Source organism: Streptomyces sp. NPDC044003 (genome assembly GCF_056435185.1).
In genome coordinates this window covers 57,672-288,357 of the sequence record NZ_JBWKFA010000005.1, presented here as the reverse complement: position 1 = coordinate 288,357, position 230,686 = coordinate 57,672, and the positions used below count along the sequence as shown (strand labels likewise).

At 70.5% G+C, this 230,686-nt stretch carries 197 protein-coding genes, 5 pseudogenes and 1 riboswitch (2 of these 203 only partly in view); of the genes and pseudogenes, 123 read left to right on the top strand and 79 right to left on the bottom strand.

From position 1 onward, the window contains the following. The 4 genes from secD to AC07AW_RS21715 form a co-directional block, all read left to right on the top strand. Nucleotides 1-1,503: the 3' portion of a protein translocase subunit SecD gene (gene secD / locus AC07AW_RS21730; protein ID WP_478817121.1), read on the top strand. The gene continues 255 nt to the left of window position 1, outside the view; the window shows 1,503 of its 1,758 coding nt (coding positions 256-1,758); its start codon lies beyond the left edge, outside the window; the stop codon is at nt 1,501-1,503. A 1-nt stretch (nt 1,504) separates the two neighbouring features. Next, entirely contained in the window at nt 1,505-2,575 is a 1,071-nt protein-coding gene (gene secF / locus AC07AW_RS21725; protein ID WP_478817120.1) for a protein translocase subunit SecF, read from the top strand. Continuing rightward, nucleotides 2,572-3,123 (top strand): adenine phosphoribosyltransferase, encoded by a 552-nt coding sequence (locus AC07AW_RS21720; protein ID WP_478817119.1) that lies wholly within the window; start codon nt 2,572-2,574, stop codon nt 3,121-3,123. Before secF ends, AC07AW_RS21720 begins: the two co-directional genes overlap by 4 nt. A gap of 201 nt (nt 3,124-3,324) precedes the next feature. After that, nucleotides 3,325-5,787 carry a RelA/SpoT family protein gene (locus tag AC07AW_RS21715; RefSeq protein ID WP_478817118.1) on the top strand — a complete coding sequence of 821 codons (2,463 nt, stop codon included), beginning with the start codon at nt 3,325-3,327 and terminating at the stop codon, nt 5,785-5,787. A 70-nt stretch (nt 5,788-5,857) separates the two neighbouring features. Here the strand turns inward: AC07AW_RS21715 and AC07AW_RS21710 are convergent, their stop codons facing one another. Together AC07AW_RS21710 and AC07AW_RS21705 are read right to left on the bottom strand one after the other, a co-directional pair. Continuing rightward, nucleotides 5,858-7,087, bottom strand: a complete 1,230-nt coding sequence (locus tag AC07AW_RS21710) for a DUF349 domain-containing protein (RefSeq protein WP_478817117.1) — start codon at nt 7,085-7,087, stop codon at nt 5,858-5,860. 198 nt (nt 7,088-7,285) lie between these two features. Continuing rightward, nucleotides 7,286-8,080, bottom strand: coding sequence for a peptidylprolyl isomerase (locus AC07AW_RS21705; protein ID WP_478817116.1), 795 nt, complete (start codon nt 8,078-8,080; stop codon nt 7,286-7,288). Between the two features lie 162 nt (nt 8,081-8,242). Between AC07AW_RS21705 and AC07AW_RS21700 the strand changes: the two genes are divergently transcribed. The 5 genes from AC07AW_RS21700 (at nt 8,243) to rpsD (ending at nt 13,335) form a co-directional block, all read left to right on the top strand. Beyond that, the gene (locus AC07AW_RS21700; protein WP_369143169.1) at nt 8,243-8,950 is read left to right on the top strand and encodes an MBL fold metallo-hydrolase; all 708 of its coding nucleotides are present in this window, start codon (nt 8,243-8,245) and stop codon (nt 8,948-8,950) included. Nucleotides 8,951-8,958: 8 nt separating this feature from the next. Continuing rightward, entirely contained in the window at nt 8,959-10,221 is a 1,263-nt protein-coding gene (gene hisS / locus AC07AW_RS21695) for a histidine--tRNA ligase (RefSeq protein ID WP_478817115.1), read from the top strand. Between the two features lie 132 nt (nt 10,222-10,353). Next, a complete protein-coding gene (locus AC07AW_RS21690) occupies nt 10,354-10,980 on the top strand; it encodes a vitamin K epoxide reductase family protein (RefSeq protein ID WP_478817114.1) in 627 nt (208 codons plus the stop codon). Nucleotides 10,981-11,022: 42 nt separating this feature from the next. Continuing rightward, entirely contained in the window at nt 11,023-12,378 is a 1,356-nt protein-coding gene (locus tag AC07AW_RS21685) for a replication-associated recombination protein A (protein ID WP_478817113.1), read from the top strand. Nucleotides 12,379-12,720: 342 nt separating this feature from the next. Then, complete coding sequence (gene rpsD, locus AC07AW_RS21680; RefSeq protein WP_015032311.1) at nt 12,721-13,335, top strand: 30S ribosomal protein S4; 615 nt, start codon at nt 12,721-12,723, stop codon at nt 13,333-13,335. Nucleotides 13,336-13,366: 31 nt separating this feature from the next. Here rpsD and AC07AW_RS21675 read toward each other — a convergent pair whose 3' ends face one another. Next, the gene (locus AC07AW_RS21675; protein ID WP_478817112.1) at nt 13,367-15,583 is read right to left on the bottom strand and encodes an ATP-binding protein; all 2,217 of its coding nucleotides are present in this window, start codon (nt 15,581-15,583) and stop codon (nt 13,367-13,369) included. Between the two features lie 158 nt (nt 15,584-15,741). Here AC07AW_RS21675 and AC07AW_RS21670 point away from each other — a divergent pair, with 158 nt between their 5' ends. From AC07AW_RS21670 to nusB, 14 genes are all read left to right on the top strand, one after another. Then, the gene (locus AC07AW_RS21670; RefSeq protein ID WP_478817111.1) at nt 15,742-16,179 is read left to right on the top strand and encodes a DUF948 domain-containing protein; all 438 of its coding nucleotides are present in this window, start codon (nt 15,742-15,744) and stop codon (nt 16,177-16,179) included. Between the two features lie 6 nt (nt 16,180-16,185). Continuing rightward, the gene (locus AC07AW_RS21665; protein ID WP_478817110.1) at nt 16,186-16,539 is read left to right on the top strand and encodes a DUF6167 family protein; all 354 of its coding nucleotides are present in this window, start codon (nt 16,186-16,188) and stop codon (nt 16,537-16,539) included. Beyond that, the gene (gene alaS, locus AC07AW_RS21660) at nt 16,539-19,208 is read left to right on the top strand and encodes an alanine--tRNA ligase (RefSeq protein ID WP_478817109.1); all 2,670 of its coding nucleotides are present in this window, start codon (nt 16,539-16,541) and stop codon (nt 19,206-19,208) included. The genes AC07AW_RS21665 and alaS overlap by 1 nt, the downstream gene beginning before the upstream one ends. Nucleotides 19,209-19,210: 2 nt before the next feature. Then, nucleotides 19,211-19,675, top strand: coding sequence for a Holliday junction resolvase RuvX (gene ruvX, locus AC07AW_RS21655; RefSeq protein WP_030693079.1), 465 nt, complete (start codon nt 19,211-19,213; stop codon nt 19,673-19,675). Between the two features lie 102 nt (nt 19,676-19,777). After that, nucleotides 19,778-21,532 (top strand): endolytic transglycosylase MltG, encoded by a 1,755-nt coding sequence (gene mltG, locus AC07AW_RS21650; protein WP_478817108.1) that lies wholly within the window; start codon nt 19,778-19,780, stop codon nt 21,530-21,532. Further along, a complete protein-coding gene (locus tag AC07AW_RS21645; RefSeq protein ID WP_478817107.1) occupies nt 21,513-22,355 on the top strand; it encodes a shikimate dehydrogenase in 843 nt (280 codons plus the stop codon). Before mltG ends, AC07AW_RS21645 begins: the two co-directional genes overlap by 20 nt. Before the next feature lie 144 nt (nt 22,356-22,499). Continuing rightward, nucleotides 22,500-23,684 (top strand): chorismate synthase, encoded by a 1,185-nt coding sequence (aroC, locus tag AC07AW_RS21640; RefSeq protein ID WP_478817106.1) that lies wholly within the window; start codon nt 22,500-22,502, stop codon nt 23,682-23,684. Next, a complete protein-coding gene (locus AC07AW_RS21635) occupies nt 23,681-24,199 on the top strand; it encodes a shikimate kinase (protein ID WP_478817105.1) in 519 nt (172 codons plus the stop codon). The genes aroC and AC07AW_RS21635 overlap by 4 nt, the downstream gene beginning before the upstream one ends. Continuing rightward, nucleotides 24,196-25,293 carry a 3-dehydroquinate synthase gene (gene aroB / locus AC07AW_RS21630; RefSeq protein WP_184932496.1) on the top strand — a complete coding sequence of 366 codons (1,098 nt, stop codon included), beginning with the start codon at nt 24,196-24,198 and terminating at the stop codon, nt 25,291-25,293. Before AC07AW_RS21635 ends, aroB begins: the two co-directional genes overlap by 4 nt. Then, nucleotides 25,290-25,736, top strand: a complete 447-nt coding sequence (gene aroQ / locus AC07AW_RS21625; RefSeq protein WP_478817104.1) for a type II 3-dehydroquinate dehydratase — start codon at nt 25,290-25,292, stop codon at nt 25,734-25,736. The genes aroB and aroQ overlap by 4 nt, the downstream gene beginning before the upstream one ends. Before the next feature lie 140 nt (nt 25,737-25,876). Continuing rightward, a complete protein-coding gene (locus AC07AW_RS21620; protein WP_478817103.1) occupies nt 25,877-26,908 on the top strand; it encodes an AAA family ATPase in 1,032 nt (343 codons plus the stop codon). A 60-nt stretch (nt 26,909-26,968) separates the two neighbouring features. Then, nucleotides 26,969-28,081 carry an aminopeptidase P family protein gene (locus AC07AW_RS21615; RefSeq protein WP_478817102.1) on the top strand — a complete coding sequence of 371 codons (1,113 nt, stop codon included), beginning with the start codon at nt 26,969-26,971 and terminating at the stop codon, nt 28,079-28,081. Nucleotides 28,082-28,130: 49 nt separating this feature from the next. Then, nucleotides 28,131-28,697, top strand: coding sequence for an elongation factor P (gene efp / locus AC07AW_RS21610; RefSeq protein WP_352021702.1), 567 nt, complete (start codon nt 28,131-28,133; stop codon nt 28,695-28,697). A gap of 2 nt (nt 28,698-28,699) precedes the next feature. Then, nucleotides 28,700-29,137 carry a transcription antitermination factor NusB gene (nusB, locus tag AC07AW_RS21605; RefSeq protein WP_478817101.1) on the top strand — a complete coding sequence of 146 codons (438 nt, stop codon included), beginning with the start codon at nt 28,700-28,702 and terminating at the stop codon, nt 29,135-29,137. Between the two features lie 150 nt (nt 29,138-29,287). On the opposite strand, the gene bldD is transcribed toward nusB, so the two are convergent. Further along, nucleotides 29,288-29,788, bottom strand: coding sequence for a transcriptional regulator BldD (gene bldD, locus AC07AW_RS21600; RefSeq protein ID WP_017242229.1), 501 nt, complete (start codon nt 29,786-29,788; stop codon nt 29,288-29,290). Nucleotides 29,789-30,033: 245 nt separating this feature from the next. Here bldD and pyrR point away from each other — a divergent pair, with 245 nt between their 5' ends. The 14 genes from pyrR (at nt 30,034) to AC07AW_RS21530 (ending at nt 46,576) form a co-directional block, all read left to right on the top strand. After that, on the top strand, nt 30,034-30,603 hold the full coding sequence (gene pyrR / locus AC07AW_RS21595) for a bifunctional pyr operon transcriptional regulator/uracil phosphoribosyltransferase PyrR (protein ID WP_478817100.1): 570 nt from the start codon (nt 30,034-30,036) through the stop codon (nt 30,601-30,603). An 84-nt stretch (nt 30,604-30,687) separates the two neighbouring features. After that, the gene (locus AC07AW_RS21590; protein WP_478817099.1) at nt 30,688-31,668 is read left to right on the top strand and encodes an aspartate carbamoyltransferase catalytic subunit; all 981 of its coding nucleotides are present in this window, start codon (nt 30,688-30,690) and stop codon (nt 31,666-31,668) included. Nucleotides 31,669-31,670: 2 nt separating this feature from the next. After that, on the top strand, nt 31,671-32,957 hold the full coding sequence (locus tag AC07AW_RS21585) for a dihydroorotase (RefSeq protein ID WP_478817098.1): 1,287 nt from the start codon (nt 31,671-31,673) through the stop codon (nt 32,955-32,957). Then, the gene (locus AC07AW_RS21580) at nt 32,954-33,526 is read left to right on the top strand and encodes a PH-like domain-containing protein (RefSeq protein ID WP_478817097.1); all 573 of its coding nucleotides are present in this window, start codon (nt 32,954-32,956) and stop codon (nt 33,524-33,526) included. The genes AC07AW_RS21585 and AC07AW_RS21580 overlap by 4 nt, the downstream gene beginning before the upstream one ends. After that, entirely contained in the window at nt 33,523-34,665 is a 1,143-nt protein-coding gene (gene carA / locus AC07AW_RS21575; RefSeq protein WP_478817096.1) for a glutamine-hydrolyzing carbamoyl-phosphate synthase small subunit, read from the top strand. The genes AC07AW_RS21580 and carA overlap by 4 nt, the downstream gene beginning before the upstream one ends. Next, nucleotides 34,658-37,966 (top strand): carbamoyl-phosphate synthase large subunit, encoded by a 3,309-nt coding sequence (gene carB / locus AC07AW_RS21570; RefSeq protein WP_478817095.1) that lies wholly within the window; start codon nt 34,658-34,660, stop codon nt 37,964-37,966. The genes carA and carB overlap by 8 nt, the downstream gene beginning before the upstream one ends. Nucleotides 37,967-38,039: 73 nt before the next feature. Continuing rightward, a complete protein-coding gene (locus tag AC07AW_RS21565; RefSeq protein ID WP_478817387.1) occupies nt 38,040-39,152 on the top strand; it encodes a quinone-dependent dihydroorotate dehydrogenase in 1,113 nt (370 codons plus the stop codon). Next, nucleotides 39,149-39,985 carry an orotidine-5'-phosphate decarboxylase gene (pyrF, locus tag AC07AW_RS21560; protein ID WP_398439244.1) on the top strand — a complete coding sequence of 279 codons (837 nt, stop codon included), beginning with the start codon at nt 39,149-39,151 and terminating at the stop codon, nt 39,983-39,985. The genes AC07AW_RS21565 and pyrF overlap by 4 nt, the downstream gene beginning before the upstream one ends. A gap of 297 nt (nt 39,986-40,282) precedes the next feature. Further along, the gene (locus tag AC07AW_RS21555; RefSeq protein ID WP_030204477.1) at nt 40,283-40,606 is read left to right on the top strand and encodes an integration host factor; all 324 of its coding nucleotides are present in this window, start codon (nt 40,283-40,285) and stop codon (nt 40,604-40,606) included. 73 nt (nt 40,607-40,679) lie between these two features. After that, nucleotides 40,680-41,243 carry a guanylate kinase gene (gene gmk, locus AC07AW_RS21550; protein WP_392154710.1) on the top strand — a complete coding sequence of 188 codons (564 nt, stop codon included), beginning with the start codon at nt 40,680-40,682 and terminating at the stop codon, nt 41,241-41,243. 28 nt (nt 41,244-41,271) lie between these two features. Beyond that, a complete protein-coding gene (gene rpoZ, locus AC07AW_RS21545; RefSeq protein ID WP_046907460.1) occupies nt 41,272-41,544 on the top strand; it encodes a DNA-directed RNA polymerase subunit omega in 273 nt (90 codons plus the stop codon). A gap of 111 nt (nt 41,545-41,655) precedes the next feature. Then, on the top strand, nt 41,656-42,867 hold the full coding sequence (gene coaBC / locus AC07AW_RS21540) for a bifunctional phosphopantothenoylcysteine decarboxylase/phosphopantothenate--cysteine ligase CoaBC (protein ID WP_478817094.1): 1,212 nt from the start codon (nt 41,656-41,658) through the stop codon (nt 42,865-42,867). Between the two features lie 277 nt (nt 42,868-43,144). Next, on the top strand, nt 43,145-44,353 hold the full coding sequence (gene metK, locus AC07AW_RS21535; protein ID WP_478817093.1) for a methionine adenosyltransferase: 1,209 nt from the start codon (nt 43,145-43,147) through the stop codon (nt 44,351-44,353). Between the two features lie 93 nt (nt 44,354-44,446). After that, a complete protein-coding gene (locus AC07AW_RS21530; protein WP_478817092.1) occupies nt 44,447-46,576 on the top strand; it encodes a primosomal protein N' in 2,130 nt (709 codons plus the stop codon). Nucleotides 46,577-46,632: 56 nt separating this feature from the next. Here the strand turns inward: AC07AW_RS21530 and AC07AW_RS21525 are convergent, their stop codons facing one another. Continuing rightward, a complete protein-coding gene (locus AC07AW_RS21525; protein ID WP_478817091.1) occupies nt 46,633-47,151 on the bottom strand; it encodes a hypothetical protein in 519 nt (172 codons plus the stop codon). Nucleotides 47,152-47,381: 230 nt separating this feature from the next. Between AC07AW_RS21525 and fmt the strand changes: the two genes are divergently transcribed. From fmt to AC07AW_RS21490, 7 genes are all read left to right on the top strand, one after another. After that, nucleotides 47,382-48,314, top strand: a complete 933-nt coding sequence (gene fmt, locus AC07AW_RS21520; protein WP_478817090.1) for a methionyl-tRNA formyltransferase — start codon at nt 47,382-47,384, stop codon at nt 48,312-48,314. Between the two features lie 114 nt (nt 48,315-48,428). Then, nucleotides 48,429-49,850, top strand: a complete 1,422-nt coding sequence (locus AC07AW_RS21515; RefSeq protein WP_478817089.1) for an RsmB/NOP family class I SAM-dependent RNA methyltransferase — start codon at nt 48,429-48,431, stop codon at nt 49,848-49,850. Nucleotides 49,851-49,999: 149 nt separating this feature from the next. Then, nucleotides 50,000-50,683, top strand: coding sequence for a ribulose-phosphate 3-epimerase (gene rpe, locus AC07AW_RS21510; RefSeq protein WP_041128223.1), 684 nt, complete (start codon nt 50,000-50,002; stop codon nt 50,681-50,683). 167 nt (nt 50,684-50,850) lie between these two features. Beyond that, the gene (locus AC07AW_RS21505) at nt 50,851-51,867 is read left to right on the top strand and encodes a sugar-binding transcriptional regulator (RefSeq protein ID WP_449343878.1); all 1,017 of its coding nucleotides are present in this window, start codon (nt 50,851-50,853) and stop codon (nt 51,865-51,867) included. A 54-nt stretch (nt 51,868-51,921) separates the two neighbouring features. Next, complete coding sequence (locus AC07AW_RS21500; RefSeq protein WP_478817088.1) at nt 51,922-52,365, top strand: guanyl-specific ribonuclease; 444 nt, start codon at nt 51,922-51,924, stop codon at nt 52,363-52,365. Then, nucleotides 52,355-52,690: a barstar family protein gene (locus AC07AW_RS21495; protein ID WP_478817087.1), complete on the top strand. Its 336-nt coding sequence runs from the start codon at nt 52,355-52,357 to the stop codon at nt 52,688-52,690. The genes AC07AW_RS21500 and AC07AW_RS21495 overlap by 11 nt, the downstream gene beginning before the upstream one ends. Nucleotides 52,691-52,791: 101 nt before the next feature. Next, complete coding sequence (locus tag AC07AW_RS21490) at nt 52,792-54,234, top strand: GuaB1 family IMP dehydrogenase-related protein (protein WP_478817086.1); 1,443 nt, start codon at nt 52,792-52,794, stop codon at nt 54,232-54,234. 366 nt (nt 54,235-54,600) lie between these two features. Here AC07AW_RS21490 and AC07AW_RS21485 read toward each other — a convergent pair whose 3' ends face one another. After that, on the bottom strand, nt 54,601-55,650 hold the full coding sequence (locus AC07AW_RS21485; protein WP_478817085.1) for a GDSL-type esterase/lipase family protein: 1,050 nt from the start codon (nt 55,648-55,650) through the stop codon (nt 54,601-54,603). Between the two features lie 289 nt (nt 55,651-55,939). Here AC07AW_RS21485 and AC07AW_RS21480 point away from each other — a divergent pair, with 289 nt between their 5' ends. Continuing rightward, entirely contained in the window at nt 55,940-57,427 is a 1,488-nt protein-coding gene (locus AC07AW_RS21480) for an amino acid permease (RefSeq protein WP_478817084.1), read from the top strand. 10 nt (nt 57,428-57,437) lie between these two features. Next, entirely contained in the window at nt 57,438-57,893 is a 456-nt protein-coding gene (locus AC07AW_RS21475; protein WP_015032260.1) for an Lrp/AsnC family transcriptional regulator, read from the top strand. 76 nt (nt 57,894-57,969) lie between these two features. Here AC07AW_RS21475 and AC07AW_RS21470 read toward each other — a convergent pair whose 3' ends face one another. Further along, nucleotides 57,970-58,524 (bottom strand): Repetin, encoded by a 555-nt coding sequence (locus AC07AW_RS21470; RefSeq protein WP_478817083.1) that lies wholly within the window; start codon nt 58,522-58,524, stop codon nt 57,970-57,972. Nucleotides 58,525-58,811: 287 nt separating this feature from the next. Here AC07AW_RS21470 and AC07AW_RS21465 point away from each other — a divergent pair, with 287 nt between their 5' ends. Continuing rightward, entirely contained in the window at nt 58,812-59,618 is an 807-nt protein-coding gene (locus AC07AW_RS21465) for a carbon-nitrogen hydrolase family protein (RefSeq protein ID WP_478817082.1), read from the top strand. A 59-nt stretch (nt 59,619-59,677) separates the two neighbouring features. Further along, on the top strand, nt 59,678-61,375 hold the full coding sequence (locus tag AC07AW_RS21460) for a flavin monoamine oxidase family protein (RefSeq protein WP_478817081.1): 1,698 nt from the start codon (nt 59,678-59,680) through the stop codon (nt 61,373-61,375). Nucleotides 61,376-61,394: 19 nt separating this feature from the next. Here the strand turns inward: AC07AW_RS21460 and AC07AW_RS21455 are convergent, their stop codons facing one another. The 3 genes from AC07AW_RS21455 to AC07AW_RS21445 form a co-directional block, all read right to left on the bottom strand. Beyond that, complete coding sequence (locus AC07AW_RS21455) at nt 61,395-62,102, bottom strand: DUF5995 family protein (RefSeq protein WP_478817080.1); 708 nt, start codon at nt 62,100-62,102, stop codon at nt 61,395-61,397. A gap of 73 nt (nt 62,103-62,175) precedes the next feature. Next, nucleotides 62,176-63,570, bottom strand: a complete 1,395-nt coding sequence (locus AC07AW_RS21450; RefSeq protein ID WP_478817079.1) for a uracil-xanthine permease family protein — start codon at nt 63,568-63,570, stop codon at nt 62,176-62,178. A 112-nt stretch (nt 63,571-63,682) separates the two neighbouring features. Beyond that, entirely contained in the window at nt 63,683-64,897 is a 1,215-nt protein-coding gene (locus AC07AW_RS21445; RefSeq protein WP_478817078.1) for an MFS transporter, read from the bottom strand. A gap of 118 nt (nt 64,898-65,015) precedes the next feature. On the opposite strand from AC07AW_RS21445, the gene AC07AW_RS21440 reads away from it, so the two are divergent. Next, a complete protein-coding gene (locus AC07AW_RS21440) occupies nt 65,016-66,140 on the top strand; it encodes an ROK family transcriptional regulator (RefSeq protein WP_478817077.1) in 1,125 nt (374 codons plus the stop codon). Between the two features lie 175 nt (nt 66,141-66,315). Here AC07AW_RS21440 and AC07AW_RS21435 read toward each other — a convergent pair whose 3' ends face one another. Further along, complete coding sequence (locus AC07AW_RS21435; protein ID WP_478817076.1) at nt 66,316-68,688, bottom strand: chitinase C-terminal domain-containing protein; 2,373 nt, start codon at nt 68,686-68,688, stop codon at nt 66,316-66,318. Between the two features lie 244 nt (nt 68,689-68,932). Next, nucleotides 68,933-69,063: riboswitch (FMN riboswitch) on the top strand. Between the two features lie 171 nt (nt 69,064-69,234). Between AC07AW_RS21435 and ribD the strand changes: the two genes are divergently transcribed. The 10 genes from ribD to AC07AW_RS21385 all read left to right on the top strand — a co-directional run bounded on the left by ribD (nt 69,235) and on the right by AC07AW_RS21385 (nt 77,968). Next, nucleotides 69,235-70,308 carry a bifunctional diaminohydroxyphosphoribosylaminopyrimidine deaminase/5-amino-6-(5-phosphoribosylamino)uracil reductase RibD gene (gene ribD, locus AC07AW_RS21430; protein WP_478817075.1) on the top strand — a complete coding sequence of 358 codons (1,074 nt, stop codon included), beginning with the start codon at nt 69,235-69,237 and terminating at the stop codon, nt 70,306-70,308. 2 nt (nt 70,309-70,310) lie between these two features. After that, complete coding sequence (locus tag AC07AW_RS21425) at nt 70,311-70,919, top strand: riboflavin synthase (protein WP_086824182.1); 609 nt, start codon at nt 70,311-70,313, stop codon at nt 70,917-70,919. Beyond that, the gene (locus AC07AW_RS21420) at nt 70,916-71,557 is read left to right on the top strand and encodes a nicotinamide mononucleotide transporter family protein (RefSeq protein ID WP_478817074.1); all 642 of its coding nucleotides are present in this window, start codon (nt 70,916-70,918) and stop codon (nt 71,555-71,557) included. Before AC07AW_RS21425 ends, AC07AW_RS21420 begins: the two co-directional genes overlap by 4 nt. Then, the gene (locus AC07AW_RS21415) at nt 71,554-72,831 is read left to right on the top strand and encodes a bifunctional 3,4-dihydroxy-2-butanone-4-phosphate synthase/GTP cyclohydrolase II (RefSeq protein WP_478817073.1); all 1,278 of its coding nucleotides are present in this window, start codon (nt 71,554-71,556) and stop codon (nt 72,829-72,831) included. The genes AC07AW_RS21420 and AC07AW_RS21415 overlap by 4 nt, the downstream gene beginning before the upstream one ends. Before the next feature lie 54 nt (nt 72,832-72,885). Then, complete coding sequence (ribH, locus tag AC07AW_RS21410) at nt 72,886-73,371, top strand: 6,7-dimethyl-8-ribityllumazine synthase (RefSeq protein ID WP_024760819.1); 486 nt, start codon at nt 72,886-72,888, stop codon at nt 73,369-73,371. A gap of 35 nt (nt 73,372-73,406) precedes the next feature. After that, the gene (locus AC07AW_RS21405; protein ID WP_116162050.1) at nt 73,407-73,679 is read left to right on the top strand and encodes a phosphoribosyl-ATP diphosphatase; all 273 of its coding nucleotides are present in this window, start codon (nt 73,407-73,409) and stop codon (nt 73,677-73,679) included. A gap of 51 nt (nt 73,680-73,730) precedes the next feature. Next, nucleotides 73,731-74,579 (top strand): ATP phosphoribosyltransferase, encoded by an 849-nt coding sequence (gene hisG, locus AC07AW_RS21400; RefSeq protein ID WP_017242191.1) that lies wholly within the window; start codon nt 73,731-73,733, stop codon nt 74,577-74,579. A 45-nt stretch (nt 74,580-74,624) separates the two neighbouring features. Continuing rightward, a complete protein-coding gene (locus AC07AW_RS21395; protein WP_478817072.1) occupies nt 74,625-75,077 on the top strand; it encodes a PH domain-containing protein in 453 nt (150 codons plus the stop codon). A gap of 276 nt (nt 75,078-75,353) precedes the next feature. Continuing rightward, on the top strand, nt 75,354-76,907 hold the full coding sequence (locus AC07AW_RS21390) for a hemolysin family protein (protein WP_478817071.1): 1,554 nt from the start codon (nt 75,354-75,356) through the stop codon (nt 76,905-76,907). Beyond that, nucleotides 76,904-77,968, top strand: a complete 1,065-nt coding sequence (locus tag AC07AW_RS21385) for a hemolysin family protein (RefSeq protein ID WP_478817070.1) — start codon at nt 76,904-76,906, stop codon at nt 77,966-77,968. The genes AC07AW_RS21390 and AC07AW_RS21385 overlap by 4 nt, the downstream gene beginning before the upstream one ends. 223 nt (nt 77,969-78,191) lie before the next feature. On the opposite strand, the gene AC07AW_RS21380 is transcribed toward AC07AW_RS21385, so the two are convergent. The 3 genes from AC07AW_RS21380 to AC07AW_RS21370 all read right to left on the bottom strand — a co-directional run bounded on the left by AC07AW_RS21380 (nt 78,192) and on the right by AC07AW_RS21370 (nt 82,267). Then, a complete protein-coding gene (locus tag AC07AW_RS21380) occupies nt 78,192-79,322 on the bottom strand; it encodes a CapA family protein (protein ID WP_478817069.1) in 1,131 nt (376 codons plus the stop codon). A 53-nt stretch (nt 79,323-79,375) separates the two neighbouring features. Beyond that, on the bottom strand, nt 79,376-81,295 hold the full coding sequence (locus tag AC07AW_RS21375; RefSeq protein ID WP_478817068.1) for an AAA family ATPase: 1,920 nt from the start codon (nt 81,293-81,295) through the stop codon (nt 79,376-79,378). A 342-nt stretch (nt 81,296-81,637) separates the two neighbouring features. Next, nucleotides 81,638-82,267 carry a uridine kinase family protein gene (locus AC07AW_RS21370; RefSeq protein ID WP_478817067.1) on the bottom strand — a complete coding sequence of 210 codons (630 nt, stop codon included), beginning with the start codon at nt 82,265-82,267 and terminating at the stop codon, nt 81,638-81,640. A 227-nt stretch (nt 82,268-82,494) separates the two neighbouring features. Here AC07AW_RS21370 and AC07AW_RS21365 point away from each other — a divergent pair, with 227 nt between their 5' ends. Continuing rightward, nucleotides 82,495-83,898, top strand: coding sequence for a peptidase C39 family protein (locus AC07AW_RS21365; protein ID WP_478817066.1), 1,404 nt, complete (start codon nt 82,495-82,497; stop codon nt 83,896-83,898). On the opposite strand, the gene AC07AW_RS21360 is transcribed toward AC07AW_RS21365, so the two are convergent. Continuing rightward, nucleotides 83,846-84,988, bottom strand: coding sequence for a tyrosine-type recombinase/integrase (locus AC07AW_RS21360; protein WP_478817065.1), 1,143 nt, complete (start codon nt 84,986-84,988; stop codon nt 83,846-83,848). The two genes, AC07AW_RS21365 and AC07AW_RS21360, sit on opposite strands and share 53 nt — an antisense overlap. A 554-nt stretch (nt 84,989-85,542) precedes the next feature. Between AC07AW_RS21360 and AC07AW_RS21355 the strand changes: the two genes are divergently transcribed. The 4 genes from AC07AW_RS21355 (at nt 85,543) to AC07AW_RS21340 (ending at nt 88,856) form a co-directional block, all read left to right on the top strand. Beyond that, nucleotides 85,543-85,983 carry a hypothetical protein gene (locus AC07AW_RS21355; protein WP_478817064.1) on the top strand — a complete coding sequence of 147 codons (441 nt, stop codon included), beginning with the start codon at nt 85,543-85,545 and terminating at the stop codon, nt 85,981-85,983. Nucleotides 85,984-86,033: 50 nt separating this feature from the next. Then, nucleotides 86,034-87,476 carry a hypothetical protein gene (locus AC07AW_RS21350; RefSeq protein WP_478817063.1) on the top strand — a complete coding sequence of 481 codons (1,443 nt, stop codon included), beginning with the start codon at nt 86,034-86,036 and terminating at the stop codon, nt 87,474-87,476. Between the two features lie 2 nt (nt 87,477-87,478). Continuing rightward, nucleotides 87,479-87,985: a hypothetical protein gene (locus AC07AW_RS21345; protein WP_366038572.1), complete on the top strand. Its 507-nt coding sequence runs from the start codon at nt 87,479-87,481 to the stop codon at nt 87,983-87,985. Between the two features lie 76 nt (nt 87,986-88,061). Further along, nucleotides 88,062-88,856, top strand: a complete 795-nt coding sequence (locus AC07AW_RS21340; RefSeq protein ID WP_478817062.1) for a fumarylacetoacetate hydrolase family protein — start codon at nt 88,062-88,064, stop codon at nt 88,854-88,856. 6 nt (nt 88,857-88,862) lie between these two features. On the opposite strand, the gene AC07AW_RS21335 is transcribed toward AC07AW_RS21340, so the two are convergent. Next, nucleotides 88,863-90,221 carry a hypothetical protein gene (locus tag AC07AW_RS21335; protein ID WP_478817061.1) on the bottom strand — a complete coding sequence of 453 codons (1,359 nt, stop codon included), beginning with the start codon at nt 90,219-90,221 and terminating at the stop codon, nt 88,863-88,865. Between the two features lie 349 nt (nt 90,222-90,570). On the opposite strand from AC07AW_RS21335, the gene AC07AW_RS21330 reads away from it, so the two are divergent. From AC07AW_RS21330 to AC07AW_RS21275, 12 genes are read left to right on the top strand one after another with little or no spacing between them, the layout of a single operon-like run. After that, on the top strand, nt 90,571-90,987 hold the full coding sequence (locus AC07AW_RS21330; protein ID WP_478817060.1) for an ATP-binding protein: 417 nt from the start codon (nt 90,571-90,573) through the stop codon (nt 90,985-90,987). Then, nucleotides 90,984-91,205 (top strand): hypothetical protein, encoded by a 222-nt coding sequence (locus AC07AW_RS21325; RefSeq protein ID WP_478817059.1) that lies wholly within the window; start codon nt 90,984-90,986, stop codon nt 91,203-91,205. Before AC07AW_RS21330 ends, AC07AW_RS21325 begins: the two co-directional genes overlap by 4 nt. Before the next feature lie 15 nt (nt 91,206-91,220). After that, nucleotides 91,221-91,451 carry a hypothetical protein gene (locus tag AC07AW_RS21320; protein ID WP_478817058.1) on the top strand — a complete coding sequence of 77 codons (231 nt, stop codon included), beginning with the start codon at nt 91,221-91,223 and terminating at the stop codon, nt 91,449-91,451. Next, nucleotides 91,448-91,627, top strand: coding sequence for a hypothetical protein (locus AC07AW_RS21315; protein WP_478817057.1), 180 nt, complete (start codon nt 91,448-91,450; stop codon nt 91,625-91,627). The genes AC07AW_RS21320 and AC07AW_RS21315 overlap by 4 nt, the downstream gene beginning before the upstream one ends. A 37-nt stretch (nt 91,628-91,664) precedes the next feature. Then, nucleotides 91,665-92,582 carry a Fe(II)-2OG oxygenase family protein gene (locus AC07AW_RS21310; protein ID WP_478817056.1) on the top strand — a complete coding sequence of 306 codons (918 nt, stop codon included), beginning with the start codon at nt 91,665-91,667 and terminating at the stop codon, nt 92,580-92,582. 56 nt (nt 92,583-92,638) lie between these two features. Next, nucleotides 92,639-93,703, top strand: coding sequence for a radical SAM family protein (locus tag AC07AW_RS21305; RefSeq protein ID WP_478817055.1), 1,065 nt, complete (start codon nt 92,639-92,641; stop codon nt 93,701-93,703). After that, nucleotides 93,703-94,866, top strand: coding sequence for an enolase C-terminal domain-like protein (locus tag AC07AW_RS21300; RefSeq protein ID WP_478817054.1), 1,164 nt, complete (start codon nt 93,703-93,705; stop codon nt 94,864-94,866). Before AC07AW_RS21305 ends, AC07AW_RS21300 begins: the two co-directional genes overlap by 1 nt. Continuing rightward, entirely contained in the window at nt 94,863-95,573 is a 711-nt protein-coding gene (locus AC07AW_RS21295; RefSeq protein WP_478817053.1) for an HAD family hydrolase, read from the top strand. The genes AC07AW_RS21300 and AC07AW_RS21295 overlap by 4 nt, the downstream gene beginning before the upstream one ends. Continuing rightward, nucleotides 95,573-96,736 carry a nucleotidyl cyclase domain-containing protein gene (locus tag AC07AW_RS21290; RefSeq protein WP_478817052.1) on the top strand — a complete coding sequence of 388 codons (1,164 nt, stop codon included), beginning with the start codon at nt 95,573-95,575 and terminating at the stop codon, nt 96,734-96,736. The genes AC07AW_RS21295 and AC07AW_RS21290 overlap by 1 nt, the downstream gene beginning before the upstream one ends. Further along, entirely contained in the window at nt 96,733-98,889 is a 2,157-nt protein-coding gene (locus AC07AW_RS21285) for a phosphoketolase family protein (RefSeq protein WP_478817051.1), read from the top strand. The genes AC07AW_RS21290 and AC07AW_RS21285 overlap by 4 nt, the downstream gene beginning before the upstream one ends. Beyond that, nucleotides 98,886-99,734 (top strand): phytanoyl-CoA dioxygenase family protein, encoded by an 849-nt coding sequence (locus tag AC07AW_RS21280; protein ID WP_478817050.1) that lies wholly within the window; start codon nt 98,886-98,888, stop codon nt 99,732-99,734. The genes AC07AW_RS21285 and AC07AW_RS21280 overlap by 4 nt, the downstream gene beginning before the upstream one ends. Nucleotides 99,735-99,778: 44 nt before the next feature. Then, the gene (locus AC07AW_RS21275) at nt 99,779-100,591 is read left to right on the top strand and encodes a class I SAM-dependent methyltransferase (RefSeq protein WP_478817049.1); all 813 of its coding nucleotides are present in this window, start codon (nt 99,779-99,781) and stop codon (nt 100,589-100,591) included. A 409-nt stretch (nt 100,592-101,000) separates the two neighbouring features. Here AC07AW_RS21275 and haaN read toward each other — a convergent pair whose 3' ends face one another. The 4 genes from haaN to haaT all read right to left on the bottom strand — a co-directional run bounded on the left by haaN (nt 101,001) and on the right by haaT (nt 105,827). Continuing rightward, nucleotides 101,001-101,477: a cyclophane-containing RiPP N-acetyltransferase HaaN gene (haaN, locus tag AC07AW_RS21270; RefSeq protein WP_478817048.1), complete on the bottom strand. Its 477-nt coding sequence runs from the start codon at nt 101,475-101,477 to the stop codon at nt 101,001-101,003. 85 nt (nt 101,478-101,562) lie between these two features. Next, nucleotides 101,563-102,723 (bottom strand): FxsB family cyclophane-forming radical SAM/SPASM peptide maturase, encoded by a 1,161-nt coding sequence (locus AC07AW_RS21265; RefSeq protein WP_478817047.1) that lies wholly within the window; start codon nt 102,721-102,723, stop codon nt 101,563-101,565. A 13-nt stretch (nt 102,724-102,736) separates the two neighbouring features. Then, a complete protein-coding gene (haaA, locus tag AC07AW_RS21260; RefSeq protein ID WP_026058169.1) occupies nt 102,737-102,916 on the bottom strand; it encodes a HaaA family cyclophane-containing RiPP peptide in 180 nt (59 codons plus the stop codon). A 136-nt stretch (nt 102,917-103,052) separates the two neighbouring features. Beyond that, complete coding sequence (gene haaT, locus AC07AW_RS21255) at nt 103,053-105,827, bottom strand: cyclophane-containing RiPP biosynthesis TPR protein HaaT (RefSeq protein ID WP_478817046.1); 2,775 nt, start codon at nt 105,825-105,827, stop codon at nt 103,053-103,055. 289 nt (nt 105,828-106,116) lie between these two features. On the opposite strand from haaT, the gene AC07AW_RS21250 reads away from it, so the two are divergent. The 7 genes from AC07AW_RS21250 to AC07AW_RS21220 all read left to right on the top strand — a co-directional run bounded on the left by AC07AW_RS21250 (nt 106,117) and on the right by AC07AW_RS21220 (nt 111,984). Further along, complete coding sequence (locus AC07AW_RS21250) at nt 106,117-106,803, top strand: hypothetical protein (RefSeq protein WP_478817045.1); 687 nt, start codon at nt 106,117-106,119, stop codon at nt 106,801-106,803. Nucleotides 106,804-106,835: 32 nt separating this feature from the next. Further along, a complete protein-coding gene (locus AC07AW_RS21245) occupies nt 106,836-107,282 on the top strand; it encodes a hypothetical protein (protein WP_478817044.1) in 447 nt (148 codons plus the stop codon). Nucleotides 107,283-107,342: 60 nt separating this feature from the next. Further along, entirely contained in the window at nt 107,343-108,575 is a 1,233-nt protein-coding gene (locus AC07AW_RS21240; RefSeq protein WP_478817043.1) for a damage-control phosphatase ARMT1 family protein, read from the top strand. A gap of 38 nt (nt 108,576-108,613) precedes the next feature. Continuing rightward, a complete protein-coding gene (locus AC07AW_RS21235) occupies nt 108,614-108,853 on the top strand; it encodes a hypothetical protein (protein WP_478817042.1) in 240 nt (79 codons plus the stop codon). Nucleotides 108,854-109,158: 305 nt separating this feature from the next. Then, a complete protein-coding gene (locus AC07AW_RS21230) occupies nt 109,159-109,680 on the top strand; it encodes a hypothetical protein (protein ID WP_478817041.1) in 522 nt (173 codons plus the stop codon). A gap of 149 nt (nt 109,681-109,829) precedes the next feature. After that, nucleotides 109,830-111,065 (top strand): MAB_1171c family putative transporter, encoded by a 1,236-nt coding sequence (locus tag AC07AW_RS21225; protein ID WP_478817040.1) that lies wholly within the window; start codon nt 109,830-109,832, stop codon nt 111,063-111,065. Between the two features lie 289 nt (nt 111,066-111,354). Continuing rightward, nucleotides 111,355-111,984 (top strand): HAD-IA family hydrolase, encoded by a 630-nt coding sequence (locus tag AC07AW_RS21220; RefSeq protein WP_478817039.1) that lies wholly within the window; start codon nt 111,355-111,357, stop codon nt 111,982-111,984. Nucleotides 111,985-112,378: 394 nt separating this feature from the next. Here AC07AW_RS21220 and AC07AW_RS21215 read toward each other — a convergent pair whose 3' ends face one another. Further along, nucleotides 112,379-113,251, bottom strand: coding sequence for a helix-turn-helix domain-containing protein (locus tag AC07AW_RS21215; RefSeq protein ID WP_478817038.1), 873 nt, complete (start codon nt 113,249-113,251; stop codon nt 112,379-112,381). Between the two features lie 550 nt (nt 113,252-113,801). On the opposite strand from AC07AW_RS21215, the gene AC07AW_RS21210 reads away from it, so the two are divergent. The 10 genes from AC07AW_RS21210 (at nt 113,802) to AC07AW_RS21165 (ending at nt 122,609) form a co-directional block, all read left to right on the top strand. Then, entirely contained in the window at nt 113,802-114,128 is a 327-nt protein-coding gene (locus AC07AW_RS21210; RefSeq protein WP_478817037.1) for a transcriptional regulator, read from the top strand. A gap of 1 nt (nt 114,129) precedes the next feature. Beyond that, entirely contained in the window at nt 114,130-115,149 is a 1,020-nt protein-coding gene (locus AC07AW_RS21205) for a hypothetical protein (protein ID WP_478817036.1), read from the top strand. Next, on the top strand, nt 115,149-115,847 hold the full coding sequence (locus AC07AW_RS21200; RefSeq protein ID WP_478817035.1) for an ATP-binding protein: 699 nt from the start codon (nt 115,149-115,151) through the stop codon (nt 115,845-115,847). Before AC07AW_RS21205 ends, AC07AW_RS21200 begins: the two co-directional genes overlap by 1 nt. Before the next feature lie 120 nt (nt 115,848-115,967). Next, nucleotides 115,968-116,534 carry a WhiB family transcriptional regulator gene (locus tag AC07AW_RS21195; protein ID WP_478817034.1) on the top strand — a complete coding sequence of 189 codons (567 nt, stop codon included), beginning with the start codon at nt 115,968-115,970 and terminating at the stop codon, nt 116,532-116,534. A 5-nt stretch (nt 116,535-116,539) separates the two neighbouring features. Then, the gene (locus AC07AW_RS21190) at nt 116,540-117,598 is read left to right on the top strand and encodes a DUF2637 domain-containing protein (RefSeq protein WP_478817033.1); all 1,059 of its coding nucleotides are present in this window, start codon (nt 116,540-116,542) and stop codon (nt 117,596-117,598) included. Nucleotides 117,599-117,712: 114 nt separating this feature from the next. Beyond that, nucleotides 117,713-117,937 carry a hypothetical protein gene (locus AC07AW_RS21185; RefSeq protein ID WP_478817032.1) on the top strand — a complete coding sequence of 75 codons (225 nt, stop codon included), beginning with the start codon at nt 117,713-117,715 and terminating at the stop codon, nt 117,935-117,937. Beyond that, nucleotides 117,934-118,599, top strand: coding sequence for a MobC family plasmid mobilization relaxosome protein (locus AC07AW_RS21180; protein WP_478817031.1), 666 nt, complete (start codon nt 117,934-117,936; stop codon nt 118,597-118,599). Before AC07AW_RS21185 ends, AC07AW_RS21180 begins: the two co-directional genes overlap by 4 nt. Further along, nucleotides 118,599-120,356: a relaxase/mobilization nuclease domain-containing protein gene (locus AC07AW_RS21175; protein ID WP_478817030.1), complete on the top strand. Its 1,758-nt coding sequence runs from the start codon at nt 118,599-118,601 to the stop codon at nt 120,354-120,356. The genes AC07AW_RS21180 and AC07AW_RS21175 overlap by 1 nt, the downstream gene beginning before the upstream one ends. Nucleotides 120,357-120,464: 108 nt before the next feature. Then, nucleotides 120,465-120,869 (top strand): hypothetical protein, encoded by a 405-nt coding sequence (locus AC07AW_RS21170; protein WP_478817029.1) that lies wholly within the window; start codon nt 120,465-120,467, stop codon nt 120,867-120,869. Between the two features lie 300 nt (nt 120,870-121,169). Then, the gene (locus tag AC07AW_RS21165; RefSeq protein WP_478817028.1) at nt 121,170-122,609 is read left to right on the top strand and encodes a hypothetical protein; all 1,440 of its coding nucleotides are present in this window, start codon (nt 121,170-121,172) and stop codon (nt 122,607-122,609) included. A gap of 470 nt (nt 122,610-123,079) precedes the next feature. Here AC07AW_RS21165 and AC07AW_RS21160 read toward each other — a convergent pair whose 3' ends face one another. From AC07AW_RS21160 to AC07AW_RS21115, 10 genes are all read right to left on the bottom strand, one after another. Further along, entirely contained in the window at nt 123,080-124,177 is a 1,098-nt protein-coding gene (locus AC07AW_RS21160; RefSeq protein ID WP_478817027.1) for a DEAD/DEAH box helicase, read from the bottom strand. Nucleotides 124,178-124,184: 7 nt separating this feature from the next. Beyond that, nucleotides 124,185-126,140, bottom strand: coding sequence for a DrmB family protein (gene drmB / locus AC07AW_RS21155; protein ID WP_478817026.1), 1,956 nt, complete (start codon nt 126,138-126,140; stop codon nt 124,185-124,187). After that, nucleotides 126,068-129,223 (bottom strand): helicase-related protein, encoded by a 3,156-nt coding sequence (locus tag AC07AW_RS21150; RefSeq protein ID WP_478817025.1) that lies wholly within the window; start codon nt 129,221-129,223, stop codon nt 126,068-126,070. Before AC07AW_RS21150 ends, drmB begins: the two co-directional genes overlap by 73 nt. 77 nt (nt 129,224-129,300) lie before the next feature. Beyond that, on the bottom strand, nt 129,301-132,576 hold the full coding sequence (locus AC07AW_RS21145; RefSeq protein ID WP_478817024.1) for a sigma-70 family RNA polymerase sigma factor: 3,276 nt from the start codon (nt 132,574-132,576) through the stop codon (nt 129,301-129,303). A gap of 421 nt (nt 132,577-132,997) precedes the next feature. Further along, nucleotides 132,998-133,327: an esterase gene (locus AC07AW_RS21140; RefSeq protein WP_478817023.1), complete on the bottom strand. Its 330-nt coding sequence runs from the start codon at nt 133,325-133,327 to the stop codon at nt 132,998-133,000. 75 nt (nt 133,328-133,402) lie between these two features. Further along, nucleotides 133,403-133,615 carry a hypothetical protein gene (locus AC07AW_RS21135; RefSeq protein WP_478817022.1) on the bottom strand — a complete coding sequence of 71 codons (213 nt, stop codon included), beginning with the start codon at nt 133,613-133,615 and terminating at the stop codon, nt 133,403-133,405. 41 nt (nt 133,616-133,656) lie between these two features. After that, nucleotides 133,657-133,917, bottom strand: coding sequence for a hypothetical protein (locus AC07AW_RS21130; RefSeq protein ID WP_478817021.1), 261 nt, complete (start codon nt 133,915-133,917; stop codon nt 133,657-133,659). A gap of 56 nt (nt 133,918-133,973) precedes the next feature. Continuing rightward, complete coding sequence (locus AC07AW_RS21125; protein WP_478817020.1) at nt 133,974-134,126, bottom strand: hypothetical protein; 153 nt, start codon at nt 134,124-134,126, stop codon at nt 133,974-133,976. A 67-nt stretch (nt 134,127-134,193) separates the two neighbouring features. Beyond that, nucleotides 134,194-134,562 carry a winged helix-turn-helix domain-containing protein gene (locus tag AC07AW_RS21120; RefSeq protein ID WP_478817019.1) on the bottom strand — a complete coding sequence of 123 codons (369 nt, stop codon included), beginning with the start codon at nt 134,560-134,562 and terminating at the stop codon, nt 134,194-134,196. Between the two features lie 112 nt (nt 134,563-134,674). Beyond that, a complete protein-coding gene (locus tag AC07AW_RS21115) occupies nt 134,675-135,022 on the bottom strand; it encodes an SPDY domain-containing protein (protein WP_478817018.1) in 348 nt (115 codons plus the stop codon). Between the two features lie 224 nt (nt 135,023-135,246). On the opposite strand from AC07AW_RS21115, the gene AC07AW_RS21110 reads away from it, so the two are divergent. Then, nucleotides 135,247-135,513: a hypothetical protein gene (locus tag AC07AW_RS21110; protein WP_478817017.1), complete on the top strand. Its 267-nt coding sequence runs from the start codon at nt 135,247-135,249 to the stop codon at nt 135,511-135,513. Between the two features lie 4 nt (nt 135,514-135,517). Here the strand turns inward: AC07AW_RS21110 and AC07AW_RS21105 are convergent, their stop codons facing one another. From AC07AW_RS21105 to AC07AW_RS21035, 15 genes and pseudogenes are all read right to left on the bottom strand, one after another. Then, on the bottom strand, nt 135,518-136,006 hold the full coding sequence (locus AC07AW_RS21105) for a hypothetical protein (RefSeq protein WP_478817016.1): 489 nt from the start codon (nt 136,004-136,006) through the stop codon (nt 135,518-135,520). A 59-nt stretch (nt 136,007-136,065) separates the two neighbouring features. Beyond that, nucleotides 136,066-137,004, bottom strand: coding sequence for an SPDY domain-containing protein (locus tag AC07AW_RS21100; protein WP_478817015.1), 939 nt, complete (start codon nt 137,002-137,004; stop codon nt 136,066-136,068). Between the two features lie 96 nt (nt 137,005-137,100). Beyond that, a complete protein-coding gene (locus AC07AW_RS21095) occupies nt 137,101-137,505 on the bottom strand; it encodes a winged helix-turn-helix transcriptional regulator (RefSeq protein WP_478817014.1) in 405 nt (134 codons plus the stop codon). A 26-nt stretch (nt 137,506-137,531) separates the two neighbouring features. After that, a complete protein-coding gene (locus AC07AW_RS21090) occupies nt 137,532-137,954 on the bottom strand; it encodes a winged helix-turn-helix transcriptional regulator (RefSeq protein WP_478817013.1) in 423 nt (140 codons plus the stop codon). Continuing rightward, on the bottom strand, nt 137,951-138,619 hold the full coding sequence (locus AC07AW_RS21085; RefSeq protein ID WP_478817012.1) for a hypothetical protein: 669 nt from the start codon (nt 138,617-138,619) through the stop codon (nt 137,951-137,953). Before AC07AW_RS21085 ends, AC07AW_RS21090 begins: the two co-directional genes overlap by 4 nt. After that, nucleotides 138,616-139,092, bottom strand: coding sequence for a hypothetical protein (locus tag AC07AW_RS21080; protein WP_478817011.1), 477 nt, complete (start codon nt 139,090-139,092; stop codon nt 138,616-138,618). The genes AC07AW_RS21085 and AC07AW_RS21080 overlap by 4 nt, the downstream gene beginning before the upstream one ends. Next, nucleotides 139,089-139,874, bottom strand: a complete 786-nt coding sequence (locus AC07AW_RS21075; RefSeq protein ID WP_478817010.1) for a glycosyl hydrolase — start codon at nt 139,872-139,874, stop codon at nt 139,089-139,091. The genes AC07AW_RS21080 and AC07AW_RS21075 overlap by 4 nt, the downstream gene beginning before the upstream one ends. After that, nucleotides 139,871-140,473, bottom strand: coding sequence for a DUF4913 domain-containing protein (locus AC07AW_RS21070; RefSeq protein WP_478817009.1), 603 nt, complete (start codon nt 140,471-140,473; stop codon nt 139,871-139,873). Before AC07AW_RS21070 ends, AC07AW_RS21075 begins: the two co-directional genes overlap by 4 nt. A 758-nt stretch (nt 140,474-141,231) precedes the next feature. Continuing rightward, nucleotides 141,232-141,471 (bottom strand): annotated as a pseudogene (locus AC07AW_RS21065) (DNA cytosine methyltransferase); the annotation flags it as partial. Between the two features lie 121 nt (nt 141,472-141,592). Beyond that, nucleotides 141,593-141,766, bottom strand: a pseudogene (locus tag AC07AW_RS21060) (hypothetical protein); the annotation flags it as partial. Nucleotide 141,767: 1 nt separating this feature from the next. Then, nucleotides 141,768-142,310 carry a hypothetical protein gene (locus AC07AW_RS21055; RefSeq protein ID WP_478817008.1) on the bottom strand — a complete coding sequence of 181 codons (543 nt, stop codon included), beginning with the start codon at nt 142,308-142,310 and terminating at the stop codon, nt 141,768-141,770. 85 nt (nt 142,311-142,395) lie between these two features. Continuing rightward, a complete protein-coding gene (locus AC07AW_RS21050; RefSeq protein ID WP_478817007.1) occupies nt 142,396-143,568 on the bottom strand; it encodes a DnaB-like helicase N-terminal domain-containing protein in 1,173 nt (390 codons plus the stop codon). Beyond that, nucleotides 143,565-143,801, bottom strand: a complete 237-nt coding sequence (locus tag AC07AW_RS21045; RefSeq protein ID WP_478817006.1) for a hypothetical protein — start codon at nt 143,799-143,801, stop codon at nt 143,565-143,567. The genes AC07AW_RS21050 and AC07AW_RS21045 overlap by 4 nt, the downstream gene beginning before the upstream one ends. Continuing rightward, nucleotides 143,798-145,586 (bottom strand): annotated as a pseudogene (locus AC07AW_RS21040) (type IV secretory system conjugative DNA transfer family protein). Before AC07AW_RS21040 ends, AC07AW_RS21045 begins: the two are co-directional and overlap by 4 nt. A gap of 292 nt (nt 145,587-145,878) precedes the next feature. Beyond that, nucleotides 145,879-147,156, bottom strand: coding sequence for a hypothetical protein (locus AC07AW_RS21035; RefSeq protein ID WP_478817005.1), 1,278 nt, complete (start codon nt 147,154-147,156; stop codon nt 145,879-145,881). Between the two features lie 346 nt (nt 147,157-147,502). On the opposite strand from AC07AW_RS21035, the gene AC07AW_RS21030 reads away from it, so the two are divergent. Together AC07AW_RS21030 and AC07AW_RS21025 are read left to right on the top strand one after the other, a co-directional pair. Beyond that, entirely contained in the window at nt 147,503-147,763 is a 261-nt protein-coding gene (locus tag AC07AW_RS21030; protein WP_478817004.1) for a hypothetical protein, read from the top strand. Beyond that, nucleotides 147,748-148,179 carry a hypothetical protein gene (locus AC07AW_RS21025; protein ID WP_478817003.1) on the top strand — a complete coding sequence of 144 codons (432 nt, stop codon included), beginning with the start codon at nt 147,748-147,750 and terminating at the stop codon, nt 148,177-148,179. The genes AC07AW_RS21030 and AC07AW_RS21025 overlap by 16 nt, the downstream gene beginning before the upstream one ends. A 532-nt stretch (nt 148,180-148,711) precedes the next feature. On the opposite strand, the gene AC07AW_RS21020 is transcribed toward AC07AW_RS21025, so the two are convergent. After that, the gene (locus AC07AW_RS21020) at nt 148,712-152,200 is read right to left on the bottom strand and encodes an FG-GAP-like repeat-containing protein (protein ID WP_478817002.1); all 3,489 of its coding nucleotides are present in this window, start codon (nt 152,198-152,200) and stop codon (nt 148,712-148,714) included. A 641-nt stretch (nt 152,201-152,841) separates the two neighbouring features. Here AC07AW_RS21020 and AC07AW_RS21015 point away from each other — a divergent pair. The 4 genes from AC07AW_RS21015 to AC07AW_RS21000 all read left to right on the top strand — a co-directional run bounded on the left by AC07AW_RS21015 (nt 152,842) and on the right by AC07AW_RS21000 (nt 161,425). Continuing rightward, nucleotides 152,842-159,699 (top strand): RHS repeat domain-containing protein, encoded by a 6,858-nt coding sequence (locus tag AC07AW_RS21015; protein WP_478817001.1) that lies wholly within the window; start codon nt 152,842-152,844, stop codon nt 159,697-159,699. Nucleotides 159,700-159,724: 25 nt separating this feature from the next. Further along, nucleotides 159,725-160,351: a hypothetical protein gene (locus AC07AW_RS21010; protein ID WP_478817000.1), complete on the top strand. Its 627-nt coding sequence runs from the start codon at nt 159,725-159,727 to the stop codon at nt 160,349-160,351. Between the two features lie 177 nt (nt 160,352-160,528). Further along, entirely contained in the window at nt 160,529-160,831 is a 303-nt protein-coding gene (locus AC07AW_RS21005; protein WP_478816999.1) for a hypothetical protein, read from the top strand. Nucleotides 160,832-161,011: 180 nt separating this feature from the next. Next, entirely contained in the window at nt 161,012-161,425 is a 414-nt protein-coding gene (locus AC07AW_RS21000; RefSeq protein WP_478816998.1) for a hypothetical protein, read from the top strand. A 22-nt stretch (nt 161,426-161,447) separates the two neighbouring features. Here the strand turns inward: AC07AW_RS21000 and AC07AW_RS20995 are convergent. The 12 genes and pseudogenes from AC07AW_RS20995 to AC07AW_RS20940 form a co-directional block, all read right to left on the bottom strand. Further along, nucleotides 161,448-162,511, bottom strand: a protein-coding gene (locus tag AC07AW_RS20995; RefSeq protein WP_478816997.1) for an IS630 family transposase whose coding sequence is annotated in 2 segments (ribosomal slippage) — nt 161,448-162,064 and nt 162,064-162,511 — 1,065 coding nt in all. Because the reading frame shifts where the segments join, the coding sequence is not laid out codon by codon here. 134 nt (nt 162,512-162,645) lie between these two features. Further along, a pseudogene (locus AC07AW_RS20990) lies at nt 162,646-163,140 on the bottom strand (hypothetical protein); the annotation flags it as partial. Nucleotides 163,141-163,166: 26 nt separating this feature from the next. Continuing rightward, a complete protein-coding gene (locus AC07AW_RS20985; RefSeq protein ID WP_478816996.1) occupies nt 163,167-163,940 on the bottom strand; it encodes a hypothetical protein in 774 nt (257 codons plus the stop codon). A 99-nt stretch (nt 163,941-164,039) separates the two neighbouring features. Next, the gene (locus AC07AW_RS20980; protein ID WP_478816995.1) at nt 164,040-164,927 is read right to left on the bottom strand and encodes a hypothetical protein; all 888 of its coding nucleotides are present in this window, start codon (nt 164,925-164,927) and stop codon (nt 164,040-164,042) included. A gap of 141 nt (nt 164,928-165,068) precedes the next feature. Beyond that, nucleotides 165,069-165,704, bottom strand: a complete 636-nt coding sequence (locus AC07AW_RS20975; RefSeq protein WP_478817386.1) for a hypothetical protein — start codon at nt 165,702-165,704, stop codon at nt 165,069-165,071. A gap of 81 nt (nt 165,705-165,785) precedes the next feature. Next, entirely contained in the window at nt 165,786-167,291 is a 1,506-nt protein-coding gene (locus AC07AW_RS20970) for an ATP-binding protein (RefSeq protein ID WP_478816994.1), read from the bottom strand. A gap of 26 nt (nt 167,292-167,317) precedes the next feature. Further along, nucleotides 167,318-167,770, bottom strand: a complete 453-nt coding sequence (locus AC07AW_RS20965) for a DUF6238 family protein (RefSeq protein ID WP_478816993.1) — start codon at nt 167,768-167,770, stop codon at nt 167,318-167,320. A gap of 33 nt (nt 167,771-167,803) precedes the next feature. After that, nucleotides 167,804-169,276 carry an SCO6880 family protein gene (locus AC07AW_RS20960; RefSeq protein ID WP_478816992.1) on the bottom strand — a complete coding sequence of 491 codons (1,473 nt, stop codon included), beginning with the start codon at nt 169,274-169,276 and terminating at the stop codon, nt 167,804-167,806. A 139-nt stretch (nt 169,277-169,415) separates the two neighbouring features. Further along, nucleotides 169,416-170,846: an SCO6881 family protein gene (locus AC07AW_RS20955; RefSeq protein ID WP_478816991.1), complete on the bottom strand. Its 1,431-nt coding sequence runs from the start codon at nt 170,844-170,846 to the stop codon at nt 169,416-169,418. A gap of 27 nt (nt 170,847-170,873) precedes the next feature. After that, nucleotides 170,874-171,560 (bottom strand): hypothetical protein, encoded by a 687-nt coding sequence (locus AC07AW_RS20950; protein ID WP_478816990.1) that lies wholly within the window; start codon nt 171,558-171,560, stop codon nt 170,874-170,876. Next, nucleotides 171,560-171,868 carry a DUF6112 family protein gene (locus tag AC07AW_RS20945; protein WP_011029048.1) on the bottom strand — a complete coding sequence of 103 codons (309 nt, stop codon included), beginning with the start codon at nt 171,866-171,868 and terminating at the stop codon, nt 171,560-171,562. Before AC07AW_RS20945 ends, AC07AW_RS20950 begins: the two co-directional genes overlap by 1 nt. Before the next feature lie 86 nt (nt 171,869-171,954). Further along, complete coding sequence (locus AC07AW_RS20940) at nt 171,955-173,103, bottom strand: C40 family peptidase (RefSeq protein WP_478816989.1); 1,149 nt, start codon at nt 173,101-173,103, stop codon at nt 171,955-171,957. A 563-nt stretch (nt 173,104-173,666) separates the two neighbouring features. Here AC07AW_RS20940 and AC07AW_RS20935 point away from each other — a divergent pair. Continuing rightward, nucleotides 173,667-174,413, top strand: a complete 747-nt coding sequence (locus tag AC07AW_RS20935) for a DNA-methyltransferase (RefSeq protein WP_478816988.1) — start codon at nt 173,667-173,669, stop codon at nt 174,411-174,413. Nucleotides 174,414-174,508: 95 nt separating this feature from the next. Here AC07AW_RS20935 and AC07AW_RS20930 read toward each other — a convergent pair whose 3' ends face one another. The 3 genes from AC07AW_RS20930 to AC07AW_RS20920 form a co-directional block, all read right to left on the bottom strand. Then, nucleotides 174,509-175,441, bottom strand: coding sequence for a DUF5655 domain-containing protein (locus tag AC07AW_RS20930; protein WP_478816987.1), 933 nt, complete (start codon nt 175,439-175,441; stop codon nt 174,509-174,511). A gap of 239 nt (nt 175,442-175,680) precedes the next feature. Next, the gene (locus AC07AW_RS20925) at nt 175,681-177,372 is read right to left on the bottom strand and encodes a DUF6119 family protein (protein ID WP_478816986.1); all 1,692 of its coding nucleotides are present in this window, start codon (nt 177,370-177,372) and stop codon (nt 175,681-175,683) included. 234 nt (nt 177,373-177,606) lie between these two features. Beyond that, nucleotides 177,607-178,179, bottom strand: coding sequence for a hypothetical protein (locus AC07AW_RS20920; protein WP_478816985.1), 573 nt, complete (start codon nt 178,177-178,179; stop codon nt 177,607-177,609). Between the two features lie 130 nt (nt 178,180-178,309). Between AC07AW_RS20920 and AC07AW_RS20915 the strand changes: the two genes are divergently transcribed. The 8 genes from AC07AW_RS20915 to AC07AW_RS20880 all read left to right on the top strand — a co-directional run bounded on the left by AC07AW_RS20915 (nt 178,310) and on the right by AC07AW_RS20880 (nt 193,943). Then, nucleotides 178,310-180,070: an N-6 DNA methylase gene (locus AC07AW_RS20915; protein WP_478816984.1), complete on the top strand. Its 1,761-nt coding sequence runs from the start codon at nt 178,310-178,312 to the stop codon at nt 180,068-180,070. Continuing rightward, nucleotides 180,067-182,097, top strand: coding sequence for a type I restriction-modification system subunit M (locus AC07AW_RS20910; protein WP_478816983.1), 2,031 nt, complete (start codon nt 180,067-180,069; stop codon nt 182,095-182,097). Before AC07AW_RS20915 ends, AC07AW_RS20910 begins: the two co-directional genes overlap by 4 nt. Nucleotides 182,098-182,387: 290 nt before the next feature. Continuing rightward, nucleotides 182,388-183,431: a restriction endonuclease subunit S gene (locus AC07AW_RS20905; RefSeq protein ID WP_478816982.1), complete on the top strand. Its 1,044-nt coding sequence runs from the start codon at nt 182,388-182,390 to the stop codon at nt 183,429-183,431. Between the two features lie 11 nt (nt 183,432-183,442). Continuing rightward, nucleotides 183,443-186,664: a type I restriction endonuclease subunit R gene (locus AC07AW_RS20900; protein WP_478816981.1), complete on the top strand. Its 3,222-nt coding sequence runs from the start codon at nt 183,443-183,445 to the stop codon at nt 186,662-186,664. A gap of 600 nt (nt 186,665-187,264) precedes the next feature. Then, nucleotides 187,265-188,395, top strand: a complete 1,131-nt coding sequence (locus tag AC07AW_RS20895) for a serine/threonine protein kinase (protein ID WP_478816980.1) — start codon at nt 187,265-187,267, stop codon at nt 188,393-188,395. Nucleotides 188,396-188,618: 223 nt separating this feature from the next. Next, nucleotides 188,619-189,860, top strand: a complete 1,242-nt coding sequence (locus AC07AW_RS20890; RefSeq protein ID WP_478816979.1) for a hypothetical protein — start codon at nt 188,619-188,621, stop codon at nt 189,858-189,860. A 947-nt stretch (nt 189,861-190,807) separates the two neighbouring features. Continuing rightward, entirely contained in the window at nt 190,808-191,635 is an 828-nt protein-coding gene (locus tag AC07AW_RS20885; protein WP_478816978.1) for a hypothetical protein, read from the top strand. A 685-nt stretch (nt 191,636-192,320) separates the two neighbouring features. After that, nucleotides 192,321-193,943, top strand: coding sequence for an NAD(P)/FAD-dependent oxidoreductase (locus AC07AW_RS20880; RefSeq protein WP_478816977.1), 1,623 nt, complete (start codon nt 192,321-192,323; stop codon nt 193,941-193,943). A gap of 598 nt (nt 193,944-194,541) precedes the next feature. Here the strand turns inward: AC07AW_RS20880 and AC07AW_RS20875 are convergent. Next, on the bottom strand, nt 194,542-194,709 hold the full coding sequence (locus AC07AW_RS20875; RefSeq protein WP_478817385.1) for a helix-turn-helix domain-containing protein: 168 nt from the start codon (nt 194,707-194,709) through the stop codon (nt 194,542-194,544). 287 nt (nt 194,710-194,996) lie between these two features. Between AC07AW_RS20875 and AC07AW_RS20870 the strand changes: the two are divergent. After that, nucleotides 194,997-195,137: pseudogene (locus tag AC07AW_RS20870) on the top strand (peptidase C39 family protein); the annotation flags it as partial. A gap of 258 nt (nt 195,138-195,395) precedes the next feature. Here the strand turns inward: AC07AW_RS20870 and AC07AW_RS20865 are convergent. Further along, nucleotides 195,396-196,490, bottom strand: a complete 1,095-nt coding sequence (locus tag AC07AW_RS20865; protein WP_478816976.1) for a baeRF3 domain-containing protein — start codon at nt 196,488-196,490, stop codon at nt 195,396-195,398. Between the two features lie 550 nt (nt 196,491-197,040). On the opposite strand from AC07AW_RS20865, the gene AC07AW_RS20860 reads away from it, so the two are divergent. Next, complete coding sequence (locus tag AC07AW_RS20860; protein WP_478816975.1) at nt 197,041-197,517, top strand: SRPBCC family protein; 477 nt, start codon at nt 197,041-197,043, stop codon at nt 197,515-197,517. 94 nt (nt 197,518-197,611) lie between these two features. Here AC07AW_RS20860 and AC07AW_RS20855 read toward each other — a convergent pair whose 3' ends face one another. After that, nucleotides 197,612-198,424, bottom strand: a complete 813-nt coding sequence (locus AC07AW_RS20855; RefSeq protein WP_478816974.1) for a universal stress protein — start codon at nt 198,422-198,424, stop codon at nt 197,612-197,614. 267 nt (nt 198,425-198,691) lie between these two features. Here AC07AW_RS20855 and AC07AW_RS20850 point away from each other — a divergent pair, with 267 nt between their 5' ends. Both AC07AW_RS20850 and AC07AW_RS20845 read left to right on the top strand, forming a co-directional pair. Then, entirely contained in the window at nt 198,692-200,152 is a 1,461-nt protein-coding gene (locus AC07AW_RS20850) for a basic amino acid/polyamine antiporter (protein ID WP_478816973.1), read from the top strand. A 51-nt stretch (nt 200,153-200,203) separates the two neighbouring features. Next, nucleotides 200,204-201,469, top strand: coding sequence for an arginine deiminase (locus AC07AW_RS20845; protein WP_478816972.1), 1,266 nt, complete (start codon nt 200,204-200,206; stop codon nt 201,467-201,469). Between the two features lie 69 nt (nt 201,470-201,538). Here AC07AW_RS20845 and AC07AW_RS20840 read toward each other — a convergent pair whose 3' ends face one another. Together AC07AW_RS20840 and AC07AW_RS20835 are read right to left on the bottom strand one after the other, a co-directional pair. Continuing rightward, nucleotides 201,539-202,039, bottom strand: a complete 501-nt coding sequence (locus AC07AW_RS20840; RefSeq protein ID WP_392154810.1) for a DUF1269 domain-containing protein — start codon at nt 202,037-202,039, stop codon at nt 201,539-201,541. A 50-nt stretch (nt 202,040-202,089) separates the two neighbouring features. Further along, entirely contained in the window at nt 202,090-202,584 is a 495-nt protein-coding gene (locus AC07AW_RS20835; RefSeq protein ID WP_478816971.1) for a DUF1269 domain-containing protein, read from the bottom strand. A gap of 416 nt (nt 202,585-203,000) precedes the next feature. Here AC07AW_RS20835 and AC07AW_RS20830 point away from each other — a divergent pair, with 416 nt between their 5' ends. Then, complete coding sequence (locus AC07AW_RS20830) at nt 203,001-203,531, top strand: ParH-like protein (RefSeq protein ID WP_478816970.1); 531 nt, start codon at nt 203,001-203,003, stop codon at nt 203,529-203,531. Continuing rightward, a complete protein-coding gene (locus tag AC07AW_RS20825; RefSeq protein WP_478816969.1) occupies nt 203,524-204,723 on the top strand; it encodes an MAB_1171c family putative transporter in 1,200 nt (399 codons plus the stop codon). Before AC07AW_RS20830 ends, AC07AW_RS20825 begins: the two co-directional genes overlap by 8 nt. Nucleotides 204,724-204,946: 223 nt before the next feature. On the opposite strand, the gene AC07AW_RS20820 is transcribed toward AC07AW_RS20825, so the two are convergent. Continuing rightward, nucleotides 204,947-207,271, bottom strand: coding sequence for a LuxR C-terminal-related transcriptional regulator (locus AC07AW_RS20820; protein WP_478816968.1), 2,325 nt, complete (start codon nt 207,269-207,271; stop codon nt 204,947-204,949). A gap of 284 nt (nt 207,272-207,555) precedes the next feature. Here AC07AW_RS20820 and AC07AW_RS20815 point away from each other — a divergent pair, with 284 nt between their 5' ends. Next, the gene (locus tag AC07AW_RS20815) at nt 207,556-208,032 is read left to right on the top strand and encodes a helix-turn-helix domain-containing protein (protein ID WP_478816967.1); all 477 of its coding nucleotides are present in this window, start codon (nt 207,556-207,558) and stop codon (nt 208,030-208,032) included. 62 nt (nt 208,033-208,094) lie between these two features. Here AC07AW_RS20815 and AC07AW_RS20810 read toward each other — a convergent pair whose 3' ends face one another. The 9 genes from AC07AW_RS20810 to AC07AW_RS20770 all read right to left on the bottom strand — a co-directional run bounded on the left by AC07AW_RS20810 (nt 208,095) and on the right by AC07AW_RS20770 (nt 219,778). Continuing rightward, nucleotides 208,095-208,781 (bottom strand): 2OG-Fe(II) oxygenase, encoded by a 687-nt coding sequence (locus tag AC07AW_RS20810; protein WP_478816966.1) that lies wholly within the window; start codon nt 208,779-208,781, stop codon nt 208,095-208,097. 68 nt (nt 208,782-208,849) lie between these two features. Further along, nucleotides 208,850-210,523 carry a B12-binding domain-containing radical SAM protein gene (locus tag AC07AW_RS20805; protein ID WP_478816965.1) on the bottom strand — a complete coding sequence of 558 codons (1,674 nt, stop codon included), beginning with the start codon at nt 210,521-210,523 and terminating at the stop codon, nt 208,850-208,852. A 61-nt stretch (nt 210,524-210,584) separates the two neighbouring features. Then, entirely contained in the window at nt 210,585-213,704 is a 3,120-nt protein-coding gene (locus AC07AW_RS20800) for an AAA family ATPase (RefSeq protein ID WP_478816964.1), read from the bottom strand. 127 nt (nt 213,705-213,831) lie between these two features. After that, the gene (locus AC07AW_RS20795) at nt 213,832-215,382 is read right to left on the bottom strand and encodes an MFS transporter (RefSeq protein ID WP_478816963.1); all 1,551 of its coding nucleotides are present in this window, start codon (nt 215,380-215,382) and stop codon (nt 213,832-213,834) included. Further along, nucleotides 215,379-216,077, bottom strand: coding sequence for an iron-containing redox enzyme family protein (locus AC07AW_RS20790; RefSeq protein ID WP_478816962.1), 699 nt, complete (start codon nt 216,075-216,077; stop codon nt 215,379-215,381). Before AC07AW_RS20790 ends, AC07AW_RS20795 begins: the two co-directional genes overlap by 4 nt. Nucleotides 216,078-216,079: 2 nt before the next feature. Beyond that, a complete protein-coding gene (locus AC07AW_RS20785) occupies nt 216,080-217,114 on the bottom strand; it encodes a hypothetical protein (protein ID WP_478816961.1) in 1,035 nt (344 codons plus the stop codon). After that, on the bottom strand, nt 217,089-218,189 hold the full coding sequence (locus AC07AW_RS20780; protein WP_478816960.1) for a radical SAM/SPASM domain-containing protein: 1,101 nt from the start codon (nt 218,187-218,189) through the stop codon (nt 217,089-217,091). The genes AC07AW_RS20785 and AC07AW_RS20780 overlap by 26 nt, the downstream gene beginning before the upstream one ends. Before the next feature lie 4 nt (nt 218,190-218,193). Then, nucleotides 218,194-218,826, bottom strand: a complete 633-nt coding sequence (locus AC07AW_RS20775; RefSeq protein WP_478816959.1) for a GAF domain-containing protein — start codon at nt 218,824-218,826, stop codon at nt 218,194-218,196. Beyond that, nucleotides 218,807-219,778 (bottom strand): S8 family serine peptidase, encoded by a 972-nt coding sequence (locus tag AC07AW_RS20770; RefSeq protein ID WP_478816958.1) that lies wholly within the window; start codon nt 219,776-219,778, stop codon nt 218,807-218,809. Before AC07AW_RS20770 ends, AC07AW_RS20775 begins: the two co-directional genes overlap by 20 nt. Nucleotides 219,779-220,352: 574 nt before the next feature. On the opposite strand from AC07AW_RS20770, the gene AC07AW_RS20765 reads away from it, so the two are divergent. The 5 genes from AC07AW_RS20765 (at nt 220,353) to AC07AW_RS20745 (ending at nt 227,786) form a co-directional block, all read left to right on the top strand. After that, the gene (locus AC07AW_RS20765; protein WP_478816957.1) at nt 220,353-221,201 is read left to right on the top strand and encodes a DUF429 domain-containing protein; all 849 of its coding nucleotides are present in this window, start codon (nt 220,353-220,355) and stop codon (nt 221,199-221,201) included. A gap of 271 nt (nt 221,202-221,472) precedes the next feature. Then, complete coding sequence (locus tag AC07AW_RS20760; protein ID WP_478816956.1) at nt 221,473-221,946, top strand: nuclear transport factor 2 family protein; 474 nt, start codon at nt 221,473-221,475, stop codon at nt 221,944-221,946. An 899-nt stretch (nt 221,947-222,845) separates the two neighbouring features. Beyond that, on the top strand, nt 222,846-226,061 hold the full coding sequence (locus AC07AW_RS20755) for a DEAD/DEAH box helicase (RefSeq protein ID WP_478816955.1): 3,216 nt from the start codon (nt 222,846-222,848) through the stop codon (nt 226,059-226,061). A 282-nt stretch (nt 226,062-226,343) separates the two neighbouring features. Beyond that, nucleotides 226,344-226,490: an SCO1431 family membrane protein gene (locus tag AC07AW_RS20750; RefSeq protein WP_478816954.1), complete on the top strand. Its 147-nt coding sequence runs from the start codon at nt 226,344-226,346 to the stop codon at nt 226,488-226,490. Nucleotides 226,491-226,613: 123 nt separating this feature from the next. Next, complete coding sequence (locus tag AC07AW_RS20745) at nt 226,614-227,786, top strand: acyl-CoA dehydrogenase family protein (RefSeq protein WP_478816953.1); 1,173 nt, start codon at nt 226,614-226,616, stop codon at nt 227,784-227,786. On the opposite strand, the gene AC07AW_RS20740 is transcribed toward AC07AW_RS20745, so the two are convergent. Beyond that, the gene (locus AC07AW_RS20740) at nt 227,749-227,934 is read right to left on the bottom strand and encodes a hypothetical protein (protein ID WP_078954047.1); all 186 of its coding nucleotides are present in this window, start codon (nt 227,932-227,934) and stop codon (nt 227,749-227,751) included. The genes AC07AW_RS20745 and AC07AW_RS20740 overlap by 38 nt on opposite strands. A 537-nt stretch (nt 227,935-228,471) precedes the next feature. Here AC07AW_RS20740 and AC07AW_RS20735 point away from each other — a divergent pair. Both AC07AW_RS20735 and AC07AW_RS20730 read left to right on the top strand, forming a co-directional pair. Next, a complete protein-coding gene (locus tag AC07AW_RS20735; protein WP_478817384.1) occupies nt 228,472-229,533 on the top strand; it encodes an Rv3169 family protein in 1,062 nt (353 codons plus the stop codon). Between the two features lie 10 nt (nt 229,534-229,543). After that, on the top strand, nt 229,544-230,635 hold the full coding sequence (locus AC07AW_RS20730) for a phosphotransferase family protein (RefSeq protein WP_478816952.1): 1,092 nt from the start codon (nt 229,544-229,546) through the stop codon (nt 230,633-230,635). Between the two features lie 9 nt (nt 230,636-230,644). Here AC07AW_RS20730 and AC07AW_RS20725 read toward each other — a convergent pair whose 3' ends face one another. Next, a protein-coding gene (locus tag AC07AW_RS20725; protein WP_478816951.1) for a hypothetical protein crosses the window boundary here: on the bottom strand, nt 230,645-230,686 show its 3' end. Its footprint extends 327 nt past the window's final position; 42 of the gene's 369 nt are visible here — the last part of the coding sequence; the start codon falls outside the window, past its right edge — the gene reads right to left on this strand; it ends in the stop codon at nt 230,645-230,647.

Genomic DNA, 230,686 nt, shown 5'->3' with positions numbered 1-230,686 from the left:
AACGGTCTGGGTGTCTCCGAGGCCGAGGTTCAGACGCAGGGCGCCGAGAACATCATCGTCAACATCCCTCGCGGGACGAACGAGAAGCAGGCCCGCGAGCAGGTCGGCACCACCGCCCAGCTCTACTTCCGGCCCGTTCTCGCCGTGACGAGCGGCGCGCCCCAGCCGGCACCGAGCGCCACGACCTCGGGTTCCCCCTCGGCCACGCCGAAGCCGAAGTCCTCCGCTTCCGGCGCCACCGCGGGTGAGAAGTCGGCCACCCCGACGGCCACCGCCTCCACGCAGGGCCGTGCGCTCACCGAGGCCCTCAAGGCCCCGAGCCCGACGCCCACCGCGAGCTCCTCCGCGAAGCCGAAGGCCACCGGGACCCCGCAGGCGACCCCGAAGCCCGACCCGGCCACCGCGGCGCTGCAGCAGAAGTTCGCCACGCTGAACTGCCTCGACCCCAAGGCGCGCGCCGCCGCCGGCCAGGGCGTCAAGGCGTCCGAGCCCACCGTGGCCTGTGGCGAGGACTCCCCGGGCGTGTGGTCGAAGTACCTCCTCGGCCCGGCCGAGGTCGACGGCAAGGACGTCTCGGACGCCAAGGGCGTTCTCGACCCGCAGCGCGGTATGTGGATCGTCACCATGGACTTCACGGACGGCGGCTCCAAGAAGTTCCAGTCGATCACCGGCAAGCTCTCCCAGCAGGCCGACCCGCAGAACCGCTTCGCGATCGTCCTGGACGGCGACGTCGTCTCGGCGCCCTCCGTGCGTCAGACGCTCAGCGCCAGCGCGGAGATCTCCGGCAACTTCAACCAGCAGTCGGCCCAGGACCTCGGCAACATCCTGTCCTACGGTGCCCTGCCGCTCACGTTCCAGACCCAGAGCGTCGACACCGTCACCGCCGCGCTCGGCGGGGACCAGCTGCAGGCCGGCCTCATCGCCGGTGCCATCGGTCTCGCCCTGGTCATCATCTACCTGGTCGCCTACTACCGCGGCCTGTCGCTGATCGCCATCCTCAGCCTCGCCGTCTCCGCGCTCCTCACCTATGTGCTCATGGCCCTGCTCGGCCCGGCCATCGGCTTCGCGCTGAACCTGCCGGCCGTCTGCGGCGCCATCGTCGCCATCGGTATCACCGCGGACTCGTTCATCGTCTACTTCGAGCGCATCCGCGACGAACTCCGCGAGGGTCGCAGCCTCAAGCCGGCCGTCGAGCGCGCCTGGCCGCGCGCCCGCCGCACGATCCTGGTCTCCGACTTCGTGTCGTTCCTGGCCGCGGCGGTGCTGTTCATCGTGACCGTCGGCAAGGTGCAGGGCTTCGCGTTCACGCTCGGCCTGACCACCCTGCTCGACATCGTCGTGGTGTTCCTCTTCACCAAGCCGGTCATGACGCTGCTCGCCCGGACCAAGTTCTTCGGCAACGGTCACAAGTGGTCCGGCCTGGACCCGAAGCGGCTCGGCGCCAAGCCGCCGCTGCGCCGCACCCGCCGTGCCCACGCCCCCGTCGACGCGAAGGAGGCGTGAGATGTCGAAGCTCGGCGATCTCGGCGCCCGGCTCCACCGCGGTGAGGTCGGTTACGACTTCATCGGCAACCGCAAGATCTGGTATGGCCTGTCCATCCTGATCACCATCACCGCCATCGTCGCCCTGGCCGTCCGCGGCCTCAACATGGGCATCGAGTTCCAGGGCGGAGCCGTCTTCACCACCCCGAAGTCGGAAGTCTCCGTCAGCCAGGCGCAGGAGTACGCGGAAGAGGCCTCCGGCCACGACGCGATCGTCCAGAAGCTCGGCAACGGCTCCCTGCGCATCCAGGTCGGCGGCCTCGACACCGCCAAGTCCGACCAGGTCCGCGCGGAGCTCTCCAAGGACCTGAACGTCCCCGAGGAGAAGATCGCGGCCGAGCTCGTCGGCCCCAGCTGGGGTGAGCAGATCGCCACCAAGGCCTGGACCGGCCTCGGGGTCTTCATGATCCTCGTGGTGATCTACCTGGCCATCGCCTTCGAGTGGAGAATGGCGGTCGCGGCACTCGTCGCCCTCATCCACGACCTCACGATCACGGTGGGCATCTACTCCCTGGTCGGCTTCGAGGTCACCGTCGGTACGGTCATCGGTCTGCTGACGATCCTCGGCTACTCGCTGTACGACACCGTCGTCGTCTTCGACTCCCTCAAGGAGCAGACGAAGGACATCACGAAGCAGACCCGCTTCACCTACAGCGAGCTGGCCAACCGCTCGATCAACGGCACCCTGGTCCGTTCGATCAACACCACCGTCGTCGCGCTGCTCCCGGTCGCCGGCCTGCTCTTCATCGGTGGCGGCGTCCTCGGCGCCGGCATGCTCAACGACATCTCGCTGTCGCTGTTCGTGGGTCTCGCCGCCGGTGCGTACTCCTCGATCTTCATCGCCACCCCGCTCGTTGCGGACCTCAAGGAGCGCGAGCCGTCGATCAAGGCGCTCAGGAAGCGCATCCTGGCCAAGCGCGCCAGCGACGCCGCCAAGGGCGAGTCGCTGGACGCGGCGGACGACCTGTCCGCCGAGGCCGCCGTCGTCGGCCCCCGGGCCGGCCGTCGCGGCTCCCAGGAGCGCCGAGGATGACCGCCGAGGCCCAGGGCGTCACCGAGCTCCTGCTCAGCCGCATCCGTGACGTCCCCGACTACCCGAAGCCGGGCGTGCTGTTCAAGGACATCACGCCGCTGCTCGCGGACCCGGCGGCGTTCACGGCGCTGACCGACTCCCTCGCCGCGCTGTGCTCCGCGCACGGCGCGACGAAGATCGTCGGCCTGGAGGCCCGCGGCTTCATCCTGGCCGCCCCGGTGGCCGTCCGCGCGGGCCTGGGCTTCATCCCGGTCCGCAAGGCCGGCAAGCTCCCCGGGGCCACGCTCCGCCAGGCGTACGAGCTGGAGTACGGCACCGCCGAGATCGAGGTGCACGCCGAGGACCTGGCCGCGGGCGACCGCGTCATGGTCATCGACGACGTCCTCGCCACCGGTGGCACGGCCGAGGCCTCCATCGAGCTGATCCGCCGCGCGGGCGCCGAGGTCGCGGGCGTCGCCGTCCTCATGGAGCTCGGCTTCCTCCCGGGCCGCGCCCGGCTGGAACCGGCCCTGGGCGATGCGCCGCTCACGGCGCTGATCACGGTCTGACATCGGGGTTCACCCCGATCGGGGCGCTCCGGGGAATCCCCGGGGCGCCCCTTCGCGTTCTCCCGTACGTCCCCCGGAACCGAGGCGCTGCCCGCCCGGGAGCCGTCCGAAACCCGGGCGCGTGAGCACGGGCACGGTTGGCTCGATACCATGGCCTTTCCGGGCCTGACCGGGGGACCCGGCACCGCACGAGGAGCGCTCTTGCCAGACGAGGCCCAGTCACTCTCCGCCGCGCAGCCCGACCCGAAGGCCGAGAAGGCCGCGCCGGGGGCCGGCACGCCCCAGAACAAGCCAGCGGAGACCGGGCCCACGCCTGCTGCGCCCGCCCCCGCGCCCGCCGCCCCCGAGCGGCCCGCGCCCGCCCGCTCGGGCGGCTCGTCCAACCGCGTCCGCGCCCGCCTCGCCCGGCTCGGCGTCCAGCGCTCCTCCCCGTACAACCCGGTCCTCGAACCGCTGCTGCGGATCGTCCGCTCCAACGACCCCAAGATCGAGACGGCGACGCTCCGCCAGGTCGAGCGGGCCTACCAGGTCGCCGAGCGCTGGCACCGCGGCCAGAAGCGCAAGAGCGGCGACCCGTACATCACGCACCCGCTCGCCGTCACCACGATCCTCGCCGAGCTCGGCATGGACCCGGCGACCCTGATGGCCGGACTGCTCCACGACACCGTCGAGGACACCGAGTACGGCCTGGAGGACCTGCGCCGCGACTTCGGCGACCAGGTCACGCTCCTCGTCGACGGCGTCACCAAGCTCGACAAGGTCAGGTTCGGCGAGGCCGCGCAGGCCGAGACCGTCCGCAAGATGGTCGTCGCCATGGCCAAGGACCCGCGCGTCCTGGTCATCAAGCTCGCCGACCGCCTGCACAACATGCGCACCATGCGCTACCTCAAGCGGGAGAAGCAGGAGAAGAAGGCCCGCGAGACCCTCGAGATCTACGCGCCCCTGGCCCACCGCCTGGGCATGAACACCATCAAGTGGGAACTGGAGGACCTCGCCTTCGCGATCCTCTACCCCAAGATGTACGACGAGATCGTCCGGCTCGTCGCCGAGCGCGCCCCCAAGCGGGACGAGTACCTCGCCATAGTGACCGACGAGGTCCAGGCCGACCTGCGGGCCGCCCGCATCAAGGCCACCGTCACCGGCCGCCCCAAGCACTACTACAGCGTCTACCAGAAGATGATCGTCCGCGGCCGTGACTTCGCGGAGATCTACGACCTGGTCGGCATCCGCGTCCTCGTGGACACCGTCCGCGACTGCTACGCGGCCCTCGGCACCGTCCACGCGCGATGGAACCCGGTCCCCGGCCGGTTCAAGGACTACATCGCGATGCCGAAGTTCAACATGTACCAGTCGCTGCACACGACGGTCATCGGGCCCAACGGCAAGCCCGTCGAGCTCCAGATCCGGACCTTCGACATGCACCGGCGCGCCGAGTACGGCATCGCCGCGCACTGGAAGTACAAGCAGGAGGCCGTCGCCGGCGCCTCCAAGGTCCGCGCCGACGTGCCGAAGAAGGCCGGCAAGGACGACCACCTCAACGACATGGCGTGGCTGCGCCAGCTCCTCGACTGGCAGAAGGAGACCGAGGACCCCAGCGAGTTCCTGGAGTCCCTGCGCTTCGACCTCTCCCGCAACGAGGTCTTCGTCTTCACGCCGAAGGGCGACGTCATCGCGCTGCCCGCCGGCGCCACCCCCGTCGACTTCTCGTACGCGGTCCACACCGAGGTCGGCCACCGCACGATAGGGGCGCGGGTCAACGGGCGGCTCGTGCCGCTCGAATCGACCCTCGACAACGGCGACCTGGTCGAGGTCTTCACCTCCAAGGCCGCCGGCGCCGGGCCCTCCCGCGACTGGCTGGGCTTCGTCAAGTCCCCGCGCGCCCGCAACAAGATCCGCGCCTGGTTCTCCAAGGAGCGCCGCGACGAGGCCATCGAGCAGGGCAAGGACGCCATCGCGCGGGCCATGCGCAAGCAGAACCTGCCGATCCAGCGGATCCTGACCGGTGACTCCCTCGTCACCCTCGCCCACGAGATGCGCTACACCGACATCTCCTCGCTGTACGCGGCGATCGGCGAGGGCCATGTCACCGCCCAGTCCATCGTGCAGAAGCTGGTCCAGGCGCTCGGCGGCGAGGAGGCCGCCACCGAGGACATCGAGGAGGCCGCCCCGCCGACCCGAGGCCGGTCCAAGCGCCGCTCCAGCGCCGACCCCGGTGTCGTCGTCAAGGGCGTCGAGGACGTCTGGGTGAAGCTGGCCCGCTGTTGCACGCCCGTGCCCGGCGACCCGATCATCGGGTTCGTCACCCGGGGCAGCGGCGTATCGGTTCACCGCAGCGACTGCGTCAACGTGGAGTCGCTGTCCCGCGAGCCGGAGCGGATCCTGGAGGTCGAGTGGGCCCCGACCCAGTCCTCGGTCTTCCTCGTCGCCATCCAGGTCGAGGCCCTGGACCGCTCCCGGCTCCTCTCCGACGTCACCCGGGTCCTCTCGGACCAGCACGTCAACATCCTCTCGGCGGCCGTCCAGACCTCCCGCGACCGGGTGGCCACCTCCCGCTTCACCTTCGAGATGGGCGACCCGAAGCACCTGGGCCACGTCCTGAAGGCCGTACGGGGCGTGGAGGGCGTCTACGACGTCTACCGCGTGACCTCGGCCCGCCGGCCGTAACAGCACCCACGAGGAAGGCCCCCGGCGCGATGCCGGGGGCCTTCCTCGTACGCGAGAAGGAGCTACGGCATCAGCCGCCGAACTCCTCCAGGCCCTTCAGCGCCTGGTCGAGCAGGGCCTGACGGCCCTCCAGCTCACGGGCCAGCTTGTCGGCCTTGGCGTCGTTGCCGGCGGCACGGGCCGCGTCGATCTGCTTGCGCAGCTTCTCCACGGCGTCCTGGAGCTGACCGGTCAGACCGGCGGCACGCGCACGCGCCTCCGGGTTCGTCCGGCGCCACTCGGCCTCCTCGGCCTCCTGGATCGCCCGCTCCACCGTGTGCATCCGGCCCTCGACCTTGGGACGGGCGTCACGCGGGACGTGGCCGATGGCCTCCCAGCGCTCGTTGAGGGAACGGAAGGCGGCGCGCGCAGCCTTCAGGTCCGTCACCGGCACCAGCTTCTCGGCCTCGGTCGCGAGCTCCTCCTTCAGCTTGAGGTTCTCGGTCTGCTCCGCGTCCCGCTCGGCGAAGACCTCGCTGCGCGCCGCGAAGAAGACGTCCTGGGCGCCGCGGAAGCGGTTCCACAGGTCGTCCTCGTGCTCGCGCTGGGCCCGGCCGGCCGCCTTCCACTCCGCCATCAGCTCGCGGTAGCGGGCCGCCGTGTTGCCCCAGTCGCTGGAGTTCGACAGCGACTCCGCCTCGGCGACCAGACGCTCCTTCGCCTTGCGGGCGTCCTCGCGCTGGGCGTCGAGCGACGCGAAGTGCGCCTTGCGCCGCTTCGAGAACGCCGAGCGGGCGTGCGAGAAGCGGTGCCACAGCTCGTCGTCGGACTTGCGGTCGAGCCGGGGAAGGCCCTTCCAGGTGTCCACGAGCGCCCGCAGCCGCTCGCCCGCCGAGCGCCACTGCTCGCTCTGGGCCAGCTCCTCGGCCTCGGTGACGAGCTTCTCCTTGGCGTTGCGCGCCTCGTCGGTCTGCTTGGCCTTCTGGGCCTTGCGCTCCTCGCGGCGCGAGTCCACCGACTCGACGAGCTTGTCGAGACGGGTCGCGAGCGCGGCCAGGTCACCGACGGCGTGGTGCTCGTCGACCTGCTGCCGGATGTGCTCGATCGCCGCGGTGGCGTCCTTCGCCGAGAGGTCGGTGGTCCTCACCCGCTTCTCGAGGAGGCCGATCTCGACAACCAAGCCCTCGTACTTGCGCTCGAAGTAGGCCAGGGCCTCCTCAGGGGTGCCGGCCTGCCACGATCCGACGACCTTCTCGCCCTCGGCCGTCCGCACGTACACGGTGCCCGTCTCGTCGACACGGCCCCACGGGTCGCTGCTCACAGCGCCTCCTCACCATGATGCCGTCGCGGGGTCGTACCCCCGGGCATCGTCCACAGTTTCCCGGCGGGCCTCGCCCGCCATCGCAGCGCGGCCGACGGCCCACGCTGCACAACGCCAATCTAGGCGAACGGCGGCCCGGCTGTCCGCACTCAGCGCGACCGAGATTGGACGGTCACGCGCGCGTGCGGACGAGCGGGCTCACTTCTTCGTGACGGTCGCCTTCTCGATGGTGACCGGCTTCTTCGGGGCGCCGTCCGTGGCGCCGCCCTCGACACCGGCCTTCGCCACGTCCTGGACCGCCTTCAGGCCCGCCGCGTCGATCTTCCCGAAGGGGGTGTAGGCCGGCGGCAGCTTGGTGTCCTTGTAGACGAGGAAGAACTGCGAGCCGCCTGTGCCCGGCTGCCCCGTGTTGGCCATGGCGACCGTGCCGGCCGGGAAGGTGACCGTGCCGTCCGCGCCCGCCTTGCCGAGGGCGGTCAGGTTCTCGTCGGGGATCGTGTAGCCCGGGCCGCCGGTGCCGTCGCCCTTGGGGTCGCCGCACTGGAGCACGTAGATGCCGTCCGTCGTGAGGCGGTGGCACTTGGTCCCGTCGAAGTACTTCTTGTCGGCGAGGTGCTTGAAGGAGTTCACCGTGTGCGGCGTCTTCGCCGCCTCCATGGTGATCGTGATCTCGCCCTCGTTGGTCTTCAGGGCCATGGCGTACGTGGCCTTCTGGTCCACGGTCAGCTTCGGCTCCGGGCTCGCCGACTCGCTCTCCGTGGGCGCCGGGGTGGTGGGCGTGTCGCTCGCCACGTTGTCCGAGCCCTTCGAGGAGTCGTCCGTCAGCGCCACGGAGGCGTAGACGGCGCCGCCCGCGGCCAGCACCACCGCGAGGGCAGCCGCGATGACGGTGTTGCGGCGCTTCGCCTTGCGCCGGTTCTCCTCCCGCCGCTGCTGCTGCCGCGCGTACTTCTCCCTGGCAAGCTGCCGCCGCCGCTGATCGCTGGTGACCACCGGGTCCGCTCCTGTCGCTCGGTTGTTCCTGTCCTGGCCGGATGTGCCCGTACCGTATACGGGTTGGCTGTGGAACCGGCACCGCCGGTAGGCTCTGATCTGCCGCATTCCGTGTTTCCACGAGTTCCGCGCCCGCGTGCCGGACGACAACTAAGGACGAACGTGCTGATTGCCGGGTTCCCCGCCGGGGCCTGGGGGACCAACTGCTATCTGGTCGCCCCCGCCGCAGGCGAGGAGTGCGTGATCATCGACCCGGGCCACCAGGCCACCCAGGGTGTCGAGGAGACGCTGAAGAAGCATCGGCTCAAGCCCGTCGCCGTCGTCCTCACCCATGGACACATCGACCACGTCGCCTCCGTCGTCCCGGTGTGCGGCGCCCATGACGTCCCCGCGTGGATCCACCCGTCCGACCGCTACATGATGAGCGACCCGGAGAAGGCCCTCGGCCGCTCCATCGGGATGCCTCTCATGGGCGAGCTGACCGTGGGAGAGCCCGACGACGTGCGTGAGCTCACCGACGGCTCCCAGCTGAAGCTCGCCGGTCTGGAGTTCTCCGTCGCCCACGCGCCCGGTCATACCAAGGGGTCGGTGACCTTCCGGATGCCCGAGACCACGGAGATCCCCTCCGTGTTCTTCTCCGGGGATCTGCTGTTCGCCGGCTCCATCGGACGCACCGACCTTCCCGGCGGTGACATGGACGAGATGCTCGCGTCGCTGGCCCGCGTGTGCCTGCCGCTCGACAACTCGACCGTGGTGCTGTCGGGACACGGTCCCCAGACGACCATCGGCCAGGAGCGCGCCACGAACCCCTACCTGCGGGACGTGGCAGCCGGCCTCGGGAGCACGGACGCTCCCCGACGAGGAATGTGACGACTTTCGTGAGCACCTTCAAGGCCCCCAAGGGCACGTACGACCTGATCCCGCCCTACTCCGCCAAGTACCTGGCGGTCCGGGACGCGATCTCCGGACCGCTGCGCAAGTCCGGCTACGGCTACGTCGAGACCCCCGGCTTCGAGGACGTGAACCTCTTCGCCCGCGGCGTCGGCGAGTCCACCGACATCGTCAGCAAGGAGATGTACGCCTTCGAGACCAAGGGCGGCGACAAGCTCGCCCTGCGTCCCGAGGGCACCGCCTCCGTGCTGCGCGCCGCCCTGGAGGCGAACCTCCACAAGCAGGGCAACCTGCCGGTCAAGCTCTGGTACTCCGGCTCGTACTACCGCTACGAGCGCCCGCAGAAGGGCCGCTACAGGCACTTCTCCCAGGTCGGCGCCGAGGCGATCGGTGCCGAGGACCCGGCGCTCGACGCCGAGCTGATCATCCTGGCCGACGAGGCGTACCGCTCGCTGGGCCTGCGGAACTTCCGCATCCTGCTGAACTCGCTCGGCGACAAGGAGTGCCGCCCCGTCTACCGGGAGGCCCTGCAGAACTTCCTGCGTGGGCTCGACCTGGACGAGGAGACCCTGCGCCGCGCCGAGATCAACCCGCTGCGCGTCCTGGACGACAAGCGCGAGGCCGTGCAGAAGCAGCTGACGGACGCGCCGCTCCTGCGTGACTACCTGTGCGACGCGTGCAAGGCGTACCACGAGGAGGTGCGCGCCCTGATCACCGCGGCGGGCGTCGTCTTCGAGGACGACCCGAAGCTGGTGCGCGGCCTCGACTACTACACCCGGACCACCTTCGAGTTCGTCCACGGCGGTCTCGGCTCGCAGTCGGCGGTCGGCGGCGGCGGCCGCTACGACGGCCTCTCCGAGATGATCGGCGGCCCCGCGCTGCCGTCGGTGGGCTGGGCGCTCGGCGTGGACCGCACGGTCCTCGCCCTGGAGGCGGAGGGCGTCGAGCTCGACATCCCCGCCGCCACCAGCGTCTTCGCCGTCGCCATCGGCGAGGAGGCCCGCCGTCTCCTCTTCGGCAAGGTCACCGAGCTCCGCAGGGCCGGCGTCGCCGCCGACTTCTCCTTCGGCGGCAAGGGCCTCAAGGGCGCCATGAAGGACGCCAACCGCTCCGGTGCCCGCCTCGCCGTCGTCGCCGGTGAGCGCGACCTCGCCGAGGGCGTCGTGCAGCTCAAGGACATGGAGACCGGCGAGCAGCAGGCCGTCGCCCTGGACGAGCTCGTCGACGCCGTACGGGCCAAGCTGGCCTGATCCGCCGTAAGGAAGGGCCCGGACCACACCCTGGTCCGGGCCCTTCCTTATCTCCCGCGAACGGCCGGACGACAGGTCGGTGTTGCAGAATGACCGTGCCCACAAGGCCGGTCGAGCGAGGGAAAAGGTGACATGGCGAAGGCAGCGGTGGACGAGGTCGGCTCCGGCCGGGACGGCGGCGGCACGATCGGGGCGAGCCGGGCCTTCTCGTGGCTCCTCGTGATCACCGGAGCGGCCGGACTGCTCGCCTCCTGGGTCATCACCATCGACAAGTTCAAGCTTCTCGAGGACCCCAACTTCACCCCGGGCTGCAGCCTCAACCCGATCGTCTCCTGCGGCAACATCATGAAGAGCGAGCAGGCCTCGGCCTTCGGCTTCCCCAACCCGATGCTCGGCCTCGTCACGTACGCCATGGTGATCGCGATCGGCGTGGGCCTGCTCGCCGGGGCCCGCTACCGCCGCTGGTACTGGCTCGGCCTCAACGCCGGCACCCTCTTCGGCGTCGGCTTCTGCACCTGGCTGATGTACCAGTCGCTGTACGAGATCAACTCGCTCTGCCTGTGGTGCTGCCTCGCCTGGGTCGCCACCATCGTCATGTTCTGGTACGTGACCTCGCACAACGTGCGCCTCGGCGTGATCCCCGCCCCCGGCGGCCTGAAGACCTTCTTCGACGAGTTCACCTGGATCCTGCCGGTCCTGCACATCGGGATCATCGGCATGCTGATCCTGACCCGCTGGTGGGACTTCTGGACCAGCTGACGGAGACCGGGCTGTCAGTGCGGTGACCTAGGCTTCATCACTGTGGAGCCCGACCTCTTTACCGCAGCAGCCGAAGACCGCCAGGAGAAGGACCCGGCCAGCAGCCCGCTGGCCGTCCGGATGCGCCCCCGCACCCTCGACGAGGTGGTGGGCCAGCAGCACCTGCTCAAGCCCGGATCGCCGCTGCGCCGACTCGTCGGGGACGGGGACGGCGGCCCCGCCGGCGCCTCCTCGGTGATCCTCTGGGGCCCGCCGGGAATCGGGAAGACGACCCTGGCGTACGTCGTGTCGAAGGCGACGAACAAGCGCTTCGTGGAGCTGTCCGCGATCACCGCCGGCGTCAAGGAGGTCCGGGCCGTCATCGACGGCGCCCGGCGCGCGGTGGGCGGCTACGGCAAGGAGACCGTCCTCTTCCTCGACGAGATCCACCGCTTCTCCAAGGCCCAGCAGGACTCGCTCCTGCCGGCCGTCGAGAACCGCTGGGTGACGCTGATCGCCGCCACCACCGAGAACCCGTACTTCTCCGTCATCTCCCCGCTCCTCTCCCGCTCCCTGCTCCTCACCCTGGAGCCGCTGACCGACGAGGACCTGAAGGGCCTGATGGCCCGGGCGCTCACCGGCGAGCGGGGGCTCGGCGGGGCCGTGACCCTGCCGGAGGACGCCGAGGCGCACCTCCTGCGCGTCGCCGGCGGCGACGCCCGCCGGGCCCTGACCGCCCTGGAGGCGGCGGCGGGCGCGGCGATCGCCAAGGGCGAGCCGGAGATCACCCTCCAGACCGTCGAGGAGACCGTCGACCGCGCGGCCGTGAAGTACGACCGGGACGGCGACCAGCACTACGACGTGGCCAGCGCGCTCATCAAGTCGATCCGCGGCTCGGACGTGGACGCGGCCCTGCACTACCTGGCGCGGATGATCGAGGCGGGGGAGGACCCGCGCTTCATCGCCCGCCGTCTGATGATCTCCGCGAGCGAGGACATCGGCGTCGCCGACCCCAACGCCCTGCCGATCGCCGTCGCCGCCGCCCAGGCCGTCGCCATGATCGGCTTCCCCGAGGCGGCCCTCACCCTGAGCCACGCCACCATCGCCCTGGCACTGGCCCCGAAGTCGAACTCCGCGACGACCGCGATCGGCGCCGCCTTGGCCGACGTCCGCAACGGGCTCGCGGGCTCGGTCCCCCCGCACCTGCGCGACGGCCACTACAAGGGCGCGGCCAAGCTGGGCCACGCCCAGGGGTACGTGTACCCCCACGACGTACCGGGCGGCATCGCGGCCCAGCAGTACGCCCCGGACTCGATCCACGGCCGCCAGTACTACGAGCCGACGCGCCACGGAGCGGAGGCGAGATACGCGGACGTGGTGGAGCGGGTGCGCGAGCGGCTGAAGGGCGAGGGGGGCTGACACCGGGCACCTCGCGGACCCGGTACACTTGCCTGGATTGCTGCGTCCCGTGACCGACCTCGGTCGGCACCACCAGAACGGGACAGTCAGCCGGAGACCCGGCCCTCGGGCGGGGTTTCCAGGAGCGTCGCGCACCTTCGAAGGTGTCGCGGGCCACCCATCACCACCCGGATTTCCGGGAGCGGCGATGGGTCGTTCGCGTGCTGCACGTATGTGCCCAGACCTGGGAGCGGCTGCCCGGCAGGTCCGTCCCCGGACGGACCAGACGGGTTTCCCGGGCTGCGGATGCGACCTCCCCTAACCCTGGTGAAGCCGTATTCGTTCAGATAGAGAGGTTGGTTCATGCCGAACCAGTCCCGTCCCAAGGTCAAGAAGTCGCGTGCCCTCGGCATCGCGCTGACCCCGAAGGCCGTCAAGTACTTCGAGGCCCGCCCCTACCCGCCGGGCGAGCACGGCCGTGGCCGCAAGCAGAACTCGGACTACAAGGTCCGTCTGCTCGAGAAGCAGCGTCTGCGCGCCCAGTACGACATCAGCGAGCGCCAGATGGCGCGCGCCTACGACCGCGCCAAGAAGGCCGAGGGCAAGACGGGCGAGGCGCTGGTCGTCGAGCTCGAGCGTCGCCTCGACGCCCTGGTCCTGCGTTCGGGCATCGCCCGCACCATCTACCAGGCCCGCCAGATGGTCGTGCACGGTCACATCCAGGTCAACGGTGGCAAGGTCGACAAGCCGTCGTTCCGTGTCCGTCCGGACGACGTCGTCATGGTCCGCGAGCGCAGCCGCACCAAGCCGCTGTTCGAGATGGCCCGTGAGGGTGGCTTCGCCGCCGACGGCGAGACCCCGCGTTACCTGCAGGTCAACCTGAAGGCCCTGGCCTTCCGCCTCGACCGCGACCCGAACCGCAAGGAAATCCCGGTCATCTGCGACGAGCAGCTGGTCGTCGAGTACTACGCCCGCTGATCTCAGCAATGGCGTAGCACCCGCGCGGTGTTCAGCCCGCCGCTTCCCCGCCCTTACCGGTGGGGGAGCCGGCGGGCTTCCGCGTTCCCGGGACCCCCGCCGACCTGGCCGTACGGAACGGACGCGGGGCCGCCGCATCCGCGCGGCCGCCGAGGGCCGGATCCCGGCGCCTCGCGAGCGCCCGCTCCACGACCTCGTCGAGCGGGAGACCCCGGCCCTCCTGGACCGCGACGCCGAACGCCTCCACACCCAGGGCCTCCGCCGCCCGCTGCTCGCACAGCGCCCGCGGCCCGTCGAAGGCCTCCGAGCCGAAGAGGCGGATGCCCACCGTGTCCCACACCGGCACCACGGCGCCCTGGAGGACCGCCGCCTCCGCCGGATCCCCCTCGCTGACCGTCACGAGCGCGAGCAGCTCGATCGCCAGGACGAGACCGACCAGGTCACGGAAGGTGTGGTTGATCGAGACGCACTCGGTGAGCAGCTCCCGCGCCTCCCCGAACGCGTCCCGGGTCCACGCCGAGTACGCCAGGACGTAGAGGGCGTAGGCCCGGGTCCAGAGCTCCCCGCGCTCCTCGCAGACCTCCCGGACCTCGCGGCAGATCGCGACCGCCCCCTCCAGATCGCCCCGGAAGGCCCGGGCCATCGCCACCTCGACCTGGCCCATCAGCACGTTGCTGTTCAGCTCGCCGAGCTCCCGGTAGGAGTCCAGGGCCCGCCCGATCAGCGACTCGGCCCGGGGCAGATCGTCCGAGAGCAGCGCCAGACAGCCCATCCGGTGCGTCGCGTACGCCTCCGCCAGCGCGTTCCGCGAGGACCGGGCCCGCTCCCCGCACTCGTGGAGCGCCGCCACCGCGGCCGTGCCGTCCCCCTGCAGGACCGCCACGTACCCGAGCACCCACAGCGCCTTGAGCCGGGCCTCCTCGTGCCCGGACTCCAGCGCGAGCGCCCGCTCCAGCCAGTGCCGGCCCTCCGAGAGGCGCCCGCAGCCGACCCAGGCGAACCAGAGCGTGCCCGCCAGGTGCTGCGCGAGATGGGCGTCCTCCGGGAGTTCGAGGCACAGGTCGAGCGCCGCCCGCAGATTGGGCAGCGCCGCGTCCGTACGGGCCGCCACCTCCGGCTGGCGGGGGCTGAACCACTCCAGCTCGCACCAGGTGGCGAGCCCCATGTACCAGTCGCGGTGCCGCCGCCGCATCCGCTCCGTGTCGCCGAGCGCCGCCAGCCACTCCGCCCCGTACGCGGCGACCGTGTCCAGAAGCCGGTAGGCGGGGCCCGCGGGCGTGTCCTCCCGCGACACCAGCGACTGCGCGAGCAGGCCCCCGAGATGGTCGAGGATCCGCTCGGGCGGCAGCTCCCGGCTCCCGCACACGTACTCCACCGCCTCCAGGTCGAAGGGGCCGGCGAACACCGAGAGCCGCGCCCACAGCAGCCGCTCCTCGGGGGTGCACAGCTCGTGGCTCCAGCCGATCGCGGTGCGCAGCGTCTGATGGCGGGGGAGGACCCCGCGCTCGCCGTCCGTCAGGAGCCGGAAACGGTCGTCGAGACGGTGCAGCATCTGTTCCACGGAGAGCAGCGGAAGGCGACCGGCCGCGAGTTCGAGGGCGAGCGGGATGCCGTCGAGCCGCCGGCACAGCTCCTTGACGGCCGCGGCACCGGGCTCCGGGGCCAGGACCGTCCCCGTACCCGGGACGAGCGAGGCCGCCGGGTGCACCGGCACCACCGGCGCGCCCGCCTCCGCCGCCCGCTCCGCGAGCAGCGCCACCGCGTCCGCCTCGTCCATCGGGGCCAGCGGGAACACGGCCTCGCCCGCGATCCGCAGCGGCCGCCGGCCGACGGCGAGCACGGTGAGACCGGGCGCGTGGGCGAGGAGCTCCCGCACCAGCGGCGCACAGCTCTCCACCAGGTGCTCGAAACCGTCCACGACCAGCAGCATGCGCCGCTCCGCGAGGTGCTCGACAAGCACCTCGCGCGGTGCCTTCGGCGTGTGGTCGGTCAGCCCGAGCGCCTCGACCAGGGCGTACGCGACCAGGTCCGGGTCGCGTAGCGGCGCCAGCTCGGCGAGCCGGACCCCTTCGCCGTAGCGTTTCTGCGCTCCCGCGGCAGCCCGCAGCGCAAGACGTGTCTTGCCGACCCCGCCGACGCCCACGACCGTGACCAGGCGGGATGTCTCGAGGAGCGCCGTCAGTGCGGCCTGCTCGGCGGCCCGTCCGACGAACCGGTTCAGCTCCGCCGGTAGATTGCTCCGTCGCATGGGACACGGAGCGTACTCACCCGCACGCGCTCCGTACAATCGGGTTGCCGCAACTCCCGTCCCACGGGCGGTAATGCGGTACGGCAGGACAGCCCGGGCGCGATAGGGTCGGGAGACGACTTTTCACAAGGCCCAACGACAGCAGAGAGCGGTGCACAGTGACCGGTGGAGAGGTTGCCGGGATCCTGGTGGCCGTGTTCTGGGCGATCCTCGTCTCCTTCCTCGCCGTGGTGCTGGTGAGGCTGGCGCAGACGCTCAGGGCGACCACCAAGCTGGTGGCGGACGTGACCGAGCAGGCCGTTCCCCTGCTGGCCGACGCCTCTGCGACCGTGCGCTCGGCGCAGACCCAGCTCGACCGGGTCGACGCCATCGCCTCGGACGTCCAGGAGGTCACCTCCAACGCCTCCGCGCTGTCCACGACCGTCGCCTCCACCTTCGGCGGCCCGCTCGTCAAGGTGGCCGCCTTCGGCTACGGCGTCCGCAAGGCGCTCGGCCGGGGCCGTGACGCGCAGGACGCGCCGCGGAGCGCTGTCAGCCGTACTGTGATCGTCGGCCGTACCGTGCCGTCCTCGCGACGCCGGAAGCAGAAGGGCTGAGCCGCGATGTTCCGCCGCACGTTCTGGTTCACGGCCGGCGCAGCCGCCGGCGTGTGGGCCACCACCAAGGTCAACCGGAAGCTGAAGCAGCTGACCCCCGAGAGCCTCGCGGCCCAGGCGGCGAACAAGGCCCTCGAGACCGGCCACCGCCTCAAGGACTTCGCCCTCGACGTGAGGGCGGGCATGGTCCAGCGGGAGGCCGAGCTGGGTGAGGCGCTCGGCCTTGACGCCCCCGTGGACCAGGGCCGGGAGCTCCCGGAGCCGCGCCGGAGGGCCGCGCTCGGCCAGGCCGCGCGACCGACCACCTATTCGTTTTCCAAGATGCCTTCGAGTTCGTACAACCGGAATGAGGACCACTGATGGAGTCGGCTGAAATCCGCCGCCGCTGGCTGAGCTTCTTCGAGGAGCGCGGGCACACCGTCGTCCCTTCGGCGTCGCTCATCGCGGACGACCCGACTCTGCTGCTCGTCCCGGCCGGCATGGTGCCGTTCAAGCCCTACTTCCTGGGCGAGGTCAAGCCGCCCTTCACGCGCGCCTCCAGCGTGCAGAAGTGTGTGCGCACGCCGGACATCGAGGAGGTCGGCAAGACCACCCGGCACGGCACGTTCTTCCAGATGTGCGGCAACTTCTCCTTCGGTGACTACTTCAAGGAAGGCGCCATCAAGCTCGCCTGGGAGCTGCTGACCACCCCGGTGGAGCACGGCGGCTACGGGCTCGAGCCGGAGAAGCTCTGGATCACCGTCTACCAGGAGGACGACGAGGCCGAGCAGATCTGGCGCGACGTCGTCGGCGTCCCCGCCGAGCGCATCCAGCGCCTCGGCAAGAAGGACAACTACTGGTCGATGGGCGTCCCCGGCCCCTGCGGCCCGTGCTCCGAGATCAACTACGACCGCGGCCCCGAGTTCGGCGTCGAGGGCGGCCCGGCCGTCAACGACGAGCGGTACGTGGAGATCTGGAACCTGGTCTTCATGCAGTACGAGCGCGGCGAGGGCTCCGACAAGGAGAACTTCCCGATCCTCGGCGAGCTGCCGTCGAAGAACATCGACACGGGCCTCGGCCTGGAGCGCCTGGCGATGATCCTCCAGGGCGTCCAGAACATGTACGAGACGGACACCCTCCAGGTCGTCATCGACAAGGCCACCGAGCTCACCGGCGTCGCCTACGGCAAGGCCCACGACAGCGACGTGTCGCTCCGCGTGGTCGCCGACCACATGCGCACCTCCGTCATGCTCATCGGTGACGGCGTCACCCCCGGCAACGAGGGCCGCGGCTACGTGCTGCGCCGCATCATGCGCCGCGCCGTCCGCAACATGCGCCTCCTCGGCGCCACCGGCCCGGTCGTCCAGGACCTCGTCGACACCGTGATCAACACGATGGGCGAGCAGTACCCGGAGCTGGTCACCGACCGCAAGCGCATCGAGACCGTCGCCCTCGCCGAAGAGGCCGCCTTCCTCAAGGCCCTCAAGGGCGGCACGAACATCCTCGACACCGCCGTCACCGAGACCAAGGCCGCCGGCGGCACGATCCTCGCCGGCGAGAAGGCCTTCCTGCTCCACGACACCTGGGGCTTCCCGATCGACCTCACCCTGGAGATGGCCGCCGAGCAGGGCCTCTCCGTGGACGAGGACGGCTTCCGCCGCCTGATGAAGGAGCAGCGGGACCGGGCCAAGGCCGACGCCAAGGCCAAGAAGACCGGCCACGCCGACATGACCGCGTACCGGGAGATCGCCGACGGCAACGGCGCCACCCAGTTCACGGGCTACACCAACACCGAGGGCGAGACCACGGTCGTCGGCCTCCTCGTGAACGGCGTCCCCTCGCCGGCCGCCTCCGAGGGCGACGAGGTCGAGGTCGTCCTCGACCGCACCCCCTTCTACGCCGAGGGCGGCGGCCAGATCGCCGACCAGGGCCGCATCAAGCTGCACAGCGGCGCCGTCATCGAGGTCCGCGACGTCCAGCAGCCGGTCCCGGGCGTCTCGGTCCACAAGGGCTCCGTGCAGGTCGGCGAGGTGACCGTGGGCTCGACCGCCTACGCCACCATCGACGTCAAGCGCCGCCGGGCCATCGCCCGCGCCCACTCCGCCACGCACCTGACGCACCAGGCCCTGCGTGACGCCCTCGGCCCGACGGCCGCCCAGGCCGGTTCCGAGAACCAGCCCGGCCGCTTCCGCTTCGACTTCGGCTCGCCGAACGCCGTCCCCGGCGCCGTCCTCACCGACGTCGAGCAGAAGATCAACGAGGTCCTCTCGCGCGAGCTGGAGGTCCACGCCGAGGTCATGCCGATCAACGAGGCCAAGCGCCAGGGCGCCATCGCCGAGTTCGGCGAGAAGTACGGCGAGCAGGTCCGTGTCGTCACCATCGGCGACTTCTCCAAGGAGCTGTGCGGCGGTACGCACGTCGGCAACACCGCCCAGCTGGGCCTGGTGAAGCTGCTCGGCGAGTCGTCCATCGGCTCCGGCGTGCGCCGTATCGAGGCCCTCGTCGGCGTCGACGCGTACAACTTCCTCGCCCGCGAGCACACGGTCGTCGCCCAGCTCCAGGAGCTCGTCAAGGGCCGTCCGGAGGAGCTGCCGGAGAAGATCTCCTCGATGCTCGGCAAGCTGAAGGACGCCGAGAAGGAGATCGAGAAGTTCCGCGCGGAGAAGGTCCTCCAGGCCGCCGCCGGTCTCGTGGACTCGGCCCGCGACATCCGCGGCGTCGCCCTCGTCACCGGGCAGGTCCCGGACGGCACCGGCGCCGACGACCTCCGCAAGCTGGTCCTGGACGTCCGCGGCCGTATCCCTTCCGACCGCCCGACCGTCGTGGCCCTGTTCACCACGGTGGGCGGCAAGCCGCTGACGGTCATCGCCACCAACGAGGCCGCCCGCGAGCGCGGTCTCAAGGCCGGCGAGCTGGTCCGTACGGCCGCCAAGACCCTCGGCGGCGGTGGCGGCGGCAAGCCGGACGTCGCCCAGGGCGGCGGCCAGAACCCGGAGGCCGTCGGCGAGGCCATCGCCGCCGTCGAGCGCCTCGTGGTGGAGACGGCGTGACGATGCGCCGCGGCCGCCGTCTCGCGGTCGACGTCGGGGACGCCCGGATCGGGGTCGCCTCGTGCGACCCCGACGGGGTCCTCGCGACGCCAGTGGAGACCGTGCCGGGACGTGACGTCCCGGCCGCCCACCGGCGGCTCCGCCAGATCGTCGAGGAGTACGAGCCGATCGAGGTCGTCGTGGGTCTGCCCCGCTCGCTCAGCGGGCGGGAGGGCCCGGCCGCGACCAAGGTCCGCGCCTTCGCCCGGGAGATGGCCAAGGGCATCGCCCCGGTGCCGGTCCGGCTCGTCGACGAGCGGATGACCACCGTCACCGCGACCCAGGGCCTGCGGGCCTCTGGCGTGAAGGCGAAGAAGGGGCGGTCCGTCATCGACCAGGCCGCCGCTGTGATCATCCTTCAGAACGCTCTTGAGTCCGAACGGGTATCAGGTAATCCGCCCGGCGAGGGCGTCGAAGTGGTCATCTGATCGCGATACGGTAACGTTCCGCGCGATGCGGCGGTGTTCGAACAGCTGCCGCACTACGTAGAGGCGGATCGTCCGGAAGCCTCGCGGCTGTTTTGGGGATCGATGACTGAGTATGGCCGGGGCTCTGGCTCCGAACCGTGGCACCCCGGGGACCCGCTCTACGGGGACCAGGGGTGGGAGGGCCAGCAGCAGTACCCGCACCCGCAGCAGCCGAACCAGTACGGCCACGGCGGCCAGGGCTACGTGGACCCGTACGCCCAGGGCGGTCACGCCGGGCAGGGCTACGGGGGCGACCCGTACCAGCAGCAGGCGCAGCAGCAGTACCAGCAGCCCCAGCAGCAGTACGTCGATCCCCAGTACCAGCAGCAGGCCCAGCCTCAGTACCAGCAGCCGCAGCAGTACCAGACGGGGTACCCGGGCGGTTACGACACGCCCGGGCACCCCGCACAGCAGTACGACGGCAACTGGGAGACCGGCCAGGCGGCGATGGCCTACGGCGCGCCGCCGGCCGATCCGTACGGCGGCCAGAACCCGGACCTCTACGGCACGCCCGAGGCGTACCCGCCGCCCCAGCCGCCCGGCCGCCGGCAGAACCCGCCGGAGCCGGTCGTCGACTGGGCGCCGGAGGAAGAGGCGCACCCGGAGCCGGAGGAGGAGAAGCACCCCTTCTTCACCGGTGACTCCGACGACGACTACGACGACTACGACGACTACGGCGACGAGCCGGGCCGCGGCTCGCGGGACCCCGACCGCGAACGCCGGAGCAAAGCGAAGAAACGCAAAGGCAAGAACGGTGTGGCCTGCCTGGTCGTCGCGCTCGTCCTCGCGGGCGGCGTCGGCGGCGTCGGCTACTTCGGCTACCAGTTCTGGCAGGGCGAGTTCGGCGCGGCGCCCGACTACGTGGGCGCGGGCAGCGGCGAGGTCCAGGTCGAGATCCCGAAGGCCGCGGGCGGCTACGAGATCGGCAACATCCTCAAGAAGGCGGGCGTCGTGAAGAGCGTCGACGCCTTCGTCTCGGCGCAGCAGAAGGACCCTCAGGGCCTCTCGATCCAGGCGGGTGCCTACACCCTGAAGAAGGGGATGTCGGCCGAGGCCGCGGTCAAGCTGATGCTGAACCCGGCCAGCCAGGCCAACCTGATCATCCCCGAGGGCAAGCGGAACGCCTGGGTCTACGAGAAGCTCGACGAGCGTCTCGACCTCGCGCCCGGCACCACGAAGAAGATCGCATTCGCGAAGGCGGACTCGCTCGGCCTGCCCGACTGGGCCAAGAACCACGAGGACGTCAAGGACCCGCTCGAAGGATTCCTCTTCCCGGCGAGCTACCCGGTCGCGAAGGGCGGCAAGCCCGAGGTCGCGCTCCGCAAGATGGTGGCGCGCGCGAATCAGGAGTACACCAAGCTGGACCTGGAGGCGAAGGCGCAGGGGCTCGGCGTCAAGGACCCGTGGGAGCTGCTCACGGTCGCCAGCCTGGTCCAGGCGGAGGGCAAGACCCACGACGACTTCCGCAAGATGGCCGAGGTCGTCTACAACCGCCTGAAGCCGAACAACACCGAGACGAACCAGAAGCTCCAGTTCGACTCGTCCTTGAACTACCTGAAGGGTCAGTCCGAGATCAAGATCTCGGAGAAGGAGGCCAACTCCAACATGGACCCGTACAACACGTACACGAACAGGGGCCTGCCGCCCGGCCCGATCAGCAACCCGGGCAACGACGCGCTGGCCGCCATGCTCAGCCCGACGAACGACGGCTGGCTCTACTTCGTCGCCACCGACGGCATGCACAAGACCGAGTTCGCCAAGACCTACGCCCAGTTCAAGACACTGAGGGACAAGTTCAATGCCAACACGGGCCAGTGAGACGGGCCGTCGCGCGGCCGTCCTCGGTTCGCCGATCGCCCACTCGCTCTCCCCGGTCCTGCACCGGGCCGCGTACGCCGAGCTCGGTCTCGACGGCTGGTCGTACGAGCGCTTCGAGGTCGACGAGGCGGCGCTGCCCGGGTTCGTCGGCGAGCTGGACAGCAGCTGGGCCGGGCTCTCGCTGACCATGCCGCTCAAGCGGGCGATCATCCCGCTGCTCGACGAGATCAGCGACACGGCCGCCTCTGTGGAGGCCGTCAACACCGTCGTCCTCCGGGAGGACGGGCGCCGGGTCGGCGACAACACCGACATCCCCGGCATGATCGCCGCCCTGAGCGAGCGGGGCGTCGAGAAGGTGGAGTCGGCGGCCGTCCTCGGCGCCGGCGCCACCGCCTCCTCCGCGCTCGCCGCCCTCGCCCGGATCTGCGCGGGCCCCGTCACCGCGTACGTACGGAGCGAGGCGCGGGCCGAGGAGATGCGCGGCTGGGGCGAGCGCCTCGGCGTGGACGTCCGTACGGCCGACTGGGAGCGGGCGGCGGAGGCCTTCGACGCGCCGCTGGTCATCGCGACCACCCCGGCCGGCACCACGAACGCCCTGGCGAGCGACGTACCCGACCGGGTCGGCACGCTCTTCGACGTCCTGTACGACCCCTGGCCGACGCCGCTCGCGTCCGCCTGGGCCGACCGCGGCGGAAAGGTCGTCGGCGGCCTCGACCTCCTCGTCCACCAGGCCGTCCTCCAGGTCGAGCAGATGACGGGCGTCCCGAGGGCCCCACTCGCCGCCATGCGCGCGGCGGGGGAGCAGGCGCTGGCGGCCCGGTAGGCCCCGATCGGATCGCGCCGCGTCCGATAGCTGGACCGGAGGGCCGGTTCGTCCCCCGGACGTGGGAGGATCAGGGGTGGCGGGCCAGGGCCGCGCACCCGGCCGCGTCGTCGCAGTGCCCAGGCGCGAGCATGAGGAGCATCGTTGAGCAGGTTGCGTTGGCTGACCGCTGGGGAATCCCACGGACCCGCGCTGGTCGCGACGCTGGAGGGTCTTCCCGCCGGCGTCCCGGTCACCACTGAGCTGGTGGCGGACCACCTCGCGCGGCGACGCCTCGGCTATGGGCGTGGCGCCCGCATGAAGTTCGAGCAGGACGAGGTCACCTTCCTCGGCGGTGTCCGGCACGGACTCTCCCTCGGTTCCCCGATCGCCGTCATGGTCGGCAACACCGAGTGGCCCAAGTGGGAGAAGGTCATGTCGGCCGACCCGGTCGACCCCTCGGAGCTCAAGGAGACGGGCCGCAACGCGCCCCTGACCCGGCCCCGGCCCGGCCACGCCGACCTCGCCGGCATGCAGAAGTACGGCTTCGACGAGGCCCGGCCGATCCTGGAGCGCGCCAGCGCCCGGGAGACCGCCGCCCGTGTCGCCCTCGGCGCCGTCGCCCGGTCCTTCCTCAAGGAGGCCGCCGGCATCGAGATCGTCTCGCACGTCGTCGAGCTGGCCGCCGCCAAGGCTCCGTACGGCGTCTACCCGACCCCCGCCGACGTCGAGAAGCTCGACGCCGACCCGGTCCGCTGCCTCGACGCCGACGCGTCGAAGGCGATGGTCGCCGAGATCGACCAGGCCCACAAGGACGGCGACACCCTCGGCGGCGTCGTCGAGGTCCTCGCCTACGGCGTGCCCGTCGGGCTCGGCTCGCACGTCCACTGGGACCGTCGTCTCGACGCCCGGCTCGCCGCCGCCCTCATGGGCATCCAGGCCATCAAGGGCGTCGAGGTCGGCGACGGCTTCGAGCTCGCCCGCGTGCCCGGCTCGAAGGCCCACGACGAGATCGTGCGCACCGAGGACGGCATCAAGCGCACCTCCGGCCGCTCCGGCGGCACCGAGGGCGGTCTGACCACCGGCGAGCTGCTGCGCGTCCGTGCCGCGATGAAGCCGATCGCGACCGTCCCGCGCGCCCTGGCCACGATCGACGTCGCCACCGGCGAGACCGCGGCCGCCCACCACCAGCGCTCCGACGTGTGCGCCGTCCCCGCCGCCGGCATCGTCGCCGAGGCCATGGTCGCGCTCGTCCTCGCGGACGCGGTCGTCGAGAAGTTCGGCGGCGACAGCGTCCCCGAGACCCGCCGCAACGTGCAGTCGTACCTCGACAACCTGACCATCCGGTGACCGGCGGACCCCTGGTCGTCCTCGTCGGGCCCATGGGCTCCGGCAAGTCCACGGTGGGCGCGCTCCTGGCCGAACGGCTCGGCGCGCCCTACCGGGACACCGACGCCGACATCGTCGCCGCCGAAGGACGCGAGATCTCCGACATCTTCGTCGAGGACGGCGAGGACCACTTCCGCGCCCTGGAGCGGGCCGCGGTCGCCGCGGCCGTCGCCGAGCACGAGGGCGTCCTCTCCCTCGGCGGCGGCGCGATCCTGGACGCCGGGACCCGCGCCCTGCTCACCGGGCTGCCCGTCGCGTACCTCTCGATGGACGTCGAGGAGGCGGTCCGCCGTGTCGGCCTGAACACCGCGCGGCCGCTGCTCGCCATCAACCCGCGCCGCCAGTGGCGCGAGCTGATGGAGGCGCGCCGCCATCTGTACACCGAAGTCGCCCGGGTCGTCGTCAGCACGGACGAGCGCACCCCCGAAGAGGTCGCCCAGGCGGTCCTCGACGCACTGGAGTTGAAGGACGTATGACGGACCAGGACCAGGTGACCCGTATCCAGGTCGGCGGATCCGCGGGCACCGATCCGTACGAGGTACTGGTCGGGCGGCAGCTCCTCGGTGAGCTGCCCGCCCTGATCGGCACCCAGGCCAAGCGGGTCGCCGTGATCCACCCGGAGGCGCTCGCCGACACCGGCGAGGCGCTCCGCGCCGACCTCGCCGAGCAGGGCTACGAGGCGGTCGCCATCCAGGTGCCGAACGCCGAGGAGGCGAAGACCGCAGAGGTCGCCGCCTACTGCTGGAAGGCGCTGGGTCAGACCGGCTTCACCCGCAGCGACGTCGTCGTCGGCGTCGGCGGCGGCGCCACCACCGACCTCGCGGGCTTCGTGGCCGCGACCTGGCTGCGGGGCGTCCGCTGGATCGCCGTGCCGACCACCGTCCTGGCCATGGTCGACGCGGCCGTCGGCGGCAAGACCGGCATCAACACCGCCGAGGGCAAGAACCTCGTCGGCGCCTTCCACCCGCCCGCCGGGGTCCTCTGCGACCTCGCGGCGCTGGACTCGCTGCCGGTGCACGACTACGTCAGCGGGCTCGCGGAGATCATCAAGGCCGGCTTCATCGTCGACCCGGTGATCCTCGACCTCATCGAGGAGGACCCGCAGGCCGCCCGCACCCCGGCCGGACCGCACACCGCCGAGCTGCTCGTCCGCTCGATCAAGGTCAAGGCCGAGGTCGTCTCCGGCGATCTCAAGGAGTCCGGCCGCCGCGAGATCCTCAACTACGGCCACACCCTCGCCCACGCCATCGAGAAGAACGAGCGGTACAAGTGGCGCCACGGCGCCGCCGTCTCCGTCGGCATGGTCTTCGCCGCCGAGCTCGGCCGCCTCGCCGGGCGGCTCGACGACGCCACCGCCGACCGGCACCGGGCGATCCTGGAGTCCGTCGGCCTGCCGCTCACCTACCGCGGCGACCAGTGGCCGAAGCTCCTGGAGACCATGCGGGTCGACAAGAAGTCCCGCGGCGACCTGCTGCGCTTCATCGTGCTCGACGGGCTCGGCAAGCCGACCGTCCTGGAGGGCCCCGACCCGGCCGTCCTGATCGCGGCGTACGGCGAGGTGTCCGCGTGAGCGAGACGCGTCCGGTTCTGGTGTTGAACGGCCCCAACCTGGGCCGTCTCGGCTCCCGCGAGCCCGACATCTACGGCGCGACCTCCTACAAGGGGCTCGTCGAGTCCTGCCGGACGCTCGGCGCGGAGCTGGGCTTCGACGTCGAGGTCCGGGAGACCAACGACGAGGGCGAGATGATCCGCTGGCTCCACGAGGCCGCGGACGGCTCGATCCCGGTGGTGATCAACCCCGGCGCGTTCACGCACTACTCGTACGGGATGCGGGATGCCGCCGCCCAGCGGACCGCCCCGCTGATCGAGGTGCACATCTCGAACCCGTACGCCCGTGAGGAGTTCCGGCACACCTCGGTCGTCGCGGCCGTGGCGACCGGGACGGTCGCCGGGTTCGGGATCGGTTCCTACCGGCTGGCGCTGCGGGCGCTCGCCGAGGAACTCGCCGAGTGACAGCGCCTGACAGGGCCTGAAGGGCACCAGGGGGCGTCCCCGGCCGTTCCCCCTGTGGGGGCCGGGGGCGGTAACGTTCCGCCGTCCACGGACACACCGGTCCGGGGATCCGACAGGCGTACGAGACGGAGTGGCACCGGATGCAGCACGCAGTGGGGGGTCCGGCGGGCGGCGGGGACCCCGGCGGTCAGCCGCCCGTTCCGCCGCCGGGCCCGCCGGGTGCCCCGTACCCGGGGCCGGCGTCCGGGCCGCCCCGCCTCGGTGTGCATCCGACGGTCCAGGCCGGGGCTCCGCGGCCTCCGCACGCCGCACCGGGCTGGGGCACCCCCGGAGGCATACCGCAGCATCCGGCGGCCCCCCAGCACCCCGCGGCACCCCACCCCGCCGGCGCGCCGCACCAGGGAGCCCCGCAGCACCCCGGCTCCGGGCCGCACCCCGCCGCTCCGCAGCACCCCTCCGCCGCCCCGCAGCATCCCGGCTCCGGGCAGCATCCCGCCGCCGGGCCGCAGCACCCCTCCGCCGCCCCGCCGCGCGGAGACCTGACCGGACATGTGCCGCTGCCGCCCGTGAGCGCGCCCCTCGCGCCGCCCGTGGAGCACGGTGCCGGGACCGGCGCGGCGACCCTCGCCGTTCTCCTCATCGGCCCCGCGGGCGCCGGCAAGACGACCGTCGCCCGGCACTGGGCCCAGCGCCGCCGCGTGCCCACCGCGCACATCAGCCTGGACGACGTCCGCGAGTGGGTCTGCTCCGGCTTCGCCGACCCGCAGTCCGGCTGGAACGAGCATTCCGAGGCGCAGTACCGGCTCGCCCGCCGCACCTGCGGCTTCGCCGCGCGCAACTTCCTCGCCAACGGCATCTCCTGCATCGTCGACGACGCCGTCTTCCCGGACCGGCCCGTCGTCGGCCTCGGCGGCTGGAAGCGCCACGTCGGCCCCGGCCTGCTGCCCGTCGTCCTCCTGCCCGGCCTGGAGATCGTCCTGGAGCGCAACGCCGAGCGCAGCGGCAACCGGCGCCTCTCGGACGAGGAGGTCGCCGCCATCCACGGCCGGATGGCCGGCTGGTACGGCTCGGGCCTGCCGATCATCGACAACTCCACGTACGACGTCGAGACCACCGCCCGTGTCCTCGACGACGTCCTCGCCCGCGCGATCGCGAGCCCGCCCACCTGGTGACCCTGCCCGGACGGCCGTTCTGAACAGGACGCCCCGGCGCCGCGCTCGTAGGCTCGGAGCATGTCAGAGGTGTATGCGGACCGCCGTGTACGGCTGCGCGACCGAAGCGCCGCCGCGGGCAGCCCGGCGGCCCTGGTCTCCCGCCCCGCCAACGTCCGCTATCTCGCGGGTGGTTCACCGCCCGGCGCCGTCCTGCTCGTCGGGCCGGAGCCGGAGACGGACGTCCTGCTCTGCCCCGTAGCGCCCGGTGGCGAACCGGCCGACGGACGGCTCGACGAACTCCTCCGGCAGCAGATCCTGCCCACCGGGGGAGGCGATCCGGCGGTCGCCGCCGTCGATCTCGCCCGCCGGGCCGGCGCCGACGCGTTGGCCGTCGAGGAGCACCATCTGACGGTCGCCCGGCACCGGGCCATGGGCTCCGTCGCCCCCGGACTGCGCCTCGCCGACCTCGCCTGCGCCGTGGAACAGCTCAGGATCGTCAAGGACGAGGACGAGATCGCCTGTCTGCGGATCGCGGCGGAGATCGCCGACCAGGCCCTCGGCGAGCTCCTGGAGTCGATCCTCGTCGGGCGGACCGAGCGCCACCTCGCCCTGGAGCTGGAGCGGCGCCTCGTCGACCACGGCGCCGACGGGGCCGCCTTCCCCACCTCGGTGGGCACCGGCCCGCACTCCGGGCGCCGCGGGCACCGGCCCACCGACCGCCGGGTCGAGGAGGGCGATTTCCTCTCCGTCTGCCTCGGCGCGGACTACCGGGGCTACTGCTGCGAGATCGGCCGCACCTTCGTCATCGGCACCACCCCCGCCGACTGGCAGATCGAGCTGTACGAGCTCGTCTTCGCCGCTCAGCGGGCCGGACGCGAGTCCCTCGCACCGGGTGCCGAATACCGGGACGTGGACCGGGCGGCCCGCCAGATCCTGGACGCCGCGGGGCACGCGGAGGCCGCCGTGCCCCTCACGGGGCACGGTGTGGGGCTCGAAATCGACGAGGACCCGCAGCTCTCACCCTCGGCCATGGGTAAACTGGACGCTTGTGTGCCGGTCACCGTCGAACCGGGGGTCCACCTCCCGGGCCGGGGCGGGGTCCGGATCGATGACACGCTCGTCGTGCGCCAGGAGGCGGACGGCGGACCCGAGCTACTCACCATCACGACCAAGGAGCTGCTCGCGCTGTAGGGCGCGTACGCCTCCCTGGTCCCACGTCAGTCCAGGAGATTCCGCAACCGTGGCTTCCACGAACGACCTCAAGAACGGCATGGTGCTCAAGCTCGACGGGGGCCAGCTCTGGTCCGTCGTCGAGTTCCAGCACGTCAAGCCCGGCAAGGGCCCGGCTTTCGTGCGCACCAAGCTCAAGCACGTGCTCTCCGGCAAGGTCGTCGACAAGACCTTCAACGCCGGTACGAAGGTCGACACGGCCACCATCGACCGCCGCGACATGCAGTTCTCCTACATGGACGGCGAGTACTTCGTCTTCATGGACATGGAGACGTACGACCAGCTGCACATCGACCGGAAGAACGTCGGTGACGCCGCCAACTTCCTCATCGAGGGCTTCACCGCCTCCGTGGCGCAGCACGAGGGCGAGGTGCTCTACGTCGAGCTCCCGGCCGCCGTCGAGCTGGTCATCCAGCACACCGACCCGGGCGTCCAGGGCGACCGCTCCACCGGTGGCACCAAGCCCGCCACCCTGGAGACCGGCCACGAGATCCAGGTCCCGCTCTTCATCACCACCGGTGAGAAGGTCAAGGTCGACACCCGCGACAGCAGCTACCTCGGCCGGGTGAACAAGTAACCGTGGCCGCTCGGAGCAAGGCGCGCAAGCGCGCCTTCCAGATCCTCTTCGAGGCGGACCAGCGTGGTGCCTCCGTCCAGGAGGTCCTCGCGGACCAGGTCCGGCACGCGCGGTCGGACGACCGCCAGCCGCCGGTCAGCGACTTCACGATGCAGCTGGTCGAGGGATACGCGGCCCACGAGGCGCGGATCGACGATCTCATCGCGACCTACGCGGTGGACTGGGACCTCGACCGGATGCCCGTCGCCGACCGGAACATCGTGCGCCTCGGCGCGTACGAGCTGCTCTGGGAGGACGGCACGCCCGACGCGGTCGCCATCGACGAGGCGGTGCAGCTCGCCAAGGAGTTCTCCACCGACGAGTCCCCGACCTTCGTCAACGGTCTCCTGGGGCGCTTCAAGGATTTGAAGCCGCGCCTGCGCCGGGACGCGGACGCCTAGTCCCGTACGGCATGCGAAGGGGCCCGCAGCACTCGGTGCTGCGGGCCCCTTCGCGTACGGCCGGCCCCTGGGGGAAAAGCACCGGGCCCGTGGACGTCGGATGACGTCCACGGGCCCGGCGGTACGTTTCTGCTGTGCCCTCGTAAGGGGTCAGTTGTCCTCGTGGGCGACCGCGCGGCGCGCGTCCGCGTCCAGGACGCCCCAGCTGATCAGCTGCTCGGTGAGGACCGAGGGGGACTGGTCGTAGATGACGGCGAGCGTGCGCAGGTCGTCCTGACGGATCGACAGCACCTTGCCGTTGTAGTCGCCGCGCTGCGACTGGATCGTCGCGGCGTAGCGCTGGAGCGGGCCCGCCTTCTCCTGCGGGACGTGGGCCAGGCGCTCCAGGTCGAGGACCAGCTTCGGCGGCGGCTCGGCGGCCCCGCCCGGAGTCGTGCCCGGCAGGAGCTCCTGCACCGGCACCCCGTAGAAGTCGGCCAGCTCGGCAAGACGCTGCACGGTCACCGCGCGGTCTCCGCGCTCGTACGAGCCGACCACGACCGCCTTCCAGCGGCCCTGGGACTTCTCCTCCACCCCGTGGAGGGACAGACCCTGCTGGGTGCGGATGGCACGGAGTTTGGCCCCGAGCTGCTTTGCGTATTCGCTGGACATAACGCTCCCGGACGCTGTGACGACATGCGGCTGCGCCGCGCGGCTGGTAACTCACTGTGAGGTTACGCAGCGTTACACCTACCCGTCAAGCCGAATGGTCCGTACCGCCCCCTCCCGGGGGACGGCGCCCGGAGGGGCGACAGGGGTGCGCGGGAAACGGCCACCTACCCCTGGTAGAGTGAACGGCGCAAATCCGACGTCCTTTAAGAGCCGTCCCGTGAGGCGGAGAAGGAGGTCCGTTTTCCATGGACACTCAGCAGCAGTACAGCGACGAGGCGCGGCCCGTTCTCGAGGCCCCCGACATCGCGCGGGTCCTGACCCGCATCGCCCACGAGATCGTCGAGCGCGCCAAGGGCGCCGACGACGTGGTCCTCCTCGGCATCCCCACCCGCGGCGTCTTCCTCGCCCGCCGACTCGCCGAGAAGCTCGAATCGATCACCGGCACCAAGATCCCGGTCGGTTCCCTCGACATCACCATGTACCGGGACGACCTGCGGCTGAAGCCGGCCCGCGCCATCGGCCGCACCGAGATCCCCGGTGACGGCATCGACGGCCGCCTCGTCGTCCTCGTCGACGACGTCCTCTTCTCCGGACGCACCATCCGCGCCGCCCTCGACGCCCTCGGCGACATCGGCCGCCCGCGCGCCGTCCAGCTCGCGGTCCTCGTCGACCGCGGCCACCGCGAACTTCCGATCCGCGCCGACTACGTCGGCAAGAACCTCCCCACGTCGCTGCGGGAGACGGTCAAGGTGCAGCTCGCCGAGGAAGACGGTCGCGACACCGTCCTGCTCGGCTCCAAGCCCGCCTCCTCCTAGCCGGACCGGCACCCCCGACGGGTCCGGGGCACAGCCCTGCGCACCCGCACGCCCTCACCCTCCCCACCACGGAGCGAAACCCCGATGATGCGTCACCTCATCTCGGCCGCCGACCTCACCCGCGACGACGCCGTCCAGATCCTCGACACCGCCGAGGAAATGGCCCGGGTGGCCGACCGGCCCATCAAGAAGCTGCCGACCCTGCGCGGCCGGACCATCTGCAACCTCTTCTTCGAGGACTCCACCCGCACCCGGATCTCCTTCGAGGCCGCCGAGAAGCGCCTCTCCGCCGACGTGATCAACTTCGCGGCCAAGGGCTCCAGCGTCTCCAAGGGCGAGTCCCTCAAGGACACCGCGCAGACCCTGGAGGCCATGGGCGTCGACGCGGTCGTCATCCGGCACGGCGCCTCCGGAGCCCCCTACCGGCTCGCCACCTCCGGCTGGATCGACGCCCCCGTCATCAACGCCGGCGACGGCACCCACCAGCACCCCACCCAGGCCCTCCTGGACGCCTTCACCATGCGCCGCCGCCTCGTGGGCCGCGACGCCGGCCTCGGCCAGGACCTGGCGGGCAAGCGCATCACGCTGGTGGGCGACGTCCTGCACAGCCGGGTCGCCCGCTCCAACGTCGACCTGCTCCACACCCTCGGCGCCGAAGTCACCCTGGTGGCCCCGCCGACCCTGGTCCCCGTCGGCGTCGAGACCTGGCCCTGCGACGTCTCGTACGACCTCGACAGCGTGCTGCCGAAGTCCGACGCGGTGATGATGCTGCGTGTGCAGCGCGAGCGGATGAACGCCGCCTTCTTCCCGACCGAGCGCGAGTACTCGCGCCGCTACGGGCTGGACGGCGAGCGGATGGCGAAGATGCCCGAGCACGCCATCGTCATGCACCCCGGCCCGATGGTCCGCGGCATGGAGATCACCGCCGAGGTCGCCGACTCCGACCGCTGCACGGTCGTCGAGCAGGTCGCCAACGGCGTCTCCGTCCGGATGGCCGTCCTCTACCTGCTTCTGGGCGGCAACGAGTCCGCCGTCAGCCACACCCGCACCGAGGAGAACAAGTAACCATGAGCAAGATCCTTATCCGCGGTGCCAAGGTCCTCGGCGGCGACACCCAGGACGTCCTCATCGACGGCGAGACCATCGCCGAGGTCGGCACCGGACTCTCCGCCGAGGGCGCGACCGTGATCGAGGCCGACGGCCAGATCCTGCTGCCGGGCCTCGTCGACCTCCACACCCACCTGCGCGAGCCCGGCCGCGAGGACTCCGAGACCGTCCTCACCGGCACCCGCGCCGCCGCCTCCGGCGGCTACACCGCCGTCTTCGCCATGGCCAACACCCACCCGGTCGCCGACACCGCCGGCGTCGTCGAGCAGGTCTACCGCCTCGGCCAGGAGCACGGCTACTGCGACGTCCAGCCCATCGGCGCCGTCACCGTCGGCCTGGAGGGCAAGAAGCTCGCCGAGCTCGGCGCCATGCACGACTCCGCCGCCGGCGTCACCGTCTTCTCCGACGACGGCAAGTGCGTCGACGACGCCGTGATCATGCGCCGCGCCCTGGAGTACGTGAAGGCCTTCGGCGGCGTCGTCGCCCAGCACGCCCAGGAGCCCCGCCTCACCGAGGGCGCCCAGATGAACGAGGGCGTCGTCTCCGCCGAGCTCGGCCTCGGCGGCTGGCCCGCCGTCGCCGAGGAGTCGATCATCGCGCGCGACGTCCTCCTCGCCGAGCACGTCGGCTCCCGCGTCCACATCTGCCACCTCTCCACCGCCGGCTCCGTCGAGATCGTCCGCTGGGCCAAGTCCCGCGGCATCGACGTCACCGCCGAGGTCACCCCGCACCACCTCCTCCTCACGGACGAGCTGGTCCGCTCGTACAACCCCGTCTACAAGGTCAACCCGCCGCTGCGCACCGAGAAGGACGTCCTCGCCCTCCGCGAGGCGCTGGCCGACGGCACGATCGACATCGTCGCCACCGACCACGCCCCGCACCCGCACGAGGACAAGGACTGCGAGTGGGCCGCGGCCGCCATGGGCATGGTCGGCCTGGAGACCGCCCTCTCCGTCGTCCAGCAGACGATGGTCGAGACCGGCCTCCTCGACTGGGCCGGCGTCGCCGAGCGCATGTCCTTCGCGCCCGCCCGCATCGGACAGGCCAAGGGCCACGGACGCCCCGTCTCGGCAGGTGAGCCCGCGAACCTGACGCTGGTCGATCCGGCTTACCGTGGTGTCGTGGACCCCGCGGACTTCGCCTCCCGCAGCCGCAACACCCCCTACGAGGGCCGCGAGCTGCCGGGACGCGTCACCCACACCTTCCTGCGGGGCCGGGCAACGGTCGTGGACGGGAAGCTGGCGTGACACCACTCATCGCAATCGCCGCAGAGGCTGCCGAGCAGAAATCGGCGGAGGTGACCGACTGGGCCGGGCGGCTCGGCTGGGTCGCCGGACTGCTGCTCTTCGTCGTCCTCGTGTACTGGCTCATGCGCCAGGGCTGGAAGTGGCGCGGCAGCCTCCAGTCGGACCTGCCCGAGCTCCCCACCGCGCCGGAGACCACCGGTGAGGCGAAACTGACTCTCAGCGGGCGCTACCACGGGTCCACGACCGCCGGGCAGTGGCTCGACCGGATCGTCGCCCACGGCCTCGGCACCCGCAGCCGCGTCGAGCTCACGCTCACCGACGCCGGGATCGAGGTCGTCCGCCCCGGGGCGAACGACTTCTTCGTCCCGGCCGCCGCCCTGCGCGAGGCCCGCCTCGACAAGGGCATCGCCGGCAAGGTCCTCGCCGAGGGCGGGCTCCTGATCGTCACCTGGGAGCACGGCGGCAAGCAGCTCGACTCCGGCTTCCGCTCCGACCGGGCGGCCGAGCACACGGCCTGGGTCGAGGCCATCAATTCCATGATCAACACGACGGAAGGCATCGCACGATGACGACCTCCACCAGGGGAGCCGCCAAGACTCCCGCCGTACTCGTCCTGGAGGACGGCCGCATCTTCCGCGGCCGCGCCTACGGGGCCGTGGGGGAGACCTTCGGCGAGGCCGTGTTCTCCACCGGCATGACCGGCTACCAGGAGACCCTCACCGACCCGTCGTACCACCGGCAGGTCGTGGTCATGACCGCCCCCCACGTCGGCAACACCGGCGTCAACGACGAGGACCCCGAGTCCGCGCGCATCTGGGTCTCCGGCTACGTCGTCCGCGACCCCGCCCGCGTCTCCTCCAACTGGCGCTCCCAGCGCTCGCTCGACGAGGAGCTGCGCAACCAGGGCGTCGTCGGCATCCAGGGCATCGACACCCGCGCCCTCACCCGCCACCTGCGCGAGAGCGGCGCCATGCGCGTCGGCATCTTCTCCGGCAGCGCGCTCCCCGACGAGGGCACCATGCTCGCCGAGGTCCGCCAGCAGCCCGAGATGAAGGGCGCGAACCTCTCCGCCGAGGTCGCCACCAAGGAGACCTACGTCGTCCCCGCGATCGGCGAGAAGAAGTTCACCGTCGCCGCCGTCGACCTCGGCATCAAGGGCATGACCCCGCACCGGATGGCCGAGCGCGGCATCGAGGTCCACGTCCTGCCCGCCACCGCCACCGCCGAGGACATCTACGCCGTCCAGCCCGACGGGGTCTTCTTCTCCAACGGCCCCGGCGACCCGGCGACCGCCGACGGCCCCGTCGCCGTCATGCAGGCCGTCCTGGAGCGCAAGACGCCGCTCTTCGGCATCTGCTTCGGCAACCAGATCCTCGGCCGCGCCCTCGGCTTCGGCACCTACAAGCTGAAGTACGGCCACCGGGGCATCAACCAGCCCGTGCAGGACCGTACGACCGGCAAGGTCGAGGTCACCGCGCACAACCACGGCTTCGCCGTCGACGCGCCCCTCGACAAGGTCTCCGACACCCCCTACGGGCGTGCCGAGGTCTCCCACGTCTGCCTGAACGACAACGTGGTGGAAGGCCTCCAGCTGCTCGACCAGCCGGCCTTCTCCGTCCAGTACCACCCCGAGGCGGCCGCGGGCCCGCACGACGCCGCGTACCTCTTCGACCGCTTCGTATCCCTGATGGAGGCCGAGCGTGCCTAAGCGCACCGATATCCAGTCCGTCCTGGTCATCGGCTCCGGCCCGATCGTCATCGGCCAGGCCGCCGAGTTCGACTACTCCGGCACCCAGGCCTGCCGCATCCTCAAGGCCGAGGGCCTGCGGGTGATCCTGGTCAACTCCAACCCGGCCACGATCATGACCGACCCGGAGATCGCCGACGCCACCTACGTCGAGCCGATCACCCCCGAGTTCGTCGAGAAGATCATCGCCAAGGAGCGCCCCGACGCGCTCCTGCCCACCCTCGGTGGCCAGACCGCGCTCAACACCGCGATCTCCATGCACGAGCAGGGTGTCCTCGAGAAGTACGGCGTCGAGCTCATCGGCGCCAACGTCGAGGCCATCAACAAGGGCGAGGACCGCGACCTCTTCAAGGGCGTCGTCGAGGCCGTCAAGGCCAAGATCGGCTACGGCGAGTCCGCCCGCTCCGTCATCTGCCACTCCATGGACGACGTCCTCAAGGGCGTCGAGACGCTCGGCGGCTACCCCGTCGTCGTCCGCCCCTCCTTCACCATGGGCGGCGCCGGCTCCGGCTTCGCCCACGACGAGGACGAGCTCCGCCGCATCGCCGGCCAGGGCCTCACGCTCTCCCCGACCACCGAGGTGCTCCTGGAGGAGTCCATCCTCGGCTGGAAGGAGTACGAGCTGGAGCTCATGCGCGACAAGCACGACAACGTCGTGGTCGTCTGCTCCATCGAGAACTTCGACCCGATGGGCGTCCACACCGGTGACTCGATCACCGTCGCCCCGGCGATGACGCTCACCGACCGCGAGTACCAGCGGCTGCGCGACATCGGCATCGCGATCATCCGCGAGGTCGGCGTCGACACCGGCGGCTGCAACATCCAGTTCGCCGTCAACCCGGACGACGGCCGGATCATCGTCATCGAGATGAACCCGCGCGTCTCCCGCTCCTCCGCGCTCGCCTCCAAGGCGACCGGCTTCCCGATCGCCAAGATCGCGGCCCGTCTCGCCGTCGGCTACACGCTGGACGAGATCCCGAACGACATCACGGAGAAGACCCCGGCGTCCTTCGAGCCCACGCTCGACTACGTCGTCGTCAAGGCCCCGCGCTTCGCCTTCGAGAAGTTCCCGCAGGCCGACTCCACCCTCACCACCACGATGAAGTCGGTCGGCGAGGCCATGGCCATCGGCCGCAACTTCACCGAGGCGCTCCAGAAGGCCCTGCGCTCCCTGGAGAAGAAGGGCTCGCAGTTCACCTTCGTCGGCGAGCCCGGCGACAAGGCCGAACTGCTGCGCGAGTCGGTCCGCCCGACCGACGGCCGCATCAACACCGTCATGCAGGCCATCCGCGCCGGCGCCACCCCGCAGGAGATCTTCGACGCCACGAAGATCGACCCGTGGTTCGTCGACCAGCTCTTCCTGATCAAGGAGATCGCCGACGAGCTGGCCGCCGCCGAGAAGCTCCACCCCGAGCTGCTCGCCGAGGCCAAGCGCCACGGCTTCTCCGACGCCCAGATCGCCGAGATCCGCGGCCTGCGCGAGGACGTCGTCCGCGAGGTCCGGCACGCCCTCGGCGTCCGCCCGGTCTACAAGACGGTCGACACCTGCGCCGCCGAGTTCGCCGCCAAGACCCCGTACTTCTACTCGTCCTACGACGAGGAGTCCGAGGTCGCCCCGCGCGAGAAGCCCGCCGTGATCATCCTGGGCTCCGGCCCGAACCGCATCGGCCAGGGCATCGAGTTCGACTACTCCTGCGTCCACGCCTCCTTCGCCCTGAGCGACGCCGGCTACGAGACCGTGATGGTCAACTGCAACCCGGAGACCGTCTCGACGGACTACGACACCTCCGACCGCCTGTACTTCGAGCCGCTGACGCTGGAAGACGTGCTGGAGATCGTCCACGCCGAGACCCTCGCGGGCCCCGTCGCCGGTGTCGTCGTCCAGCTCGGCGGCCAGACCCCGCTCGGTCTGTCGCAGGCGCTCAAGGACAACGGCGTGCCGGTCGTCGGCACCTCCCCGGAGGCCATCCACGCCGCCGAGGACCGCGGCGCCTTCGGCCGCGTCCTCGCCGAGGCCGGGCTCCCCGCGCCGAAGCACGGCACCGCGACCACCTTCACCGGCGCCAAGGCCATCGCCGACGAGATCGGCTACCCCGTCCTCGTACGCCCCTCGTACGTGCTCGGCGGCCGCGGCATGGAGATCGTGTACGACGAGGCCCGCCTGGAGTCGTACATCGCCGAGTCCACCGAGATCAGCCCCACCCGGCCGGTCCTGGTCGACCGCTTCCTCGACGACGCCATCGAGATCGACGTGGACGCGCTCTACGACGGCACCGAGCTCTACCTCGGCGGCGTCATGGAGCACATCGAGGAGGCCGGCATCCACTCCGGCGACTCGGCCTGCGCCCTGCCCCCGATCACCCTCGGCGGCTTCGACATCAAGCGCCTGCGCGCCTCCACCGAGGCCATCGCCAAGGGCGTCGGCGTCCGCGGCCTGATCAACATCCAGTTCGCCATGGCCGGCGACATCCTGTACGTCCTGGAGGCCAACCCGCGCGCCTCCCGGACCGTCCCCTTCACCTCGAAGGCGACCGCCGTGCCGCTCGCGAAGGCCGCCGCCCGCATCTCGCTCGGCGCCACCATCGCCGAGCTGCGCGCCGAGGGCCTGCTGCCGAAGAACGGCGACGGCGGCACCCTGCCGCTCGACGCGCCGATCTCCGTCAAGGAGGCCGTGATGCCGTGGTCGCGCTTCCGCGACGTGCAAGGCCGCGGCGTCGACACCGTCCTCGGCCCGGAGATGCGCTCCACCGGCGAGGTCATGGGCATCGACGCGGTCTTCGGCACGGCCTACGCCAAGTCGCAGGCCGGCGCCTACGGCCCGCTGCCCACCAAGGGCCGCGCATTCATCTCGGTCGCCAACCGCGACAAGCGCTCGATGATCTTCCCGGCCCGCGAGCTCGTCGCCCACGGCTTCGAGCTGCTCGCCACCTCCGGCACCGCCGAGGTCCTCAAGCGCAACGGCATCAACGCCACGGTCGTCCGCAAGCTCAGCGAGGGCGAAGGCCCGAACGGCGAGAAGACCATCGTCCAGCTCATCCACGACGGCCAGGTCGACCTGATCGTCAACACCCCGTACGGCACCGGCGGCCGCCTCGACGGCTACGAGATCCGTACGGCAGCGGTGGCACGCAGCGTCCCCTGCCTCACCACGGTCCAGGCGCTCGCCGCGGCCGTCCAGGGCATCGACGCGCTCAACCACGGCGACGTGGGCGTCCGCTCGCTCCAGGAGCACGCGGAGCACCTGACCGCGGCCCGCGACTAGCAAGCCCGTACGAGGAGGGGGACACCGGCAGTACTGCGGTGTCCCCCTCGTCATGACCTGGAGCCACCCCAGCATGTACAAGTTCTTCTTCAACCTGGTCTTCAAGCGCATGGACCCCGAGCAGGCCCACTACACGGCCTTCCGCTGGATCCGCCTCGCCGCCCGCGTCCCGGTGCTCCGCACCTTCGTCGCCGCCGTCCTCGCGCCCCGCCACAAGGAGCTGCGCACCGAGGCCCTCGGCCTCCGCATGCACGGCCCCTTCGGGCTCGCCGCCGGCTTCGACAAGAACGCCGTCGCCATCGACGGCATGGCGATGCTCGGCTTCGACCACGTCGAGATCGGCACCGTCACCGGCGAGGCCCAGCCCGGCAACCCCAAGAAGCGCCTCTTCCGGCTCGTCCCGGACCGCGCCCTGATCAACCGCATGGGCTTCAACAACGAGGGCTCCGCCGCCGTCGCCGCGCGCCTGGGCGCCCGCAGGGCGGTCTTCAGGACCACCGTCGGCGTCAACATCGGCAAGACCAAGGTCGTCCCCGAGGCCGAGGCCGCCGCCGACTACGTGAAGTCCACCGAGCGCCTCGCCGCGCACGCCGACTACCTCGTCGTCAACGTCTCCTCCCCGAACACCCCGGGCCTGCGCAACCTCCAGGCCACCGAGTCCCTGCGCCCGCTCCTCACGGCCGTCCGCGAGGCCGCCGACCGCACGGTCACCGACCGCCGGGTCCCGCTCCTCGTCAAGATCGCCCCCGACCTGGCCGACGAGGACGTCGACGCGGTCGCCGACCTCGCCCTGGAGCTCGGCCTCGACGGCATCATCGCCACCAACACCACCATCGCGCGCGAGGGCCTCGGCCTGAAGTCCGACCCCGCGCTGATCAAGGAGACCGGCGGCCTGTCCGGCGCGCCCGTCAAGGAGCGCTCCCTGGCCGTCCTGCGCCGCCTCCACGCGCGCGTGGGCGACCGCCTGGTCCTGGTGGGCGTCGGCGGCATCGAGAACGCCGAGGACGCCTGGCAGCGCATCCTCGCCGGCGCCACCCTCATCCAGGGCTACAGCGCCTTCATCTACGAGGGCCCGTTCTACGCCCGCGCGATCCACAAGGGCCTCGCCGCGCGCCTCGCGACCTCCCCGTACGCCACCCTCGCCGAGGCCGTCGGCGCCGACAACCGAAAGGCCACCACCAAGTGACTCTCTCCTTCGGCACCCGCCTGCGCTCCGCCATGGACGAGCGCGGCCCGCTCTGCGTCGGCATCGACCCGCACGCCGCCCTGCTCGACTCCTGGGGCCTGACCGACGACATCGCCGGCCTGGAGCGCTTCACCTTCACCGTCGTCGAGGCCCTCGCCGAGACCGTGGCCGTCTTCAAGCCGCAGTCCGCCTTCTTCGAGCGCTTCGGCTCGCGCGGCATCGCCGTCCTGGAGCGCGCCACCGCCGATCTGCGGGCCGCGGGCGGCCTGGTCGTCATGGACGCCAAGCGCGGCGACATCGGCTCCACCATGGCCGCGTACGCGGAGACCTTCCTGCGCAAGGACTCCCCGCTCTTCTCCGACGCCCTGACGGTCTCCCCGTACCTCGGCTACGGGGCCCTGAAGCCGGCCGTCGACCTGGCCCGGGAGTCCGGCGCCGGCCTCTTCGTGCTCGCCCTCACCTCCAACCCGGAGGGCGCGGAGGTCCAGCGGGCGGTCCGCGAGGACGGCCGGACGATCGGCGCGACCATGCTCGCCCACCTCGCCGAGGAGAACGCGGGGGAGACCCCGATGGGCTCCTTCGGCGCGGTCGTCGGCGCCACCCTCGGCGACCTGTCCTCCTTCGACCTGGACATCAACGGGCCGCTCCTCGCCCCCGGCATCGGCGCCCAGGGCGCGACCCCCGCCGACCTCCCGGCCGTCTTCGGCGCGGCGGTCCGCAACGTCGTCCCGAACGTCAGCCGCGGGGTCCTCAGGAACGGACCGGACGTGGCCGCCCTGCGGGACTCGGCGCACCGCTACGCGGACGAGATCCGCGCGGCCGTCGCCGGCTGACGGGTCTCCCGGACAATCCGCAGGTCGGAGGGGCGGGAGCGCTCGAAGGTGAGCCGTCTCACCACTTGACGAAATCTTGGCTCAAAACCGGGTCGTTATGCCGGAAAAGTCCTGGTCGGTCGATGCTGACCAGGACTTTTCTGCTGTTCTCGCTGACTGGAGCGGCATCGGCCGCTAGTCTCCGGGGCAGAGCAGGCGTTCAACGGCCACTCCGTTGATCGTTGCTCCACTGGTGTGGGGCGTCCAGGTTCCTCACCGGTCCGTATCCGACAGATCGACATCCGAGGTGACGTAGGCGTGGCTCTTCCGCCCCTTACCCCTGAACAGCGCGCAGCCGCGCTCGAAAAGGCCGCCGCGGCTCGCCGGGAGCGGGCCGAGGTCAAGAATCGACTCAAGCACTCCGGCGCCTCCCTGCACGAGGTCATCAAGACCGGCCAGGAGAACGACGTCATCGGCAAGATGAAGGTCTCCGCCCTGCTCGAGTCCCTGCCGGGCGTGGGCAAGGTCCGCGCCAAGCAGATCATGGAGCGCCTCGGCATCTCCGAGAGCCGTCGTGTCCGTGGTCTCGGCTCCAACCAGATCGCCTCCCTGGAGCGCGAGTTCGGCAGCACCGGCGCCTGATCCGGCGACCGGTCCGGCTTCCGATCCGGGACATGCGTCCCGGGCACGCCGGTGAAGCTGGAATAATCGCTGCATGGCAGCAGAGGTACGTCCGCGGCTGACCGTGCTCTCCGGCCCCTCAGGGGTCGGCAAGAGCACGGTCGTCGCTCATATGCGCAAGGTCCACTCCGAGGTCTGGCTCTCGGTGTCGGCGACGACACGGAAGCCCCGCCCCGGCGAGAAGCACGGCGTCCACTACTTCTTCGTCTCGGACGACGAGTTCGACAAGCTGATCGCCAACGGTGAGCTCCTGGAGTGGGCCGAGTTCGCGGGCAACCGCTACGGCACCCCCCGCGGCGCCGTCCTGGAGCGTCTCGACTCCGGCGAGCCCGTGCTCCTGGAGATCGACCTCCAGGGCGCCCGTCAGGTGAAGGACTCCATGCCGGAGTCCCAGCTGGTCTTCCTCGCCCCGCCGAGCTGGGACGAGCTGGTCCGCCGGCTCACCGGCCGCGGCACCGAGTCGCCCGAGGTCATCGAGCGCCGGCTGCAGGCCGCGAAGGTCGAGCTGGCCGCCGAGTCGGAGTTCGACACCACCCTCGTCAACACCTCCGTCGAGGACGTCGCACGCGAGCTGCTAACGTTGATGCACGTTGTCTGATCTTTTTTCCATCTTCGGAAGGTAGAGCGTGTCCTCTTCCATCACCGCGCCCGAGGGCATCATCAACCCGCCGATCGACGAGCTGCTCGAGGCCACGGACTCGAAGTACAGCCTCGTGATCTACGCGGCCAAGCGCGCGCGTCAGATCAACGCGTACTACTCCCAGCTCGGCGAGGGCCTGCTGGAGTACGTGGGTCCGCTGGTCGACACCCACGTCCACGAGAAGCCGCTCTCGATCGCCCTGCGGGAGATCAACGCGGGCCTGCTGACCTCGGAGAAGATCGCGGACCCCGCGCAGTAGAGCAATCCACGTTGTAACGCTTGTCACCACAGGCCCGGCGGAACATCCGCCGGGCCTGTGGTGTCTCATGGAGTCGTACGCATCCGAGTGCGGGGAGCAACAGTGAGCGTGGTGGCCAAGCCGAAGGTCGTCCTGGGCGTGAGCGGCGGCATCGCCGCCTACAAGGCGTGCGAGCTGCTGCGCCGGCTGACCGAGTCGGGCCACGACGTACGCGTCGTGCCCACCGACTCCGCCCTCCACTTCGTGGGCGCCGCCACCTGGTCCGCGCTCTCCGGCAACCCGGTCTCCAGCGAGGTGTGGGAGTCCGTCCACGAGGTCCCGCACGTGCGGATCGGCCAGGCCGCCGACCTCGTCGTCGTCGCCCCCGCCACCGCCGACATGCTCGCCAAGGCCGCCCACGGCCTCGCCGACGACCTGCTGACGAACACGCTGCTCACCGCGCGCTGTCCGGTCGTCTTCGCCCCCGCCATGCACACCGAGATGTGGGAGCACCCGGCGACCCAGGAGAACGTGGCCACGCTGCGCCGCCGCGGCGCCGTCGTCATCGAGCCCGCCGTCGGCCGCCTCACCGGCGTCGACACCGGCAAGGGCCGGCTCCCGGACCCGGCGGAGATCTTCGAGATCTGCCGCAGGATCCTCGCCCGCGGCGTGACCACCCCCGACCTCGCCGGCCGTCACGTGGTCGTCAGCGCCGGCGGCACCCGGGAGCCCCTCGACCCCGTCCGCTACCTCGGCAACCGCTCCTCCGGGAAGCAGGGCTACGCCCTCGCGAAGGCCGCCGCCGCCCGCGGTGCCCGGGTCACCCTCGTCGAGGCGAACACCGGCATCGCCGACCCGGCCGGGGTCGACGTCGTCCACGTCGGCACCGCCGTCCAGCTCCGCGAGGCCGTCCTCAAGGCAGCCGCGGACGCCGACGCGGTCGTGATGGCCGCCGCCGTCGCCGACTTCCGCCCGGCCGTCTACGCCCCCGGCAAGATCAAGAAGACGGACGACGGGGGCGCGCCCACGATCGAACTCGTCCGCAACCCCGACATCCTCGCCGAGCTGGCCGCCGACCGTGCCCTGCCCGGTCAGGTGGTTGTCGGTTTCGCCGCCGAGACCGACGACGTCCTCGCCAACGGGCGCGCGAAGCTCCGCCGAAAGGGCTGCGACCTGCTCGTGGTCAACGAGGTGGGGGAGCGCAAGACCTTCGGCTCCGAGGAGAACGAGGCCGTGGTCCTCGCGTCGGACGGCGCCGAGACCCCCGTGCCGTACGGGCCGAAGGAAGCGCTCGCCGAGACGGTCTGGGACCTGGTCCTGCCGCGGCTGCGTCCCACGACCTGACGGATCCGTCCGCCTCCGCGGCGGGTGGTGAGATCGGCGCGAAGTCACTCCCCGGAGGCGCGAAACGCCGCCCCGGGAGTGATTTGCGCCCCACCCGGGTGGGCACGTCTGCCTTGCCGGAGAACGGTTCCGCCCGCTCACTGGTATTCGCCAGGCGAGACACCTGGTCCATTGTCCGACCACGACCGATAGACTGTTCGTGGAACGTCGCGGGGCGCAGCCCCCTGCCGGTCCGCGTCACGAGTAGCCAGCAGCCGCTGCAACCCCAGGGAGCGTTGTGTCCCGTCGTCTGTTCACCTCGGAGTCCGTCACCGAGGGTCACCCCGACAAGATCGCTGACCAGATCAGCGACACCATTCTCGACGCCCTGCTGCGTGAGGACCCCACCTCGCGCGTCGCCGTCGAGACGCTGATCACCACCGGCCTGGTGCACGTCGCCGGTGAGGTCACCACCAAGGCGTGGGCGGACATCCCGACCCTCGTCCGGAACAAGATCCTCGAGATCGGTTACGACTCCTCGAAGAAGGGCTTCGACGGCGCCTCCTGCGGCGTGTCGGTGTCCATCGGGTCGCAGTCGCCGGACATCGCCCAGGGTGTCGACACCGCGTACGAGAAGCGTGTCGAGGGCGACGAGGACGAGCTGGACAAGCAGGGCGCCGGCGACCAGGGCCTGATGTTCGGCTACGCGTCGGACGAGACCCCCGAGCTGATGCCGCTGCCGATCCACATCGCGCACCGGCTCTCCCGCCGCCTCACCGAGGTCCGCAAGAACGGCACCATCCCGTACCTGCGCCCCGACGGCAAGACCCAGGTCACCATCGAGTACGACGGCGACAAGGCCGTCCGCCTCGACACGGTCGTCGTCTCCTCGCAGCACGCCTCGGACATCGACCTCGAGTCGCTGCTCGCTCCCGACATCCGCGAGTTCGTCGTCGAGCACGTGCTCAAGCAGCTCGTCGAGGACGGCATCAAGCTCGACACCGACGGCTACCGCCTGCTCGTGAACCCGACCGGCCGCTTCGAGATCGGCGGCCCGATGGGCGACGCCGGCCTCACCGGCCGCAAGATCATCATCGACACCTACGGCGGCATGGCCCGCCACGGTGGCGGCGCCTTCTCCGGCAAGGACCCGTCCAAGGTCGACCGCTCGGCCGCCTACGCCATGCGCTGGGTCGCCAAGAACGTCGTCGCCGCGGGCCTCGCCTCGCGCTGCGAGGTCCAGGTCGCCTACGCGATCGGCAAGGCCGAGCCCGTCGGTCTCTTCGTCGAGACCTTCGGCACCAACACGATCGAGACCGAGAAGATCGAGCACGCCATCGGTGAGGTCTTCGACCTGCGTCCGGCCGCGATCATCCGCGACCTCGACCTGCTCCGCCCGATCTACTCCCAGACCGCCGCCTACGGCCACTTCGGCCGCGAGCTGCCGGACTTCACCTGGGAGCGCACGGACCGCGTGGACGCCCTGAGGACGGCCGCCGGCCTGTAGTCCCAGGCCTCAGGCGACGAAGCCCGGTACCCCGTGAGGGTGCCGGGCTTCGGCCATGTCCGGCTGTCGGTGGCGTCTGGTAGGTATGGGGCTGTGAGCAGCGAGAACGAGAAGTCCGACGAGCCCGAGCAGCTCGCGCTCATCCGGGAGACCGTCCGGAAGGCGAAGGTGCCGCGGGCCAAGCCGCGGACCTGGCGGGGAGCCGCGCTGGCCAAGGAGCTGCCGGTCGCGCGGGTCGTCGTGAACAAGGGCGCGCTCCACCTCGACCAGTTCTTCGACTACGCGGTCCCCGAGGAGCTGGACGAGACCGCCCGGCCCGGGGTGCGGGTGCGGGTGCGCTTCGGGGCGGGCGCCCACCAGGTGCGGGGCGGTCGGCGCGAGGGCGGGCGGCTCATCGACGGGTTCCTGGTGGAGCGGCGCGCCGAGTCGGACTACTCGGGGCCGCTCGCCGCGCTCGCCGACGTCGTCTCGCCGGAGCCGGTGCTCGGGCCGGAGCTGCTCGGGCTCGCCCGGGCCGTCGCCGACCGGTACGCGGGAAGCCTCGCCGACGTCCTCCAGCTGGCCGTCCCGCCGCGCAACGCGACCGCGGAGCGCAAGCCCTCGCCCGAGCCGCTGCCGCCGCCCGGGCCGCCGGAGCCGGGGAGCTGGACGCGGTACGAGCGCGGGCCCGCATTCCTGGACTCCCTCGCGCGCGGCGGGGCGCCCCGGGCCGTGTGGAACGCGCTGCCGGGGCCGTACTGGGCCCAGGAGATCGCCCGGGCCGTCGCCGCGACCCTCGCCTCCGGGCGGGGCGCGCTCGTCGTCGTCCCCGACGGGCGGGCCGCCGCCCGGGTCGACGCGGCCCTGACCGAGATCCTGGGGGCCGGCCGGCACGCGCTGCTCACCGCCGAGGCAGGCCCCGAGAAGCGGTACGCGCAGTGGCTCGCCGTACGGCGCGGCGCCGTGCGGGCCGTCGTCGGCACCCGGGCCGCGATGTTCGCCCCCGTACGGGACCTCGGGCTCGCCGTCATCTGGGACGACGGCGACGGCAGCCACAGCGAACCGCACGCCCCCCAGCCGCACGCGCGCGAGGTGCTGCTGCTGCGCGCCGCCCACGACCGGTGCGCCTTCCTCCTCGGCTCCACCAGCTGCACCGTCGAGGCCGCCCAGCTCGTCGAGTCCGGCTGGGCCCAGGCGCTGGGCGCCGGACGCGAGCAGGTCCGCAGGGCCGCGCCCCTGATCCGTACCGTCGGCGACGGCGAACTCGCCCGCGACGAGGCCGCCCGCGCCGCCCGGCTGCCCTCGCTCGCCTGGCAGACCGTACGGGAGGGCCTGAAGACCGGGCCGGTGCTCGTGCAGGTCCCCCGCCGGGGATACGTGCCGAGGCTGGCCTGCGAGCGCTGCCGCACGCCCGCCCGCTGCCGGCACTGCGCCGGGCCCCTGGAGGCCCCCGAGCAGCAGGAGCTGCGGTGCGGCTGGTGCGGGCGCGGCGCCCCCGACTGGCACTGCGTGGAGTGCGGCTCGACCCGGCTGCGCGCCCAGGTGGTCGGCGCCCGGCGGACCGCGGAGGAGCTGGGCCGGGCCTTCCCCGCCGTGCCGGTACGGACCTCCGGACGCGACCACGTCCTGGACAGCGTGCCCGGGCGGCCCGCGCTCGTCGTCTCCACCCCCGGCGCCGAACCCGTCGCCGAGGGCGGCTACGCGGCCGCGCTGCTCCTCGACGGCTGGGCCATGCTCGGCCGGCCCGATCTGCGCGCGGGCGAGGAGGCGCTGCGCCGCTGGATCGACGCGGCCTCGCTCGTCCGCGGCCAGCCCGAGGGCGGCACCGTCGTCGTGGTCGCCGAACCGACCCTGCGGCCCGTCCAGGCGCTCGTCCGCTGGGACCCCGTCGGGCACGCCCGGCGGGAGCTGGCCGAGCGGGCCGAGCTGGGCTTCCCGCCGGTCTCCCGGATGGCCGCCGTGGCCGGGCCGCCGGAGGCCGTCGAGGGCTTCCTGGCGGCCGCCGCGCTGCCCATGGACGCGGAGATCCTCGGACCCGTGCCGCTGCCGGTGGTGCGCCCCGGCGGCACCCGCCGCCCGGGCGACCCGCCGCCGGGGGAGCAGTGGGAGCGGGCCCTGGTCCGGGTCCCGCCGGGCAGCGGCGCGGCCCTGGCGGCCTCGCTCAAGCAGGCCCGGGCGGGGCAGCTCGCACGCGGCGGCGCGGACCCCGTGCGGATCCGGGTGGACCCGCCGGACATCGGCTGACACGGGAACGGCCGCCCGCCCCTGCGCGGGGCGGGCGGCCGTGGAGAGCTCGGGGGTCAGCCGTTGCGCGCGCCGGGGAAGGCCGGCGGGCGCGGGTCCTCGCGGAGGGCGGCGCTGCCCGAGGTGGGCTGCGGCGGCATCGAACGGGCGGCGGGGACCGAGGGGAGCGTCCGGGTCACGCCCGGCTCCGCCGCGTGGTCCTGCTCCACGGCCACGCCCTGCTGGGGAGCGCGCCGGGCGCCGTAACGGCGGTGGACGGCCTGCTTGGTGACCCCGAGCGCGGAACCCACCGCGTCCCAGGAGAATCCGAGCGAGCGGTCGAAGTCGACCGCCGCGGTCACCAGGGTCTCGACACTGTCCCGCAGCTCCTGGGCGAGACGTACGGTCGGGGCGGGCGCGCGCCCGTAGACGACGAAGCCCGTCGACGGGCCGGAGCGGCGAGGGCGGTAGACATTGCCCAGCTGGGCCGTGAGCGTGCGCAGTGCGTCCACCTGCCGCCGGACCCGCTCGATGTCCCGCACCAGGAGGTGCAGACTTGCCCGGGCTTGGGCGTCGTGGGTTGCGTGGTCGGCCATGTGAAAGCCTCTCGAACCGGCGTTTAAGGGGGCGGGCCGCGGAGGGGGGAACAGCGGCCCGATTCGGTCAATCTCTCTTGACCAACGCGCCACCGGGGCTTGGGTCACGCTGCGGGGGCGTACACGCATATGCGCGGGGCGCTCGTCCTCCCGTACGCCCCCTTCCTCGTCCGGCGCATAGACTGGTGCGCTGCCCGCAACGCCCCCGGAGAGACAGGCAGTCGCCACCCATGAAGCTCGTCTTCGCAGGCACCCCCGAGGTCGCCGTTCCCGCCCTGGACGCCCTGCTCGCCTCCGGGCGGCACGAGGTGGCCGCCGTGGTCACCCGGCCCGACGCCCCGGCGGGGCGCGGCCGGCGGCTCGTCGCCAGCCCGGTGGCCCAGCGGGCGGAGGAGGCCGGGATCGAGGTCCTGAAGCCGTCCAGGCCCCGCGACGAGGAGTTCCTCGCCCGCCTGCGGGAGATCGCCCCGGACTGCTGCCCGGTCGTCGCGTACGGCGCGCTGCTGCCCAAGGTCGCCCTCGACATCCCGGCGCGCGGCTGGGTCAATCTGCACTTCTCGCTGCTGCCCGCGTGGCGCGGCGCGGCGCCCGTGCAGCACTCGCTGATGGCCGGTGACCAGGTGACGGGCGCGTCCACCTTCCTCATCGAGGAGGGCCTCGACTCCGGCCCGGTCTACGGCGTCGTCACCGAGGACATCCGCCCCACCGACACCAGCGGCGACCTGCTCACCCGGCTCGCCTTCGCGGGCGCCGGGCTGCTCGCCGCCACCATGGACGGCATCGAGGACGGCACGCTCAAGGCCGTCCCCCAGCCGATCGAGGGCCTCACCCTCGCCCCGAAGATCCAGGTCGAGGACGCCCACGTCGACTTCGCGGCCCCCGCGCTCCGGGTCGACCGCGTGGTCCGCGGCTGCACCCCGGCCCCCGGCGCCTGGACGGTCTTCCGCGGCGAACGCCTCAAGCTGATCCAGGTCACCCCGCTCCCGGACCGCACCGACCTCGCCCCGGGCGAACTCGCGGTCGGCAAGAACAACGTGTACGCGGGCACCGGCTCGTACGCCGTCGAACTCCTCTGGGTCCAGCCCCAGGGCAAGAAGCCGATGAAGGCCGCGGACTGGGCCCGCGGCGTCCGCATCGCCCCGGGCGAGCGGCTGGGGGCGTAACCGCCCGTGCTGCCGCACCGCACTTCCCCGCGGGAGGGCTGTTTTCCGCGGGGGAGCGGGACGGACGTAGGCTGAGAGGGTTCGACCCTCTTCATTTCGTCACGCGGAGCACCTTTGAGCGAGCAGGCACGTCGTCGTCCCCACAAGCCCTACCGGCGGCCCCAGAAGGACCCCGTCCGGATGCTTGCCTTCGAGGCGCTGAGGGCGGTGGACGAGCGGGACGCCTACGCGAATCTGGTGCTGCCTCCGCTGCTGCGGAAGGCTCGGGAGAAGGAGGGGCCCGAGAAGTTCGACGGGCGGGACGCGGCGCTCGCGACCGAGCTCGTGTACGGGACGCTGCGCCGCCAGGGCACGTACGACGCGATCATCGCGGCCTGCATCGACCGGCCGCTGCGCGAGGTCGACCCGCCCGTGCTCGACGTCCTCTCGCTCGGCGCGCACCAGCTCCTCGGGACGCGGATCCCCACCCACGCCGCCGTCTCCGCCAGCGTCGAGCTGGCCCGTGTGGTGCTCGGCGACGGACGCGCCAAGTTCGTGAACGCCGTCCTGCGGAAGATCTCGCAGCAGGACCTCGACGCCTGGGTCGAGCAGGTCGCCCCGCCGTACGACGAGGACGCCGAGGACCACCTCGCCATCGTCCACTCGCACCCCCGCTGGGTCGTCTCCGCGCTCTGGGACTCCCTCGGCGGCGGCCGCGCCGGGATCGAGGACCTCCTGGAGGCGGACAACGAGCGCCCCGAGGTCACCCTCGTCGCCCGCCCCGGCCGTTCCACGACCGAGGAGCTCGCCGCCGCCACCGAGACCTTGCCGGGCCGCTGGTCGCCCTACGCCCTGCGGATGGCCGAGGGCGGCGAGCCCGGCGCCATCGAAGCGGTCAAGGAAGGCCGGGCCGGCGTCCAGGACGAGGGCAGCCAGCTCGTCGCGATCGCCCTCGCCAACGCGCCCGTGGAAGGCTCCGACTCCCGCTGGCTCGACGGCTGCGCCGGCCCCGGCGGCAAGGCCGCCCTGCTCGGCGCCCTCGCGGCCGAGCGCGGCGCCTTCCTGCTCGCCTCCGAGAAGCAGCCGCACCGCGCCCGCCTCGTCGAGCGCGCCCTGGCCGGCAACCCCGGCCCGTACCAGGTGATCGCCGCCGACGGCACCCGCCCGCCGTGGCGCCCCGGCTCCTTCGACCGCGTCCTCGTGGACGTGCCCTGCTCGGGTCTCGGCGCCCTGCGCCGCCGCCCCGAGGCACGCTGGCGCCGCCGCCCCGAGGACCTGGACGGCTTCGCCCCGCTCCAGCGCGCCCTGCTCACCGAGGCGCTCAGCGCGGTGCGCGTCGGTGGCGTGGTGGGGTACGCGACCTGCTCGCCGCATCTCGCCGAGACCCGGGTCGTCGTCGACGACGTCCTCAAGAAGATCGGGGGCGCCGAGCTCATCGACGCCCGCCCGCTGCTGCCCGGCGTCCCGGCGCTCGGCGACGGGCCGGACGTCCAGCTGTGGCCGCATCTGCACGGTACAGACGCCATGTATCTGGCGCTGCTGCGCCGGACCGCCTGACCGGCAGGGCCCGACCCCTCGATCATCTGACCGTAATCTCCCGGTCCGTCCAGGTCCCGGACTCGTCGCTTCGTACCGAAATTGGTCTGGACCGGATTCGAAACCGCTGAGCGGCAAAGAAGTACCCAAGAACGTGGGAGGCTTGGCACATGGCGCAGATCAACCCCAGCATCCTGTCCGCGGACTTCGCCCGGCTCGCCGATGAGGCGAAGGCCGTCGGCGGCGCCGACTGGCTGCACGTCGACGTGATGGACAACCACTTCGTCCCCAACCTGACGCTGGGCGTGCCGATCGTGGAGTCGCTGGCCCGCGCCACCGACACCCCGCTCGACTGCCACCTCATGATCGAGGACCCGGACCGCTGGGCCCCGCAGTACGTGGAGGCGGGCGCCGGCTCGGTCACCTTCCACGTCGAGGCGGCCGCCGCGCCGGTGCGGCTCGCGCGCGAGATCCGGGCCAAGGGCGCCCGGGCCTCGATGGCGCTCAAGCCGGCCACGCCCATCGAGCCGTACGAGGACCTGCTCCCCGAGCTCGACATGCTGCTCATCATGACCGTCGAGCCCGGCTTCGGCGGCCAGGCCTTCCTCGACATCATGCTGCCCAAGATCCGCCGTACCCGGGAGCTGATCTCCAAGCACGGTCTGGAGCTGTGGCTCCAGGTCGACGGCGGGGTCGCCGAGTCCACGATCGAGCGGTGCGCCGAGGCGGGCGCGGACGTCTTCGTCGCCGGTTCCGCGGTGTACGGAGCGGCTGATCCGGCCGCGGCCGTCGCCTCGCTCCGGGCCCGGGCGGAGGCCGCGACCGCGTCCGCCGCGTGGGCGTGTGGCCACTGAGCCTCCGGCGGATGAACGCGGTCCGTCGGGCCGCCGACAGGACTGATCAACGGCCGCCGGATCTGACAGGATGAACGGCGAGTCCAGAGTGTGAACGACATCGGTTTGTGACTTCCGTACGTGAACAGCGGTACGTGAACAGCAGTGAGGAGATCGCGGTGGCGGGTATGTCGGCGGGACGGTCAGCCCTGCGGATGGGCCCCGCGGAGCTGGTGCAGGCGGCGGCCATGGCCCGCCGCTTCTACCTCGAGGGCAAGTCCAAGATCCAGATCGCCGAGGAGTTCGGCGTGAGCCGCTTCAAGGTGGCCCGGGTCCTGGAGACCGCCCTTGAGCGCGACCTCGTGCGGATCGAGATCCGCGTACCGGCCGAGCTGGACGCCGAGCGCTCCGACGCGCTCCGCGCCCGTTACGGGCTGCGCCACGCCGTCGTCGTCGAATCCCCGGCGGAGGGCGACGACGAGTCCCCCGACCCGGAGAACCTCGGCGAGGTCGCGGCCGACCTGCTCGGCGAGCTCGTCACCGAGGGCGACGTCCTTGGCCTGGCCTGGGGCCGCTCCACCATCCACATGGCGGCGGCCCTCGACCGGCTGCCGCCCTGCACGGTCGTCCAGCTCACCGGGGTGTACGACGCCGGGACCGCCGAGCGCGGCTCCGTCGAGGCCGTGCGCCGCGCCGCCCAGGTCTCCGGCGGCGAGGCCCACCCGATCTACGCGCCCATGCTGCTGCCGGACCCGGCGACCGCGGCGGCGCTGCGCAGCCAGACCGGCATCGCGCGGGCCTTCGAGTACTTCGACAAGGTCACCGTCGCCTGTGTCTCCATCGGCTCCTGGGAGCCGGGCATCTCGACCGTCCACGACATGCTCTCCGACGCCGAGCGGGCCCACTACGCCTCCCTGGGCGTCGCCGCCGAGATGTCGGCCCACCTCTTCGACACCGAGGGCCGGCGGGTCGGCCGCGACCTGGGCGAGCGCTGCATCACCGTCGAGGCGGACCGGCTGCGCCGCATCCCCGAGGTCGTGGCGATCGCCGGCGGCCAGCGCAAGGCGGCCGCGATCGGCGCGGTGCTCCGCTCCGGGCTCGTCACCAGCCTGGTCACCGACCGCGCCGCGGCCGACTACCTCCTCACCGAGTCCAGCCCGGGCACGCACCCGGCGCTCGACCGGAAAGACCCCGACGGCAGCTGAACACCGCTTGTCGAGAAGGGGGCCGGAGCCAACCCGTGACGGTATGTTCGGGACATGCTGCTCCGGCCCCTGCGCGTTCTCCTCGCGCTCGTCCTCGCCGTCTTCCTGGCCGGGTGCTCCTCGGCGGGCGGCGGCGGGGCCGGTACCGTCGCCCAGGCCCCCACCCGTACCGCCGCGACCACCGCGACCGCCGCACCGACCGGGACCTCCGGGCTCCCCACCGTACGGGTGTCGCAGCTGCCGCCCGAGGCGCGGCAGACGCTCGCCCTCATCGCGCACGGCGGCCCCTTCCCGTACGCCAAGGACGGGACGGTCTTCTCGAACTTCGAGCGGGTCCTGCCCCGCGAGGAGCGCGGCTACTACCACGAGTACACCGTGAAGACCCCCGGCGCACACGACCGGGGAGCCCGCCGGATCGTCACCGGACGCGGCGGCGAGATCTACTACACCGGCGACCACTACGAGACCTTCCGGGAGGTGGTCACGGATGAGGCTTGACGACCCCGTCGTCCTCGACCTGACCGGAGTCACGGACAAGGCCACCCTCATGGACCGGTGCGCCGAGGCGCTCGCCCTGCCCGACTGGTTCGGCCGCAACTGGGACGCCCTCGCCGACTCCCTCACCGACCTGCCCGAGCCGGTCACCCTCGTCGTCACCGGCTGGCAGGCGTACGCCAGGACGCGCCCGCGTGAGTGGGGGACCGCCCAGGAGGTCTTCGCCACGGCCGTCGAGGAACGCCCCAGGAGCCTCACCGTCCTCCTCGTTCTGGGGGAGCCTTCGGAGGATCCGACAAAGGGCCTGTCGCAAGCCTCGGAGGATTAGCCCGGGGCTGGTATTCGTACTGGCGTGGGACAATGAACTACGTGCTTTTTCCCCTGGCTGAAATGCCTAGGGGCCGATCCGAACGACTGGGATGTCAGCACGTGCGTTTCCTCAATGACGTCAAGCCGCCCTACGACCTGACGTACGACGATGTGTTCATGGTGCCGAGCCGCTCGGCCGTCGGTTCCCGCCAGGCCGTGGACCTCTCCTCGCCCGACGGGACCGGGACGACCATCCCGCTCGTCGTCGCCAACATGACCGCCATCGCCGGCCGCCGGATGGCCGAGACCGTCGCCCGCCGCGGCGGCCTGGTCGTCATCCCGCAGGACATCCCGATCGAGGTCGTCACCGACGTCATCTCGTGGGTGAAGAGCCGCCACCACGTCCTCGACACCCCGATCGTCCTGGAGCCGCACCAGACCGTCGCCGACGCGCTCTCGCTGCTGCCGAAGCGCGCCCACGACGCCGGTGTCGTCGTCGACGAGAACCGCCGCCCGGTGGGTGTCGTCACCGACGCCGACCTCTCCGGCGTGGACCGCTTCACGCAGCTCTCCGAGGTCATGTCCAAGGACCTGCTCCTGCTGGACGCCGACATCGACCCGCGCGAGGCCTTCAACACCCTCGACGCCCACAACCGCCGTTACGCCCCGGCCGTGGACGCGGACGGCAAGCTCGTCGGCATCCTCACCCGCAAGGGCGCCCTGCGCGCGACCCTGTACTCCCCGGCCGTCGACGCCCAGGGCCGGCTCCGCATCGCCGCCGCCGTCGGCATCAACGGCGACTTCGTGGGCAAGGCCAAGCAGCTCCTCGACGCGGGCGTGGACACGCTCGTCATCGACACGGCGCACGGCCACCAGGAGTCGATGATCGCCGCGATCAAGGCCGTGCGGGCGCTCGACCCGCAGGTCCCGATCGTCGCGGGCAACATCGTCGCCGCCGAGGGCGTCAAGGACCTCATCGAGGCGGGCGCCGACATCATCAAGGTCGGCGTCGGCCCCGGCGCCATGTGCACCACCCGCATGATGACCGGCGTCGGCCGGCCGCAGTTCTCCGCCGTCCTGGAGTGCGCCGCCGAGGCGAAGAAGTACGGCAAGCACGTCTGGGCCGACGGCGGTGTCCGTCACCCGCGCGACGTCGCCATGGCGCTCGCCGCCGGTGCGTCCAACGTGATGATCGGCTCCTGGTTCGCCGGGACGTACGAGTCCCCGGGCGACCTCCAGCACGACGCCCAGGGCCGTGCGTACAAGGAGTCCTTCGGCATGGCCTCGGCCCGAGCCGTCCGCAACCGGACCTCGGACGAGTCCTCGTACGACCGCGCCCGCAAGGCGCTGTTCGAGGAGGGCATCTCCACCTCGCGGATGTTCCTCGACCCGCAGCGTCCGGGCGTCGAGGACCTGATCGACTCGATCATCGCCGGCGTGCGGTCCTCCTGCACCTACGCCGGTGCGGCCTCGCTCGCCGAGTTCGAGGAGAAGTCGGTGGTCGGGATCCAGTCCGCCGCCGGCTACGCCGAGGGCAAGCCGCTGCACGCCAGCTGGAGCTAGTCGCTCGCGCTCGTAGTACGCCTTGGGCCCCGGGACCTCGTCCCGGGGCCCAAGCCCGTTACGGGCCATCGCTCCGCCGGGGCGGTGCCCACCCGCCCCCGTTGTGGGCATGCGTTCTGCTGGGGCGGTGCCCACCCCGTTGTGGGCAGGCGTTCCGCAAGGGGCGGAACGGGTGGGCACAACGGAACGGCGCCCTTGCCGGCGCCAGAGGCTTCCGTGCCCTGACCCGCACCACATGTGCGCCGCCGCTACGGGTGCGGGTCCAGGGGCGGAATGCGGAGGCGCCGCTGAGGGCGCCGTCCCGTGTGCCCACCCGTCCCGCCCCAGCGGGACGATTGCCCACACGGCGGGTGGGCCGGGGCGCCGTCACGCGCGCGGGTTCAGAACCCCGCGCAAGGCCTCCGTCACCGCCCCCGCGATCCGCGCATGCCCCGCGTCGTTCGGATGCAGCCCGTCCGCCAGGTGTTCCGGGCCCAGCAGCGGGCGGCCGGAGAGGACCCGCAGATGGGCGTCGCCCGAGGCCGCCAGGTCCCGGCCCGCCCGCTCCATGGCCCTGCGCAGCTCCGTGAGCGTCGCGCCGAGGGCGTTGCGGGTGTGCTCCGCCTCCGGGCGCAGGACCGGCGAGACGATCAGGAGCGGCGTGTCCGGGTGGCCCCGGCGGACGAGGCCCACGAAGGCGCGGACGGTCGCGTAGAGCCAGTCCGCCGTGGCGGGGACCCGGGACCAGCAGTTGGTGCCGAACGCGAGGGTGATCAGATCGCCCGGAAGCCGGGCCAGGTGTTCCGCCAGCGGCAGCTCGCCCCGCGCCCCGCCCGCGTACCCCAGGTTCACCGTGTCCACGCCCAGGAGCCGCCCCGCCGTGGCGGCCCAGGAGTGCGCCGGGCGGGTCGACCACCAGCCCTCGGTGATCGAGTCGCCGTGGACGAGCCAGCGGGGCCGCGCCGGGGCGGGGGAGAGAGCGCCCCCGACGGCCCGCAGGGCGAGCGGCACGGGCGCCTGGCCCTCCGGGAGGTGGAGGGCGAACACGCCGCCGTCCGGGGGCAGGGGGAGCCTCACGACGGCCTCCGGCGCCGGGGCGGTGCACGTCTCGCCGACGAGCCGCGTGCCCCGCCAGAGGGCGAAGCAGTGGCGCAGCGCCCGCAGCGGATCGTCCGGCGCCGGGACGGCCGCCCGGTAGCGGAGCTCCACCGCGCGCGTACCGGGCGTGGCCGTGAACTCGATCCGTACCCCGATGGGCAGCGCGGCCCGCTCGGCGATGTCCCAGGGCAGCCGTTCGAGGTCGTCGGGGTCGGCGCGTACGGGCCGGCCCTCGTCCAGCCAGGCCGTGCCGCGCAGGAACGGTGCCGGGTCGAGCCAGTGCACCGGGGCCTCCGATCGTGGGGCGGTCAGGGGCTCGCAGGGTCGGTCATCCGGCATGAGGAGTCCATACGCGTGCGCGTGCCGGTTCACACCCGGATGTGTCGATTCATGCGGCGGAGCGCAATGTTTGCCCGTCTGCGCCCGAAGCGCGCAATGATCATCCGGCAGTGCGCAACAACCCTGCATTACGACTGCGAAGCACTTCCCCTTAGGCTCGTGCCCCGTACCAGGAGTGGCGGCGACCGCCTGCTCGGCGGTTTCCGTCCCCCGTGGGCCTGCTTCGGCATGCCCGCGTACCGCCGCGGTCGCCTCCGAACCCCACAGGCAGCGATAAGGAGCCTCCGCAGTGCTGGATCACGGCGCAGCCCCACCGGTCGACGACACGACCACCCCGAAGACCTCCGCTCTCGGCGCACTGGTCCGGCGCAAGCCGGTGGAACGCCTGGTCGAAGAGGGTGGCCAGGGCGAGGGCGGCAGTCTCCGCCGCTCGCTCTCGATGTGGCAGCTGACCATGATCAGCATCGGCGCCACGCTCGGCACCGGCATCTTCGTCGTCCTCGGCGGCGCCGTCCCGAAGGCCGGGCCGGCCGTCACGATCGCCTTCGTCATCGCCGGTCTCACGGCCCTGTTCTCGGCTCTCTCGTACGCCGAGCTGGCCGGCTCGATACCGGTTGCCGGGTCCTCGTACTCATACGCGTACGCAACGATGGGTGAACTCGTCGCCTGGGTCTGCGGCTGGTGCCTGGTCCTGGAGTACGGCGTCTCCGTCGCCGCCGTGGCGGTCGGCTGGGGCGAGTACCTCAACGAGCTGCTCGACGGAACGATCGGCGTCACGATCCCCGACGTGCTGTCTTCTGCCCCGGGCGAGGGCGGCATCATCAACCTGCCCGGCCTGATCGTCGTCCTGCTCGCGATGGTGTTCCTGCTCGGCGGCGCCCGCGAGTCCGCCGTGGTCAACACGATCATGGTCGTGGTGAAGATCGCCGCGCTCGCCCTCTTCTGCGCGATCGGCTTCATGGGCTTCAAGTCCGGCAACTACAAGGACTTCATGCCGCTTGGCATGACCGGCGTCGGCGCCGCGAGCGCCAGCCTCTTCTTCTCCTACATCGGCTTCGACGCCGCCTCCACGGCCGGCGAGGAGGCGAAGAACCCCAAGCGCGACCTGCCCCGCGCGATCATGCTCTCGCTGCTCATCGTCACCGTCCTTTACGTGCTGGTGGCCGCCGTCGCGGTCGGGGCGTGGAACTGGAAGGAGTTCGAGGGGTCCGAGGCCACGCTCGCGGCGATCATGAACGACGTCACCGGCCAGACCTTCTGGGGCACGATGCTCGCCGCCGGCGCGGTCATCTCCATCGCCAGCGTCGTCCTCACCGTCCTCTACGGCCAGACCCGCATCCTCTTCGCCATGTCCCGCGACGGCCTGGTCCCCAAGGTCTTCGGCAAGGTCAGCGGCAAGACCGGCACCCCGCGCGTGAACACGGTCATCGTGTCGCTCTTCTGCGCCGTCCTCGCCTCGGTCGTCCCGCTCTTCAAGCTCGTCGACGCCACCAGCATCGGCACGCTCTTCGCCTTCGGCCTGGTCAACATCGCAGTCATCGTGCTCCGCTACACCCGCCCCGACATGCCGCGCACCTTCAAGGTGGCCTTCGGACCGGTCTTCCCGATCCTCGGCCTGGGCTTCTGTGTGTACAACATGTTCGGCCTCGACGCCGTCACTTGGACGTACTTCGGTTGCTGGATGGCCGCCGGGCTCGTGTTCTACTTCCTGTACGGCATGCGCCGCTCCCGACTGGCCACGGCCCCGGCCCTGGCAGACGCTCCAGCAGAGAAGTGATCCACCCGTAGTGCGACTCAACGACCTCGACGAACGCATCGTCCACGCCCTCGCGGAAGACGCCCGCCGCAGCTACGCCGACATCGGCTCGCTCGTCGGACTCTCCGCGCCCGCCGTGAAGCGGCGCGTGGACCGGCTCCGGGCCGAGGGTGCCATCACCGGGTTCACCGTTCGGGTGGACCCGGCGGCGCTCGGCTGGGAGACCGAGGGCTTCGTCGAGATCTACTGCCGCCACAACACCTCGCCGGACGACATCCGGCGAGGTCTGGAGCGGTACCCCGAGGTGGTGTCCGCGTCGACCGTCACCGGTGACGCGGACGCCGTCGTCCAGGTCTTCGCCTCGGACATGCGCCACTTCGAGCGCGTCCTGGAACGCATCGCGGGCGAGCCCTTCGTGGAGCGCACCAAGTCCGTCCTGGTGCTCTCGCCGCTCCTGCGGCGCTTCTCCTCGGGCTCGCCGGCGTAGGGGTGTCCGCCGGGCCGAGGCGGTGCGGGCCGTGGTTCCCGCACCGCCTCTCGCCCGCCCACCCCCGTGGGGCGGTCTATTCGGTCGGGTAGACGAACTCCCAGGGCTGGACCTTGAAGTCGCCCGTGCCCTCCTTGACCTTCTCGAACGGCGCTCCGCTGATGCACGGCGGGATCTTGTCCTTCTGCGGGTCCGCCGTCATCCACGTGTAGCCGAGCCGGTCACCGGCGGGATCGTCGTGCACCGTGACGCCGACGCGCGCCTTCTTGAACTCCTTCACATCGGTCTCCACGACGACACCGGACACCACGGCCACCTTGCCGCCCGTGGTGAGGCAGTCCACCTTGACCTTCGCGTACCCGCCCCAGTCGCCCTTGTAGTGGCTGAAGCGGAACGTTCCGGTGGCCTTCATCGGATCCTGCCGGTCGGCCTCGGCCAGATGTGCGTCGAAGCTGAACGTGATGTCGTCCCCGGCCGGCCGGTACAGCTTCGCGGTGCCGGTCAGCGCGGCGGCTTCCGAGGCGGCGGCCGGGGCGGGAGCGTCGTTCCCCGAGGCGACGGCGACACTCCCGGCCGCCAGGGTGAGCAGAATCGCGGCGGCTACGGCGACGGTCTTCGTACGGCGCTTCATCGTGGTCCCTTTCGGCAGGTCGTCCGGCGGGTCTTCCGGACGAGCACCACTCTTCCGCGCAGGTCCCGCCCTGGCGTCGCGCCACAGAACGGTCCTCGTCTCCGCCGTGCGGCGGGGGAGCCGTACGACCCCGGTCGGAGCCGTACGCAACGAATCGACGCCCCGGCCGTCGATCGCGCAACGGTTCGACGGTCGGTCCGCAACGCTGCCGCCTTGTCCCGGGAGAGCGCGAAACCGTACCGTTTTTGACGTCTTCCCCCTCAACTTCCGACCCCCGAGGATCGCCGATGCCCGCGCTGCGCACCGCCCTGCTCCAGAGCTCCGGCGAGCTCGGTGACGTGGCCGCCAACCTCAAGATCCTCGACGAGGCCGCCGCCCGCGCCGCGGCCGCCGGCGCGAGCGTGCTGCTCGCCCCCGAGCTCTTCCTCACCGGCTACGCCATCGACGCCGACATCGCGCGCCTGGCCGAGCCGTCCGACGGCCCCTCCGCCCGCGCCGTCGCGGCGATCGCCGTGCGCCACGGCCTGGCCGTCGGCTACGGCTACCCGGAGCGGGACACCGAGCGGCACGGCGTCCTGTACAACTCCGCGCAGCTCATCGGCGCCGACGGCGTCCCCCTCGTGCAGTACCGCAAGACCCACCTTTTCGGGGACTTCGAGGCGCAGTGGTTCACCCCCGGTGACCTGGCCGTCGTCCAGGCGGAGCTCGACGGGCTCACCGTCGGCATGATGATCTGCTACGACGTCGAGTTCCCCGAGAACGTGCGGGCGCACGCGCTGGCCGGTACGGACCTCCTCCTCGTACCGACGGCGCTCATGCACCCCGCCGAGGTCGTGCCCCTGTCGGTGGTGCCGGTTCGCGCCTTCGAGAACCAGCTCTACATCGCGTACGCCAACCGGACCGGCCCCGAGGGCGACTTCGAGTTCGTCGGCCTCTCCACCCTGGCCGGCCCCGACGGCACCCCCCGGGCCCGCGCCGGGCGCGGCGAGGACCTCGTCCTCGGCGACGTCGACCCGGCCCTCCTCGCGGCCTCCCGCCAGGAGAACCCCTACCTCCGCGACCGGCGCCCGGACCTCTACGGCCCCCTCGTCTGAACCGGCCCCACCCTCCCCGCCTGCTCTCTCTTCTTTTCCGTGCAAGGAGTCCGTACCCCATGACGTCCACGGTGCCCACGACCGCCGTCCCCCACAGCGACGGCCAGCCGCCGATCACCATGTTCGGTCCGGACTTCCCGTACGCCTACGACGACTTCCTGGCCCACCCGGCCGGGCTCGGCCAGATACCGGCGACCGAGCACGGCACCGAGGTCGCGGTCATCGGCGGCGGGCTCTCCGGCATCATCGCCGCGTACGAGCTCATGAAGATGGGCCTCAAGCCCGTCGTCTACGAGGCCGACGAGATCGGCGGCCGGCTGCGCACCGTCGGCTTCGAGGGCACCGGCACCGAGGGCCTCACCGCCGAGATGGGCGCCATGCGCTTCCCGCCCTCCTCGACCGCGCTCCAGCACTACATCGACCTGGTCGGCCTGGAGACCAAGCCCTTCCCGAACCCGCTGGCCGAGTCGACCCCGTCGACCGTCGTCGACCTCAAGGGCGAGTCGCACTACGCCACCACCGTCGACGACCTCCCGCAGGTCTACCGCGACGTGATGAACGCGTGGAACGCCTGTCTGGACGAGGGCGCCGACTTCTCCGACATGAACCAGGCCATGCGCGAGCGCGACGTCCCGCGCATCCGCGAGATCTGGTCGAAGCTCGTCGAGAAGCTCGACAACCAGACCTTCTACGGCTTCCTCTGCGAGTCCGAGGCCTTCAAGTCCTTCCGGCACCGCGAGATCTTCGGCCAGGTCGGCTTCGGCACCGGCGGCTGGGACACCGACTTCCCCAACTCCATCCTGGAGATCCTCCGCGTCGTCTACACCGAGGCCGACGACCACCACCGCGGCATCGTCGGCGGTTCGCAGCAGCTGCCGCTGCGTCTGTGGGAGCGCGAGCCGGAGAAGATCGTCCACTGGGCGCAGGGCACCTCGCTCAGCTCCCTTCACGAGGGCGCCCCGAAGCCGGCCGTGACCCGGCTGAACCGGACCGCCGGCAACCGGATCACGGTCACCGACGCCTCCGGCGACATCCGTACGTACCAGGCGGCGATCTTCACCGCCCAGTCCTGGATGCTGCTGTCCAAGATCGCCTGCGACGACTCGCTCTTCCCGATCGACCACTGGACCGCGATCGAGCGCACCCACTACATGGAGTCCTCGAAGCTGTTCGTCCCCGTCGACCGGCCGTTCTGGCTGGACAAGGACGAGGAGACCGGCCGGGACGTCATGTCGATGACGCTGACCGACCGGATGACCCGCGGCACCTACCTCCTGGACGAGGGCCCGGACAAGCCGGCCGTCATCTGCCTCTCGTACACCTGGTGCGACGACAGCCTGAAGTGGCTGCCGCTCTCGGCGAACGAGCGCATGGAGGTCATGCTGAAGTCGCTCGGCGAGATCTACCCGAAGGTCGACATCCGGAAGCACATCATCGGCAACCCGGTGACGGTCTCCTGGGAGAACGAGCCCTTCTTCATGGGCGCCTTCAAGGCGAACCTGCCGGGCCACTACCGCTACCAGCGTCGCCTGTTCACGCACTTCATGCAGGACCGGCTGCCGGAGGACAAGCGGGGCATCTTCCTCGCCGGCGACGACATCTCCTGGACGGCCGGCTGGGCCGAGGGCGCGGTGCAGACGGCGCTCAACGCGGTCTGGGGCGTCATGCACCACTTCGGCGGCGCGACCGACGGCACCAACCCGGGTCCGGGCGACGTGTACGACGAGATCGCCCCGGTCGAGCTGCCGGAGGACTGATCCCCGGTTCGTCGGGGTTCTAAGGGTGGGCCAGTGGGGTGAGCAGCATCCGCCCCACCAGGCCCACCGACCGGTCGAGACGCTCGGTGAACTCGCCGGCGAGCTCGGGCAGGCCGCGCAGCTGCCAGAGCGAACGCGCGGCGAGCCAGGCCCCGTCGCGGGCCCGGTCCAGGCTCCAGCAGCCGAGCAGATGTGTCAGCGGGTCCGCGATCTCCAGGAGGTCCGGGCCCGGCATCAGTTCCTCCCGGATGCGCTCCTCCAGGAGGAGGAGGATGTCGCCGACCCGGTCGAACTCGTCCTCCAGGTCGGCCGGCGCGCACTCCAGGATCCGGCAGGCGTCGACCACCGCGAGCGCCAGGTCGTGGCCGATGTGGGCGTTGATCCCGGCGAGCGCGAACTGCAGCGGCCGTACGCCGGGATGGCGGCGGTAGTGGAAGAGGGGCCGCCAGCAGGCGGGGGCGGGACGGCCGGTGGTGGCGGCGTCGACCGCCGCGAGATAGCGCTCGGCGAACCGTACGTCGAGGGTGGCGGCGGCCCGCCGGTCGGCGAAGGTGCCCGCCTCGATGGCGTGGCCGATCTCCTCGGTGACCGTCAGATAGACCCGGTTGAAGACGGCGACCCCGTCGGCCGGATGCCAGGCCGCGCGGAGCGCCCGCATCCGGTCCACCACGGGGTCGACCGCGACGAACTGGCCGATCCGTTCTTCGGTCCACTGGGTCTGCGCCATGGGGGCAGGCTCCCAGCCGCCGGGCCCGGGAGGGAACTCCTCGGGCCCGGCTTACCCAGAACGGGCGAATCACTCAGTTCTTCGACACTTCCTCGGCGGCGGTCTCGTACGAACTCGTGCCCGCGTCGAGCAGGGGTTCCTGCTCCTTCAGGTGCGCCGGGGCGAAGGCCCGCAGCACGTGGTAGCCGGTGATGACGACGATCGTGCCGAGGGCGATGCCGCCGAGCTCGAAGGTGTCGGTGAAGGTCAGCTTCACGCCGCCGACGCCGATGATGATGCCGGCGGCGGCCGGGACCAGGTTGAGCGGATTGCGCAGGTCGACCTTGGCGTTGATCCAGATCTGGGCGCCGAGCAGGCCGATCATGCCGTAGAGGATCACGGTGATGCCGCCGAGGACACCGCCGGGGATCGCCGCGACGACCGCGCCGAACTTGGGGCAGAGGCCGAAGAGCAGCGCGAAGCCGGCGGCGGCCCAGTAGGCGGCGGTCGAGTAGACGCGGGTGGCGGCCATGACGCCGATGTTCTCGGAGTACGTGGTGTTCGGCGGGCCGCCCACGGCCGTCGACAGCATCGAGGCGGCGCCGTCGGCGGCGATCGCGGTGCCGAGCTGGTCGTCCAGGTTGTCGCCGGTCATCTCGCCGACGGCCTTGACGTGTCCGGCGTTCTCCGCGATCAGGGCGATGACCACGGGCAGCGCGACGAGGATCGCGGACCATTCGAAGCTCGGGCCGTGCAGGGACGGCAGGCCGAGCCAGTCGGCCTGGGAGACGCCGGAGAGATCGAGCCGCCAGTGGTCGGTGACCTGGCCGCCCGGGGACATCGAGTGGATCTTGCCGAAGACGAGGTCGAACATCCAGGAGACGGCGTAGCCGAAGACCAGGCCGAGGAAGATCGCGATCCGGGACCAGAAGCCGCGCAGACAGACCACGGCCAGGCCGGTGAACAGCATCACGAGCAGGGCCGTCCACTGGTCCTGCGGCCAGTACGTGGAGGCGGTGACCGGGGCCAGGTTGAAGCCGATCAGCATGACGACGGCGCCGGTCACGATCGGCGGCATCGCCGCGTGGATGATCCGGGCGCCGAACTTCCGGACGGCGAGACCGGCCAGGAAGAGCACCGCGCCGACGACGAGGACCGCGCCGGTCACCGTGGCGCTGGTGCCGCCGGAGGCCCGGATGGCGGCGGCGACGCCGACGAAGGAGAGCGAGCAGCCCAGGTAGGACGGGACGGTGCCGCGGGTCGCGAGCAGGAAGATCGCGGTCGCGACACCGGACATCATGATCGCGAGGTTCGGGTCGAGACCCATGAGGACCGGGGCGACGAAGGACGCGCCGAACATCGCGACGACGTGCTGGGCGCCGAGGCCGACCGTACGGGGCCAGGAGAGCCGTTCGTCCGGGCGGACGACCGCCCCGGGAGCGGGTGTTCTCCCGTCGCCGTGCAGGGTCCAGCGCACGCCGAGGTTCATGAGGTCGCTCCCGTTCTCCGGTTCCGGCGGCCGTGTCGCGACCGCAAAAGATCAGCCACATGGTATGCGTCCGGCATGTGCCGCCGGCGGACCGGATTCCGGACGACCGGTCCTATCCCACCGGACCGGCGCTCTTCGCGGGCGCGGGCGTCGACGAGGCCGCCTCCCGGCCGCCGGTCCTGAGCACGCCCGCACCGAGCACGAGACCCAGGGCGAGCAGGGTGACCAGGCCGAAGGAGAAGACCAGCGAGGTCGCGTCGGCGATGCCGCCGATCGCCGAGGGGGCGACGAGCCCCGAGGTGTACGTGATGGTGGCGACGCCCGCGATGGCCTGGCTCGGGTTCGGTCCGCTGTGCCCGGCCGCGGCGAAGGCCAGCGGGACGACGACCGCGATCCCGAGCCCGATCAGACCGAAACCGGCCATCGCGACGGCGGCGTGCGGGGCGAGGACCACCAGGACCCCGCCGAGGGTGGCGACGGCGCCCCCGACCCGTACCGTACGGACCGCGCCGAAGCGGTCCACCACCCGGTCGCCGGCAAGGCGTGCCACCGCCATCGTCAGCGCGAAGGCGGTCGTGGAGGCGGCCGCGAGCCCCGCCGAGCTGCCCAGCTCGTCCCGGAGGTAGACGGCCGACCAGTCGAGGCTGGCGCCCTCCGCGAACACCCCGCAGAAGCCGATGGCGCCGATGATCAGCGCGGACTTCGGCGGCAGCGAGAAGCGCGGCGGCGGCTCCTCCTCCGGGGTGCTGCGGACGTCGAGCACGCCCTGGCAGAAGACCAGGCCCAGCACGGTGAGCACGAGGGCCGCGATCAGGTGGTGGAGCCGGGCGTCGCCGCCGAGGTGGGCGGCGACCGTACCGGCGGCGGAGCCGAGCAGGGCGCCCACGCTCCACATGCCGTGCAGGCTCGACATGATCGACCTGCCGAGCCGGTTCTCGGTCTCGACGCCGAGCGCGTTCATCGCCACGTCGGACATGCCCGCCGTCGCCCCGTACACGAAGAGCGCGCCGCACAGCCCCCAGACGTTCGGGGCGAGCGAGGGCAGGGTGAGGGCGAGCGTCCACAGGGCGAGCAGGCCGCGCAGCGCCGTGCGGGCGCCGAAGCGGTGCGAGACGGCCCCGGCGAGCGGCATCGCGAGGGAGGCGCCGAGCGCGGGGAAGGCGAGCGCGAGCCCGAGCTGACCGGCGCTGACGCCCGCGTGTTCCTGGATCCAGGGGATCCGGGTCGCGAAGCTCCCGGTGACCGCGCCGTGGACGCAGAAGACGGCGGCGACGGCGAAGCGCGCCCGCCGGAGGCGATCGGTCCTTGTGACGGTCTCCGCCGCCATGGGCCCTCCCTGTGGTCGTGGTGGTGCCTCGTTGTGCCGCGTAAACTATCAGGAACCCTGCCTGATAAATAGACCGTGGAAGGGAGTCCGCTCCCCACGAGTCTGAGAGGATCGCCGCATGGCCGCATCCCCGAGCACCGCACGAGCCATCAACGACCGGTTCGCCCTGCGACTGCTCCAGGACGAAGGCCCGTTGACGGCCACTCAGCTCAAGACGCTCACCGGACTCTCCCGCCCGACCGTCGCCGACCTCGTCGAGCGGCTCCAGGGCTCGGGACTCGTCCATGTCGTCGGCGAGGCCGGGGCCGAGCGCCGCGGTCCCAACGCCAAGCTGTACGGGATCGTCGCCGACCGCGCCCACCTCGCCGCCCTCGACGTCCGGACCCGTTCGGTCTCCGTCACCGTCGCCGATCTCCTCGGCACCACGCTCGCCGAGGCCGCCGTCCCCGTCGGCGACGACCACGGCACGGGACCGGCCGTCGAGAAGGCGGTCGCGCTCCTGGAGCGGACCGTGAAGGAGGCCGGCGCCGACCGGCTGCACAGCGTCGCCGTCGGCGCCCCCGGGCTCATCGACCCCGCCACCGGCGAGCTGCGCGACTCCTCCGGGCTGCCCGCCTGGCACCGCCGGCTCGTCGGCGTCCTCCAGGAGCGGCTGCCCGCCCACGTCCTCGTCGAGAACGAGACCAACCTCGCCGCCGTCGCCGAACTCCGCGAGGGCGCCGCCCGCGACCGCGAGGACTTCGTCCTGCTCTGGCTCGGCCAGGGCGTCGGCGCCGCCGTCGTCCTCGACGGCCGCCTGCGCCGGGGAGCCTCCGGCGGAGCGGGGGAGATCGGCTTCCTGCCGGTCCCGGGCACCTCCGGGCTGCCCTCGGCCACCGGCTGCGACGGCGGCTTCCACGAGCTGGCCTGCGCGGCGGCCGTCGACACCCTCGCCGCCGCCCACGGCCTCGACCCGGCCGACGCGCTCTCCTCGGGCCACGGCCCCTTCCTCGACGCCCTCGCCCGCCGCCTCGCCGTCGGCGCGGCCGCCGTCGTCTCCGTCCTGGACCCCGGCTGCGTGGTCCTCGCCGGGGAGACCGGCCACCAGGGCGGGACCGGACTCGCCGCGCGCGTGGAGGCCGAACTCGCGGCCCTCTCCCCCCTCCGCACGGAAGTCCGCGCCACCGCCCTCGGCGACGCGGCGGTCCTGCGCGGCGCCCTGCTCCGGGCGCGGGACGCGGCCCAGGACGAGCTGTTCCCGTAGGGGGTGTCCGGAAAGTCCCGCACAGCACCCACGGCGCCCGGCACGCCCCCTAAGCCCCCGCCAGGAACGGGAAAACCACCGCGCCGCGCCCCGGACAGGGGGGCGCGGCGCGGTGGGCCCGGCGGCGGCAAGGGCCGTGAGTGACCGCCGCCGGGTGTTCATCGGAGGGAGTGCGTCAGCAGGCGCCGAGGTCCTTCCAGACGCCCCAGTCGCCGGTCGTGCCCGGCTCCTCGTTCTGCGTCCACCACTGGGCCTTCCACTTGTGGCCCTTGTGGGAGACCTCGTTGCCCGCGTTGTAGATCGTGCCGGCCACGTACGCCGGGGCGGTGCAGCCCGTGGTGGGCGGCGTCGTCGGAGGCGTGGTCGGGGGAGTGGTCGTCGGCGGGGTGGTGGGCTCGGTCGTCGGGGGCGTGGTCGGCGGGGTGGTGGTGCCCGGCTCCACGACCGTCGTGCCGCGCGCCATGTCGCCGGCGAGGGCGTACGTCGTGCCGTTGATGTTCACCGTCCAGTTGGAGGGGGTGGACACCGGCAGGTAGTAGTTGAAGGCCAGGTCGACGGTCGCGCCCGGGGCGAGGGACTGCCAGGCCGGGAGCTTCAGGGAGACGCGGTGGAAGTCGCCCTTCAGGCCGCCCACGTTGGAGCCCGTGTGGTCGCTGCTGATGACCTTCGTGCCGAAGCCGGACTGGTCGGAGGCGTTGTTCGGGGCGGAGGTGCCGTAGTCGAACTGGAACTCCGTGCCGCCGGGCAGCGTCGTCGCCGTGTTGTTGGTGATCTTGATCTTCGGGGTGATCGGGTAGTTCGAGTCGCCCAGCTTGAACTCGGTGAACTGGGTGTCGATCTTCACGGCCTGGGTCGGCAGCGCCTTGTTCGACTTCTTCGCGCCGTACGGGGTGGCCGCCTTGAACTTGTCGTACATCAGCGAGGTGAGCGTGGAGCCCATCTCGTACTGGCCCTTGGTGGCGTTCCAGGCGTAGTCGCCGGCCATCTCCCAGACCATCGTGCCGCCGATGCCGCGGTCGACCACGTAGTCGGCCTTCGCGGCCACGGACTGCTCGTCCTCGGTGGAGAGGAAGACCTTCTTCTCGGCGTTCCACAGCCATGGCGCGACCAGGGTCGCGTCGTACTTGCGGGCGTACGTGCCGGTCAGGGTGGTGTTCGCCGGGAAGCCGTACTGGGTGACGTAGTCGCCGACGATCCCCTTCTCGAGGTTCTTGGCGTGCCACATCGGGTTGGATCCGGCGGGCGACTCGACACCGTTGGTGTCCTTGTCGTGCCACAGGTTGTCGATGCCGGTGGCGCCGTCGCCGCACTTGGTCAGGCCGGCCCCGGCCGGGCAGGTGGTCGCGGAGGCCTTGCCCCAGAGACCGTCGGTGCCGCCCTGCACGTTCTTGTGGCCGCGGGTGTAGTACGGCAGGCCGATGTTGATGCGTCCGGCCGGCATGGAGCCGCGGAAGTAGTGGTACGCCCAGTCGGTGTTGAGGTAGCCGATGGAGCCGTACTGCGAGGAGCCGTAGACGTTGGCCGCGGCGAGCTCGGCGTCCTTGCCGTCGTCGAAGAGCGAGGCGTTGGGGCCGACGTACTCGTTCCAGGCGCCGTGCAGGTCGTAGGACATGATGTTGACGTAGTCCAGATACTTCTGCATCTGGAAGGTCTCCATGCCGCGCAGCAGGTAGCCGGAGGAGGGGGCGGCGACGGTCAGCAGGTAGTGCCTGCCGTCGGTGGCGCCGGCCGTGTCCAGCTTCTCGCGCAGGGACTTCATGAGGGCCGCGTAGCCCTGCACGAGCCCGGCGCGGCGCGCGTTGGCGAGCTGCCAGTCGAGCGGGTTGCCCGCGTCCTTCATCGTGGTCGGGTACTCGTAGTCGATGTCGACGCCGTTGAACCCGTACTTGCGGATGAAGTCGACGGCCGAGTTCGCGAAGGTGTCGATCCCGGCCTGGTTGACCGAACCGTCGGCGTTGGTGGCCATCGAGTAGAAGCCGCCGGAGTCGACCCGGTCGCCGTTGTCCGCGAAGTAGCCGCCCGTCTCCGCCCAGCCGCCGACCGAGATCAGCGTCTTGACGTTCGGGTGCTGCTTCTTGAACTTGTTGAGCAGGTTGAAGTGGCCCTTGTACGCGTAGGCGGGGTCCATCTCGGCGCCCGCGACACCGGGCCAGGTCATCCCGGTGGCGGCGTTGTCGGGGCCGTCCGTGCCCACGGAGAGCTTGTTGTCGCTGCCGATGTGGCCGAAGGCGTAGTTGATGTGGGTGATCTTGTCCCACGGGATGTCCTTGGCCAGGTACGCGGGCTGGCCGTTCTTGCCGGTGCGCCAGCCGGTGAAGTATCCGATGACCCGGCGCTGGTGGTCCGCGCCCATCTTCTCGCGGCCCTCGGTGTCGTAGACCGAGCAGTACGGGACGTCGACGCCCGGGGTCTTGTAGAGCCCGTCGGGGCGACAGGACTCGTTGTCGGCGGCGTACGAGACGCCGCCGGAGAGGGAGCTGAGCAGCAGACCGGCGACGGCGGCACCGGACGCGAACAGCGAGGCTCTCTTGGCAGTGGGGGACAGCACGGTGGGGCCCTCCTGGGGAGGCGGGGGAACACGCAACGAACAAGGGGGTGGTACGTGTTGGGCCCGTGGAGTGCGCACGCCGACGGGCCGTTACCTCGGAGGTGACACGGAGATTAAGAGGACTAGACCAGTGCGTCAATAGGTCTGGACCAAAGAGGGCGAGTATGGGAGTCTGTGAGCCAGCCCACAGGGTTCGGGCCTGGCGATCTACGCCGGTCGTGGCACACTGGCCCTGTATCAGCAGCAGCGCACTCCGGGGTCGGTGTAATTCCGAACCGGCGGTATAGTCCGCGACCCGTCCGCAAGCCAGCGGCCGGTTGACCAGGTGAAATTCCTGGACCGACGGTGAAAGTCCGGATGGGAGGCAGTGCGCGGCGGGCGACCCCTTGCAGGGGTGTGCCGGCCGTACGTCCGCTGGTGGCCGCTTTCCGTCGGCGCACCCGCAGACCTCCGGCCGTACCGGCATACCCGTGCGAAGCGTCGTACCCGCTCTCTGTCGTCATCGACAGGCCCCGGAGTCCGTGCCCGAAGAGGCAGGAGGACCCGGTGGCCCAGCAGGCCGACATCACCGCCATGCGACGCGCCGTCGAGCTCGCCGCACGCGGACTCGGCGCCACCAGCCCCAACCCGGTCGTCGGCTGCGTCATCACCGACGCCTCCGGACACCAGGTCGGCGAAGGCTTCCACCAGCGCGCCGGCGGCCCCCACGCCGAGGTCCACGCCCTGCGCGCGGCCGGCGTCCTGGCCCGCGGCGGCACGGCCTACGTCACCCTCGAACCCTGCAACCACACCGGCCGCACCGGCCCCTGCGCCCAGGCCCTGATCGAGGCCGGGATCAGCCGGGTCGTGTACGCGGTCGGCGACCCGAACCCGCAGGCCACGGGCGGTGCCGACACCCTCCGCGCCGCCGGGATCGAGGTCGAGCAGGGCCTCCTGGAGGCCGAGGCCGAGGCCGGCAACCTCGCCTGGCTCACCTCCGTGCGCGAGGGCCGCCCCTTCGTCCGCTGGAAGTACGCCGCCACCCTCGACGGCCGGATCGCCGCCGCCGACGGCACCTCCCGCTGGATCAGCTCCGCCGAGTCCCGCGCCGACGTCCACCGGCTGCGCGCCGAGGCCGACGCGGTCGTCGTCGGCTCCGGCACCGCCCGCACGGACGACCCCCACCTGGCCGTCCGGGGCATCGAAGGCGCCGTGCAGCCGCTGCGGGTCGTCGTCGACACCGAGGCGACCGCCGTCAAGCCCGGCGCCCGGGTCCTCGACGAGGCCGCCCCCACCCTGATCGCCGTCGCCGAGGACGCCGAGACCACGCTCCCGGACGTCGTACGGCTTCCCCGGGCCGAGCGCGGCCTCTCCGTCCCCGCCCTCCTGGACGCCCTCCACGCGCGCGGTGTCCGCTCGATCCTCCTCGAAGGCGGCCCCACCCTCGCGGGCGCCTTCATCGCCGCGGGCGCCGTCGACCAGGTCGTCGGCTACCTCGCCCCGGTCCTCCTCGGCGCGGGCCCCGCCGCCCTTGCCGACGCCGGAATCACCACCATCACCGAAGCGTTGCGGCTCGACATCACCGAGGCCACGCGCATCGGATCCGACCTCCGCATCACCGCCACCCTCAAGGGAGCCTGACCGTGTTCACCGGAATCGTCGAAGAACTGGGCGAGGTCGTCGCCGTCGAGCAGCTGGAGGACGCCTCCCGCTTCCGGCTGCGCGGCCCCCTGGTCACGGAAGGCGCCCAGCACGGCGACTCCATCGCCGTCAACGGTGTCTGTCTCACGGTCGTCGAGTTCGGCGACGGCGAGTTCACCGCCGACGTCATGGCCGAGACCCTCAAGCGGTCCAGCCTCGGCGCCCTCGAAGTCGGCTCCCGCGTCAACCTGGAGCGGCCCATGGCCGTCGGCGGCCGCCTCGGCGGTCACATCGTCCAGGGCCACGTCGACGGCACCGGCACCATCCTGGAGCGGACCCCGTCCGAGCACTGGGAACTGGTCAAGGTCGGCCTGCCCGCCCACCTCTCCCGGTACGTCGTCGAGAAGGGCTCGATCACGGTCGACGGCGTCAGCCTCACCGTCGTCGAGGTCGCGGACGACTGGTTCACCATCAGCCTCATCCCGACCACCCTCGACCTGACCACGCTCGGCATCAAGCAGTCCGGCGACCCGGTCAACCTCGAAGTGGACGTCATCGCCAAGTACGTCGAGCGGCTGCTCGGCGCGGACGCCAAGGAGAACGAGAAGTGAACTGGCTCAACTCCGAGGCGTTCACCGTCCTCGACCAGAAGATCATCTGGTCCGACATGATCGGCAACATCTTCGGACTCGCCGCCCTCGCCCTCGGCTGGCGCCGCTCCGTCTGGACCTGGCCCGTCCAGTTCCTCGCCGGTCTCATCCTCTTCAGCGCCTTCTTCGGTCACCTCGCGGGCAGCGCCGGCAAGCAGGTCGTCGTCATGCTCGTGGCGCTGTACGGCTGGTGGCAGTGGCAGTGGCAGCGCGGCAAGGGGAAGGGCGCGGACGGCCACATCGCCGTGCGCTTCGCCACCTGGGGCGAGCGTGCCGCCATGGTCGCCGCGGCCGCCGTCGGCACCGTCGCGGTGGCCATGCTCTTCAAGGCCTTCCCGGACCTGTCCTGGGACCCCTGGCCCGACGCCTACATCTTCGTGGGCACCGTCGTGGCCATGTACGCCCAGGCCCGCGGCATGGTCGAGTTCTGGTTCGCCTGGCTGCTCGTCGACCTGGTCGGCGTCCCCCTGAACTTCGCCAACGGCTACGCCTTCTCCGGATTCGTCTACGTCATCTACGGCGCGCTCGTCCTGTGGGGCATGCGCGACTGGTGGCTGCGCTCCCGCGCCACCACCGTCCTGGAAGGAGCCCACGCATGAGCGCCCATCCCCTCTGGGACGCCACCGACCTCGCCCTCGACCCCGTCGAGCAGGCCATCCGCGACATCGCCGCCGGCCGGCCCGTCGTCGTCGTCGACGACGAGGACCGCGAGAACGAGGGCGACCTCGTCATCGCCGCCGAGAAGGCCACCCCCGAGATCGTCGCCTTCATGATGAGCGAGTGCCGGGGCCTGATCTGCGCCCCCATGGAGGACGAGGAGCTGCAGCGCCTCGAACTCCCGCAGATGGTCGCGCACAACACCGAGTCGATGCGTACGGCCTTCACCGTCTCCGTCGACGCGTCCCCCGCCCACGGCGTCACCACCGGCATCTCCGCCGCCGACCGCGCCACCACCCTGCGGATGCTGGCCTCCGGCAGCCACGAGCCCTCCGACTTCGTCCGCCCCGGCCACATCTTCCCGCTGCGCGCCAAGCCGGGCGGCGTCCTCGTCCGCAACGGACACACCGAGGCCGCCGTCGACCTCGCCCGCCTCGCGGGCCTCCGCCCGGCCGGCGCGATCGTCGAGATCGCCGGCGAGGACGGCGTGATGCTGCGCCTGCCCGAGCTGGTCCCGTTCGCCCGCAAGCACGGCCTGACGATCATCTCCATCGAGGACCTGATCGCCTACCGGCGCTCCGCCGAGCCGACCGTCCGCCGCGAGGCCGAGGTCCATCTGCCCACCGCGCACGGCGAGTTCACCGCGTACGGCTACCGCTCCACCGTCGACGGCGTCGAGCACGTCGCCCTCGTCCACGGCGAGATCGGCGACGGCGAGGACGTTCTCGTCCGCGTCCACTCCGAGTGCCTCACCGGCGACATCTTCCACTCCCTGCGCTGCGACTGCGGCCCCCAGCTGCAGGCCTCCATGGACCGCATCACCGAGGCCGGGCGCGGCGTCGTCGTCTATCTGCGCGGCCACGAGGGCCGCGGCATCGGCCTGCTGTCCAAGCTGCGCGCGTACGAGCTCCAGGAGCGCGGCCGCGACACCCTCGACGCCAACCTGGAGCTCGGGCTGCCCGCCGACGCCCGCGACTACGCGGCCGGCGCGCAGATCCTCGGCGACCTCGGCGTCCGCAGCCTGCGCCTGATGACCAACAACCCCGAGAAGATCGACGCCCTCACCCGGCACGGTCTGAGGGTCGAGGGCCGGGAGCCCATGCCGGTCCAGGCCGGCGAGCACAACCTCCGCTACCTGCGCACCAAGCGGGACCGGATGGGGCACGACCTGCCCTGGCTGGACGGCTCCCCGGCCTCCACCTGCAACAACCAGTGATCACGTACGTACGAATCGGCTGAACGGCCAATCGTTTCATCGGCTAGGAGAGACATGAGCGGCAAGGGCGCACCCGTCCTCAGCGTGAAGAACTGCGGCGACCTCCGGGTCGCGGTCATCGCGGCGCAGTGGCACGAGAAGATCATGGACGGTCTCGTCGACGGCGCCCTGCGCGCCCTCAGCGAGCTCGGCATCGACGAGCCGACGCTCCTGCGCGTCCCCGGCAGCTTCGAGCTCCCGGTCGTGGCGAAGGTCCTCGCCGGGCGCGGTTACGATGCCATCGTGGCGCTCGGCGTCGTCATCCGCGGCGGAACGCCGCACTTCGAGTACGTGTGCCAGGGCGTCACCCACGGCCTCACCCAGGTCTCGATCGACACCGGCGTACCCGTCGGATTCGGTGTCCTCACCGTCGACAACGAGGAGCAGGCGCTCGACCGCGCCGGCCTCGAAGGATCGAGCGAGGACAAGGGCCACGAGGCCGTCACCGCCGCCGTCGCCACCGCGACGACGCTGCGCACGGTCAGCGAACCCTGGCGCTAAGTACGCGACCCTTACCCCGTACTCTTAGGACCATCATGGCGAACAAAACCTTCGAAGAGCTCTTCGCCGAGCTCAAGCTCAAGGCCGAGACCGGCGACCCTGCCACCTCCCGCACCGCGGAGCTCGTGGGCAAGGGCGTCCATGCCATCGGCAAGAAGGTCGTCGAGGAGGCCGCCGAGGTCTGGATGGCCGCCGAGTACGAGGGCAAGGAAGCGGCCGCCGAGGAGATCTCGCAGCTGCTGTACCACGTCCAGGTGATGATGGTCGCCCGCGGGATCTCGCTCGACGACGTCTACGCCCACCTCTGAGCACACGCGTCTCACCCTCCCCAAAACTCCCAGGCAAAGGAAGCTCACCCCATGCTGCGCATCGCCGTCCCCAACAAGGGTTCCCTCTCCGGACCTGCGTCGGCAATGCTCCATGAGGCCGGCTACCGCCAGCGCAAGGAGTCCAAGGAACTGGTGGTCATCGACCCCGACAACGAGGTCGAGTTCTTCTACCTGCGGCCGAAGGACATCGCGATCTACGTCGCCTCCGGGAAGCTGGACATCGGCATCACCGGCCGTGACCTGCTCCTGGACTCCGGAGCCAGCGCCGAGGAGATCCTCCCGCTGAACTTCGGCCGCTCCACCTTCCGCTACGCCACCCGCCCGGGCACCGCGAACGGCCCCGAGGACTTCGGCGGCATGACGATCGCCACCTCCTACGAGGGCATCGTCGCCAAGCACCTCGCCGACCAGGGCATCGACGCCTCCGTCGTCCACCTGGACGGCGCCGTCGAGACCGCGATCCAGCTGGGCGTCGCCCAGGTCATCGCGGACGTCGTGGAGACCGGCACCAGCCTGCGCAACGCCGGCCTGGAGGTCATCGGCGAGCCGATCCTGACCTCCGAGGCCGTCGTCGTCCGCCGCCACGGCGCCTCGGACGACCACCCGCAGGTGCAGCAGTTCCTGCGCCGCCTCCAGGGCGTCCTCGTCGCCCGCTCGTACGTGATGATGGACTACGACTGCCGGGCCGAGCACCTGGAGCAGGCCGTCGCCCTCACCCCGGGCCTGGAGTCGCCGACCGTCTCCCCGCTGCACAACGAGGGCTGGGTCGCCGTCCGCGCGATGGTCCCCGCCAAGGAGGCGCAGCGGATCATGGACGACCTGTACGAGATCGGCGCCCGCGCCATCCTCACCACCGCCATCCACGCCTGCCGCCTCTGACGGCTGCCAGGCCCGCACGTCCCACCAGGCACTGAGGAACCCCCGATGTCGCAGTCCACGACGCCCGACCTCCCGGTCACCTTCCGCCCCGGTCGCACCCGGGCGATCCTGCTGACCATGGGTCTCGCGATGTTCGTCGTCATCACGGCCGTCGCGCTGATGCTGGAGCGCCTCGGACCGGGGGAGCGGGCCAGCTTCGTCTTCACCGCCGCCCTGCTCTCCGGGGTCCTGGTCCTCCTGAGCCGGCCCAAGGTCGTCGCCGACGAGGACGGCGTGACGGTCGTCAACATCACCAGGAGCCGGCGCCTCGCCTGGGCGGAGATCCTCAAGGTCAACCTCCGCCCCGGCGACCCCTGGGTGTTCCTGGACCTGAGCGACGGCACGAGCATGCCCGCGCTCGGCATCCAGCCCGGGATCGCCAAGGAATCGGCGATCCGCGACGCCCGCGCCCTGCGGGCCCTCGCGGACAGCCGCGGAACGAGCGCGGAAACCCGCTGACACCCCGATCCGGCTTGGGGGAATCCCCGATCCGGGCCGGGGCCGGGCTGGGGGAAACCCCGATCCGTCCCCCATCCGGGGCCGACCCCCTGCCACTCGGGGCGTTCACGTGACTACTCTGGAGACGGTGGTGCCGAGCGGCACCACCGTCTCGCGTGTGCAGGGCCGCAGCCGCGGCCCGCGAGACACCACCCTTCGACCCGAGGAGTGACTCCCTCCAGCAATGGACGGATCGTCCGGTAGTACCTGCGCCGCCCCCTCCCTGGAGGCGGCGGCATGATCATCTCCCTTCTGCTGCTCTTCGCGGCCTTCCTCCTGATCCTCGCCAACGGCTTCTTCGTGGCCGCCGAGTTCGGTCTCGTGACCGTCGAGCGCGCCGAGGCCGAGCGGGCCGCGGCCGCCGGCGACCGGCGCGCCCGCACCGTCGTCACCGCGCTGCGCGAGCTCTCCTTCCAGCTCTCCGGCACCCAGCTGGGCATCACGATCACCTCGCTGGTCGTCGGCATGCTCGCCGAGCCCGCGCTCGCCGGACTCCTCCACGGGCCGCTGACCGCGACCGGACTGCCCGAAGGGGCCGTCTCCGGGATCTCGGTGGTGATCGGCATGCTGCTCGCCTCCGCCGTCCAGATGGTGGTCGGCGAGCTGGTGCCGAAGAACTGGGCGGTCTCCCGGCCGCTCCAGGTCGCCCGCTTCGTCGCCACCCCGCAGCGCCGCTTCTCGGCACTGTTCCGACCGGTGATCTCCCTGCTCAACCGGGTCGCCAACCGGCTGGTACGGCTCCTGGGCGTCGAGCCCACCGAGGAGCTGGACTCGGTCCGCACCCCCGGCGAGCTCGTCTCGCTGGCCCGGCACTCCGCCCAGGCCGGCGCACTCGAACAGGACACCGCCGACCTCTTCGTACGGACCCTGTCCCTCGGCGGCCTCACCGCCGAGCAGGTCATGACCCCGCGCGTGAAGGTCAGCGCCCTCCAGTGGGACGCCACCGCGGCCGACGTCCTCAACCTCACCCGGGCCACCGGCCTCTCGCGCTTCCCGGTCTACCGCGACCGCATCGACGAGATCGTCGGCATGGTCCACCTCAAGGACGCGCTCGCCGTCGCCCCGCACGCCCGCCTGCGCACCCCCGTCGGACGGATCGCGGTCCCGCCGCTCCTCGTCCCCGAGACGCTGCCCGCCCAGACGCTCCTTGAGCGGCTGCGCCGGGAGCAGCCGATCGCGGTGGTCGTCGACGAGTACGGAGGCACGGCCGGAGTGGTCACCCTGGAGGACATCGTCGAGGAGCTCGTCGGCGAGGTCCGCGACGAGCACGACACCGCCGCCGCCGGTCGGCCCGAGCTGGCCGCGGCCCCTGCCGAGGACGGCCGTCCCGCCTGGGAGGCGGACGGTTCCTGCCGGGTGCACACCCTGCGCCGGATAGGCCTCGACGTGCCCGACGGGCCGTACGAGACCGTCGCCGGGCTCGTCGCCGACCTCCTCGGCCGCATCCCGGCCCCCGGGGACCGTGCCGAGCTCCCCGGCTGGCGGCTCTCGGTGCGCCAGGTGGACCGCTACCGCGCCGAACGGGTACGGATCGTCCGTACGGCCCCGGACACGGAGGCGACCGGGACGCCGGCCCACGACTCGGACCTGTCCGGGACGTCGGCCTACGATTCGGCCCTGTCCGGGACGTCGGCCTACGATTCGGCCCTGTCCGGGACGTCGGCCCACGACTCGGCCCTGTCCGGGACGTCGATCTCCGGCGCGGACCCGGTCGGGACGTCGGTCTCCGGCCCTGGCCCGGTCGTGGCGTCCGCGGCCTCGGTGCCCGTCCCCGCGGAGGCCGGCCGATGAGCACCCTGCAACTCCTCTTCGCCGTCCTCCTGGTCCTCGCCAACGGCTTCTTCGTCGGGGCCGAGTTCGCCCTCGTCTCCGTCCGGCGCAGCCAGATCGAGCCGCTCGGCGGCGCCAGGGCCAAGCAGGTCCTGCACGGCCTGGAGAACCTGCCGCAGATGATGGCCGCCGCCCAGTTCGGCATCACCGTCTGCTCCCTGACGCTCGGCGCCGTCGCCGAGCCGACCGTCGCCCATCTCCTCGAACCGGTCTTCCACACGATCGGTGTCCCGGAGGGGCTGATCCATCCGCTCGGCTACGTCATCGCCCTCGCCGCGGTCGTCTTCCTCCACCTCGTCATCGGCGAGATGGTCCCGAAGAACCTGGCGATGGCCGACCCCGAGCGCACCGCCCTCTGGCTCGCGCCCGGTCTCGTCGGCTTCGCCCGGCTCTGCCGGCCGGTCACGGCCGCGCTCGGCGCCTGCGCCCGGCTCGTCCTGAAGGCGTTCAAGGTCGAGCCGAAGGACGAGGTGGAGGCCGTCTTCACCAGCGCCCAGCTCGGCCGGCTCGTGGAGGACGCGGGCCAGGCGGGCCTGCTCGACCCGGTCGAGCAGGAGCGCCTGGAGGACGCCCTCGAACTGGGCAGCCGCCCGGTGACGGACGTCCTCATCGCCCCGGCCTCCCTCGTCACGGTCCCGCCGTCGGTCACCCCGCGCGAGATCGAGGAGCTGACCGTACGGACCGGGTACTCCCGGTTCCCGGTCCGCGCCGAGGGCCGGGCGACCTTCATGGGCTTCGTGCACGTGAAGGACGTCCTGGACCTGGACGAGCGGGAGCGGGCGGTGCCGCAGCGGCTGTGGCGCCCGATGGCGACGCTCCGCGCGGAGCTGCCGCTCGACGACGCCCTCACCGTGATGCGCCGCGCCGCCACCCATCTGGCGCAGGTCGCGGACGGTTCGGGCCGGGTCCTCGGCCTGGTCGCCCTGGAGGACGTCCTGGAGATGCTGGTGGGCGAGGTCCGCGACCCAGCGCACCGGGTCCAGCCGCCTTCCGGACCGGCTCCTGTGCCGGTCCGGGGGTAGGGCCTGCCGGGGCTAGGGCTAGGGCTAGGGCTAGGGCTTGTCGGCCGGGTCGGCCGGGTCCGTCGGGTCGGCCGGGTCCGTCGGGTCCGTCGGGTTCGCCGGGTCCACCGGGTCCGGCCCGCCCGGCGCGTACGGTCGGCCGTAGCGGTGCTGCCGACGGCGGTGGTGCAGTGGGTGAAGCCCTGCCCTGCCGCCGCCTGCACGCTCCCGTCCCCGCGGGCCGTCACGCGGGCCGGGCCGTCAGGGCCGGTCCGCCGTCCTCCCCTTCGGGTGCGGAGGCGATCCGCATGCCGAAGGGACGGCTGATCCGGTCGAGCACGTCCTGGAGCCACCGGGCGTCTTCCCGCGGGGCCCGTTCGAGCCGCAGCCGTCGGCTGCGCAGCGGCACGAGTCGCACCTCCGCCAGGGAGCCGTCCTCGTCGTGGACGGTGACGAAGTACAGCAGCCGCAGGTCGTCGCGGTAGCGCTCCTGCCCGGTGATCCCCTCGTAGTCGTTGACGAGGTCGCCGCACCCGTGGAGGACGAGCTTTCCCCGGTACGCCTCCAGGGGGCGCGGGTGGTGTGAGGAGTGCCCGTGCACGATGTCGGCGCCCGCGTCGACGAGGGCGTGGCCGAAGGAGACCTGGGCGCGGTCGGGGGTGTAGCCCCAGTTGGAGCCCCAGTGGACCGAGACCAGCACCAGGTCGCCGGGGCGCCGGTCCGTCCGCAGCCGGTCGGCGAGCCGGACCGCTGTCGCGTCGTAGGGCCCGGCGGCGTAGTGCACCCCGCCGCTGCGGTCGGTGGCGGCCCACTCGGAGGGCACCCCGCTGGACTCCAGGCCGAGCGCGTGGACGAGCAGCCGGCGTCCGCCCGGCAGCGGCACGGCCACGGGCGTGGCGGCCTCCTGGGCGTTCCGCCCGGCGCCCACGGCGCGCAGCCCGGCGCCGGCGAGGGCGTCGAGGGTGTCGTCGAGCCCGTGCCTCCCGTAGTCGAGGACGTGGTTGTTGGCGAGGACGACCACGTCGGGGCGGACGGCGCTGAGTGCGGGCAGATTGGCCGGCGCCATGCGGTAGTGGACGGCCTTGCCGGGGAACGGCTCGTCGTGGCGGGTGACCGAGGTCTCCAGATTGACCACCCGGACGTCCGGCCCGGTGTCGTCGATCAGGCGGAGCGCGTCCCCCCAGGGGTAGGTGGGGGAGACGGGCCGGGGCACGGCCCCGGAGCGGACCTCGGCGAGGGTCACGTAGTCACGGGCGTCGCGCACGTACCGCTCGGGCAGGGACGGGTCCAGGGGATGGGGAAGGATCTGGTCGATTCCCCGGCCGAGCATCACGTCTCCGCTGAGGAACAGTCCGGTCAGACCAGTCCTGCCCATGGCCCCAGGCTAGTCGCGCATCCACCCGGTCCGCGCGGATGCCCGGCCACGGCCTAGTACCCCGGGGGCTCCTGCTGGGGGCCGCGGTCGATCGGACCGCGGCCCGACAGGACCTCGCCGTAGGCCTGCATGAGGTCGGCGAGCCGGAGGGTGGCGAGGTCCTCCCGGCTCGGGGTCGCCGGGTATCCGGAGAGCCGCAGGTCGCGGTAGGCGCAGGACTTCTCGTACAGGGTGCGCAGGAAGCGCCCGTTGCCGAGCTCGTCGATCCAGCCCTGGTCGACGACGTGCCCGCTGATCGAGCGGAGTTCGTCGAGGGCCTCCTCGTCCCAGCCGTCCCCGTTGGCCGCCGCCAGGACCTTGCCGATGGAGGTGAGTTCCAGCGGCCGGTACGAGGGGAAGTCGACCCGGGTGGTGAACCGCGAGGACAGACCGGGGTTGGTGCTGAGCAGCCGGTCCATGCCCTCGGGGTAGCCGGCCAGGATGACCACGAGATGGTCCCGGTTGTCCTCGGCCCGCTTCAGGAGCACCTGGAGGGCCTCGTCGCCGTAGGCGTCGCCCTTGCTGTAGCCGGTGTTGGAGAGCGCGTACGCCTCGTCCACGAAGAGCACGCCGCCGACCGCCGAGTCGATCAGCTCATTGGCCTTGACCGCCGTCTGGCCCAGGAACTCGCCGACCATGTCCGCCCGTTGGGCCTCCACGAGATGGTCGCCGCCGAGCAGCCCGAGGGCGTAGAAGACCCGCCCCAGGATCCGGGCGACCGTGGTCTTCCCGGTGCCCGAGGGGCCGGAGAAGACGAAGTGGCGTTTGGGCGGCTGGACCGGAAGACCCTGTCCGGCGCGGAGCCGCGCCATCTCCAGCTGCGCCGAGAGCGCCTTGACCTGGCGCTTCACCGGTTCGAGCCCGACCATGCCCTCCAGCTCGGCGAGCGCCTCCGCGAGGAGCACCGGATCGGTGGGCCCCGCCGGGAAGCGCGGGGGCATCGGCTGGCCGGGCAGCGGCGCCTTCTGCCGTACGGTCTCCGGCGGCGCGACGGGGGCGGTGGGCGGCACCGGTTCGGGCGCGAGCCGCAGCCCGTCGCCGAGTGCGCCGGGGTCGGGCTCGGCACCCGGCACGGTGTCCACCGCGTCCTGACCGAGGCCCCCGCCGAGGGCGCTCGTCGCGACGGTCGCGAGCCCGGCCGGGTCGTCGACGCCGTCGTAGCCCTCGAAGCCGTCGTACTCGGCGATCGCCGCGAGCCGCGCCGCCGTGTCCATGAACGCCGGGTCGATCCGGTGCACCGCGCGGTAGAGCGGCAGGGCGGCGGCGCTGCGCCCGGTGCCCTCGTGGGCCCGGGCGAGCCAGTACCGGAGCTCCTTGCGCTGCGGCTGCTCGCTGCGGCACCGCATCAGCGAGGCGGAGAGGAGCGGCTCGGCCTGGCTGTACATCTCCAGGCGCACCCGGGCCATGCCGCCGAAGAGTCCGGCCTCGATGCCGAGCAGCGGATCGTCGACGAGGGACTCGGTGTGCCGGACGAGCTGGTCCCAGTCCTTGACGAGATAGGCGCGGCAGGCGTGCAGGAAGCGCACCTGCGGGTCGGTGTCGACCGGAGGGAGGCCCGCGAGGGCGCGGTCGAGCTCCGGCACATGGCGGCCGTCGAGCCAGTGGGAGGCGTGCGCGAGCAGCAGGTCGCGCGGGCTCTCCAGGACCGGCTGCACCCACCAGCCGAGCCAGTACCAGGAGTTCAGGGTGCGCCGGTACCGGGTCCGCTGCTCGCCGAAGCGGTCGCGGTTGCGGTACATGCGCAGCAGCGCGGTCGTGGTGTCGACCCGGAGTGCGTGCAGCCCGAGCCAGGCGTCCGCCATCCCGGGATCGATCCGTACCGCCGTCCGGAACTCGTCCTCCGCCTGCGGATACGCGCCCATCGTGTAGGCGTCGACTCCGCGCAGCCAGGCGAGCTCGGCCGGGGCCTGCGAGCCCTGCGTGCCGATGTCCATCGAGTCCCCCACAACCGTCTTCGCATGGACGGGATTTGACCGCACCTGGGGGCATCGTACCTGCGCAGGGGGTGCGTGCTTAAGGAGAAGCGCATGATCCGGAAGCGGTGACCCTGGGTGAGCATCAGGGGGCGCGGAGGGGGTGGAAGAGGGCCCGGAGGGGGCTCGGAGAGGGCTCTGAGGGGGCTTCCGAGGGCAGAACGAAGCCCCCGATCACGGGGGAACAACCGGGGGCTTCGTGTCTGCGGCAGCTCCGAAAAGCCGCACATTCAGAACGTAAGACCTGTGCGCCCCGTCGGTCAAGCGAAGTTGAGGCACTTGCGGAAGCGGACTTCCACCCGCTCAGTTCACGGACATGACGCCATCACTGTGTGTGATGATCTGGTGCGTGCCCGCTGTCACGGACGGCCCGGGAAGCCAGTCGTACCCCTCGGGGCACTCCCGTACCAGGGTGTCGGCGAAGGGCCGGGAGGGGTCCTCGGCGAAATGGCGAGTCTCCGCCACGGTCCAGTCGTCCCAGAAGGAGGCCTGCTCCGGCCCGTCCCGCAGGCGCCCCCGTTCCCAGGACTCCTCGGCATCGCGCTCCATCCACAGCAGCCACGCCAGGAACGGCCGTACCAGCCGCCGGCCGGCGCCCACGCCCTCGACGAGGACCACCGGCGCCGGGGGCAGCGCCCGCGCCTCCCCGAAGCGCCGAAGCCGCCAGTCGTACGGGTGATAGGAGGCGGTCTCGCCGCGCGACAGCGGCTCCAGGACCTGCTCCCGCAGCCGGCCGGTCCACGCGAAGAGCTCCTCGTGCGTGGCGAGGTCGTCGAGGTGGAGGACGGGGGCGTCGCCGAGGGCGGCGGCGAGACGGGCCGCGAGGGTGGACTTGCCGGAGCCGGCGTGACCGTCGACCGCGATCAGCCGGACCGGCCCGCAGGAGGGTGGCAGCCGGAGCAGCGCATGGGCGGCGCGGTCGAGGTCGTTCATGGGGCCCAGGGTAGGGGAGGGGCGGACCGCCGCAGGTCAGCGAGGTACCGCCGCCAGTGGTGGAGACCAATATTGGTGCGGCGACGCGGGTCGAAGTGCTGGCGGAGGGCCTGCGGGAGCCGGGATAGTGGGCCCGCGCAGGCCCGCCGGCACCGTTCCGTACGCGCAACAGCCATGTGTGTCCACAGTTCCGTACGCCCACCGTTCTCGACTGGGGGTCACCGCCCATGACCAGCTCCACCCCGCGCAGAACCGTCCTGGCCGCGGCGCTCGCGGCCGCCGCGGGGACGGCCACCGCCGGCTCCGCCACCGCAGCCGTCCCCACCGCACCGTCCGGCCCCGACTGCGCCGTCTCCGACTGCGCGGCCGACGGCGGCGAGCGGGGCCACGCCCCCGCCGCCGGCCTCGTCGACAACCGCTTCTGGTCCTCGTACACGGACTGGAGGTGCGGCACGACGGCCGGTACGAAGGCGGTCGCCGGCCACCGCCCCGGCCTGGTCCTCGCCACCCCCGCCGGACGGCTCGACTACACCGACCCGCACACCGGCCGCACCTCCGCCTGGGAGTACGCCACGTGGACCTCGCCCGTCCACACCCCCGCCGTGCCCGCCACCGAGGTCATCGCCTCCTGGAACGCCGAAACACCCCCCGGCACCTGGCTCCAGGTCGAACTGTCCGGCACGTACTCCGACGCCGGCACCACCCCCTGGTACGTGCTCGGCCGCTGGGCCTCCGGCGACGACGACATCCGGCGCACCTCCGTCGACGACCAGACCGACGGCAGGAGCACCGTCTGGACCGACACCTTCGCCATCGACGACGCGGCGAGCGGCCTGCGGCTGAGCTCGTACCGCCTCCGTCTGACCCTGTACCGCACCCCGGGCAGCGACCTCACCCCCACGGTCTGGCGACTGGGCGCCATGGCCTCGGACATCCCGGACCGCTTCACCGTCCCGGCCACCGAGCCGGGCCTGGACCACGAGCTGACCGTCCCGCGCTACTCCCAGAACACCCACGTCGGCCAGTACCCCGAGTACGACAACGGCGGCGAGGCCTGGTGCAGCCCGACCTCCTCCCAGATGATCGTCGAGTACTGGGACCGCCGGCCCACGGCGGACCAGCTGGCCTGGGTGAACCCGGCCTTCGCCGACCCACAGGTCTGCCACGCGGCCCGCTTCACCTACGACCACCAGTACCAGGGCTGCGGCAACTGGCCCTTCAACGCCGCCTACGCGGCCGCCTACCCCGACATGAACGCGGCGGTCACCCGGCTCCGCTCGCTCACGGAACTCGAATCGCTGATCCAGGCCGGCATCCCGGCCATAACGTCCCAGTCCTTCCGCAAGGAGGAACTGACCGGAGCCGGTTACGGCACCTCGGGCCACCTGATGACCGTCATCGGCTTCACGGCCGACGGCGACATCATCGCCAACGACCCCGCCTCACCCAGCAACGAGGCCGTCCGCAGGGTCTACCGGCGGCGCGAGTGGGAGAACATCTGGCTGCGGACCAAGCGTTATGACGCAAACGGCAAGGTCAGAAGCGGTACGGGCGGTGTCTGCTACATCTTCTGGCCGGTCAAGTCAGCACCAAGTCAGCACCGCGCACTGCAGGCACTCGGCCTGGTGTGAGCATGTGCGGCCCGACGGTCGTCTCGACGACCTGACGGCAGCGCTCCTGGCCGTCCTGCGTGAGGTGGCCGTACCGGTCCACCGTGACCTTGATCGAACGATGTCCGAGCCAGCGAGACACCTCGTGAATGGACACTCCGTTGGTCAGGGCCACGGTGGTCCATTTATGCCGCAAGTCGTGCGGGTTGTATGCAGGAAGATCGAGCCGCCTGATGGTGCGGTCCCACGACTTGCGCAGAAGGCCGGGATACGGCATTCCGCCGCTCGCATTGCGGATCGGAAGCCGGTCGATGAACGGCTCAAGGGAAGCAGGCACGGGTATGTCGCGCCACTCGCCTTCTTTCCGATGCTTCAGCGGGGCATATTTCGGCGTGTACTTTCCGGAGGCGTCCTTGTAGCGAGTTACCTGCCTCCGGATTCGGAGAGTGCCGTCGCGCATGTCCTCCGGGAAGACTCCCAGAGATTCCCCTATGCGAAGTCCGCAACACGTCATGAGCCATATCGCCGGAGACAGGCGAGGTCCGATCTCCTTGGCGATGGCGGTTATCTCGTCGAAGCTGGGAAGTTTCCTGTCGTCGACAGGAATGACAGGGTTCTCCAGCTTCTCGGCCTGCGTCATGGGATTCACGGGAATCCGCCTGTGGCGCACAGCGTGGGAGAACAGAGCCGAGAGGGCGATGTGCCGGGACTCGATGGTGTTGAGGGCCGCCCCATCCCGGCGCCAACGTGCGTACAGGCCCTCGACGTCCGCCGCGGTGACCTGCGAGATCATCTTGCTCCCCAGGTGGGGGACCACGTGGAGGCGGACGATGCGCTCGTACGACTCGAGGGTGCCGGCGGAAGCGGTCTTCTTCGCGAGCCAGTCGTCCGCGTACCGGCGGAGCGACACCTTGCCGGCGTCGGGGTCGACGTAGATGTTCTCGCGCTTGTCGCCTTCCATCTTGGTGCCGAAGTCGACCGCGTCCTTCTTCCGGGCGAACGACTTCTCCCGCTGGCGTCCGGTGCGTCCGCCCGGCTCCCTGTAGCGGACAGTCCACCGCTTGCCGGACGCGGCAGAACCGTTGTCGATGATTTGAGCCAACCTGTTCACCCATCTCTGCTCACACGGTCGTTGGCCGTGTTTTCGGTGTGGGTGGTGTTGTAGTCGATGTTTCCGGCCGCGCCAAATTCCTGAGCACGTGAAGATTTGACGACTCGCGTCCTCGCACGCAGGCGAGCGGTGAGCGGGGCGCTGAGGTGGCGAATGAGCAGCGCCTTCAACTCAGGGGTCAACTCCAGGGACTCGTGGAAGGGGTGAGAAGGGGAGCGTCATCCTTGGGGGCGTGAGCGCCGTCCTCCTGGTGGCCTTCTGGAACGTGATCTGGCCCTATCTCGTCGGTGCGCTCGGTCTCGGCGGCAGGTGGCGGTTGTGGCGCACCGATCGGTTCATCCGGGCGGTGATCGGCAGTGGGACTGTCCAAGGGGGCAGATCCGATCTCCACGGACAAGAGCCACTCGCTCCCGGCCCCGCGACCCGCACAGTTTCAGGAGCGTGCACCAGCCGCGGCGCGATTCAGCCACTCCAACGCCCTCTGACCCGATCTAACTTTCTGTACGCGGTCCCCGTTCCGTAAGTTACTTGAGGGACTACCAACGGGGAGACGCATGGCCTGGGACGAATGGGAGCAGATCAAGGCGGACACGGCAGCCCACCAATCCGCGTCGACGCGTGTGAACCAGCTCGCCCCGGCGGCGGGAGGCGGCGGTGCCGGCAAGCCCGACATGGCCTCCAGCCCGGCGGCCAAGAAGGCGGCGGCGAAAGCGATCGACGACGACCTGGAGCCGGGGCTCACGAGGGACGGCAAGCACGCGGCCGAGACCACGAATACCGCGGTCAAAGCGTTCGGGGCGAAGGACGGCCACGGCTGGGACACCTCCGACGCGCTGAAGAGAGCCCACGAGACCTGGGAGAAACAGGTCAAGATGCTGCTCGGCCGCCTGTCCTCGGAGAAGCAGGCTCTCGGCGCGACCGGCATCAGCATGCAGAACAACGAACTCGACATCGCCGCCCGACTGGCCCGCCAGTCGCGGATCCAGGGCATCTGACGGACCGGCAGACCGGTCTCGGGGGAGTCATGCCGACCTATCACGAAACCATGAGCACCGACCTGTCCACGCTGACCGCCGCCGCGGGCAAGTGGGACGAGATGGCCGCCAAGTTCAAGACGCTCGAGGGCCGGTACGAGAAGGACGTCCACGGCGTCTCGCTCGGCGAGTCATGGATCGGTCTGAGCGCGAACGCCGCCAACGCCAGGTTCACCGTCACGCTCAAGGAACTCCAAGGAGCGCAGAAGGAGGCGAAGGCCGTCGCACTCATCCTGCGTGACGCGCACACCCAGCTCACCGACCTGCGCAACCGGCTCAAGGCGATCCGTGACGACGCCGTCCGGGCGGGCATGCGCGTCTCCGACCAGGGCACGGTCGCCTTCGACACAGAGCGGCTCACCCAGGACGAGCGCACGGCCTACGTCCACGACCCCGACTTCCAGCAGACCGCCCGCACCCAGGCGAACGAGTGGGCCGAAAAGCTCGTCCAGGCGGTCAAGGCGGTCACCGACGCCGACGACGGCATCCGCCTCGCCCTCGATGCCGCCGTCCTCGACTCCGACCCCATGGACGGCACCTTCAACGGCTTCAACCGGAGCCCCCAGGCCAGCGCCTACCCGTCCCTGGAGGAGGCCGGCAAGGCCGCGAACATGCCCAAGGACCGCAAGGACGTCCCCGGGTGGTGGCGCAGCCTCGACCCGGTCACCCGCGGCCTCCTGCTCCAGGAACGGGGCGACGAACTGCGAGCGGCCGGAATCATGGACCCGCAGTACCAGTGGCATTCCGCCGACCCGGGCTCCGGCCCCTTCAACGTGGAAGACCCCACACCACGCGACGTGGATTTCCACGCCTTGGCCCTCGGCCTCGCCACGGTCGGCGACATCACCGGCGAAACCGGAGCATCCCGGAACATGCTGCACTACCTGCGTGGCACCGGCGAAACCCTCGACGTCGACGTGAACCGCATGCTGCACGACGACGCCAAGTTCCGATCCGACATCGAAGAGATCCATATCGCGCGAAACCAGGAAGAGTGGCGCAGGAAGGCCCTGGCTGAATTCGAGAAGGCCGGGGGCGACAAACCCGTCGTCATTCCAGTGGAGAGCCATCAGTACGGCGGTACGTTCACCAAGGACACCGACTGGTACCACGCCCTGGGGTCGCACCAGCAGACCATCTCAGGCATGGTCACAGTCAGACCCGGCGAAGGCGGCCAGCCTGACGTGTCACTGGATTACCAGGTCAACGTGTGGGACCGATACAACTGGGATGAAGGTAAGAAAACGCCATTCCCTGGAGGAATCGTCATCAAGGATGATGATATGGGGCATCTGCACACTGTCGGCATCGCCCAGGAGTTCGACATGCGCGGTAGCAGCTCGACGTTCACCCACGACTTGAACGGCGACTCGAGCTCTACAGTGAACCCTGCCGACCCTGGCCGATCGGGCGGCCGCGGGGACGTCTCGCGGGGCGACGAGGAGAACCGGTGAACATGCGACACAAGACGCGCGGAAGCCTCTTCGTCGCACTGATCTCCGTGCTGGTTCTCACGTCCTGCTCGACCGGAGCCCCCGGCAGCGCTACGCGCGAGAGCACCTATCCGTACTGGGAGAAGGGTGCCGGCGCCGCCGAAGCGGCCGCGTTCATGAAGATTCAGATCCCCAAGGGCGCCATGGACGTGAAGGGTGCCGTGCAGGTCAACCCCCGCGAAGACGAGTACATCCTCTCCTTCCGTACCGGCAAGGCCACCGCAGCCCAGGTCGCCAAGGACCTGCACTCCGAAGAGCCGCTGGCGCCATGGGGCATCAAGTCGACACAAGAGTCCGAACTCTTCGAGCACCTTGGACTCGCAGAGCCGAAAACACTCAAAGATGCCCTCTGGGCGGGTGTCTGCCCGCCGTGTGTCAAGGACTACCGACGTCGCGACGTCGCGTGGATGGAGATCTACATCGAGAACCTGGACTCCGAGCAGGCCCGTGTGTACCTCCGCGCCTTCTGACCGCGACCGGCCGATGGCTCTCCCTGGCCTGTCCGAGAAAGGCCGCCGTACCCGGGCGCGAAGGTACGGTTCAGGCATGAGGCTGACGGGTGAATCGCAGCGGCTGGCCAGGTTCGAGTGGAAGGGCGACGTTCTTCACGGGCGCCTCATCGCTGAGGGCGGGGACGACGTCCTGGAGGTGCTGAGCGCCGATCCGGTGAGGGGAGCGGCGGAACTCACCGGCCGCCGCCTCCCGCTTCACGACGTACGGCTACTCGCCCCGGTCAGCCCCGGGAAGATCGTGGCGGTTGGCCGTAACTACGCCGACCACATCGCCGAGTTGAGTCTGGACACGCCGACTGCCCCTCGACTCTTCTTCAAGCCGCCGTCCGCCGTGATCGGCCCCGGGGAGCCGATCCGCTACCCGGCCCAGTCGCACGAGGTGCACTACGAGGCCGAGCTCGCCGTCGTCATCGGACGCACCGCCCGCAACGTCCCCGCCGAGCGGGCGTTGGACTACGTCTTCGGCTACACGTGCGCCAACGACGTGACCGCCCGGGACATCCAGCGGGAGGACGGGCAGCCGTCGTGGGCGAAGGCGTTCGACACGTTCTGCCCGCTCGGCCCGTGGATCACCACCAACGTCGACCCGACGAAGCTCGTCGTGCGCTGCGAGGTGAACGGCGAGGAGAGGCAGTCCGCCGGGACGGACACCATGCTGCATCCGGTCGCCTCCCTGCTGGGGTACATCACGGCGGCGGTCACACTGGAACCGGGCGACGTGCTTCTGACGGGCACGCCGGCCGGAGTGGGCCCGGTCGTCCCGGGCGACGAGATCGCGGTGCACATCTCCGGGATCGGCGCCCTGGCCAATCCCGTCGTCGGCCGGTAGCTCGGCTCAGGCACGCAGCAGCTCGGCGAACTCCCTCCCGGCGGGGAGCTGGCCGTGTCCGGCCGTGCGGCTGAAGTCGGTCGCGTACTTCATGACCATGCCGGTGCGGTGCTCGTCCGGCAGTGCCGTCAGGGCCTGTGTGGCAGTGCGGTACGCCTCCTCCGGCTCGCCACTCCGGGCAAGGCACGTCGCGCGGTCCAGGCGGATCAGAGTCGGGTCGAGGTACTCCGTGGGCGGGTAGAGGTCGAGCGCACGGCGCTGGACCTGCCAGGCGTCCTCGGTGCGTCCCAGATGCGTCCACGCGTTGCCGAGGTGCCAGAGGAACTGGCGCTCGGTATGGCCGAAGGACGGATCATCGCGGTCCTCGGCGGTCAGCCGACCGAACGCGTCCTCGGCCTGGCGTAGCAGCGGCAACGCCTCGTCCCCACGCCCCATGCGGGCGAGCGCCCGGGCCTCGACGAGCAGGCCGCGGGTGGTGGCGGGTCCGACGATGTCGCCCAGGATGTGGCGCGCCCGGGCGGCCTGCTCGTGGGCGGAGGCTGGGGTCCCGTAGTAGAGGGAGACGATGGCCGAGCGTACGGTGAGCGCGCCTTCGAGCTGGTTGTCTCCGGCTTCCGAGGCGGCGAGGCGTCCGGTGTGGAACCAGCCGCGGGCCTCGCGGTGGGCGCCGAGCGCGGAGGCGAAGATCCCGGCGAGGGCGGCGAGTTGGGCGGCGACCCGGCAGAGACGTCGGCGGTAGCGGATGGGCTGGCGCTGCTCAAGGAGCCGCTGTACCTCGGTGAAGTCGGCGAGGACGTCGGCGAGCAGCCGGTGCGGTGGCACGGTCTGGTAGGCGTGCGCGTACTCGAAGGCGGTGGTCTCCCAGCGCTCCAGGGTCGCCGGCCCGATGGCCGACGACTCCAGCGCCAGGTCCATGCGCTGCCGTGCGGCGGCCATGACCTCCAGGGCCGCGTCCGTGATGCCGAGGGTCGTTTCGACGACAAGCCCACGGATCAGGGTTCGCCGCTTCATCTCGTCCTCCTCCAGGAGCACGTGCGCCCCTGTCTCGGACGCGTGCTCCGGTTCTTGCTCAGTAGGTGTCGCTGGGGCGTCAGGGGTCGCGGGCAGCGGCGAGGGGTCCGCTAAGGCGAGCAGCTTCTCGGCCGTCCAGCCCGGGAACATGCTCTCCAGGGCCTCGCACGCTTCGGCGCGCGGCACCCCCTTGATCTGGCCGAGGCGCCATCGGTCGTACTGCTTGCGCTGCGGAGTCACGTCGTCCAGGCGCAGGTCGGCGCAGACCTTCCGGAACTCGCGGCTGAACCGCGCGTATCCCCAGCCGCGTTCCCGTACCAGCGTGCCGAAGACCGTCAGATGTCTGTCGCCCACCGGGCCCCCTTCGCATGGACACCGCCGGGCCCTCCGCCCGTACGCGGCGATTGTCGATCACCTGCCCGCCTCGCGGCCGGGCAGGACGCACTCAAGTCCCAGAAGACCACGGGAGGACCCATCGGGGTCCGGAACGACGAAATCGGGGCGGTAGGAAAGTCCGTCGGCCGACCGTCATCGTTCGGGGACCGCGACGGCGCGGCCTCACGGCAACGCCTCGCCACCAGGGTCCGACATGCGGAAAGGCTGGGCGATGGCGTCCTCGGTTCCCACCTCGATCATCACCACGAGCCTCACGGGGTGCCGTGGCGTCCCCACGGCCGGCGGTGCGCGCATAGCGCCTTCGCCCGTGGACGTCTCCTTCGTCCGCGACGTCTCGCGGGTCTCGCAGGCGCGGCGGATCGGGACGGCGTGGCTGCGCAACTCGTGCCGGGTGCCCGAGGCTCGGCTCGACTCCGCCGAGGTGGTGATCTCGGAACTCGTCGGCAACGCGGTCGTCCACGGAACGAACGATGCCGTGGGCCTGCGCATGCGGTACGTGCACGGCGAGATCCGTCTGGAGGTCCACGACGGTTCGCCGTCCGACGTGCCGAGACCCCGGCGGGCCGGAGCCGAGGCGGAACAGGGGCGCGGCCTGTGGCTGGTGGACGCGCTCATCGCGGAGCTCGGCGGCAGCTGGGGATTCACCGACGACGGGACGGTCGCCTGGTGCGTCTTCCCGGTCACGCGGGAGACCTGCCCGATGAACGGGGGCCGGGCGGCATGAGCGAGGCGACCGAGGCCCGGCCGTGGCGGGTCCCGCCCGGCGCCCGGGTCGTCGTGTACGCGTGCCTCTCCCCCGGAGTCGCCGCCCCGAAGGCACAGCCCCGGCAAGCGGCGCTGCGGCACGTGCTCCGGTACGTGGAGACGCGCGGCTGGAACGTGGCGGCGACCTATGTCGACCGGACCGCCGTGCTTTCCAGCCGGGCGGACCGCCCCGAGTGACCGAAGGTACTCGCCATGGTCGAGGACGGACGGGCCGAGGGGATCGTCGCGCCGTCGATGGTGGCGCTCTGGTTTCACCCGGAGGAGCACGACTCGTTCATGGGGTGGTTGGAGAAGACCGGCGCGTTCGTCTCGACGCCCGATTCGCTCGCTGATCTGCGACGGCACCGCTCGGACGGTTCCTCTCCTGAAGACACCGCGGCCGGCCCTCGGCAGGCGGCGGGATCGAAGCGCAGGCCCCGATGATCTCGGCACCCAGAGCCACGATCCCCCGGCAGCGGCTCGCCCGGTCGCGCTGGGCCTTCCGCCACCCTGTCCGGCTGCTCCGCCGCTACGGCTTCGGCTGGTTCCAGTTCGCGGTCCTTGTCGTGCCGGTCCTGCTGATCATCTGGGTCGCCGTCGCCCGCACCGACCACCCGTAGCCGTATCCCATCCGCTGATTCCCACGAGGAGTGCTTCATGACTTCCCGTTCCGTGCCCGAGTACCGGGTGACCCTGCCGAAGGAGCTTGTCGCCGACCTCGCCCGGCAGGCCGCCGGCCTCCCCGAGTGGCGGCTCGGCAACGACGGCATGCTCTCGCCTGAGACTGCCGCGCGGTACCACGGGGTACTGGCCGGCCTGCCCTACCTCGCCGAGTTCACCACGACCTGCCACCAGTTGCTCGGCGCCCCCGACGGCGAGGGCTTCGCGGTCCTCGAGCTGGCCGAGCTGCTCGACGCGGCCGACTCCGAGGAGGCCGGCCTGCGGGCAGTGACCGCGCTGTTTTCCTTGATCGCGACGCCGTTGCGAGCCTTCGACCGCAAGCCGCTGTGGAAGCCGCTGAGCACCAACCTCGCCATCACCCCGATGCACATCGACGTCGCGAACTCCACGCTCCCGCCGGACTACATCGCCCAGCTGTGCGTGCGCCCCGATCCCAGAGGCCAGGGCCACAGCCTGATCTCGCATGCCCGCCGCGCCGTGGACCGGCTCGGCTACGCCGACGCCGAGCTGCTGACCCACCCGCGGTACGTCGACGGGTCGTCCTTCGAGCTCATGGGCGTCGGGGAGGAGTGGCAGCCGTTCCCGATCCTCGACGGCCTGCCGCCGTCGGAGGGCTTCGTCCGGTTCACGGCCAAGCTGCTCGCGGACGCCGCTCCCGCCGATCCGTACATCAAGTCGGCACGGGCCCTGGAGCGCGAACTGATCACCGGGCAGCGCCGGTTCCTGCTCGGGCGAGGGGACCTGCTCGTTGCCAACCAGCACCTGTGCTGCCACGGCCGCGAGGCCCTCGGCAACGGCCAGGAGGACGTACCTGAGGACGAGCGCCGCCTCCTCCTGCAGGTATTCCTCCGCGGTCAGGTGCGGCACACGTCAACGCCGGAGGTAGTGGCATGACGACCGTCACGGCGGGTCCCCCAGCACAAGACACCAGACATCAGAGAGGGAAGCCGATGCTCGAATCCGTTAGCCACCTGGAAGAGGTGGCCCGTGAGTGGAAGATCAACCCCGAGGACGTGCTGCTCATCGCGCTGAACAGCTGCGGTGCGCGTTCGCCGCTGGACAAGCCGCGGATGCGGTTCCAGCTGGAGCTGGACTCGCGGCCGGCCGACCCGTCGTACCTGATCCTCTCCCTGGGCCGCGAGGACTCGCCGTTCGAGATCGACGAGCGCGAGCTGCGGCTGCACGGCGAGCAGGTCGGCACGGTCGCCGGCATCGAGGACGACGACGCCGTACTGGGCTACTGGCGCAACGGCACCAAGATGCTCACCCTGAACTCGAACCAGCGCTCCCAGTGCGTCGGGTGCACGTTCTGCCCGAACACCCTGGAGGGCGCCTCGGATCCGGCGATCCGCGAACTCGACCTGCCCGGCTACTTCGCCGCCCTCGCGGCGAACTCCGGCATGGCGGACCTGTCGGGGGTCGAGACCGTCACGGTGTGCACCGGGTGCTTCCTCTACGAACACCTGGCCCTGGAGCACCTGGAGGGCGTGCGGGCCGCGATGCGCAGCATCGGCTGCGAGGGGACCCTGCACTTCCTGTCGTCGGTCCTCACCAGCGAGGCGGGGCTGGACCGGGCCGCCGAGCTCGGCCCGTTCCACCTGACGCTGACGGTGGAGTGCTTCACCAACCGGGCGAACATCCTCAAGCAGTCCAAGGCCGCGCTGACGATCGACCAGATGGTCGCCACGCTCGGGGCGGCGAAGGAGCGGGGCATCACCACGGACTTCACCTACATCGTGGGCCTGGACCCGATCGAGGAGGCCGTGGAGAACCTGAGGCGGCTGGTGCCGGTGACGACGACGTTCCCGCGGTTCCAGACGTTCCAGGCGCACAACCCGTACATGGACGTCTACCGCACGCCGGGGTCGGACACGATCGAGTGGAACCTGACGATGCGCCGCGCGGTCGAGGAGCTGTTCGCGGAGACGGGGCTGCGGCCGCAGTGGTGGCAGAACTACCGCTCGCCATGGGCCTACACGTTCGCCGGTGAGCAGCTGACCGGGGCCCGGATCTGATGGCCGTCCGGGACGGCGGGGCCGTGACGGTGGTGCGGGCGGTGCGGGTGTGGCCGGTGGCCGGACAGCCGGCCGGTCTGCCGGAAGGGTTACCGGACGCTGTGGCCGCGGTGGCGGTGGACCCGGCGGGTCCGGGGTGGCCGGAGCACCGGACGCGGTTCGCGATCGAGGTGGTCGGTGACGGGGTCTCCGGCTGGCACGCGCCGGTCGGGGAGGGCGTGGCGCGGCTCGTCGTGGACGCCCTCGCCGACGGGCTCGTCGGCCACGATGCGGCGGCGCCGCGCAGGCTCGGCTACCGGCCGCAGACCGGTCGGCACCAGCAGGGGGCGCACGCCCGGCAGGCCGTGTCGGCGGTCGAGCTGGCGTGCTGGGATCTGGCGTCGCGGGCCTCGGGCCGGTCGGTGCCGGAGCTGCTGGGCGGCACGGTGCGGGAGCGGGTGCCTGCGTACGCGTCCGCGCTCGGTCTGGACCCGGCTCACCCGGAGGCGGTGAAGGCGGCGGCGTGGATCGCCGAGCAGGGGTACTGGGGGCAGAAGTGGCCGCTCACCAAGGAGTTACTGCGCCAGGGGCCACGGGCCGTTGCTCGGGTGCTGGGGTCGCTGCGGGAGGCGGCGGGCGAGGGCCGGTTCATGGTCGACGGGCTGCGTCGGTGCCGGCTGGACGAGGCGCTGGCCCTGATGCCCGTGCTGGCCGACCTGGAGGTCGCGTTCGCCGAGGAGTTGCTGGAGCCGGGCGGCTTCGCCTGGAGCCGGGTGCGGGCGGCCGGGGCCGGGGTGCCGATGGCGGCCGGTGAGCACGCGGTCGACGAGCACGAGCAGACGCGGCTGCTGGCCGGTGGGGCGGTGGACGTGTGGCAGACCGACCCGGGGTGGTCGGGCGGGCTGGCCCGCTCCCTGCACACCACCGAGGTCGCCGCCGATCTGGGGATGGCGACGTTCCCGCACGGTGACCGGCTGTGGGCGGCGCTCGCGCTGGCCGGGGCGTGCTGCCGGGACAAGGTGCCGGCGGTGGAGTGGCATCTGACGCTGGAGCCGCTGCGGCAGAAGGTGTTCGCCGAGGCCGCCGTCGTGGAGGCGGGGATGCTGCCGTCCGCCCCCGGGGCCGGGCTCACTCCGCCGCCGGTTACCACCTCGCCCCTTCCGGTATGGGAGGTCGGGTCGTGAGCGGCCGGGTGATGTGGCCCGAGGTCCGGGCGGTTTGCTTCGACCTGGGCGGCACGCTGGTACGGCCCGAGGCGGTGGCCACGACCGGCCAGGTCGCCGACGTGCTTGGCATCTCGCTGGATGAGGCTCGTGCGCTGATGGGCAAGGGAGCCAAGCGGCGCCTGGTCACCCCGCAGGACCTGGCGCACGAACTCGCGGCCGACTTCGGGCGGCCCGCACTGGCTGACCGGCTCGCCGAAGTGCTGGAGCGGGCCCGGCGCCGTGCCGAGAACCCGCAGTTGTACGCGGACGTGCCGGACATGCTCGCCGAGCTGAGGGCGAGGGGCTACGCCCTGTACGCGATGACCAACGCGCTCGGTTCCTCAGTGCCCGAGCAGGATCCTCCCGCGTTCCGCGAGCTTCTGGACGGCGTCTTCTACTCGGCGCGCACCGGTGCGATCAAGCCCGAGCGGGAGGCGTTCGCCGCCGTCGAGCGCACCGGCGGGCTGCGGCCGGGAGAGCTGCTGCATGTCGGCGACTCGATGAACGCCGACGTGCGCGGGGCCGCGGCGGCCGGCTGGCACATGGCCTGGGTGGACCGGCACCGCACGACCGGGCCGCTGATGTTGGCCGCGAGCACGCCGCGCCTGCACTCCCTCAACACCCTCCCGCTACTGCTGCCCGCACGGGCGGCGGCCGGCACGATCACATCGGAGGTGGCCGGCTGATGGAGCCGTCCCGTACGTACCGCCCGGCCACACCCGCTGTCCACGACCCGCTGACCTCGTCCGTGCCGCTGTTCGACCCCAGTCAGCTGCCGCTGCGCAGCTGGTGCGAGGGCAGCCGCGAGGACGCTGTCACCGGCCTGGTCGCCTTCCCCGACTTCCACAGCCACATCCCGCGCTGCCTGGCCGCCGCGCTGGACGAGGGACGGCTGGTGGCGCTGGCGATCGGGGACGTCGACGGGCTGAAGGACCACGTGGAGCGGACGAACTCCACCAACCCGACCTCCTACGGGCATCTGGCCGGCAACGAGGTCATGGCGACCGTGGGGGCCACGACGCGCGCGTGGTTCCGCGAGCAGCCCTTCGACCTCGGCTGCGCGGCGACTTTCGGCGGCGACGAGGTGATCCTCGCCGCGGTCGTTGACGACGCCACCCAGTTCCACCAGGCCCTCGGGGTCCTGCGGGACCGGCTCAGCGCCGTACTGCCGGTGACGGTCTCCTTCGCCCTGATGTTCGTCACCGCTGGCGACCTGCCCGTCCAGCGGGAGCGGAGCTGGAAGCACGCTTTCACCAACACCCTGCTGGCGGCCGTGGACCGGACGCTGTTCACGCACAAGGCGGCGCGACGCGCCGGGGGCGGCCAGGGCGGCATCATCGCCGTCACCCGACCGCCCCTGCTGTCCGAGCCCGACCAGGCGGGGCCGGATCCGGTGGTCCTGCTCCCGCTGCCCGCCGCGTCCGACGTCGTGCATGTCGTGGCCCGGCCGGAGCGGATCGGCGGCCGGGACTTCCTGCTGCTGCCCTGCCGCGGACCGGTCGGTCAGCGCGGCGCCCAGCTGCGTGTCACCTTCTCCACCGGCAGCTCCAGGACCGTCGTGGCCTACGCACTGCGCGGGCAGGCCGCGGTGCCGTACGCGGCCGTCGCCGACGGCGTGACCGGCGTGCCGCTGACGGTGCGGGGCCTGCGGGACCGCACTCCGCGCAGCGTGCCTGAGGACCTGGCCGCCGCCCTGGAGCGGGCCGGGCTGGACTGGACAGCGGTGCCCGCCCACGAGCAGGCGCAGATCCTCCACCTGATCACCGAGGCCGGCACCGAGGAGATCCGGGCCGGGCGCATCACCGCCGCCGTGGACGCCGTCGCCGCACGGAAGGGGACGGCACGGTGACGGAGACCGCCCTGCTCCCCGGGCTGGCCGTCGTCGCGGGCCCGGGCGACTTCCCCGACTGGAGTCAGGCCGCGTCGCACGCCGCGACCCGCGTGCCGGACGCGGCCGTCACGGCCACGTGGCGGGCGCTGAACTACCTGTGCGCCGCGCAGCTGTACCTGAACGACAACGTGCTGCCCGCCCGGCCGCTGCGGGTGGAGGACGTGAAGGAGGTGCCGAGCGGACACTGGGGGGTGTGCCCGCCGGTGAACTTCATGCTCGCCCACCTGGGGCCGCTCACCGCAGGGCGACCCCCGGGCAGTGAGGTCCTGGTCGTTCACGGCGCCGGGCACGCCGGGCCGTCGGCGCTGGCCCACGCGTACCTGACCAAGACCCTCACCCTGACCGGCAACGGCCCTGGTTGGTCCGCCGCCGACATGCGGGCGCTCGCCGCGGGCTTCCCCCACACCCGCGCCTACGGCGGGGAGATCACCCCGCTCATCCCCGGCGTGCGCTACACCGGCGGCCAGCTCGGACCGGCGCTCGCCGTCGCCCAGGGCATGGTCCTGGATGCTCCGCACCGCCTGGTGGTCGCCCTGCTAGGCGACGGGGAGCTGGAGACTGGCGCCGCCGCAGCGGCGTGGACGGCCCGGCGCGCGCTACTCGGGTCCGGGCTGCACGGCGCGGTGCTGCCCGTCGTGCTGGCCAACGGCCTGCGGATGGGCGGCCCCTCCATCCTGTCCGGGCTCGACGAAGCCGAGCTGCGCGCGTACTTCACCGGCCTGGGGTACGAGCCGTTCCTCCACGACGGCTCCGACGTGGCCGGCTTTCGGAAGATCCTGGCCGAGGTGTTCGCCAGGCTGCGGCCGCTCGGGGTCGCCCGGCCGCAGCCGGTGCTCGTCCTGACGATGCCCAAGGGCGCGACCGGGCCCGAGCAGGTCGCCGGCCGCCGGATCGCCGGGACCCCGGCCGTCCACAAGACCCCGCTGAAGGACCCCGCCCGCAACCGGGAGGAGTTCGCCGCCCTCGCCGCCTGGCTGGCCTCGTACGAGCCGGCCGAGCTGTTCACCGACCGCGGGCAGCCGTCCGACCTCGTACGGCAGGCGCTGCCTGATCCGGCGCCCCGGCCCCGCCCCGCCCCACCGGTAGAGCCGCTCACCGTCCGCGGAGAACAGGCGTGGCCGCTGGTCAGCGCCGTGATCCGCGAGCGCGCCGCCGCCGGTTCGTTCCGGCTGTTCAGCCCGGACGAGGCCGCCTCCAACCGGCTGCGCCTGGCCGTCAGCGGCGATGGGATGCCGGAGTGGGCGAGCGAGATCCTCAACGAGGAGATCTGCCACGCCTGGCTGCAGGGCTACACCGAGACCGGCCGTGACGCGCTGCTGGCCACGTACGAGGCGTTCGCCGCGGTCAACACCAGCCTGCTCGTCCAGCACCTCAAGCACCGCAGCACGCGGACCGTGACCGGAGTCGGCGGGCTGGCGAACATCAACTACCTGATCACCTCGCTGGGCTGGCGCAACACCTACAGCCACCAGAACCCCGGGCTCGTCTCCGCGATGCTGGAGACCGAGAACCCCACCGTGCACGTCTTCACCCCGGCCGACGCCACCCGCGCGGCCGCGATCCTCACGGTCATGCTCACCGGACGCGACCGGGCGAACTTCCTGATCGCCGACAAGCACCACACGCTTGCCTTCCCGCCGGACACCATCCGCGAGGAGCTGACCAACGGCGCCGCGATCTGGCCCCACCTGAGCAACCCAGGCCCGGAAGGCCTGGATCTCGTCCTCGCTTCCGCCGGCGACGTCGCGGCACGCGAGCTTTCCGCCGCAGCCGACCAGATCGCTGCCGCCCGCCCGGACACGCGCATCCAGTACGTGCACATCAACGACCTCACCGTCCTCGGCCAACCGGACACCTGGCCCGCCGCGCTGCCCGACGACACCTTCGCCCGCCTCTTCCCAGCCGGCGTTCCCGTCCTGCTGGCCACCGTCACGCAGGCACCGGCCGTACGGGCTCTGCTCGCCGCCCGCGGCGAAGCCGCCCGGGTCCGGGTAGTCGGCTACCGCGACCCCGGCCGCCCCCTTCCGTCAGCCGACCTGCTGGAGCTCTGCGGCATGTCCGCCGCCGCGCTCACCGACCAGGCGCTCTCGATGCTCAAGGAGCTGCGATGACCACACCGCTCGCACCCGACCCGCAGCAGCTGGCCGCCTTCGACCGCGACGGCCTCCTCATCCTGCGCGGCGCCCTCGCTCCCGAGGTCCGCGACCGCGCGGCCGAGGCCGCCGTACGGCTTCTGGCCTCCGACCGCACCGTGGGCCGGGACCGCTCGGTCGACGGCAAGGACGGCTTCCGCGGCGTCGTCGCCCTGGACGACGCCTTCCTGCCGCTCGTCGCCAACGCGGCCGTGCTGCCCACGCTCGTCGGCCTGCTCAGCCCGAACATCCACCTGCTGTCGAGCAACCTGATCTCCATGCCGTCCCTGACGGACGAGCAGCGCACCATCCGCGTACCGTCCCGGCACGGATGGCACCGCGACATGTCCTCCACCGTGGCCGACCTCGGCGTCGAGCACACGTCCCGCCTGGCGATCAAGGTGGCGTACTTCCTCACCGACCCGGGACCCGACGCCGGGCTCACGATGTTCGTTCCCGGCAGCCACACCCGCACCGGGCCCGTCACCGTCCCCCGGGGAGACGTCGATCCGCCCGGCGCGATCACCCCGGACATCGGCCCCCACGACGTGGTCCTCTTCGAGAATCGCACCTGGCACGCCGGCGGCCTCAACCGCTCCGGACATAACCGGCTGGCCGTGATGATGCAGTACGGCTACCGGTGGCTCAACGCCGTCGACGACCCCGCCCCCGGCCTCCTCGACCGGCCGGACCTGGATGACGTCGCACGTCAGCTCCTCGGCGCCCGTGACCGCCACCCCGACGGCTCCGTCGCCCGCGAGGGCTCCGGCGCCCGCCCCCTAACCGACTGGTGGGAGCACCTGATCGGATCCCGGGCTCGTTGACCGATCGCCCGCCCCTGACCGCACCCCCGCGAGAGACTGGACCCGTGACCTCCTCCACCCCCTCGTACACGCCCGAAGAGCTGTTCGCGTCCACCGCGCCGTACTACGCCGCCTTCCGGCCCCGCTACGCGCCCGAGTTCTACACCCTGCTCACCGACCGCTTCCGCCTGGACGGCACCCAGCGCGTCCTCGACCTCGGCGCCGGCCCCGGCATCATCGCCCTCGACCTCGCCCCGCTCGTCCGCGAGGTCATCGCCGTCGACCCCGAGAAGGGCATGCTCGAAGAGGGCCGCCGCCTAGCCGCCGAGCAGGACATCACCAACGTCACCTGGCGCGAGGGCGACTCCACCAACCTCCCGACGATGGACATCGGGCCCGTGCTCCTCACCGTCATGGGCGCGGCCTACCACTGGATGGACCGCGACCGCGTCGCCCAGGACCTCGACCGGATCATCGAGCCCGGCGGAGCAATCGTCCTCGCCTCCGGCGGCGCCCCAGGAGACCTCGAACCCGCCCCCTGGCGGCAGGTCGTCGACGAGGTCCGCACCCGCTACCTCGGCCCCGAACGCCGCGCCGGCTCCGGCACCTACTCCCACCCCAAGGAACGCCACCAGGACGTCCTCGCCCGCTCCCCGTTCTCCCAGGTCGGCACCACGCGCTGGGACCACACCCTGACCCGCACCGTGGACGAGGTCATCGGCTGGGTCTTCAGCCTCTCCTACTCCAGCCCCGCCCAACTCGGTGAGAAGAAGGAAGTCTTCGAACGGGACCTGCGCGAGGCGCTGCTCGCTTTCGCCCCGTCAGGTCGGTTCGACGAGGTGATCCGGACCGAGGCGGTCATCGCCACCAGGCCCTGAGCGACGCTGCCGCAGGCATGTCCGTCCACACGGCGCATCCGCTACGACACCGCCGTCTGGCAGGGGGTGCAGCGTTGTACAGCCTGCCGGGCGGTGTTGCCCTCTGTCGCGGTCGCGGGATGAGTGACGCTCAGCCGGTCCCAGAGCCCGGACGGCGGGTCCGGAATCCAGCCCCACCGAGGTGCCTTGATGTACTCATCCTCCAGGTGAGTACAAGCCCCCGGCAGGTGCGCGTACCGCGTGGGCGAGATCAGGATGGTGTCCGCGGGGAAGCCCCGCCATTCCCGCCGGATCGGAGACACGGGCCGCTCCGCCCTTGGCGTGGCGCCGTTCGCCGGGCAACAGCAGCCCTGTCCGACGATGAGCTCGCATCGCTCGCAGCGTTCTTCCTTCACAGCCCCGCGACCCCTCACGCCGTGCCGGTCGTCTCGATCCGGTAGACGATCTTCCCATCGAACTCGGCGAACCCGAGCGACTTGTAGAACGCGCGGGCGACGGGGTTGTCGCGGTCCGTCATCCACTCGACGCGGCCGCACCCCGGGCGCCTGGCGGCCAAGGCCCGGAGTTCGTCCATGAGCCGGGCACCGATGCCCTGGCGGCGCAGAGTGTCGCGAACGTACAGCTCCTTGAGGAACAAGGAGTGAGTGGAACCGGCCGCCGGCCAGAGGAAGGAGTAGGCAGCGAGCCCCACGATGCCCCCGACCTCGTCCTCGACCAGGAGAGCGGAGGCCAGCGGCGGGGCGCCGAACAGCGCTTCCTCCACCTGCGCGCGCCGCTCCTCGAAGGGCTGGATCTCGATCGATCCGTAGAACCGCTCGATCTCCTCGATCAGTTCGGCCACCGCGTGGACGTCCCGCTGCTCGGCAGGTCGGATCGTCACGGTCATGGACAACTCCTCGTTACTCGTTCGTCGTTCACTTTGCTCACAGGCTCCAACGCTCGGTACCTCGGCGGCGCTACGGTCCGCCGTCTCATGGGGCCTGACCGGCCGGCGCGTGTGCGTCCCACCCGCTCGCGCGCAGAGAGTCCTGGATGTGGTGGATCAGGTACTCCAGATCCGCGCAGTAGACGGAGGGGTTCCGATAGCCGTGGGCCGCGCTGAAGCGGTGCGGGAGGTAGCCTCCGCCGCAGACCTCCACCAACGGGCAGCTCTGGCACTTCGCGGCGAGCGCGGCCCTGCCGTCTGCCCGGTGCAGGAGCTTCGGGTGACGCGACGCCTCGTCGAAGGAGTGCTGGAAGACGTCGAGCCCGAGCCGGGACGCGCCCTCTTCGACGGAGCGCAGCGTGTCCACGCCTTCCATCGTCCCGTCGGACTCGATCACGATGCTCGTCGGCGGGGCCAGACCGAGTGTCTCCACGGCACCGCGCACGCCGGAGCTGAGCGCCACGATGTCCTCCAGCATCCGGATGCTGTGCCGGTACTCGGGCCGGGAGAGCCAGGCGTCGTACACCCGGCTCATCCAGAGCCCGTACTCGGGCACGTCGGGGTTGTCGCGGTGCGGCGGGTCGTCGTGGGTGGCGTGCGGAAGCCCGAAGTCGATGACCGGCGGCTCGAAGGACGCCAGGAAGTCGTGGACTTCGACCGGATCGTTGGCCAGGTCCACGACGGCGAGGAGGCCGGCGAAGAGGTGCGGCCGGTCCCGCAGCAGTTCGATGCCGCGGACGGCGGCCGCGGAGCTGGACCGACCGGTGTGGGTCAGCCGGTGCCGGTCGTTTGCAGTCGGGGGACCGTCGAGGCTCACCCCCACGACCACCCCGTACTTCTCGAAGAGGTCGAGCCACGCCTTCGTGAGGAGCGTCCCGTTGGTCTGAAGCTCGAAGCGGACCCCGACTTCCTCCGGGACGCCTTCGCGTACGGCCTCGAGGAGCTCGGCCATGTGCCGGCGGCCGGCCAGCAGAGGCTCCCCGCCGTGCAGGACGACGTGGACGGCCGGCAGGCCGTGCGCCGTGGCGTGCTCGCCGATGCGCCGGCTTGCCTCCCTCGCCACGTCCACGCCGAGCCGGACGGGCAGGTGCCGCCACGACTGGTCCTTGGAGTTGAAGACGTAGCAGTAGTCGCAGTCGATGTTGCAGCGGTTCGCGACCTTGAGGATGAAGGTCCGAAAGGGTGCGGTCTCTTCGAGCGAGGTCATCGAGCGTCGATGCTCAGAACCACCAGGGCCAGATGAGAGACGCCGCGTGAGGCCCCTCGGCGAAGCCGTCAGCCTCGGACTTCTCCTCGTCGAGTCGCTGCTGTACGCGGGCGGCGATCCGTTCCAGGACGGCGTTGCCGTGGATGGAGTCAGGGCAGGTGGGCGGCGCGAGCACAGGTGTACGTGACGACATTCAACGCTCCTCGGGGTGGTGGTGCCGATAGCGGACCGGCACCGTGCGACGGCGGTTGAAGCGACAGACCGACTCGGCACCGTAGCAGTGCTGTTGTCGTCGGCGGCATACAGATTCCGGCCAGGTGGCGACCGGGCTATCCGGCTCGTGGGGCGAGCAGCTCTTCGAGTTCCTGGGCCGCCGCACCGGCTCCGAGCCGCCGGTAGAGGACGGCCGCGTTCCGCAGGGCGTCCCCGGCCCGCGCAGGCCCGGCCGAGAACCAGTCGCAGCGGCCGATCCCTTCCAGCGCCCGCGCTTCCTCCAGCGGAGAGCGGATCTCCCGCGCCAGGGCGAGGGCCTGCTCGAAGTACTCCCGCGCGACCTCCACCTCGCCGGAGGCGCGCACCAAGGTCCCCCAGTGGTTCAGCACCTCGGCCTCGCCGCACCGGTCTCCCAGCTCTTGGTGGAGATCCAAGCCACGCCGGAACGCCTCGATGGCCTCATCCCACTCGCCGAGCGTCCCTCGGGCGGCGCCCAGCTCGCTCAGGGCGGCGGCCTCTCCACCCCGGCTGCCGAGATCGCGGTACGCGCTCAGGGCTTCCTCCAGCATCCGGATCGCCTCCGTGGTGTTGCCCGACACGCGCTCCAGCACCCCGAGGTCGCGGATGCTGTTCGCGCGACCGAACCGCTCACCGAGTTCGGTGAAGTACTCCAGCGCCTGGCCGTGCGCCTCCCGAGCCCCGACGATGTCGCCCGTGAGCCGCCTCACGACGCCCAGTTCATTGAGCGCGTACGCCTGGTGGGTCCGGTCGTCGAGCTCCACGTAGATGTCGTACGCCTCACGGTGCCGGCACGCCGCCTGCTCGTACTCGCCCATGAGGCGGTGCACGACACCGAGGTCCCTCAGGGAGTTCGCCTCCCCGTACCGGTCATCGAGCTCCCGGTAGATCGACAGTGCCTCGCTCTGGGCCTCCACGGCGGCGTCGAACCGGCCTGTCTGCCGACGCACCATGCCGAGGTCCGCAAGCGCGTTGGCCTGCCCGAGCCGGTCGCCCACCTCGCGGTAGAGCGCAAGGGCCTCGGTCTGCGCGCGGGCGGAGTCGTCGTTGTCGGCGGTCAGAAGCCAGACGATGCCCGCCTGGTTCAGCGCCTCGGCCTTGCCGCGCCGATCGCCCACGGCGTCGTACTGTTCCACCGCCTCGTTCAGGGCCTCGATCGCCTCGGGGTACGCGGCCATGAAGCGCCGTACGACTCCGAGCTCGGCGAGCGCCCCGGCGATGGCCTTGCGGTCGCCGGTATGCCGGGCGGCCTCGGCGGCTGTCCGGTGGAGCCCGACGGCCTGGTCCCACGGGCCGGCCTGCCGCAGGAACGGAGCCATGGCGGCGGCCAGGCGGACGACGAGCTCGTGCAGGGCGAGACCGCTCGCGCGTCGGATGCAGGCGAGGACGTTGGCCCGCTCGTTCTCCAGCCAGCCGAGGGCGGCCGCACGGGACTCGATGCGCGGGGTCTCCACCGCGGCGGCCTCGTCGGGCGGGACGGGCGCGACCGCGCCTCTACGGACGATGTGCCGGTTCGCGGCAGCGAGAGCGGCCAGGTAGTAGAGGCACACTCGCTGAACGGCCTGGGTCTGCTCCTCCATACTGCTGCCTCCCTCGTCGACGAGACCGCGGGCGTAGTCACGTAACAGATCATGAAGCCGGTACCGGCTCCCTGGATGCTCGTCGATCATGTGGGCGTCATACAGCGCGTCGAGCTGCCGCCGGGCCTCCGCCACGGTGACCCCACCGAGCGCGGCACCGATGTAGGCGTCGAGGTCGGTTCCGGGATAGAAACCCAGCCCCCGGAAGAAGCGCCGCCGATCCTCCTCCAGGTCCTGGTACGACAGCTCGAACGTCGCGGCCACCGCCCGCTCCCCGGCCCGCAGCTCCCCCAGCCGATCCCGCGCGGCCATCAGCCGCTCCCGGAGGTCCTCCGCGCCCCACGACGGGTGGTGCCGCAGCCGCGCGGCAAGCAGGGACACCCCCAGCGGCAGACACCCACACAGCCCGACGAGCTCCACGGCTACGTCCCGGTCAAGCGACGCCGCCGGCCGCCCGCTAAGCCGTACGAACAGGTCGACGGCGTGGTCCTGTGGCAGCGCCCCCACGGGCAGCACCACCTCCTCCTGCGCCGCCAGCCGCTTCCGGCTGGTCACCAGCACGAGGCAGTCCCCGGCCCCAGGAAGCAGCGGCTCCAACTGCCGGTAGCTGGCCGCGTTGTCGAGGATGAGCAGCGCCTTCTTCCCCGCAAGACCGCTCCGCCACATGGCGGCCCTCGCCTCGGTGACCGCGCCCACGTCGTCACCGGCCGGGATCCGCCCCGCGGGCACTCCGGTCGCCGCCAGCAACGACGCCAGCGCCTCGCCGGCCTGCACAGGGCTCCGCCCCGTCGTGTGCCCGTTGAGATTCACGAACAGCTGCCCATCCGGGAACCGCTCCGCCAGCACATGCCCGGCGCGCACGGCGAACGCCGTCTTCCCCACCCCCGGCATCCCGTCGATCACATGCACCGGCAGCGCCTCAGCACTCTCCTGCGCCGCTCTCACCGACCCCACGAGCGCCGCCAGCTCGGCGCCCCGGTCCGTGAACGCCGCGGTATCGCGCGGCAGCGCACGCAACACGAGCGCGGCCCCCGGCGGCTCGGCCTCGTTCTGAGGCGCCGACTCGGTCAGACGCGCGGGCGGCCGAGTCTCCGACAGGGCGGCCAACACCGTCATCACCACGAGTAGCGCCCCGAGCAGCACGAACGAGAACCAGGCATGCCTCTGCAGCCACCCCAGCCACCCCGGCCACTTCGACTCGGACACTGCGTTCGTGACCAGCCCCACGAGCATGGTCGTCACGACCCCGCCGGCGGCCACGACAGCGATCGAGATCCCGCGCCGAAACCTCATGCGCGATCCGCCAACTCGTTGGGGGAGCGAGTCTCTTCTGCTGGCACGCCACTCACACGACACAGCGCTCCAAGATCAGGACCGTTCACGAAGCCCCCCGAGTTCGACGCCTAACTGCCCAAGGGGACCAGCGGAGGCGACCTCGGTCAAGGTCACCGAAGCGCCATAACGCGTCCGGATCCAGCCCTGCGAGATCACGACATCGCCTGCCCTGAAATCCCTGAGGCTGATCGGCTCCAGCGTGAGAGGCTGATCAGTTATGTCTGGTCCGTACGAGAGGTTCACGCAGATGACCGAGGCAGAGCTTGAGAGGCACGAAGGCGACGACACCAAGGATGGCTGGTATCTCCTCGCATACGGCCATGAGTACTTCGTCAGTCGACACAACCGCATCGAGTTCGTCGACCTCGAGTACCGCCTCTCCTCTCTCGCCTGGCTGCGCAGCAAGATCGCGAAGAGCATCGATGCGGAACTGACCGAGCTCCGTGAGGCGCGGGAGAGTGGGAGTCACAGGGTCGCTGGGTGGGAGGGGGAGAGCGACATGATGCTCGACGAGTCAACGTACGTACTCGACACAGACACACGTCAGATCAGCGCCGGCGTCATCGTCGTAGCTGCCGTCGCCGCACTCGAGTCCCTGATGAATCGGCTGCTCGACCAACCGGGCGACGAGGATCTCCACAGGGCGGGTCTCACTCGAAAGGCTCGAGTGCTCGCCGAGCGCTGGCAGGACACCGTCGATCGCCAGGAACTCGAAGACCATGTGTCGTGGCTGAGGGAGCGCCGTAACTCGTTCGCGCACCGCCTCATCGACGACGTCGACCCCCAGTGGCGAAGCCACCCGGCGACGTGGGACTTCGACGACGAGGTGGCCGACGAGGCACTGGAGAGAATCAGCGCTGCCGCCTGGCTGTTGGAAGAGGGCTGGGAACAGCACCTCGCCAGCCAGCGCGCTGATGCGCGATACGTACCCTGACAAACGGCAGCACACGGCGCGGGTGCGAGCGCGTGGAAGCGTCCGAACTGGCCGAACTCCGCACCATGTACGTCTTCGGCCCCGCCGAGGGTTCCACCTGGGGCCTGACCTACGAGGGGATCGAGGCCAAGCTGCGTGAGCGGGAGACGGATACGTTCGTCCGTATCGATGAGGGGGAGGAAGGTCCCGTTCGCGGGTCCGTCATGCACTTCGGTATCACGGTCGGCGAGGAGGAGCTGGAGGGCATGGCCAAGCCGTCCCCGGAAGGCATCGCCGTCGAGGACTGCACGGCCCTTGCCGCAGCGGAGTTCGTCAAGTGGCTGTGGGGCAGCGTCGTCCCGGATGGCAGCAGCATCACCTTCAACACGGAGTGGGGTCTGGAGGCCGACCTGCCCGACGCGCTCGTCCTCCACGTGCCCCGCCCCCGCCTCGTGGCCACCTTCCTCGCTCATCTCGAAGCCACCGGCGGGCTGGACTGACAGCGAGCACACCCCTGGGGATCATGGCCATGTGAACGACATGCGAAGGGCCTGGGCATCATGACAGAGAAGACCCCCCGTGCCTCGGGCGAAGAGGCTGTTCGCGAGGCCGGCCCAGTTGGTGCGCCGGTCATCTTGGGCAACGAGCCGGGCTCGTTCGCCTGGAGTGTGCTGGCCGAGCGCCACCCTGCCCTCATCCGGCAGGTGCGGGACGCCTTTCCGTACGGCCGCCGGCAGCACGAGGCGCTCGACGCCCTGCTGGACGAGATCACCAACGGTGTCGTCCAACCGCTCGACCCCGCGGACCACGACCACGTGCGTTGGGCGGCCTGGGGGCAGGAGCACTTCGGGCGCTCGTGGTACGACGCCCCGTTTCTGTGGGCGGAGAGCTACTTCTATCGCAGGCTCCTCGGCGTGGTCGGGTACTTCGGTGCCGGTCCGTGGCGGGGAGTCGATCCCTTCGCGCCGTTCAAGCAGGCCGAACTGCGTGGCGACGCGGTGGAAGTGGAGCTGTGCGCCCTCGACGCGCTTGCGAGCGTCCCGGCGGAGGAGCGGGCCACGGCCCTCCTGCACGCCTCGCTCTGGGGCAACCGCGCGGACCTCGGCTTCCAGGTCTCGGCAGGGGAACTGGCAGGGGAGCCGGCAGTGGACGACGACGCAGTCCCGGCACTGGTCGCCGACGACAGCGCCACACTGTGGCGGCTCCTGCCCGTCGGCACCTCGGCCACCGTGGCCGTGGTGGCCGACAACGCGGGACGTGAGCTGATTCCGGACCTCGTCCTCATCGACCACCTCCTCGAACAAGGGCACGCCGAGCGGGTCGTGCTGCACGTCAAGCCCTACCCGTACTTCGTCTCCGACGCGATGACCGCGGACGTGGTCGACTGCCTCCGCCGCCTCACCGTGGCACCCGGCGAAGCAGGCCGGATCGGCGGCCGGCTGTGGAAGGCCATGGCGGTGGGAAGCCTGGAGGTCCGCACCCACCCGTTCTTCTGCGCTCCGCTGCCGTACGAGGAGACGCCCGAGGACCTGCGGAAGGAGTTCGCGGATGCCGAACTCACGATCCTGAAAGGTGACCTCAACTACCGCCGCCTGGTGGGCGACCGGCTGTGGCATCCGACCGTGCCGTTCGCTGAGCGCACGGCCTGCTTCCCCGGGCCCGTCGCGGCGCTCCGGACCCTGAAGTCCGATGTCATCGTCGGCCTGGAGCAGGGAACGCTGGATACCCTCGAACGATCCGGGGCTGTTTGGCGTACGAGCGGTACTCACGCGCTGATCCAAGTGCGCCCGTAGACCTGAGAGCGCGGGCCGACTCCGTATCGCTCGGCGACATGGGATACGAGTCCGACCCCAACCGCCCCGAACTGCGCAGTCGCCGGATCCTTCCGGCCATCTCCCGCAGAGGCGCCCCGAACATCGAGGGGCCGGACGAGCTCTGTTGCGGCGTCGAGCCGACCCTGCTCCACCAGTTCAAACGCCTCGCTGCCCGCTGGGAACGCCGCACCGAACTCCACAACGTCTTCATCTCCTTCGTCTCCAGCCCCATTTGCTGGAGGCGACTCAAGAACTAGGGCGGCGGACCGGCCTCCCCTCAGAAGCATTCAAAATTCAATCACGCGCCGTCACTCAATTTCGATCTTGGGGCCCAGATTGCGAGACTGTCGCGCTTGGGTGACCTTCACAACAGCCCGTCCCGCATGAATCACACTTTCTTCCTTGTACGATTAGGTGTAGACGGTGTGTGTCGGCCGACCGCCGCGCACCTCAAGCACAAGCTCCTGGCTACTAGCGCCTCGCGGGCTGGCAGTGAACACCTCAGTGGCATTTCAATGGAGCGACGATGCGTTGGCGTAGGGATCCTTCACGGCGCGCCCTCGTGAAGGAATGTGAGAGCCTGCTCGCCGATCTCCCTATCCCAGCTCCTTTCAGCGTCGAGGCGCTGGTGCGGAATATGGAGGAAGCGTTGGGGCGTCAGATTCGGCTAGTGCCACTGGATGATGCCGATGGGGGTCTGGGCACGGCATGCGGTCTCCGGGTCAAAGCGCCGGAGTTCACGATCATTCTCTATCGCCGCCGTTCAAGTCGCAATCAGACCGAGCACATCATTCTCCATGAGCTCGCGCACGAGTGGCTGAACCACGGTACCTCCCTGACGGATGCAGAGATCGAGCGATACGTCCCTGAGCGCATTCGTCACGAAGTCCTTCGACGTTTCCCGTCGGCTCTGGTTCAAGGGCGCGTAGATTTTGGCAGCCCTGAGGAAAAGCAAGCCGAGCTTTCGGCTTCATTGATCAAGCGGCTGGCACGCCGTCAGTCCTTCACGGGAGATGACATGGTCAGCCTCCTGGAGCATTCACTTGCTCACCCAGTCGCTGCTCCACCGCGGCGTCGACTCTAGCCGCGATCGACTGGCGACTACTGAGGCATAGCTCCTGGCCTTACGGCTTCCGCCGCATCGTGCAGTCCACCTATTGACAATCGAGGCTGCGGCCGACTGGCCTTCCGGGCCAGCGAAACGTGCAGCCGCCGCAGATACCCACTGGTTCCGTGTTCGACTACATCAAATACCTTACTGCGGCTGTGATGACCATCATCGCCGTATGGCGATTCCCTGCAGTTCGCTACGCCGACGCTCACCGCCGGGCACTCTGGGGCGGCTATGCGGGATTCGCCGTAGCGCTCTGGCTCTACACGCCAGCGGCAATGGACGCGGTGGATCGCATTCCAGTAGTGGACCTGAGCGCATTGCTCAGGCACTTTGCCAGTACCGCGGCGATCATCGCAGCCCTGACCTATGTCGCCACCAGCTACGGGAAGAGCTCGGAGACGGTCGTACCCCGGCACGTAGAGGTCTCCCGTCGGATCGCACGCGCGTCCTACGGGACGGGAGCGATAGGCGTCATTCTGCTCACGGTCCTGTTTTTCACCGTGGTGGACCGCGACAAGCCGAGCCAGAACTTCCTCATCGACCACGCTGGGCAATGGGGGGTCGCGGTCTACATGACCGTGTTCTACTTCTTCCCGCTCATCACGACCGCAGTTTGTGGCTACCAGTGGACGAGGGCGGCGCGCCGGGTCGAGAACACGAGTATGCGTGTCGGGCTGGGCCTGATGGGGATTTCCATGTGGATGGGGCTGACCCACACGTTGGCGCGTATCGCCATCCTCTGGGCTGCAGTCGCTTTCCCTCTCAGCTCCTCCACGGTCCGGCTCCTTGTAGACGTCACGGCGATATGGATGAACCTGCTCTTCCTTATCGTTGCCGTAGGTGCGAGCATTCCCACCACCCGCGCGGCGGCGGCCCGGTGGAGAACTTGGCGCACCCTGTATAGGACTTACCCGCTCTGGTTTGACCTGGTGGATGCTTTCCCCGGGACGAGCCTGTATCCACCAGGGCGGCGTCTCGCGGAACTCAGGCACATACGCGTCCCCATCGACGTCCGCCTGGACCGATGGACTCAGGACATTGCTGATGCTTGCGAGAAGCTGCGCTATTACGCTCCACGAGACTTGATGTTCGCCGCCGAGGACATCACCGCATCGCACCCAGACCCTGAGCCGACCGCAGAAGCGTACTGGATTAAGGCCGCACTCCAGGCTGCTGACGCCTCGCAAGCCAACCCGTACGCCACTGCCTCTCTGAGAGAGAAACCGTTCGTTGACACCGATAGTGAAGCGGCGTGGCTTGCGCGAGTCAGCATGGCTTACTCGCTCATCACCACGGATCAAGCTCGGGAGCTTCTCCTGCGCTCCATCGAGGTGGAATCCGAACCGGGTCGCTAGCCTGTTATTAGCTTCACAGTCTGAGTTCTCGGTTCAGACCCTATTTCCCGACGAGCGAAACCAGGCCGCATAGCGATCTTGAATGGCGGGCTGGTGAGTGAGATTTGGCACCGTCCGCCGCATGAACTGGGCTGGTACCGTGGGTCATGCGGACTGATACGTCTTGCTCCGCCTTGTAAGTGCACCCCGGCCTGCGACGCACCTCCACTCCCGTCGCCACATGTAGCCGGGCAGTGACGCTATCCGGTCTGGATGCGCGTCCGATATCTCAGCAATCTGGAGTTCTCCCATGTCCAACCGCCGCACGGGCCTCGTCCTCGATTTCGGAGGCGTTCTCACCACTCCGCTGCTGCCCGCGGTGCTCGCGTTCGAGCAGCGCGAGGGCCTCCCGCAGGGCGCCTGCCTCACGGCCCTGTACAAGGACGAGGAGGGCGTCCGGATCACCAGCGACCTCGAGCGCGGAACGGTCTCCCAGACTGAGTGGAACGAGTTCGCCGGCAAGATGCTGGGGGTGCCGGCTGACAACTTGATGGGCCGCATCTTCGGCGACCTTCGCCCCGAGCCGCTGATGATCAATGCGGCTGCCGCGGCGAGGCGGGCCGGGATCAAGGTGGGCATCCTGTCCAACAGTGTGGGGCTCGCCCCTTGGGACCTGTACGACGGCTACGAGCTTGAGCGGCTGTACGACGTCGTGGTGATCTCCGAGCAGCACCTGCTGCGCAAGCCTGACCCCGAGCTCTTCGAGATCACGCTGAAGCTCATGGATCTGCCGGCCGAGGAGTGCGTCTTCGTCGACGACACTGAAGCGTATGTCCAGGCAGCAGGACAGCTCGGCCTCGCGGGGGTGCACAATCAGGACCCCCAGCAGACGGTGGCCACGCTCTCCGAGCTGCTCGGTGTGGACCTCACGGCGTCTTAGCCCGGCGCAGGCCGCACGGCGGCCCGACCGGGCTCGATGTCGAATTGAGCCGTCGACCCTGCTGCTCGCCGACACCTCAGCACAGCGAACTCGACCGAGACGTCGAAGGCCGCCTGCCGCAGCAGACAGTCACGGCGCAGTGGCCGCGGCGAGTGAGCGAGCCTCTGTAGTCGGCCTTGGAGTGCGGAGAACGGCAACAGCGAAGGGACTGGCGGGGATGCCCCAACAAGGGGCATCCCCGCCAGTCCCTTCGCTGTTGCCGACCACTGTCCCTGCTGCCGAAAAGCTCGTACCGATGCGGTCCATGCAGGGTCGACGATCCGCGTCAGATGCCAAGCCGGCAGAGCGGAAACGCCTCAGATAGCCAAGCCCCGAGGAGCACTCGGTGACGGCGTCACTCCCCGTCCTGCGGCTCTGGCAGCTTGTGCTTCAGCTCTCCGACGAGCTCGTTGATCTTGGCCATCATCTCGGCAGACAGGCCCCCGCCGTTGCCGCGGGCAGCCAGGCCTAGGATCTGCCCCCGGTGAATCGAGCCGAGGAAGCGGAGTGCCTCCAGGAATTCGCGGGCCGCAGGGTCGACCTCGGCATCGTCCTGGAAGAGCGCCGCGTCGACCTGAAGCGCTTCAGCTAGGCCGGCACGCACCACATCAGAAGCCTCCGTCGTGGCACCTGTACGAAGGGCGGCGATGTCGTCGGCGGTGACGGCCGCCACGCCCGCATGCTCGTTGACGATCCGCGCAATTTCCTCATCAGAGGGCGCCTCCTGGCCAACGTACCCGTGCTGCAGGAGATAGTTGATTTTCTCTCCCACCGTGCGGGGTGCGGGCGCGTGCTCGTCATGCGAGGCCCTGGGGCGAATCCCGAACGAGCAGTCCTGAGCGGCCAGCAATTCCTCTTCGGTCACCCCGTATGCCTGTGCGAGCGGCTGCACGTAAGCATCACTGAGTCGGCGCCGGCCGGATTCGGCGTTGCTCACCGGCACGCGGCTCGCGCCGATGATCGCAGCGGCCTCCGCGACGCTGAGGCCGGCGTCGCAGCGCAGGAGCTGCAGGTCCGGCGGACCGTCGTGGGGGAAGAGGGCATCGAGCGGCTGACCGAGCGCACCTGCAATCGCGGGGAGCTTCTCGCCCTTGGGGAAGTCCTGGCCGCCCTCCCATCGAGCGACCGTGGGGGCGCTGACTCCCACCATCTCGGCCAATTCCTTCTGATGGAGGTCCTTGCCCCGCCGGACAGCACGTACGCGGCTGCCGTCGAACTGACGTGGCACATGAACTCCTGCGGGGTGGCGATCGGGGCGGTGGTGGCGGCCTCTGGGGCAACTGTAGCCCAGACTTGATACATCTACGCAACTGACGTACGTTTCCGTATCGCACCTGCTGGCCGGGCTCCGGCTCTCTATGGTGCCAGCCTTGGGGGACCTCTATGCGTTTTGCGTTGTGGTGACCACTCGCGCAACGCGCCGTCGGATTCGGTCCAGCGGTTGCCGGCCGGTCGGGGGAACCTTCCCCGACACCAGCCGTCGCGAGCCCTGTGCGACCTGTAACGAGTCGGGGATGGACTTGCCGTAGGTGTCTACGTATGTTCGTCGTCCCCCGCCGGGCGGCGCCCCGGAGAGGGGCTGAACGAGCACTAGAGAGGAGGTGGGACGAATGCGAGCGCACGGCCCGTGACGTGGCAATAGAAAACCGGCGCCCGGGAGCTACCAACTCCCAAGCGCCGGGCTGGCACCCCGAGAGGTGCCCATACGCATCACGCGGGCGGCGGGGCTTTTGCACGAGAACCGCCGCACCGCGCTCCTACGAAAAACGGAGTATCGCATGCTCGTCATGCCGAGCGGAACCCCGGCCTGCCCGGACACCGACCGCCCGCACCGCCTCGCGGCCCAACTCGCCGACATGATCCCTGGCGCGGCCGCCATCCGAGTCAGTCTCAACGACCCGAAGCAGAGGTGGCCCCACCTGCACGCCACCGTGAAGGACGAGGTCGGGAAGACCCTGGGGGCGAACCGTACGACCGTCAGGGTCGCCGCCCGTTGGATCCTGCGGGTCTGGCCGGAGAAGGACTGGACCCGGCCGCACATCTTCCACCTTGCCGACGCCACTCTCACCGGCAGCGACCTGATCGCCCCTGGGCGGGGCCGCTGACATGGCACGGATACGAACCATCAAGCCCGAAGCGTTCACCTCCGAGTCGCTCGCCGAGGTGCGCGTCGAAGCCGAGCGGACCTTCTTCGGACTGCTCACCCAGGCCGACGACCACGGCCGCCACCGCGACAATGCCGCGATCATCGCCGGACTCCTCTGGCCTCTCCGCGCCGAGCACACCTCGGTCCACGTCGAAGACGACCTCCACCAGCTGGCGACCGCCGGCCTGATCTGCCGGTACACCGGCTGCGACGGCCGCCGGTACCTCCACATCGTGACCTGGTCCGACCACCAGAAGATCGACAAGCCGAGCCAGTCGCGTCTCCCCTCCTGCCCGCAGCATCAGGCCGCCGACCGGTGCGCGCCCTGCAAGGGCTCCTGCACCAAGCAGACCGAGGACTCGTTTACTGCTCCCCGAGGACTCGCCGAGACCTCGGGGAACGCTCCACGAGCCCTCGACCTGCCCGCCAAGACCACCTCGACGCGTCCCGGCTACGCGGGTGGGGCCTCCGTCGACCAGCAGGAAGCCGCCGACAGCGTGGGCGGCGTTCCTAGCCGGGCTGGAATGAAGAGCGCAGGTCAGGAGGCATTCTCCGAGGACTCCCCGAACCTTCCCCGAAGCGTCGGAGAGGGCTCGGCGCCTGGATCTAGGATCTTGGATCCTGGATCTCTTGTCCCTACGGGGCGCACGGCCCCTGCAGAAGGCGTCTCGGCCAACCAGCTCGTCGGCGAGTACGTCGCCTCCTGCGCCGAACGCCCGCCCAGTGAGGTGATCGGACACCTCGGCCGGATCGCCAAGAAGCTCCTGGGCGAGGGCATCGCGCCGGATCACATCAGGGCCGGGCTGGCGAATTTCGCGGCCAACCCCAAGCACCCGAGCGTGCTGACCAGCATGGTCAACGAGGCCATGAACGCAGGCCCCGGTGGTTTGGCGCGGCCGGGAATCGGGCCTAACGTGCCCGCCCATCAGGCGTGGACCAACCCGGCCAACGCCGCTGCCGCCTACGCCGAGGAGCTGTGATGCGCACCCGTCACCGCGAACCGGAGACCCTCGGCGAGGGAACCCTGGACCGGATGGCCCGGATCCTGGCCGCCCGCAACATCGACCCCGGCGCCGCACCGGCCCAGGAGCCCGAGACCGTCTCCCCGCTGGAGGCCCTGTCGGCCGGGATGCCCCCGCGCTACCGGGCCGCCGTCGCCGACCACCCTCAGGTCCTGGCCTGGGTCCGGACCGTCGCCGATGCTGCTGTCGCTCCCAACCAGGGAGCCAGGCGACAGGTCACCACCGGACCCAGCCTGCTGATGGCCGGCGTCGTCGGCGCGGGCAAGACGCACCAGGCGTACGGCGCGGTCCGGCGGCTGGTGCAGAGCGGAGTCGGCGTGCGCTGGCGCGCGACCACCGCCGCCGATCTGTACGCCGACCTGCGGCCCCGGCCCGGAGTCGACAGTGAGCGGGAGCTGGCCGCCGTCAGCCGCTGCCCGCTGCTGATCATCGACGACCTCGGCGCGGCCAAGGCCAGCGAGTGGGTCGAGGAAGTGACGTACCGGCTGATCAACCGCCGGTACAACTACGAGCTTCCGACCCTGATCACCACCAACCTGGCGATCAGGGACCTCCGGGCCCACCTCGGCGACCGCGTCGCCTCCCGGCTCGCACAGATGACCACCCGGGTCGAGTTCGAGCAGGTCGACCGCAGACGCCACCGTCTCGCAGCCTGACCCGCCCCCGGACACCACGCAGGGCCGCGCCTTCTGCGCGCGCTGCCCCGAGTCCTTCCTCGACCCAGCGCACCTCTCCGCCGACGCCCCTGCGCGCGGAGAGCGATCGGAGCAACCCGCATGACCAGCACGACGCACAGCCCTGTCCGCCACCGGTCGCTCGGCGACCACACCTGGCGGGACCAGGCCGTCTGCCAGAGCACCGAGTACAACCCGGTGGACCCCGAGATCTTCTTCCCGGACCCCGACGAGACCGACAAGATCACCGCAGCCAAGGCGCTGTGCGGCCAGTGCCCGGTCCGCCGCGCCTGCCTGGACGCCGCCCTGGAAGCCGGCGACACCGACGGCATCCGAGGCGGACTGACCGAAGAGGAGCGCGGACCTCTGCACGAGAAGATCGCCGACCGCCTCGACTACAGCCGCGTCAACGACACCATCGCCGGTCGCGACATCCACCTCACCAAGGCCGAGCGCCGCGCGGTCATCCGCGCCGCCTACCGCCACGGGGTGACCGAACAGCGCCTCGCCTGGCTCCTGAAGATCACCGAGGAGCACGCCCAGAAGCGGTACCGCGAACTCCGCCGCGCCCTGCGCAACCGAGACCTGGACCAACCCGAGACGACCACTGCGCCAAGCGAGGTCAGCGGAGAGCGCCTGGGCCGCGACGACTTCGGGACGGCAGCGTGACCGCCATGGCCGCGCCGAAGACGGCGCACATATCCGGCTGGGACCGCGCGGTCGTCATCGCCCTCGGCGGCGCGGGATGCGCGCTGTCATACGACGCGCTGCAGCAGATGGCCGTCGCCATCCACATCCGAGGCTTCCTCACCTACCTCTTCCCCCTGGTGATCGACGGGTTCATCGCCTACGGCGTCCGGGCGCTCCTGGTCCTCCGCGACGCGCCGCTGCGTGCCCGGCTCTACGTCTGGGCGCTCTTCGGCACGGCCACCGCCGCCAGCATCTGGGCCAACGCGCTCCACGCGGTGCGGCTCAACGAGGACGCGGTCGTCGGCACCGGCCTCAGGCTCGGGGACACGGTGGTCGCGGTGCTGTCCACCATCGCCCCGCTCGCCCTGGCCGGAGCGGTCCACCTCTACATCCTCATCGCCCGGGGGCCGGTCAAGGGCAGTGACCGCGAGGACCTCGGTCACCCCGGTCACCAGGGCCAGGGTGACCGGCGCGACGCCGTCGCGGTCACCCGGACTGACCAGGCTGGCCAGAACCGGTCGGCGGTCGGTCAGGTCAAGGCCGGTCAGCCGGCCACCGCCCTCACCGACCGGCCGCCACTGCCCCTGGAAAAGCAGGCTCCTGCCTCCCGGTCGCTGACCGGGGACAGGGCCCCGGTGGGCAGCAGCAACCCGGTCACCGATGACCGGGGACAGTCGCACGAGGCCGCTGACCTGCCCGGACAGTCGGAGTCGGCTCGGCCGGTCACTGACCACCCCGGCGACACCGCCCCGGTCACCGGCGACCAGGACAGCCCGGCCGCGGTCACCACCCCGCCGGTCACTCCGCCGCCGGTCGCTGACCGAGAGGCCCGGACACCCGGTGACCGGCGGCCCGACCCCGACACCGAGCAACTGCTGAAGATCGCCCGGTCAGCGGTCAGGGCCGAGGACAAGCTGACCCGCAAGGTGGTCGCCCAGGCGATCCGCGGTCAGCAGATCCCGCTCTCCAGCGACACCCTGACCGCCCTGATGGCCCAGCTCCGCGCCCAGCACGGACAGCCGGTCACCTCCACCCGGAACTGACCGGGCGCTACGGAGCGGGTGACCGAGCCGGTCACCTCAGCCGGTCACCCGCTCCGGTCACCCGCTCCGGACACCCGCCCCATACCCCTCCAGAGCAGAAGCGGAGAACATCCGATGCGCACCCACCCGGCCACTCCCGCCGAGGTCGACTCCTGGCTGACCGTCCTTCACCAGCGCGGCCACCTCCACCACGCCCAGTCCGGCCCCGACGCCACCTGGATCGTGCAACGAGAGCAGCACGACCGCCCCTGGACCCTGCACCACCCGGTCCTCGCCATGGACTGGATCGAGGAACTCGTCCGCGAAATCCAGCAGCAGAACCCCGAGACGAGCCGGTGACCACCGACGACCCGGCGGTGACCACCGCCGGACTGCAGCGTGACCCCACGACGGCTCCTGGCGGAGCAAGCTATCGCGTACGACGGTCCTACGGCCCGTCGCACGCACTTGCCCCCGCCCCGGAGGGCGGCGGAAGCCCGGCTGGTCCCCGAGCGAGGGCGCACGGGGACCAGCCGGGCAACCGGCACCAGGGGGCGCCGGTCACCGGGGGACAAGCCGACCGCAACGACGATCGCGAGAAGCCGAGCCCGAGCACACCCGCCTTCCCCGACCGCAAGCCGCGCCGCCGCAGCCGCAACCCGAGCGAGCGCACCCGCAAGACGACCACCCGCCTCTCCGACACCGAGAAAGCCGAGATCGTCGCCGCTGCCACGCAGCGCGGCGTCACCGTCGCCCGATTCCTCGCCGCCGCCGGCCTCGCCGCAGCCCGCGGTTCGACCGCCCTGCACACCAACGAACAACTCGACACGGCCATCGACGAACTCGCCGCCCTGCGCACCGCCCTGGCCCGGATCGGCAACAACATCAACCAGATCGCCTACGTCCACAACGCCGGCGGACAGCCCCGCCCCGGCGAACTCGACCACGTGCTGAGCATTCTGACCCGGGCCCTCGGCCGCCTCGACGACGCGGCCAACGACCTGGTGACCAGGCGGCTGTGATGGTTCCCGACATCGGACGCGGCTCCCGCACCCACGGACTCCTCGTCTACCTCTACGGCCCCGGCCGACGCGAGGAGCACACCGATGCGCACCTCGTCGGCTCCTGGGACGGCTTCGCCCCCGACCCCGGCCGCGACACCGACACGCACGTCACCCTCGCCCGCCTCACCGCCGCCCTCGACCTCCGGGTCAAGCAGGCCGGCGACCGCGCGCCCGCCAAGCATGTGTGGCACTGCTCGGTCCGCACCGCCCCCGGCGACCGGCGGCTCTCCGACGAGGAGTGGAACGCCGTCGCCCAGCGCATCGTCCACGCCACCGGCATCGCCCCAGACGGTGATCCCGACGGCTGCCGGTGGGTCGCCGTCCGCCACGCGGAAGACCACATCCACATCGTCGCCACCCTGGTCCGCGGTGACCTGCGCAATCCCCGCCTCAACTACGACTTCAACAAGGCCCAGGCCGTCTGCCGGCGCATAGAGGAGGAGATGGGCCTGCGCCGCCTCAACGCCGGCGACGGCACCGCAGCGAAGAACCCCACCAGCGCCGAGAAGTTCAAGGCCGAACGCACCGGCCGCCCCGAGACCTCCCGCGAGACGCTCCGCGAAGCCGTCCGCCAGGCCCTCGCGGGAGCGCACGACGAGAAGGAGTTCTTCACCCGGCTCCGCGAGGCGGGCCTGCGCGTGAAAGTGCGCCACGCCCCGTCCGGCGACGCGCTCGGCTACAACGTGGCCCTGCCCGGCGACCGCAACCGCCACGGTGAACCTGTCTGGTACCCCGGCTCCAAGCTCGCTCCCGACCTGTCCCTTCCGAAGATCCGCCTCCGGCTCGCCGACGGAACCATCGAGCGGGCAACGCCCGCTGCCACCGACGGCCTGACGGACTGGTCCCCGCCCGCCCGAGAGCGACGCAGCGCCACCGGGACTGCCGAGCGCGCCGCCGTCCTCCTCGACGGCGACGACGATGAAGCCGCAGCCCAGCTCGTCGGCATCGGCGAACTCCTGGACGCGGTCGCCCAGACCTCCCCGGCCGCCACCCGCGCCGAGCTGGCTGCCGCCGCCCGAGCCTTCGAGCGGGCGACCCGCAGCCACGTCCGAGCAGAGCGCGCCGACACAGGGGCCCTCCGCTCGGCCGCGCGAGGCATCGTCCAGGCCGGTGGCGCGCTCGGCCGGGGCGAGGACGGCGGCACCACCGCCATGCTCCTCTCCACCCTCGTCCTGGTCACCCTCGCCGCCGCCCGCTGGCACTCCGCCCGCGGCCACGCCCAGCAGGCCCACGCCTCCCGACAAGCTGCCGAGCATCTGCGCACCGCCTACCGTCAGGCCGCCGCCACGCCGATGCGAGTGCTGCACGACCAAGGCCGTGCCCTCCCCGAGGCCCAACGCCGGACACACGAGGCCGCCCTCCGCGCGGCTCTGCCGGAGCAGGGCGTACGAGCAGATGGCACGTCGACGAAGACCGACGCCCTGGTCGCCACCCTCGCCCAGGCCGAGCAGGCAGGCCACGACCCCGAGGCCCTCCTTCAGCAGGCCATCGACATGCGCGAACTCGACACCGCCGCAGACGTGAACGACGTCCTGGTCTGGCGCCTGCGCAGGATCGCCCAGCTCCCCGCCCACCCGGGCGAAGCTCCGCGCCGCCCGCAGACCGGCACCCGCCCGACCAAGACCTCGGCCAACCGCACCAGCGAACGGAACGCACCCGCAACGCCGCCGCGCCCTGCCGTCTCTGACCCACGCAGCCGCCCACCGCGCCGCTGATCAGCGCGTCCGGAAGGCCGGCCACCGACCGACCGGACTCCACGAAATGCCTGGACAGCCGGTTCCACCGGCTGTTACGGATGAAAACAGGAAGCCCTCGACCGGGAGATGCCGCACGTGCTCAGAACCACCGACCGCACCACGGAGCCGGCACCCACGGTGCCCGTCCTTCCCACCGGCACCGACCCCCTGCTGCAACTCCAGTACGAGACGCAGCCGGCCGACGGCCCCGGCGCAACACGCTGCGTCAGCCACCCACACGAACTCGCCCTCGGCGGCATCCCCGTGATGTGCTCGGCCTGCCGGGCCCGACGCGACTGGCTGCTCATCAACCACGGCCGCAGCGTCTGGATCCGCTGCCGGTGCAGCAATCAGTGGCTCGAACCCGAGATCAGCCGCGCCGACTTCGACGCCCTGATCGCCAGCCCGTACGGCACGACCTACCCCACCGTCGAAGAGGGCCTCATCGCGCTCGGCTTCGACGGCGTCTTTGCCGGTGCCTACCTGGCATAACGAGCGGTATATCGATCGGACTTCCGGTGGGAGCGGTCGACGGACGCTCCTGCCGGTGGGGAGGGCTCTTGCCAGCAGGAGCCAAGAGCTCAGCAGCAGCTCACGGGTGCTTGTCACAGGCGTGCGCCAGGATGACTGAGTATGAGTCACCATAACGAGGAACCCGCAGGGGAAAGCCCGGCCCCGGAGGGTGGGGACGGATTTGAGATCCGGCCCAGGCACGAATCGGATCTACTCAGCGAGCTTCATGCGTTGCGGGCGATCCCAGCTCCGCAGAGCCGGGGGTACAAGCTCGAGGCGTTGCTCGAGCGTGCCTTCCAGAGGGCTCACTTTGAGGCACCGCACAACCCGAGGATGGCTGGGCGGCGCCAAACCGACTTCGCGGTGATCTCGCACAATAGCCGCTACCTCGTCGAAGCGAAGTGGGAGAACCACCAGGCTGGCACCGACATCATCCAGGCGATCCGAGCCCGGCTGCGACGTGTCGACGGCACGGTCGTCGGCGTCCTGTTCACGATGCTCGGCATCAACGAAGAGGCCGAGAAGGAGATCGTGGACTTCCGCCAGGAGGGTTTGATCCTCGTCTTCGACGAGACTGACATCCTCCTTGCGCTGAGGGAGCCGCAGGAGCTGGAACGGATGCTCCGGCTCAAGCACGATCAACTGGTTGTCCACGGCAACGTTCACTATGGAGAGAAGGAATCCCAGGCCGAGAAGACTGCAAGGCGGTCACGCAAGAAGCTGCGGCTTCTGCCTGAGAGCCCCTATAGGTTGCTCACAGCCAGTGGTGATGACGTGACGTGGTTCCAGGGAGACGGGGGTTTCGACTCCATCGTGTTCTGCCTCGACCTGCCTGATATCGACTGGGTGCCGGCCGCTGGGAGCGGCGTCTCCCTGGACATGCCGGTCGGAGCCTGGGACCAACGAGAACTGCTCCGCCTCCTGCAGTCGCTCGACGAGCTCGGGTGGGTCGGCCGGAAGGGTCAGTGGAGCATCCAGCAGCACCGCCGCAACTGGCACGGCACCGGAGCTCGCTCCTTTGCAGACGCGCTCACAGTATGGAAAGAACGGACTGACGAACTCGAAGACCCACACCACAGTGAGGAATTCGTCTACTTCGAAGCCTGCGACGGCGGGTTCTTCACGATCTCAGGCAATGTCTCCGCCACGCGAACTCGACGCGTATCGCGGTGCAACGTGTCGTTCCAACTGGTAGGGATGCCCCTGGACCCCGGCTCGCTGCAACAGCTCTACCGCAGGTTCGACGTTCCCAGCCGTGGATACTTCCGTCCCCTGGCCGAGCGAGCCGTCACGAGACAGCGCGTCGCTGGTAGCGTCCCACTCGAGGTGCTGGGGTGCATCGTGGAGCCCGCCGACCAGCGATGGGACAACGAAGACTGGGTTGTGGGCATCCTTGCGGCAAATCCGTACGGGCCCAACGGGTTGCCAGCCCCCGAAGAGCTGCCCGGATACCCAGCGCACTCGGGCGTCGTCGCCTGCGCGCTGCGTTCGCACCACCCTCTCAGTAAGACCAAGGAACGGTACGAGCTGTGGTCCTACGAGCGTGCCCAAACCTCCGACGCCACCGCGCTACGCATCGTCGCTGAGTGGTGGGACACCGAGGACAGCATCCAGCGACCGCCCTCCGCGAACGCGGGCTACTTCGGAGTTCAGTGCTTGGAGTTGGCTCCTGACCGAGCGAGTGTACAGACGACACTCGAGGATCGTGGCCGGTCTTGAGGGTGGCAAGACCGCGCGCTCACCCTGCTGAACGATACGAACGCCGAAGGACCGCGCCTCGAGCGGCATCTCGCCTTGCCGAACCAGGGGCTCCTCCGGGAGGCCGAGAACAAGTGGCACACACCGCGCCGAAGCAAAGGAATACGACAGGCCAGGAGTGAGTGCACTCCGCTGGTATAGAGGAGCGAAGTGATACACGCCGAGGAGCTCCACCGATACATCGGTGGAGCTCCTCGGCGTGTACAGGGTGGTCAGCCGACGTTGCCACTGTTGAGAAGCCCGCCCTGGAAGTCGCATCTGCGCCACTCGCCCGAACCCTGGATATGACCCCTTCACCAACCGTGGTCAGCCGCGCGCCGGGTCTTGATCCCGTGCTGCGGTTCTTCCTCGCGTCTGATGCAACGGGAACCGTAAGTCCGTGCGGCAGCCCGTTCCAACTCCTCTGGCTGTCCTACCCGGTCCGCAATTCATTACCGGACGAGGCTCCCTCGCGGGATCCCCGCGAGAAGGGGAGGCTCGCCAGCACCCTCGTATCCGAGGTGCAGTTCGTGCCGTGCGCGGGTGGCGAGGACGTAATAGGCCATGCGTACCGAGGCGGAGGTGGGGTCGGTGGCGGAGTCCACGTGTGTGTCCGGCACTACGACGACGTCGAAGCCCAATCCCTTGGCACTGGCCCGGTGGACGATGATGACGCCGGGGCGTGCCAGGTCGAGCGTGCGATATCGGCCCTGGGTGGCCTCCGACGTGTACATCTGCGCGTTCAGCCGCGGTGCCGCCCGGTCGAGCCGGGTCACCAGGTCGAACTGGCCTCGGGTGGAACCGAGGATCACTCCGATCGTCTGGTGGGGATGCGTCTGTGCGAGCGCCAGGACCAGATCGACGACGGCACCCGGCCTGGGCAGTGCGTGCAGACGTGGGGGCGGCCCTTGGCGCGAGGGAAGGTCCGGAAGCGTTCGTCCGATGTGGAAGTGGCCCGCAAGCTCCGCGATCTGTTGGGTGTTGCGGTGATTGCCCCCGATTTCCCGCACCGGGCACCCGCCGAGCGCCTTCGACACCTCTGCGAGCGTCGAGTGGGTTTCCGTGAGCTGCTGGCACTCGTCCGCGAACACCGTGATCCGGGCTCCCAGCACCCGGCAGAGGCGGTAGAACTCTTGGGGCAGGTCCTGCCCTTCGTCCACGACCACCGAGAGGCCGGCCATCGGCTCGGCCCGGGTGGCTTCCTGGATGAAGGCTCGCCAGTCGTACCACCCGTCGTCCGCGCGCGGCGCGGCGGTTCCGGTCCGTTGCCGGTACCAGCCGGCCAGCCACGCGTGGGCGGTGGACACTGTCACACGGTCCTCCTCAGGCCCGAGGGCGGTCACGGCGGGTTGGATCGATTGCCGCAGCAGGTGGGAACGGGTGAGCAGCACCGTCGGTTCGCCGGTGAGAGCCAACATCACCGCGCGGTGCACGGCCAGCACGCTCTTGCCGCTCCCAGGAGGTCCGCTGACGACGTGGTTCCCTGCGAAGGGCAGTGCGTCGAGCACCGTGCGCTGGTCCGCCGTCAGATCCGTGTAAGTGAGAGTCATCACGGGCTCACTCTCCGGCCGCCGCCGCAGCGGCGCGCGCCGCCGTCACGATCGGTTCGAAGTAGCCGGGCACCTGGCCGCCGCCCACCACCAGGGTGCGGTCGAGTAGGGCATTGCCCGTCTCACAGCTGGTCTCCGGCAGCAGGGTACAGGCGTGGCACGCCGCCCGATTCAGGTTGTCGAAGCCCTGACCGGTGTGCTCGGCGCACAAGGGGTCTGCCGAACACCAGGCCGCCGCCTCCGTCATTCGCAGAAGGGTCTCGGCGAGCCGCGGGGGCTCGCCCTGCTGGACGAGCCCGCCCAGGGTGCCCTCGGCGTCCCCCGCTGCCGTGTAGACGAGCACCCCGAACTGGTTGTGCTCCGGGCGCGCGTACACCCGCTCGCGGAGGCTCGCCGTCGCGTACCCCGACTCGAACGACAGTTGCCGGATGAGGAGGTGGGCGAGCGTATGGAGGAGGACGAATCGCGGGGAGAGTGCGGCGCCCGTCACTGCGGCGAGCCGGTCGGCCTGGAACGAACGGGAGAGGTCCTCGCCCATCCCGGAGACCCGCCTGACCACCCGCTCGTCCAGCTCCCAGGACCGCAGCCCCTTCTCGTCCAGGGTGAGAAAGACCCCTTCGCCGAAGACCTCCACCGCGGGCAGCCACCGGAGCCGTCGCGTTGTGTCGGCTGGGACGAAGGTCTCGTTAGGTGAGACACGGCGGAAGCCTTGCAGGGCCCGCACCTCCCGGAGCCGGTCGGCGAGCACGATCCGGCCCACCTTCTTCTGCAGCCCGACCCACGGTTCTGCCCACTCACCATCGAGACCGAGGCCGGTCGCGCGTACTGTGAAGTCCCTGGTGGCGAGCGGGGTCGGTGCCATGAACGCCGCCCACTCTTCGCGGCTCATGTCGGGCACCACGGGCTCGTCGCCGCCCCCGTCTCCTGCCTGCCCGGACGTACCGGGCGCGCCGGTTGAATCGGCGGATGCGGGTGGCACGGGTGAGCCGGTCTCCTCCGCGAGGAGCGCGTCCAGCAGGGCGTCGTCCGCGCCGGTGTCCTCCTTGACGAGATCGCGGTAGAGCAGGCCTCGGGCCGTGCCGGCCTCCTTGCACAGTGGGATCCACAGGTCGGAGGCGCGGACCCGCTCGGCCAGTAGCTCGTCCCAACCCCCGGCCGCACCCTCGGCCTCTGGGATGTCGAGGGCGGAACTCAACACCGGGTAGTACACGTTGCCCGCCGTCCGTTGCACGATCTGGACGGGCTTGACGCAGTCGGCCGCCTCTCCGAACCGCTGCCAGGGATTCCGCCCCGAGCAGCGCATGCCGTGCGTGCCGAGCACGTCGAGCAGGTTCCGGGAGGCTCCGCACTCCCGCGCCAGGCAGGTAACTGAGAGCGCTTCGAGGCCCGTCGCTCGCTCCGAAACGTCAAAGCGGAGCCGTTCACGCGTCGTACATGCCTGCCGGGCCGCCGCATCGAGCCGGGAGTGTGCCCAGAACCACCAGTCGACGTCACCTAGATGACCGCCGGCGCAGATCTGCACGAAGCGCATGGGAGTCAGTCGGCGCACCGGCGAGCAGCCGGAACAGCTTGGCGGCACCCCCGGCTTCTCGTCAGCGACGCGCCAGCGCACCATGCGCCGGCATGAACCGCAGAACAGCCAGGAGGGGAAGCGAATGTACGGGGCACCCGCTGCGTCCTGGCGGTCGAAGCGGTCGTCGGGCGCCGGGGGAGCCGCGTAGAAACCGCTCACCCCGAGGCGCGAAGCAAGCCGGGGCGAGACGACTTCCTGCCGCTGCCTTGGCCAGTCTCCGATGCCCGTCGCCACGAACGACTCGCCCTGAATGTCGAACACTGCGCCGACCCCGAACGGCAGCACCGTCTGGGCCTGGCGCACCCGCAGCCGCCTGCTCACAGGTCTGCCCCCTTCACCGTCACCTGGCATTCCCGATCCACGTTGCGCATCGAGTGCGGCGTCTCCCACAGACCTCCGGGACGCTCGAAGTTCTTCAGCAGGTTCATCTGCCCCTTGCCCTGGCTGCGGTAGTACAGCTCCTTACCTTCTTTTCGGGCGTCGAGCGCCCGCTGCCGCCAGTCCGACAGCAATTCGTCGAGCTCCTCGCGCACTGCCGATGCGACCCGGGGGTCACCGGCTGCGGCCCGAGCGGCCAGCCCCTCGACGGCCGCGTCGGCCTCCGTCAGTCGATCCAGCACGTCGCCCGCCCGGTTCTCGGCGGACAGACCGAGACCATGACGTACGAGGATCACGAGCGCAGCGTGTAGGGCACGGCGGCGGGAGGGCGTGGACCACGGTGTCACGCTCGTCGGCTCGACGTACCGGTAGAGCGATCGGTGGTAGACGTCGAAGGTCTCGTAGTGCGACCGGTCCCGGGGTCGGGTGGCGTTGAAGAATGTCACGACGAGTCCGGGCACCGCGTGGCGCCCCACCCGACTCGTGGCCTGGATGTACTCGGCGGTGGTCTTCGGCTGCCCCTGCATCAGCATCAGGGCGAGTCGTTTCACGTCCACGCCGACCGACAGCATGTTGGTGCACGGCAGGAACGACACGGCGTCCGCGGCCGTGTACGGCTTCTCCAGCCTGTCGAGCAGCACGGGCTGTTCCGCCCTCGGTAGGTTGCTCGTCAGCTCCTGCACCTCGCCGTCCGACAGCGGTCGGGTGCCCCGCCCGCTGTCGAGCCCGGCGAGCTGCGCCGGGATGTCGTCGGCCGCGGCGGTGACCGTACGACCAAGCTCCCGGAGGCTGTGGTGGTAGGCCACCAGGGTCCAGTAGGCGTCCCGGTGTTTCTCCGGCAGTTCCCACGCTCCCTGGAGCATCGCTGCCGCGGTGGCGACGGACGCGCGGCCGGCGGTGTGGCCTTGCGCCATCACGCCGACGTAGTCGCGGCCGGGGCGGGAAGTGTCGGGCTCGGCGAAGTACGAGCGGCGGGCGTCGAGCCCGGCCGGCGGGAACAACTGCACCTCACTCCCGTACAAGCCGCGTACCTGCTCCCCAGAACGGCGAATCGTGGCCGTCGAGGCAACCACTTTCGGGCCGACGCCGTCCCGGGTGCACAGGCCGAGAATCGCGGCCTCGTACAGACCAACGGTCGACCCCAGCGGCCCTGTCAGGAGGTGGAGCTCGTCCTGGATGACCAGGGACGGCGGGGCCGTGTCCACCCCGGTGCTGCTCGTCCTGGTTCCGCTAGTGCCGAAGCCGAACAACCGACCCGAGCGGGCCTCCCAGGCAAGGCGAGCGAACTTGTCCACGGTGCCCAGGACGAAGGTGGGCGGCCGGTCGTACAGGTGCTCGTCGACGACCGCGACCGGCAGCTCGTCGTGGAAGGCGCAGTCGTCGCTCGGGCAGAAGAACACGAAGGAGCCCCCGTCCGCCCGCACTCCGTAGTCGCCGATGTCTGGCGATTTGTGGCGCGGCAGGATGCCGGTCCCGCACCACGGGCAGCGGTCCAGGATGAACACGTCCTCCGGCCGTGCTGCTGCCCGCACGTCCTCGAACGCCCTGCGCGCCGCGTCGTAGGTGTTCGGCGACGTCGCCTCTCCCACCCACAGGCCGATGGAGAACGGCTCCTCGCCCAGGGCCGAGGGATCGTCCCGGCGCAGCCGCTCTAGCGCGCAGACCGTGGTTGCGGCCCGCTGGAACTGCTGCGTCGTCAGGAGGCTCAGGGTGTAGCGGCTGAGCACGGCGGTGCCCCCGCCGTCCGGCGCGTTCCGGCGCAGCACCATCACGAACGCGGCGAGCAGCAGGTATGCCTCGGTCTTGCCGCCACCAGTCGGGAACCAGATCAGATCCGCGACCTCGCGGTCCGGATGCCGGGGGTCCACCACCCCGTCGAGCGCCAACAGGAAGAACGCCAGCTGGAACGGACGCCACGCCGCGTCCGCAAACGGCTCGGGCTCGCTCATCGGGGTCCGCAGTCGGGCCCGGCGCTCACCCGCCCGGTCGGAGGCGGAATGCCGCATCTGCAGGGCCATCGCGCGGTTCGCCGTACGGAACGCCGCCAACAGCTCCGGCCGTCCGGGGTCGCACAGGGTTCGTACACCCGACTCGACGCGGTCCACGACGGCCTCGATCCGGCCGAGGATCCGATCCGCCGCCTCCCTGCCCCAGTGGGGGACCGAGGTGTCTCGCTGCTCCTCGAACCACCGCCGGTACCCGGCGGTGAAGTCGAGCAGCTCCGCCCGCAGGGCGTCCCGTGGCACGGTCGGGTCGGACAGGTGAGACACCCGCAGGACGGGCAGTCCGACCGGCCCTGCGGCCCGCGTCGCTGGTACCTCGGACCGGGGCATCACCGCGGCTGCGACGCCTGCGACCCCGTCCGCCTCGCCGGGGATCTCCCGGACTGCGCAGCCGTGTCCGACCGCGTACGTGACGACATGTCGGTACTGGAGCCGCAGCTCCTGCTCCTCGGGGTCACGACTGGCCAGCCGCACACTCGGGTACGGGCGGATCCGCCCGTCGAGGGGACGGGCTTCAAGGCGTACCTGGAACAGCATGCGGTCCCACTGCCCGCCCCGGCTCCCGCCTGTCGCGGTCCGGGCGTCGGTCCGGGCCGTGTTCACGAGGGCGACCGTAACGAGCTGCCCGCCACCGAACGGGCGCCGGCGCAGCCGGATCTGTGCCCGACCGTCGAGGACCGTGATCTCGTCCTCGTCCGCCCCGAGCGTCACCGTCTCCACGGGGAGCGGGACCCGCTGCCACTGTCGGGCCCGCTCGCCCTGCCGCGTCGCGTAGCGGGCGGCCCCGCACAGGACCTCCACGGCCGAGCCGTCCGTGTAGAAGCTGAATCCGAGAGAGGACGGCAGCCAGGAGTTCGACTCTGGAATGGGATCCGCCGCTGGGGCCGTGTCGACTGCGTCATTCTCGGTACCCGGCCCCTCCAGCTCCTCGGCGGTCTCGGCAAGCCGCCGCTGGAGGTCAGAGTCCTGCGGATAGAGAGTGCCCATCAGGTATTGCCGGTCTGGCGGAGCGTCGAGCATCTCCTCCTCGCCGTGAGCGGGGCCGACCAACTGCCGTCGCAGATAGTCGGCGAGTTCGTCTCGCGGGTTCACGTACAGGGTCTCTCCTGGATCGTCGGGAGGGAGGTGGGCAGGGACGTAGTACTTCGTAGTGGCCGTCGTCCCGGGCGTCAGCGACGGCGCCACCACTTGCGCGGGTCGGAGCCCTGAGAGTCGGCGGGCGCAAGTGGGGCCGGCGGGGTTGGGTCGGGTTTCACCCGCTCCTCCAGTTCTGCGACACGTGCCTGCGCGGCTTGCGCAGCTTGTTCCGCTTCGGCGACCTGAGCCTGCGTGGCCTGCTCCACCTCTGTGATCCGCTGTCGCGCCCACTGCTCAGCAGCCTGTACCCGCGCGGTCGCCGTCTGCTCCGCGAGCTGCCCGGCCCCCTCCCGTTCGGCGAAGGCCGCCTCCGCCGCCCGCAGCCGTTCCTCCAGCGCCGACACCCGTTGACCGGCCTCCTCCTCGGTAGCACGGAGCTGCTGCTCGTACTGCTCCCGGACTTCACGGAGCTGGCGCCCGTGGTACTCACGAGTCTCCCCGAGCCGATGCTCATGGCCTTCCTCGGCGGTGCGGAGGCGGCGCTCGTACTGTTCGCAGGTCTCACGGAGGCGGCGCTCGTACTGTGCGCGCGTCTCAAGGGGGCGGCGCTCGTACCGCTCCTCGGCCGCGCGGGAAAGGTCGCTTTCTATCGGGGCCGAGGAGGCCCGCCCGTCGGTGGCTGGCTGGGGAGGCGTGACAGGGGTCGGCGCATGGCCGTCGGTTGGTGGTGCGGACACAGGTGTGAGGGCGGTGACCGAGGGTCGGGTGGAGAGGAACGCGTCGAACGCCTGGGAGACGGCCAGGCGCCCATCAGGCTTCACCAGAGTGTGTTCCGACAAGTACGCCCGGGGGGTTATGCCGAGCGAGGCGGCGAAGAAGGACTCGAAGAAGTCCTCGGGTCGCAGCTCCCGCGCGCGAAGACCATCGAGGACGCGCATGAGGACCTCGACCGCCAGGACGACCGGCCGGTCCAACAGCTGCCTCCTCTCGGAAGCGTCGGCGACGGCGCGCGCCGGGTCGGCGCCGAGTACATCGGCGAGGACTGCCGGGCCAAGGGCGAGCAGCACGTACCCGGACATCCAGTGGACATTCCGGTCGAGGGTCTGCGGGAGCTGGCATGCCTCGGTCCAGCCCTGGTACGGAGCATCGGAGGGCGCCGGGGCATGCGGAGCCGGGACCTCAGGGGTGTCGTTCCGCTGCGGCACGGGCGTCTCCTGGGTGACCGACTCGGGTACGGGCGCGGGGTCTGCCACGGGTACGGGGGTGGACGACGGTTCCGCCTCCGGGACCGGGCCTGCAGTCGGCGTCAGCTTGAGGAAGGCGTCGAGGGCGTTCGTGAGCATGCCCCGCCCCTGTGCACTGACGAGTTCGACCTCGCGCACGGCCTGGCGAGGTGACAGGGAGGAGGTGGCGGCCTGAGGTGTCTCGAAGAACTCCTCAGGTCGTCGGCCCGTCGTCTGAAGGCACTCCAGGACATGGGCCAGGGTCCGTAGCGCCTTGGCCGTAAGGACGGGCACCGCACGCCCACGAGCGACCGCGAGCCGGGCCGGAACGAGGTGCCCGGAGCCCAAGATGTCGTCGAGGACGACATCTCCCAGGGCCAGCCGTGCGTACTCCAGTATCCAGGGCTCGTCGCGCTTCCATAGAGTGTGGCGTGCGACCGCGATGTCCCAACGGGCGTAGGGAGGCGTGTCGTCGACGTCCAGGACGACCGGCTCACCCTCGTACTCCTCGGGCGCGGGAGGCGCGGGAGCCTTGCGCGTGACCGCGTCCGCAGCCTGCTGAATGGGCTGGGCCGACGGTGCCGCTGGTATCTCAGAGATCGCCTGTATCAGCCGCTTCGTTTGTACCGGCCGCACCGGCTCATTCGGATCTTCCCGTTTGGGCCGGTGCTCCAGAACGTATCCGCGCAGCTTGCTGTAGGCCTTGCTCTCGATCTGGCGGATTCTTTCTCGGGTGACGCCGAGGTCCTTGCCGATCTCATCCAGAGTGGCCTCCTCCTCACCGAACACCCCTGCTCGCCGGCGGATGATGAGGGCTTCGCGCTCCGACAACCGGGCGAGGAGGGCCGCGAGTTCTTCCGCCTCGAGCAAGGCGAGGACAGCCTCCACGACCGAAGGGGCTGCCCAGCGCTCGCCGATCAGGTCGCCGAGGTTCGCCCCCTCCCCAATCTCGCGATCGAGCGAGTCGGTGACCCGACTGATCCGGCGTACCTCCTCGACCTGGCGCACCGAGAGGTCGGCAGCGACAGCGACGTCCGCGACGCTGCGCGATCGGCCGGCGCGCTGGAGCTCGCGCTCGACGCGGGCAACTTTCCGCATGGTCTCGTGCATGTGTACGGGAATGCGGATGGCGGCGCCCTCGTCGGCGACCGCCCGGCTCATGCTCTGCCGAATCCAGTTCGAGGCGTACGTCGAGAACTTGTAGCCCATCGCGGGGTCGAATCTCCGCGCGGCCCGCATCACTCCGAGCATGCCGTGCTGGAAGAGGTCCTCGTCCTCCAAGCCCTGGCCGGCGAATCCCTTGACGTAGGACCAGGAGAGCCGCTGGTTGTGGAGGACCAGGCAGTTGTACGCCCGCCGGCGGATGTCGTCGCGGGGTAGGGCCGCGATCTCCTCGGCCGTCGGCTCGACACCCATACGTCGGGGCCCGCCGCGCAGGAGGACACTCAGCCCGACTTCTGCTTCCGCACTGAGGATCCGCTTGTCCGGCCTGACGGTGCTCCGGTCCTCGTCCAGGACACGCTGTGCCGCGTCGAGGGGGCGCACGAGATGGCGAGGCACGGGCTCGGCGAGGTACGGGGATGTTCGGGCAGTCCTGGAGCTGGCCGGGGCCACGACGGAGTGGGGCTCAGGTCGGGACGGGGCCACTCGTGGCTGCGATACGGTCCTGGGTGCCTTTGGTCCGCCTGTCCCTGAGGAGGTTTGCCGGGCTGTCGCGCTCGGGCCTGTGCTTTCCGGGATCCGCTCGGTGGCCGCGGTTTTCTGCCCAGTGTTCCGGCCGACGACTTCGATGCCGGCTTTCCGCACCAGCTGGTCGAACCGGGCCTGCTCTGAGGAATCCAGGCCCGTCAGACGTACCACCCCGGACCGGGCCCGTTCTGTAACCCGGCGCCCTTCCAGGTATCGGCGCAGGAGGTCGAACGCAGCACCCACACGTGGGGAGGATGCCTTGAGCCGGGGAATGGACGGGGCGTCGGCCACCTGGAGACCCAAGCGACGGAGCTCGGAGAGGAGACGCGTCTGTGCGTCCTCGTCGAGGCCGAGCGGCGCCACCTGTGTCTCGAACGCGGCAGCGGGGACGATGCCGTCAACTGCGACGCGGCGGAGAGAACCGAGGAGGTCCGCCAGCGCGGATCGGAGATCCAAGGTCGCTCAACTTTCCTGCCAGGACGGAACGAGCTGTCCCTCATCCGTTCGGCGGCAGCATATGCCCGCCACGTTTGCGGTGTAAACGGTCCTCTGGGAGTTTTCGCCGGGGCGCGCGTGCGGGTTACGCACCCCTCTGTCCCTGGGTCGCCTGGCCGAAGGGTCTGATGCAGGTTGGGGTCGAACCGGCGTCCGGCGGGGAATTCTCCGAAGAGTCCGGTCTCGCCGGGTTGTCAGACATCAAGGGTCGTCCTTCGCGCCGCTTCCTGGCGGTAGCCCATCATCGGGCCATCCCATGTACTGCTGAATTCCTAGACCCTTGTGTCGACGGGGCCCTGGGGTAGCTTGCCCATCCTCAACGGCGTACGGCAAGGCCGCCCCTCTCCCTGGTCGTCACGTGGCGGCCTGGTGCGCTTGTCGGTCAGACCTCTGCGAGGCGGTTCGCGAGGGCCAGGGCGTCGGTCGCGAACGCAAGTGCGGCGCAGAGGCCGGTCACCTCGTGGAGGGTCGGGCGGACCAGGCGCGGCCAGTCGTCCGGGGCGGCTGGCCAGGAGGCGAGGTGCACCTCGGTGGTGGCCAGGCCCAGGTGGGCGCTCACGTTCCAACCGCCGCGAGGAGCGGGCTCCCAGTGGAGGCGGATGCGTCCGAGGGTGAGCTTCGGCGCTTCGGCGGTGAGCCAGGTGACGTCGAGCGGGCCGTCGTACCGGGGGGAGACGCGCTGGACCAGCGCGCCGCGGACGCCGGCTGGCATGGGGCGTACGGCGAGGCCGTGCAGAGGGTGTACGTGCGGCGAGATGGAAGCCTCCGGAGAGTAGGAGGGAGGGGATCAGGACCAGATGAGGGCGTCGCGCACCGACGGGGGGAGGTGGTCCTCTTGCCCGTCGTCGGCGATGAACGCCTTGCCGTCCCGGACGACGACCTCGGCCGCCAGGTAGTGGGTGAAGGGCCAGTCGGGGTTGACGGCGAGGCGAATCGGCAGGTTGGGGTCGAGGTCCTGGAGCCGGTGGAGCAAGTGGCCGACGGTCAGGTACTGGGGCACGGAAGCCTCCGGGAGAGGTGAGGGCGTACGGGGTGGGAGCGTCAGGAGGCGTCGAGACGGAGCAGGTCTCGGAGGACCTTCGGCCCCTGGGCGTGGTTGGCGAGGTGTCGTTTGCGGCACTCGGCGACGTAGCCCTTGCCGCGCTGCTTCATCTCCCAGCCGCCGCACGAGCAGACGGCCTGGGTGTACGAGCGTCCCGGGCAGTCGTCGTGGAGCGGCTTGCCGGAGCTCGTGTGCTTGTGGTCCGCCGGGCAGAGGGTGCCGTCGGCGTGGTGGTTGGTGAGCGGGGCGTGGAACGGCATGGTGGATTCCTCGTGTTGGGAAGGAGGTCCGGGGCGGCGGGAACCAGGGCGCTCGGTCATACGAAGAGGTCGCGCTGCCAGCGGTGTTGTTCGGCCCGGCGGCGAAGGGGCCTTGCGCGGCGGCCGTACTGGCCGGGGAGGTGGTAGCAGGTGCAGCGGCGAGCGAAGGCGCACTTACGGCGGTAGCCGGGGCGGGTGGCCAGGAGCATGCGTGCGATCGGGGCCTCCTGTTGGACCGGTGATACGGGAGGGGCCGGTCGGCTGGGGAGGGTGAAGTCAGAGGGCCAGTCGGTAGGATCGGGCGGCAGGGGGCCGGCCCGCCTCGGAGGCGACCGCGCCGTCGGCGACCAGGCGCTGAAGGGAGCTGGCGACGCGCTCCTCGCTGAGGCCGGTGGCGGCGCTGATCTCGGGGAGAGGCGTATCGGGGTTGTTCGAGAGGTAGGCGACGACCCGGGTGTCGCGGCGGCGGAGGTGGTCCTGAAAGCTACCGGCGGTGTAGACCAGCGTCATCCCGCAGCAGGCCAGGGGAAGACCGAACGAAGCCGAGCCGGAACCGGCGACAGCGTCGTAGGCCGCGAGCACGCTGGTACCCAGGCCGACGATGTGGCCGGAGGCGCGGACGAGATCGTCTGAATAGATGGTCACTTTCAGGGCCTTTCGTTCGTGAAGGAGGAAGGGCACACGGATCGTTGGGCGCGAGCACGAATGGGGATCGGTGGCCGGGGCAGGCCCTCGCCGGCCCGTCCCGGCCACCGGTTCAGCGGGAGGAGTGGGCGACGAGGGCGGCGATGAATCCGGCCACCGCCTCGGCGGGGGTGTGGGTACCGAACTCCTCGACCCACGCGTCGCCTTCGGTGGGCTGTACCTGGACTCGCCAGACGATGTCGCGCGTCCAGGCGGCGGGGTCCTCGGGGAGCCAGCCGACGTAGACGCGGCCGTCCGGGCTCGTCGCGTGGACGTTGCACTCCGGGGTGTCGACGACCGTCCAGCCGAGGGCGTGGAGGAGTTCGAGGACCGGGGTGGCGCAGTGGTCCGAGGAGAGCCAGTGGCGGGCTTCCACGGAGGGGAGGACGACGGCGGGCAGGAGGGTGGCGGAGGCGTTCACGGTTGGACGATCCCTTCGTTGACCTGCGGTTTTTCCCGACACCCGTACGTTGACATGGGGTGTGCCGAAGTCCGTAGTCGTTTCCGGGGGTGACGCGTCTGCCGTGGGCGAACTGGTCACAGGCAGGCGTCCAGGACGCCGGCGGCGCGGGAATGGAACGGCGGCCGGGGTTGTCGTAACCGAGTTACGGCGGCGAGCCGTACGGAGCCGAAGGGGGAGCAGGGATGACGGAGCCGAGCAGACACTGGGACGGGGCCGGGCTGGAGCGCAAGATCCGCGCCGCCGGGCGGCCGTGGACCGTGGGCGACATCGCGATGGTCGCCGATGGCCAGTGGGGCGTCGGAGCGCATCCCGACGAATGGCCGGACGAGGACACGGTGGTGGAGCACCGGGTCGCGGGCGGCCGACGCGTCGAGCTGACGGTGGAGGAGCTGGCCCGCGCGGTGGGCGCCCGCACCAAGGACGTCCACCGCGACGAGGACCTCGCCTGACCGGTCAGCGGCGCGGCCTCGGGGCGGTCGGCGGCGGCCCGACGACAGCTGCGGGAACGGGCTGGTCGGGCACCTGGCCCGGGGCACGTGGAGCGAGCCCCGAGCGGGCGACCGCGGCCCGGGACAGGCTCGCGGCCGGGCCCCGGTCCGCCGTCGAGGAGGCTTCGCGCGCCTCGACCACGCGCCGGATCGCCTGCACATGCGCGCCGCTCTCCGCGAGCGCGACACGAAGGTCGGCGGCCGAGCTGACGATCCGTTCCAGCTCGTAGTACGCCGGGACGTACCCGGGCCGGGCCAGGGCGTGCAGCCGTTCCTGGTGAACGGCCGCCGCGTTGCCGGTGATGGCCAGGGCCGTACGGATGTGCATGGCCGAGCGCAGGAGCGGGTCGTCGCAGGGGCGACGGACCGCGAGGACCCCCAGGACTTCGATGGGCTGGGCCCAGGCTTTCTCGATCATGGAGGTGGCCAGGTCGAGCGCGGTGGTGTCGGGCATGAGGGAACTCCTGGTGTCCGGAGGGGCGGAGAGGGCGTCCGGGAAGGTCCGGGCGGGAGTCAGCGGCTGAGCCGGAGCGCCGACGAATCGACCGGCGCCCGTGCTGCGGCAGCGGGCGTGAGGGCGGACGACCGCATCCGGGCCGAGGACGTGGTACGGCTCCGGGCCGCCAACACGCGGAGGTCGGCCGCTGTCCGCGGAGCGCGCGCGGCACGGCGGACGGCCTCGGTGACAGCGGTACGCCGTACGTCGAGCGGGGTCGGAGCGCGAGAGCCCTGAGGAGCGGCGATCGGGCCTACCGGGGTCAGCGTGACCAGGTGCTCCACCTCGCGGTGGATCATGTGCCGCTCGCGAACCGCCGGAGCCGAACTCGCCATCGCGGCGGCCGTCGCGGCGATCAGGTGGGACGGGGTGCGGGACGTGAACACCGCCTCCGCCCGCGTCCCCCAGCCCCGAGGGCCGGCCCACAGCGTGACGGCCTCGTCGTCCCAGCGGGGATGGCTGTTTCGGATCAGGGCGCCCGCTTGCCCGTCGGGAGCCCTGACGTTGACAGTTCCGTGCATGGCCGGCTCACGGCGCCAGCCGGAGTCGAGGAGCGGCTGGAGGGAATCGGCCCAGTAGACCGACGGGTCCGCCAGGAAGCGCCCGTTGTTCTCGTACGGGTCGGACGCGGCGTAATCCTGGGCCAGGGCAGTGGTGAGGCCGGCGACGATCTCGGCCGGGGTGACGTGGTTGAAGGTCGCCGTCCAGCGGGGCGGGGCGACGGCCTCCTCGGAGGCGGTGATCTTCCACAGCTCGAAGTCGTCGCCGAACCACCCGATCCGGATCCGCTGGTCGGGCGAGGTGACGAGGAGCTGGCAGGGGCCGTCGTCGAGGTAGTGGTGCGGCCAGTGGGCCACGGGGGCGAAGCCGGCGTCACCGGCCCCATTGGAGCCGGCGAGGTACATGGGGCTGACCAGTACTTCTTCGTAGCGGGACGGGTCGGGAAGGGCGGACATGGTCGAAGCTCCGGGCGTGGGTGGGAGGAGAGCGGGTCCGCGTACGCGGATGCCGCCGCGGTGACGGGGAGTGGCTGGCTCTCGGTGCCATCCGAATCACCGGGACCGCCCCGGGGCCGACTGGACGGTCACGGAGGCCGACACCCGCGGTTGCGGCTGGGGAGCGTGGCTGAACAGGGAGGTCGGCACGGCGGCGCTCCGGCGCAGGGCTGCTGCGGTCCGGGCGCCGTCCGCTCCCAACGGGACACCGGAGTGAGTTCGCTGGGCCGGCGCGACAGGGGCGAGCGGAGCCGGGGGCCACCGCGTGGCCAAGGGGGCGCTCCAGTGCTCGACGGTCGCGTAGACGGGGCCCAGCTCCTGACCGGCATCGGTCAGCATGTAGGGGGCGCCGTGTTGCGGTCCCGTGCGAGTGACCAGGCCGTCAGCCTGGAGCCGGAGGAGGCGCTGCCGGGTGAAGGCGTCGGCCCGGCCGATGCCCTCGGCGATGTGGCCGAACCGCATCGGGCCGCCGTCGGCAAGGACTTGGATCAGGGCAGGGCAGTGGAGTGACGTGGACGCAGACGCCGTACAGCGTCCTCGACGCGTTCGGCTTCGGCCGTCGCGCCGGGCGCCAGGTAAATCCGGGACCAGTCGGCCAGGGTGCGGTGCACGTGCGTCAGGGACTCGCCGAGGGCGCTGAGCCGGTATGGCGCTCCGTGGCGGGTGTCGGTCCGGGTGACCAGCCCGCTCGTGTGCATGGCGGCCAGCCGCAGGCCGAGCACCTGCTCGCTGACGAAGGGGAGCTTGGCAGCGATGTCCCGTATGCGCATGGGACGGCCCTCCTGGGCCAGAGTCATCACCGACCAGGTGGCCCACTTCGGCCCCATCAGGGCGAACGCGTCTTCGATGCGCTGAGCGTCGAACGCGTTGACGGGGAAGACGGGCCGGGCGGGGACGTGTGACTGGTTCATTCGGCTGCCTCCATGTGGGCGAGGAGCGAGCGGACCAGGGCGGGGAGGCCCCCGGGTTCGCCGCCGATCCAGATGCGATCGGCCGTCTCGTCCAGGACGTACGCGGCGTCTTCGAGCAGGCCGCTGGAGATCTCCATGCAGGCGTCGGTGATCCGGGCGGCCGCGAGCAGCGACTGGGAGAGCACCCCGACGTAGTCGCCGGGCGGGAGGCCGGCGGCCTCGGCGGCGGTGCGGATCGCCGCCAACTCCAGCGCGCTGAAGGCGAAGTCGAACCCGTCTTCCTCCTCGCCGACCTCGGACGCGGCGAAGGCCAGGTCCTGGGAGTCCGTGGAAATGCCCGCGTGTGTGCAGATCTGGTCGACGGCGGTGGTCAGCTCCGCGAGGGACTCGGTGAGCCAGCCCAGCGCGGAGGCGTAGGAGGCCAGGGTGAACAGGCAAGCCGGGGTGGCGGGCCGCAGTTCGGCAGCCATGAACTCTTCGAGCTGGTTGGTCAGTTCGCCCACCACCTGCGGGCCGGCGGACAGCGCGCCCAGGACGGGGTGCAGGTATGAGCGGCTGGCGGGCGTCGGGTACTCGGCGGTGAGGATCCCGGAGACGCTCTGCGCGGCCTCGGTGAGGAGGCCGGCCAGGTCGGTACGGGACAGCGGGGCGCGGTCGGTGGTCATCGCGGGGGGACCTTTCGGGATGGGGCGGCCGTGGAGTGGGCCGCTGGGTGAGGAGCTGCCGGGGCGGCCGTCGGGCTGCCGGCGGTGAGGGAGGAACGGGACCGGGCGGCCTGGACGCGGGCCTCGGCAGCGGAGGCCGCCGCGGTGTTCTGCGGCGGGGCGGTGCGCAGGTGGGCTGTGCGGTAGACCGCGTAGTCCTTCCGGCTTCCGGCGGCGACGAGGTAGATCTCGCGCTTGTGGGTCGAGGTCGGCGGGGCCGGGCGGAACTGGATGACCATCCGGTAGGACACGGACGGGTCGACGTAGACCTTGTGGAAGCCGGCGAGGCGGCCCTTCAACGGCAGGCAGTCGTCACTTCCGTGGACAAGGTTCTGCAGCTCCAGCAGCGCCAAGTCACGGATCTCATCGGGAAGTTCACGAAGATCGGCGATGGCGTCCGGGTGTGCGGCGAAGGCGAAGCGGGCGCGACTCACAGCAGCCTCCCCTGTACCGGACGCTGGACCGGTCCCGCCGGAGGTGTACGGGGGGCGTCGAGGCCCGCCTTCGGTGCTGTGGAGGCACCGGCCGACCGGGAGAGGGCGATGCGGGCCACGCGGGCCCGGACGACGGCGCCGTTGTCATCGCCGTACTCCGGCGGCTCGGGCAGCGGCCCGCTGCGGTCGTCCAGCCAGGCGCGGGCGGCGCCGACGTCGGCGAACGCGCCCTCGCGCATCGTGTACGTGTCGGCGCCCTGCTCCCACTCCTCGTGGAAGACCCGGATCGGCGCCTCGACGGACCGGGAGTCGCGGGTCAGCGTCCACGTCTCGCTCGGGTCGAAGTCCGAGGTGTAGGTGTCGAGGACCTCATATCGGGTGCCCGATTCCCGGATCTTCCCCTCGACCTGGACCGTGAGATCGTCGGCGGGTTTGACGACGTCGCTGTAGAGCTTGGCGATCTTCTCGGGCGGGCAGCCGCGCTCGACCAGCCACGCCTGAGCGAAGGGCACCGTGGCGTGGTAGCTCGTCTCCAGGGTGAACGTGAACCGGCTGAGATCCCGCGCGACCGCGATCGCCATGATCTCCGGCTCGCCGCGTGCTCCCCACGTAACGGATTGGTCGTGGGCGACGACGAAGCCGTGGGAGCCGTCGGGTGTGATGTGGTGCCGGGACAGCGCCCTCAGGTCGCCGGACCAGAACCGCTCCACCGCTTCCGCGGACGCGTCATCGGCGGGGGCGAGTTCGTCGAGATCGAAATCGAAGTCGAAACCGTCGTTCACGCCGCCACCTCCGCCTGCTCGGGAGCGGGAGTAGCCAGGACCCGGTGGTTGGGGCGGGTCGGGCTCGTCGTGCACGCGGCGAACGGACCGTCTGGTGCGCGCAGGTGCACCAGGGCCTGGTCCAGGTGGTCGCGGTGCCAGGTCGACGGACCGGCCAGGCCGGCCTCGGTGTCGGTGAGCTGCTGCCACGCGAGCCAGAGGGCGTGCAGCCGGGCGACGGCCTCCGGATGCTCGTACCACTGCGCGCACCACGGACGCGTCGTGCTGATCTCCCGGCCGTACACCGGCAGCAGGAGGTGGTTCACCCAGTCGCTGAGGGCCGCGAGTTCGACGGCGTACGCCTCGCCGCCCAGGGCGACGATGAACACCGAGGCGGGACCCTCGGCCTTCTGGCCGGCCGCCCCGGCTTCCGAAGCGCCGTCCGTCTGCCGGTCGGCAGCGGGTACGGGATCGGGCTCGGAGCCGAGACGGTCGAGGATGACGCCGTGGCGCCTGACCTCCGCGATGGTCTTGGCGAGGGTGCTGGCGAGGTCGTCGAGGTCTCCGTCGGAGACCCGGAACGGCTCAGGGCCGGGGGTGGTCGGGCTGGTGTCGGACATGGGTGCGTGCTCCATCTGTGAGACGGCGACATGCCCGAGAGGATGCGGAGAATCCGCGGTTTGGCCCGGCCGCGAAAACCCGGTAGGCAGCCGCTACCCGTCCGCGCAGCGTGGACAGCGCGGGAACGGTGGTGCCAGCAACTGCAGAGCCCGAGTGGCCTGTTGGGGTACGACGCCGTTGCCGAGCGCGGTGAGCTGCGCTGGGCGTCCGAGTCCCGGGGTGGCGGTGACCCAGCCGGCGTCGAGGCCCTGCATCCACTCGACGAAGTCGGCGCGCAGCCGACCGGCCGCGTCGGTGGGCGCCGGCGCGGGGCGGGTGAGCTTCTCCCATCGGGTGATGGCGGCTGCGTACGGTCCCCACCGTCCGCCGTCTCCCCGGCTTCCGGCGACGACCCCGTCCACAACGGCAGGACCACCGCTGACAGGGGAGGGCGCCACCCCTTGCCGGGGCGGCGGCCCGGGGTGCCCGTGTCGCTGGCCCGGGGGGGGTGGGCAACAGCGATGCCGCCGCACTGGGCAGGGTCATGTCCCCGTTGCAGTGCCGCTGGTTGGGCGAGCCCTTGATGCCGTCCGACGCCTTCGGGGTCGGCAGGAGCCATTCGACCTCGTCGGCCAGGTTCGGACCGTGGCCCCCGCTCTTCCTCTTGGCCGGGTGCTGCGAGCCGCCGTTCTTCCCGATGTTGCTGGTCGGTGTCTTGAACAGGGTCTCCGGCGGGCCAGGCTGTGAGGAAGGTCCGCTCGCGCCGGTGCGGGGCTCCGACGTCGGAGGCGCGAAGCACGAGCCACTTCGCGTCGTACCGGAGGTCGGCCAGGGATCCGAGTACGGCACCGAGTGCCCGCAGAGGAGGCTGACCTGCGGTGTCTCCCAGGCACCACGGGCAGGGTTCCACGTCGCCAGGGGAACCGGCGGGGGAGGTGAGGAGGCCGCGGACATTCTCGATCACTACCAAGCAGGGTCGGAGGGCCTCGACCGCACGGGCGACGTGCAGCCACAGCCCGGAACGGGTGTGGGCGTTGAGTCCGGCCCGGCGGCCGGCGACGGAGACGTCTTTGACAGGGGAAGCCGGCCGTCAGGACGCACACCTGGGGGACGGCGGACCAGTCGACGGTCGTGATGTCGCCCAGGTTGGGGACGCCGGGCCAGTGGCGGGCCAGGATGCGCGAGGCGTTCGGATCGACCTCCGCGTGCCAGGCCAGGGTGCCGCCGAGAGCGGCCTGCACCCCCAGGTCGAGGCCGCCGTATCCGGAGCAGAGCGACCCGATCCGTGGAGGGCGGGAGAGGGAGGAGGACATGTCACCGGCCCTGTACGGTCCGGGCTGCGGGAGCCGGCGCCGACGCCGACGGAGCGGGGGCAGCCGGTGCGGCCCCGTACACAGGGGTGGCGGTCCGGGTGAGAGCGGCCCGGAGCCGGGAGGACGGTGGCGAGACCGTGGTCGAGGCGGCGTGCAGGGAGTCGGCCGCCTCCCGCAGGGCCGTGTCCGCCGTTTCGAGCCGGTCTTCGATCACCAGCCCCGCGGCCTCCCGGGCGTCCCGGGCGTCGGGCTGCTCGTACAGGTGCTCGGTCTGCTCCAGGAAGGTGAGCTGCTGGGCCACTTCTCCGAGAGCGGTTGCAGCCTCACCGGCGTACCGAACGGCGGCCGAGAAGCCGGAGACGGCCGGGGTGGTGCGGGAGCCGGCCTCCTTGTTGACGGTGCGGAAGAGGACCTCATCGCCCAGCTCGGTGATCAGCTTGCCGAGTTCGGAGATCTGCTGGGCGACAACGATGCTTCCGGGGAGGCGGTGAGGGTCGCCGGAGACCGGGAGCTTGCCACGCTGGGCGTCGAAGGCAGAGGCCATAGCGCGTATGGCCAGGGCGTCGGAAAGGGAGCTCGTGGTCACAGTGGATCCCGTCTATGAGGAGCGGAGCGGTGGAAAGGGGGTGTCAGCTGTGGGTGCGCGAGGGCAGGCGCGCGGCGGTTGGGGCGGGCCCGAGGGAGAGCCGGTCCGGTGGAGAGGGAGCGGCACGCGGGGCGCTGCGGGTGAGTGCCGCGCGCACCCGCGCCGACGGCGGCCCGCTCGGGGAAGACGCGGAGGACGGTGCCCGGGAGGCCGGCCGACCGTGTGCGGTCTCCCAGCGGGCGCGGACCTCGTCGAGCGGGCCGAGTGCGTGCAGGGCGTGGTTGATCAGCCGGCCCGGGGCGAGGGCCTCGTCCTCGGCCAGGGCTCGGACGGCGCGCGCGGAGGTGGCGGCGGTCCGTGTGATTGAGGAGCGCATCACCTGTTTGCCGAGCCACTCGGCGTCGCCGGCGGCCACGCCACCGCAGATGACGGCGAACCGGTCTTCCGACAGCGCGCCGTCGGCGAGCAGGCCGCGCCGCTGGGCTTCCCAGAGCAGGGTGATCCGATCGATGGGCTCGCCCCGGTGGTGCAGGGCCCCCAGGCATCGGTAGACCTGCCCGTGGACCGGGTCGGCGAAGTCCCCCGGCCGTAGCCAGTCGACCACCTCGCCCATGGCCCCCGGCCGCTCGACGAGGACGGCCAGAAGGAACGCCTCGTCCTCGGCCACCTGATCGGCCTGCGCCGGCGGAAGGGCGGAGGGGATCGAGGCCGTCGGCGGCGCGGGCGCGACCGGTCGCGGTTCGGTGCCCCACCGCCGCGCGAGATCGGTGAGTACTCCCGCCAGGACGTCCGCGTAGTGCAGCGTCCCCTCGATCTCGCCCCGCAGAGTGCCCGCGCGCGCCACATGGTGAAGACGGATCGCGTGCTGGGCGACGGTGCGGTGGATCGCCCCCTCCAGCACCATGCGGCCGTACACCGGGGCGTGCGCGGGGCGCGGACAGGCCGAGATCAGGGTGTGGGCGTACGAGGCGGTCAGCCCCCGCACGTGGAGGCTGGCCTCGTTGACCCCGTCGGTCACCCACGACAGCGGCACCGGCCCCTCGCCTTCCACCGCGGGATGGCCGTCGCTCCGGAGCTTGCGCAGCGCGCCGAACAGGGCCTGGTGGACCGGCCGGTAGAAGTGATCCGGCGCGAGCCACTCCAGGTGCGAGAGCTGGCCCGGGTCGAGCAGCACCGCGCCGAGGAGCGCCTGCTCGGCGTCCATCAGCGGGTTCATCGCCAGCCTCCCGTACTGGGAACGGACGCGGACGGCTCATCTGGCCGGGCACGCAGATCGGCGACCGCCCGGTTGGCGGTGGACAGTGCCTCGGCGAAGCCGTCCAGCACGGTGGTGAACGCGGGATCGGACAGGGGAACCGATCCGGCCTCGCCGACCAGCCACCACCGGCCGTCGAGCCGGACGGCCGGCGACTGCGCCAGCCGCGCGGAGGGCGGCGTGGGCGCGCTCATGCCGACAGCCCGAAGTCGTCGTAGCCGACGGTCTTCGCCAGGGCCCGCTCGGTGATCGCCTTCGTGGCGCGGGCCGAGGCAGGCCCGACGACCTTGGCGGAGGGCTCCTTGTACCAGGGCCGGATGTTGAGCATCGCGATCCGCAGCCCGGTGGCCAGCAGCAGCACCTTGCCCTTGGGCAGGGCGCGGATCGCGTCCGGGGGCAGGATCCGCTCGGTGCGCATGCTCACCGAGGTGGACTTGCCGCTCTCGCTCGTGGAGACCGAGACGGTCTGGACGTCGTGGTCGCCGACCTGTCGGCTGAGGCGGTCGGCGAAGTCGGCGTCGTCGATGCCCGATCCGACGATCTTGACGGTGGCGGCGGACCACAGGGCGTCCATCCCGGCCTCGCCCCAGCACCGCTGGCCCTGCCGGTAGCTCTGCAGGATCGTCACCGGGATGACGCCCCGGCTGCCCAGGTGAGAGTAGAGGTCCGGGAGATCAGAGATCCGGCAGACGTTGGCGGCCTCGTCGAGGACGCACAGGGCCGGCGGGTCGAGCCGTCCACCAGAGCGCTCGGCGACGATCACGGCCGCGCGCATCACCGCGTCGGCCGCCGCCGCGATGATCGCCGACGCGCTGCCACCACCGTCCTTGCTCAGCAGGTACAGCGTGTCGCGGGACGTGGCGAAGGCGAGGGGCTTGAACTCGGGGAGGTCCTCGCTAGGGGTGACCCAGGCGGCGACCTCCGGGTCGAGCAGGCAGCTCGCGTACTGCCTCGCCGTCTCGTAGATGCCGTCGCGGGTCTCGGTCGCGCCGGAGACGGTGCCCTGGAGCTGGGCGGCGACCGCGTCGTGGCCGGCGTCAGTGAGCAGGTCGACCGGGGTCCGGTCGGCGGGGGAGGCGAGCCAGGCCAGCACCTCGGTGATCGGCCGCCGGTGGCTTGCGGCGGCGAGGAACAGGGCGCTGAGCGTGTTGGATGCTGCGGTGGACCAGAAGTCGGAGCCGCTCGACTCGTCCACGCTCGCCGCGACGAAGTGCCCGGCCAGCCGCTTCGCCCCGGCCAGGTCGCGGGCGTCGGCCAGGATGTCCCACCACATCTCGCGCGGATGGTGGGCGATCTGCTGGGGGTCGAGGGTCCAGACCGTACCGACCTCGGCACGGGCGTCCACCGTCGCGGTGAACGCGTCGTTCGCCGCCTTGTTACTGGTGAGCAGGACCGGGCCGGGAGCCGCGAGGATCGCGGGGATCGCCAGTCCGGAGGTCTTGCCGGAACGAGGGGCCATGATCGCGACGATCACGTCCTCCCAGGACGCGCGAACCTCGGCACGGCCCGGGTCGAGGGTGCCGAGCAGGATGCCGCGGTCAGCGGGAGCGACCTCTTTTACACTCCCGGTCGCCGAGGGACGGGCGCAGGCTCTTCGCCTTCGCGGTGATCTCCTTGTCCAGCAGCGGCGCCAGGTCCCCCTTGCGGGCGAGACCGGTCTTGGCACCGGAGCGCCAGCGCATCCAGAGCACCAGGCCGGTGGTGAGCAGGGCCAGGGTGAGCAGGCCGGGAACGACGCGGGCGCCGACCAGCAGCGCGGTGGTGCTCATGGCCGGCCACAGCACCTCGGGGTGCAGCAGGGCGTCGGCGGCGCGGAACGGGGCCCACGGGCCGCTTCCGACGAGGGAGTTGGTGAGGTTACCGGTCAGCCAGGCGAGGGAGCCGAAGGCCATGGCGGCGCCGAGGACGCCGAACAGGAGGTAGAGGAGCGCGTCGGAGCCGGTGGTGGTCGACGGCGCGCTGGTGCGCGGGGAGGGCACGGGCGGTTCCTTGGGGTGCGAGCGGGCGTGGGCGGGGCGCGCTCGGCTCTCGTGCAGCTCACGGGCCTACTCCTTGTGGATCGGACGGGAACGTTCAGCAGAGATTGGGGCTGGGTATCCGGCGGCGGCCGGCGGGTGCTGGTACTGGCCTGTCAGGGCGTTGAGCCGGTGGCGACCAGGACCAGGTGAGGGATGGCGTAGTTAACCGTCGCACTGGCCAGGGCATCGGCCGCCCGCATGAGATACGTACGCGACAGACCGGCGGAGGACACGGCGGAAGAAGGCACCCCGATCACCGCCGAGGGCCGGAGGCGCGCGGCGCACGGGCAGACGGGCGGGATCCCACGACATCGATACCGAAGGCCGAGGTGACGACCTCGGCCTTGGCCACCGCGGGCGAGACGGCCAGCGCCGCGCTCCGGGAGGCGGACAGGGCCGAGGAGCGCGTCGGCGCCTCGGCCTCGGACCGAGAAGGGCCGCCGACACGACGCAGCTCGTCCTCCGAGTCGACGAGTTCCGACTGCGCCGAGCAGACGAAGTCCGCCGCGAAGCCGAACCGGTCGGCCAGCCCGTACGCCTCGTCGTCGAGGTCGTTGATGTGCTCGCCGGCGACCTCCAGCGCTTCCCGGACGCGCTCCAAGGCCCCGTGCTCGGGGTGGAGGAGCTGGTCGACCGCTCGCCGGAGGCCCTCTCCGTTCGCGGCCGACCTGATCTCATTGGTGATCTGGAGAAGTGCGGCGCCAGCTGCGTAGGACTCAAGCGGATTCGCCGGGGTGCTCATCCGGGCCACGTCCAGGGAGGGCGCGAGAGCGACGTCGTAGCGGGCGGCGCGGAGCATTTCGGCGGCGTGACTGGCGATGGCGACCTGGTCGGCGACCGGCGTGGTGGTGGGAAGCCGGTGGCGCCGACCGTGCCAGTCCTGGATCTGCTGGAAGCCGGCGTGCTTGAGGATCAAGGCGGAGAGATCGTCGTTGGCGCCCTTCGCCACGACGCTGCCGCTGAACTCGGAGGAGATGGTGATCGGAGGAGCGGGCACAGAGGTCTCCTGGGCACGGGAAGTCGGATGGGAGGCGGTGGCCAGGTGCCCCAGCTCGGCCGCGATCCGGCGGCATTCGGTCTGGAGGCGGAAGGCGTCGCGGTAGCCGTTGTGCAGGCCGCCGTCCTCGCGGGCGAGGCTGGCCACGACGTACACCTGCCGGGGCTGGTTGCGCAGGGCTATCCACCGGCAGGCATCCGGATCACCGTCCGGGGCGATACCGGTGGCGGACACCAGCCGTCGGGCGACGTCGGCCCACTGCGCGTCGGTGAGGTCCGGCAGACGGGGGTCGGAACGCACCGAGCAGACCCACGTTGGCCGAGCGGGAACACGGGCCCCGAGACGCTCGACGGGAGCGTCGATCGCCTGGGCCAAGTACGACAGCGAGCCCGGCTCGGTGAGCAGTTCGATCGGCGCCCCATGGCCGTCACCCGCGACCAGCCGGGGGTTGACGTGGTTACCACGTTCACCCGGCCCGTACAGGTACGAGAGCAGGCCAGCGGTGTCGCTGGCGCGCTGCAGGTGGGCGATCACGGCGTCTACCTCGAAAGAGAAGGAAGAAACGAGGGTCCGGGAGGTCGGACCAACAGGGAGAGAATCCGCAGGATTCGTAATTTGGCCCGGCCGGGGATCGCTGATAGACGCCGTGCTCGCCCGGCTCAGACCTTGGCGGGAGAGGGAGCCCCGGCGCCTCGCCGCAGCGGGCACCGAGCGGCTATCGATCCGGGATGGTTTGGGTTCTGGGGCGTTGGTGGTGTGAGAGATCTGGTGGGGGACACGCGGCATCTGTCGACGTCGGCGCAGGAGGCCTTGCGGCTGCGGGCGGTGGCCGTGTTGGTGGCGGGACGGGTCTGCGAGGACGTGGCCGCGGTCTTCGGGGGTGTCGCTGAAGGCTGTCGACCAGTGGTGGGCGAAGTGGCAAACCGGCGGGCGGGAGGCGCTGGTGATGCGTCCTCGTGGCAGGCCGGTCGGTCTGCACCAGGTGTTCGGGGAGGCCGAGCAGGCCGCGGTGCGGCAGGTCCTGGACCACCAGCCTTGTGACGTGGGGCTTTCCGGTCAGCTGTGGACGGGGCGGCTGGTGGGCGAGCTGATCGTGATGTATCGGGTGCGGCTGGCTGAGGTGGGGTGGGCAAGTGCCTGAAGCGGTGGGGGCTGTCCTTCCAGCGCCGGGACAAGCGGGCCGTTGAGTGGGGCCCGCAGGCCGTGCGGCGCCGGCATGAAGAGACTTGGCCGGAGATCCGCGCGAAGGCGAAGGCCGACGGAGGCGCGATCCTCTCCGTCGGTCAGGTCGGCATCAGGTCCGACCAGGTCACCGGCCGTACCTGGGGTGAGAAGGGGGAGAGCCCGGTGGTGCGGCGGAGCGGGGGCCGGTTCTCCGTCAACGCGGACTTCAAGCACAGCCTGCCCGAGCAGCACCGGGCCCGAGACCAGGCCGAACTCACTGCCGAGGCAGGCAGTTTATTCCGTAGACGCCAACGTCAGCCGCACATCGTCCGCGGCTACTCCGGCGGCCCGCACGCCCGTTACATCCTGGACGAGAACCCCATGAGTTTCTGATCAATAGGACAACGGAAACAACCTGCCCCGGAACGCGTGCCCTGGTGCCTGTTCGGTAGTCCGGCACGCAGTCGGCGGCGTCGCACGTTGACCTGTGGAGCGAGCGAGACGGATCCGTGAGAAGCTCTGGCTCGCCCGCTCGATCCGTACGGCGAAACAGGACCGGATGCGTATCGCAGACGTTTAGACGAAGGATTTCACCCGTGTCGGTGGCGGCGAACCCCGCGAGGGGTGAACCGGGAAGGTGCCCAATGACCGTGAGGCCCGCGAGCTCGGTTGATCACGGCATGAGTACCGTCGCGAGCAGTCCGATACTGACCACCGTCACGCCGAGCACCATCGAGGGGGCAGGCACGGAAACCGCGCCCGGAGCCATGCGTACCCTCACCTGCACCATTCCGGACATCCACGCACTGAGGCCCATGCTTCAGGCGAGGAGTAAAAGTCGGCCGGCGCCTCTGACCGTGGTGCAACGAGGGAAGGGAGGCGACCGTGGTGTGGTCGTCTCCCTTCCCTTTCCTGCGTTGGCTGGTTAGCCGATGGCGCGGTTGGTTGTCCAGCCGAGGTCGCTGGCCATGAAGCGGGTGCCGTGGGCGTCGGGGCCGCCGGGGTAGAAGTAGAGCTTTCCGTCGGATGCGGCTGCCCACATGTCGGGGATGGCGTCGCCGTTGGCAGACGGGGTGCCCATGAGCATGGGCATGGAGTCCTTGTTCCAGCCGCCGGTTCCGTAGACCTCGTCCTGGCCGGTTTTGGAGTTCGCGCCGGTGGCGAGGGAGGTGAGGTCGACACCGCCGTTCGCGCCGGGCTTGCCGTGGCGCAGGAGCAGGCCTCGTCCGGTTTCCTCGGTGCGGAAGAGGAGGTCGGGCACGCCGTCTCCGCCGATGTCGGCGACGGTGACGAGGTCGCGGGTGGCCCAGGGTGCGCTGGTGAGCATGCGGGCTTCGGTGAAGGAGGCTCCGTTGTAGCCGGTGAACGCCCAGAGCTGGTCGCCGGCGGTGGCGAACATGTCCGGCAGGCCGTCGCCGGTGACGTCTCCGGTGGCGAGGATCTGGGTGTAGACGAAGGTGGAGGGGGCGGGTGCGTTGGAGGGGAGGAGGATTTCGCGGCGCTTGGTGATGTTGACGGCTCCGTAGCCGTCGCCGGGGTAGACCCACCATTTGCCGCCAACGCCCGCGATGATGTCCTGCAGGCCGTCGCCGCCGTAGAAGTCTCCGTTGTGGGTGATCAGGGCGCCGCCGAAGTAGCCGGAGACGGGGCCGATGAATGTCTCTTCCTTGTCGCCGCCGTTGGGGTCCTTGGCGGGGTTTTCCCGGTAGGCGCCGGACATGGAGTAGTCGATGTCGCCGGTGGGCTTGAGGTCTTTGTCCGCGTGCGAGGGGTAGAGGCGGAGGTTGCCGCCGGCGGTGATGGTGAGCATGTCGGGGAGCTTGTCGCCGGTGAAGTCGCCTGCGGCGTCCGCCTGGTCGCGGGGGGTGACGTAGAAGAAGTACTTCGTGGGCTCGGAGAAGTGTCCGGCGCCGTCGACGGTTCTCACGTACAGCACGTTGGGGCCGGCGGCGGGGGGCTTGGTGTTGGCGAGGGTGGCCGTGACCGAGGTGGAGGTGCCGGCGGTGCGTGCCAGGGTGTAGGGGTAGCTGTTGGCGTTGAAGCCGTATTCGTAGCGGATGACGTCGGTTTCGAGGGCCTGGACGGTGAAGGAGCCCGGGGTGCCGAACTTCTTCGTCGACCAGTTGGAGTCTTCGGGCGCGTTGCCGAAGGAGTTGTCGTTGTCGATGCCGTCGGCGTCGGGGAAGTCGGTGGAGCTGACCCTGGGGGGTCTGGGCGCGACGCTGTCGAAGATGAAGCGGCATGGCACCGTGGGCGTGTAGGCCGAGGAGGTGCCGGCGGCGTCGACGGCCCGGACGTTCCACGAGTAGGTGACGTTATTAGTCAGGCCGCTGGTGGAGAAGGCGGCTGTGGTGCGTTTGGCGTCGGAGGTGTCCGCTCCGACGGAGACGGTGCCGGTGGACTTGAGCATGTTGCCGGTGGTGGACCACTTGCCGGTGGGCCACAGGGCGAAGTTGAGGGAGGCGAGGTTGTCGTCTTTGTCGGTGGAGCGGGCGGTGAAGGTGATGCTGGAGGCGCCGACCTTGACGTAGGGGGGTGTGGTGGTGCACCGGAAGTCGGGGCCGAGGTCGTGGCTCGTCGGGTTCGTCGGGGGACGGTTGTAGGTCAGCTCGAGAACGGGGGCGTTGTCCCCGTCGGCCGTGAACTTCTTCCAGGCGTACTGGGACTTCTCGTCCCTGGCGCGCATCCCGAAGGTGATCAGGCTCTTGCCCTTGTCGGCCGTCTTCTGGGCGGCCGCCTTCACGTCGAAGGTCTCGTAGGCGTCTTTGCACCCCGTCTTGTAGCCGTGGGCGAAGCTCCGCGGGGAGGCGGCCAGATTCGCATCGCTCAGGACGGGCGCGTTCTTCCAGTTGGTACGTGCGTCGATCGGGCCGGTGAGGTGGACGGACATGGACCGCGCGTCGCAGGACCAGGAGTAGGTCTCCAGCAGACGCAGGGTGGCCTTCTGGATCCTGGCGCCCTTGAGGTTCTTGTCGAACGCGATGTTGAAGTACGAGCGGGAAGTTCCCCAGGTGTCGGACTCGAACCCGACACGGGCCTCGTGGGTGCCGCCCTTGTTGAAGTCCTTGCCGTTGAAGAAGGTGGCCGTCTGGTAGCGGCTGTAGGCGGTGGTCCAGTCCTGGGTGTGCTTCTTGACCGTCGGGTCGATGAAGACCGGGTAGACGGTGGCAGGGTCGTTGAGGAAGTCCAGGTTCGGCGTCAGGAGCCAGGTGCCCTCGCCTAGGTCGCTCTCGACGACGTCGCCGCGGGACTCGGGCGAGGGGCCGTTGAGCAGCGGGAGGCTCAAGGTGGCGGCGGAGCCGGTCTGGGAGGGCTCGGGGGTGGGCTCGGCAGGGGCCGTGGGCAGCGGTGCGTCGGTGAGCGTGGGCGCAGGCTCGTCCGTGGCGGTGGGCAGCACCTCGGCCTCGGGGTCGACGTTGTCGTTGGCCAGGTCCTCGGTCGCGCTGGCGCTGGGCTCCGGGGCGGCACTCGTACTGACCGGCTCGACGGACTCGGACGCGGTCGGCTGCGACGACGCCCCGAGCTCACCGTCGGTGACGGCAGGCTTGCCACTGCTGTCCCACATCAGCGGGGTCGGTGACAACGCCACTTCCTGGCCATCGGCGTCCTCGGCCCCGACGATGCCCGAGGCAGGATCGAGATGGAACGTCAGGGTGGGCGAGGCCAGCCCGTACGACAGCTGCGCCACGTGCGGGTCCGCCGCGGCCTGGCGGTTCTTCAGCACGAGGAGCTGAGCGAAGCCGTCGTCCTCGGCCGTCAGCACCAGATCGGCACCCGGGAAGATCTCCGGATACAGCGCCCGCGATCCATCGATGATCGGCGCGGGCACGGGCCCGGGCCAGGTCAGCTGGATGTCGTGCAGCTCAGGGATCTCGGCCGTGCCACCGACGGTGAGCGTGACCAGCGGACTCCCCGCGCCAGCCTCTGCCTTGTAACCCTTCACGAGCGAGACGCGGCTCACCTGCGCACGCGACGCCCGCTCGGCGCCGCCAGCCTTGCTGCCGCCGGAGAACACCATGCGGGTGTTCGTGGCCGCAGGCGCCCAGCCCTTGTCCGTCCGCCGCAGCGTGGTGTCGATCTCCTTCCACTGCTGGCCGACCTTGGCCCAGATCGGAGAGGCGTACAGCTTCTTCGTCATCAGCCCGTCCGGACGCGCCCACGTCATCGAACGGACCGTCCGCAGCGCCGTGACCTCCACCGGCTTACCGGTCTTGCGCGCCCGCGACGCCGCGCTCGCCTGACTCACCGTCCCAGGCGCGCTCTTGCCGCCCTGTCCCGCTTCCGAAGCGGTGGACGCGTCTTCGGCAGAGGTAGCACGCAAGCCCGCGTACGTGATGCCACCCGCAGCAAGTACGGCCGTGGCTACCAAGGCGCTCACACGCCGTGCCGCGGGCCGTTGCCATGTCTGTCTCATCAGGAGACAACCCCTTACTTCCCAGGATCCGGGCTCTCAGGGCACCGGCTGAAACCACGAAGCCGGCCATGACGTCATAGCGAGTGAGTCCGAGGCGGAGCACCTTCTGCGCGGGCATGGCTGGGCGAGCCGATGATGTCCCATCAACCGTGCGCCGTCATCTGCCCCATGGAAGGCAACCGGCCACACTGGGCGAGCCTCCCTCCTTCGGGCGGTGGGGGAAGCCGCGCAGGCAAGGGAGAGATGCTCACACCCATACCAGGCCCAGAAGCCCCGAAATCAGCCTGAAGCGGCATCAGGAACGCGCAGTTCACTACATGATGCAGCGAACACGCAGTTTGCGGGCTTGATGACCTGGCTGGCAGCTTCGTCGGAACAGCCCTCTTACTTACATGCTTGTCCGTACCTGCGTGACTACGTTCCGTGACAATAATCACTGCAGGGTCACGTCCTCTGGTATTCCTTCACGATCCGCCCGCAGAATCTGCCCGATCTGAAGTGCAATCACCTGCGGTCCGTCTCCGGTTCCCGCGCCAAGTGGTCCGGAGGGCCCCGTCTTGTTCGCTCGCCAACGCCGCTCCCGTCGTCGGACCCGCCGCGCCGTCATACCCGCGCTTGGCGCCGCACTGCTGCTGGGGCTGATGCCCGCCGAGTCCCTGGCCCTGCCGCCCGACCCGGCTAACGTCGACACCGGCCGCGAGACCATCGCCGACACCGAGCCCCTCGACCTCGAAAAGCTCGAGGTTGAGACTCCCGTCGAGGGCCAGACGTTTGAGAAGGACCTCAACACCCTCAAGGTCGAGGCCCCCGCCGATCTGCAGCAGGCGCCCGCTGGCACCACGACCACCCCGGCTGCTGACACCGAGCCCTTCACCTTCGGCTCCGCCGTCAGTCCCGCCTCACTCACGACCGCTTCGAGCACGGCGACGGCGGCCGAAGACGGCACCCTCACTCAGATCCCCAACCTCCCGCTCCTCGCCGGACAGGCGGCCGGTCAGCCCGCCCCTACCGGAACCTGGCAGTTCAGTGTCGTCGACCGCAGCGGCGAGACAAGCCAGGGCGTCGAAGAAGCTCTCAAGGTCGGCGCCCTCGTCACGGTCCAGGCTCCCGCCACCGGATCCGTGCCGATCAACGTGGGACTCAGCTACAAGTCCTTCGAGAACCTCCACGGAGCTGACTGGGCCTCGCGCCTGCGTCTGGTGCAGTTCCCCGAGTGCTACCTGACCACGCCCCTGGAGGAGGCGTGCCAGGCGTACGAGGAACTCGAGACCACCAACGACCCTGTCACCCACACGGTGAAGGCGACGGTCGACACCGCTGCCGACGGAACCGTCACCCCCGCCTCTGCCGTCGGCACCACTACGTCTGGCCCGGCGATCATGCAGGCCTCCTACACCACCGCCACCCCCATTGCCACGGGCGGTGACAAGGCCGTCATCGGCGCGGTGGACTCGGGTGCCGGCCCCGGTGGCTCCTTCAAGGCGACCCCGCTCGCTTCCAGCGGCACGTGGAGCGCGGGCGGTTCGTCTGGCGCGTTCACCTGGTCCTACCCGATGACCATGCCGCCCGCCCCGGCCGGCCCCGCACCGAAGGTCACGCTCTCCTACAACTCGCAGACCGTCGACGGCAAGACCGCCGTTTCCTCCCCCCAGGCATCCTGGATCGGCGAGGGCTGGGACTACAGCCCCGGATTCATCGAACGCCGCTACCGCACCTGCAAGGACGACACCCACAAGCTGGGCGACGACAACACCCCCAAGATCCCCAACAACACCGCCAAGGCCGACAAGACCAGCGACCTGTGCTGGGTGTCCTACAACGCCGTCATGTCCCTGGGCGGCAACACCACCGAACTCGTCCGCGACGCCAGCACCACCCCTGAAACCGGCACCGAGACCTACCACCCCCAGCGCGACGACGGCACCCGCATCGAGCACCACACCCGCACGGCCGAAGGCAGCACCGCCAACGGCGACGACAACGGCGAGTACTGGACCGTCACCACCACCGACGGCACCAAGTACCACTTCGGCCTCAACAAGGTGGGCGGCGGCCACGCCGACACCAACTCGGTCTCCACCGTCCCCGTCTTCGGCAACCACCCCGACGAACCCTGCCACGCCGACGCCTTCAAGGACTCGCGTTGTGGTGCCGACAAGCAGCAGGCGTGGCGCTGGGGCCTGGACAAGGTCGAGGACGTCCACGGCAACGTCATGATCGTCAACTGGAAGCAGGAGGCGAACTACTACGCCGTCAGAGACAAGCGCAAAACACCCGAACAGTACGAGCGCGCCGCCTACCCCACCACCATCGAGTACGGCATCCGCGCCACCGACCTGACCAAGCCGTCCGCCACGGTCGACTTCGGCGTCCAGCAGCGCTGCCTGAAGTCCGACACCGCCTGCGACCCGGCCAACTTCGCCAAGACCGGCGACCCCGGCGCCTACCGCCCCTGGTGGGACACCCCCGGCTCCCTGAACTGCAAGAGCACCTCCAAGCTCTGCCCCGGCTTCCCCTCCTTCTGGACCCAGCTCCGCCTCGACACCATCACCACCAAGGCCGCCCGCGCAGGCCAGACCGGCCTGGGATACGTCGACGTCTACACACTCCACCAGTCCTTCCCCGAAGACTGGTACGACACCGCCCCCGGCCTCTGGCTCAACTCCATCACCCGCACCGGCTACAGCCCCGGCGAAACCCCGCTGACCGGCGGCGGCACTGCTCAGTCCAAGGACGGCGTCAGCTTCGCCCACTACCAGGTGAAGAAAACATCCCCCCTCAAGGGCTACCTCCTCGACAAGCAGCTGCCCAACCTCGTCTCCACCGGCCCCGACGACAAGCGTCCCGGCTTCACCCGGCCCCGCATCGGCGTCATCGCCACCGAAGCCGGAGCCGACATCGAGGTCGAATACAGAGGCGGCTGCCAAACCGAGCCCATCACCGACGCGGGCAAGGCCAACGGCACCTGCTACCCGGTCCGCTGGTCCCCCGACGGCGAGGAGAAGACCCCCGCCAAGGCCTGGTTCAACAAGTACGTCGTCGCCTCGGTCACCGAGACCGACAAGGTCGCCACCCTCTTCAACGCCCCCATCCGGACCGCCTACAGCTACTCCGGCCCCGCCTGGGCCAAGAGCGAGGACGAATTCCTCCGCCCCGCCCTACGCACCTACAGCGACTGGCGCGGCTACCGGCAGGTCGCCGTCACCAAGGGCCGCAAGACCACCGGGGATACCACCACACCCCCGTCACAGTCACGATCTGTCACCCGCTATTTCCTGGGTACCGGAGGCGAGGTCAAGGACTCCATCGACGGCACCGTCCTCCTCACCGACGACGCCCCCCAGTACGCCGGCACGACCGCCGAAACCCTCACCTACCTGAACTCCTTCAAGAAGTCGAACGAGTTCACCACCCGCACCCGCACCTTCCCCGACAAGGCCGAGGAAACAGCCTCACGCACCCGGCAAGCAGAGGACGGCACTGCCCTCACCGCCCTGCGCGCCTACCGCACGGGCGTCAAGAAGACCGACACCATCCAGGCCGTTGGCACCAGCTGGCGAGGTGTCCGCACCACCACCCTCGACCGCGACGCGACATACGGCCTGCCCACCACGGTCGAGACCACGGTCGTCACCCCGAACGGCACTGGCGGAGAAACCCTCTCCGAGCCCACCTGCACCAAGAACGACTATGTCCACAACACCACCGTGTGGCTGATCGGACTGCCCAGCACCGTCCGTACCACCGCCACCACCTGCGTCGACTACGCCACCGCCAACCCCGTCACTGAACTTAAGGGCTCGGTCCACACCCGCTACGACGGCCTCGTGCACGGTGCTACGCCCACCAAGGGTCTCGTCACCGCCGTCGACCAGATCGACGGCACTGGCGCCAGCCACTCCATCACCACGACCACCACCTACGACCCCCTCGGCCGCCCCCGCACCGTCACCAAGCCCGGAGCCGGCACGACCGAGACCCAGTACACCCCCGGCGATGCCGGTGGCCCCGTCACCTCCACCAAGACACTCAACGCGGCGAACCATGCCACCACCACGACCTTCGACCCAGGCCGGGCTCTGCCGCTGACGGTCACCGATCCCAACGGCCACGTCACCCGCACCGAATACGACGACCTTGGCCGCCTCACCAAGGGCTGGTCCGCCTCCCGTTCGACCGGCACCCAGACCGCCAACGTTGAGATCGCTTACCAGGCCGCGACGGCTACGCCCAGCGAGACCCGACCGGCGGCTGTCACTGTCAAGGCGCTCAAGGACGACGGCACCTACGCCAGTCAGGTCACGATCTACGACGGCCTGATGCGCCAGGTCCAGACCCAGTCCGAAGCCCACGGCCCCGGGCGCATTGTCAGTGACACCCACTACAACGACCACGGTCTGGTCTCCGAGCAGACCGGCGGCTACCTCGCCAAGGACGAGCCCACGCCCGAGCTGTTCAAGGTCAAGTCCCCGACTCTTGTCTCGAACTCGGTCAGGACCACCTACGACGGCCTGGAGCGCCCGGTCAGGCAGACGCCGTACTACGGGGACAAGGGGCAGACCCCGACTATCACCACCTACGCCGACACCAGCGTCACAGTCGATCCTGCTGGCTCCACCAGCCCTACCGTCACCACGGTCACCGACGCACTGGGCCGAGTCACCCAGATCAACCACCACACCGGCTCCGGCAACGTCCGCACCACCACCTACGCCTACGACAAGCGCGGCAACCGCGACAGGGTCACTGATCCTGCGGGCAACGACTGGACCTACACCTATGACGCGCGGGGCCGAGTCACCTCCACCACCAGCCCTGACACCGGCACCACCGACACCAAGTACGACGATGCCGACCGCCCCAAGATCGTCACGGACGAACTCCAGCAGTCGATCTACATGACTTACGACAATCTCGGCCGGATCACGGCAGTAAGTGCCGGAAAGACGACCGCTATACCGATCAAGTCATTTACGTATGACCGTGACGGTGCCCTCGGCCTGCCCTACGAGGCCAAGCGGATCACCGCGTCTGGCGACGAGTACATCGACCGGGTCACCGGCTACGACACCGAATACCGGCCGACCGGGCGTGAGACCGTCATCCCCAAGAACGCCATGACCACTGGCCTCGACGGCACGTACACCTATAGCTACACCTACACGCTCACAGGCAAGCCGCTGTCCGTCACGCTACCCGCCAAGGGTGGCCTCGCCGCCGAGAAGGTCATCACCCGCTACAACGAGGACGGCCTGCCCGAGTCCACCTCCGGCCTCGCCTGGTACACCTCCGACGCTACCTACTCGCCCTACGGCGAAGTCCTGCGCTCCGTCTCCAGCGCGCAGCCCTACCGGGTCTGGACGACCAACTTCATTGACGAACACACCGGCCGCCTCCAGCGAACCGTGACGGATCGCGAGACCGCAGGCCCCCACCGCGTCTCGGACACCGGATACGCCTACGACGCCTCAGGCCTGATCACCGCGAGCGCACGGCAGAACGCGGAGACTCCCACCCTCACGACCTGGGACAACCAGTGCTTCACCTATGACGCCATGGGTGAACTCGTCAACGCCTGGACCTCGAACATCACGCCTGACGGCAAGGGGCATGGCTGCAAGTCGGCTTCAGGAGCCACCTGGGGTTACGACAGCACCGGCATCCCTTCCAATGGCCCCGTCGCCGACGCCGCCCATCAGGCCCCGAAGAACGCCGATGGACAGCCCAACCCCGCCCCCGCAGGCATCGCCAACGCGGCACCTGCCGCAGGCACAGTCGCCTCAGGCACCGCAGTCACCGGCTCTGCCGCCTACCACCAGTCCTACACCTACGACTGGCTCGGCAACCGCGCCACGGTGACCGACCACGATCCGGCCGGCGACATTGCCAAGAACATCGCCTACACATACACCTACAGCACCACTCAGCCGCACACGCTGACCTCTGCTACCACCCCTACAGCGGGCAAGAGCAGCACCTACACCTACAACCCGACCGGCACGACGCAGACACGCACCATCCTTGGCGGCACCCAGACCCAGACCATGCAGTGGACGGCCGAGCAAAAGCTTGAGTCGAACACCATCGGCAACGACAAGATCACCTACGTCTACGATGCCGCAGGCAACCGGATCCTGGAGAGCTCGCCCACAGGCAGCACCCTGTACCTCGGTGAAACCGAACTCACGACAAACGGCACCGCCATCACCCGAGCTTCCCGCTCCTACGGCCAGGCAGGCGCGCCCACTGTCATACGCACCACCACAAATGGTGCCACCGCCGGTCACACGACCAATGTTCTGATCGCTGACCACCTCGGCACCGCCAACACCACAGTCCAAATCTCCACCGGCCAGCCCGTCACCCGCCGCAGCTTCAAGCCCTACGGCGAACTCCGCGGCCCCAAGCCGGCAGCCTGGCCCAACAAGCGCAGCTACCTCGGCGTCGGAATCGACGACACCGTCACTGGCCTCACCCACATCGGCGCCCGAGAATACGACCAGAACACCGGTCGCTTCCTTTCCAGCGACCCCATCATCGACATCGCCAACCCGCTCCAAATGAACGGGTACACCTACGCCAACAACGGCCCTGTTTCATCCAGCGATCCGACCGGCCTTCGTACAGACGACGCACCTTCGGACCCGAATCGTGACTACTGTTACATCAATGTTTGCGGCAGTGGAGATGGGATCGACCCTGGAAAGGGTGGCTCGGGGAACGGAAACGGCAGCGATGAGGTAAACGCTGCTGTCGCCGCCGCACCTGTCGGGCGCTACGGAAACAAGACGACTGTGCACAATCAGGCCCAGGCGAGAGCGATCCTGGAAATCCAGAAGCAGGCTAGGCAGCTTGGTGTGAAGCTGCAGATCGTCACAAACATGAAGATCTACGGGGCAAACAAGGACTGCATGCATCCAGGGAAGAAGCCGGGCTCTGATTGCTCCTATGGAGTTCCTGACATCCTTGCATATGATGCGAAGCATGAAGTTTGGTACGTGTGGGAGGTGAAGTCCGTTGGGTACTGGCGCACGGCAGTACCCGAAGCTCAGTGGTACGTGAATCGCATGCGAGCAAAGGCCATGAAGGCGGTTCTGGGGTGGACCATTGGCGGACCGTATGCGGTCGGGAATGGGTATCAGGTGATTGGGCCGGAGGAGGGCGCGGTGATCTACGGGAAGCCGGGAAATAGGAAGTGGAGAAACTTCCTGACGAACAACCCCATGGGAACCGCACCACTCGCAACTGCTCAGCCCGTGCCTCAGCCTTCTGCGGGGCCGGGGCCGGGTGCCTATCCCGGTACCACCTACCAGCCGGGGCTCGGAACGATACCTCAGGCTTCAGACGGAGGGTTCGACCCCATTCTCGTCCCCATGATCGCTTTCGGTGCTGGGACTCTCGTGGCTGGAGGCGTGGCTGCGGGTGCGGAGAGCGCTGCCGCAGGGGCTACGATAACTGGTGTGGCTGCAATGCAGCAGCTTTTCGGACTTGCGGCGTGAACGTCAGGACACGGAAGTATAATCGGTGAACACGAAAGCATTCCTCCGTGAGTATGTGGCTCCAGCCGCAAAGAATTTTGGCCTGGTGCGGAGTGGTGGTGACTTCAAGTTGACCTCAAGCTCTGGTGACGTGGCCTTTCTACTCTTTGAGGAAATCCGCCTAGACTCACTAAAGAGCGTGCTTGGCGTCTCTTACGGCATCGCCCCTGGCGTCTACTGGGACTGGCTCACCGGGAACGAAGACGAATCCGTGCGGCGTATCGACGGGAGCGGGGTCCTCATTACCCGATTCGTCCTCCCTCCCGAGAAACTCTCATTTGATCCGGAGGATGACGGGTACTTTCGCAGGATGTGGTCGTGGGTATCCGAAACGGAGCAGGAATGTGGATCGGCACTTCGCGAAAGTTTGATCAGTGAAGTGATTCCAGAGATGGTTCGCATGCTGGATCGCAGGTCCTTGCTTGCTGAACTGAGAGAGCCGACGAGGCCAGGGGTGTCCGCCCTGTCGCGAGATCTTTGCGAGATCCTCCTCGGCATGGACTCCATGGCATCACGCGAACTAGATGAGCGGCTTGCTGAAGCGGAGCGAAATGGCGCCTTCGAACCCTTGGTTTCTTGGGTTCGTCAGCGCTTCCAGGCTAGATCTCGATAATGCCTGAAGAGTCCTCGGGGGCCTCTACAGCCTTGCCTTTGGGAAGCCCGGAAAGCTCGCACGCGCTTACCGGACTGCCCATTTGATTGGCTTGGCTGGGGATGATTCCCATGCTCTGGTCGGTAGCAAGTTTGGCGGCTGATCGAGTCGAGCTCTATCGATTGGGACCCGCAGGCCGTGCGGCGCCGGTATGAAGAGACCTGGCCGGGGATTCATGCGAAGGCGAAGGCCGACGGAGGCGCGATCCTCTTCGCCGGTCAGGTCGGCATCAGGTCCGACCAGGTCACCGGCCGTACCTGGGGTGAGAAGGGGGAGAGCCCGGTGGTGCGGCGGAGCGGGGGCCGGTTCTCCGTCAACGCGGACTTCAAGCACAGCCTGCCCGAGCAGCACCGGGCCCGAGACCAGGCCGAACTCACTGCCGAGGCAGGCAGTTTCTTCCGTAGACGTCAACGTCAGCCGCACATCGTCCGTGGCTACTGAACTTGATTGGGTGATGTCGGGTGGTGTGGGCTATCGGTCACCTGCGCCGGTGGCCGCCGACCCATATGGGCCGGCGCTCGGTGTGCATACTGTGACCAGCAGAGGGGCCCTCGTCCGACCGAACGGCGATGGGCGGGGCCGATAGCCACGGGCCGGGCCGGACAATCAAGGAGACCAGCGATGGATGCCGAGGAAAGCTGGCGCCGCTACGGGCTTCGCCCCGTCGGCGCGGACCTCGACGAGATCCGTGCACTCCTCAGAGAGCACACGGCGCGTGAGCGACGCGCCCAGGGCGAGGGCGACACCGAGCTGATGAGGCTCTGCTGCTTCCAGCTGTTCAACAGCGGCGACCTCGACGACGTGCTCCTGATCTGGAGTGCGAAGCAAGCCAGCTTCGACGCAGCGCGCTCGATCGACATCGAATTCCTGCTTGGGCACGGGCTCGACGCGACGAAGGCCCACCTCTCGGCCAACCGTGCACCTTCTGCCGCGGCGGCGCTGGACCGACTGCGCGAGCGCGAGGCGGCCGGTGACTTCGAGGGCTTCTCAGTAGAGGAGCGCTCCGCCTCCTACGACCGGTACTACGGCGACTGACGATTCTGCAGCGCAGCGCCGCTCAGCCGTCCGTGATGAGGCCTGTGCCCGCAAGGCAGCTGTCGACGAGGTCCGGGCGGTACTGGATCTGCTTGAGCCGGCGCTTCACGGCCTTGGTGATCTGGCCCAGGTCGGCTGCGGCGAGGTTGCCGATGTCGCGTTTGACCAGCGACCAGATGCCCTCCTGCGGTTTCAGGTCCGGCGCGTAGGTGGGCAGCTGGAACACGGTGAGCCACGCGGCATTCGCGGCGATGAACTCCCGCATCCCAGCGGTCAGGTGGAGGCGGACGTTGTCCCAGACCAGCACGATCGGTCCGCCGAGCTGGATGCGGGAACGCACCAAGAGGTCGCGGAAGTCCCGCCAGCCGAAGCCCTTCGGCTCGCCCTTGCGCCTCCGGTACTCGCGGATGGCGTAGATCAGCCGGGACCGCTCGCCCGGCTTGTAGCAGGCCATACCCGCCATCGACACCCGTCCGGAGCCCCGGCCGCGAACCCGGACGACCGGGGTCTGGCCGATCCGCCCCCAGGTTCTGGAGCGCGGCGGCGTCATCGACTGGCCGGCCTCATCCTCGAAGACGATCCAGCCGTTACACGCCGCCGCACAGCTTTTACCCGCGGCCAGACCTCTCTCTTCCACAGCTCGACCGCCACATCGTCGCGCTCGATCGCCCGGCGGGTGGGCTGCTGCCACGACCAGCCGTGCCGCTTCAGCAGCCGCCACGTGCCCTCCACCGTGTACGAAACGTGGAACAGTCGACCGATCAGCGTCTTGACTCGCGCCAGCGTCCACCGCTGATCGGCCCAGCCGTGGACTAGCGGTCCACGCTCCAACTCCCGCTCCAGTCTCGCAATCTGAACCGGGCTGAGCCTGGGACGTCCGGGCGATCCCTTCGACAGGATCCCGGCCTCGCCTCGCTCGCGCCAGGCCCGGCGCCACCGCTCCACCGACCGCTCTCTCACCCGCAGCGCCGCAGCGATCTTCCGGTTCTTCTCCCCGCCCTCGAAGCGTTCCACGGCCCGCAGCCGGATCCGCTCCTGCGCGGCCCTCTCCGCGTCGGTCAGCCCGCCGCCCTGCGCGTACCTCACAGCCCCACAGCTACCGCAGCCGACAGGCCGGCGTCAGGCAAACATCCCCGACATCACCCAATCAAGTTCAGTACTCCGGCGGCCCGTACGCCCGTTACATCCTGGACGAGAACCCCATGAGTTTCTGACCAATAGAAGTAGGGGTTCTCGTTGGGTTGGTCGGCGTCGGTGGCGGCCTGGAGCAGCTCGGTGAGGTCGTCCGGTTCGGAGGAGCGCTGGTCGATCCACCAGCCGGCACGGGTGATCGTGCGAGCGGTCTCCTCGATCTCCTCCCACTCCGCCTCGCGGGTGTCCCCTTCGACGACCAGGGCGGTGTAGGCGGCGGCCAGGATCTGGTGGCGGCAGCGCGCACCCCAGGGGACGGCGCGCTCGGTTCCCTCCAGTGGAGGCATTCGGTACTGCTGGGACCAGGCTTCGGACTCGGCCTGTTCCTCAGCCCGCTTGGCCTTCAACCAGGCTGCCTTGTCCTGCTCGTTGACCTCTTTGGAGGCGCGCCAGCAGTCGGTGCATTCCTGAGTGGCGAGCCACTCGGCGAAGCCCGCGCGACGGTCGGCCGGTCGATCGGACAGGTCGCGGTCGGTGTGGTGGCCGCAGGAGTGGTTGATCGGCCAGATGGTCTTCACTGCCATGGGGGAGCTTCCTTACGGGGGTTGGGTCAGCGCTCGCGGGAGAAGGCGATGCGCGGGCCGACCGGCCGGGCCGCCGCGACGGAGGTGGCGGGAGCGGCCACCGGCCGCTTGCCCGGGAGGCCGGCGAGGGCCGGGCTGGCGGCGAGCGCCGCGGTGCTGATCGGCGAGTGACGGACGCCGGCGTTCTGGGCGCGGTCGCGGGACGGGGCCTGCCCGGTCGCGGGATGGTTGCGGGTCACTACGTCCTGCGCGAGGTGAGGGTGTACGGCGACCTGGACACCGGAACGGTGCAGGGCCAGCGTGGCGTCGGCGACCTTCCCCAGAGCCTCGTCGCGACCGGTGGTGGCGGGCAGCGCGTAGATGTCCAGGCGGGGGTCGTGTCGCCAGCCGTGGTCGAGCAGGGCGAGTCCGGTGATTCCGGAGGCCCGGTCGTCGATGGCCGCGATGATGCCGAGCCGTGGATGCTCGGCGAACGCGACATCGGGCTCGCCGAGCGGGGTTCGGCCCGGGACGGGGCGAGGCCCGGGTGCGAGGGAGGGGTTGAACACGGCGTCGGTGTCGACTCGGAAGCCGGCGTTGCGCAACAGCTCGACGGCCCGGGTGGCGCGGCCCTGTCCGTCACGCTGCTGGTCGGTCAGGGCGTACAGGGTCGGCTCGCCCGGGACGGGGCGGAAGTCGAGCCGCTCCAGCATCCAGGTGGTGGCGGCGAGGTTCTTGGGGTTCGCGGCGACGATGCCGTGGTCGGGGTGGCGGCCGATGGCGACGTCGGGAAGCAGTTCTTCGGCGGAGTTGGGCAACACGGCTGATCCATCCGGTGCGGGCTCGATGACGGGGGAGGTCGAGGGCCGGACCGGTTCTGCTGGTGCGAGGCATACGGCGAACTCCGAGGCGGGAAGGGGTCAGCGACCAGGTGCGGTGGAGGGACGCGCAGGCGGCAGCGCGGCACGCTGGGGTGCTTCCGCCGCCAGGCGTGTGCGGACCGTGCGCGATCCGGCCGACGGGGAGGGTGCGAGAGCAGCGCTCACCCGAGGTGGAATGGAGGTCGGCAGCGCGGTTGGGTCTACCGGGCTTCGGACCGGGCCGCGCTGGGTGGTGAGGTCGTCGCCGAGCCGTGCTTCGTGCGGCCGGTCAGGGGGAGTGCCGGGTTTGAGCAGGTCCGAATCGCACAGGACGTTGAAGCCATCGGCCTGTAGTGCGGTGAAGGCTCCGGTCACCGCCCGCCGCTGTTCGGCCGGGTCGGTCATGGTCGTGGGGAGCCGGTGAGAGCGCTCCCCGTCGAGCGACGTCGCGGCGATGAAGCCCGATCGGCGGAGTGCCTCGTCGGCGGCGTGCTCCCGGGAGGAGCGGTGCTGCCCGGGACGGGGTGGTACGCCGAGCTGGTCCAGGCGCGCGTCGATGGCGGCGAGCAGGCTTGAGACGTTGCCGCCGTGCCGGGCATCCGGGCCGTCGGGCTCGGAGTCGTAGATCACCTCGTACACCGCGGGTGCGGCTTCCCGGTGGCGGATCACGGTCCAGCTCTCGGGGAACTCGGGGTTCTCGGAAGGCGGTTCCTGCGGTGGCGAGATGATCATCGAGCTGCCGTCGGGGAGGGCTGCGTGGACGATGTAGTCGCTCAGGCCGTACTCGACGGTGACCTCCAGGTCCCGCTGGCGGAGGGGACCGGTGAGGTAGCCGTACCCGTGATCTCGTTTCGGGCCCTCGGGGACAGCAGGCGAGGAGGTGCTGGTCCACGCGGTGATCTGTGGTCCCTCCTGCTGGATGGTTATCAGGGGATTGTCCTGGTGCATGGGTCTTCTCCGTGGTGAGGCGCCCCAGCGGTCGGCGGCGCACCGCAGTGGGTGCGGGCCGGGCCGCGTCGGGCGGGCGGTGGTGCACGAGGATCTGGTGATCGGGCGGTTTGGCCCGGCCGGGACCGGGTGCTACGGGCGTCAGCGGGAGCGGCCCGGTACCGGTGCGTTGGGTGTCGGCGGCGCCGGGGGAGAAGCGGGCAGGGCTCCGCGAAGACCGGAGGCGGAGCGGGCGAGAGCCACGCGCGCCCGCTCGGTGTGCGCGGATTGCTCGGTGTCCGACCGCCCGGCCAGGAAGTCGGCGGCCCGGACGAGGGCCGGGCCGCGGATGGCCAGCTCGTCGGCGTAGTGCCAGCCGTCGGCGTTCCGATCCTCCTGCGCCTTGCCCTCGTAGAGCTTTCGCGAGCCGGGCAGGGAGGCGTCCATGAGCACCAGGATCTGGTCCCACTCGTGCTGGAGCTGCCCCGCGTGTTCCAGGGTGCGGTCGATGCCGCGCAGCCAGCGGAGGTCTTCGCTGATGGGCCCTTCGACATAGTCGGCGCTCCGGGCGGTTGCGCGGACGCCGGCCAGGACCTCGGGGCCGTGGTCGAGGAAGACCTCGACGTGCCGCCATGCCTCGGCGTCGCGCTTCACCTTGCCGTTCTCGTACCCGTGCTCGTCGACGGGCCAGCCGTCGGTGTCGCAGAAGGAGTCCGAGATCGCGTCCCAGGCGTCGGACGCCTGCCGGATCCCGGCGACGGCGGAGGCCAGCGCCGGGATGTACCTTCGCCACGCCAGGTCCTCGGTGGCTGTCGGCTGGTTCTCGGCCGGGGCGGGAGAACTGGGGGAAACGGGCCTGATCGTTCCTCCGGCCATGGTCTAGGCCGCCATCCGGGCGTCGGTGTCGAACAGTTCGCGTTCGGCCGGGTGGAGGATGTGTTGCGTGATGAAGGACCGGCCCGCGACCTTCCACAGGCCCCGGCCCTTGGTCAGAGCGGACACCGCCTGTGTCTCGACGCCTGTCAGACCGAGCAGGGACGCGGCGGCGTCGAGCTGGTCGGGCTCCTGCCGGTAGATGATGCGCGTGGAGCAGTCGGCCAGGAGGCCCTCGGCCAGGACCCGGCCACGCGAGCCGGCATCGCCCGCCGAGAGCAAGTCGCTGAGCCGGTGGATGACCATCAAGTTCGCGATGCCGAGACCACGGGAGAGCTTCCACTGGGACTGCATCCGCTCCAGCAGGCCGACGTGGCGCATCACCCGCCACGCCTCGTCGTAGATCACCCAGCGTCGGCCGCCGGCGGGGTCGGCGAGGGCGGACTCCATCCACGCGCTCGCGCACGTCATGGCGAGGACCAGCGCGGTGTCGTCACCGGCACCGCCGAGGCGGGAGAGATCGATGGACAGCATCGGCGCGGTCGGGTCGAACGCGACCGTCGAAGGAGCGTCGAACATGCCGCTCAAGTCGCCGTGGACGAGACGGCGCAGGGCGTGCGCGACGTCCTGGGCGGCCGTCCCCAGGTGCCCGGAGGAGTTGCCGAGGGCCTGGTCGAGGCGCTGGGGGGAGCCGAGGACGTAGGCGATCTCGCCGAGCAGCGGCACCGTGCCGCGGGCGGCGGCCTCGGCGACGACCAGGTCGAGGGCGAGGTCGAGGGCGGTGTGCTCCATCGGCAGCAGGTCGCGCTTCAGGACGGTGCGCGCCAGGCCGGCCAGGAGCAGCAGGCGGCGCTTTCGGACCTCGCTCGCCCAGTCGTCCTCGCTGACGGAGGCGGGCCGGGTCGGGGCGTCGAGCGGGTTCAGCCGTCCCGGGAGGCCGGGGCCCAGCGCGATGCTGTAACCGCCGAGGGCGTGCGCGACGCCGGTCCATTCGCCCTTCGGGTCGCAGGGGATGTAGATCCGGTAGCCGTGGGCGATCGACCGGGTGGCGATGGACTTCGCGAGCGCGGACTTGCCCATGCCGATGATCCCGGCGAGGACGGCGTTGGGGTTGGTGAAGCCCTCGATCCGGCCGCTGCTGTACAGCGAGAACGGGTCGAAGCAGAAGGCGGCCTCGGCGTGGACGTCGCGGCCGATGAAGACGCCTTCCGCCCCCAGGCCGCCCTCGGCGACGAACGGATAGGCGCCGCTGGCGGTGGCGGTGGTCATCCGGTGGGCGGGCAGGCTGAGCTTGCTGCCGCGGGCCGAGGCCGGTCCGGGCCGCCCGGACGGCGGGTAGGTCGGCCGCAGTTCCGGATCGGCGGTCTCCTGGGCTCGGTGCTTCGGGGGAGCTTCGGCGCGGCGGGCCTGGCGGTGGGCGTCGGCGAATTCGGCTCGGGCGGCCCGTCGCTGGGTGCGTGATGCCTTGTGGGGCACGAACAGGTGGGAGGCGCTGGCGCGGGTGCGGGGCATGAACGTTTCTCCAAGAAGGGGGAGGGTTAGTGGCGGATGAGGCCGGTGAACGGGGTGTGCAGGTCGGCCGGGGTCGTACGGCGGCGGACCAGGTGCGCGGCGCGTTGATGGCGCTGGCAGACGGTCAGCTCCGGCGCGCCTTCGGGAAGGCCCGCCCGGCATGCCTCGCTCTCGGGCACCTCGCCGGAGTCCGGACGGGGAGCTGAGTGGTAGGCGGCGTGGAGGTGGTCGGCGGCCTGCCAGATCCGGGTACGGGCGGCACGCAGGTGGTCGCCCTCGGCCGGGAGGAGCTGTCCGACGCGTACGGCGTGGGCGTCGAGCAGCTCGTACAGCGAGACGAGATGGGAGTGCAGGGCGTCCAGCTCGGCGCGGGAGGTGACGATCGGGCCGCCGGGGACGTTGAGCGCGCGGTGGAAGTCGAGCGCGGCGGTGGCGAAGGGCACGAAGTCCTGCGCGGTCGTACAGGGAGTGCGGGACACGGGAGTGCTCTTTCGACTGGGGGAGCGCCGGGGTTACGCGGCGAGGGCGAGCGGCAGGGCGGCAGCGGTGAACGCCTCGGCCTGCTGCCAGGTCAGCGGCCGGAGGTCGAGCTGGGCGCCGACGGCGGCGGTCTCCACGACCGCGCACGCGGTGCGCAGCTCCTCCTCGGAGTCGGCTGACACGGTCAGCAGACCGGTTAGGGCGACGTCCGCGTGGCCGGCGATGAGTTGCCGCTCGCGCGCCTTGATGTCCTGGTACTCGATCGAGTCCGCCTCGGAGTCGACCTGCCCGCGCCGCGCGCGCTCGGCCGCGTCCGCGATCACGCTGGCCTTCTTGCGCTGGACGTCGCGCAGGGCGGCGTCCAGTCCCTTCGGCTCGTACGACAGCGACAGCGCGCGCCGGACCCCGCCGGTGAACAGGAGCTGGTGCAGGAAACCGGCGCTGGTTTCGGTCCGGGGCCAGTTCTCCACCCAGTACGTGGCGTGGACGGCCGAGTCGGTCGCGATGTGGTCCGCCTTCTCCACGACCACCACCGGACCTGCAGCGGCAGCGTCGGCCTCGGGACGTCCGGTGGCCGACCACCGGTCCAGCGCCGCGAGGGACTTGGGGTCATAGGCGGTACGTACGACGGCCGCGATCTCGCGGGCGGTGAGCCAGCCGGTCGGGTTGAGCCCGGCGGTCCGCGCGGCCTGCTCGAAGGTCGAGGTCTGCTGCGCCAGGACGCTGAAGGCCCCGGTCAGGCCGCCACCGGCCTGGTTGATTAGCCGGCGTGCCGCCTTGGTGTCCAGCGACACCGCGACGTACGCCTCGTGCGGGGCGGCGGCCGGGCCGGCGCTCTGGATCAGCTCGTTGTAGATCGCGCCGACCAGCGGTGTGTCGGGTCGGCCGTGCTCCTCCCAGTAGCGGCGCAGGCTGTCGCCGGAGTCCGGGACGGTGCGCTCGATCACCTGGATGCGGGCGACCTGCCCGGTCCGGGCGAGCGCGGCCAGCGCGCGTCCCCAGCCGCTGACGTTGGCGTGCTGGGTGCCCGGGTCGAGCAGGGCGTAGGCGCGCGAGGAGACCTTGACCACGGCGGTCAGCGTGCCGTTGTGCGGGTCGTGGACCGCGCCGTACCGACCGTCGGGCGCGGTGGCCACGCGCAGGCTGGCCGCAGTGCCGGGCAGGTGGAGCAGACCCTCACGGGTCGGCCGGCGCGAGGGGCGGGTGAGCCAGACGAGCTGGCCGCGCATCCGGCGCAGGGCATACCGGACGACGATCGGCGCCCAGTCCGCCAGGGCACGGCCCCGGTGGCGGACGAAGACGAACAGGGCGATGACGGCCCATAGAGGGATGAGCGCGAGAGCGCCGACCACGCCGCGGGCGAGGATCACGGCGAGAAGGAGAAGGCCGGTGAGGCCGGCGACGAGCAGCTGCGGGGCGGTCAGGCCGAGCAGGACGCCGCGCCTGCTGCGGTGGGGGAACTTCACGGTGGCCGAGGGGACTTCGGCCTGGTGCTTACCGGACATGAGGGTTCCAGACGATGGGAGCGAACGAAGGACGGGGCATGCGGCGCTCTTCTGGAGGACATGACGGAACTCCTTTGACGGTCGGGCCGGGAGGGGGGGGCGGACTGCGGAGGGACAGCCCGCCCCCGGTGGTGACGGGTCAGGAACCCGAGGGCGGCTGAGTGGGGTACACCCATGTCGTCGGCGTCGGGGAACCGACGGCAGGCGGGGTCGAGGCCGGCGGGGGTGTGGCCGGCGGCGCGGCCCGGGCGGCGAACCACGGGGATCCGGAGGCGGCGGACGGCACGGAGACCATGCTGCCGCCTGGAGTCGACGCGCCGGTGAGAACACCGGGAGGGGCTGCCGGGGCCGGGATCTCGTCGGCGGAAGGTACTGCTTCGTTCCCGCCGGGACGGGTGATGAGCGGCGGGATGCCGGGGCGCTGGATCAGGGCCCGGCCCTTGTCGCCGGGGGCGTTCGGGTCCTCGCCGTAGCGGAAGCGGGTCTGCGGCTTGGGTGGGCCGGCGACGATGCCCTCCTTGCTGAGGTTGCTGCCGGCGGGGTTGATGCCGGAGGCGACACCGTCGGCACCCGCGCCGGGAACCTGGCTCGGCCCCTGGGGAGCGGGGGTTCCGGTCCCGACCCGCATCGCCAGGCTGGCGGCGGTCTTCGCCGCGCCGGCGGCGATGGCCATGCCCGCGACACCGGTGCGGTGCAGGTCGTCGTGGCCGCCGCCGTCACTCGCCCAGTGGACGAACTTGTACGTGGCGTAGGGGCAAAGGAGGACCAGGACCATGACGACGATGCCGGCCATCGCGTCCGACAGGGCCGACAGCCCGTCGTTGGCGTCGCTCTTGCCCATGGCGGAGACGCCGATCAGGAAGACGATGGTCATCAGGAGTTTCGAGACGACGAGGGTGGCGGTGGCCTCGATCCAGCCGCGCCGCCAGCGCTTGGCGACCTCCCAGCCGCCGCCCGCGCCGGCGAACACGGCGAGGGAGACCATGATCAGGACGCCGACCTTCCGGGCGACCATGACGCCCCAGTACAGGAAGGCGCCGATCGCGCAGCCCAGGGCGACCAAGGCGGGAACTCCCCAGCCCAGGCCGTACATCGCCCCCAACTCATTGATCTTCACGACGCGGCGGATCGCATCGTCGACCGACGTGTTGGCCGCTTGGAACAGGCCGTCGGACAGGGCGTCGACCACGGTGATGGCGACGGTGGTGAAGGCGATGGCGCAGAAGCTGAACAGGGTGCCGGTCATGGTGCCGATCGCGGCCTGGGCCAGGGCCCGCTCGTCGCGCCGCCAGGCCGCGAGCATGAGCTGGATGCAGAACGTCCCGACGGTCAGGGCGAGCCCGATGGGCAGCAGAAGCTGGTAGTTGTCCCGGAACCACCCGGCGTTGAGGTCGATGGCGGTCGTCTGGTCGACGGCCTTGGCGGCGAGGTCCGCCGCGCTGGCCGCCAGTTCTCCTGCCGACTTCGCGATCCACGCGCCAATGCCGTCGGTGACGGCCCCGGCCGGGTTGGTGGCGAAGTCGACGGCGGTGCACACCTTGTCCATCAGGGGAAGGCCGCAGACGTCCATGGTGGTACCTCCTTTCGTGAACGGGGGTCAGGGCGCGACGGATGGCATGACGCCGACCAGGGCGCAGGGCTGGTTGGGTCGGCACTGGACCGCGAGGGTGGTGGAGCGGCTCTCCGCGCCGCCCGGCGAGTCCTTCCAGGCGATCGTCTGCTTGCCCGAGACCGTGACGGCGTAGATGTACGCCTGGGTGATCGCGCCCGGGTCCTCCTGAAGGGCCCGGGTGAACGCGTTCGGGAAGTGCCCCTCGTACACCTTGGCGGTGGCGAACTGGCCGTTGGCGGCCATCTCCTTCCACAGCACCGACGAGGGGATACCCCGGTCGACGGAGGCCGCGTCGGAATACTTGGCCTTCGAGGTCAGCCATGCGTGCAGAGCGCGTCGCAGTTCGGCCTGCGGGTACGCGCGGGTGTCGTACGACCACAGCGCCGCTGCGGCTGCCTTCCCGAAGGTGATCGGGTCGGTGGTCCTCGGCGGAACCGGCAGGGCGCGGGGACGGGTGGTCACTGTGGGCAGCCCGGACGGCGAGACGGCCGAGGAGGAAGACGGGGGCGAACTCGGAGGTGCCGCCGCAGCCTTGGCGGGGGTCCTGCCATCGCGGGTGAGGTAGGCGGCCAGGCCGGCGAGGGCGACGAGCACCACCAGGACAACGGTGCCGAGCAGCGGCCGGCGGCGCACGCGAGATGCGCCGCCGGGGTTGGAGGAGTGAGAAGGCATCAGTGGACCTGCGTCCCCAGGGTGCTGAAGAACGCCACCACACCATTCGCCGCGCCGAGCAGAAGGGCCGCGCCGGCGCTCACCAGGACGCCCTTCTTCCCGTTGGCTTCGGCCTGGTGTCCGCCGGAGTGGTGGCCCCACGCCCACACGCCCGCGCTGACGGCGAGGGCGCCGACCACGGCGATGAGACCGAACAAGTTGATGGAGCCCATCACCTGCTTGAGGACGTTCAGGCCCGGCAGCCCGCCCTCGTTCGGCTTGATCCCGGGGTCGTAGGCGAGCTGTATGACCTGTTCTGCGAGATACATGGGGAACTCCAGTTCGAATGAAGGCGCGCCGAAGCCCATGGGGGTGGAGCGGCGGTGCGGGAAAGGGGGAGGGGGAGAAGCGCCGGTCAGACGACTCGGCGGATCGCGAGAATCCAGGGTTTCCAGGCGGCGACGGTCGTGATGCGGACGACGTCGCCGGGGCGCGGGGCGTGCACGATCAGGCCCTGGCCGATGGCCATGCCCACGTGCTCGGGAACGGCGGCCGTGCCCTCGGTGAAGATGAGGTCACCCGGTCGAAGGGCGTCGGCCGAGACCGGCTTGCCCTCCTTGACCTGCGTGTACGTTGTCCGCGTCAGGGTGACCCCGGCGGCCTTGTACGCCTGCTGCATCAGGGAGGAGCAGTCGCACCGGGCCATCGCCGTGTCGCCGTGGGAGTCGGTGCAGGTTCCGCCCCACTGGTACGGCGTGCCGAGCTGGCCGAGCGCCCACCGGATCGCCGTCTGGACTTCTCGCGGAGCGGTGGCGAGGATGCTGTACTCCTTGGGCAGCGCGCCGGCCGGGATGGTGCCGAAGTCGATCCCGTCCCCCTCGGCGGTGCAGCCGCCCGCCGTGCTGGGCGAAGGGCCGTCGGCACCGTTCAGCGCCGGATCCGGTGACACACCACCGCCACCGCCACCGGTCTTCGGCAGCAGGGGCTCGATGGCCTTCTGCAGTGCCGTGGCCAGCGGCTCCCACTTGGCGTACGCCTCGGGGAAGCCCGACCGCTGCACCGCCTGGGCGGCCTGGGTGATCGACAGGGACTCCCAGCCCGAGACCTGCCGGAGCCCCTCGTAGAACTTGGTCGAGGCGTGCACCGGGTCGAGGATCTCGTTCGCCGTGCCCCAGCCCATCGACGGCCGCTGCTGGAACAGGCCCAGCGAGTCGCGGTCGCCCCAGGTCAGGTTGCGCAGGCCGCTTTCCTGCAGGGCGGTCGCCAGGGCCACGATCTGCCCCCGGGCCGGGATGTTCATCGCGAGGCCGGTGGCCTGGATCGTCTTGGCGAAGGGGATCTGCTCGGCCGGATTGTCCAGGCCGGGCACGGAGACCGACGCCTTGCCGCCGCCTTTCAGGATGGCCTTCACCTGGTCGGCGACCGCCGCGGTGTCCACGGACTGCGCGCCGTCGGTCGGGCAGGAGGCCGAAGCGGTCCCGGCGCCGAAGGCGAGGACCGGCACGACCAGCAGCATCGAGCCGGCGGTGAACAGTCCGACGACGCCCTTGGTGGTCTTCTTCATCGCCGCCGCCGGTCACCGAGGCGGCGGGGCCGGCTCGGTGGCGGCGACAGGTCGGGGCGCGGAGGTATCAGGACATGCTGCATCGCAGCGGCTCCTCGGTGTTCGTAGGAGGCGCGGTGCCGGCTTCTCGTGCAAAGCCGCCGGCACCGCGCCGATGTGCATCCGCCTCTCGGGCGGGCCCGGGGTCAGAGGAGTTGGAAGCTCCCGGACGCCGGTCTCAGGTCACGCGCGGCAGCCGGCCGCGCTCGTAATCTCAGGCAGAACACCAGGGGCTCCTGACGGCAGGGGACGCGAGGGGAACACGCTTATCCGTTCGCTGCGGCAGGGATAAGCACAGGTCAGAGGGGTGGAGCGAGGCTTCTTCCCGGCGACACGGCGAGACAGTAGACCGCGATTCCGGCCGCACCAAACGACCCCGGCACCCGCCCCGAGCCACCGCCGCCTCGTTAGGCCCGGCCGGAATCCACGGCTAACCTCCGGCACAACCCCGCCAGAGCCGAGCGCTGTTGCTCGCTGTCCGGCACGGGCCCACGACCCTCCGCGCCCCCAAGAAAGGCCCTCCCATGAGCTACACGCTGCACCGAGGCGACGCCCTGACCGTCCTGAAGACCCTCCCGGACGAGAGCGTCAACGCCGTGATCACCGACCCCCCGTACAACTCCGGCGGACGCACGAGCTCGGAACGCACCGGACGGACCGCGCGCGCCAAGTACGTCACCAGCAACTCGGCGCACGACCTCGCCAACTTCCCCGGCGAGAACCGCGACCAGCGCTCCTACCGCTCCTGGCTGACCGAACTGCTCACCGAGGCATACCGGGCCTCCACCGAGCATGCGGTGGTCATGATCTTCTCCGACTGGCGCCAGGAACCGACCACGACCGACGCACTGCAGATGGCCGGCTGGACCTGGAGCGGCACCCTCCCGTGGATCAAGCCCGCCAGCCGGCCCCGCAAGGGTGCGCCGAAGCAGGACTCCGAGTTCATCGTCTGGGGTGTCAAGGGATCCGTCGACAACACCCGCGACCTCTACCTCCCCGGCCACTACATCGCCTCCCAGCCCCGCAAGGGCCGGGTCCACATCACCCAGAAGCCCGTCGGGATCATGCGGCAGCTCGTCCAGGTCTGCCCCGAAGGCGGCACCGTTCTCGACCTCTTCACCGGCAGCGGCTCCACGGGCGTCGCTGCCCTCCGCGAAGGCCGAAACTTCGTCGGCGTCGAACTCTCCCCGCACTACGCCGACATCGCCGAACGGCGCCTGCGCGCCGAGCTGGAACAGGACGACTTCACCCTGGCCGGACCGGAGGACTGATCATGAGAACGAAATCCCCGGGGCCGGCGGGCCGCAGACGCGGAAGGGCGGCTGGAACATCGAGAACCGATGCTCCAGCCGCCCTTCCGCTTGTCTCAGGCCGCCTCGAACGCCCGCCGGATCAACGGAGCCGCCTTCTCCAGATCCTCCGCGGAAGCGAGACGCACCTCCAGGTCCCCCGTCCCGAGATGCCCGACACCACGCATGTCCCGGGTGAAGCCCTCCTCCAGCACGACCGTGGCCGGGTCGAGTCTGAGATAGACCAGGATCACCTGGTGCTTCGGACGGAAGATCACCGACGCCACGTTCACCAGCCGCCGGTAGGCGATGTAGTGCCGCAGCGCCGCCACCTCGACCTCGCCCCACGCCGTCAGCGCCTCATCCACCTCCGCGAACAGATCCCGCAGGCACTCAGGGACAAGACCAGCACCCGCCGGCGCAGGAACCGCCGGTGCCGCCGGCGCGCCGCCGGCCACGGCGTCCCGTTCGCGGCTCCGCCGGGTCACCGCGCTCGGCACGCCAGGCGAGGAGTCCACCAGCAGCAGGCTCAGCAAACCGCCCTCGAAGACGCGGTAACGCACCAGGTCGATCCGCTCGGGCACCCGCTGCACGGCTACCCGGTCGTGATGGGAGAAGCCGGCCGCGATACAGACCATCCGCGGACGCCGCCAGTCGACCGACTCGGCCGCCTCCGCGCCCAGCACCTTCCGGACCAGCGCCTCGAACTCGAGCTGCGCCGACTCCAGCCACGCGATGTACGAGACGGCCTGCGACAGCACCCCGCTGTCGGAGCCCTTCTTGAACTCGATCACCACCGGGCTGCCGTTCTCGTCCAGCCCCAGCGTGTCGATCCGTCCCCGATGCCATGGACCGGTCGCGTACTCCGACGCCAGGAACCGGATACCCAGCATCTGCTCCAGACCGGCCTCGACCCGCCGCTGCAGCTCCACCTCCAACGCCACCGTCGAACCGGACAGCTCCACGTCCCGCCCGTCCGCGTCCTGCCGGAACAACATCAACTCGGCCACCAGCGCCCCCCTCCGTGATCACTGCAAGAGGAGCAATCGAAATCGGCCTGCGGGTATTCCAGCGGATACCTGCGCCTCTTGCCTCGTTGGGCTCCGCACGCTGTTTCTCAGTCAACGTGGACGCCTCGGGGGCGTTCAGGGAAGACGATCAGCTGCATTGGGCTCGTCAGACCTGGACAGGCGCTGGGTGCGTCACGGCGCTCGCGAAGTGGGTACGGGAATCACCCGGGGGCGTGAGCTCAGCGTCGGATTGCGACGACCTCGACCTCTGCGTTCATCGCGCGCAAGCGACGTGCCGACTGGAGGAGGGAGACCTGGGCGAAGGCGAAGAGGGAGTCGACGGTGATCTCCTTTCCATCCTTGAGGAGGATGGCGAGCACGACCTTCAGCGTGCCGAAGTCGCTCAGGAGACGGTGGTCGGGAGTACGGTCCGCAACCTGCCTCAGGAAGGCGCTGCGGACGGCTTCGTCGCTGCGCAGGGTTTCGACGGCGGTGACCGCCTGGGCGAAGAGGTGGTTCAGCGGCGCGGTGCCGTCGCTGCTGGCGGCCTTCTTGACGCAGATCAGCTGGCTGTCCGGGCCGAGGACATCGCAGACCTCGAGTCCGCCACCGTTGAACTTGTCCGTGACGATGTTCTTCTTGTCGAAGAGGAGGTAGCCCTCCTGGTCTGCGGCCTGCTTGTTGTACCAGTCCTCATCGTGAGAGTCCCGCCCCTTGGCGTTCGGTGCTCCCTTCGGCCAGGCGGGCAGTTGGACGCCGGACGACTTGCCGAGCAGCTCCCGGAGCTCGTCCTCCAGCGTCTCGAGGAATCCAGCTCCTACCTCGTACCACTTTCCGTGGCCGTAGAAGTACCGCGCCGTTCCCACGGGGACGTCCGCGATGAGCCACTCCTTGCCGGTGGTCGCGGCGCTGGCCGGCGTCTTCAGGTCGTCGTCGCTGAACATGACGACCCGGACCTGGCCGAGCGCTTTGAGGCGCTCGCCTTCGGTCTTGTCCGAGACGAACTCGAGGAGGACAGGAAGGTCCAGGTCGGTGACGTCGATGCTGCGGCTACCCGAGCTGATCCGGAACGCCTGGGCGGAGCCGAAGCCCTCCTGGCAGCTCTCCGGAACTCCCAGCGTGAGCCGCGGGTGACTCGGGTTGGCGAGCATGCGCTCAAGGACTGCCTGGGCGTCTACCGCCTTGCGGCTGCGGTTGTCGAGCGTGCGGAGCCGATCGACGAAGCCCAGTTCGGGCAGCGGATCCTGGCGCGAGCAGACTTCCTCTATCGCGCGCAGGTCGTTGAGGAATTCCTCCGGGGTGGTGGCCAACGGCAGCTTGATGGTCGACTCGGAGCACTCGACTCGAACATGCTTGGAGGTACCAGAGGGCAGTGAGGTCAACGGGATGCCGCTGACCGTTCCACAGATGCGGCGGACGACTGCGCCGAACCGGTCGAGCCCGAAGCCGTCGATACGCTCCCCCCGGGCGACGGAGTACTCGTCGACACGCCCTCGTCCGTCCATAATCTGGTTGCGTACCTTGATGATGCCGTCCTCGTCGAGGCAGCGGGTGGCGAACTCCAGGCCGAACTCATCATCACGGTAGTACGGATCCAGCATGTGCTGGCCGACCCCGTAACTCAGGGCGTACAGGCCGCGCTCGGTGCGCATGAGCAACAGGCCCGCAGCAGAATGATTCCGTTCGTTGACCTCCAGGCCGGTGATCCGTTCGACGGCCGGGCACCAGTCGGCACGTTCCCGGGGGATTCCCCCGTTCACCAGCAGGCCGGTGACTCCCTCCCGAGCGAACTCGCGGACTTGGTACCCGGGTCTGTCGAGATAGTGCGGGCGCACGAGGGCGCGGAGTTCGACCTCACCGCCGTCGGGAACGGCGAGCCGGTGCAGCGTGGACTTGCGGGTACCGGTCTTGCTCTTCTTTGTGACATCCACGTCGTGCTCCTTCGAGTCGCGGTGCCGGTAAGAACGCCGTCAGGAGTTGCAATCGGTGATGATCTTCGGGTCGGTGCCTGCCTCGTCCCCGCGCGTTGGACTGAGGCGGCCTCTGGTTGACGGGGTTTCGGCTGCGGCCCCGCTCATCCGACGTGTCGAAGCGGCAGGAGAACGGGAGAAAAAGTGGGGCCCAACTCGCACCGCTTCGATCCCCTCGTGCATGAAACTGTGCAGCTATTGATCGAGGGATGCCCAGATGTCGAAAGCCCTCTGGGCTTCTGCGGACAACTCCGTGAGCTTGGGGAACTCGTCGTCGATCATCGCCCAGTCACAGATCGAGCAGGCATCGATGAGCGCCGTCCAAGCGATGACAAAGTGGTCGAGAGAGTGGCGGATGTGCTCTTGATAGGCGAGCACATGTCGAACCTGGCGCTGGTAGCGCTTGGCTTCGGTTTTGGCCTGATCTGCGGGCATTCGTCGCACGAACGGTGACGGAATGGGCTGGGGTCCGCGGTCCGGATTGAGGATTCCGGTGCCACGGTGGTGCAGTTCCGTGGTCTGGAGGATCAAGCTCTCGAAGTCGCTCCTGCTGGCGGTTGAGGCTGCTCGCGTGAAGTCATCCATGATCCAGGCCCAGTCGGCCGCACGCCGCGGTTCCGGCCCGTGCCACGGCGTCATGCGCGCGTGGAGAGCCCGTACCTCGTCGCCGGTCCTGCGCAGTCGAAAGACGAGATGTTCCCAGTCGCGGTAGAGCGTGTCGATGCTCTCGCGGTTGTCCTCTTCGTCGTGCGCGTGGTCAGCGGTCATGATCGATTCCCCTCACTCGACCCCCGCGAAGCATGTTGGGGGTTATGGCGCGGGCGTCCGCATCGCCGGCGCCTGGTGTCGAAGTCAACAATATTCAGTTGGCGGTGTCAACGCGATGTAACTTGGACCCATGGTGATGCTGGTGTACGGTCGCCTCATGACCGCAGAAGACGAGGTGCCTGGTGCCGCGGTGACCGCTGCGGAGATCGCGCGATTGGCCGGCGTGACGCGCGCCGCGGTATCTAACTGGCGGAGGCGCCGTTCAGACTTTCCCGCGCCCGTCGGCGGCACCCCGGCGAGTCCGCTGTTCTCGCTCGCCGAGGTACGGCAGTGGCTGGAAGGCCAGCGTGAAGGGCGAGAGGTCAGTGAGGAGGTCCGGCTCTGGCAGGCGCTGCGTGGCGCCTACGGCGAGGAAATGGTCAGGGCGCTGGCTGCTGTCGGGAACCATCTCCGGGGCGATGCGGAAGAGCTGACCGACCAGGCCGCTCGCGAGGCGGTGGACGGGCTGGTAGGCGATCGGATGCCCACTGCGGTCATGGACGCTCTGGTCGCCCGGCTGCTGGAGTCCACTGCGCGCGCAGCGTTGGACGGGGCCTCGACATTGCGGCTGGCTCGCGCGGCCCGAGAATTCGCTGGTGAGACCTCAGGCACCGTCTTCGACCCCGCGTGCGGCATCGGTTCGCTCCTCGTTGCGGTGGGCGGCGGTGCGGTCCAGAGCCGGTTGGGGCAGGACACACACGCAGATGCGACACGCCTAGCGCAGGTGCGTGCGACCTTGGCCGCCAACGGTCCGGCGGCGGTGGTTCAGGTTGTGGCGGGCGACTCGTTGCGGGCTGACGCGTTCCCCGATCTCCGCGCAGACCTGGTCGTGTGCGAGCCGCCGACGGCCGTGGCCGACTGGGGCCGGGAGGAATTGCTCATCGATCCGCGCTGGGAGGCAGGTGTGCCCTCGCGAGGGGAGAGCGAACTCGCCTGGCTTCAGCATTGCTACCACCACACGGCACCCGGCGGGCAGGCCGTGGTGGTTCTACCGGCATCGGTCGCCCACCGTCGCTCCGGCCGCAGAATCCGTGCGGAGTTGGTGCGTCGCGGCTGCGTCACCGCAGTGGTGGCTCTACCGCCCGGCCTTGCTGCCACTCACGCACTTCCGCTACACCTGTGGCTGCTGAGCCGCCCCTCCGTCCCTGGGCGGGCGGCGGGGACCGTACGCATGGTGGATCTCAGCGCCAACAGCCCGGACGGACCGTGGGACCCTCAGCCGCACCAGGAGACGGAGGTGCAGCTGATCGATCTGCTGGACAACGAGGTGGACCTCACGCCCAGCCGCTACGTACGCGAGCCGGAACCCGACTATGCGGTGGAGTATGCCAAGCTGCGCGAGGACCTCGACACGTGCCTGAGTCGCCTGCGGACGCTGCTTCCCGAGCTGCCACCGCGTGGCCGGGCCGACGGACTGGACGATGGCGTCCCGGTCGCGGTGAGTGACCTGCTGGCCGCCGGCCTGGTCAGCTTGGATGGTGACGAGCTCGTCTCCGTCAGCGACCGGTTGGACCCCGACTACGTGCGTGGATTCGCCAGCAGCGCGGCGAACGTCCGTCGTAGCACGTCCTCTTCGGGTACGTTCCGAGCGGAGCTGCAGGCGGCGCGCCTGCCCCGCATGGACGTTGAGCGACAGCGCCGCTACGGCGACGCCTTTCGCTCGTTGGGCGCGTTCGAGCGCGAACTCGCCGAACTCGCCAGCATGGGCGACCGGGCTGCGCGGCTCGCCCGCGACGGCCTCACCGGCGGCGCACTCGATCCGCCACCGACCCGTGACGGCGGCAACGCCGAACACCAGAGCACGACGACCGACGGAGACGCCGCAGTGGGGCGAGAGGACAGGACACGTTGAGCAAGAACCAGGAACTGGCTGACTTCATCTGGTCGGTGGCCGATCTGCTGCGCGGTGACTACAAGCGCTCGGAGTACGGAAAGGTCATCCTGCCGCTGACGGTGTTGCGCAGGCTGGACTGCGTCATGGCCCCGACCCGCCAGGCAGTGTGGGACCGGGCGGCCTCCTACACCGGGGAAAACAAGGACGGACTGCTGTTGGCAGCCTCCAAGCTCAAGTTCTACAACCTTTCCGAGCAGACCTTCGACACGATCAGCAGCGACGCGGCCAACGTGGCGAAGAACCTCAAGGACTACATCCGGGGATTCTCCTCGGAAGCCACCGAGATCATCAACCGTTACGAGTTCCACCTCCAGATCGACCGCCTGGACAACGCCGACTTGCTCTACCAGGTGGTGCGGAAGTTCGCCGGCCTGGATCTGAGCTTCAAAGCCGTGGACAACCACGACATGGGCTACGTCTTCGAAGAGCTGATCCGCAAGTTCGCCGATGCCTCCAACGAGACTGCTGGAGAGCACTTCACCCCGCGCGAGGTCATCGAGCTGATGGTCGAGCTGCTGCTCGCCCCGGACACCGAGCGGCTCCGGAAACCGGGACAGGTTGTCGATATCCTCGACCCGGCATGCGGCACCGGCGGCATGCTCTCGGCGGCTGAGGATCATATCCGCAAGCTGAACCCGGGCGTGCGCGTCAACCTGTTCGGACAGGAGCTGAACGCCGAGTCGTACGCGATCTGCCGCTCCGACATGCTTCTGAAAGGCCACACGGCCAAGAACATCCGCTTCGGTAACTCCTTCAGCCAGGACGGCCACGACGGCGAGACCTTCAACTACATGCTTGCCAACCCGCCTTTCGGTGTGGAGTGGAAGAAGGTAGAGAAGGCCGTACGCCAGGAGCACGAGGACCGTGGATTCGACGGCCGCTTCGGAGCCGGCCTACCTCGGATCAACGACGGCTCGCTGCTCTTCCTGCAGCACATGATGAGCAAGATGCAGCCGCTCAAGAAGGACGAGGCGGGCGACGAGGTCGGCGGCACCCGCCTGGCCATCGTCTTCAACGGCTCCCCGCTGTTCACTGGTGGTGCGGGGTCGGGCGAGTCGGAGATCCGCAGGTGGATCATCGAGCACGACTACCTGGAGGCGGTTGTCGCTCTCCCGGACCAGCTCTTCTACAACACGGGCATCTCCACGTACTTCTGGATCGTCACTAACCGCAAGCCCGCGGATCGCAAGGGCCACGTGATCCTGCTCGACGCCCGCGACCAGTGGACCAAGATGCGCAAGTCCCTCGGCGAGAAGCGCAAGAGGATGACTCGGGCCCAGATCGGGCGCATCTGCGCCACCTACCGCGACGCGCTCAGCATCGCCGGCGACGAAGGCCATCCGGATCACGCGCGGGTGAAGGTCTTCGCCAACCGAGACTTCGGCTACCAGCGCATCACCGTGGACCGGCCTCTCAAGCTCCGCTTCGAGCTGACCGAGGACAGCCTTGCTCAACTGGGCGCGTCGGCCGCAGTGAGGAAGGCGGTCGGGGGCGAGGCAGTGGTCGAGTTGCTGCTTACCGCGCTCAAGCCGCTGCTCGGATCGCAGTGGCCCACCAAGGCTGAGGCGTGGGACGCCTTGCGGACGGCGATGGTGGCCGGAGGCGTGCTGTGGCCCTCAGTCGCGCCTTTCCAGAAGGCTTTGCGTGACGCCGTGGGAGTGACTGATTCGGAAGGTGAAGTCCAGCTCATCAAGGGCAAACCCGAGCCTGACCCTGACCTGCGCGACAACGAGAACGTACCGCTAGGAGAGGACATCGACGAGTACCTCGCCCGCGAGGTGCTGCCCCACGTTCCGGACGCCTGGATCGCGGAGACCCGCAATCCGAAGACCAAGGAGGTGGAGCGGTTCAAGCTGGGGTACGAGATCCCCTTCACGCGCCACTTCTATGTCTACACCCCGCCGAGGCCGCTGGCGGAGATCGATGCGGAGCTTAAATCGCTGGAAGCGGAGATCCAAGCGCTGCTGGGGGAGGTTACACAGTGATGAGCTCTGCCACAGATTGGGTTAGCAATTCTCCGTCGCATTGGACGCGAGGACGGATCAAGAATCTGATTGGCTCGGCCGCAAACGGCACATGGGGTGATGACCCAGCGGGCGATGCTACCGATGTGCGCTGTATCCGTGCTACGGACTTCGATCGGACGACCCGCCAGGCCTTGCTTGACCGCGCGCCTCTGCGTAGCGTAGATGCAAAATCATTGCGTAAGCATCTGCTTCGTGCGGGCGATCTGATTCTGGAGAAGTCTAGGGGTGGAGAGAAGCAGCCCGTAGGGATGGCAGTGCTATTCGAAGGGTCAGAAGCTGCCGTATGTTCTAATTTCTGTGCTCGCATTACTCCGGCTGAAGGTACGGACTCACGCTTCCTTGTCTACGCTCTTTCCGCAGCCTATGGGCAGGGGCTCACGCAAAGCGCGATCAAGCAGACGACTGGTATTCAGAACTTGGATTCAGGAGTATTCTTTTCGTCTGCGTGGGCCTATCCAGAATTGGGCGAGCAGCGCCGCATCGTCGACTTCCTCGACGCCGAGACCGGCCGCATTGACAGAATGATCGCCCTGCGTGCGCGGCAGATGGAACTATTGGTTGAAGCTGGAGTGTCGCGCGTGTTCGCGACCATTCGCGGAGATCATGTCCCGGGGGACCGCAAGGATAGTGGGCTCTCTTGGCTCGGCAGTGTTCCAAAAGAGTGGCCGATGGCAGCTGTTGCACATCATTTCGATGTCGATCTCGGGAGAATGCTTAACTCGGAGCGCTCGCGAGGTGATCACCTGCGGCCGTATCTACGGGTGGCGAACGTGCAGTGGGGTGAGATCAGTACGGAGGAACTGCTCCAGATGGATTTTCCGCCCGAGGATTGGAGGCGCTACGCGCTGCGGGCTGGCGATCTTCTGGTCTGCGAGGGAGGTAGCTGGCCCGGACGCGCGGCAATCTGGGATGGCTCTATTCCGGAGATCTACTACCAGAAGGCATTGCACCGCCTGCGTCCGAGGGGGATTCATCTTACGCAGTGGCTCTACTACTGCTTGTTGGCTGCTGAGCGCATGAGCGTGTTCGCAGTTCAGGGAAACAGCAGCACCATGACTCATCTGACACGAGAGCAACTGCGGCCCCAGCGCTTCCCATTCCCGGAGATCGAAGTGCAGCGCAGCGCGGTTGCCGAGCTTGATGCCGCCGCGGTAGCCGACGAAGAGCTGAAGCGAGCGCTGACGAAGCAACTCGCTGTTCTCGCTGAGCGCCGCCAGGCGCTAATCACCGCTGCCGTCACTGGCCAGCTCGACGTCACCACTGCCCGCCCGACGCACGACCGCGATCTCTGAGGGGGATTCCGATGAACGACGCCCGCGTTTACACCGAGAAGGCATTCGAGAACGCCGTGGAAGCGGCGCTGCTGCGTAGCGGCTGGCAGCGCGGGCTGTCGAACACCTACAACCGCGCTCTTGGTGTCGATACCTCCGAGCTGTCCGAGTTCCTGCGTGCATCGCAGAAGGACGCGTGGCTGGCGCTCCAGGCCGCCTATGGCGAGGACGAAGAGCAGGCCATCGGCCGGTTCGCGAAGCGCGTGGCGCGGGAGATCGACTCCCGCGGACTCCTGGATGTGCTGCGCCGGGGTGTGAATGACCGGAACGTGAAGATCCAGCTTGCGTACTTCCGTCCCGCGCATACTCTCGCTGCTGATGCCTTGGCCGAGTACGACGCCAACCGGATCGTCTTCGTACGCCAGTTCCACTACTCTGCCGCAGAGCCGGCCGACACCCTCGACATGGCATTCCTCCTCAATGGGCTGCCTGTTGCCTCGGTGGAGTTGAAGAACGAACTGACGGAGCAGACCGTCGAGGACGCCAAGCGGCAGTACCGCCGCGACCGCGACCCGAAGGAACTGTTCTTCGCCAAACGCAGCCTGGTGCACTTCGCGGTCGATCCGACGCTGGCTTTTCTGACGACCCGCCTGGCCGGCGATGCCACCCGCTTTCTCCCCTTCAACACCGGCTCTGGTGGCCCTGGCCAGATGGGCGGCGCGGGCAACGTCCCGGCCTCGACCGATGGGAAGTACCCCACCTCCTACCTCTTCGATGAGGTGTGGGCCCGGGACAATTGGCTGGAGTTGTTGCAGCGGTTCCTGCACGTGGAGGATGCCGCCGCGAAGGCAGGCCGGGCGCCGTCGCACAAGCCGGGTAGCGCGCACACGCAGCCGTTGATCTTCCCTCGGTTCCACCAGTGGGACGCGGTGCGCAAGCTCATCTCGCATGCCGCCCGCCACGGCGCGGGGGAGAACTACCTGATCCAGCACTCCGCCGGCTCGGGCAAGTCCAACACCATCGCCTGGCTCGCGCACCACCTGTCCAGCCTGCACACCTCCCATGACTCTGGGAAGATCGCGCCCGCCGCGCTTGCCTCCGGCCTGGGCGCGAACAAGCTGGTTTTCGACAAGGTCATCGTCATCACCGACCGGCGGGTACTGGACAAGCAGCTCCAAGACACCATCTACCAGTTCGACCACAAGGCCGGCGTGGTCGTGCGGATCGACGAGAACTCCCAGCAGCTCGCGGACGCGCTGACCGGGCCGACGGCCCGGATCGTGATCACCACGGTACAGAAGTTCCCCTTCGTCCTAGACAAGGTCGCTGGGCTGGGAAGTCAGCGCTACGCCGTGATCATCGACGAGGCGCACTCCTCCCAGGGCGGCGAGAGCGCGGCGGCACTGAAGAAGGCGCTGGGACGTCTCGGCTCGGACGCCGTGGACGAGGACGGTGACCCGCTGACGGCCGCAGCCCTGGCACGCGGCAAGCAGCCGAACCTGTCTTTCTTCGCGTTCACGGCCACCCCCAAGGCGAAGACGATCGATCTCTTCGGCACTCCTAAAGCCAATCCCGGCTCGGCAGAGCAGGAGAAGGGACCGTTCCACGTCTACTCGATGCGGCAGGCCATCGAGGAGGGCTTCATCCTCGACGTGCTCGGTAACTACATCACTTACGCCACGTACTTCAAGCTCCAGGAGGCCGCCGCCGATGAGGCGGAGCAGCAGGTGGACCCACGCAAGGCCCGCTCGCGGCTAGTGAGGGCCGCGCTGATGTCGGAGGCGTCGATGGCCTCGCGGGCGAAGATCATCGTCGACCACTTCCGGTCGCACTCCAGCCCGCGCCTCGGAGGCCGGGCCAAGGCGATGGTGGTCACCTCCGGCCGTGACCACGCCGTACGGCTCTACCAGGCCATGCGGGCCTACATCGACCAGCGGGGCTTCACCGACTGCGGCACCCTGGTCGCGTTCTCGGGGGCCCTGACCCTCGATGGGATCGAGTACACCGAGGCCAAGCTCAACGGCTTCCCCGAACGCGAATTGCCGGCACGCTTTGGCTACACCCGCGCGGACGACCCGAACCCGCCGTCCGTCCCCAAGCCCGAGCACCGCATCCTCGTTGTCGCCGAGAAGTACCAGACCGGCTTCGACCAGCCGCTGCTGACCACCATGTACGTAGACAAGGTCCTGGTGAAGCTGGCCGCGGTGCAGACGCTTTCCCGGCTCAACCGCACCCACCAGCTCAAGACCACCGAGGACCTTTTTATCCTCGACTTCGCCAACCGGCCCGAGGACATCGAGCAGGCTTTCCAGCAGTACTACGAGGCGTCGGTCAGCGAGCCCACCGACCCCAACCTCCTGTTCGACCGCGAGCGCGAGGTGATGGCCTACCAGCTCCTGGTGGAAGCCGAGATGGACGCCTTCGTCACCGCGTACTTCGCAGCCTTCCAGGGCGGCTCGGCCACCGACACCGCCATCATGAAGGCCCACGCCCGTCTCTACGGCTACCTGCAGCCGGCGCTGGACCGCTTCAACGCCCTCAACGCCACCGAACCGGACACCGCCGCCGAATTCCGCCGCGCCCTGGACTCCTACACCAAGGCGTACGGCTGGCTCTCCCACGTCATCGGATTCGAGAACCTCGAACTGGAACGGCTCTACCAGTACGGACGTTTCCTGCTGCGCCGCCTGCCCGCGCCCGCGCGCAGCGCCGGCGCCGACATAGGGACGGCCGCCCCGAGTCACATGCGCATCGCCCAGACGGGCACCCCAGAGCTGCGCCTGGAGGCGGCGGGCGCGCAGGTACTGCCTGGCCTGGTACCCGAGGCGGCCGGAGCGGTGGCCGAGGCCGAGGAGATGTCGCTGGCCGAGGTGATCCAGTCCGTCAACGAGGAGTACGGGACCGGGCTGTCCACCACCGACCAGATCCTGCTCGGCCAGCTCGTTGTCGCCGTCAGCGAGGACCCCGAACTCCGGGCCATCGCCCTGCACCAGGACCAGGACGTCTTCGGCGGGGAACTGGAGAAGGACCTCGACCGGATCGTCATCGACCAGGCGGCGTCCAACGACGCCCTGATGGTCCGGTACTTCGACGACGCCGACGTCAACCGCCTGTTCAAGCAGGTCGCGACCCAGCAGGCGTACCAGCTCATCCGACGGCCAGTCCGACGCGAGGCCGAGCGCCGGGCCACCGAGCAGCGGGCCGCCGAGCTCAAGTCGTCCGGAAGCCGTCGGGCGGAACCGCCGACCGCATAGCCTGTGCTCTGCAGCACGTCAGGCAAGAGGCCGAACGGGGTGGTCACGCTCCGACCACACAGAGAGGACCTCGCATGGTGCAGGGCGGCACGCCGAGCTTCGACGCCGACGTACCGGCCCGCGTGATCGCGGGCCGGTACCGGCTCCACACGCCCATCGGCGCGGGCGGCATGGGCGAGGTCTGGCAGGCGTACGACGAGCGTCTGGACCGCCGTGTCGCGGTCAAGATGATGCTGGCCGAGAGCCCAGTCCCGCCCGGCTTCCAGGGCGCGGCGTTCGAGGAGACCCTGCAGACCCGCCGCGCCCGATTCCTGCGCGAGGTTCAGATCACCGCCGGCATCGAGCACCTGGGTGTGCCCGCTGTCTACGACACCGGAACCGACGAGGCCAGTGGACGGCTGTTTGTCGTCATGCAGCTCATGCAGGGACGCGAACTGCAGACGTTCGTCGACGAGAACGACTACGAAAGCGAGACGGTCCCCCTCTCCTGGGCCGCGGCCGTCGGTGCCCAGATCGCCTCCGTCCTAGACACGGTCCACCATCACGACGTCGTTTCACCGCGACATCAAGCCGTCCAACCTAATGCTCACCCTCGGAGGCGTGGTCAAGGTCCTCGACTTCGGCGTCGCCGCCCTGCGCGGAGTCGGCACCCTGCCCCGCCTCACCCAGGTCGGCATGACCGTGGGCACCCCGCCCTACATGTCCCCCGAACAGAGCCTGGCCAACGCCGTCGGCCCTGCCGCAGACGTATACGCACTCGCCTGCGTGCTCCACGAACTCCTCACCGGCAAGCCGCCGTTCACCCCCGACGACAGCCGCTCCCACATGTGGCACCACGTCCACACCCCTCCCCCGCCCATTCGCACCCTGCGCCCGGACGTGCCGGCCGAGATCGAGAAGCTCCTGCTGGCGATGCTCACCAAGGAAGCCGAGCAGCGCATGGAGGCGATGGACGTCTACGACACCCTCCTGCCCTTCGTCCACGCCTCCACCGGCACTGCCGCCACATTAGACGAGGGCATCCTGGACCCCCGTCTGCCATTCCTGCGGCCCTTCGGCGGGCGGGCGCCCAGCCCTGGTGTTGCCGCCTCTTACACACCAACAGTCGTCGTTCCCTCATCGTTGACGACCCCAGCGGCAGCCGCGTCGCAGGGGCAGGCGACAGGTGCTACTGCCCTGACCGAGCAAGAAGCGGACGCGATTTCCTACAGGGCAGCGGGGCTTGCTCAGCAGGGTCAGTTCACCCAGGCAGCTGACGCACTGGGCGAGGCGATCGCAAGAGCCGCTGACCCGGAACTCCGAGAAGGCATGCAGTTCAGCCTCGCCCAGGTGAAGTTCCTGGCCGGAAGCCACCGCGAGGCCCTCGCGCTCTTTGAGCCGCTCGCCCACCAGTACACCGACCGCTACGGCGACGATGACGAGCAAGTCCAGCTGTGCTGGTACTACGCCGGGCAGTGCCGGATGGAACTCGGCGAAGCGAACGCCGCCATTCAAGCTTTCGGCCGAATCAGCGAGCTCACGCCCGACGAGGGCGACGAGGACGCCGTCAACCGCCACCTCGATGCTCTCGCTCGGTTGATGAGCCTGTACGCCGCGACGGAAAGCCTCCACCAGGCGCTGGATACTGGAGAACGGCTCCGGTCGGAAACCTCTCGCCTACGGGGGAGTAATTGGCCTGGACTGGCGCAGATCGACACCTATCTCCGCCGCCTTCGCCAGGATCTGGGCTGATCGGCCGTGACGTGCCGGTTCCGTCAGCTTCGGCGCCGTGAAGGGGCTCATCTCAACTGAGGATGTAGCTGCTTCCTGAAGCTGCCTGTTTCCAGGAGGGATCCGGCGGTGTGAGAACTTCCATCCTCGGAAGATTTTGACCTCAGCCCAGGCCCCGGCACGGCTGCCCGCGTCACGCCCCGAACCACACCGCATTTGGGAATAGCCACGTAAGGAGCCGGTCATGGACGATGAGATTCAGCTGATCAGGGACAGCGATGGTCTGGCGATCATCGGCCATCAAGCGACGGTCGAACGCTTCCTCCTCTCTGAGGGACTGCCGTCGAAGGGCCCTGGAACGCGCCGGCTTGGGGCCGCCCTCGGTAGCGCGGCCGGAATCGCGCAGACGGGTTCCGACATCGCTGCCGACTCGGGTCTCTGGCTGAAGGTGACCAGGGAATCTGCGCAGCGTATCGACAAGATCGGGCTGAGGAAAAGCGCGACGACGGGTCTCGAAACAGGCGTGCTGAAGGGGCCCAAGGGCCAGATCGACGGGTTCGTCGAGTTCGCGAAGGGGTCGGGACCGCTCAAGGGCAACCCGGCCCAGTTGGCCAACATCGCGACGGTCATGGCCCAGCTGGCGATGCAGCAGGCCATGGACGAGATCGCCGACTACCTCGCCACGATCGACGAGAAGGTCGACGACGTGCTGCGCGCCCAGGAGGACCAGGCGCTGGCGCGGATGATTGGGGTGGACTTTGCACTCAAGGAGGCCATCACCATCCGGGAGCAGGTGGGCAAGATCTCCGAGGTCACGTGGTCGAAGGTGCAGAACACATCCACGACGATCGCCGATACCCAGGCGTATGCGCTGCGCCAGCTCGACGCGCTCGCGGAGAAGACCGAGCGCAAGAGCAAGATCGGTGACCTTGCCAAGGCATCCAAGGAGATCGAGTCCAAGGCCCGGGAGTGGCTCGCCGTCCTGGCGCACTGCTTCCAGCTCCAGGACGCCTTCGCCGTGCTCGAACTCGACCGGGTGCGGGAGACGACTCCGCACGAGCTGGACCAGCACCGCCTTGGGCTTCGGGCCGCCCGGAAGAGCCGGATGGATCTCATCTCGGAATGCACCGAGCGTCTGGTGGCCAGGATGCACACGGCCGCCGGCACGGCCAACGCGAAGGTGCTGCTGCACCCGACCACGTCCCGCGAGGTGGTGCACGCGCGCAACCACGTCGAGTTCGCCGTCGTCGACTTCCACGGGCGGCTCGGGATCGAGCGCGACCAGGAGTCGCTGGAGGCGCGGCGCTGGAAGGAGGCTGCCATGCAGGTGAGGGACAAAGCGCTGGAGAAGGGCGCGGAGAACATCGATGCCGCCCGGCGCCTCGGCGCTGAGACCTTTGACCGGGCTAGATCGGCGACGGGCAAGCTCTCCAGTGGGATCGCCGAGCGAGCGCTCCGTCGGCGCGGGAGCGACGAAGAAGGCTGAGAGAGTAGCGACCGTCAGCCACATGGGCTCCTGCCGAACCGGACCAGCGAGCTGCCCGGGCCCGACGCGCCTCGACAGGCTTGACACGAGCTGTTCAGGCCCTGTCGGCGGCCACCCCACCTGAACTCCATGCGCTGACGGCGGACCGGTCGCCGCTGGAACAGCGCCCCCTGAGTCATTCTCGAAGCGTCCTGGGCCACGCGCACTTCGTACGCCGCGGGGCTGCCGGGGTCATTCGCAAGCCACCACCACCGCGCTGCTGAGCAGTTCGACGGCTCGTTCCAGCGTACGCGGTTGGGAGCAAGGGCCGCGCAGCCGTTCGGGATAGAGATGTAGCAAGTGACGACACCTCCGTGGCGGCTGCGCGCCCCCTTCTCCCAATGGACAACGAGCCCCATCCGTCGGCTTGCGGCGGGACGGAACGCGGCGAGTCTCACTCACCGTCGGCGGTTTCCCGTGGCCAGAGGCCGCCTGGTCGTAGGTGTGGATGTGTCCGATGACCTCGTCCGCGTACGCCCCGGACTAGTTGTAGCGCACTACCGCCTGGCGCAGCTGTGTCGTTGGTGAGGTTGCTACTGCCGGTGCCGCAGAGGTAGACGGCGGTGGCCTGCGCGGCCCTGGAAGGTGACAGGTCGGGCTGAGACCCGATCCGATCCTGAACCGTGCCGTCCTGTCCAGCAGGAGAAGAGGGAGTGGGCGGCAGTGGCAACAGCGGACGGCTCTACCAGTAGAGCTCCGACGCGCACAAGTGGCCTGCACTGGCCGGCGGCCGACACGACCGTCCTGCGCGGCTGTACGATCTGCGTTGGGCAAGCCGCGCACGCCCCCCGCCGTTCACTGGCGCCCACGCCGCAGGTGATCGACTGGCCAAGGTCTTCAGGGGCCCGCGTCCTCCGTTCGATATTTTTGAGTCCGGCGGAAGCGTGGGAGACGCCAGGAACGAGCGCATGATGCCGACGAAGCAGCCGACCGCCTCGCAGAAGGCCCGTCGGCGGCAGGCGGTTACAGGCGAGAAGTACACCACCGCCCTACGAGCTCAGACATCCGGGCCGGTCCTGCACCAGCCGTTCAGCGCCCAGGGCGCGGGGTGGGCGCCTATCATCGAGCGGGCTGAGCGCCGGCTCCGCGAAGTCTGGCCCGACTGCCCGCGGCCTCATTGGGAAGAGAAGTTCGGCGACCTGTGCTGGAAGTCCGTTCCGCTCGGTGCTCCGATGGCCGTATGGCAGGTCCTCCATACGGCTGAGAAGGAAGCCTCAAGCATGTGTCAGACCTGTCCGTCGCCCGGCCGGAAGCGGGTGGTGTGGGCCTGGGACAGCCGCTATGGCTCGGTCATGCCGTGGGTGAAGACCTGCTGTGATGTCTGCTACCACGTGCCCGAGCACCTGCGGAGTGACGAGACGTACCTGGACCTGGTCGAGCAGCACGAAGAGCCCGAGCCCCAGTTCGAGCCGCTCGGCTGCTGCGCAGCGATTGAGGAAGTGATTCTGGCGGTCCGGGCCAGGTTCGACCAGGGCGGAGCGTCGGCGCTGCTGGCGAAGCTGGGGGAGCTGTGCGAGTCGCTGTGGTCACGCAGCCCGCATTACGACATCTTTAGCGGCCACGCGGTCGTGATGGCGGTCAAGGAGGCATGCGTGCCGCTGATTTACCGGGTGTGGCAAGCCGGCGTCGTGTCGGAGCCGCTGCTGCTCGTGGAAGAGCGGCTGCAGGTACTTGAAGCCATCGATGGCATGCGGAGGCTGCTCGGCGAGGTGGAAGCGGAGGAACTTCGCGACTGACAGGGGTGTGATCGTGCCGGTACGAGGATGATGGGGCCGTCAGCTCGTGGCTGCACGGCCCCATTGGGGCAGAGGCGCATGCCCTGCGTTTCCCAACGATCGACATGGGCTCCGTGGACCTGGCATCCCTGCACGACATAACCCCTGGTCACAAGGTATCTGGCGACGCGCGGATGTTGGGGTCCAGCCAAGGCGAGCCCAAAAGCCGCCACGGGATGCTCTTGAATTCCTGCGCGTCGGTCCTAGCTCTACCGGGGAGCGAACCTGTCTCAGGTTCCGGTCCTTTCTCGGCACCGCCGCCGCGATGATCCCGCGTAGGTGTGTGCGGGGCGCACCCCTGGAGTCGAGGGCTGGTCCAAGACGGGCGGCTACCACCCCACCCCGGCCTGCTGCCGAGCCTCCGTGAGGCCCTCACCCGTGCGCCGCTAACCCTCCACTGACGGGGGATCCCTCAGAGCAAGCGGCGCCACCAGGCCCGGACGTGAAGGTCTGGGACGGCAACGTCCCGCCGATCGCGTGACGAGGCCGTGCGATGCGTGTGCGGACCTGAAGGCGTGGAATCCCTGTGGGCATGCCCACATCTGCATCACCCTCCGCCGCCGGCAGTCGGGACGCCGACCCGCAGGACCCGCCATGGAGAGCACCACACGAGCGGCCTGCCATCCTCCTCATGCACCCTGAACCGGTGGAACGCGGCAGGCTCATCGACCGGATGCGGCATGCATGCGCCGACGGCCTGCAGGTCATCGGCTTGGCGGGCCTAGACGAGCTGGCCAGGCTGCTCAGCGATCAAGACCGCCCACCGTGGGTGTTCGCCGTGATTGCCGACCCCCGTCTCGTACCGGATGACCTCCGGCGCCTCGACCTCGACGGGCTTGCGCCCGTCTTGGTGGCGCTGCTCTCGACGGACAAGGACCACGACCGCCCCGCACCGGACGGAATGCCCCGGATCCCCCTGGAACAACTGGAGAAAGAGGCGGAACGTCTCTTCTTTCAATGGCAACCACGCGATCCCGAGATCACTTTCGAAGGTGATTCCAGAAGCGATGAAGCGATGGCGCTGAGGGAAATTCTGTTCGTTCATGGGGTCCGCTACAAATGGACCCATTCATCCGGCAAGGAAATCACCCACCAACCATCAGAATATAAAGGGCCGTCGACGGTCGGGAATGTCTGCGCCACGCTGGAGATCATCCCGGCGGTAGATCACGACACCGTCAAAATTGAAGAATACGATCTCGTCATCGTGGGCGCAGGGCCGGCAGGCATGTCGGCCGCAGTGAGTGCGGACGACATCGGCCTCCGAACACTAGTAATCGAGGAGAGGCAGCCTGGAGGTCGGGCCGTGGCCGCGATGAATGTAATCCGGAACTACCTGGGGTTCCCCCGAGGCCTCACGGGGGCGAAGTTCCTCAAGGTCGCGGCAGAGCACGTCAGGGGATGCCCCCACGTCGACATGTGCCCAGAGCTGAGCGCCACCTCCCTCAAGATCGACGGGGAATACCGCTACACAATCGGCGTGAAATGCGAAAATAACCTGTCTCAGGTGTCCGCCGGAATGGTCCTCCTGGCCTGCGGACTCAAGTTCGACTACGTTATCGCAGAAGGAGACGACAGAGGCAGCGAGGATAAGTTTCGAGAGGAAATCCACCGCGGGCCATGGGGAATCTCTCCGGAGCGCGAAAGGATGAAGAAGGTAGTGATCGTCGGGGCCGGAGAGGCCGCGGCTGACGCCGCCACCCTCTTCATGAATGCCGGGTGCGAATCCGTTACGCTAATCGGCCTGGAAGTCAAAATGCGACCCGCGTCAAGAAAAAGACTAGACGGCACTCGAGGAGTGAAAATCATTCCCGACGCAAGGGTGGTGAAGTTTATCGGCAAGGATCAGATCGAAAAAGTCTCCTATCGAAAAGTAGGCAACCTTGCTCCCGAAGATCCCATCGTCGCCAATTCGGTCTACGACCTGTCCGGCGGAACACCGAACACCAAATGGCTCGGGAATCATCCCATGAAGGAGAACGGGTTCATCCTGACCGACCGCTACCTGGGCAAACCCTCGAATCTTATTTTCGAAACAAGTTTGTCCGGCGTGTTCGCGGTGGGTGACGTGCGTGTCAACTCTCAGCGCCGCATCGGTCAGGCTGTCGGCCAGGGGGTGGCGGCAGTCGCCGCCATGCAGCTCTACCTGCAGGAAGCGGGCGCCGACTGGAACAAGATCCTGACCAATAAGAAGAGCCAGGCGTACAAGGACATGGAAGCCACACACACGGTACAAAGTCGCACAACCGCGCAGTCAGCTAACGGGTGACGGCCTCGTTCGCATTCACGTGACGGCCGAGCTCCTCGGCGTCAGCCCCTGACACCCTCTACAACCACACCGACCTGCGCGAACTGCGTGCCAGCCGCATCCTGGCCCAGCCCGAAGCGGGCACCCGGCGATCCCCGGACCGCACCACGTGAAGGGCAGCGCCTTCCAGTTCGGCGCCGAATGAGCCCGGCTGCCCGGCCCGTTCGGCGCCTGGACCGATCAGAACGGTCAAGGAGACGAGCACAACCCAGCGGGAAACACTCTCGCCGTCCCGCGCCGCTGACCTGTCAAGATCATCCCGTGGCGGCGTATGGGTTCACCTTGGCTGGACCCCCATGTTGGGCCGGCAGCCGGCCGGGCAACCTGGGGAGGCCCCTCGGGTGATGCTTCCTCTTTGTCGAGCCCCTGATCAGGCGTGATCAAACTTCGATGGCACAAGCACGCGTCCGTCCAGGTTCGATAGCACACGATCGAGGTCCGTTGGCACAGGACACTGCGACACGCTCTTTCAGGCGTGAATGCACTGGCCGGGAATCGAACCTCAGTGCTGGCTAACGTCTACGTGAGACCGCTGCGCGCCGCCCCTTCTGCTTCACGTTCACGCGACCATTCGGCATCGCTCTTCTAGCCACTGTCGGACCTCCGTCGGCGAGAACCGAAGCTGTTGGCCTACGCGGAAGCTCGGCAGTTCCTCCTTGAGGTGGTTGTCGTAGACCCAAGAAGTGGGCTTCCCGAGATAGGCAGCAAGTGCCTTGACGTCCCACATCGGCTCACTCACAGACATTTCCTCTACGCTGGCTTCAGTTGCTCGCGAGGACGGTAGTGAGGAAAGACGGCCGCACCAAGCGGGCGGAGGCCTGCCCGGCGACGAGGGCCTGGAGTCAGCACCGATCCAGCACGACGCACCCGAACGGACCGGAACGGACGCCAGCGGAAGTCAGCACCAGGTCAGCACCAGCGCGTCCACGCTCGATTTGCCTCACGCGGTCCGAGCCTTTGACCTGCATGTTTGTGCAGGAGGGCGCCGCGTGGTAAGCGGCGCCCTCCCATTTGGAGAACATCTGGCTCCGTACGAAGAGGTACAACGCGACCGGCAAGGTGGTCTCCGGCACGGGAGGCGTCTGCTACCTCTACTGGCCCACCGAGCCGACACCGGGTCAGCACCGCGTGCTGATGTCGCTCGGCCTGCTGTGAGCATGTGCGTCCCCACGGCCACCTCGACGACCTGACGGCAGCGCTCCTGGCCGTCCTGCGTGAGGTGGCCGTAGCGGTCCACCGTGGCCATGGCTCCACTGTCTTCGCTGTTCCGCAGACGCTCTCGACGGCCTTGGCCGGTGCAGGAGCGGATCAGCTCAGAACTACCGCTCTCACGTGGGCCGAGACTCCTAGGGTCGCTTCATGGCATCGCCCGCGTCACCCCGTTCGCAACGGGTACCCATGACCGGGCGGGTGTCAGTAGCGCAATGCGGCTGCGATGCGCTGCTGGTCGACGAGGGTGTCGCCGGGGACGAACCGGACTTCCGCGCCGGTCTCCAGGGCCTGCTCCACGATCTCGTCGACCATGTCGTCCCGCGCCGCGGGGTCGTCGGCGGTGGCGAGTTCGAGGTGGTCGCCCTTCTCCCGGACGACGGTGCGGTAGTCGTCCTCGACGGCGAGGAGACGTACGCGTCCCTGTTTGACGGCCTGCCACACTTCGTCGATCCCGCCCGCGAACTGCTTCTGGCCGCGGGCGACGTCGAGTTCGGCGACGACGGTGGAGGCGGTCGCGGCCTGACGGGCGGCGAGCGAGGGGGTGACGGCTTCGTGGACGGCGGCGGCCGGGCCGGCGGCGAGGCCGCCGTGCTGGATCGTCACGGTACCGGCGCCGAGGGGGCCGAGTTCCTCCAGGAGCGCGAGGGCTGCGGCGGAGCCGACGACGTACAGGGGGCGGGGGTCGGCGGCCAGTACCCTGCGCAGGCGCTCGTGGGCGTCGCGCAGGAACTGCCGGGTGGCCTCGTCCTGGAAGGTGCTGGGGAGGTCACCGATACGTTCCTTGCGTTCGGCGTCGGGGTCCTCCAGGCTCCTCGTGAGCGGGAAGCCGTCGTCGGTGGCCTCGGCTGCGCGCTCGGCGTCGCCGCTCCACAGGGAGACCCGGTCGGCGGCCACGGCCAGCGCCCAGTACGGCTGCTCCGCGGCGCCGGCTGCGACGAGATTGCGGGTGAGGAAGGTGTCGGCCACCACGACGCGCTCCGGAACGGCACGGGCCACCGTCCATACGTGGTGCTCACCGGGCGCCGCGTAGATCACCAGCCCGTCCTCGGCGTGGACCAGGTCCACGCCCTTGACCGCCTGGTCCAGCTGGGCGAGCACGTCCAGGCGTCGCTCACGGGTCACGTCGGGGTCGGCGTTCAGGGCCTTCTCGGCCTCGGCGACGAGATTGCGCAGACGTACGGGGTCCTGGGAGTCGTCCGGCTCACGACGGTGCGTCGGCATGACCAGGGAGACGGCCGGGTACGGGCGGGGCTGGCGCAGCCGGCCGAGTACGTCGCTGCTGAGCACGGGGTCCATGACGGGAGCCTGCCTTCTGGATCGGTCGGACGAGTGGACGTCGCGAGGCGGGGAAGGGCCGGGAAGGCCGAGGGCCGAGCGGCGGAGGGATACGACGCGCCGCCTGGCCCTGTGCGCGGCGCGCCCCTACCGGCCCACAAGGGGCCATCTTGTCCCGATATGGCATGGGCGGCGAGTCGGCGCCGGAGGGAGGCGCGCAGGGGGGGCGCCGACCCGCCCGCGGGCCTGGGTGTGCCGGGGCGGGCCGGGCCGTCTGCGCGGCGCTCCGGGGCGCTCGCGCGGCGGACCGCCGGGAGGGTGATGCCGTCGGCGGACCGGCCGGCTGCGCAGGCCGGGGATCTCGGCCTCCAGGTCGGACGGCCACGGGGGCCTGGCCACGGGGGAGTGGTCACGACGACGGCCGTGCTCGGGGAGTGGACACGTCCCTACCGCCCTGTGGGTGCGATGGCCGATGCGAGGCACGCCGCACAGGCTGGGAAGGAACGTCGCGGAGAGCGTCGGCCGAGGGCCATGGGCCGCCGCTCCCCACCGGAGAAGGGAGGCGGTCGCAGTGTCCCGGAATCGCCGTTTGATCCTGAGCCCGCCGTCCCGGGTGTGGGGCCTGCTGTCCAACGGACTTCGCTACGGGGAGTGGGTCTCGGGAACGCAGCAGGTCATCGCCGCCGACCCGCACTGGCCCGAGGTGGGCGCCCGGCTCCGTGTCCGGGTGGGCGTCGGCCCCCTCACCCTCGACGACACCTGTGTCGTCCGCATCTGCGAGCCCGAACGCCGTCTGGAACTGGAGGCGAAGGCGGATCCCTTCGGCGCGGCCCGCATCGCCATGAACCTGATCCCGTGGGGCGAGAACACCCTCTTCCTTCTCGAATGGCACCCCCTGAGGGGCCCCGGCACCCGCATGCACGGGCTCCCCGTCGACTACCTCGTCTCCATTCGCAACGGCATGATGCTGACGAAACTCGCCCGCATCGCCGTCCGTGAACGGCACGACAGCGCCGCCGACCTGCCCTCGGAGGCCGTCGGCCGGTAAGCGTCGAGCCCGTCCCGCCGGTCCGACGCCCCGCACCTCGGGTCGGTCCGGCCTCGGCGAGCGGCCCGGCGCCGCTCCCGTCCCTCTTTCGGCCCTACGTCGTCCTGCGCACGGTCACGACGGGGCAGTGCGCGTGCGTCATCACGGCCTGGCTCACCGACCCGAGGAGCAGTCCGGCCAAGCCGCTGCGCCCGCGGGCGCCGACAACCAGCAGTTGAGAGGCCCTACTCGCCTCGAGCAGGGCCTCGCGCGCCGTGCCGTCCACCAGGTCGCGTGTGACGGTGACACCCGGGTAGGTGTCGGCGTGGCCGGCGGTCGCCCGGGCCAGTAGCTGTTCCGTCGGCTCAGAGGCCCCTTCGACCGGGGCCTTGTCCGGCTGCCACGCGTGAACCACCACGAGCGGGGCCCGACGCTGCGCGGCTTCGGCGAAGGCGACGTCGACGGCCTCGTCGCTGTCCGAGGAGCCGTCGATCCCCAGGACGACAGGCCCCGCGCCGGCGGACGCCCGGTGCGTTTCACGGACCGTCATCACCGGGCAATGGCTCCGGGCGGCCAAGGACACCGGCGTGGATCCCAGCAGCAGGCCCGCGAGGCCTCCCACACCCCTGGAGGCGACGACGATCAGCTCCGCAGGGCGCGACTCGGCTTCCAGTACGTGCACCACATCGCCCGTCACCACGACCCCGGTCACCACGAGCCCGGGTGCCACGGCACGGGCATGGGAGACAGCGTTGTGGACCAGCGTCCTGGAAGCCGGGTCGGGCACCACGAGCCTGGGCTTGATCGGCACCTCGGCATGCACCACACGCAGCTCCGCACCGCGTCGTACCGCTGCTGCGGCGGCGGCCTCCACCGCGGTGAGGCTCATCGCCGAACCGTCCACACCGACCACGACCAGTTCGCCCATGGCTCGCTGCTCCACTTCACGCTCTGGGTTCTCAGCCTCGCCCCGCCGGAACACCGCTGCAATTCCTCCGCGCAAACGCGCGACGCGATGGAGCGCCCATCGGGACAAAAGGTTCATCACGTCATAGATTTCTGATCCACTGGGCAGGTTGGTCCGGGCGCCTGCCGCCGTCTTCGAACAGGGGCGCGATGAGGGCGACCGGTCCACCGTCGGCGCGTGGCCGACGGGCAGACCTTCCCCGGCCCTCGCGGCGCTGAGAGGTGCGCGATGACCCATGCCGACCAGCATGCCGCCACGGACCAGGGCGCATCCCCACCGACGGCCAAGCTCACGCTGCCGACGCTCACGGCGATGGTCGTCGGGTCCATGGTGGGGGCCGGCGTCTTCTCCCTTCCCCGGCGGTTCGCCCAGGAGACGGGGGTCGCCGGTGCGCTGATCGCCTGGGCGGTGGCGGGCGTCGGCATGCTGATGCTCGCCTTCGTCTTCCAGAACCTGGCGGTGCGGCGGCCGGACCTGGACGCCGGCGTCTACGCGTACGCCAAGGCCGGCTTCGGCGAGTACCTGGGCTTCTTCTCCGCCTTCGGCTACTGGGCGAGCGCGTGTGTGGGGAACGTGACCTACTGGGTGCTGATCATGTCCACGATCGGCGCGATCGCGCCCGCCCTCGGAGACGGCGACACCGCGCTGGCGATCATCCTGTCCTCCGTCGGGCTGTGGTGCTTCTTCCTGCTCATCCGGCGCGGGGTGAAGGAGGCGACGGCGATCAACAGGATCGTGACCGTCGCCAAGCTGGTGCCGATCATCGTCTTCATCATCCTGGCGCTGTTCTTCCTCGAACCGTCCGTCTTCGCCGACAACTTCGGTGGCGCGGACTACGCGGGGTCCCTGTTCAACCAGGTCCGCGGCACCATGCTCGCGACCGTCTTCGTCTTCCTCGGCGTGGAGGGCGCCAGCGTCTACTCCCGCCACGCCAAGCGCCGCGAGGACGTGGGGCGGGCGACGATCCTGGGCTTCCTGAGCGTCTTCGCGATCTTCGCCTCGGTCACCATCGTGTCGTACGGCATCCTGCCGATGAGCGAGATCGCCGAACTCCGCCAGCCCTCCATGGCCGGAGTCCTGGAGGCGGCGGTCGGCACCTGGGGGAAGACGTTCGTCAGCGTCGGCCTGATCATCTCCGTCCTCGGCGCCTATCTGGCCTGGACACTGATGGCCGCCGAGGTGCTCTTCGTCGCCGCCAAGGACGAGGACATGCCGCGCTTCCTGGGCCGGTCCAGCGGCGACGACGTGCCCGTCCCCGCGCTGTTGCTGACGACGGCTCTCAGCCAGATCGTCCTCGTCGTCACGGCCTTCTCCGACGACGCGTTCAACTTCGCCCTCGATCTGACCAGCGCACTGAGCCTGATCCCCTTCCTGCTGGCCGCCGCGTTCGCCGTGAAGATCGCGCTGAGACCGGAGCAGGAGAAGGTGACGGGACGGACCACCCGGAGGGAACTGGTCGTCGCCGCCGTCGCGACCCTCTACACGGCCTTCCTCCTCTACGCGGCGGGGCTCAAGTTCGTCCTCGTCTCCTTCATCATCTACGCCCCCGCCACGTTCCTCTTCGTCAAGGCCCGCCGCGAGCAGAACCGGCGCCTCTTCTCCCCCAAGGAGGCCGTCATCTGTGCCGTCTCCGTCGCCGGGGCCGCCGTCGGCGTCATCGCCCTCGCCGCCGACTGGATCGAGCTGTGACCCGTCGGGCCGCACCTCCGCCCCTCCACCACCCCACCGGAAAGGCTGCCCATGACCACCCCCGAGACCGGTACCGCCAAGGCCCCGCTCGGTGTCCACTCCGAGGTCGGACGGCTCCGCAAGGTGCTCGTCTGCTCCCCGGGGCTCGCCCACCGCCGCCTCACCCCGACCACCGCCGACGACCTCCTCTTCGACGACGTGATGTGGGTGGAGAACGCCCAGCGCGACCACGCGGACTTCGTCAACAAGCTCACCCAGCGGGGCGTCGAGGTCGTCGAGCTGCACAACCTCCTCACCGAGACCATGGCCATTCCCCAGGCCCGGGCGTGGCTCCTGGACCGGAAGATCGTCCCCAACGAGGTGGGCCTGGGGCTCGTCGACGACACCCGCGCCTACCTCGACTCGCTCCCACCCCGTGCACTCGCCGAGTACCTCATCGGCGGGCTGTCGACCGCGGACCTCCCGGAGGAGTTCCGGTCGGGGTACGTGGCACTGGCCCGGGAGGGCGTCGGCGCCCGGGAGTACCTGATGCCGCCGCTGCCCAACACCCTGTACACCCGGGACACCACCTGCTGGCTGTACGGGGGGCTCACGCTGAACCCCCTTTTCTGGCCGGCCCGTCACGGCGAGACCCTCCTGATGAAGGCGGTCTACACCTTCCACCCGGACTACAAGGGCTCGACCGTCTGGTGGGGCGACCCGGAGCGGGACTGGGGTCAGGCCACGTTCGAGGGCGGCGACATCATGCCCGTCGGCAACGGCGTGGTCCTCATGGGGATGAGCGAGCGCACCTCCCGTCAGGCCATCACCCAGGTCGCCCGCTCGCTCTTCGAGAACGGGGCCGCCGAGCGGGTGATCGTCGCCGGCATGCCGAAGCTCCGCTCGGCCATGCACCTGGACACCGTCTTCACCTTCGCGGACCGCGACATCGTCACCCTGTACCCCACGATCATGGACGCGGTCCGCACCTTCTCGCTCCGTCCCGGCGACAAGGCGCCCGGCGTCGAGATCACCGACGAGGGCGGCGCCCGATTCGTCGACGTGGTCGCCAAGGCCCTCGGCCTTCCGCAGCTGCGGGTGATCGAGACGGGCGGTGACGTCTACGCCTCCGAGCGGCAGCAGTGGGACAGCGGGAACAACGCCGTCGCGCTGGAGCCGGGCGTCGTCTTCACGTACGACCGCAACACCCAGACCAACACGCTGCTGCGTAAGGCGGGTGTCGAGGTCATCACCATCGTCGGCGCCGAACTCGGCCGCGGTCGCGGCGGCGGCCACTGCATGACCTGCCCCCTGATCCGCGACGCCGTCGACTTCTGAGCCGGCTGCTCGGCGGGCGGAGGCGGCAGTGATGCCACCCCCGGCATCACGCCGGCCTCCGCCCGCGCGTCAGTCGTCCGACGACGGTCCGGCGAGCTGTTCGGCGAGCTCGCGCTCGCTCTCCTCCGAGAGCGTGGTCTTGAGCACCGTTCCGCCGAAGCGTCCCATGGCTTCGGCGAACCTGTCCTCGCTGAGCTCGGACGCCATGACGACGACAGCCGCCGTGCCGGGCCGGAGCAGTTCCTGCACCTTGCCACGGAACCTGCTGTCGACACCCATCTGGTTCAACTTGCCGATGAGGCCGCCGACGGCGGCTCCCACCACGCCCATGGCCGGCGTCAGGATCACCATGCCGAAGACCATGCCCCAGAGGGCGCCGGCCGTGGCCGAGATGGCCACCTCCTCGCTTCTGGCCGGCGTGTCGACATGCGTCCTGCCGTCCGCGTCCACCGATACGACGGCCAGCCCGTTGAACTTCAGGACCTGCTCGTCGCGCAGTTCCTGCACGGCCGCGAACGCCTTGTCGGCGACCGCCTTGTCCTCGTATCCGATCACGATCAGCTCGGACATACAGGTTCTCCTTCTGTCTTGAGGGGGGACGGCGGCAGTCGTGGTCGCGACTACGGCTCCTGAGGGCCGGCGAGCTGTTCGGCCAGCTCCTGCTCGTCCTCGTCACTGAGCGAGGTCTTCAGGACGGTGCCTCCGTGCCGTCGCATCGCCGCCGTGAACTTGTCGTCGGTGACTTTCGACGCCATGATCACGACCGCTGCGGTGCCGGGTCTGAGAAGGTCCCCCACCTGCTGACGGAACCGGTCGTCGACGCCGGATTTGCTGAGCTTGCCGACGATCCCGCCGAGCGCCGCCCCGGTCAGCAGTCCGACCCCGGGTACGAGGAACAGGATCCCGAAGATCGCGCCCCAGAGCGCCCCGGAGGCGGCGGAGACGCCGACGATGCGGCTGGAGGTGTCGACGTGCGTCCGACCCTCGTCGTCCACCGCGACAACCGCCAGGCCGTTGAGGTGGACGACATAGTCCCGCTGGAGTTCCTGCACGGTGGCGAACGCCTGCTCGGCCACGTCGGGATCGTCGTATCCGATGACGAAGAGCTCAGCCACTTCCGCCTCCTCGAATGGGCGGCCCTCACGTGACACCTCTGCCAGGGCCCACAAAGCGTCATCTTGTCCCGATATGCCGAGGGTCGCGACCCGATGAACCCATCCCAGCTATCTAGAGGCGCAGTGGATCGCAGCCCCCGAACGGTGGAGCAGCGCGCCTGAGGTGGCCGTACCGGTCCACCGTGACCTCGATCGGGCGACGAGGCGTGCAAATCGGGCGACGAGGCGTGCAAGGGGAGCGCGACATGCGCTCTGTCGGCGTACGACGGGACGTGCGTACAATCCGAAAAATATGCGCTAACGGTTGAGCTGATCCTTTCAGAGCGAATGTCCGAGCGGTCCGGGGGAGGGACGTCGGGTCGCTCGACGGCAGCAGACGCGGAGCGGTGGCGCCGTTCCGGTGGGAGGGGTCCCTGATGCTCACCGATCGGTACCACAGACGCCTGTGGCGGAGGGTTCGCGCCCTCTCGGAAGGGCTCGAACTGCCGGACCCCTTCGACGCCGAGACCTTCCTGGCCCTCCTGGCCGAACGGCGTGGCCGTCCGATCGAGGTCCTGCCGGTCGCCGTGGACGCGGCGATGCCGTGCGGTCTGCTGGTGACGACCGACCACGCCGACTACATCCTGTGCACCCCAGGGACCAGTGCACTGCACCGGCAGCACATCCTCGTGCACGAGGCGGCCCACCTGCTCTGCGGGCACGATCGGTTGCCCACCCCCGAGACACCGGGCGTCAGCGCGCTGCTGCCCGGACTCTCCCCCGACCTGGTGCGCCGGGTCCTGGGCCGCACCGTGTACGCCGAGCCCGCCGAGCAGGAGGCAGAACTGCTCGCCTCTCTCATCATGCACCGCGTACTGAGGGAAGGACCCGTGCCGGGACGGGACCACGGACAGGCCGGAACCCTCGTCGGGGCCCCCTCCCGCCGCCCCGAGCGGCCCCGTGTCTGACCTGCTCGCGCACCTCCCGGCCGTCGCCGCGCTGTGGCTGGGCTGCTACGAACTGCGTCTGCTGCGCAACGGAAGCGACTCGCCCTTCGCGGTGCGCCACCTGTGCCGCTTCGGATTCTGCATGGCCGCGGCGATGACCCTGCTGATCGCTCCGACGATGTACCCGGAGTGGCTGGGGTCGTGGTTCCCGCAGCTGACCCACCTCCTGGGGCGCGAGCTGGAGATGGCCGCCCTCGCCTTCCTCCCGCTGGCCGTCATCGAGATCGGCCTGCCCCGGCCCCGACTGCTGACCGGACGGCTGCACATCCGCGTCACCCTTCCGGCCATCGCGCTGTGCGCGGTGCTGTTCCTCTCCTCCGGCGTACGCACCGGGCACGGCTCGCTTCTCGCGGAGGGGACCGGAGCGGTGCTCCTCGCCTCCAGCGACGCGGTCTTCACCGGCTACAGCCTGTGGTGCCTGGCCGTGTTCCTGGTCCCGGTGCACCGGTTCGCCCGGGGGCTGGGTCCGGGCGCGCTGCGCACGGGCCTGCGGCTGATCACGGCCAGTGTCGCGGTGGGCCTCGTCTGGGCCCTGTGGGGTGTGTCGTCGATCGTCACCATGGCCGTGGACAACCGGCAGAGCGCCGGGCTGGACCCGGTGGGCCGGATGCTCGGTCTGTGCTGTCTGGTGCTGGGCGTCCTGGGCGGCACCGCCGGGGGCTGGGTCTCCGCCACCACCTCCGTCGGGCGGTGGCTACGGGCCTACCGGACCTACCGTGCCCTGGAGCCGCTGTGGTCGGCGTTACGGGCCGTCTCCCCCGGGACGGCCCTGGACCTGGGGTGGCCGTCGGTGCGTCTGTTCGCCCTGCACCGGTCCGAGTTCGCCCTCTACCGCCGGGTGATCGAGATCCGGGACGGCTACCTGGAACTCCGCTCTTTCGTTCCCCCCGACGCCCGCGCACTGTCGGACGCGGCGCTGGCCCGGTTCCCCGTGCCGGCCGCGGGCCGCGCGGCGATGGCCGAGGCGGCGGTCATCGCCGCCGCGCTGGAGTCCGCCAGGATCGGCCGCGGCGCCTCCGGGGACCAGGACGTCGCGCTCGCCTACCCGGTCGACTGCTCGGTCGAGGAGGAGGCGGCGTGGCTGGTCCAGGTGGCCGAGGCGTTCACCGCGACCGGGCTGGTGGAGCACATGCGCCACCGGGTGGGGCGCTAGGGGGTGTTGACGCGGCCGGCCGTTCTCGACCGTCCAGCGGGCCGGACGCCGTCGTCCGGGTCTCGGACAGGGGTGCGTCACGGTGGGGCACGAGGGCCTGTCCGGTCGGTGCGGAGGTCGCCATCCACACCGAACCCGGGAGGCCCTCACCCGTTCAGGATTCCTCGGCCGAGACCTGCGTCACCCGTCCGCGCCCCCGGGACGGAACACCTGGGCCCTGTCGTCACAGTCCCGCCTGCGAAGGGATGAGCGTCGGTCCGGGCAGGGCGGGGAGGGACGGAGAAAAGGCCGTACGGAGGAACAGGGGCGGTTCCGGTGACGGGCGCAGGCCGGAGTGGTGCATCCAGCTCGCTATCTCCACTCGGGAGGAACAGCCCAGCTTCTTCATCGTGTCCCGGATGTGGTTGACCACGGTCCACTCCGAGATCGCCAGCCGGTGGGCGATCTGTCGGTTGCTCAGGCCGGCTGCCACCAGGCGCGAGACCTCGGTCTGACGCGGCGTCAGTGGATCGATCCGGGTTCGGGTGTCCGGGGGTAAGGGGCCCGTGGTCGTGGCGGCCGGAGGGGCGGGGGCCGGGACGAGGGAGGCCAGAAGGTCCGGGAGCGACACCTTGGAACCCTCGACCAGGGCACGGGAGAAGGCGGCCTCGCCCAGCAGCTCCCGCACCGGCTCCTCCAGTCGGGCCATGGCGAAGTCGGGGGTGCCCGCCTCCTCCGGGAACGCGCCGCGCCAGGTGTGGAAGGCGCCCAGACCGCGGGCGGTGCCGATGGCGCGTTCGACGACGTCGGGCAGGGCGGGACTGCCCAGCGTGGTGGCGATGGCGCCCAGGACGGCCGGCGGCCCCAGGGTGCGCAGGGTCGACAGGGCCCGCTCGCAGTAGTGCGCCGTGGCCTGCGTGCGTCCCTCCGCGGCCGCGAAGACGGCCAGGTGGAGCAGGGCGGCACCGGCGGCGAGCGTGTCGCGCCCCTGCTGGGCCGCGGCCAGCACCTCCAGTGCGGTGGCCGCCGCGGCCGCCGTGTCGCCGAGACGGAATCCCGCGAGTGCGGCCTCCAGCGACACGTAGCGGGCCTCGTGGCGGTCGCCGTCGGACCGGTGTCGGTCGGCCGCCTCCAGGAGCAGTGCGGCGCCGCGGCAGGGGTCGGTGGCCAGGACGCACAGGGCCCGCAGGCGCGTCACCCGCGCGGACAGCCCCGCGGCGCGGGCGGCATCCGGCGTGATCCGGTCCAGCAGGTCCGTGGCAGCCTCGGGCTGGCCCGCCAGGATGCCCGCCTCGCCGAGCAGCAGATCGACGCGGATCCGGTCGCGGTGGCCGGTCGCGGTCCACGACGGGTCGGGGCGGGGGCGCCATTCGGCCCAGGTGCTCCAGCCGCCCGTGGCCCACCAGTAGACGCGGATGCCGTCGACGAGGTCGAGCGCCTCACCGGTCCGCCCGTGGCGGAGCAGCGTCTCCAGTGCCGTACGGAGATTGCGTTCCTCGCTCCAGAAGGCGATCAGGCCCGAGCGCTGGTGCCCCGAGACGATCCGGTCGGCGGCGGCGCGGGCCAGGGCCGCGTAGTAGCGGGCGTGCGCCAGCCGGGCCGCGGTGTCCTCGGGCGCCGGGAGCCGGTGCGCGGGTCCGTCCGGCGGCAGCCGCAGCCGGAACCGGGCCGTGCCGTCCAGACGGCCGGACGGCAGGGTGGAGGCGGTGAGCAGATGGCCGCGCAGCAGGGTCTCCAGCGCCGAGGAGAACTCCTCCGGCGCGAGGGCCGTGATGTGGCGCAGCGCCTCGGGGCCGAAGCCGCCGCTGAACACCTGGCAGTGGGCCAGCAGCCGGACCGGCGTCCCGCCGGCGGCCAGGGGAGGGACGCCGCGCGGATCACCACCGGGCGCCGCGGAGGAGTCGCCGTCCTCGGCGTGGACCGGGTCAGGGACGGTCCGGTCGCCCAGCGAGGCCCACGCCACCTCGGGGCTCTCCAGTGCGGCGACCCGCGCGGTGCGGCAGAGCGCGCCGGGGTTGCCGCCCACCTCGACGCAGGTCCGCGCGATGACCTGCTGGTTGTGCAGTTGCAGGGAGAACGCGGGATTGATCGTGCGCAGGCAGGCGAGGTACATCTGCACCGAGGGAACGCGCGCCAGTGCGCCGAGATCCAGTGCCGAGCAGTCGAGCGGCACGGGCAGCGGGTCCACGGGGAAGGGGACGAGCCCGTGGGCCGCGGGGGGCTGGCGGGCCGTGCCGAGAACCACGACGGACGCGACCGCGCAGGCCCGCAGCAGCCGGTGATGGTCCGAGCGGTCGAGGTCGTCGACGAGCAGGAGCGGCCGGGCCCCTCCCGGGTCCCGGCCGGCGGTGAGCTCGGCGAGAAGGTCGAGCGCGCTGTCCGCGGAGGGCTCGGCCGCGGTCTCCACGCGCACGACGGTGGCGCCGGTCGACGCTCGGTACGCGGCCGCCGCCTCGGCCGCGAGCCGCGTCTTGCCCGCACCCGGGACGCCGGTCAGCAGCACTCCGGGGGACGACGGATCGGTCAGCAGCGCCGACAGTGCGGCGATCTCGGCATCCCGTCCGACCATGTCGGCGGGGAACGCGGTGGGTGGGCGTGCGGCGGACGAGCGGGCGTTCTTCACAGATGAGGGCACGGGGATCGTCAAGGACGGCTCCGGGAGATGGACCCAGGCGGGTGGGGACAGCCAGGCGTTTCAGCTGAGATGAACAACCATTTCGCAGTTTTCATATCCGTTTACGACTTCAGCATGGCTGTCGACCCTGGGGGTGTCAACTACAGTGAAAATCAACGGATTTGCCTTCGCGTGTGTGGGTAAGCGTGCGGGAGGGCGGCGGCAGAAGGGAGGAGGCGGTGGCCGAAACGGAACCCACGCTGTCGTCACTGAGCCGCAGGATCGACGGACTCTTCCGGCTCGTCCGCAGGCCCGACGGCCTGCCGTTCAGCAACGAGGAGGTCGCCACCGCGTGCCGGGAGGCCACGGGGGTGTCCTTCTCGACCACGTACCTGTGGCAGTTGCGCACCGGGCGCAGGACCAATCCGACGAAGCGCCACCTGGAGGCCCTGGCCGACCACTTCGAAGTTCCGGTCTCCTACTTCTTCGACGACGAGCACGGTGCGAAGATCGCCGCGGAGATCGAACTCCTCGGCGCCCTGCGGGACGCCGGGGTGCGCAGTGTGGCACTGCGTGCGGTGGGGCTCTCCTCCGAGGCGCTCGGCACCGTCAGCGACCTCATCGACGTGATCGCCGTCCGTGAGGCGGCTGCCCGGCGTGCCCGGGGCGCGGGGGAGGACCCGCCTGCGGCGGAACCCCGCGACGACCGGGCCTGAGGGCCGACCGCACCGTGCGGGACGGCCCGTCCGAGCGACGGGCGTGTGCCGGGGCGGCACGGTCACTGCGGCCGCTCGGCGGGCCGGCGCAGGAAGAAGCCCGCGACGGAGCCCCGGACCCGGTCCCCGGCGTGCGGCTCCACCTTCTTGATCATGTGCGGTACGCCCGACCGCAGGACGACCAGCCGGTTGGGGCGCGGGGCGACGTAGTGCCCGACCCGCGAGGTGAGGTGGGCGCTCTGGTCGTCGGACCGCGCCCCGGGCGTTCCGCTGGAGACGAGCAGCTCGGCGCCCCAGGACGCCTGCCACTCGGGGTGCACATAGAGCACGAACGAGGCGGCCCGCTCGCCGGAGTCGTCGTGCCAGGCCAGTCCGGAGCCCTGCGGGTAGAGGAAGGGGCGGCAGCTGAAGGCGTGCCAGTCCGTTCCGAACCGCCCGGTCCACGGCTCGATGCGGGTTCCCTCCTCGGCCAGCTGCTTCACCACGACGTCGGTCGCACCGCCGGACGGGTGTCGAGCGTGGTCGGCGAAGCGTCCCGTGAAGTGGCCTTCAGGGTCGTTCAGCGTGCCGGGCCCGCTGAGGGGACTACCGTCCAGCAGCCCGTACACCTTGTTCCACGCCCCGTCCCGGCGCCCGTGCACGAAGTGGTAGTCCTCGGCGCGCAGTTGCTCCCACAGCGTGACTGCGGCCTCCGGGGCGAGGAAGTCGTCGAAGACGGCGAAGTCATCCGTGCTCCAGGTCAGTTCCATGGGTGTCCTCCGTGGATGGGGGCGTTACGTCAGGGAGAGGCGGGGTGCGAAGGCGGGGGCGGGGCCGGTCAGGCGACGGCGGTCCGGAGGTCCCCGGTGCCCGCCGGGACGGGTGGCTGTGCGGACGCCTCCCGGAGCAGCCGCTGCGTCATGCCCGCCGCCCGCGCGTCGCCCGAGCCCAGCACCAGCCGCAGCATCTCGGCCGCGGGCCCCGAACGCCCGTGCGCGAGGTGCACGGTGGCCACGTTGAGGGGGCGCAGCCAGTCCGGCTGCCGGGCCTCCTTCACCGGCCCCTCGTCGATGAAGGTCACTCCGGGGCAGTCGGACAGCCGGTCGGCGAGGTGGGCCGCCAGCTCCCGGGGCGGCATCGGCTCGCAGTACACCAGCGGTGTCAGCAGGTCGGCCGCGGGGACGGTGAGGGGTCCGGCGGCACCGCTCGGAGAGAGCGGCCCGTCCGCCCGGTACAGGTGCCGGGGGTCGAGAGGGGTGCGGGCCAGAGGCGTGTGCGGGTAGACCCGCAGCCCGCAGGAGTAGCCCACCGACACGCCCCGGTCGGCCAGCCGGCGGATGTGGCGGATCGCGTTCTCCAGGGTGGCGGCCGTCTCGCCGGGCTGGCCGAACAGCACCCCGATCTGCACGTCCATCCACTCCGGCCGGCGTCGCAGCAGCAGACCGAAGGTGTCCTCGACGTCGGACATCCGGTAGTTCTTGTGGTGCCCGCGCAGCATCCGGTCGTCGAAGGCGTCCACCGAGAAGCTCGGACGCACGCAGCGGGACCGGATCAGGGCGTCCATCAGCCGTTCGGAGAACGGCCTGATGTTGAAGTAGCCGTGCCAGCTGATCACTTCGCCGTGGCGGCTTCCGGCCAGTGCCTCGCACACCTCGGTCAGCGCCCCTTCGTAGGGGAGGTTGACCTCGGGGGCGGCCAGATGGAAGTGGGTCAGCCCGTACCGCTCGACGTAGTGTTCCGCCTCGGCGGCGACGGCCCGGGCGGGGCGCGCGTCCACCCTGCCGACGTTCAGCGGATCGACGCAGTACGAGCAGCGCAGCGGGCAGCCCGCGTGGCTGCGCAGCGCGGTGGGGATGCCCCGGGCCTTGGCGAACAGCACGTACTCCGGTGCGATCCGCGGCAGCGCGGTGGTGGGCCGGGACACCACGTCGGGCCGCGTCCGCAGGCCGGGCCCCAGGGCTCCGTCCGCGGTGCGCACCAGGCCGCCGGGGAGCGTGGACAGCGTCTCGGCGACCACCTGCCGCACGCCCCGTGTGCCGCCGTCGGCGACCACGCGCGCCAGCAGGGCGGTGAACGCGGCCTCACCGGGACCGGCGAGTCCGAAGTCCAGCCCGAGCCGGTCCATCACCTCCACCGGGCAGGAGGTGAACGCCGCGCCGCCCGCCACCACCGGCAGTCCGGGGTCCCAGGCGCGCAGCGTCGCGGTCAGCTCGGCGATGGGCGACAGGTAGTCCACCACGTCGATCCACCGCCCGTCCGCGCCGGCCGCCGTGTCGCAGGCGACCACGGCGTTGTCGATGTTGCGGATCGACAGGGCGACGAGGTCGGGCCGGACCCGGTCGAGCACCTCGGCCAACAGGCCGGTGTGGTCGAGCGATTCGAGGAACGGGTTGCACACGGACACCTCGACCGGAAGTCCGCTCTCGGTGACCGCGGCCCGCAGGATCTCCAGTCCGTACGGGCCGACCGGCAGGACCTGGTGGGGGTTGGCGTAGAGCAGGAGGACACGCACGGGCGGCTGCTTTCTCGGATTTCTCGGAGTTTCCTCGCGGGTACGGGTCGTGCGGTGACGGCTATGCCTGCGGGGCGCGCACGCCCAGGTCCTGCTTGGCCTCGATCGCCCGCCGGAGCGCGGTCAACGCCCGACCGGCCACCGGGAGGCCGGTACGGCGGGCGAGGACGGCGCTGCAGAGCAGCGGTGTGATCACCGCGCCGCTGCCGCGCACCGTGCCCAGATGGCGGACCACGGCGTCCAGGTGGGTCGCGGCCGGTTCCGGGTCGCCGGCCCGCAACGCCCGTACGGCGCGGGCCTGCAGGGCGACGGTGTACTCCGCCCAGGCCTCGGGCGGTGGAAGGGGAACCTCGTCGAGCGTGGGCCCGCCCCCCGCGCCGCCGGACCGTCCTTCACCGGACGCCTCCCGGGCCAGCTCGGCCTGGAGGCGGGACAGCGACGCCTGGCGGGCCATGCCGAGGGCGGCGCAGCGATCGCCCTGGGCGGTCCACCAGTCGGCCGCGGCACCCCAGTCGCCGGACCGGGCCGCCAGGACGGCACGCCAGCCCGCGATGGTCGCGGCCCCGGTGCCCTGGCCCAGATCGCGCAGCACCTCCTCGGCCTCGTCCATCGCGGAGTCGGCCGCCGCCCGGTCGCCGGACATGTGGCGCACCAGCGCCAGCGCGACACTGGTGGCCGAGCTCAGCAGCCGGGAGCCGGCGACCTCCTGATGCAGCCGCTCGCAGTCGGCGAGTGCGGCGGGGACCGGGGTGTCGCCGTTGACCAGGGCCATCGCCAGGTTGGCGTAGACCTCGGTCAGGCCCAGGCAGGTCCCGGCGCCGTCGGCCGACCGTTGTGCGGAGCGCAGCGCCCGCTCGGCGGCGGGGTGGTCGCCCGCCCGCAGGGACTGCAGCCCGGCGTACAGGTGTGCCCCGACCCGGGCCTCGGGCGCCGGGGAGGCGACCGCGGCGAGGTAGTGCGGATCGTCCGGTACGGCGGGCGCGTCGCCGGTCAGATAGGTGCGGGAGTACAGCGAGTTGAGGCGGGCGTGGATCCGGGCGGCCGGGGCGGCCCGGCCCGGGTCCGACAGCACGCGCTCGACGCGTGCGAGGGCGGCCTGCGGCATCCCCTGAGTGCCGAGGGCATACGCCTCCAGGACATCCAGGTCGTGGACCTGCGCGCCGTCCGGCTCCGCCAGTGCGCGGGCGCGCCCGGTGAGCGTCAGCACCAGTTCGGGGCGCCCACGGGACAGGGCGAAGCGGGCGGCGACGCCGAATGCGGCCACGGCGGACTCGGCGGCCCGGGCCGTCCGGTCGGATCCGGGCTCCACCCCGCGCAACGCGGTGTGCGCCGCCTCCCAGTGCCCGGCCAGCAACTCGGCGACAGCGGGGCGCCGTTCGGCCACCGGTTCCAGGGAGCGCGCGAGCCTGGCGTGTGCGTCGGCGGTCTCGGAGAGCGTCAGCCGCCGCAGGGCCACCTCGGCCACGACCGGAAAGGCCGGGGCCAGGCGGCCCTTGTGGGCGTCGGCGGACTCCACGAGACCGGCTTCGAGGAGGCACGCCGCGGCCGCGGCGACCCTGTCCGGGGCCATCAGGGCGCCCAGGTCCTCCAGGGACAGGTCCCGGCCGGCGGCGGCGAGCAGCACCAGGAGTTCCTGCGAGTCGGCGTCCAGCCGGTCCAGCCGGGCCCCGAGCGCGGCGTGCGCGCTGGGTGGCGCCCAGCCGTCGCCGGGCTCGGCGAAGCGGCTCAGGACGACCATCTGCTCGATGTACCGGGGGATGCCGCCAGCCCGTGAGGCGATCTCCTCGGCGGCGGAGTCGGGGGCGAGGAGGGCGGCAGGGGCCGAGCCGTCTCCAGGGGCCCCGGTGTCGGCGGACCGGGAGCGGTCGGCGGCGGCCGGGTCGTGCTGCGCCGTGAGCAGCCGGTGGGCCAGCCGCCGCGCGTCGGGCCGTACGAGTGGCGGCACGGTGAGCAGGTGATCCCCCCGGCCGGCCAGCGCCTCGGGGGCCGAGACCCCGACCAGCAGCACCACGACCGGCCGCCCCGGTGCGGCGGTCAGCTCGTCGAGCAGGTCGGCCAGTACCCCGGGGGTCCACTCGCTGTGCTCGACCACCAGAAGCAGGGGCCGCGCGCCCCGCAGGCGGTCCAGTGCCGCGGTGAGCGCACGGCCCAGCTCGCCGCGGTCCTGGGCCAGGGCCTGCTCGGCGCGCGTGGAGGCGCCGGTCAGCTGCACCGTCACGTCCACCCTGTCGTGGCCCTGCCGTGCGGCGTTCTCGATCTCCTCCAGGAACAGGCAGCAGGCCAGCAGGTCGAGTCCGGTCCCGGCGGGCGGGCAGCGCAGGACGGCTGTGGCCAGGCCGGCGCAGTGGTCGAGCGCCTCGGTGACCAGCCGGGACTTGCCCACCCCGGAGGGGCCCCCGACCAGGATCAGGGTCGGGTCGCCGGCAGCGGCGGCCGCGTCGATACGGGCGGCCAGCTCGCCGACCAGGTCGGCCCTTCCGACGGTGCCCGTGCCGGGGGCCTGGGTGCCCGCCGGACCGACGATCCAGGCCGGGACGGATCGGGCGAAGCCCTTGGCGGTGATCGGTTCGATCGCCCGCAGCGGGAAGTGGTCCTGCAGCTGGAGCCGGGTGGCCAGGTCCACGATCACCCCGTCGTCGGGGGCGTGTCCCTGGAGCCGGGCCGCCCGGTTGAGCACCGAGCCGATGACGAAGCTCGACGTCCGCCCGCTGACTGCGACATGACCGGAGGCGACCGCGCACCGCACCGGGAAGTCGCCCGCAAGGAGCTCGCCCAGGCCCCGCGCGTACTCGCCGGTGCGGTGCGCGATGGCGGTGGCGGCGGAGACGGCGGTGGCGGCGGCCGACTCGCCGTGCCCCTCGACGCCGAACACGGCGACGACCGCGTCGCCGATGAACTTCTCCACCTTGCCGCCGTACCCCTCCACCAGCGAGCCGACCAGGGAGAAGTAGCCGTCCAGGACGGCCGCCCACCGGTCGGGTTCGAGCGAGGTGGCCAGCCCGGTGGAGCCGACGACGTCGCAGAAGACGACGGAGACGAAGCGCAGGCCGCTGGCGGGAGTGGCGGGTAGGCCGATCTCCACTCCGCAGGCCATGCAGAAGCGGGCCGCCGACGGGTTGTCCGCACCGCAGCCGGTGCACCGGCTCGCGGTGGTTACGATGGGACCGGTGGGCTTGCTCATGCTGTCCTCCCCGTTCACTGAGCGGCAATCGGGTGGTTCACGACGCTTGCCCCGTCGTGAACCACCCGGTCTTTGCTACGGCCCAGACATCACCGGTCCGGGGCCGATCCCCTGACGAGACTCGGCACTACCAGAGGTAGCCGCCGCTGGGGTCGGAGAGCGAGTGGCCCTCGACGTCCGAACCCGCGGCCTCGACCCGGGCCTTGACGCTCAGCAGGACGTTGATCTCGTCCTCGGTGAGGGACTTGAGCACCGCCTGCTGGGCGTCGTTGGCGTCGGTCAGGGAGAAACCCGCTTCGGCCAGCTTGTCGATCTTGTCTGCCATGGTGATCTCCTCGGTTGACGAGCCCGCGCTCTTCCCGCGCGGGGCTCTGGTTTCCCGGTGCGGCGCACCGGAGTTCAGGGGGGCTGGGCCGGGTGTCGGCTCCTCGGCCGGGCCGGCACCGTCGTCCACGCCGGACGGCGGAGCGGTGGGCGGTACGCCGCCGAGCCGGACGGCGACCACGACAGCGGTGAGCAGGAGGGCGGCGCCCGCCAGCAGCAGGAGGCTTCCGAGCCCGATCCACGCGACCAGGGCGGCCGCCAGTGTGGGGGCCAGTACGTTCAGTACGGCCGGCACGGAATTCATGAGCGCCCATACCCGGCCGGTCAGTTCGACCGGCGTCTCGGAATGTACGACGCTGGGAAAAGTGACGAGAATTCCGGCGCTTGCGATTCCCAGAAGGAAAATTACACACAGCCAGATGGCGGAGTCAATACGCATTTCATGGGAAATGGCGAGTCCGATGCCGACGATGATGCAGCCGATCACCAGGACCGACCCCGCCATGGTCAGGAAAGGCCGAAGGCGCGCTGCGAAACGGCCCATGAGCAGCGAACCCGTGACCCCGCCCAATCCGACGGCGGACACCATGTAGCCGATGTAGGGCGTGCCCATTCCAAGTGCCGGCACGATCAGGGCGGCCATGGAGTCGTAAAGGAAGACGACGAACATCAGGCCGCACATGACGAACAGAAGGGAACGCAGAAGACGGGTTCCGAATACGTGCTGGAATCCTTCCCCCAGTTCCTTGAAATAGTGCAGATCCGCACTCCGGGAAGGTGACGACGTGGTGCGCAGGGCACGGGCGGCGATCACCCCGACGAGAAACGTGCACGCGTTGGCCGCGAACACCGCCCGGGGCGACATGAAGGCGACCAGCAGACCACCGAGCGCGGGCCCGAGGATCTTGACCGACTGCATCGCCGTCTGGAGCAGCACGGTGGCGGCCTGGACACCGTCGGGCGGCACCGAGACCCGCAACTGGATCTGGCCCGCGAGGCCGCCGACCGAGCCCAGCGCCGCACGGACCAGCACCAGCCCGGCCGCCCAGTACACCCCGGGAGCGACCACCAGGCCCAGGGTGAGCCCTGCCTGCACGAGGTCGGTGAGGATCAGCACCCGGCGCGACGGCCGGCGGTCCACCAGCACCGCCAGGAACGGGGTCGCGAGCAGCGGCAGCATGCTCGCGGCCACCACCAGGGCCAGATCGCCCGCGCCGCCGTGCCAGACCGTGGTGACCAGCACCAGCAGCGCCACCTGGTCCAGCCAGTCGCCCAGACCGGAGACCACCGTGCTCGTGTAGAGCAGCCGGAAGTCGCGGCCCGCCAGCGGGCCCGGAACCCGCACGCGGCTCATCCGGCCAGGGCCACCGGGGAGCGCCGGTGGACCCGGCTGAGCACGTCCTCCATCACCTCGATCAGCCCCCTCATGGAATGCAGCGCGCTCACACCGAGCAGTTCCTCCTGGGCCGGGTCGAGCGGCAGCCGGTCGATCAGCCGGTGCACGTCGTCGCGGTGCTGCACGTCCAGCTGGGCGTGCCGGGCGATGGTGCGGAACGATTCCTCCGGCAGCCCGGTCCGTGCCGCCAGGTCACCGGCCAGCCCGGGACCGGGCGGGTTGCCCTCCAGGACCGCGATGTGCCCCACGAGTGCCACCGGATGCACATGGCGCAGCCAGTAGTACTGCGAGCCGACCAGCGAGGCGATGGCCGCCCCCGGCAGCGTCGTGCGCAGCGTCTCGGGATCACCCCCGGCCACCACGTAGTCGTCGGCCACCCACTGGTCGTGCCCGTACTCCTCACGGATGTGCTTGGCCAGGTAGCGGCCCACCAGATCGGCCACCGGGTCGCCCTGACGGGCCGTGCACTGCTCGACGGCCGCCAGCATCAGCGGCACCGTGGCCCGGATCGTCCCGTGCAGCGTCTTGAGCCACTCCAGGTACACCTGGTCGCTGTGCGGATGGGTCCACATCTGCCGGGACGCGGCGTCCACCGCAGGCATCAGCAGCCCGATCTTGCGGCGCAGCGCCTGCGACCTCGTCTGCTCCTCCACCGTCAACCGCCTTCCCTCAGGGCCACGCCGAGTGCTGTCACGGAGTCCGCGGCCCGCCCCGAGCGGCCGGCGATGTCGTACGCCTTCCAGCAACCGCCGCAGACGTTCTCGAAGCGTTCCTCGCGCAGGGCCTCGAAGCCGGGCAGATCGGCCGCCGCCCCCGGGCCCAGACGCCCCATCACCCTCAGCAGCGGATCGTCCCGGAACCCGGTCAGCGCCTGCGCCACGCCCTCGGGCCGCCGGGTCGGGGCACGCAGCGCGGACGGCCCGTGACCGGTGATCAGCCCCTCGTTGCAACAGGGGATCACCACCCCGTCGTAGCGGACCGTCGGCGAGCCGAGCAGGGTGCACGCCGCCAACGCCCCCACCTCGTGTCGGCTCTGGATGGCGAAGACCCCCGAGCCCCGCCCGTACCGGAGGGGGGTGATCAGCTTGGTCTCGGCCTCGTCGGCCCACCGCGGGCCGAGCGCCTCCGACAGCAGCCCCTCGGCCACCCGCGCGCCGTCGCCCGTGTCCAGTTCCTGGACGACGATGCGGCAGCCGGCCCGGTGGGCCGCGCGCAGCGCGCCGACGAACCGGTGGCTCGACACACCGCCCTGGTGGAAGCCGTCCGTGCTCAGGAAGAGCGTGGAGATCCGCGGCAGCAGCCGCTCCACCCAGCCGGGCGCGGAGCCGCTCTCGCGCGCCCAGTACCCGCTGGTGAAGACGATGGTCTCCAGCCCGGCGTCGGCGAACGCCCCGATCGCGTACGGCAGCGCCCGCTGCTCGGCGAAGGGCTCGCCGCCGGAGACCGCCACCGACCGTAGGCCGGGCAGCGCGACGATGCCGGCGACGACGTCGTGGAACACCTCCCAGTCGGCGACCTTGCCGCCGTCCGCGCGGGCGTCCACCGAGCAGTGCGCACAGCCGACCGGGCACTGGTCGGTGATGTACAGCAGGACCGACTCACCGCGACGGTGGCGCATCGCCTCGGTGTCCGCCAGCGTGGGGCGGCTGCGGACCGCCTCGGTGTCAGCGCGCGTAGGACGGCTGTTCACGGTCCGCCTCCCATCCCAGGGACACCAGGCCGCCGTAGCGGCTGGAGCGGCGGTCCGAGAAGGCGGTCCCGTCCACCTGCTCGACCATGCGGCGGGCGGCGGCCTCCACCTGCTGCCCGGATTCGCTGCGCAGGTACTCCGTCACCCGCGCCTCGGCCGAAGCGTCTCCGGACAGCGCGACGCAGTTGCCGCACATGCCCTTGTCGCACGGTCCGTCCGAGAACCGGGCGGCCACGAAGCTGGGTCCGAGCACGCGCAGCGCCCGGTACAGCTCCCGGCGCAGGAACTTCTCGCGCAGCTCGGGCCACGACTCGCGGGACGCGTGGCCGAGGATCAGGTGCTCCGGCATGCGCCGCTCCACCAGGTCCTGGTTGCAGCAGGCGTAGACAGTGCCGTCGTAGGTGACCAGCGGCCAGGTGATCCGGTCGCACGGGTCGACGGGGGCGACCGGGACGCCTGAGGAGGGCGTGGGAGTCAGCCCGCCGAGCTGGCGGCCACGGCCGATCGGACTCAAGGTGCCCACCAGGATGGGTACCTGGTCGTCGAACTCGCGGCGCACATCGTCGATCAGGCCCTGGAGGTAGGGATCGTCGTCCCCCCGCCCGGTGAGCTGGAAGCTCACCTGCGGCACCATCTCGCGGATGCGGTGCATCGCCCGGAAGACGTCGGCCCGGCCGACCTCGCGTTCGTGGAACTCGTCGAGGCTGGCCGCGAAGTGGTCCACCTCGCGGATCGCCGCGGACACCGGGGCAGGCAGCCGCCGGCTCTCCCGGGCGAACCACATGCCCGACAGCACGTACGAACGGGTGCCCACGGACCGGGCGGTGCGCGCGAGGTCGGCGACGAGCGCGGCCCGCAGCAGCGCCTCACCGCCGGACATCAGCAGCAGGTCCGGTCGGGTCTCGTGCTCGAAGGACTCCACGAGCCGACGGAACGGCGTCTCGGGATGCTGCTCGCTGGTACTGGAGGAGTCGGTGGAGCAGTGGGCGCACGACAGCGGGCAGCGGCGGGTCAGGGCCAGATAGAGGCCGGCGGCGGGCTTGTTGCGGATGGCGCCGATTTCCAGCAGGTGCACGGAATCACCCCCTTCTCGATGACAGGGCGCTGGCGATCTCCTCGAGCGAGGCGAGCGTCCGCGCGGCATTCGGGTCGTCGGTGCTGGCCAGGTCGGCCACCAGGGTGGTCAGCCGTTCGGCGGCCGCCGCGTTCCGTCCGGCGGGGCCGGGCGGCGGGCCCGCCAGCGCCAGGGCCGCCGCGCACTGGCGCGCCAGTTCCGACACCAACTCCAGGCCGGAGGTCGTGCTGCGCGCGCCCAGCACCGGGTCGAGCACCTCCAGAACGCCGAAGACGGACCCGTCGGTGTCCAGCGGCGCGGCGATGATGGCCTTCGGTATCCGGCCGGTGGAGGCCGCGAAGTCCCGGTTGAACTGCGGGTGGTTGTCGAGGTTGTCGGCGATCACCGCCTCCCCGCTCTGGAAGACCCACCCGGCAATACCGCTGTAGTCGGGGATGGTCCAGCCCACCAGGCTGTCCTCCCGGGGGTCGGAGATCGCCTCCAGGACGAGTGCCCCGCCCTCCGCGTCGTGCAGGAAGACCGACGAGGCCGGAGCGCCGAAGACGAGCCGGGCCAGCCGGACGGTCGAGCGCAACACCTCGTCGCGCCGGGACAGCGGAGGGCCGCTGAGAGGGGCGTCATGCGCCGGATTCGTCATGGCCGGCTCCTTCGGCGGACGGGTCGGATGAGACGGATACGTCGGGTACGGCGGATGCATCGGACACATCGGACCGGGCGGGTCCGTCGGGTGGGTCCGGTACGGCGGAAGCGGTGACAGGGGTGGGGGCGCGAGGTGGGTCGGACGCATCGGTGAAGTTGTCCGAGAGGGAGGCGAGAACGTGCTTGACCTCGCTCACCGGAAGATGCGGATGCTTTCCGAGGATGCGGGCCACGAACCCGGTGACATGGGGGGTCGCGAAGCTGTTCCCGGAGAGGAACGACCGGCCGCCGTCCATCCAGGGGACCTCGATTCCGACTCCGGCCGCGAAGAATTCGACCGGGGGCTGCGGACTGACCTCGATGCGCTCCGCGTCGGCGATCTCGTGCGACCCGACGGAGATCACCGAGGGAAAGATCCAGGGATAGCTGCGGACCGGGCTGTTGTGCGCCGAGGCCACGATCGCCACCCGGTTGAAGTACGCCTCGTCCGCGATGTCGTGCAGTGAGGCCTTGAAGTCGCCCTTGCGGGAGGAGAGGCTGAGGTTGACGACATGGAAGCGCTCCGCCACCGCCCAGCGCAGGGCGGCCAGCAGCATGTTGCCGTCGCCCGCAAGTCGCGGCCCCAGGATGCGTACGCTGGTCAGGCTCACGTCCGGCGCGATCCGCCGGATGATCGCCGCGCACGCGGTGCCGTGACCGGCGGCGTCGCCCGCGTCGTCCGGGACGATCCGGTAGCTCGGCCGGCCGTCGTCCGCGGCGTCCTCCTGCTCGATGCGTTCCACCGCGTACGACCCCTCCAGGGGCCCGATCTCGGGATGGTCCGGCGTGACTCCGCTGTCGATGACGCAGATCCGGACTCCCGCTCCGCGCGACCCACCCCAGGCCCATTCCCGGTCCACCGCGGTGGAGGCCGCGACGGATGACCGGTCGACGAGTTCCCCGGCATTCATATGGGCGAATCGGATCGTTGTTCGACGAAACGCTGTAGTGGTCAATGGAGCCTTCCGGTCGCTCGTGGCTCTCGCATGGCGCGATACCGAACCGTCGGACTTGCCGGCCCGTCCCGCCGTCGAACAGCTGAGCGGTGCCCGCGGACCGATTCTGTACGAGGTGCCGGGCGGTCGGACATCCCAGTTGTCTGGGGTGCTTTCCGGCCGGTCCTGCCCCTCGCGGCGCGGAAACTGACAGTTCTCTGCGTTGGCGGGTCGCTTGCGTAGGACGAGGGGGAAGGGGGGAGGGGGAGGGCCGCCGTGGGTTCGATCGGTCGGCCCGGTCCGATCGGTGAGGGTGTCGTCCTGGCCGGCCGGGCCGGCACCGCGTGCTGATGTCGCTCGGCCTGCTGTGAGCGGGTAAGGCCCCACGGCTGTCGCCACGACCTGACGGCACCGGCGGGCCACGGTGCGGGCGGCGAGGAAGAGGGTCGGCCGGCGTGCAGGAATCCGTAGACTGGATGAGGAGTTCTCCGTCATCAGTCCGTGGGCCTGGGCTTCGAGGCGGACGGTGAAGCCGGTGCGCAGGAGGCGGATGCAGGCCGTGACCGCGGACGAGCGGACAGAGGCCGTCGTGGTGGACCCGCCCATGGTGACGGTCGGCATTGACCTGGCCGGCTACTCCGGAACGACCGGGGTCTGCCGCGTCACCTGGGCGGAGGAACCAGTCGTCGACATCCTCACCGCCAGAAACGACGAAGACCTGCTGGCGGCCATGCGGACCGCCGACAAGACCGGCCTGGATTCGCCCATCGGCTGGCCGGTGGCGTTCACGTCCCTGCTCACGGCCCACCAGACCGGCACGAAGCTGCCCGCACGCTCCCGCTACGTGCCGCACTCGGACGGTCGCGACGGGCTGGGCAGGTTCACTCATCGTCTGACCGACGACGTGGCCTGGAAACGCACCGGGGCCGGGAAACAGCGCCCTCTCTCGGTCGCCGCCGACAAGCTGGGCATCGTCGCCATGCGCGCGGTGGACCTCATGGAACGTCTGGCCGAGGCGGGTCCCGCCATCCCCCGAGACGGCTCCGGCTCGGTCGTCGAGGTCTACCCGGCGTACGCGCTGATTCAGTGGGGGCTTGCGAGCAAGGACAGCTACAAGGGCCCCAAACCCGCCGCACTCACCGCGAGGACCGGGATCCTTGCCGGCCTCGCCGACGGCTTGGGCCTCGACCTCGACGAACGCGTGCTCGACCGGTGCACGCGCAGCGACCACGACCTGGACGCCTTGATATCGGCGGTCGTCGCGCGGGCGGCAGCATGTGGAATGACCCATGCGTCGACGACCGAGGAGGAGCGTGCCATGGCAGCGGTAGAGGGCTGGATACACCTCCCTCGACGAGACGTTCCACTCAACGCTGTGCGGACCGGAGCAACTCCCTGACGCTCCTCACCAATCCGGCGGAGCCGCCCTGCAGGGCCGGCCGTGGTGAGGGCGAGCGGCCTGACGAGATCACACCACCGTGCACTCCAACAGGTGACTTTGTTCGCGAGAACCGGTTCTGGCTCAGGTTCTGTGGACCGGCCACGCTGAGTCACGGATCGGCACGTGGGCGCTCATGGACGGGCATGGCTCCGGAGAAATTGAGCCCGGAACCGGGGCCCCAGCTCGGGTGAGGCTCCCTCAGCCAGGGGCGACCTGATATGAGTTGATCATGAAGGCTGAAATTCCTGACCCGATGGAGCGCCTGCTCGCAGAGCGGGCCTGTGAGCGGCTGGTCGTCGAGTTCGTCCACCGGCTCGACCTCGGGAACCCGAGCTCGGTGGCGGACCTGTTCACGCGGGACGGCACCTGGGAATGGCCCGCCGGCGACCGCCGCATTGCGGGTCGCGACGCCCTCCGCACCTACTTCGGCGACCGGCCCGCAGACCGACTGTCACGCCGTATCTGCACCAACATCCTGGTTACTGTGACCTCTGCGGATACCGCCTCCGCCACCACCTACTTCACCACGTACCGCGTCGACGGCTACAGCGAGGGCCTCGTATCGCCGCGGCCCCCGGTTCAAGTAGGGCACTACGAAGATACGTTCCACAAGGTGGACGACACCTGGCTGCTCACCACTCGGACTCTCTTCCTCTCCTTCGCCGGTCCCACGGAACGCCTCGACGGGCCCGGCCAGTCATGAGCTCGGCTCCCGATAGGCCGGCAGTCAAGGGTCCTGTGTCACGGGGAGTGACACTCCACAGAACCTGAGCCAGAGCCCGAGAACGGTCCTAGCACAGATCTTGGGGAGCCGTCGCGGAGAGTGAAGGTTTCGTTCGATTGCAGGTGGCACGAGCCCGTTAGCGTTCCCGCATCCTGGTCCACCACCAGCCGAACATCGCCAACTCGATGTTGTTGGGGTCCGGCAGGGTTCGGCGCTCGAGCTCCGCATCGATGCGTGTGATCAGTCGTCCCAAGTCCCGTTGTGTTCCGGGAGGAAGGTGCCGCATCGCCCACTCGAGGTCATCACGCGCATCTCCCACCCCGGGTGATTCGAACTCGGAGGCATTCAGGTAGCGTCCAGGCTGCTTGAACGCCCGCTCAAAACACGAGAGCGCATTGGCGACCGCGTTGGGCCACATCTCTTGGTCTTCGACCCGGCGGATCGCTGCACGGGTCCGCGCGGAGACACCGCGGACCCTCAGCACCGGATACTGCCATCGTGGCCGCCATCGCTCTGCGCGGACGGCCTTGGGACGCCTACGCGGCATCGCCCTTTCGGATCAACATGTGGCCATCCTGCCACGGCTGGGAACCTGGATGGCCTTCTTCCGCACGCCCCCCATGGCAGATGTTCCAGCTTCTCGGATCTCGCGCAGATCCTGGGGGCGTCTCAGAGTGTTACTGGAGCAGGATCATCGATCACGTTGATCGCGTCCGCAAGCCAAGCGCGTGCCGGAGCTTCGAGCAGCGGCACTACGGCTTCGAAGGCTCACCAAACACACGATCCCGGCCTGGTTCCGGAGACCGGCGGCCGAATGACATCGAGAGCGAGGGAGCGAACCGCCTGCGCGCGATGATCATGAGTGCCAGAGTCGGGGCATGATCAGTGACGAGGCCGACGTGCAGCAGGGATCCGTCACCGACCTGGCGCGGCAGCGGTGGGGAGTCACGCCGGGCGGAGAGCACCCGGCGCGGTTCGCGGAGCCCGGATGGAGTTACGAGGAGACCGTAGACCGCCGCTGTCCCGCGTGCGGCGGCGAACTGCACGCCCTGCGCAGACCGTACGAGTCCCAGGGCCGCACCTACCAGTACACGGCGCTCGTCTGCCCCGCCTGTCCCACCGCCTTCACCCTCGCGGATCTCGGGGTGAAGCGGTACGACGAACTGACCGACGCCGTGCCCCGCCAGGCAGGGCGGGCGCCCCGGGCCCGTACGGCGCCCCCGCGCCTCGGGGCGCGCGCGGACGGGCCGAAGCCCACCGTGACCGCGATCGTCAGGGTCCCGGCGCAGCTGCGTCCGGGGGCGCGCCGCGGCCCGGCGTGGCCCGACGACCTCGTCGCGCCCGACGCGACCGAGCCGCGCGCCCTGTTGTGGTGCAAGGTCGCCGACCCCGCGTGGCGCCCGGCCGACGCGGCGCTCACCGCCGCCGAGGACGTGCGGGTGATCCTCCCCGAAGGCCCGGCGCACGAGAAGCTGCGGGCGTGGCTGAAGGAGCGGGACGTCCCGTACCGCGTCAGCCGTTACTGGGAGGAGGCCGGGCAGGTCGGCACGGTCTCCGACACCGGCGGCCGTACGGAGCTGGTCGCGGTCGGTCCGGACGGTGCGGCGCCCGCCCCCGGGGCCTGGGCGGCAGCGGCCCGGGACGCGTTCGCCGCCCAGTGGGACGCCTTGGAAGAGCTGCCGGACGGCGACGGCGATGGCGAAAGTGACGGTGACGGTGACGGTGGCGGCGACGCCTACGTGCCCGTCGGCGAGCTGGTGCCTACCGACTGGGCCGGGCTGCTGCCCCACCCGTCGTTCAACCCGGTGCAGGCCGCCGCCGTCCCGGTGGTGCTCGAAGAGACCGGGCATCTCGTCGTGGTGGCGCCGACGGGTGCCGGAAAGACCCCGATCGGGATGGTCGCGGCCCTCGCGGCGCACGCCCGCGGGCGCAAGGCGGCCTGGCTCGTGCCGCAGCGCTCGCTCACCGACGAACTCGACCGCGAGCTCCGGCTGTGGCGCCGCCACGGGCTGCGGGTGGTGCGCCTGACCGGTGAGGCCGCCGTGGACACCGAGCTGATCCGGTCGGCCGACGTGTGGGTGGCCACCACCGAGAAGTTCGAGTCCATCTGCCGCGCGGGCTCGCTGCGGGACGCTCTCGCGGAGGTCGGCTGCCTCGTGGTCGACGAGATCCATCTGCTCGGCGACCCGACCCGCGGAGCCGTACTGGAGGCACTGCTCGCCCGCGTACGGGAGGACAGCGCGGCCACCAGGATCGTCGGCCTGTCCGCGACGGTCGCCAACGCGGACGAGGTCGCCCGGTGGCTGGGCGCCCGCCTGATCCGCACCACCTGGCGGCCCACGCGGCTCACCTGGCAGCTCCCCCTGCTGCCCCAGGTCGACGAGACCGACTGGGCGGCGCGGGCCGCCGTCCGCACCGACGCCGCCGTACGCATCGCCCGGCAGGTCACCGGGGACGGCGGCAGCGTCCTCGTCTTCTGCGGCAGCAAGCGCCGGGTCCGGACCACGGCGCTCGCGCTGGCCGCCGACCGGGGCGTGCCCACCGCCGGCGTGGACGCCGACGACGCCGAAGCCGTGGAGCGGCTGTGCACCAAGGCGGGCGTACGGCTGCACTACCGGGACTGGCCGTACAAACGGGAGGCCGAGCAGGCCTTCCGCGCCCGCGAGGCGGAGATCCTGGTCGCCACCTCCACGGTGGCGGCCGGCGTCAACCTCCCCGCCCGCGCCGTGATCGTCTGCGACACCACCCTCGGTATGGACCGCGTCGAGGTGTCGATGGTCCAGCAGATGTTCGGCCGGGCCGGGCGCATCGGCGCCGGAGAGCGCGAGGGCTGGGCGTTCCTGCTCGCCGACCCGGCCGAACGGGCGCACTGGCAGGCCCGGTTGGCCGCCGGGTACACCGTGCGGTCGCGTCTCGACGACCACCTGGCCGACCACCTCCTCGCCGAGGCCGTGCAGGAGCGCCTGTCGACCCTGGAGGAGGCGGAGCGCTGGTGGGCCGGGACGTTCGCCGCGTACCAGGGGCACGACAGCGTCGAACCCCTGCACGAGGCGGCGCAGTTCCTCGCCTCCGTGGGCTGCCTGCGCCTCGCCTCCGACGAGGACCGCCTGGAACCCAGCGCGCTGGGCCGGCTGACCAGTCGCTTCATGGTCGACGCCACGCTCGCCGACGACATCGCGACGGCTTTGCGGCAGGCCCCGGTGCCCGAAGATCCGCTCGCCGCCGAGCAGTTGCTCGCGTCCCTGCTCAGCACCCGGCTGCCCGTACTCGAACAGGCGCCGTTCACCGAGCGGGGGAAGGCGGCCCTGCGCCGGGTGCTGCGCGAGGCCGACCACAAGGACGAAGACCCGGAAGACCCCTGGGGGTTGGGCCCGGCGCAGGAACCGGCCCAGGACGACGACGAGCAGCGGCCCCAGGCCGGAGACCTGGCCCGCGCGGTCCTGCACCTCGCGGCGACCCGTCCGCAGCTCTTCCGCGGCCGCCCCGCGTACGTCCTCGGCATCCCCGTGGACTCGATGACCGGCATCCTGGAGGAGGCCCAGCGCTATCTGGCCTGGCTCGGCGCACAGGGCCCGCTCGGCACCGTCCACCCCTGGGTGGCCGTCGTCGCGGCCGACCTCGCGCTCCGCATCCGCCGGCGCACCCTCGGGCCTCACCGAGGATCCGGACGCCTCCTCTGGATGTGCGAGCGCATGGCCACCGCCCCGCTCGCGCCCGACCTCGTCCCCCGCCTGTGGAGCGCGGCCCGGGCCCGCGGCATCGACGCACCCGACTGGAACGGCACGACGCCCCCGGGCGACTGCGCCCTGCCCCCCGACCGCTACCGCGCCCTCCTCGCGGAACGCGCCACCGGCGCACGCCTCACCCTCCGGGACGACACGGTCCGGGTGTGGGCCCCGCCGGGAGCCGTGATCCGCCTGTGGAACGGCGCGACCACCACCCTGCACCCCGCCGACGCCGAGGAGACCACGCTGCTCCTGCCACCCGCCGCCCCGGCCGACCCCTCGGCGGGTCGCCGCGGCGCGGCCGTCTTCACCCGCGGCGACCGACTGGCGACCGGGTGGCTGGAAGCGTACGCGGCCGTGCGTGACTGACCTGGTGGGTGCGGGGGCGCACCTGCCTCAGTTGGGTGCGCGGGGGCGCGCCTGCCCCGGGGGGTCCGGGGACGCGCCTGCCCCAGCGGGTGCGCAGGCGTGCGCCTGCCCCGGGGGGTCCGGAGACGCGCCTGCCCCAGCGGGTGCGGGGACTCGCCCGCCCCTTCCGCCCCGGGTACGGAGGGATCTCCTCACCGCCGCCGGCGGCACCACCCCCCGCCAGCCCGGAGACGTGACCGACGTCCTACCCCCGGGCCGCCCCCGTGGCGCAAGGTGGTCGGCATGACCTCCACCACCCACTCCCGTCTCCTCTCCCGCGCACGGACGGGCGGCCCCCGCGAGGACGGCCCCAAGATCCTGGAGCACGTCCTCGGCTGGACCCTGGTCGTCCTGCTCGCCGTCCTCGTCACCCGGGCCGGGCTCATGTGACCCGACGCCGGTCGACCGGCAACCGTGTGGATCCCCGGCGGCCACGTGATCCTTCGGCACGGAACGGGCATACTCCCCCCGATCGCAGCGCCCCGCGCGCCCGGCAGGGAGGAGCGTCCGGCCATGGCCGACAGCACCGCGGACGGCGTGGAGCGCCGGCTGCCCACCGACGAGGCCCGGGAACTGCTCTCCCTGGTGCGTGACATCGCCCGCCGGGAGATCGCCCCGCATGCCGCGGAGGAGGAGGCCGCAGGCCGCTTCCCCCGTGAGCTGTTCGCGCTGCTCTCCCGCTCCGGGCTGCTCGGACTGCCGTACGACCCCGAGTACGGCGGGGGCGGCCAGCCGTACGAGGTCTACCTCCAGGTCCTGGAGGAGCTCGCCGCCGCCCGGCTCACCGTCGGGCTCGGCGTGAGCGTCCACACCCTGTCCTGTCACGCGCTCGCGGGCTTCGGCACCGAGGAGCAGCGGGCCGCGCACCTGCCCGCGATGCTGGGCGGCGGGCTCCTCGGCGCGTACTGCCTGTCCGAACCCTCCGCCGGCTCGGACGCGGCGGCCCTGCGGACCAGGGCCGTCCGGGACGGTGACGGATGGGTCGTCGACGGCACCAAGGCCTGGATCACCCACGGCGGGATCGCGGACTTCTACACGGTCATGGCCCGCACCGGCGGCCCCGGCGCGCGCGGCATCACCGCCTTCCTCGTGCCGGGGGACGCGCCGGGGCTGAGCGCGGCCCCTCCCGAGCGGAAGATGGGCATGAAGGGCTCGCCCACTGCGCAGCTCCACTTCGACGGGGTACGGGTCGCCGACGACCGTCGTCTCGGCGCGGAGGGGCAGGGCTTCACGATCGCGCTCGACGCCCTGGACTCGGGCCGGCTCGGCATCGCCGCCTGTGCCGTGGGCCTGGCCCAGGCGGCCCTGGACGAGGCCGTCGCGTACGCGCGGGGGCGCCGCCAGTTCGGCCGGCCGATCGCCGACTTCCAGGGGCTTCGCTTCCTGCTCGCCGACATGGCGACCCGGATCGAGGCCGGCCGGGCGCTGTACCTGGAGGCGGCGCGGCTCCGGGACGAGGGGCGGGCCTTCGGCCGGTGCGCGGCGATGGCCAAGCTCTTCTGTACGGACGCCGCCATGCAGGTCACGACGGACGCGGTGCAGGTACTCGGCGGCTACGGCTACACGGCGGACTTCCCCGTGGAGCGGTATCTGCGCGAGGCGAAGATGCTCCAGATCGTCGAGGGGACCAATCAGATCCAGCGCGTGGTCATCGCCCGTCACCTGGTCGGACCAGAGTCCCGCTGACGCGCACCGTGCGGTCCGCCCAGACCGGTCCGGCGGCGAGCCGGGTCCACTCCTGGTCGCGGTGGCCGGGCAGGGTGCGGCCCTGGCTCGCCCAGAGGGAGAGCACGTCCCGGTAGATGGGCGGGTCGGCGGGGACGGGGGGTTTCACCTGCGCCGGTCCTCCTGCCTGCCCCTGCCCCTGCCCCTGCGCCGGTACGGGGACCGGGACCGGGACCGGCACGGGTACGGGGGCCGGGACGGGCACGGGTACGGGGGCCGGGACGGGCACGGGTACGGGGGCAGGTGCGGGTGTCTGCGTCTGTGCCGGTGTCTGCGCGGGCGACGGCGACGGCGACGGCACCGGCACCGGCGCCTGTACCTGTGCCTGCGCGGCCGACGGCGCCGTCGACGGCTCCATCGGCTGACGAACCGATTCTTCACCGCGCGGTTCGGCCTGCCGGTGCCGACCGTAACCGCTGGGAGTGGTGTACAGCGTGGTCATGCCCGGACCAACGCGCCCCGGCTGCCGGGGTCACCGCCGAGTGGATTCGAGCGGCAGTTCGCCCGGTACCCGGTGCACGACTCTGGCCCCCCGGACGAGAACTGACGTACCGTCAGATCCCACTTGCCGATCAGGAGGTCAGCCGTGGACGACGACCGGCCCGTCGCGCTCGACGAATACCCCGTGCACCAGGCACCGCTCTCGATGAAGCACCACGTCAGCGGCGACCGCAACGCCTACGACCGGTGCATCTTCCACGTCTTCGACCACGAAGGTCGAGCCCTGCTCATCGCCGGTCTCGGCGTCTACCCCAACACCGGCGTCGTCGACGCCTACGCCACCCTGCGCACCGGCGACCGGCTGCACGCCGTCCGCGCCTCCGACGCCCTCGGCGACGACCGGATGCGCCTCTCCGTCGGCCCGCTGACCATCACCGTCGACGAACCCCTCAAGCGCCTCTCCCTGACCTGCGCGGCCGATCCCGACGACCCCGACGGGCTCTCCTTCGACCTCGCCTGGACCGGCGACTTCCCCGCCGTCTGGGAGCCCCACCACACCCAGCGCCACGGGGGCAGGCTCACCCTCGAAGGCCGCCGCTTCGTCCAGGCCGGGCACTGCACGGGCACCATCAGGGCAGGCGGCGAGGAGTTCACCGTCACGGCGGGGGAGTGGACCGGCACCCGCGACCGCAGCTGGGGCGTCCGCCCGATCCCCGGCGAGGAACCCGGTCGCGCGGCCGAGTTCCGCCCCGAGGGCTTCCACTGGCTCTGGATCCCGATGCGCTTCGAGGACCGCTTCCTCATGGTCATCGCCCAGGAGGACGCCGACGGCTACCGCACCCTCAACGAAGCCCTGCTCGTACGGAACGGCCGCCGCGACGCCCAACTCGGCTGGCCCCGCACCGAGATCACCTACCGACCCGGCACCCGCCACCCCGAACGGGCCGTCGTCCACCTCACCGACCCGGCCGGGAAGCCCCTGGAGATCGGCGTCGAGATCCTCGCCTCCTCCCCGCTCGCCGTCGGCGCCGGCTACCCGCCCGCCACCGACTGGCAGCACGGCACCTGGCAGGGCCGCGGCTGGACCGACCGCCGCGTCTACGACCTCTCGGACCCGGCGGCCCACCCCATGGCCGTCTACGGCGTCACCGACCACGCGGCCCGCTTCACCCTCGACGGCCGCACCGGCTACGGCATCTTCGAGCACGGTTCCTTCGGCCGCCACGACCCCAGCGGCTTCGCCGATCACACCTCGACCGCGAACTGAGGAGCGTCCCTTGGCCACCGCGCCGCGCCCCCGCACCACCACCCGTGACCCCGAGGAGCTCGGCCGGCGGCTCACCGCCTGGCTGGACCGGCACCTGCCCGGGGCCGGGGTCGACGGCCTCGCCGTCCCCGGCTCCAACGGCATGTCCAGCGAGACCCTGCTCTTCGACCTCGACCACCCGGACGCCCCCGTGCGCGGCTGCGCCCTGCGGCTGGCCGCCGACCCCGCCGCTTACACCGTCTTCCCGGTCTACGACATGGCGCGCCAGCACCGGGTGATGCGCCTCGTCGGCGAGCACACCGACGTCCCCGTGCCGCGCGTGCTCTGGCTGGAGGAGGACCCGGAACCGCTCGGCGCGCCCTTCTTCGTGATGGCCCGCGCCGAGGGCCGCGTCCCGCCGGACGTCATGCCCTACACGTACGAGGGGAACTGGCTGCACGCCGCCACCGACGCCGAACGCGCCCACCTGGAGGCCGAGTCCGTCTCCGTACTGGCCAGGCTGCACGACCAGTTCCCCGCGAAGGAGGCCGAGTTCCTGCTCCCGGAAGGGGCCGGAAGCCCGCTGCGCCGGCACGTCGACGCCCAACGCGCCTACTACGCCTGGGTGGTGGAGGGCCTCGCGCCCTCGCCGCTCATCGAGTCGGCCTTCGACTGGCTGGAGGAGCACTGGCCGGCCGACGAGGGCCCCGCCGTCCTCGGCTGGGGCGACGCCCGCATCGGGAACATCGTCTACGACGGGTTCACGCCCGCCGCCGTCCTCGACTGGGAGATGGCGTCGTATGTCCCCCGCGAGGTCGACCTCGGGTGGACCGTCTACCTGCACCGCTTCTTCCAGGACCTGACCGTCGGCTTCGGCCAGCCCGGCCTCCCGGACTTCCTGCGGCGCGACGCGATCGAGCGGCGGTACGCGGAACTGACCGGGCACACCCCGCGCGACATGGAGTTCCACACGCTCTACGCGGCACTGCGGCACGCGATCGTGATGCTCAGGATCGCGTACCGCCAGGCCCACTTCGGCGAGGTCGAGGTGCCCGGTGACCCGGACGGGCTGATCCTGCACCACGCCACGCTCGCGGCGATGGTGCGGGGAAGCTACTGGTAGCCGGACGGCTCAGGCCGCGCGCCGCATCTGCGGCACCCGGATCGGACGCGA

Bases quoted from the DNA above. Each gene is read 5' to 3' on its own strand.
- AC07AW_RS21250 (WP_478817045.1), top strand. From the start codon at position 106,117: ATGACCGAGGCAGAGCTTGAGAGGCACGAAGGCGACGACACCAAGGAT.
- AC07AW_RS20885 (WP_478816978.1), top strand. From the start codon at position 190,808: ATGATGCCGACGAAGCAGCCGACCGCCTCGCAGAAGGCCCGTCGGCGG.
- AC07AW_RS21200 (WP_478817035.1), top strand. From the start codon at position 115,149: ATGCGCACCCGTCACCGCGAACCGGAGACCCTCGGCGAGGGAACCCTG.
- AC07AW_RS20775 (WP_478816959.1), bottom strand. From the start codon at position 218,826: ATGACGAATCCGGCGCATGACGCCCCTCTCAGCGGCCCTCCGCTGTCC.
- AC07AW_RS20900 (WP_478816981.1), top strand. From the start codon at position 183,443: ATGAACGACGCCCGCGTTTACACCGAGAAGGCATTCGAGAACGCCGTG.
- AC07AW_RS20845 (WP_478816972.1), top strand. From the start codon at position 200,204: ATGACCACCCCCGAGACCGGTACCGCCAAGGCCCCGCTCGGTGTCCAC.
- AC07AW_RS21190 (WP_478817033.1), top strand. From the start codon at position 116,540: ATGGCCGCGCCGAAGACGGCGCACATATCCGGCTGGGACCGCGCGGTC.
- AC07AW_RS20735 (WP_478817384.1), top strand. From the start codon at position 228,472: ATGAAGCACCACGTCAGCGGCGACCGCAACGCCTACGACCGGTGCATC.
- AC07AW_RS20810 (WP_478816966.1), bottom strand. From the start codon at position 208,781: ATGGAACTGACCTGGAGCACGGATGACTTCGCCGTCTTCGACGACTTC.
- ribH (WP_024760819.1), top strand. From the start codon at position 72,886: ATGAGCGGCAAGGGCGCACCCGTCCTCAGCGTGAAGAACTGCGGCGAC.
- AC07AW_RS21265 (WP_478817047.1), bottom strand. From the start codon at position 102,723: ATGACCTCGCTCGAAGAGACCGCACCCTTTCGGACCTTCATCCTCAAG.
- AC07AW_RS21500 (WP_478817088.1), top strand. From the start codon at position 51,922: ATGCTGCTCCGGCCCCTGCGCGTTCTCCTCGCGCTCGTCCTCGCCGTC.
- AC07AW_RS21220 (WP_478817039.1), top strand. From the start codon at position 111,355: ATGTCCAACCGCCGCACGGGCCTCGTCCTCGATTTCGGAGGCGTTCTC.
- AC07AW_RS21645 (WP_478817107.1), top strand. From the start codon at position 21,513: ATGCCAACACGGGCCAGTGAGACGGGCCGTCGCGCGGCCGTCCTCGGT.
- AC07AW_RS21100 (WP_478817015.1), bottom strand. From the start codon at position 137,004: ATGTCCGCCCTTCCCGACCCGTCCCGCTACGAAGAAGTACTGGTCAGC.
- AC07AW_RS21460 (WP_478817081.1), top strand. From the start codon at position 59,678: ATGACGTCCACGGTGCCCACGACCGCCGTCCCCCACAGCGACGGCCAG.
- AC07AW_RS21440 (WP_478817077.1), top strand. From the start codon at position 65,016: ATGGCCGCATCCCCGAGCACCGCACGAGCCATCAACGACCGGTTCGCC.
- AC07AW_RS21125 (WP_478817020.1), bottom strand. From the start codon at position 134,126: ATGCTCCTGGCCACCCGCCCCGGCTACCGCCGTAAGTGCGCCTTCGCT.
- AC07AW_RS21240 (WP_478817043.1), top strand. From the start codon at position 107,343: ATGACAGAGAAGACCCCCCGTGCCTCGGGCGAAGAGGCTGTTCGCGAG.
- AC07AW_RS21585 (WP_478817098.1), top strand. From the start codon at position 31,671: ATGAGCAAGATCCTTATCCGCGGTGCCAAGGTCCTCGGCGGCGACACC.
- AC07AW_RS21355 (WP_478817064.1), top strand. From the start codon at position 85,543: ATGGCCTGGGACGAATGGGAGCAGATCAAGGCGGACACGGCAGCCCAC.
- AC07AW_RS21020 (WP_478817002.1), bottom strand. From the start codon at position 152,200: ATGAGACAGACATGGCAACGGCCCGCGGCACGGCGTGTGAGCGCCTTG.
- AC07AW_RS21090 (WP_478817013.1), bottom strand. From the start codon at position 137,954: ATGAACCAGTCACACGTCCCCGCCCGGCCCGTCTTCCCCGTCAACGCG.
- AC07AW_RS21505 (WP_449343878.1), top strand. From the start codon at position 50,851: ATGTCGGCGGGACGGTCAGCCCTGCGGATGGGCCCCGCGGAGCTGGTG.
- AC07AW_RS20955 (WP_478816991.1), bottom strand. From the start codon at position 170,846: ATGGACGTCTGCGGCCTTCCCCTGATGGACAAGGTGTGCACCGCCGTC.
- AC07AW_RS21070 (WP_478817009.1), bottom strand. From the start codon at position 140,473: ATGTCCGACACCAGCCCGACCACCCCCGGCCCTGAGCCGTTCCGGGTC.
- AC07AW_RS20940 (WP_478816989.1), bottom strand. From the start codon at position 173,103: ATGAAGAAGACCACCAAGGGCGTCGTCGGACTGTTCACCGCCGGCTCG.
- AC07AW_RS20980 (WP_478816995.1), bottom strand. From the start codon at position 164,927: ATGCACCAGGACAATCCCCTGATAACCATCCAGCAGGAGGGACCACAG.
- AC07AW_RS21395 (WP_478817072.1), top strand. From the start codon at position 74,625: ATGTCGCAGTCCACGACGCCCGACCTCCCGGTCACCTTCCGCCCCGGT.
- AC07AW_RS20905 (WP_478816982.1), top strand. From the start codon at position 182,388: ATGGCAGTGCTATTCGAAGGGTCAGAAGCTGCCGTATGTTCTAATTTC.
- AC07AW_RS21015 (WP_478817001.1), top strand. From the start codon at position 152,842: ATGCCCGCCGAGTCCCTGGCCCTGCCGCCCGACCCGGCTAACGTCGAC.
- AC07AW_RS20840 (WP_392154810.1), bottom strand. From the start codon at position 202,039: ATGTCCGAGCTGATCGTGATCGGATACGAGGACAAGGCGGTCGCCGAC.
- AC07AW_RS20795 (WP_478816963.1), bottom strand. From the start codon at position 215,382: ATGAGCCGCGTGCGGGTTCCGGGCCCGCTGGCGGGCCGCGACTTCCGG.
- AC07AW_RS21185 (WP_478817032.1), top strand. From the start codon at position 117,713: ATGCGCACCCACCCGGCCACTCCCGCCGAGGTCGACTCCTGGCTGACC.
- AC07AW_RS21350 (WP_478817063.1), top strand. From the start codon at position 86,034: ATGAGCACCGACCTGTCCACGCTGACCGCCGCCGCGGGCAAGTGGGAC.
- AC07AW_RS21345 (WP_366038572.1), top strand. From the start codon at position 87,479: ATGCGACACAAGACGCGCGGAAGCCTCTTCGTCGCACTGATCTCCGTG.
- AC07AW_RS21665 (WP_478817110.1), top strand. From the start codon at position 16,186: ATGTTCCGCCGCACGTTCTGGTTCACGGCCGGCGCAGCCGCCGGCGTG.
- AC07AW_RS20850 (WP_478816973.1), top strand. From the start codon at position 198,692: ATGACCCATGCCGACCAGCATGCCGCCACGGACCAGGGCGCATCCCCA.
- mltG (WP_478817108.1), top strand. From the start codon at position 19,778: ATGACTGAGTATGGCCGGGGCTCTGGCTCCGAACCGTGGCACCCCGGG.
- rpsD (WP_015032311.1), top strand. From the start codon at position 12,721: ATGCCGAACCAGTCCCGTCCCAAGGTCAAGAAGTCGCGTGCCCTCGGC.
- AC07AW_RS21140 (WP_478817023.1), bottom strand. From the start codon at position 133,327: ATGCCAGCCGGCGTCCGCGGCGCGCTGGTCCAGCGCGTCTCCCCCCGG.
- haaT (WP_478817046.1), bottom strand. From the start codon at position 105,827: ATGAGGTTTCGGCGCGGGATCTCGATCGCTGTCGTGGCCGCCGGCGGG.
- carA (WP_478817096.1), top strand. From the start codon at position 33,523: ATGACGACCTCCACCAGGGGAGCCGCCAAGACTCCCGCCGTACTCGTC.
- AC07AW_RS21205 (WP_478817036.1), top strand. From the start codon at position 114,130: ATGGCACGGATACGAACCATCAAGCCCGAAGCGTTCACCTCCGAGTCG.
- AC07AW_RS20945 (WP_011029048.1), bottom strand. From the start codon at position 171,868: ATGTATCTCGCAGAACAGGTCATACAGCTCGCCTACGACCCCGGGATC.
- AC07AW_RS21045 (WP_478817006.1), bottom strand. From the start codon at position 143,801: ATGAGCGCGCCCACGCCGCCCTCCGCGCGGCTGGCGCAGTCGCCGGCC.
- AC07AW_RS20800 (WP_478816964.1), bottom strand. From the start codon at position 213,704: ATGAGCAAGCCCACCGGTCCCATCGTAACCACCGCGAGCCGGTGCACC.
- AC07AW_RS21615 (WP_478817102.1), top strand. From the start codon at position 26,969: ATGTCAGAGGTGTATGCGGACCGCCGTGTACGGCTGCGCGACCGAAGC.
- AC07AW_RS21320 (WP_478817058.1), top strand. From the start codon at position 91,221: ATGGTCGAGGACGGACGGGCCGAGGGGATCGTCGCGCCGTCGATGGTG.
- hisG (WP_017242191.1), top strand. From the start codon at position 73,731: ATGCTGCGCATCGCCGTCCCCAACAAGGGTTCCCTCTCCGGACCTGCG.
- AC07AW_RS21470 (WP_478817083.1), bottom strand. From the start codon at position 58,524: ATGAAGCGCCGTACGAAGACCGTCGCCGTAGCCGCCGCGATTCTGCTC.
- AC07AW_RS21720 (WP_478817119.1), top strand. From the start codon at position 2,572: ATGACCGCCGAGGCCCAGGGCGTCACCGAGCTCCTGCTCAGCCGCATC.
- AC07AW_RS21415 (WP_478817073.1), top strand. From the start codon at position 71,554: ATGAGCGCCCATCCCCTCTGGGACGCCACCGACCTCGCCCTCGACCCC.
- aroB (WP_184932496.1), top strand. From the start codon at position 24,196: ATGACGGACCAGGACCAGGTGACCCGTATCCAGGTCGGCGGATCCGCG.
- AC07AW_RS21390 (WP_478817071.1), top strand. From the start codon at position 75,354: ATGATCATCTCCCTTCTGCTGCTCTTCGCGGCCTTCCTCCTGATCCTC.
- AC07AW_RS21690 (WP_478817114.1), top strand. From the start codon at position 10,354: ATGGCGAAGGCAGCGGTGGACGAGGTCGGCTCCGGCCGGGACGGCGGC.
- AC07AW_RS20745 (WP_478816953.1), top strand. From the start codon at position 226,614: ATGGCCGACAGCACCGCGGACGGCGTGGAGCGCCGGCTGCCCACCGAC.
- AC07AW_RS20960 (WP_478816992.1), bottom strand. From the start codon at position 169,276: ATGTCCGGTAAGCACCAGGCCGAAGTCCCCTCGGCCACCGTGAAGTTC.
- AC07AW_RS21160 (WP_478817027.1), bottom strand. From the start codon at position 124,177: ATGACTCTCACTTACACGGATCTGACGGCGGACCAGCGCACGGTGCTC.
- AC07AW_RS21340 (WP_478817062.1), top strand. From the start codon at position 88,062: ATGAGGCTGACGGGTGAATCGCAGCGGCTGGCCAGGTTCGAGTGGAAG.
- AC07AW_RS20970 (WP_478816994.1), bottom strand. From the start codon at position 167,291: ATGCCCCGCACCCGCGCCAGCGCCTCCCACCTGTTCGTGCCCCACAAG.
- AC07AW_RS21280 (WP_478817050.1), top strand. From the start codon at position 98,886: ATGACCACACCGCTCGCACCCGACCCGCAGCAGCTGGCCGCCTTCGAC.
- AC07AW_RS21085 (WP_478817012.1), bottom strand. From the start codon at position 138,619: ATGACCACCGACCGCGCCCCGCTGTCCCGTACCGACCTGGCCGGCCTC.
- AC07AW_RS21195 (WP_478817034.1), top strand. From the start codon at position 115,968: ATGACCAGCACGACGCACAGCCCTGTCCGCCACCGGTCGCTCGGCGAC.
- AC07AW_RS21095 (WP_478817014.1), bottom strand. From the start codon at position 137,505: ATGCGGTTCGGCCACATCGCCGAGGGCATCGGCCGGGCCGACGCCTTC.
- AC07AW_RS20770 (WP_478816958.1), bottom strand. From the start codon at position 219,778: ATGAATGCCGGGGAACTCGTCGACCGGTCATCCGTCGCGGCCTCCACC.
- AC07AW_RS21170 (WP_478817029.1), top strand. From the start codon at position 120,465: ATGCCGCACGTGCTCAGAACCACCGACCGCACCACGGAGCCGGCACCC.
- AC07AW_RS20920 (WP_478816985.1), bottom strand. From the start codon at position 178,179: ATGACCGCTGACCACGCGCACGACGAAGAGGACAACCGCGAGAGCATC.
- AC07AW_RS21380 (WP_478817069.1), bottom strand. From the start codon at position 79,322: ATGGGCAGGACTGGTCTGACCGGACTGTTCCTCAGCGGAGACGTGATG.
- AC07AW_RS20915 (WP_478816984.1), top strand. From the start codon at position 178,310: ATGGTGATGCTGGTGTACGGTCGCCTCATGACCGCAGAAGACGAGGTG.
- AC07AW_RS21130 (WP_478817021.1), bottom strand. From the start codon at position 133,917: ATGCCGTTCCACGCCCCGCTCACCAACCACCACGCCGACGGCACCCTC.
- AC07AW_RS20765 (WP_478816957.1), top strand. From the start codon at position 220,353: ATGCAGGCCGTGACCGCGGACGAGCGGACAGAGGCCGTCGTGGTGGAC.
- AC07AW_RS20820 (WP_478816968.1), bottom strand. From the start codon at position 207,271: ATGGTCGGACGGGATGCCGAGATCGCCGCACTGTCGGCGCTGCTGACC.
- AC07AW_RS20875 (WP_478817385.1), bottom strand. From the start codon at position 194,709: ATGTGGGACGTCAAGGCACTTGCTGCCTATCTCGGGAAGCCCACTTCT.
- AC07AW_RS20760 (WP_478816956.1), top strand. From the start codon at position 221,473: ATGAAGGCTGAAATTCCTGACCCGATGGAGCGCCTGCTCGCAGAGCGG.
- AC07AW_RS21050 (WP_478817007.1), bottom strand. From the start codon at position 143,568: ATGAACCCGCTGATGGACGCCGAGCAGGCGCTCCTCGGCGCGGTGCTG.
- AC07AW_RS21495 (WP_478817087.1), top strand. From the start codon at position 52,355: ATGAGGCTTGACGACCCCGTCGTCCTCGACCTGACCGGAGTCACGGAC.
- bldD (WP_017242229.1), bottom strand. From the start codon at position 29,788: ATGTCCAGCGAATACGCAAAGCAGCTCGGGGCCAAACTCCGTGCCATC.
- rpe (WP_041128223.1), top strand. From the start codon at position 50,000: ATGGCGCAGATCAACCCCAGCATCCTGTCCGCGGACTTCGCCCGGCTC.
- AC07AW_RS21620 (WP_478817103.1), top strand. From the start codon at position 25,877: ATGCAGCACGCAGTGGGGGGTCCGGCGGGCGGCGGGGACCCCGGCGGT.
- AC07AW_RS21235 (WP_478817042.1), top strand. From the start codon at position 108,614: ATGGGATACGAGTCCGACCCCAACCGCCCCGAACTGCGCAGTCGCCGG.
- AC07AW_RS21055 (WP_478817008.1), bottom strand. From the start codon at position 142,310: ATGGCCTCTGCCTTCGACGCCCAGCGTGGCAAGCTCCCGGTCTCCGGC.
- AC07AW_RS20865 (WP_478816976.1), bottom strand. From the start codon at position 196,490: ATGGACCCCGTGCTCAGCAGCGACGTACTCGGCCGGCTGCGCCAGCCC.
- AC07AW_RS21365 (WP_478817066.1), top strand. From the start codon at position 82,495: ATGACCAGCTCCACCCCGCGCAGAACCGTCCTGGCCGCGGCGCTCGCG.
- AC07AW_RS20890 (WP_478816979.1), top strand. From the start codon at position 188,619: ATGGACGATGAGATTCAGCTGATCAGGGACAGCGATGGTCTGGCGATC.
- AC07AW_RS21210 (WP_478817037.1), top strand. From the start codon at position 113,802: ATGCTCGTCATGCCGAGCGGAACCCCGGCCTGCCCGGACACCGACCGC.
- gmk (WP_392154710.1), top strand. From the start codon at position 40,680: ATGGCAGCAGAGGTACGTCCGCGGCTGACCGTGCTCTCCGGCCCCTCA.
- AC07AW_RS21300 (WP_478817054.1), top strand. From the start codon at position 93,703: ATGGCCGTCCGGGACGGCGGGGCCGTGACGGTGGTGCGGGCGGTGCGG.
- AC07AW_RS21305 (WP_478817055.1), top strand. From the start codon at position 92,639: ATGCTCGAATCCGTTAGCCACCTGGAAGAGGTGGCCCGTGAGTGGAAG.
- alaS (WP_478817109.1), top strand. From the start codon at position 16,539: ATGGAGTCGGCTGAAATCCGCCGCCGCTGGCTGAGCTTCTTCGAGGAG.
- AC07AW_RS21325 (WP_478817059.1), top strand. From the start codon at position 90,984: ATGAGCGAGGCGACCGAGGCCCGGCCGTGGCGGGTCCCGCCCGGCGCC.
- ruvX (WP_030693079.1), top strand. From the start codon at position 19,211: ATGCGCCGCGGCCGCCGTCTCGCGGTCGACGTCGGGGACGCCCGGATC.
- AC07AW_RS21450 (WP_478817079.1), bottom strand. From the start codon at position 63,570: ATGAACCTCGGCGTGCGCTGGACCCTGCACGGCGACGGGAGAACACCC.
- AC07AW_RS21445 (WP_478817078.1), bottom strand. From the start codon at position 64,897: ATGGCGGCGGAGACCGTCACAAGGACCGATCGCCTCCGGCGGGCGCGC.
- AC07AW_RS21565 (WP_478817387.1), top strand. From the start codon at position 38,040: ATGTACAAGTTCTTCTTCAACCTGGTCTTCAAGCGCATGGACCCCGAG.
- AC07AW_RS20950 (WP_478816990.1), bottom strand. From the start codon at position 171,560: ATGCCTTCTCACTCCTCCAACCCCGGCGGCGCATCTCGCGTGCGCCGC.
- AC07AW_RS21315 (WP_478817057.1), top strand. From the start codon at position 91,448: ATGATCTCGGCACCCAGAGCCACGATCCCCCGGCAGCGGCTCGCCCGG.
- AC07AW_RS20750 (WP_478816954.1), top strand. From the start codon at position 226,344: ATGACCTCCACCACCCACTCCCGTCTCCTCTCCCGCGCACGGACGGGC.
- AC07AW_RS21405 (WP_116162050.1), top strand. From the start codon at position 73,407: ATGGCGAACAAAACCTTCGAAGAGCTCTTCGCCGAGCTCAAGCTCAAG.
- haaA (WP_026058169.1), bottom strand. From the start codon at position 102,916: ATGTCGTCACGTACACCTGTGCTCGCGCCGCCCACCTGCCCTGACTCC.
- AC07AW_RS21110 (WP_478817017.1), top strand. From the start codon at position 135,247: ATGACGGAGCCGAGCAGACACTGGGACGGGGCCGGGCTGGAGCGCAAG.
- AC07AW_RS21590 (WP_478817099.1), top strand. From the start codon at position 30,688: ATGATGCGTCACCTCATCTCGGCCGCCGACCTCACCCGCGACGACGCC.
- AC07AW_RS21675 (WP_478817112.1), bottom strand. From the start codon at position 15,583: ATGCGACGGAGCAATCTACCGGCGGAGCTGAACCGGTTCGTCGGACGG.
- fmt (WP_478817090.1), top strand. From the start codon at position 47,382: ATGAAGCTCGTCTTCGCAGGCACCCCCGAGGTCGCCGTTCCCGCCCTG.
- AC07AW_RS21105 (WP_478817016.1), bottom strand. From the start codon at position 136,006: ATGCCCGACACCACCGCGCTCGACCTGGCCACCTCCATGATCGAGAAA.
- AC07AW_RS21290 (WP_478817052.1), top strand. From the start codon at position 95,573: ATGGAGCCGTCCCGTACGTACCGCCCGGCCACACCCGCTGTCCACGAC.
- AC07AW_RS21370 (WP_478817067.1), bottom strand. From the start codon at position 82,267: ATGAACGACCTCGACCGCGCCGCCCATGCGCTGCTCCGGCTGCCACCC.
- AC07AW_RS21455 (WP_478817080.1), bottom strand. From the start codon at position 62,102: ATGGCGCAGACCCAGTGGACCGAAGAACGGATCGGCCAGTTCGTCGCG.
- AC07AW_RS21385 (WP_478817070.1), top strand. From the start codon at position 76,904: ATGAGCACCCTGCAACTCCTCTTCGCCGTCCTCCTGGTCCTCGCCAAC.
- AC07AW_RS20830 (WP_478816970.1), top strand. From the start codon at position 203,001: ATGCTCACCGATCGGTACCACAGACGCCTGTGGCGGAGGGTTCGCGCC.
- AC07AW_RS20755 (WP_478816955.1), top strand. From the start codon at position 222,846: ATGATCAGTGACGAGGCCGACGTGCAGCAGGGATCCGTCACCGACCTG.
- AC07AW_RS21485 (WP_478817085.1), bottom strand. From the start codon at position 55,650: ATGCCGGATGACCGACCCTGCGAGCCCCTGACCGCCCCACGATCGGAG.
- AC07AW_RS20855 (WP_478816974.1), bottom strand. From the start codon at position 198,424: ATGGGCGAACTGGTCGTGGTCGGTGTGGACGGTTCGGCGATGAGCCTC.
- haaN (WP_478817048.1), bottom strand. From the start codon at position 101,477: ATGACCGTGACGATCCGACCTGCCGAGCAGCGGGACGTCCACGCGGTG.
- AC07AW_RS21375 (WP_478817068.1), bottom strand. From the start codon at position 81,295: ATGGACATCGGCACGCAGGGCTCGCAGGCCCCGGCCGAGCTCGCCTGG.
- AC07AW_RS21175 (WP_478817030.1), top strand. From the start codon at position 118,599: ATGGTTCCCGACATCGGACGCGGCTCCCGCACCCACGGACTCCTCGTC.
- AC07AW_RS21000 (WP_478816998.1), top strand. From the start codon at position 161,012: ATGGATGCCGAGGAAAGCTGGCGCCGCTACGGGCTTCGCCCCGTCGGC.
- pyrR (WP_478817100.1), top strand. From the start codon at position 30,034: ATGGACACTCAGCAGCAGTACAGCGACGAGGCGCGGCCCGTTCTCGAG.
- secF (WP_478817120.1), top strand. From the start codon at position 1,505: ATGTCGAAGCTCGGCGATCTCGGCGCCCGGCTCCACCGCGGTGAGGTC.
- AC07AW_RS20935 (WP_478816988.1), top strand. From the start codon at position 173,667: ATGAGCTACACGCTGCACCGAGGCGACGCCCTGACCGTCCTGAAGACC.
- AC07AW_RS21310 (WP_478817056.1), top strand. From the start codon at position 91,665: ATGACTTCCCGTTCCGTGCCCGAGTACCGGGTGACCCTGCCGAAGGAG.
- AC07AW_RS21465 (WP_478817082.1), top strand. From the start codon at position 58,812: ATGCCCGCGCTGCGCACCGCCCTGCTCCAGAGCTCCGGCGAGCTCGGT.
- AC07AW_RS21525 (WP_478817091.1), bottom strand. From the start codon at position 47,151: ATGGCCGACCACGCAACCCACGACGCCCAAGCCCGGGCAAGTCTGCAC.